We start from the raw sequence: 230,686 nt of genomic DNA, 5'->3' as shown, positions 1-230,686 counted from the left end.
TATGCGAAACATTTCGAGTCAACGGGGAGTCAGATTACTTTTGCAGGGTATCGCTTCTCAGATAAAGATTACGTATCGATGGGTGAGTATCTCTCCTCGAGAAATGGTGATGATTCCATTGATAACGAGAAAGAAAATTATGTTATTTCCCTGAACCAGTACTTTGAGACGTTGGAGATGAACTCTTATCTTAACGTTACACGTAATACCTACTGGGACAGCCCTAGCAATACCAACTACTCGATATCAGTAAGCAAAAACTTTGATATTGGCGATTTCAAAGGCATTTCCGCATCGCTGGCGGTGAGTCGTATTCGCTGGGATGATGACGAGGAAAATCAGTATTACTTCTCTTTCTCTCTGCCGTTACAGCAAAGTCGCAACATCTCCTACAGTATGCAGCGCACGGATGGCAATAACACCTCGCAAATGATTTCCTGGTATGACTCGTCGGATCGCAACAATGTCTGGAATATTTCTGCGTCAGCAACGGACGACAATATTCGCGATGGCGAACCAACGTTGCGCGGCAGCTACCAGCATTATTCACCATGGGGCCGTCTGAACATTAACGGCAGCGTGCAGCCGAATCAGTACAATTCTGTTACCGCAGGCTGGTACGGTTCACTTACCGCTACGCGTCATGGGGTCGCTCTTCACGATTATAGCTACGGCGATAACGCTCGCATGATGGTCGATACCGCCGGGATCTCCGGCGTTGAAATCAACTCTAACCGTACCGTTACCAACGGGCTGGGCATTGCCGTTGTACCTTCGTTATCGAACTACACCACCTCCATGTTACGGGTGAACAATAACGATCTACCAGAAGGTGTTGATGTCGAAAACTCGGTTATTCGCACCACGCTCACCCAGGGTGCCATCGGCTACGCAAAACTGAATGCCACCACCGGTTACCAAATCGTCGGCGTTATCCGTCAGGAAAATGGTCGCTTTCCACCACTGGGGGTGAATGTCACGGATAAAGCGACCGGTAAAGATGTGGGCCTGGTGGCGGAAGATGGCTTTGTTTATCTCAGCGGGATTCAGGAAAACAGCACCCTGCGTTTAACCTGGGGTGATAACTCCTGCGAAATTACCCCCCCTAACCAAAGTAACATCAGCGAAAGTGCCATTATTTTGCCTTGTAAAACAGTCAACTAATTCAGGATGAATAAAATGAAATCGCTATTAACCGCAACAGGAATGATTTGTTTACTGGGGATCTGCAACTTCGCCCAGGCGACAGTCTCCCCCGACAGGACGCGCATCATTTTTAATGCTTCGAATAAAAGTGCAACGGTTCGCCTGACCAACCAAAGTAAAATCGATCCTTATCTGGCTCAGTCGTGGATTGAGGATGCCAGCGGTAAAAAAACGCGCGATTACATTTCAACACTGCCGCCGATGGAGCGTATCGAGGCCAATGAGCAAGTGCAAATTCGCCTGATGGCGCTGTCCGCATTAAACAACTTGCCACAGGACAGAGAAACGCTGTTCTACTATAACGTGCGGGAAATTCCGCCGCGTGCCAAAGAACAGAATGTCATGCAAATCGCCATGCAAAGCCGTCTGAAACTATTCTGGCGACCGAAAGCGATTGAGTTAAAAGAGGGAGAGATGGTTCCTCTGCAAAAAGTGACGATTACCCGCACCGCCGCGGGGTTGGCTCTAAATAACCCGACACCTTATCACATTACCGTCGGTTATATCGGCACTAACGGCAAGACACTGATGCCCGGTGCGGACAGCATTATGGTGGCACCGTTTGCTTCTGCGGCTCAACACTTAAACAGCCTCCCCTCCACCTTCCAGCTTGGCTTTGTGGCGGACTACGGTGGACTGGAGATGTTTAAAGTGGAATGCAACTCCATCCAATCTCTCTGCCAAAGCGCACCTGCGAAGAAGGGGAAATTATGATTACGCTTTTTCGACTACTGGCGATTCTATGCCTGTTTTTTAACGTTTCAGCTTTTGCTGTTAATTGCTATCAGAATAGTAAAACCGATAATCCCATTAATACAATTAACGTAATATTGCCAACGTTTAAAATTCCAGAGAACGCGCAACCGGGGCAAAAAATTTGGGAAAGCGGAGATGTCAATATCACGGTTTATTGCGACAATGCGACAGGATGGACACGGAGTAATCCAACAGAAAATATTTATGCCTGGATCAAATTACCTGCAATTAACAGCGCCGAAATGCTTAACAATCCGTATCTAACCTTTGGTGTCACTTATAATGGTATAGACTATGAGGGGATAAACGAAGGAATTGATACTAATGCGTGCGTAGATAAATATGAGCAACTCTATAATGGAATTTATCATAGCCCGGTATGCAATGGCAGTACCCTTCAAAAAGGGGTGACATTTAATGCTCACTTTCGCGTCTATGTAAAATTTAAAAGCCGTCCTGCAGGGGATCAGACAGTTAACTTTGGGACAGTCAACGTGCTGCAATTTGACGGCGAAGGCGGGGCGAACATGGCTCGCAACGCGAAAAATTTACGTTATGCGATTACTGGCTTAAATAATATTTCATTTCTTGATTGTAGTGTCGATGTTCGTATTTTCCCGGAAAGCCAGATAGTAAACTTTGGGCAAATCGCAATGAATTCCATTTCAACATTCGCACCTAAAGCGGCATTCAGCGTTTCTACTATAAGAGATGTGGCAGCCAATTGTACTGAAAAATTTGACATTGCCACCAATTTCTTTACTTCGGATACATTATATGATAACACGCATCTGGAAATGGGTAACGGGTTGCTCATGCGAATTACCGATCAAAAAACGCAAGAAGATATTGAATTTAACCAATTCAAATTTTTTAGCGCTTATATTCCAGGACAAAGTGCAGCAATAGCAACTCGCAATTATCATGCCGAATTAAGCCAAAAACCAGGTGACTCTCTGGTCTATGGTCCGTTCCAGAAAGACCTGATCGTTAAAATCAACTACAACTAACCAGAAAAATGCCGGGAACACCCCGGCATTTTCATATTTAGTATTTCATGTCATTAGCTGGCTTTACGCTCATGCGCCTGGCGGTATGCCACCAAATCCTCAATGGTAACCAACGCCATATTGTGTTTATTGGCAAACTCAATGCACTCTGGCGCACGCGCCATCGTGCCATCGTCATTAGTCAGCTCACACAGAACACCAGCGGGTTTAAAGCCAGCCAGCGTCATCAGATCAATAGTCGCTTCAGTATGACCGCCACGCGTCAGCACACCACCTGCCTGCGCGCGAAGCGGGAAAACGTGGCCCGGGCGATTCAGATCTGACGGTTTTGCGCCATCGGCAATCGCAGCACGAACGGTCGTAATACGGTCAGCAGCAGAAACACCGGTAGTCACACCTTCAGCCGCTTCAATGGTCACGGTAAAACCTGTGCCATAGGCGCTGGTGTTATTTTCTACCATCATTGGCAGATCGAGTTGTTTACGGCGATCTTCAGTGATGCACAGGCAAACAATACCGCTACCGTGGCGAATGGTCAGTGCCATCTGCTCAATGGTCATGGTTTCTGCCGGGAAGATCATATCGCCTTCGTTTTCACGGTCTTCATCATCAAGCACCATTACACCGCGTCCTTCACGCAGCGCTGCCAGTGCATTTTCAACACGTTCGAAAGGCGTACCAAAAGAGGAAAGGAGCGTCTGATTCATGGTAAAAAAACCTCACTAAAATTATGGTTACCAGAATCAGGGCAGTCTTAGGAGTGGCAGCAAGCAGCCAAAAAATAACGTGAGCGGGTCCGTGCCCGACAGAATCGTTACTCTCTCCCATCCAGACTTTAACTGTCGGCCCCGGAATTACACCGGATCTGCTGACCTTTGAGTTTGCACCCAAAGCGCTCGCGGGCTTTCAACTATGTTGATTTACCGCCGGTGGGGAATTTCGCCCCGCCCTGAGAATAAGCAGGATCACTATAACGCTAATGATTAGCGGCGGCAACGCGCAGGTTCACATAATTCTGGTTTATGCCTTACTCTTATCGCACTACAATGTCATTCAACACCTATCAGTTCAGGGAAACTACAATGATTGACCCGAAAAAAATTGAGCAAATCGCTCGCCAGGTTCACGAATCGATGCCTAAAGGAATCAGGGAGTTCGGGGAAGATGTGGAGAAAAAAATCCGCCAAACCCTTCAAGCGCAGCTGACGCGTCTCGATCTGGTAAGTCGTGAAGAGTTCGACGTCCAGACACAGGTTCTTTTACGGACTCGCGAAAAACTGGCGCTACTGGAGCAGCGCATTAGCGAACTTGAAGCACGTTCCATCCCTGCGGAAGTACAACCAGCTCCGGCTATTCCGCCCATTGATCCACAGGAATAAGTTTCTATTGCCCGGTGACGAATGTTATCGGGCGATGAAAAAGATTAAGTGATGAAAACGATAAATGCCGGAGAGGAGTTTCCCCTCAATCCGGCAAAAATAGTTCGTTCGATAAATTTAGTGGTTACACTTCATTGCAATTACCATCACTCCTTTTAACCTTATCCATTTAGCTTTCCAGTGCCACTTCTTGTTCTTGCTCAACCTCATGGCAATAAAATGCAAAGCGTTCACAAAACCAGGTTCGTTGGTCTTCGTCCATATTTCCGGTAATGGCCGGCAGATCAACAGCTCTCCCTTCTTTGTGCATTCTGGCAAAACTTTGCGCCAAAAAATCAAAGTTATTTAGTGAATTTAGCTTATCTTCCATCAGCATATCCTCCGGTTAATGAATACCTGTTAGGTCATATGCTTTTTCTAACATCAGTATTCACCTTAAAGCATAGTCACTTTAAACATAACGTGCGCAAATATATTGCAGACATTCACAAATCACGTGAATACAAAAATCAAAAAATAGATTTTTCAGATTTAAAGAATAAATAGTCTCATGGTATTATTTACCAGTGTTAATGTAAGGGAATAAATTATTAACTTTAAAATATTTATAGCAAGGAAAAGGTGGCATGATTATATTTTCTGATTATAACGAGCCGTATCTGTTTGCCATTTCATTTGTATTACTTATCGGTATCCTGGAAATAGTTTCGCTTATCTTTGGCCATATGCTCTCCGGCGCTATCGATGCTCATTTTGATCACTTCGATTCCCTTGATTCTGGTACTCCTGGACAAGTATTACATTTTCTGAATATTGGAAGAATACCAGCGTTGGTGGTCATCTGTCTGTTAGCGGGGTTCTTTGGTTTGTTTGGTATTCTGTTCCAGCACGGTATGGTCACTCTCTGGCAAATCCCGCTCAGCAATCTGATACTCGGTCCAGTCAGTTTTATTGCCGCTATTTTCGCTGTTCATTTCAGTGGTAAGGTCATCGCCCCCTGGTTACCTCGCGATGAAACGACTGCCATTGCCGAAGATGAGTATATTGGCAAAATGGCCATTATTACTGGGCATCGGGCGATACAGGGAACACCCTGCGAAGGCAGACTTACAGATCAACATGGACAATTACATTATTTATTACTGGAACCCGAAGAAGGAAAGTCGTTTCAAAAAGGAGACAAGGTTTTGATTATCTGCCGAATTTCTGCCACTCGTTATTTGGCTGAAAGAAATCCATGGCCGGATGTTTTGTAATTTTTAACTCACCAAAAGGAATTATTAATAATGGATGACTTAGTTAATATATTGCCCTCATGGATGTTTACAGCAATTATTTCTGTATTCATTTTTTTGATTGTTGGAATTATTTTCGCGCGACTTTATCGCCGCGCTTCGGCAGAACAAGCATTTGTCCGTACTGGCTTAGGGGGGCAAAAAGTAGTGATGAGCGGTGGCGCAATCGTGATGCCAATCTTCCATGAAATAATCCCCATCAATATGAATACCCTGAAACTGGAAGTCAGCCGCTCGACGATAGACAGCCTCATCACCAAAGATCGTATGCGTGTTGATGTAGTCGTTGCTTTCTTTGTGCGGGTAAAACCGTCAGTAGAAGGGATTGCCACTGCGGCCCAGACGCTGGGGCAACGTACCCTGTCGCCTGAAGACTTACGTATGCTGGTTGAAGATAAATTTGTCGATGCCCTCCGTGCAACAGCTGCGCAAATGACCATGCATGAGTTACAGGATACCCGCGAGAACTTCGTGCAGGGAGTACAAAATACTGTCGCAGAAGACCTGTCGAAAAACGGTCTTGAGCTGGAGAGCGTTTCACTTACCAACTTTAACCAGACTTCGAAAGAGCATTTCAATCCGAACAATGCCTTTGACGCCGAAGGTTTAACCAAACTGACTCAGGAAACAGAGCGCCGTCGTCGCGAACGTAACGAAGTTGAACAGGATGTAGAAGTTGCTGTGCGTGAGAAAAATCGTGATGCGTTGTCTCGAAAGCTGGAGATTGAACAGCAAGAAGCGTTTATGACGCTTGAACAGGAGCAGCAGGTTAAAACCCGTACCGCTGAGCAGAATGCGAAAATTGCGGCTTTTGAAGCTGAACGTCGTCGTGAAGCAGAGCAGACGCGAATTCTGGCTGAACGACAGATTCAGGAAACGGAAATCGATCGCGAACAGGCCGTCCGCTCAAGAAAGGTTGAGGCCGAACGTGAAGTTCGCATTAAAGAGATCGAACAGCAACAGGTCACCGAAATCGCTAACCAGACGAAATCAATCGCCATTGCGGCAAAATCAGAACAACAATCACAGGCAGAAGCGCGTGCTAACCTTGCGCTCGCAGAAGCGGTAAGCGCCCAACAAAACGTAGAAACCACTCGCCAGACAGCCGAAGCCGATCGTGCCAAGCAGGTGGCGCTGATTGCCGCAGCACAGGATGCAGAAACCAAAGCAGTTGAACTAACCGTGCGAGCGAAAGCAGAGAAAGAAGCCGCAGAGATGCAGGCGGCGGCGATCGTTGAGTTAGCCGAAGCTACGCGTAAAAAAGGCCTGGCGGAAGCAGAAGCGCAACGTGCGCTGAACGATGCTATCAACGTACTTTCTAACGAGCAAACCAGCCTTAAATTCAAACTGGCATTGTTGCAGGCGCTCCCTGCGGTAATTGAGAAATCCGTGGAACCAATGAAGTCTATCAACGGTATTAAGATTATTCAGGTCGATGGATTAAACCGAGGTGGCGCTGCGGGGGATGCGGCATCAGGCAGCGTTAGTGGCGGAAATCTGGCTGAACAGGCATTATCAGCTGCGCTTTCTTACCGCACACAGGCACCGCTGATAGACTCCTTACTCAATGAAATCGGTGTTTCAGGCGGCTCGCTGGCGGCATTGACTTCACCCTTAACTTCAACAACTCCCGTCGCAGAAAACATAGAATAAATTTTCAACTATGAACATCCCTGGCCCAAAAAGCCGGGGATTTTTTATATCTGCGTTCCGCTAAAAAGTGCAAATGCTCAGGTTGTTGCAACGTTTTGCGTGACCGCTCCGGGAAGGCAAAACTGCATCAGAGAAAGCATTGCGCGGGGTCCGGCGCTCATCAACAATCGGGGAGTCAGCAAGGGGCTGAAACGGGAAAGCCCCTCCCGAGGAAGGGGCCTTGTATAAGGAAAGGGTTATGATGAAGCTCGTCATCATACTGATTGTGTTGTTACTCGTAAGTTTCGCAGCTTATTAACAGCCAATCAGAGGGGGGAGAAATCCTCCCTTACCCTTGTTCCTTTACTTTAGGTTGAAAAAAAATCAGCGTCAAGAAGGTTTCATTAACACATATCCCTGGCCCAAAAAGCCGGGGATTTTTTATATCTGCGTTCCGCTAAAAAGTGCAAATGCTCAGGTTGTTGCAACGTTTTGCGTGACCGCTCCGGGAAGGGAAAACTGCCACAGAGAAAGCGTTGCGCGGGGTCTGGCGCTCATCAACAATCGGGGAGTCAGCAAGGGGCTGAAACGGGAAAGCCCCTCCCGAGGAAGGGGCCTTGTATAAGGAAAGGGTTATGATGAAGCTCGTCATCATACTGATTGTGCTGTTACTGATAAGTTTCCACGCTTATTAACGGCCATTCAGAGGGGGGAGAAATCCTCCCTTACCCTTGTTCCTTTACTTTAGGTTGAAAAAAAATCAGCGTCAAGAAGGTTTCATTAACACATATCCCTGGCCCAAAAAGCCGGGGATTTTTTATATCTGCGTTCCGCTAAAAAGTGCAAATGCTCAGGACGTTGCAGCGTTTTGCGTGACCGCTCGGGGAAGGGAAAACTGCCTCTGGGAAAGCATTGCGCGGGGTCTGGCGCTCATCAACAATCGGGGAGTCAGCAAGGGGCTGAAACGGGAAAGCCCCTCCCGAGGAAGGGGCCTTATAGAAGGAAAGGGTTATGATGAAGTTCGTCATCATACTGATTGTGTTGTTACTATTAAGTTTCCCGACTTACTAACAACTCATCAGAGGGGGGAGAAATCCTCCCTTACCCTTGTTCCTTTACTCTAGGTTGAAAAAACAACAGCGTCAATAGGCCCGCCAGGTACGAAGCGAGAACTGTGAACCGCTTTCCGGTTAGCCTTTTTTATCCTGTTGGATCTTCTTGATAATGTTAGTGGTCGAACAACCATCTTCGAAGTTGAGCACCAGCACTTCGCCACCATTGGCCCAGACTTCTTTACTTCCGGCAATCTCTTCTGGTTTATAGTCGCCGCCTTTCACCAGCAGATCTGGCAAGATCCCCGCGATCAGGCGCTGCGGCGTGTCTTCTTCAAACGACACCACCCAGTCGACCGCTTCCAGTGCGCCCAGCACAATCATACGCTGTTCGAGCGGGTTAACGGGGCGGGAATCCCCTTTCAGCCGTTTGGTGGAGGCGTCGCTGTTGACGGCGACAATCAAACGGTCACCCAGTTTACGGGCGTTTGCCAGATAGGAGACATGCCCGGCGTGCAGAATGTCGAAGACGCCGTTGGTCATCACCACTTTTTCACCGCGTTTACGCGCCGCCGCTACCGCCAGCTTCAGCTCCTCTTCGGTCATCACACCAAAGCCGGTATCTGCACGTCCACGTACTGCGTTTTCCAGCTCGATCGGTGAAACCGTGGATGTTCCCAGTTTGCCAACCACCACGCCAGCCGCCGCGTTGGCAAAGAAGCAGGCTTCTTCCAGCGAATTACCCGCCGCCAGCGTTGCTGCCAGCACACCAATCACCGTATCGCCCGCACCGGTGACGTCATACACTTCTTGCGCCTGGGTTGGCATATGCAGCGGCTCTTTACCCGGTTGCAGCAGCGACATCCCCTGCTCGGAACGGGTTACCAGCAGCGCAGAGAGTTCGTAGTCGGCAATCAGTTTCATGCCGCGTTCAACAATCTCTTCTTCTGTTTTACATTTACCAACAACAGCTTCAAATTCCGAGAGATTCGGCGTTAACAGCGTAGCGCCGCGGTAGCGCTCAAAATCGGTCCCTTTTGGATCAATCAGCACCGGAACGCCCGCTTTACGCGCCAGTTGGATCATCTGCTGTACGCTTGCCAGCGCACCTTTCGCGTAGTCCGAAAGTACCAGCGCACCAATCGAACTCAGCGCCTGATTAATCCGCTCATGGAGCGGTTGCGGATCAATGCCTTCGAAACCTTCTTCGAAATCCAGGCGGATCAGCTGTTGGTTGCGGGAAAGCACCCGCAGTTTGGTGATGGTCGGATGCGTCGGTACAGAAACGAAGTCGCATTTGACGTTGACGTCGGCCAGAGACTTACTCAGCGCGCGCGCCGCATCGTCAATGCCCGTCAACCCGACCAGGCGTGCGTTTGCACCGAGAGAAGCGATGTTCATCGCCACGTTGGCCGCGCCGCCCGGACGTTCTTCGATGGTATTCACTTTAACCACGGGTACTGGCGCTTCCGGTGAGATACGGCTGGTGGGACCGTACCAGTAACGATCCAGCATCACATCACCAACCACCATCACTCCTGCACGTTCAAACTCTGGCAGCGTTACTTTCATTCCTGTCTCCTGAGAGATTCAAAATTTGCGCGCGATAATACCATACTTCATTCTTCCACCAGCCACTTCTGCCAGCTTGCCCTCACCAGTTCACGCTCTGCGGTGAAGCAATCCTCCGACACATGGCCCGGCAATTCCTGTAATGCCAGATGATGAAGTTCATCGCGCAGCGTAGTGTAAGCACGGGTCAGCACCATCGCTTCCTGCTCTTCCATAATGTCGTTTTGCGCCAGCAGCTCCAGAATACGCACATTGTCTGACCAGCGCGTTAACTTCGGTTTTTCATGGGCGTAGCGCAACACCAGATATTGGGTAATAAATTCGATATCGGTAATCCCGCCTTCATCTGCTTTGATATCGAAGCGATCACGATGTTTATTGCCGAGATGGGCGCGCATTTTCTCACGCATTTCCCGCACTTCTGTCTGTAAGGTTTTGCCTTCACGCGGCAGCGTCATAATCTCCCGGCGTACCGCGTCAAATTGCGCGGTCAATTGTGGATCACCATATACCACGCGAGCACGCACCAGCGCCTGATGCTCCCACGTCCAGGCCTCGTTTTTCTGATAATCGGCAAACGCTTCTGCAGAGGTAACCAGCATTCCCGCCGCCCCGGACGGACGCAGCCGTGCATCCACTTCGTACAAAATACCGGAAGAAGTTCGCGTGCTGAACAGGTGCATAATGCGTTGCGCCAGACGCAGATAAAACTGCCGCCCGTCGATTTCCCGCTCGCCGTCAGTCATTGCATCCATCGGGCAATCATGGAGGAAGATCAGGTCAAGATCGGAACTGTAGCCTAACTCCCAGCCGCCCAGCTTGCCGTAACCGACCACCGCAAAACCACGCCCTTCGCGTTCGTTCAGGTGATTTGGCTTACCGTAGCGGGCAACCATTTGAACCCACGCCTGCTGAACGACGGCATCTATCATAGCTTCCGCCAGCCAGGTTAAGTGATCGCTCACTTTCATTACCGGTAGCGTACCGGCGATATCCGCTGCCGCAATACGTAACAGTTGCGCCTGTTTGAACTGACGCAGCGCCTCAAGCTGTTGTTCTTCGTCATCTTCCGGCACGCGCAGCAAATACTGGCGCAGTTCATCACGGTAGGCATCGGTCGCCGTCGGCTGGTAGAGAGTGTTTGGATCGAGCAGTTCATCCAGCAATAACGGATAGCGCGCCAGCTGGCTGGCAATCATCGGCGATGCGGCACACAGAGAAATCAAATGCTTAAGCGCCGCAGGAAATTCACTGAGCAATTCTAAATAGGTGGTGCGGGTAACAATCCCCACCAGCAAGGCCGTAATGCGCGACAGCGTGACAGCAGCGTCTTCACGTGTACAGACATCTCTTAGCAGATGTGGCATCAGATGGTCGAGCACCTGACGTCCGCGTGGCCCGATTGTGCGCTTATCCAGCTCTTTGCGGAAATCGGCAATCAGCGTTAGCACCTGTTTGCGATCATCTTCGCTAAGATGCGCCAGCACTGGCGTGGTGTCATCTTCCTGCAACGCATCCTGCCACAACTCACGCCACTGTTCCGATAGCGACTCTTCCTGTGTTTCGCTTTCGTCATCGCCAATCAATTCGTTAAACACCCGGCGCACATTGGTCATATGTCCGGTCAGCGCCCCGGTTAGTTGCGGCCAGTCCGCGAAATCCATTGCCCATGCCAGCCGCGCACGGTTAAGCTCATCCGAAGGAAGCGTCTGGGTTTGTTCGTCGTTAATGCTTTGCAGCAGGTTTTCCAGACGCCGCAGGAAGAGATACGCCACTCGCAATTGTTCGGCATCGTTTTCAGAAAGCAGATGCAGCGCGGCAATGGTGCTGAGAGTGGGTAGTAAAGAGCGGGATTGCAGCGACGGCTCGCGCCCACCGCGAATGAGCTGGAACACCTGAACGATAAATTCAATTTCGCGAATGCCACCCGCGCCAAGTTTGATGTTATCGGTCAAACCACGACGACGTACTTCACGGGCAATCATTCCTTTCATGTTGCGCAGCGACTGGATCACGCTGAAATCGATGTAACGGCGGAAAACAAACGGGCGCAGCATCGCACGCAACTCGTTAGCATAGACGCCGTCGCTATCGCCCATAATCCGCGCCTTGACCATCGCGTATCGCTCCCAGTCGCGCCCCTGCTCCTGGTAATAGTCTTCCAGCGCCGCAAAGCTCAGCACCAGCGGACCACTTTCGCCAAACGGACGCAGTCGCATATCCACGCGATAGACGAAGCCATCTTGCGTTGGTTGATCCAGCACTTTAATCAGCCGCTGACCCATGCGGGTAAAAAACTGCGCATTATCCAGTTCCCTGCGTCCGCCCTGCGTGCAACCATGTTCCGGCCAGGCAAAAATCAGATCGATATCTGAGGAAAAATTCAGCTCCCCGCCGCCCAGCTTACCCATGCCTAAAATCAGCAGCGGTTGCGCTTCGCCCTGTGCATTGCACGGCGTACCCCACTCGCGGCAGCAGGCCTCATACAGCCAGTCACGCGCGGCGACAATCAATGTCTCCGCCAGATGGCTGAGCTGCTGCAATATGCTCTCTTCAGTAACCAGCGCCAGAGTTTGCGCCCAGGCGATACGCACCATAATGCGCCGCCGGAACAGACGCAGCTCGCGCATTAACCCAGCTTCGTCGCTTACATCACTGAGCGCCTTCTGCAACCATGCAGCGTAATGCTGCCATTCGTCGGCCTGCGGCGGCTGGCTTTCCAGTTCCGTCAGCCACTCTGGATGCGCAATTACGCTGTCCTGCACAAAATCACTGAAAGTAAGTACTGACTTCGCCTGTGCGCTAAGTGATTCCTCGGCTAAAGGCGCTGGCAGCCGCTCAACAACGGTCTGCCAGTACTGCTGTAACGGTGAAGAGAGCGGCTTCATAAGCGATTTTATCCTTGCCTGATTAACGTTTTCCGCTGTGCAACCAGAACGGTTCCTGATTGTTTGCCTCATTACGGAAATGTTCAATTTCAATGCGTTGCCCGGTCGCAATGGCATGACGCAGTCCCTGCCAGTTCTCCAGCCAGGCTTGCGCGACGACAGGATCGTAGTAACCCGCCAGCAACAATATTGAGTCAATGTCACGCGTCAGGCGCGGCAATTGGTCACGGTAGCGATCGCCTAATGGCTGGCAGAAAACGCTTTTCAGTTCAGCGGCATGGCGGGAAAGATGGATATCGGCAAAGCGTTTGAAAGAATCGCTGATTTTGCCCTGCGCTTTGGCATCTAAAAACGGCTGCCAGGATTTGCTTACCAGCCATTCGGTCAACGCCAGCTTCGCCATCGCCGTTTCGGTAGAGTAGACCGCCGTTACGGCAGACACCGCTGAAGCGATGGTCGCTTCGCATTGAGTCAGCAAATCACGTAAGTGAGTGCTCGCTTTACGCGGCACAATACCGCCGAACAGCATCAGCGTATGACGGACCAGACCGATGGCTGCCAGCACCTGCTCTTTCGCCGTATCGTTGCCACGTACCCACAGTTCTTCATGATACTGCCATTGCGCTAACGCCAGCTCGAGCGCCGCTTCCAGCCCCTGTTCCACATCAGCTTTTGCCGCAACATGCAAAATGGTGGTGGGTTTGATTTCACGCGCGGGATTGCCTTGCGCCAGATGATAGCCGCGCGCGGCTTTGCTCAGGCTGCCCTGACGTAATCCAGTTTGCGATACCAGTTGGTTCGCCAGTTTCAGTACCGCGCGCGTATCGCCGCTAAGCAGCTCCAGTTCCAGCTCACAGATAGGGTCAGCAAATTCACCCGCTTTCACCTCGCCCTGATCGAGAGCGATTTCAATGCTGCTGCCATCGACCTCCACCAACCATTTTTCGCGATAAAAATCGGTGCTGAACAGTGGCTGCACGCGGGACGCGAGATCGGCTGGTAACTCGCCGTTCGGCCAGACTTCCGTCGGTAACTGCGCCAGCTCGAGCGTCGGCTCGCTCAACGCCACATTATATTCCGGGCGCTGGTGTAAACCGCCAGTCACTCTTCCTGCGACTTTCATGGTCATCTCATAGCGGCCATTTTCGCCACGAATACGTAAGCCCATATCGTGTCCACGCAACCAGTTATCCGGCGTTTCGTAGTAAATATTCAGCAACTGCACGGGGTCATGGTGCTCGCCGCCCAGCGTATTGAGATGGTCACGCAGCGCCTCAACGGCACTGTGATTAACAATAAACTTTAATTCGATTTCCTGAGCCATCCTTCCTCCACTGGGTACTCCCCCCCAACGTAGGCGGGAGGGGAATTTGGGCTGTTAAGCCCGCAGTTTATCAGCCACGCTGATTCTGAATATACTTTTTCACAACTTCCAGCGGTGCTCCACCACATGAACCGATGAAATAAGAGCGTGACCAGAGTACGGGCTTTGAATACGCGGCGCGCAAATCAATAAAATCATTCCGCAGCCGCCTACTGGTAACGGACTTAAGGCTGTTTACCAGCTTTGTGAGTTGCACCAACGGTGGGTATTCAATCAGCATGTGAACATGATCTGCCTCGCCGTCACATTCCTTTAACTCGGCGCCAAAGTCCGCGCACACCTCCGCTACATACTGACGCATGTTTGCATGATGCAATTCACCAAAAACTGGACGGCGGTATTTTGTCATAAAAACAACGTGAACATGCAACAGGTAAGCTGAATAGCGTGAACGATTGATTTCGCACACGTATTGACCCTCCCAAAAAAATGTGGATATATTGTACATTCTAAACAACCACATACTGAATGCAAAATGTTAATCCAGAAAGCATATAAATACAGGCTCTACCCCACTGACCAGCAGGCGCAAAGGTTGCGTCAGTTGTGCGGTTGCGCTCGCTTTGTCTGGAACTATGCACTGAATGAAACACTGAGCATTCATGACGCGGGCGGAAAAATTCCGTCAGCTTTCAACCTGAATAAACGACTTACGGGCTGGAAAAAACTCCCTGAGCTGGCCTTTCTTGCTGAGGGTTACACTGACAACCTTCAGCAGAAACTGAAAGACCTGCGGAGCGCATGGGATCGCTGTTTTGATAAATCCCTGACGGCTGAAAAGCCCGTTTTCAAAAAGAAAACCAAAGGCTGCGACTCTATCCGGTTCGTCAATTTCAGCAAATATTGTGGGCTGGATTATGGCCGTGTGAAACTCCCGTCAGGACTGGGCTGGGTTAAATTTCGTCAGTCCCGGAAGATTGAAGGCGTCATTAAAAATTGCACCATCAGCCAGCATGCCGGACACTGGTATGTGTCTTTTCAGGTCGAATTAGCTGTTACCGATCCGATTCACGCATCGACCAGCGCAATAGGCCTGGATGCAGGTATAACAAAGCTGGCAACACTTTCAGACGGCACGGTCTTTGAACCGGTAAACAGCTTTAAAAAAAATCAGGATAAGCTGGCTCGCTTACAGCGCCGTCTGGCCCGGATGGTTAAATTCTCCGCCAACTGGAAAAAGCAGAAAGCGAAGATTTCCCGTTTCCACTCTCATATCGCAAACATCCGCCGCGATTACCTTCATAAAACCACGACGACGATCAGCAAAAACCACGCGATGATAGTCATTGAGGATTTAAAGGTTTCGAACATGTCAAAATCAGCAGCGGGTACGGTAGACCAGCCGGGGCGCAACGTCGCGGCAAAATCAGGTCTTAACCGGGCGATACTGGATCAGGGCTGGGCAGAAATGCGCCGCCAGCTCGAATATAAGCAGGCATGGCGCGGCGGTGATGTGCTGGCGATTAATCCGGCGTACACCAGTCAGAAATGCGCATGTTGTGGGCATACATCGAAAAATAACCGCAGGACGCAGGCGAGCTTTATCTGTACCGCGTGCGGCTATACGGCAAACGCCGATGTAAACGGCGCTCGCAATATATTAACAGCAGGTTTTGAAGTCATGGCGGCAGGACAAATATTGCCGTCAGTCCGTAAAGGACGCGCCCGTAAGGCGGCGTAAGCCGTCGAGCGAGGAACCGGGCAATGCGGCAACGTATTGCTACCCTGACAAGGGAATCCCCCTCCTGAGTCGCTTTGCGCGAAGGTGGGGGAGGATGTCAAGGCCTTTACTTATCGGTTATGTCACATAAGTGACGATGAACGGCGAACTTAATGCGATCTTTTTTGTCAGTAGATAGTATTTTGCGCCAAATTGCCATGCAACGGGCAATTTGACGGGCGTAAAAGTTTGAAGCAGTGGCAAGACCTGACACAGAGGATTCCGATTGATGTCGAATGCTTTGCGTAGCGACACTGATGCCACTACTATCGTTCCACTTTCCATGACAATAACGACAGCCTGATGCCAAAATTACGCCTGATCGGATTAACTTTACTCGCACTTAGCGCGACTGCCGTCTCACACGCTGAAGAAACGCGCTATGTTTCTGACGAACTGAATACCTGGGTCCGTAGCGGTCCGGGAGATCATTATCGCCTCGTAGGCACGGTTAACGCCGGCGAGGAAGTGACCTTATTACAAACTGACGCCAACACCAATTATGCCCAGGTGAAAGACAGCTCTGGCCGTACCGCCTGGATCCCGTTGAAACAACTTAGCACTGAGCCAAGCCTGCGCTCCCGTGTGCCAGATCTGGAAAATCAGGTCAAAACCCTGACAGATAAGCTCACCAATATCGATAACACCTGGAATCAGCGCACGGCAGAAATGCAGCAAAAAGTGGCGCAAAGTGACAGCGTGATCAACGGGTTAAAAGAAGAAAATCAGAAACTGAAAAACGAGCTGATTGTCGCGCAGAAAAAGGTCGATGCCGCCAGCGTACAGTTGGATGACAAACAGCGCACCATCATCATGCAATGGTTTATGTATGGCGGCGGCGTGCTGGGGCTTGGCTTGCTGCTCGGTCTGGTACTGCCGCACCTGATCCCAACGCGCAAACGTAAAGATCGTTGGATGAACTAAATCGCCTTCTTCGTTGCACTGTCTTATTATTAGGAATTGTGTATTTGACGAAGGGATGATGGCGTGAAGATTTATCTGGTCGGTGGTGCTGTTCGGGATGCATTGTTAGGGCTACCGGTCAAAGACAGAGATTGGGTGGTGGTCGGCAGTAGGCCACAGGAGATGCTCGACGCGGGTTACCAGCAGGTAGGCCGCGATTTTCCTGTTTTTCTGCATCCGCAAACGCATGAAGAGTATGCGCTGGCACGTACCGAACGGAAATCCGGTTCCGGTTACACCGGATTTACCTGCTATGCCGCACCAGATGTCACGCTGGAAGATGATCTTAAGCGTCGTGATCTGACCATTAATGCACTAGCCCAGGACGATGACGGTGAGATTATCGACCCGTACAATGGTCTGGGCGATCTGCAAAATCGTCTGTTGCGCCATGTTTCCCCCGCTTTTGGCGAAGATCCGTTACGTGTACTGCGCGTGGCGCGTTTTGCTGCGCGTTATGCCCACCTCAGTTTTCGTATTGCTGATGAAACTCTGGCGCTGATGCGCGAGATGACTCACGCGGGTGAACTGGAACACCTGACGCCTGAACGAGTGTGGAAAGAGACGGAAAGTGCCCTCACCACCCGCAATCCCCAGGTGTTCTTCCAGGTACTGCACGATTGCGGCGCACTGCGCGTTTTATTCCCGGAAATTGACGCCCTGTTTGGCGTTCCGGCCCCTGCCAGGTGGCATCCGGAAATCGACACGGGTATTCATACCTTAATGACGCTCTCAATGGCGGCGATGCTGAGTCCGCAGGTCGATGTCCGTTTCGCAACGTTATGCCACGATCTCGGTAAAGGACTGACGCCGCCAGAGCTTTGGCCGCGTCATCACGGCCATGGACCAGCGGGTGTGAAATTAGTGGAACAACTATGTCAGCGTCTGCGCGTACCAAATGAAATTCGCGATTTAGCCAAACTGGTGGCTGAGTTTCACGATCTCATCCACACCTTCCCAATGTTGAACCCGAAAACCATTGTTAAATTGTTTGATTCCATTGACGCCTGGCGTAAACCGCAGCGTGTCGAGCAACTGGCGCTGACCAGCGAGGCTGACGTGCGTGGCAGAACCGGTTTTGAGTCAGTAGATTACCCGCAAGGCCGCTGGTTGCGCGAAGCCTGGGAAGTGGCGCAGTCAGTGCCGACAAAAGACGTCGTTGAAGCGGGATTTAAAGGTGTGGAGATTCGCGAGGAGTTGACCCGCCGCCGGATTGCAGCGGTAGCCAACTGGAAGGAACAACGCTGCCCAAAGTCTAATTAAGCACTTGAATTTCAATTTATTGCAAACACCGGCCAGGTCGGATAAGACGCACAAGCGTCATATCCGACACTATTCCTCAATCAAAAGAACACGACATACACCGCAGCCGCCACAATAAAGCGATAAATGGCGAACGGAATAAACGAAATGCGCTTAATCAATTGCAGGAAGGTTTTAATCGCAACCAGCGCCACCACAAAAGCGGTGATAAACCCAACGGCAAACATCGGGATATCGCCGGTTGTCAGGAAGCCCCAGCTTTTGTAGAGATCGAGCGCCGTTGCGCCCATCATCATCGGCACCGCCAGCAGGAACGAGAACTCGGAAGCAGCGTAACGGCTCACGCCCATCAGCATCCCGCCAGATATGGTCGCCCCGGAGCGTGAGAAACCCGGCCACAGCGCCAGACACTGGAAGCAGCCAATCATAAACGCCTGACGATACGTCATATCGTCCAAACCCGGCGCACGCGGTTCTTTCGGCTTCAGGCATTCGGCGGCAATCAGCAACAGACCGCCAACGACCAGCGCATACATGACATTAATCGGATTAAACAATGACTTGATGGCATCATGGAATAACAACCCCAGCACCACTGCCGGGATCATGCCAAGCAGAATGTGGATCAGCGTTAAACGGCCTTTGCTTTCTCCTTCGTGCTGCAACGGGCGACCAAAGTGAATACCGATTAGCCCAAACAGACGTCGCCAGAACATGACAACCACAGCCAGAATCGATCCTAACTGGATCACCACTTCAAAGGTTTTCGCCGTATCTCCCTCAAATCCCAACAAATGACCGACAATAATCATGTGGCCTGTGCTGGATACCGGCAGAAATTCTGTCAATCCTTCGACCACACCCAATATTGCCGCTACCAGCAGCGAGTGCATATCGCTCATCAATAAACCCCTAAATAATAAAAATGTATTGCTCGTCAAAAATACTGCAATAAGACTCGGTTATAGCCGTTTGGTTTTATAACTGTAAAATTAATTATTTTCTTTAGGATTATTGCCACGCTCAATAATGACGCCGACATTCGTGGCACGTGCCACCGCGCCTGGCTTACTGAGTTTGATACGTACCCACGGCGAGTTAAAGCGTGCTAACAGCAGCTCCGCCACCTCTTCCGCTACGCGTTCCACCAACGCAAAACGCGCTCCCTCAACGTGGCTGACCACCGTTTCTGCAATGTCAGCGTAGCTGAGACAATCCGCAACATCATCGCTTTTCGCCGCTTTACGGTTATCCCACGCCATTTCGATATCGAACACTAACTTCTGTTCGATGGTCTGTTCCCAGTCGTAAACACCAATAGTGGTGATTACCGAAAGTTGCTCTATAAATACAATATCCATCACGTCCTGCCTGCTTTTTGGCTAACCGGATACCACTTCCGGCGAAATGTGCGTATTATCCACAGATTCATCGTTAAACACGACATTTTCAAAACGGAACAGCTTATGAGTGCAATCGCGCCTGGAATGATCCTCTTCGCGTACCTCTGCGGCTCCATTTCCAGTGCCATTCTGGTTTGCCGCCTGTGTGGCTTACCGGACCCGCGAACCAGCGGCTCCGGTAATCCTGGCGCAACCAACGTATTACGCATGGGTGGCAAAGGAGCAGCCTTAGCAGTGCTGATCTTTGACGTTCTGAAAGGAATGTTGCCTGTCTGGGGCGCATATGAATTAGGCGTCAGCCCCTTTTGGCTGGGATTAATTGCTATTGCCGCCTGTCTTGGACACATCTGGCCCATATTCTTCGGTTTTAAAGGAGGAAAAGGCGTTGCTACCGCTTTTGGTGCCATCGCACCAATTGGCTGGGATCTCACCGGAGTAATGGCGGGAACCTGGCTGCTGACCGTGTTATTAAGTGGCTATTCGTCGCTTGGGGCGATTGTCAGCGCACTGATTGCCCCGTTTTACGTCTGGTGGTTTAAACCCCAGTTCACCTTCCCGGTTTCGATGCTCTCTTGCCTGATCCTGCTGCGCCATCATGACAACATTCAGCGTCTGTGGCGTCGTCAGGAGACAAAAATCTGGACCAAGCTAAAAAGAAAACGCGAAAAAGATCCTGAATAAAATCTTTCAGCCTGCGTTTATTCTTTTCACAGGCTGAAACATGCTTTACGCGGCCGGTAACTCCGCCAGTGGCCAGCGCGGACGCACGCTAACGCCGAGATCCGCCGTCGCGCCTGCTTTAAACCGCACCATTCCGGCATAGGCGATCATCGCGCCGTTATCAGTACAAAATTCCGGACGCGCGTAGAACACTTCGCCACGACGCTTTTTCATCATTTCCGCCAGTTTCGCCCGCAGCGTGCGGTTAGCACTCACACCGCCCGCCATGACCAGCCGCTTAAAGCCCGTCTGATCCAGCGCTCGCTTACACTTAATCATCAACGTATCAACGACCGCATCTTCAAAAGCGCGAGCGATATCAGCACGCGTCTGGTCGTCGGTGCCGTTATCACGAATAGTGTTCGCTGCGAAGGTTTTCAGACCAGAGAAGCTGAAATCCAGCCCTGGGCGGTCAGTCATCGGGCGCGGGAAGACAAAGCGCCCGGCGGTGCCCTGCGCCGCCATTTTCGACAGTAACGGACCACCAGGATAATCCAGCCCTAACAGTTTCGCGGTTTTATCAAAGGCTTCACCGGCGGCATCATCGATAGACTCGCCGAGCAGCTCGTACTGACCAATGCCAGTCACGCTGATTAACTGCGTATGGCCGCCGGAAACCAGCAACGCGACAAACGGGAATTCTGGCGGATTATCTTCAAGCATCGGCGCTAACAGATGCCCTTCCATATGGTGTACCGGGATCGCCGGAACGTCCCAGGCAAACGCCAGAGAACGCCCCACGGTCGCGCCAACCAACAGCGCACCGACTAATCCAGGGCCTGCGGTATAGGCCACAGCGTCAATGTCTTTGGCTGCTAAACCGGACTCCTTTAGCGCCGCCTGGATCAGCGGTACGGTTTTACGCACGTGATCGCGGGAGGCCAGTTCAGGCACGACGCCGCCGTAGTCAGCGTGCAATTTCACCTGACTATACAATTGGTTGGCTAACAAACCTTTTTCATCGTCGTAAATGGCGATGCCGGTTTCATCGCAGGAAGTTTCAATACCCAGTACACGCATGACTTGTTTTACCTCGCTTTATTACCGCGCAGTGTAGGACCAATGCGGGTTGATGTAAAACTTTGTTCGCCCCTGGAGTAAGCCTCGTGTATACTCCTCACCCTTATAAAAGTCCCTTTCAAAAGCGGTCGTGGTGCTTTACAAAGCAGCAGCAATTGCAGTAAAATTCCGCACCATTTTGAAATAAGCTGGCGTTGATGCCAGCGGCAAACCGAATTAATCAAAGGTGAGAGGCACATGCCGGTAATTAAAGTACGTGAAAACGAGCCGTTCGACGTAGCTCTGCGTCGCTTCAAGCGTTCCTGCGAAAAAGCAGGTGTTCTGGCGGAAGTTCGTCGTCGTGAATTCTATGAAAAACCGACTACCGAACGTAAGCGCGCTAAAGCTTCTGCAGTGAAACGTCACGCGAAGAAACTGGCTCGCGAAAACGCACGCCGCACTCGTCTGTACTAATATTCTGAGAGCAACAGCTCTTAATACAGACTGAGTAGTAGTTGTAAGGCCGTGCTTCCGAAAGGAATGCGCGGCTTATTTTCGTTTATGAATTGCTAAAAATCGGGGCCTATGGCTGGACGAATCCCACGCGTATTCATTAATGATCTGCTGGCACGCACTGACATCGTCGATCTGATCGATGCTCGTGTGAAGCTGAAAAAGCAGGGCAAGAATTTCCACGCGTGTTGTCCATTCCACAACGAGAAAACCCCGTCATTCACCGTTAACGGTGAAAAACAGTTTTACCACTGCTTTGGATGTGGCGCGCACGGCAACGCGATCGACTTCCTGATGAACTACGACAAGCTCGAGTTCGTCGAAACGGTCGAAGAGCTGGCAGCAATGCACAATCTTGAAGTGCCATTTGAAGCAGGCAGCGGCCCCAGTCAGATCGAGCGCCATCAACGGCAAACGCTTTATCAGTTGATGGACGGTCTGAATACGTTTTACCAACAATCTTTACAGCAACCTGTTGCCACGTCTGCGCGCCAGTATCTGGAAAAACGCGGATTAAGCCACGAGGTTATCGCCCGCTTTGCGATTGGTTTTGCGCCCCCCGGCTGGGACAACGTTCTGAAACGGTTTGGCGGCAATCCAGAAAATCGTCAGTCATTGATTGATGCGGGCATGTTGGTCACCAACGATCAGGGTCGCAGTTACGATCGTTTCCGCGAGCGGGTGATGTTCCCCATTCGCGATAAACGCGGTCGGGTGATTGGTTTTGGCGGGCGCGTGCTGGGCAACGACACCCCCAAATACCTGAACTCGCCGGAAACGGACATTTTCCATAAAGGCCGCCAGCTTTACGGTCTTTATGAGGCGCAGCAGGATAACGCCGAACCTCAGCGTCTGTTGGTGGTCGAAGGTTATATGGACGTGGTGGCGCTGGCGCAATACGGCATTAATTACGCCGTTGCGTCGTTAGGCACGTCAACCACCGCCGATCACATTCAGTTGTTGTTCCGCGCGACCAACAATGTCATTTGCTGTTATGACGGCGACCGTGCAGGTCGCGATGCTGCCTGGCGAGCGTTGGAAACGGCGTTGCCTTACATGACAGACGGTCGTCAGCTACGCTTTATGTTTTTGCCTGATGGCGAAGACCCTGACACGCTGGTACGAAAAGAAGGTAAAGAAGCGTTTGAAGCGCGGATGGAGCAGGCGATGCCACTCTCCGCATTTCTGTTTAACAGTCTGATGCCGCAAGTTGATCTGAGTACCCCTGACGGGCGCGCACGTTTGAGTACGCTGGCACTGCCATTGATATCGCAGGTGCCGGGCGAAACGCTGCGAATATATCTTCGTCAGGAATTAGGCAACAAATTAGGCATACTTGATGACAGTCAGCTTGAACGATTAATGCCAAAAGCGGCGGAGAGCAGCGTTTCTCGCCCTGTTCCACAGCTAAAACGCACGACCATGCGTATACTTATAGGGTTGCTGGTACAAAATCCAGAATTAGCGACGTTGGTCCCGCCGCTTGAGAATCTGGATGAAAATAAGCTCCCTGGACTTGGCTTATTCAGAGAACTGGTCAACACTTGTCTCTCTCAGCCAGGTCTGACCACCGGGCAACTTTTAGAGCACTATCGTGGTACAAATAATGCTGCCACCCTTGAAAAACTGTCGATGTGGGACGATATAGCAGATAGGAATATTGCTGAGCAAACCTTCACCGACTCACTCAACCATATGTTTGATTCGCTGCTTAAACTGCGCCAGGAAGAGTTAATCGCTCGTGAGCGCACGCATGGTTTAAGCAACGAAGAACGCCTGGAGCTCTGGACATTAAACCAGGAGCTGGCGAAAAAGTAATTTAACGGCTTAAGTGCCGAAGAGCGATCGGGAAGCCCCCGACAGCCGCACTGAGAGGCAGCGGCAAATATATAAGTACGCCCTCGTAATTATCGTTGGCGGTAAACAACCGTTGGATTTCAGCGTTAACGGCTGAAGGACATCGGGTCAATCGCCCAACACCAACCTCATGAAATAAGTGTGGATACCGTCTTATGGAGCAAAACCCGCAGTCACAGCTGAAACTTCTTGTCACCCGTGGTAAGGAGCAAGGCTATCTGACCTATGCCGAGGTCAATGACCATCTGCCGGAAGATATCGTCGATTCAGATCAGATCGAAGACATCATCCAAATGATCAACGACATGGGCATTCAGGTGATGGAAGAAGCACCGGATGCCGATGATCTGATGCTGGCTGAAAACACCGCGGACGAAGATGCTGCCGAAGCCGCCGCGCAGGTGCTTTCCAGCGTGGAATCTGAAATCGGGCGTACGACTGACCCGGTACGCATGTACATGCGTGAAATGGGCACCGTTGAACTGTTGACCCGCGAAGGCGAAATTGACATCGCTAAGCGTATTGAAGACGGGATCAACCAGGTTCAATGCTCCGTTGCTGAATACCCGGAAGCGATCACCTATCTGCTGGAACAGTACGATCGTGTTGAAGCAGAAGAAGCGCGTCTGTCCGATCTGATCACCGGCTTTGTCGATCCAAACGCAGAAGAAGAACTGGCACCAACCGCCACTCACGTCGGTTCAGAACTCTCCCAGGAAGATCTGGACGATGACGAAGATGAAGACGAAGAAGATGGTGATGACGACAGCGCTGACGATGACAACAGCATCGATCCAGAGCTGGCTCGCGAAAAATTTGCTGAGCTGCGTGCCCAGTACGAAGTCACTCGCGACACCATCAAAGCGAAAGGCCGCAGCCATGCTGCCGCTCAGGAAGAGATCCTGAAACTGTCTGAAGTATTCAAACAGTTCCGCCTGGTACCGAAGCAGTTTGACTACCTGGTCAACAGCATGCGCGTCATGATGGACCGCGTTCGTACGCAAGAACGTCTGATCATGAAGCTCTGCGTTGAGCAGTGCAAAATGCCGAAGAAAAACTTCATTACCCTGTTTACCGGCAACGAAACCAGCGATACCTGGTTCAACGCAGCAATTGCGATGAACAAGCCGTGGTCGGAAAAACTGCACGATGTAGCTGATGAAGTGCATCGTAGTCTGCAAAAGTTACATCAGATTGAAGAAGAAACCGGCCTGACCATCGAGCAGGTTAAAGATATCAACCGTCGTATGTCTATCGGTGAAGCGAAAGCCCGCCGTGCGAAGAAAGAGATGGTTGAAGCGAACTTACGTCTGGTTATTTCTATCGCTAAGAAATACACCAACCGTGGCTTGCAGTTCCTTGATCTGATTCAGGAAGGCAACATCGGTCTGATGAAAGCGGTAGATAAGTTCGAATACCGTCGTGGTTACAAGTTCTCCACCTACGCAACCTGGTGGATCCGTCAGGCAATCACCCGCTCTATCGCGGATCAGGCACGCACCATCCGTATTCCAGTGCATATGATTGAGACCATCAACAAGCTCAACCGTATTTCTCGCCAGATGCTGCAAGAGATGGGCCGCGAGCCGACGCCGGAAGAACTGGCTGAACGTATGCTGATGCCGGAAGACAAGATCCGCAAAGTGCTGAAAATCGCCAAAGAGCCAATCTCCATGGAAACGCCGATCGGCGACGATGAAGATTCGCATCTGGGGGATTTCATCGAGGATACCACCCTCGAGCTGCCGCTGGATTCTGCGACCACTGAAAGCCTGCGTGCGGCAACGCACGACGTGCTGGCTGGCCTGACCGCGCGTGAAGCAAAAGTTCTGCGTATGCGTTTCGGTATCGACATGAACACCGACCACACGCTGGAAGAAGTAGGTAAACAGTTCGACGTTACCCGCGAACGTATCCGTCAGATCGAAGCGAAGGCGCTGCGTAAACTGCGTCATCCGAGCCGTTCTGAAGTGTTGCGTAGCTTCCTGGACGATTAATTGTAAAGATATGCATAAGCCCTCCCTCGTGAGGGCTTTTTTATTAAGGAAATCTGGCAGTGCAGCAAGGATACTATTCTCTCCCCGCCCTTCTTTCCGCCCTTGATGCCGGGAAAAAAGTGAAATACCTGTGGTTCTGGGGCCATCAACCTGCCTCGAATAACGAAATTACTGCCTCTTGCTTTAGTCAGTGGTGGCAGGGTTCGCCTTTTACCTATGGTGGTATAACCTACGCTACCGCAGAGCACTGGATGATGGCAGGAAAAGCGCGGCTGTTTAATGACAGTAAAACGCTTGCCAGAATTCTGGCGGCGGCGACCCCGGCAGAAGCCAAAAAGCTGGGGCGACAGGTGACAAACTTTGATGAACAACGCTGGCAGGCCAGTTGCTTTGAGCTTGTCTGTGAAGGGAACTATCACAAATTTAGCCAACATTCGGCATTGAAAACATTCTTGCTAAATACGCAGCCTCGCATTCTGGTTGAAGCCAGCCCGGTGGATAAAATCTGGGGAATTGGCCTTGCAAAAGATCATCCCCATGCCGGAGTGCCGTCTCACTGGAAGGGGAAAAATCTGCTGGGGTTTGCGCTTATGGTAGTCAGAGACCGTTTGGCGGAAGAATAAGCCCGTATCTGGGAGGAGCGGTGCTTTGCCCGCTCATAACTTCGTTACACTATACTTCACAAGCCCCGCATCACCAGCGACTGGTCCAGCTCGCGATACGCTTCCACCAGCTTCTCAAGTGAAACGCGACTCAAACCACTGGGATTTGGCAGCACCCAAATTTGCGTCGCGCCAATGGTGTGCGTTTGTTTCCCCCACTGCGTGCCGCGCTGGCTAAAGCCCTGCTCATAAGCCTGTTTGCCGAGGATCGCCAACGCCTGCGGTTGATAATCCTCAATTTTTTCAATGAGCTTTCGCCCACCAGCATGTAGTTCCAGCTTTGTCACTTCATTTGCCTGTACCGTCGGTCTGTCAACCAGTTTGGTCACGCCGCAACGATAATCCAGCAGCAGTTGAGCCTCTTGCGGTTTTAATTGTCGGTCAGTAAATCCGGCCTGGTGAATCACTTTCCAGAACCGGTTCGCCGGGTGAGCAAAAGGGAACCCCTTTTCCGCACTTGATAACCCTGGATTGATGCCGCAAAACACAACCCGTAACCCTGGAGCCAAAATATCCTCAACCATGTTTACTCCTGTCTAACATCTCCAGGAAAAGTATAACGGATTGAAAACACATTGTTTATAAAAACAGCATCTGTTCAGCGATGGCTGGATCGTGTGTCAGAGTTACTTTATAATCGGCTACCATGGCCCCTTAGCTCAGTGGTTAGAGCAGGCGACTCATAATCGCTTGGTCGCTGGTTCAAGTCCAGCAGGGGCCACCAAATTTAGTAAAAAAATCAAATAATTAAGTCACTCGATCGAGTGGCTTTTTTTGTACGAATGGCAACAAAGTGGCGATAAAATAGCGAGAGAATATAGCTTCCCCTCTTTTCCCCCCGTTACCCACTTTCCACCGCACAACTCAGCGCTTTCTTCACACGGCGCAAATCGCCTTCCCTTCGTACCCAGCCGTCTCTTTCCATGCGATTAAGCAGAGGAATTAGCTGCTTACGTGCAAGGCCAGTTCGCTCCCGGACATCGGCTATTGAAAGCAAATCCCCCGCCTGGCATGCACTAAAAAGCGTATCCAGGAGTGTCTGGTAGTGTTCCCTGGTGATAAACATTTTGTCATCCATCGGCACGATACATTTTCTCTCAACAAGTGCACGCAGTTGCTGTGTCAGTAAAGGTCGATCATGTTGAGTGGCAGAAAAGCAAAGTTGCCCGACTGATTGAATTTCAGCCAATAATTTTTGTAAATCCTGGCTAAGATGACCAAAACTGGCACCGAATACACTGATGCCTTCGGTTGTTTGTTGCCACTTCTGGTTCAGGCATTGTTGTTCTACCAGTTCACGTAAAATAACAATACTTATGCCACTACGGGCAGCCAACTCCTCCATATTCAGGGCCGATGTCGCCTGCATAAAAATATGGTTACACCGCGTCAAACACTGTTGATAGTAGTCTTCCGCCAGCCACCAGCTCTGCAACGCATGGCACTTTGACGGTGCAGGTTTACCATCAGATTCCACATATCCATTTACTGCCAACTGAACCTGTTTTCTCAGTTGCGGTAGTTCGGTGTTCTCTGAGCCAATAAGCGTTGCAATCAATTTTGGTCTCTGCTCGCGACTAAGCGCTCCTGCCCATACCACACGCCCGGCGCTGACCATCCGGCTACCTCCGGGCATCATCAGCAATATTGTCTGTCCCCAAAAAACCGGCAGCGCACGGGAAAGTTGTAAGCGCGCCAATCGCCCATCACCGAGCAAATAGCAACGCCCTTGAGCATAAGAAGTCCCTAGCGCCACTTCCAGTTCACACTGTTTTTTCATGCCGCTAATTCCAGCGGGAAGCTGTACGATCCATTCGCGGCTGATCATCACCCCGGCGTCCGGTCTTGCCAGGCAATCTCCTCGCGCGACTTTATCTTTTTTGAGTTGACGAAAGCTCATCGCCACTCTGCTACACGGTTGTGCGCGCTCCCTCGGAAGATGGTAACTTTGAATCGATTTCACTTTTACCAGTTCATTTCCCGGATACAAACGCAAAACGTCACCAATCTCTACGCCATCTCCACGCAATGTGCCCGTTACAGTGGTGCCAATCCCATTAACAGTAAATACACGGTCAATATATAAATGCGGTCCGGGGGCGAGTGATGATGACGGTGTTTGCTGACGGATTTGTTTAATTAGTGCCTGGCGGAGTTCTTCCACGCCCTCACCGCTCTTTGCGCTAACTCTCCAGATATCCGGCAGCATGTCGCAGTGCGTCAAAAAACGCTCCAGGATCTCTTCTTCAACCTCGGCCAGACGCGAATCATCGGCCAGGTCACACTTGTTGATTGCCACCATAATGTGGCGAATACCAAGAGCCGCAATCACACGTAAATGTTCTTCGCTGAGCGGCGACCAGCCTTCATCGGCTGCCACCACAAACAGCACCAGATCTAACCCCCAAAGACTACTCAGCATATTGCGCAAAAAGCGTTCGTGACCGGGTACGTCAATCATGCCAATTTCATCGCCTTCGGGGCTACGTAAACAGGCAAATCCCAGTTCAATCGTCATACCACGAGCAAACTCTTGTGGTAAATGTGAAGGATGTGTTCCGGTGAGTGCCTGAATAAGGGCGGATTTACCATGATCCACGTGTCCGGCTGTTCCTGTTACCGCATACACGATATGTTCTCCAGATTCAGGAAAAGTGTGGCGGAAGCGGCAGGAGTCGAACCTGCCCCAGCCGATAAGCTGACAACGGTTTTGAGGACCGCAGGGGCCACCGGGCCCCATCAACTTCCTGAAAGCGTGTTTACTATTGCCCCCAACGAAACATACCAGGGGCTTTGTTGACAGCTTCACGCAACAAATTCAAATCAATGAGCTGAAAATCTTGCAGCTCAGCTTCACGCCATTTCCCGGCACGTGATGCGGCAGAAAAACTTCGATAGCGCGTCAGTGCATTTTCAATCATCTCAAGAGAAACCACGTCCAGTTGACACTGACAACTGCCGAGTAGTAGCGATCGATAAGGCGTTTGCGCGGGCGTAATACTGCCACTTTCCGGGTGCATTAGCAGGCATCTGCCAAGATGGATGGCATCCCGCGCGGTCAAAAGCACCTGCTGATAATCCGCGCACAGGCGCATGGCACAACCGAGATAATGCGCTTCTACGGCCGGATTATTGGTAATGATTAATAACGTTTCCATTGCATCCTGCTGTCAGTATCGCCAGCCGTAAGGCTGGCGATCTGGTTAAAACACCGTCTGTTCAGTTACCGGTGTCTGTAATGCCGCAAGTGCCTTCTCCACAAGCTGACGACGAAGTTTTTGTTCGTCGCTGCCATCAAGCAGTGGGTTACCCAGTGGATGTGGGATAGCCACAGCAGGCACAATACGGTTAGCGCCAACCGTGAGTGATATCGGAACAACCGTTGCGATATGGACTACCGGCATGACTTTTTCAATCTCTTTGACCATCGTTGCGCCGCAACGAGTGCAAGTGCCTCATGTCGACGTCAGAATGGCTGCGCTTACTCCCGCTTTCTGCAGTTTCATGGCAATATCAGCGCCGTACTTACGGGCGTTTGCGACCGAAGTGCCATTACCCACTGTTGAGTAGTAATGACTAAACAGCTTGCCAATCTTCCCTTCCTTTTCGAGCTCACGCAGGGCATCGACCGGTAATACACGGTTTGGATCATCATTACAGGCAACGGGATCGTAGCCGCCATGTGCCGTCTGATGCGTGCCTGAACTCAGCGCAGCAAGATCATCAATCGCATATTCGCCAAACCGTGAGGCGCTCGAAGATTCGATATGATCCGGGTTACCTTTCGGAACGACGCCACCGGACGTTACCAGCGCAATGGTGGCAGTGGAGAGATCGATAACCGGAGGCTGAGGATCAACGCGATCAAAAGCTGGCATCGGATATTCTGTTTTGAAAGGCTCGCCCTTCATTTTTTGCATCAACATCCTGACGGCACGAACAGCGCCAACGTCTGACTCAAAATGGTTGATACGCACGCCTCGTGGTAGATAACCGGCTTCCTCCGGAAGACCAGGATTTCCCCCGGTGGCAATAAAACGTTTAATCAACGTTGCCATTGCAGGCAAGGCTGTACGCATGGATGCCGCACTATTACCGGTTTCCACGGCATACATCCACGGGCGATATAACTCGTAGCCTGGGTTCTCCGGGTAAATCCCACTAATCACCGGAATCCCCATCTCAGCAGCGACCTGCGCCACTGTACCGCAAGCCATACCATAGCGACCGGCGTTAAATGCAGGGCCGGTCACCACCATATCAGGTTGATGTACATTGAGAACGTTACGCACGTACTCTTTGCAAAGGTCAGCATTTTCATTGAAATAGCTGTCACCGCAGATAATGGTGGCAATAATATTGCCTTCACCTGCCAGCAATTTTTCCAACTGTAGCCCGACACCAATTGGCCCGATATGGATCTCAGGCGGACATCCCGCCGCCTCTTCCCCGCCCTTTTGACCAAAGAACTGGTTGAGGTAATGCAGTATTCGTAAACTCATTTGCGCTCACTCCTTAGCCGCTGTGCGCCGAAAGGGTGTGAATCCCCAGCTCGTTTGTTGCGCCAGTAATGGCTTGTATTTCCACAGTAATACTGCCGTCGTTATGCAAACTGCCTTCAAACCCACCCGCGATGGTATTGGCATAAACCGAATGGCCTATCACCCGTTTCATCGGAGGTAGAGTAATGACCTGATTGGCATTACCAGCGGTAACCACGGCATTGGCGGAAGGATGCGCGTCGGCAAGCGACTGGCTTTCCCCACCACGCCCGGCATATTCGTCGGTTAACAACACCGTCTGGATCCCCTGCGCTTCGAGTTTGTAGCAGTTCATCATCAGATCGGCATCCGGGTTACCAAACCCTTCTTCACTGATAATCGCCCCGCTAATCCCCATTTGATCTGCCAGTCGCGCCACCATATTTGATGAGCGTACTTTGTCACTCAACGTCACGTTTTCATTGGTTAAAATAACGCCAATGAAATTGAGATCTTTGCCATGACGGCGATAAAGCTCAGCAATCACCGGATTGTTCTGGTGGCTCCAGGTGGTGTTTTTATCGCAGGCAGAAACACAGTTACCGCTGACAATGGCGCCATCCATCGCTTCGGTGGGATACATCAGAGTGGGGACGATTTTTTTCACATCTACGCCGTAAAACCAGGTGTCGTGCAATAGTCCCTGGCTTTGTAGCATATAGACGTAGCCTACTGCGGGCAGGTCTGGATATGCTGCGTGCTGCTTCGCCAGTGGCAAGGTTTCGTAGGTTGTGACTTCATCCGCCGGAGTCGTTTTCACCTGATCCGCAAGCCAACGTGCCGTCATCAGCCCAACACGCCGCAGGATCTCTTCATGCTGGTACTGGTTGCACTGCTCATCGACTTCAATACGCAGCACAAGGTTACGCAACGTCGAATAAGGCGTGTAAGGCGCACCAGGACCAGACATATCAATAATCCCTTCCTGGAAACCTACAACTTTTCCGGTCGTCAGTACCGAAATGCCTTTAAGGGCCAGTGTCTTACCGCTCCCGACAATAGCTTCTTCCCCCCGGTTAATACCTGGAAAACAGCAGCCATCATCCAGCTTCGTGCGTGGTTCGATGACATCTTTTACCGGCATAATGCGTACTTCTTCACCGGGATGAACAATCACCGTTTCCACCTCCACAATCTGTGGGTGAATGGTGCGGATAAACTCTTCAAGTTCTCGCTGACAGAGCTGCAAATGTCCGCCTGCCAGTGATGTTTTTTCTGCAAAAGTGAACTGCTTGATCTGAATAGTGCCAAGTTCTAGTTTCATGGCTGGCTCCTTAACTCAAAAACGATTTCAGATGCTGATCAGCATCTGCACGTTGTTGACGATTAATCATCAACACCGGACCGGTACAGCCCATGCCGGTTTCAGCGTAGATCCCATGTCGCCACAAATGCTGGCAGGCCTCCTCCAGGAGGAGAATGTCGATGCCATGGATCTCATCGTCCAGTACGGTTTTTGGTGGCGCAGATACTGCGATAGTTGTTGACGGCCCGGCAGAAGGCGTACGTTGATGGACGATCTCTTCGATCCCGCAACTACTGGCAAGCTGCCAACATTTCTGCCAGTGATGCATCAGATCGTTTCTTGCCATCTGAGCGCAAAAACAGAGTGCCTGGGAAATGGTCGCCGGGCCGCTGGCACGCGAAATAATGCCAATGATCGCTTTTTGATCTGGCCCAAGACCAATGCCATAGCCGCTGCCCATTGTTTCCATTTCGCCGCCGCTAAGACCCGCACTGAAGAGCTTAATCAGCAAGTTTCCGGTGAGCGTGTCGCAAACCAGCACGTCAGATGTGGCACGAATAAGATCGTTACCGCGCATCAGCGCTCCGCCATCAGCTCGTGAAGACTGCGCAAAATGTAGCGGGAATCCGGCCTCCCTAAGTCGCGCCAGCAGACGTTGAACAGTAGAAGCATCGTCCACATTGAGGATACCTACCCGGGGTTCCTCAATGCCGAGAGCTTCTGCCATCGCCACGCCAGCAATGGCGTTTTTCACCATCGCCGCAGGGCGGTGAACATCGCTGGTGCCTGTGGTACTGGCCAGCACCATTGACCGACCGGTTGCTATCGAATGGATTTGTGCAACAGTGGCAACACCAAGTGGGAAGTTGTAGTGCAGGGTCACTGCGCCTGCGACTTCGCCATCTGCTAACAGTTGCTCCATGATTCGATGCGCCGACGCCAATTCATCCGCCTGATACCAGGGAAATCCGGGGATGGGCTTCGGGCCAATAATGACCGGTAGTAATCGGTCAGCTACCTGTTCAGCTGCGCTGAGCAGTACATCGGTGGAAAACTCACTTCCCAGAGCAGTAAAGGCAATTTTCAGCCGTGGTGGCGCGCCACTTAGCGCATCTGCCAGCCCGCGAAGTGTTTTAGCAACAGGATGCTCAGCCATGCCATCCTCCTGCTTCCAGCTCGTCGGCAACTTTACGCATCGCTTCCGCCAGCAACTCTGCGGCGGCACGGTTGTCGAGAACCACGTCTTCCACAATGCCCTGATTACGTTCAACCAGTACGCTAATGCCATCAAACTGGCTGGTCATCCGCCCAAGGAACAGGCTTCCCTTACCAACCACCATAAAGTTGTCGATGGTGTTATCCGCAATTTCGCAAAGGCCATGACCAATAAACGGAACGCCAGAAGGAATATGCCCTTGTGTTGGCGCAAAGCCAGGCATCCCGTGACGTGCCACAAACTCGTTGATTTGGCTACGCTCAAGCCACCCTTCCATTACACTGAGTGCCGCAATCATTTTGTAGTTAGATTCCGGTACGTTACCTGCGCCTGCAGGTTGAGTGATTTCCGGGTTTTGCAGTTCGGCGCTATATTTATCGACATCGGCCGTGGTCATTCCTACCGCTTTTAATGGTTGTGAGATTAACGCTCCCATTACTGCCTGTGGTGACGCCCCCGTTCCCACAGTGTGCCGTCCCACCACGCGAGTATTAATCACCGGGCTAACGCCATCATCTTCACTTATTAGCAGAGCAAAACCGCCGAGGACATCTTCCATCAGTGGTAAGCCCTGGCGAATGTGATCCCGTCCGTTCATCCCCAGCTTGGCAACCGAACCGCCCGCCAGCACCAGCACATGTTTATAAACACCGCTTTTGACCAGTGCCGCCGCATTGACCAACGCATGAACTGGCCCGGCACAGAAACCACGCATATCGATCCCAGTGGCCTGCAGGCAATTCAGGCTTTCTGCGACAGCTTTCGCAAGGTTACCGCCGCCACGCTGGTTAACATCACCTATTGCCTCTTCCGAGCACTCGATAACGTATTCCACCTTCTCCAGCATATCGCTGGAGATATGCCAACCAGCCAGTACTGCACTGGCTTTAGTGACCAAATTCTCCAGCATAACGTGAGCGCTAAGGTTGATATCGAGGTCATGTGCCGCTTTAACACACCCGACCAGGCGCTCGCCATACCACAGTGGAGCGGCATGCTGAGCCACCAGCAGTGCCAGTTCATCTTCACTGGCTGTAACAGCTTTATCCATCAGGCCACGAGAGGCCAGTGTAGGATGATCTGCCAGTTTTCCCCGGATATCCTGGACAAACGACTCCTGCCAGACAGTGAGATCAAAGGCGTCTACAAAACAGAGCATGCCGTACAGCACTGACTCACTGTATATCTCACCAAATGTGCCGACTGTTCCTCCCTCCTGGATGACGTTGAGCCAGGGTCTGGGGAGCGTCTCCAGTTCTGCAGGGCTGATATTGCCGATAAAGCACTGATGCGGGGGATAATTTACCGCCTGGTCAAAAGATCGTAGATGGCGGGGTATCTCCGAAAGCCAGGGTTCATCCGGGTTTTTATGTCGGGCTTGCAAAATGGCGGAGCCATGCCATTTCAGCAAATCCGGCGTATGCGCCAGGATATAGCCTGCCTGTCGTATCACTGCATTTCCCATAATTCCTCCCGAAGTGGTCTCCGGCACTGAAGCCGGAGAGCCTCCTGTTAACTCAGGTAGTGACAGTATTCTTCCCTGTACTGACGGACTTCACGGGAAATAGCGTCGACATCAAGCACCATCTCCATCATCCCCACCTGCTCCTGATACACGTCGGTATCAACGGCCTGCTTCACTTCATCTTCCACTATGTGGTAACACTGGAGTCCCAACTGGACTCCCGCCAGAGGGCCTGCAAAAGTCGGATCGCCGTTTGTTACGGTTTCACATGCCAGACCAGAAGCTTCTGCTTCTGAACCACCGAGGATCACAATCAGATCTTGCGGTGGATATTTTTCTGACAGTGCGAGAACACGGCGCTGATTTTCCAGGTCCATCGCTCCGGCGCTTGTTCAGACAAAGCACTCGGTCGTACTAAACACCACCTCAGCACCGGCAGAACGCACGCAAGTTTCAATTGCCGGGCCGGGGACACCATCCCTGTCACCAAGGATGATGATTTTTTTACTTCTGAGATCCATAGCTCTCTCCTTTGTTGAAAAAAGGGTTACGCCGCGCCTGCAAGAACGGCATCAAGCGCCTGACGAATATCATCGGCAGCGAGCGACTCGCCGCTAAGATGGGTCATCCGCTCGCCATTACGCCAGATAACAATCGAAGGCAGGCCCATCACCTTTTGCGCCATCGCCAGACGGCGGTTGCCCTGAATATTGAGGCTGCAAAAATCCACTTTGCCGCTGTAGTCCTCCGAAAGCTGATGGACATCCGGCATTAACTCTTTGCAGCGTTCACAGCTTTCGCTCCAGAAATCAACCAACACCACACCACTGGCGATTGCATCGTCAAAATTATCTTTATTCAGTTCCTTCATACGGTGAGTTCCTCCAGGACGAGATCAATTGAGTTAAATGCAGGTTTAGTCATTCGGCACATTTCGCCACCATGCTCAAGGCACAGCAACGTAGGCAATTCTGTTATGCCATAACGTTTAGCAAGCCGTTGATTTTTATAACTATCTACAGGCACGAAGCGCCAGTCTTCATAATGGGCAATTTGCTGTTCGAGTTGAGTTAATAGCTCCACACTCTCTGACTGGACCGGCGACCAGAACAGCACCATGTTTTTAAACTCACTATTGAGTACATGTTGCTGCCAGAAGGCTTCTTGTTCGAGATAGTGGCTGGCGGCAACAGCTGCAACCGCGCCATCTCCGGCGGCAGTGACGACCTGACGAAGAAATTTATGGCACACATCGCCCACGGCAAATACGCCGGGCAGTTGCGTTTCCTGCTGGGGGTTAGTTTCGATATAGCCGCTGTCAGACAAGGGAAGTTGTGCTTTTATTGGTGTCAGCCAGTCGGTCTGCGGTACGGTGCCAACGAACATAAACACCCCATTGGTATTTATGCGCGAACGCTCACCAGTTTTGACGTTCATGATCTCAACGCCATCAACCAGTTCATCACCCGTAATTGCGGCTACCGTGCTGTTCCAGATAAAACGGATTTTTTCGTTGGCAAATGCTTGTTCGCGGGCGATGCGGTCGGCATCGAGATGACCTTCATCATGAATAACAACCATGGTGACGGAGTTAACGTAACGTGTCAGAAAAATGGATTCCTCAACAGCAGTATTTCCTGATCCCACCACGACCACATCCAGTTCGGTATAAAAATCTGCATCGCAGGTGGCGCAATAAGAAACGCCGCGTCCGGCAAACTCTTTTTCACCAGGAATACCCAAAATACGGGGACGTGTACCGGTGGCAATAATCACACTTTTTGTCGCGAGTGTAGTGCCATCTTTAAGCTTCAACCTTTTATGTAATCCATCTGGACTCATAGCCAGTGATAACACCCGTCCTTGCAAAAACTCTGCGCCAAAATGACGGGCGTGTTCAGTAAACTTTTCCATCAAAGCCGGACCACTGTCTTTAATGATCCCCGGATAATTTTCCAGTTCCGAAGTGGTGGCACATTGCCCGCCAGGTTTCCGCTTTTCTTCCACGACCAGCGTTTTTAATCTGGCTCTGGCGGCATACAGTGCAGCGCTTAATCCGCCAGGACCACCGCCAACAATGATTACGTCATATTCATCATTATTTATCATATTTTCCCCTTCAGGGATGAAAGCTAATAACGGACGCAGCATATTCCTGCCCATACCGGCATACCGACGAGAATAAACAGAGGTGATATGGGATATTTATTAAAAATACCAGAATATAACTAAAGACTTTGCTGCACGCAGCAAAAGGCAGGAGTTTGAAAGTTAAAGAAAGTACAACTTACACCTAAAATTTCTCATAGGGATAATTCCAGGCAGGAAACGCATATCTACATCTACATAATTCGAGTTGCAAGCGATGAAACCACAGAAAATTACATAATTAAGTGACTCTGTTAAGCAAATACAGTCGTAGCTCATGCAACTTGAAGTATGACGAGTATAAAAGAATCGCCGTGGATACAGTACGGTATGATAATAACTAATTCTGTGATCACTGCAATACTCTTGCATTAGAAAATGTATCGCTTCAGCCCCCGTATATAGAGCATCAGTTCTTGATAAAAATATAAAAATCCGAAAGACTTTCCAGTCAGACTGTTTTATTTTATTCACAACTTTTGTTCTGGGAAGACCATACTCTAAATAATTCTCTCGCAGCAGAGACAACTTGAAGTATGGTGAGTATAAAACCTCAATCGGAATAATAAATTTAATACTAAGAATTATATAATTTTTTAGCCAGGAACATTAGCAATAATTTTTTTGATTATTATTCAGGGTATATACGCTGAATAACTCACAGCAGATGCAACTTGAAGTATGACGAGCATAATGCCGATTATATGATAGCCATCTCAGTGGGTTGATATAATACGTTTTAATGAAAAATGTAATATAGCCTGATGCGCTACGCTTATCAGGCCTACAAAATTACTGCAATATATTGAATTTAAATGTTTTCAAAGGCCGTACAAGACGTTTACGGCGCGTCAGGCAATTTAGCGTGCCAGTATGCAGCTGCACGCACTAATTGCTGGTTATAACGTTCCCCCGCAAAACGCTGGCTGAGTTTTTTGACAACCTTCCCTTCGCCTGTGATCCAGATAAAGTAGTCATCTTCCGGGATCTGTAACTGTGCCAGTCGTGCATCTACGGCCTGCTCATCATGCGCCAGCCATTCAATATTAAACCCCTCAAGATGAGCAAGATAATCCTTACAAGCTCTGTCCTGCACACTCACCAGCGCAGTGATATTAGGTTTGACCGCAAGCTTACTCAATATTTCCAGCCGACGGCGTAATGCGGGCATACCTGATTCATCACAAACATAGAGTTGATATGAGTAATCCTCTGGCACTACCAGCGATCCGCGTGGTCCACCAATAGTGAGTTTATCGCCCGGTTGTGCCTGCATCGCCCAGCGGCTTGCTACACCGCCATTATGGATAAAGAAATCCAGTGCCAGTTCATGACGTTGCTCATCGTAAAGCGGTGTGTAGTCACGCGAAACCGGGCGCGTACCTTCTGGCCAGATAATACCGTCGTCGGTAACGGTTGGCGGCACAAAATGAGTCCCCGGTGCAGGGAAAAAGACTTTGCTGTGATCATCAAAACCGTGCGATGTAAAACCGTCCAGCGCCTCGCCGCCGAGGACGATACGCTGAAAACAGACACTGATGCGTTCAATTCGTAATACGGTCAGTTCACGGAAGCGCAATTCGTTACGAACGCGCTGTGGGTAACGGGGAGAGTTATTCATTGTTGTGCCTTTGCGGTAGTAATCAGATATATCTAAAAAAAGCTCGCAAATGATAATGATTGTTAATCAAGTTAATTGCAAGAAATTTTTATGGCTCAAAGAAAGTGTTACTTATGGCATTCTGATTCAAATGCCAGATAAATCGTGAACACCTTCCCAAGCCTGTAGGTTTAAAAAAGTACTTTTCAGTGCTTGCAACAAATCCTGTTATAGATATAAATTAGATATATCTAAACAAACAACAGGAGGCTGATATGAGCCATCATCATGAAGGGTGTTGTAAACATGAAGGCCAGCCACGTCACGAAGGCTGCTGTAAAGGTGAAAAAGCAGAACATGAGCACTGCGGACACAATCATCAGCATGAGCACGGCCAATGCTGTAGTGGCGGGCGTCATGGTCGCGGCGGCGGGCGTCGTCAGCGCTTTTTCGGACATGGTGAATTACGCCTGGTGATTCTGGATATTCTCTCCCGCGACGATAGCCACGGTTACGAGCTGATTAAAGCCATTGAGAATTTGACCCAGGGTCATTACACGCCAAGTCCGGGGGTTATCTACCCAACACTGGATCTACTCCAGGAGCAGGCACTGATCGCCATCCGCGAAGAAGAAAATGGGAAGAAACAGATAGCCCTGACTGAACAAGGTGCGCAGTGGCTGGAAGAAAATCGTGAGCAAATGGATCTGATTACGGAGCGAATCAAATCGCGTAGCGTCGGTGCAGCTCTGCGCCAGAACCCGCAAATGAAGCGGGCGCTGGATAATTTCAAAGCAGTGCTGGACTTAAAAGTAAATCAGAGCGCTATCAGCGATGCGGAAATAAAAAAGATCATTGCAGTGATCGACCGCGCCGCTTTTGATATTACCCAGCTGGATTAATCGCCAATTGCCGGATACGGCAATTGCTCTATCCGGCTATACCAAAGGCCATATCTGGCTGCCAATATCACCAATTAATGTAGCACTGTTACCGCGTCGGCCAGGCGACTGGCGCGGTGTTTCACCATCGCCGAGACTTGCGCGCTCTCCTCCACCAGTTCGGCGTTCTTATGGGTGATCCGGTTTAGCTCATCCACGGCACGTGTCAGGCTGGTCAGCCCATCGGCCTGTTCCAGAGTTGAATGGCTAATCTGGGCAATTAATCGGGTGACGTTTTGTACCTGTGCCACAATATCGTCCATAGTGCGCCCGGCAGCATGAACCTGCTGTGAGCCAGAATGCACTTTATCGGCACTGGCATCTATCAACTTTCGAATATCATTGGCGGCACTGGCACTGCGGCTGGCCAGGTGGCGAACTTCTCCGGCAACCACCGCAAACCCTTTCCCTTGTTCACCTGCGCGTGCTGCTTCTACCGCTGCATTCAGCGCAAGAATATTGGTCTGAAAAGCAATATCGTTAATCAGTGAGGTGATAGTGCCAATACGCTGAGTGCTGTCTGCAATATCATCCATCGTTTTGATCACCGTCTCCATAGCTTCCCCGCCCTGTTGCGCGGCGTTACTGGCAGTAATAGAGAGCTTGTCAGCCGCAGAAGCAGTGGCTGAGTTCTGTTTTACCGATGCCGTCATCTGCTTCATCGTCGCCACCGTTCGCTGGACATTATCCACGGTTTGCTGGGTATGCTCATTCAGTTCATCGCTACCTTTTACCAGCGTTTCACTACCGTGGTGCACACTGGATACCTGACTGGAAACATCATTGATGAGCCAGCGACACATCAGGCCAAGCTGCCCTATTGCCCGTAGTGTCAGTCCCAACTCATCACTACGTTGCAAATGCTCAACACTATTTTGCTCACCGGTAGCTACCTTTAGCGCCTGCCTGGCGACATTTTCCATCGGGCGAACGAGTTGCCATTCAAAACATAGAGTTCCAAGAAACATTACCAGAGCACAAGCCAGATAAGCGCTAACTGGCACAACGGAAAAGTGCAGCATTGCACAAAGGGCAATAAACAGTAGCGCCATCATGCTTCGCGTCCGCCAGCGTAACGGCATCGAAGGCAGTTTTCCCAGCCAGCCCTTACGCACCACAAGACCTTTGTGGATTCGTTTATTGCTGCGCCCGGCATTCAATGCCTGATACAACGGCTCCACTGCGGCAATCTCTTCATCCGTTGCCCGGGTGCGAATCGACATGTAACCGCTGATTTTGCCATTACGCACCATCGGCACTGCGTTAGCGCGTACCCAGTAGTGATCGCCATTTTTGCGCCGATTTTTAACAATGCCGCTCCACGGTTCACCTTGTTGCAGGGTGTACCACATATCTGCAAACGCCGCTTTTGGCATATCCGGGTGTCGCACCATATTATGCGGTTGGGCCAGCAGCTCATTGAGCGAATAGCCGCTCACCTGAACAAATGTGTCGTTGGCGTGGGTGATATAGCTTTGCAGATCAGTGGTGGACATCAGGGTAGTATCGTCAGCCAGCGGGGTATTTTGCTGGGTAACATACAAAGGTGAAGACATAATCGCGTCCTGTGCAGGTTTTTATGGTTGTTAACTTTTCGTCATATGTTATTTCGGCGCTAATAAATTTATCTTTAGTTGTTAAATTTGATAGAGATCGCAGTTTCTTCCTTTATCTGTGCCCCAGAAAGAATCATCCCTTGAATTCTCATGGTGCAATGCCGCCTTTTCAGTCTTATTCCCCCGAACATCCTGGCGATTTAAAAACACCCAATTGTTAACATTTGGCATTAAATGTTGCAACAAAGTATCTTTTTAAGCTGTTTATCCCGATTTTCACGATCACAACCGGAGTGGCGCAATCCCTGCAATACTTAAATCGGTATCATGTGATACGCGAGCCACCGGAGCATATTTTGAACAGGTTACCTTCGAGCGCATCGGCTTTAGCGTGCAGCGCCCACGCCCTTAATCTCATAGAGAAACAAACACTTGATCATGAGGAGATGAAAGCACTAAACCGGGAGGTGATTGAATACTTTAAAGAACATGTCAATCCGGGGTTTTTAGAGTATCGCAAATCTGTTACCGCTGGCGGGGATTACGGAGCCGTAGAGTGGCAAGCGGGAGGTTTAAATACGCTTGTCGACACCCAGGGACAGGAGTTTATCGACTGCCTGGGAGGTTTTGGAATTTTCAACGTGGGGCACCGTAATCCAGTTGTGGTTTCCGCCGTACAGAATCAACTTGCGAAACAACCGCTGCACAGCCAGGAACTGCTTGATCCATTACGGGCGATGCTGGCAAAAACACTTGCTGCACTGACGCCCGGTAAACTGAAATACAGCTTCTTTTGTAATAGCGGCACCGAGTCCGTGGAAGCGGCACTGAAACTGGCGAAAGCGTACCAGTCACCGCGCGGTAAGTTTACCTTTATAGCCACCAGCGGCGCGTTCCATGGTAAATCGCTGGGCGCACTGTCGGCCACGGCAAAATCGACCTTCCGCAAGCCGTTTATGCCGTTGCTGCCGGGCTTCCGTCATGTACCGTTTGGTCATATCGAGGCCATGCGTACTGCTCTTAGCGAGTGCAAAAAAACCGGTGACGATGTTGCCGCAGTGATCCTCGAGCCGATTCAGGGCGAAGGTGGCGTCATTCTGCCGCCGCCAGGTTATCTCACCGCCGTGCGTAAGCTGTGTGATGAGTTTGGCGCCCTGATGATCCTCGATGAAGTGCAAACCGGTATGGGGCGCACGGGCAAAATGTTCGCCTGCGAGCATGAGAACGTGCAGCCGGATATCCTCTGCCTTGCCAAAGCGCTCGGCGGCGGCGTAATGCCAATTGGCGCAACCATCGCCACCGAAGAGGTGTTCTCGGTGCTGTTCGATAACCCGTTCCTGCACACCACAACCTTTGGCGGCAACCCGCTGGCCTGTGCGGCGGCGCTCGCGACCATCAATGTGTTGCTGGAGCAGAACTTACCGGCTCAGGCTGAACAGAAAGGCGACATGCTGCTGGACGGTTTCCGTCAACTGGCGCGGGAATATCCCGATCTGGTACAGGAAGCGCGTGGCAAAGGGATGTTGATGGCGATTGAATTTGTCGATAACGAAATCGGCTACAACTTTGCCAGCGAGATGTTCCGCCAGCGAGTACTGGTTGCCGGAACACTCAACAACGCTAAAACGATCCGTATTGAACCACCACTGACACTGACCATTGAACAGTGTGAACTGGTCATCAAAGCGGCACGAAAAGCGCTGGCCGCCATGCGGGTAAGTGTCGAAGAAGCATAATTCAACCCATTATCGGGCCAGAACTTATCACCCGGCCCGATAATTCTCCCCCAGCCCTAACGCTTCGTCTCCTCGCAAAACTGCATTTTAGTCACGACTGCCCTCGCTTATTGTTAATGATATGTTATTTTTAAGTTTCACTACATAACTGAATAAGGTGAAATATGAATCAGGTGCAGCCTGGTGCAGAGCTTTTTTCTTTGAAGAATGCGCTGTTTGGCATGTTGGTATTAACGCTGGGAATGGGAATTGGGCGCTTTTTATATACGCCACTGCTTCCCGTGATGCTGGCAGAAAATCTGTTCACATTCCCGCAGCTCTCATGGATTGCCAGTATCAACTACGCGGGTTATCTGGTGGGTAGCCTGTTATTCTCCTTCAGCCTGTTTCACCTCCCCTCACGTCTACGTTCTGGACTGGTGCTTTCAGCTTTCGCTAGCGGATTATTGATCCTTGCCATGGCCTGCTTCACACAATTTATCTTAGTGGCACTGGTGCGGTTTTTTGCGGGTGTGGCAAGCGCCGGTATGCTGATATTTGGCTCAACATTAATTATGCAACATACACGCCATCCGTTTGTTATTGCATCACTTTTTTCTGGTGTAGGTATAGGGATCGCTCTGGGTAACGAGTACGTTATCGCCGGTTTGCATCTGGCGATTTCTGCCAGCGATTTATGGACAGGAGCAAGCATCATGGCTGCGGTGATGGTGATAGCGCTGATGGTATTAATTCCCCGTCAGCATCAAGCGCTTGCCCCTATACCACTGGTAAAAAAAGAGCACCAACTGATGCATTGGCTGTTGCTGGCACTGCTTTACGGTCTGGCGGGATTTGGCTATATCATCGTTGCCACTTATCTCCCTTTAATGGCGAAAGATGCCGGTTCTCCATTGCTTACCGCACATTTGTGGACTCTGGTTGGCGTATCCGTGGTGCCGGGATGCTTTGGCTGGTTGTGGGCTGCCAGGCGCTGGGGCGTTCTGCCCTGCCTGAGCGCAAACCTGTTGGTACAAGGGATCTGTGTGTTGCTAACACTTGCCAGCGGTTCTCCCATCTTATTGATTTTAAGCAGTATTGGCTTTGGTGGCACGTTTATGGGCACCACATCGCTGGTCATGACTCTGGCTCATCAGTTGAGTGTGCCAGGCAAGATTAACCTGTTAGGTTTTGTGACATTAACTTACGGCGTCGGGCAGATTATTGGCCCTGCATTAACATCAATGTTTGGTAATGGCACACAAGCCATTGTCGATGCCACACTTTGTGGAGCAGCGGCACTGTTCCTTGCCGCTATTATTAGCGTGCGGCAACTTTTTCGCCAGCGGCGAGTTGTATTTACTCATTGAATTTTAGAGAGAATTAAGGGTTTATCAGGATCGCCCGCAATAAAGCAAACTATCACTTTTTGCCCCGCAGTCAGGGGAAGGTTGCAGTTGTTAGCCAGTGTCGCCATTGTATTTTCTGCGGGGCAACCATCCCATATAAACGCCAATGTTACGCCCTCTCCACCAACTGCCAGGACCGTGGCTATTTGTGGCGGGATTGCTGGTTGAAACGGCAAATCTGTCGATTCGTGAGAAGTAGCACTGGTGACGGCAGTAAAATGATTGTAGTAGTGCTGACCATCAAAGATATGGGTAACACGGGTCAGCAACCACTCACGGTTTAATGATCCGTTATCATGGTGAGTTAAGGTAAAACGAGATCCTGAGCGGAATAACGCACAGCGACTTTTACCGCTTAATTTTTTAATCGGGTTGCTGATAACAGAAAAACTTTTTTTAACGCTATAGATAATATTTAATTCATGCTGACAGGAAGTGGAATAGCTAAGCTTAAAGCTACCCACAACAGATGTTAACGCATTATAATCTTGTACCAGCAGTAAAATATGCCGTCCGGGTTGATAACGGAAAAACCAGCAAACTTTTTCTTCTGCCATCAGGCGGCAAATAAATTGATAATCGCTTTCCTGATACTGCAAGCAAAACGGTCGTTTTTTCGCCTTACAACAAAACAAAAAGGTATAATCTGAAATACCATTTTCTGCAAATATCTTATATATAATCTCCTGATAGGTAAGATTCTGAAATACACGATTATGGGACTGGTGTGTCAGCATCCACAACCAGGGTCGCACGACAAGATGGTATTGATTAAAAGCAGTTTGCTGAAGTTCAGTCACCAAACCACCATAAGATATTTGATTGCATGACAAAGTTAAATTTGTACCAGCAACGTCCTCTTCATGAAAACTGCTCGAGGTATTCACCGTAACGGTTGCATAAGGCAATGTATTTATAGCGGATTTGACGATTACATGTCTCACATCCGCAGAAAATACCGATGATATCAGGGTTACGGTATCGGTGCTGGCCATAGCCTTCTCTCGTTGAGTATCTTATTGTATTACGTCTAACTGTTGCCTGCTTTATTATTTAAAACACAACATACAACAAATAACAATCGAATCTGAAGACATAGAATATTATTTTGATACGCATCAATCTGCTAAATACTAAGTATTTAGTATGAAATTATTTCACAGTTAATGTATCAGAACGTTATTAAATAATAATTTAGAGCCTATAAAAAAACCTTCACTATATTCAGCAAAGGCTTCATATGGTCTGAAATTTATCAGGCGTCAACTTTATCCAGTGGCCAGGAATCAAACAGGTAGCCATCAAAGTAGATATCATCAACATTAGAAAACTCCAGCAGCCGCTGTTTAACGTTTTCCAGATGCTGCCACATCGCCAGTTTTGCTGCTCGGGCATCTTTCTTGATTAATGCTGCGAGGATCTGTTTGTGATCTTTCAGCCACTCCTTACGATACAGACTATCATCAAGATGACTATGCACCTGAATCCACATTGGATTATTTTCGCGCCACTGCCAGGACTGGCGGAACAATTCAACCAACATGCTATTGTGCGTCGCTTCTGCAATAGCGAGATGAAATTGCATATCGCCGCTTTCACTACTTCCCGGTCCACTGGAAGCCAGTTCACGCTCTTCCAGTTGCAACGCCTGGCGCATTTTAACAATATCTTCACGGGTGGCCTGTAAAGCGGCAAACTCGGCGATATTACTCTCCAGCAACTGGCGTGCCTGTAGTAATTCAAACGGACCGGCATCATTACAAACATTGACATCTGGCGTATCGATTACCTGTTCACTGTCGCTATCGAGGACGTAGATCCCGGCACCCCGACGGACTTCCACCAGGCCTTTAATTTCCAGCATGATCAGCGCTTCACGCACAACGGTACGGGTGACATCAAGCATTTCAGCGATCTCCCGCTCAGGTGGCAAGCGATCGCCGGGCTTATAAGGCGTTTTGATGATGAGATCGCGGATCATCGCCCCTACTTCCTGGTAAGGTCTTTGCGCAGAAGTGCCTGATTTCATGATGTTGTGTCCGTTAGGTGCGATTAATCGAATTATTGCCGAAAGCAGTATTTACGCCTGATCCAGCCAACAAAGAGTTCATACTCAATAAATTATGACTGGCCTTTAGGCCCATATTATGTTGACTACCAATGTCAAACTATATCATTTGCATCGGGAATTGGCACGGAACGTGCGCCCCAAAATGAGAAACTGGTCAACCAAATCTTCATTTGATCGACCAGTGAGGGTGAAGGGTTTAATCTCAGGCGTTTAACGCCGCTACGCATTCACGCGCACCGCGCTCACACAGCTGCTGATATGCCGCCGTCACCGCGCCAACAAAGTCGGCGTTCTGCGGCAGATCATCGGCAAAAATACCGCTCAGGCCCAGCAGCGCTTTCACGCGGTCTGCGCCCTGATACTGCGCATTGATCTTCTGGAACTCCGCCAGCATCGGGTCAACCACGTCAATAGCATTACCCTGCTCATCCACACCCTGGGTGTAGCGCATCCAGCCAGCCACACCCAGCGCCAGGTGGCACCAGCTACCGCCGTTTTGCAGGTGCAGACGCACCGGGTCCAGCAGACGCTGCGGTAACTTCTGGCTGCCGTCCATCGCAATCTGCCAGGTACGGTGACGCAGAGACGGGTTGCTGAAACGCTCGATCAGCAGCGTCGCATAGGCGTTCAGGTCCGTACCTTCCGGCATCGACAGCGTTGGCGCTTGTTCCTGCATCATCAGGGCAAAGGCCGCTTTGCGATAATCCGGGTTAGTCATGGTGTCGGCAATGGTTTCATAGCCGCCGAGGTAACCGAGGTACGCCAGGAAAGAGTGGCTGCCGTTCAGCATACGCAGCTTCATCATTTCGAACGGCACAACGTCTGCAACGAACTGTGCGCCCACTTTATCCCAGTCCGGGCGACCATTAACGAAGTTATCTTCAATCACCCACTGACGGAACGGTTCGCAGGCAATGGCACACGGGTCATAAACACCCAGCTGGTCAGCAATTTCCTGTAAGGTTTCTGGCGTCGCAGCCGGAACGATGCGGTCAACCATGGTGCACGGGAAGGTGACATTCTCTTCAATCCATGCAGCCAGCTGCGGATCACGCGCCTGAGCCAGCCCCAGAACGGCAACCTTCGCCACATGGCCGTTTTCACGCACGTTGTCGCAGGACATCACCGTAAACGCTTTCAGCCCTTTTTCACGACGCAGACGCAGAGCTTCAACGATGTAACCAATCGCGGACTTCGGCGCAGTCGGGTTTTCCAGATCGTGCTTGATCAGCGGGTTATTGAGATCCAGCTGACCGCTCGCCGCATCGGCGCAATAACCTTTCTCTGTGACCGTCAGGGAGACAATCGCCGTCTGCGGACGCGCCATCGCGTTGAGAATACCTTCACAACCGTCGATTTCCGGGTGCAGCGCTTCTTTCATCGAGCCAATAATTTTCAGCTCGGTGCTTTCTGCGCCTTTTTCCGCTACGGTGTACAGCAGTTGCTGTTTTTTCAGGTTTTCGATCAGCACACGGTCGTTGCCTGGCATCAGGTTAACTTCGCAGATCCCCCAGTCGCTATCCGTGCTTTCCAGCAGGTGATGGGTGTACAGCGCCTGGTGCGCGCGGTGAAACGCCCCGCAACCGAGATGCACAATGCGTGATTCCAGACGAGAATGATCCCATGACGGGCGGGCAACCGGCAGATTGCTGTCAACAATAGTAGTCATCGTAAACTCCAGAATCCGTCTTCAGAGAGTGACGGCAAGGAAGAAGGAACCGGCACGGCGCGCAGCCATGCCGGTGGATATTAACGGCTAAAGAAAGCGCGCTGGATCGCCATTTCGACACCGCGAACTTCGGCCAGGCCTTTCAGACGACCAATCGCGGAGTAACCTGGGTTGGTTTTCTTCTTCAGGTCGTCCAGCATCTGGTGACCGTGATCCGGACGCATTGGGATCAGGTCTTCTTTGCCTTCCGCTTTACGACGGTGTTCTTCTTCAACAATCGCTTTCACCACTTCGTACATATCAACGTCACCGTTCAGATGCGCCGCTTCGTGGAAGGTTTTCGGGTTATCTTCACGCATGGTGGAACGCAGATGGGTGAAGTAAATGCGCGGACCGAACTGCTTGATCATATCAACCAGATCGTTGTCAGCACGCACACCGTAAGAACCGGTGCACATGGTGAAACCGTTCGCCATGCTGTTTACGGTATCAACCATCCATTGCATATCTTCAATGGTGGAAACAATGCGCGGCAGGCCGAGGATCGGGCGCGGCGGATCGTCCGGGTGAACAGCCATACGCACGCCAACTTCTTCGGCAACCGGAATAATGGCTTTCAGGAAGACCGCAAAGTTTTCGCGCAGTTTGGCTTTGTCGATATCTTTGTACAGCTCCAGGTGCTTACGGAACTGGTCGAGGGTGTACCCTTCTTCCGCGCCCGGCAGACCGGCAATGATGTTACGGGTCAGACGCGCTTTGTCTTCGTCGCTCATAGTGGCGAAGCGTTCAGCGGCCTGAGCAATTTCTTCTTCGGTGTAATCCGCTTCCGCGCCTGGACGCTTCAGGATGTGCAGTTCGAATGCAGCAAATTCGATCTGGTCGAAGCGCAGAGCTTTGGAGCCGTCTGGCAGCACGTATTCGAGGTCAGTACGGGTCCAGTCGAGCACCGGCATGAAGTTGTAGCACACGGTGCGAATGCCGCACTGCGCCAGGTTGCGCAGAGTCTGCTGATAGTTAGCGATCCACTGCTCATAGTTGCCAGTATGAGTTTTGATATCTTCGTGAATTGGCACACTTTCCACAACAGACCACACCAGGCCTGCGTCTTCAACGATCGCCTTGCGTTTGAGGATCTCTTCTACTGACCACACTTCCCCGTTCGGGATATGGTGCAAAGCGGTAACCACGCCAGTCGCGCCCGCCTGACGTACATCAGCTAAAGTGACCGGATCATTTGGGCCGTACCAGCGCCAGGTCTGTTCCATGATTTTTCCTCTTCACGTGGTGGGGTGTCAGTAGATCCCCAGATTGATTAGATAGCCGGGTCTTTCGACGTACTTATAGCGTCGTGCCGGACGAGATGACGTATAAGTTCCACTTTTTGGTCAGACATGTCAACCTTGAAGTCAAAATTGGTTAACCAAATCACAATTACAGGCAATGCAGGCTATCTGACGGGCATTGATGTTGGTATTAATGATGTAAAATGAGGCTTAGATCACATTATTGGTTGACCAATTATGGCAGTTTCCCAGGATACAAACCCTGTGTCTTTTTATTCATGACAACACGTCAATATATCCTGTCTAATAATTAGCAGGGTATAAAACCAGACGTTAATATATTCCCTCTCCTCGATCATCAATCTGTATATAAAAATACAATTAGACCAAAAAATACCACTATCGGCTATTTCGCTCATTAAACTGAGAAATTAACCGAAAAAATCCTATTATTTGCATATCATTTGTTGACGTTGAAAAGGACAGTAACATGAACAAAACAAAAGGTGCGCTTATCATCAGCCTGTCATTATTGCTGGCTGCCTGTAGTTCTATTCCACAGAATATCAAAGGTAATAACCAACCCGATATCCAGAAAAGTTTCGTTGCTGTCCACAACCAGCCAAATTTATATGTAGGTCAACAGGCTCGCTTTGGCGGTAAAGTTATAAATGTGATCAACTCCAAAAATGACACATTACTGGAAATTGCCGTTTTACCTTTAGACCGTTATGCCAAACCTGAACTCGATGCCAACTATCAGGGGCGTATTCTGGCTAAACAGAATGGTTTCCTTGACCCGGTAAACTACCGCAATCATTACGTTACCGTGCTGGGCACTATTCAAGGTGAACAACAGGGCTTTATCAACAAAGTTCCTTACGATTTCGTTAATCTGAATATTCAAGGGATTCAGATTTGGCGCATGGTTGAAACCGTGAATACCACTTACAACTTATGGGATTACGGCTATGGTGCCTTCTGGCCTGAACCAGGTTGGGGTGCGCCTTATTACGGCGATAACGTGAGTTCTGTTACTCCGGAATTAATTAAATAACAGATTATACTCTAAATAATTCGAGTTGCAGGAAGGCGACAAGCGAGTGAATCCCCAGGAGCTTACATAAGTAAGTGACTGGGGTGAGCGAACGCAGACGCAGCACATGCAACTTGAAGTATGACGAGTATAGAAACTCGTTCGCTGTTTCATGTCAGATGCAGCATGAAGGTCTTATTTGGCCTGCCAGGATCTGCAAATTCAATATGATATTGCAGATACCCTTCGGGCCTGATAAGCGTGGCGCATCAGGCAATCACATGTTTGTCATTAGACTCAACGGATACCTCATCAGGTATCCGTTTTTAGATAAAAATGCCAAAGAGGATCTAAGCACAATTTAAAAAATTAACCGCAAATGAGAAAGAATGAACTGCAACAGGAGTCGGTCATGTTTTTGGTTATCACAAAGGACACTGTTTTATTTACTGCTATTACATTTTTGCTCAATAAGAGCCAGGTTGTTCACGTTCAGGATGAAGATGACATTGACTTAGTGTTGCATCAACATTGCCATATAATCATTGATACTTTAATGAACAACGTATTTCACTCGGCCATGGCGGAAAAAATCAAACAGCTAAGACCGGAACAGGTCATTGTTTTTTCCCCTTTTATTATCAAAAGATGCCTGGGCGATATTCCCGTGACGTTCGTTTTACGCAACATTTCGCTGATAGATTTTATGGTACTGGTCAATCGCGGTCTGTGCCCTGCCCCGGAAGCTGACATCATGCTTTCCCGTAAGCAACATCAGGTGTTGAGTTATATTGCACAGCAGATGCAAACAGAAGATATTCTGCAGAAAATGCAGATTTCACTCAAAACATTCTACTGTCATAAACATAGCGTGATGATGATCCTGAATTTAAGAAGAATTACGGAGCTGATAAAGTACCCGCACGTGAGCTATCTTATTTAAAAAAAAGGGGGGTGGCCTATGCCACGCCCAAATCATTAACTTCAACTGTCGTAATAAGCTGCAAGGGAACACTATCAACTGATCGAAACACTTTGCACGCCAGGAATATTTTTCAGTTCTTGCATAATATCATCAATGGAAGTTCGTGCTGTAAGAGTAATATCAACCGTCATGATGTCATTAGTTGCAGTTTCCTGGAGCGATACAATACGTGATTTTATATGATGATTTTTGAACCATGCTATTATGCTGGCTGTTTCAATATCTGCTAATGTTAATTGTAAGTGCCAGGTTTTATTCATAAAGCGGGACGTGATTTGATGCAAAACTTCCAGCACCAGTAGCGTCATTATCGAGCCATACACCCCCAACTCATACATTCCACTACCAATCACCATACCGATAGATGCTGTTACCCAGATATCGGCAGCGGTTGTTAAACCGGAGATATTTTGGTTACGGACAATAATATTACCAGCACCAATAAAACCTACACCGGTAACCACCTGAGCAGCTATACGACTGGGATCAAGCCCGACATGATCCAGAGCTAATACATCGGCAAAGCCATATTTAGAGACAATCATAAATAAGGCGCTGCCCATGCCAATTAATACATGAGTTCTTAACCCGGCCCCTTTTCCTCTTATTTGTCGTTCAACACCTATAATGCCACTGACCAGGCCCGCAAGACAAATGCGGAGAATAAATTCATCGGTCATTTTATGACTCAATCTGAGTATTTAACCAAGGGTTTGGGTAAGTTGTATAAAATATAAAGTTGTAGCCCAAAAAAGAAACTGCCCGCGCTGATGACAGGCAGTGACTTTTCTGGTGGCTTACCTTAGTTTGGTAAGACGTTGGCATTCTTCTCTTTAAAGGTATACAGATTTTTTTCCGGATTTTTTTTGCAGTACTCAATGACTTGTGGGATTTGGGTGAGATCAGTTTCATTTAATGTCACTGTATCGCCACCTTTATACACAGTTTCTTCGTGTAACATCCACCAGGCAACCGGAGTCATGGCTTTTGGATTCAGGTTGATAAATTCCTGGCAGCTCATATCTTTTGGCATTTCACTGGCCGCCAGCGCAGATTGCGCATTAGCCAGGGAAAGAGCAGCAACTGCACCAAGGAAAACCAGCGTTTTACGCAGAGACAGACTTTTCATATCGTTACCTATCCGTTCAAGAATGACGTCCAGGCAAGAGGGTATCCATAATATGCATGGATGCTCCTCCTGTCGAAATACCATTATTAATTCCGGCTAAATCAGAGATCTTTCTTAATTTTTGCCCATTCACCTTGTGCTTTTTCTTTAAAGCTGGCTTTTTTGTCCTGAGTACATGCCTGAACGATAGCAGGTGTTACAGTTTCGATACCCTGAACATCCATTACAGCATCTTCAGGCTTATCTTTTTTGTTCAGCGCTTCAGCAAAACCAACAGCAGTTGGTTGGAAAGTAGCATCCAGAGCCAGGAAGTCTTCACATGTCCAGCTATTAACCGGTTTTTGGTTATCAGCTGCTTTTTGGGTTTCTGCGGCATTGCTGATTACCGGCATCAGGAGTAGACCACCAAGAAGAATGCTAATTGCTTTTTTCATCGTAATATCCTCATTAAAAAGTAGAAGAGCCATCTGTAACCAATTCGACATTACGAGTTATAACCTGGAATCTGCAGACTGTCATGTTGATGGCAATACCAACAAAATATAAAAATCCTTATTTTTCAAAGCAATAATAATATACTAAGTAATTTGTTTAGGAATTTTTTATAAAACAAGGGGCATTCTCAACCTGCATTTTGGCATAGATTTATAACAGTTATTATTTAAAAAATATGGCGCGGAGGCTTTATGTTAAACGTTGATAAAAAAACGATAATAAATTTTGATTCAAATATGCTCAACAAGCACAAAACAACGATCAGGCTGATATCGATATTAATGTTCATTGCCGGTGTTTTATGTCTCAGTTTCCCCTTTGTCTCAGGTGATATAATAAGCATTATTGTTGGAATTCTGTTAATTTGTGCCGGTCTTGCCTTAATGGTTGGACTTTTCACTCATCGACAGCATAATTTCTGGCCGGTAGTTGGCGGTTTTCTGGTCGCGATTGCCTATCTGCTTATTGGTTACTTTTTCCTGCGAGCACCAGAAGTCGGTATCTTCGCAATTGCCGCCTTCCTGGCCGGATTGTTCTGCGTCGGGGGGATTATTCGTTTGATGGGCTGGTATCGCTTTCGTCATGTTAAAGGCAGCTGGCTACAACTCATCATTGGTATTCTGGATATTCTGATCGCCTGGTTATTCCTTGGGGCAACACCACTGATGTCTGTGACGATGGTTTCCACCCTGGTCGGCATTGAACTGGTGATTAGTGCGGTTAGTTTGTTCAGTTTCTCCCAGTTATTTGCCAAATCATAATCGCTTTATAAAAATAGAAAAATTCATATCATTTTTTCATTTTTAAGCTCATGGTCACGCTATGTGACTATGAGCTTACTGAAACATTATGCTTCGTCATATAATACCCGCGCCTACTGCCTAACATAATGATGTTATTATCTTTCTACGCCAACAATTACCAATATAGCCAAAGCAAACATTATCCTGGCTGATATTGTCCAACTTTAAGTCTAAGGTTTTACACTACGTAGTATGCATCTCGAGGCTATTTATTCAGTCGAGATTAAGAAGAGTTTGCAAGGAATGGCAGCGTTATAGTATGACCATTGCGAGATATCACCTCGCTTAAGCAACATTTAATTAAAATAATGAACAAATATTATGAAAAAAAGCTGGCAATCCTGTTTGCCAGCCAAAAATAAAAAAGGAGACTCGATAATTACTCGGATTACACTTTCAGTGTAGTGAAATGCAATGATAACGACAAATAATCAAATGATAACTTATTCCTGAGTAAGAGTCCGCAACTGAGTTTTTAATTTTCCTCTTTAATAACATCAGCCTTAATGTTTACAAACTGTTTACAACCAGGAATTTTACTTAGGATGATTATATGGAGTGTGGAATGGAGAATCCGTCGATCTTGATTAGTGTTAATGGTGTGGTTTTTTAATCCACCGCCATGATGTCATCAATGCTTGCTATAGAGAACAATGTTTAAAATCAGGATGTTATAAATCTTAATGGACCACATGTTCGCAGTCAAAATAGCTAAGGAGTAAGTTATGATTTTTCTCATGACGAAAGATTCTTTTCTGTTACACGGATTAATGAATTTAAAAGATGATCGTAAAGTGATAAAAATCAATAATCTTTATGATATCAATAATATATCTGACATGCCATTCAAAGTCGTTATTGATACCTATCATAACCACATCCTTGACGAAGAATCGATGGAGTTTCTCGCCAGTCTCAATGCGGAAAGAATCATCATCTTAGCGCCCTACCATATCAGCAAACTAAAAAGTAACGCCCCGATTTACTTTATCAACCGCAACGAAAGTCTTAAGAATCTTACTGAAATTATTTATGGCAAACCATTACACCATAAAAACGACCAACTTTGCTTTTCTCACAATCAGTTTAAGATTATGCAACTGATTCTCAAAAACAAAAACGAAAGCAATATTACTTCAGCGCTCAACATCTCTCAACAGACGCTAAAGATTCAGAAATTCAATATTATGTACAAGTTAAAGCTTAGAAGAATGAGCGATATTGTTACGCTGGGTATTTCATCCTATTTTTAGCCACATAATTATCAGAATTAGCCACTAAGGAAATAGTGACAAAACTGATTAACGGGCATAAATGGGAGGGAACCGAAAATATTTAAAGATGTTTCAGGCTGGAGCAGCCAGCATTATTTATGTCGCCGGGTGGATGTTTATCTCTGGTTAATCATCCACCTGTCCAAACAGTAACGGTCATGCCCCTGTTCTGCAAACTAAGTTCAAATAATCAGACTATTAAGCAAGCTATCCGTTATTCAAGGAACATGATGAACAAAAAGATAAAACTGCTGATACCGTTGTTGGTCTGCACCACGATGCTCACCGCTTGCGATAACAAGCCCGCTGAAAATACTTCTGCAGCCCTTCCAAAGGTGGGCGTTGTCACTATAACTCCTGGCACTGTCAGCGTTACGAGTGAACTTCCTGGCAGAACTGTCCCCTTTGAAATTGCCGAGATACGACCACAGGTCGGCGGCATTATCGTAAAACGTAATTTTATTGAAGGTGACAAAGTTAAGCAGGGGGATTCACTCTATCAGATAGACCCGGCGCCTTTAAAAGCTGCCCTCGACTCAGCCAAAGGTAACCTGGCCAAGGCGCAGTCGGCCGCCAGTAACGCGCGGTTAACCTTTAACCGTCAGTCCTCCCTTCTGCACTCAAATTATGTCAGCCGTCAGGATTACGACAATGCGCGTAGCCAGCTTAATGAAGCCGAAGCCAATGTTACCGTGGCAAAAGCGGATGTCGAGCAAGCGGCAATCAACCTCAAATACGCCAATGTGACGTCACCTATTACCGGGATAAGCGGGAAATCGTCAGTCACCGTCGGGGCACTGGTGACGGCAAATCAGAGCGAAGCCCTGGTGACAGTGCAGCGGCTTGATCCGATTTATGTCGATCTAACTCAATCTGTACAAGAATTTCTGCGCCTGAAAGAGGAAATCGCCAGCGGGCAAATACAGCAGGTAAAAGGACAAACACCAGTGGCGCTAAATCTGGAAAATGGCAAACGCTATGCCCAGACCGGCACCCTGAAGTTTTCTGATCCTACTGTCGATGAGACCACTGGCTCCGTAACGTTGCGGGCAATCTTCCCTAACCCGAATGGCGATCTGTTACCCGGTATGTACGTCACTGCCCTGCTCGATGAAGGCAGTCGCCAGAATGTACTAATGGTGCCGCAAGAAGGGGTAACGCATAACGCTCAGGGGAAAGCGACAGCATTAATTCTCGATAAAGACGATGTTGTCCAGCAGCGCGAGATTAACGCGGTAAAAGCTATCGGCAATCAGTGGTTGGTCACGGCAGGATTACAACCTGGGGATCGGGTGATCGTCTCTGGGCTACAACGGATCCGTCCAGGTATAAAAGCCCAGGCAATATCCTCCGACGAGAACACGGCCAGCAACCCGGCTAAACAGTAACGTTGCAGGCATTAAGGGGATTTTCATGGCTAACTATTTTATTGAGCGCCCGGTGTTTGCATGGGTACTTGCGATTATTTTGATGCTTGCAGGCGGGATCGCCATTATGAACTTGCCGGTGGCGCAATATCCGCAGATTGCGCCGCCGACGATCACTGTCAGCGCAACCTATCCGGGGGCCGATGCGCAAACTGTTGAAGACTCAGTGACACAGGTCATTGAGCAGAATATGACCGGCCTTGATGGCTTGATGTATATGTCTTCCACCAGTGATGCGGCGGGTAACGCCCAAATTACCCTGACCTTTGAGACCGGAACTTCGGCGGATATCGCCCAGGTGCAGGTACAGAACAAGCTGCAATTAGCAATGCCTTCTTTGCCACAGGAAGTGCAGCAGCAGGGTATCAGTGTGGATAAATCCAGCAGCAATATTTTGATGGTTGCGGCGTTTATCTCCGATGATGGCAGCCTGAATCAATACGATATTGCTGACTATGTCGCGTCTAATATTAAAGACCCCCTCAGTCGTACCGCCGGGGTGGGTAGTGTGCAACTGTTCGGTTCGCAATATGCCATGCGTATCTGGTTGGATCCGCAGAAACTCAATAAATACAACCTGGAACCGCAGGACGTTATTTCGCAAATCAAGATCCAAAATAACCAGATTTCCGGCGGTCAGTTAGGGGGAATGCCTCAGGCAGCTGACCAGCAACTGAATGCTTCCATCATTGTGCAAACGCGTCTGCAAAGCCCGGAGGAGTTCGGCAAAATTCTGCTTAAAGTCCAGCAGGATGGTTCACAGGTGCTGCTGCGCGACGTGGCAAGGGTAGAATTGGGGGCAGAAGATTACTCCACCGTCGCCCGCTACAACGGCAAACCAGCAGCCGGGATCGCGATTAAACTGGCAACCGGGGCCAACGCTCTGGACACGTCCAAAGCAGTGAAAAGTGAATTAGATCGCCTGTCCGCCTGGTTTCCAGCCAGTCTGAAAACAGTTTATCCCTACGACACCACACCGTTTATCCAGATCTCCATTCAGGAAGTATTCAAAACGTTGATCGAGGCAATTATCCTCGTCTTCCTCGTAATGTATCTGTTCCTGCAAAATTTCCGGGCAACGTTGATCCCTACCATCGCCGTGCCTGTCGTTATTCTCGGCACCTTCGCTATCTTGTCGGCGGTCGGATTTACCATCAACACACTCACCATGTTCGGGATGGTGCTGGCGATAGGGTTACTGGTGGACGACGCCATTGTGGTCGTAGAAAACGTCGAGCGTGTGATTTCAGAAGAGGGATTGGCCCCAAAAGAGGCAGCGCATAAATCGATGGGGCAAATTCAGCGGGCCCTGGTGGGGATCGCGGTGGTGCTCTCCGCAGTATTTATGCCGATGGCCTTCATGAGTGGCGCAACCGGGGAGATCTACCGCCAGTTTTCCATAACGCTTATCTCCTCCATGCTGCTGTCTGTCTTCGTCGCAATGAGCCTGACTCCTGCACTTTGTGCCACATTGCTTAAACCGACCAAAGAGGTGACCACGGGCAACAGCTTATTTGCCCGCTTCAACCGTCTGTTTGAGGCTTCCACGAATCATTATACCGACAGTACCCGACGCCTGTTGGGCACCACAGGACGCTATATGGTGGTATATCTGTTGATTGTTGCGGGTATGGCGGTGCTGTTCTTACGTACACCGACGTCATTCCTGCCGGAAGAGGACCAGGGGGTGCTGATGACCACCGCCCAACTACCTTCCGGTTCAACCATGGTCAACACCAGTAAAGTGCTGGATGAAATCACCGATTACTATCTCACCAAAGAAAAAAATAATGTTGAATCGGTGTTCACCGTAGGCGGCTTTGGTTTCAGTGGTCAGGGGCAAAACAACGGCCTGGCGTTTATCAGCCTCAAGCCGTGGTCTGAGCGTGTCGGCGAAGAAAACTCAGTTACCGGGATCATTCAGCGGGCGATGGTTGCCTTAAGTGCCATAAATAAAGCGGTGGTTTTCCCCTTCAACCTGCCCGCCGTGGCGGAGTTGGGTACAGCTTCCGGTTTCGATATGGAGCTACTCGACAACGGTAACCTGGGGCATGAAAAACTGACGCAGGCACGAAATGAACTGCTGGCAATGGCAGCACAAGCCCCGGATCAGGTCACAGGTGTACGACCCAATGGTCTGGAAGATACGCCGATGTTCCGTGTTAATGTCAATGCGGCAAAAGCGGAAGCGATGGGTGTGTCGCTCTCGGATATCAACCAGACGATTTCCACCGCCTTTGGTAGTAGCTATGTAAACGACTTTCTGAATCAGGGGCGCGTGAAAAAAGTGTATGTGCAGGCAGGCACACCGTTCCGTATGCTGCCGGACAACATTAACCAGTGGTATGTCAGGAACGCCTCCGGGACAATGGCACCGCTTTCAGCCTACTCCTCTACTGAGTGGACTTACGGTTCTCCCCGTCTTGAACGTTACAATGGTTTGCCATCAATGGAGATTCTGGGGGAAGCCGCTGCCGGGAAAAGTACCGGTGAAGCGATGGATTTTATGGCCTCGCTGGTCGCAAAACTACCCGCTGGCGTGGGTTATTCCTGGACCGGACTTTCCTATCAGGAAAAATTATCCACCAACCAGGCCCCGATGCTGTATGCCATCTCGCTAATCGTGGTGTTCCTGGCGCTGGCTGCCTTATATGAAAGTTGGTCAATTCCGTTCTCAGTGATGTTAGTCGTTCCGCTAGGGGTGATTGGTGCATTACTGGCAACCGACTTGCGCGGCTTAAGTAACGACGTTTACTTCCAGGTGGGGCTACTGACCACTATCGGGCTGGCTGCGAAAAACGCCATTCTGATAGTTGAATTTGCCGTAGAAATGATGCAGAAAGAAGGAAAATCTCCCGTTGAGGCAATTATCGAAGCGGCGCGGATGCGTTTGCGCCCGATTCTGATGACCTCGCTGGCGTTTATCCTCGGCGTTCTGCCGCTGGTTATCAGCCACGGTGCAGGTTCCGGCGCGCAAAACGCGGTCGGTACTGGGGTAATGGGCGGGATGTTCGCCGCAACCGTGCTGGCTATCTACTTCGTTCCGGTGTTCTTTATCGTCGTGGAACATCTATTCTCACGCTTTAAAAAACGGACGTAATTTATAACGAGTAGCGTTACTGCAAGGCCGGGAAACCGGCCTTAATTTTTGTTAACGACCAGGCAAGAAGCTAAAAGCCCCAGGCAAATCAGGCAACAATGGAAGAAAAAACCGCTCCAGCCATGAAGAATAAGATTGAGCAATACCATACAAACTGAGATCGCAGTGATGCCGAGGAGTACTAATTTGATTATTCCCACTATCACGGCACTGAAATACGCTGGCTTAACACAAGGATACGAACGACACCGCCGAACGATGGCTATACTGATGAGGAGTCACGCCATAATACTGGCGGAAAGTATTGATAAAATAGGATGTACTGCTATAGCCGCATTTCTCAGCAATTACCGTTAATGGCATTTGATTAAGCTCAAGGAGAGTTTTTGCTCTTGCCATTCGGGATGCCAGTAAGATTTTACTGAAAGAGGTGTTTTCGTCCTGCAACTTTTTTTTGATTAAGCTCTCACTGGTGTAGAGCTTTTCTGCCACATCACGCAGATACCAGCGTCTGGAAGTATCGACGCTAATTATTCGCTCCACTTTCCCCGATAAGGTGTTGATACTGTTAAATAGCAGAGGCACCAACTCATCATGCATCGAAAACAGTGATAAACAGGAGAAGTAGAGCATATTACTCAGCGTCGGTGTCAACGTTTCTGCAGCGTCAAAACTGTCAAAGATTGCCCTTACCAGCGGTAACGGTGGCTGGTGATTGATGAGTAGACGATGTCTGGTATGTTTGCCGCTATATTGCGCAGGGTGGCGAATATGTTGTAGATAATTGCTCACAATGCATTCATCTATTTCCAGTGAACGCACCCAGGAACAATTATGTGGGATTCTAAATGCCAGTTTCTCATCCATCAGAATGAGACTGTCTTTTATTATGTTAAGATGTTTTTTTTCATAGTATATGTCCAAGGAACGACAAACCAGAACGACAGAACAGACATGCGCCATTTTAAACCCTTTTAATTCATTCCCGTGACTAATGCATATTGAGTATACTTACAAAATGACAGTATACATGTAGAGTAATTTAAAAACTGCCATATTTAGTAGGAAGACATTCATGCAGGAGGACTATTATATATAGCAGGCCATCTAAAATAAGTAAATGCATCCATCCATTTTCTTAATCATTTCAGAAGCTAATCCCGATATAAAACAAGCTGATATTTTGTCTACTTAACGATATATTTCTAGACATGAAATCTTAATTGAGCTTTCCGTGTCTACAGGGAGTGTTGCAACGGTTTCATTAGTCTGTAGACGGCAGACTTTCCTCTTCCCGGTCCCCTATGCCGGGTTTTTTTTGCCTGAAAAATGCCAACGTAGTCACTATAGTTAGTCCTCGTGAATATATTCTTTAACAGTTATCAAGCTCATCATAACGGATCGTAATTAATAACTAATACTGTCACGCACGCATCACTTTTAGCTACAGATATAGCATCTTTAGCCATATCACAGGCTTTATCTGGACGTACTTGCAGTTCTGAACTTTAGTTGTACTTACGTATTCCATCTGGGGAGAGTGTCAACGTTAATATAAAAATAGCCTTTATGTTTTGTTGTATATTGCTCTGGTACATGTGTTAAGTTAAAGACAATAAGTTTATACGCACATGGAAATGTCACTATCTTTATACATTGCTGCTATTTTAAAGATTATGAAAAACAATACATACCCCGGCGTAATTATCTGTAGCATCAACGAAACAATACTTACCTTTAATGATGGTAACAAAATCACCATCGCTCCCGGAAATCTAATATTTGTTGATCCAAGGCAACTAACCATCACTCACTATGGCGAACTTGAAAATGTTGCACTAATTACCCAAAAAACAATTTCGTTATTGGTTTCCGCATTAAATTCAGATTCCTTAATACATAGCTATAAAGCTCATAATTCACCTTTTATTATTCGAAAATGTCCTGATATCGCTATATTTAAATATGCGGCAAATCTGTCACACAAAAGTGACCTCTCCTGCGCTGAAAAACTGCGTAAGCGTTCGTTAATGCTGGCCCTGATGTCGCTGTTTCTCGATGATCAGAACTTTATTCCGTTATTAATGCGCATATTGCATCCAGATATTACAACTCGCGTTTGTGCTGTCATCAACAGCAATATTGCCAATGACTGGTCACTAACATTAATAGCAAGTGAATTATTAATGAGCCCAAGCTTATTAAAGAAAAAATTGCAGGCCGAGCAGACGACTTACTCGCAGTTACTCACTGAATGCAGAATGCAGCAGGCGTTAAAGCTATTACGATGCGACGATTACGCTGTCAAAAAGACAGCAATATTATGCGGTTATAAAAGTGTATCTTACTTTATTGCCGTATTTCGTAAGCACTTTGGGATAACGCCAACCGAATATCAGGATAAACGGCAACACCACCATGACCTGAACGCAACAAAAAGAGTGATGACCTTGCCTGGGAACAGGGCAATAAATGATACCCTGCGCTCCAGATGGTGTTAGTGAAAAGCGTCAGGGATTAAGGAGATATTAAGATGTCTGCATCACTTATCCGCATTATCTGTGTGATGACGTTATTAGCAGCATTTCCCACTCGTGCAGAGCAAAACGATGGCCTGCAACTACAGAGTGTGGTTATCGTCAGCCGTCACGGAGTGAGGGCCCCCACTAAACTCACCCCACTAATGCAAAATGTTACCCCTGATACCTGGCCGCAATGGTCTGTTCCGCTGGGTTGGTTAACACCGCGTGGGGGCGAACTCATTTCGTTGCTGGGAGATTATCAACGCCAACGGTTAATTTCCGAAGGCCTGATAAACGCAGCACAGTGCCCGTCTGCAAAGCAGGTTGCCGTGATTGCCGACACTGACGAGCGTACACGTAAAACAGGCGAAGCCTTTATCTCTGCGCTGGCACCACATTGCGCGCTCCCCGTTCATGTTCAGCAAAATCTCCGGCAGACTGATCCTCTTTTTAACCCACTGAAAACCGGACATTGCCAACTGGATAAACCCACGGTGCGCGCAGCCATACTTAAGCAAGCGGGAGGTAGTATTGAAGCATTAAATAAACAGTATCAGCCTGTTTTTACAACGCTTGCTGATGTACTTAATTTCCGGGAATCTCCCCTTTGCCAACAAGAGAAACGCTGCACATTACCAGAAGCGCTGCCCTCTGAACTGGAAGTCAGCAAACGGAATGTCTCATTTAGCGGCGCGTGGGGATTGGCCTCAACCGTTAGCGAGATCTTTCTTTTACAGCAAGCTCAGGGAATGGCAGATCCAGGATGGGGGCGGATTAAGAATTCAGAGCAGTGGCAACAGTTGCTGAGTTTGCATAATGCCCAGTTTGATCTGTTGCAACGTACCCCGGAAGTCGCCAGCAGTCGTGCCACTCCGCTGTTGGATCTGATTATCGCCACACTGACACCGGGTCATGCGGGTAAGCAGATGGCAGGGATTTCACTTCCCACATCACTGCTGTTTATTGCCGGTCATGATACGAATCTTGCCAATCTCGGTGGAGCGCTTGGGATGAGCTGGACATTACCCGGCCAACCCGATAATACTCCGCCTGGTGGTGAACTGGTGTTTGAACGCTGGCACCGGGCAACCGATAACACCGACTGGATTCAGGTTTCGTTGGTGTATCAAACGTTACAACAGATGCGTAATGTGACGCGGTTATCCATGACCACGCCTCCCGGAAAAGTGCCATTAACGGTGAATGGCTGCCAGGAAACCAACAGCCAGGGGATGTGTTCCCTGAAAAGTTTTACGGCGGTGATTAACACCATCAGAAATCCGGCGTGTGCGCTGTGAAAATTATCTTTAAAAAGATGAAGTGAGGCTGATGGTAAACGATGCGCTACGCTTATCAGCCTCATACAACCACTACTACATATTGAATTTAAAATAGTTAGCAGACAAAAAAGCGCAGTTTGTCAGCATTCTGAGTTCGCCGTTCAGACAGAACGGCGAATTTTATCCAGATCCTTGAGTAACTCCAGCAGCAATTCCGCTTTTTTCTGTCCATAACGCGCGAAAATATCACCATGCACCACCTGCGCTTTTGCCACCGCTTTGCCAGTGATATCGCGACCGGTTTCGGTCAACAATACGGTATAAGCCCGCAAATCAGTCTCAGATTTCCGTTTTTCAATCCAGCCACGCTCGCTCAAAAACGAGACGATTCGCGCCATGCTCACTTTGTGTATGCAACATAACTTACATAACTCAGCAAACGGCAGCTCTTCATATTCGTACGCGATACGCATTACTCGCCACTGTTGCTCGGTGACATCTAACTCCTGCAACAAAGGGGCAAAGTTAGATACCACCGCCTCCCTGCCACGCAAACAGGCCAGTGCTAAAGAGTGTTCGGCAAACTTGAAATCAAGATTGTACTTCTCAGAGGTCATGCTTATCGTTCCGTCATGGTTATACGCACTCTTTATACTATCAGATTGCTGCATATCACCGCCGGGCTAAGAATCGTTTTTAACTCACTCGTCACATCTGCCAGCCGCTCTTTATTGGCTAACGCAGTACCAATAAACTTTCTGCCAGACATAAATGCTCTGGCGTCATTAAGCGCATCGACAGCCACTAACGTCTCGCCGCAGAAGTACCAAAAACTGGCTTTGGTTGCAGGGCAATCCACACGCGAAATTACGCTGTCATAGTCCAGGGCCAGGCCGGCAATTTGTATTTTCAGTCGGCCTTGATCAGACCAGAACCAGGGCGATGGATGATAAGCCCGCAAATTACCGAGAATATGTTGTGCCACGACTTCTGCCTGCTCCAGAGCATTTTGCACTGACTCCAGACGAATGTTTTTCCCACCCCAGTTGAAACAACAGCAATCACCAATGGCATACACTCGCGAATCGGAGGTCTGGCAATAATCGTTCACGGCTATCGCCCCGCCATTCAGTGTCAGATTAGCTTGTCGGGCCAAATCAGTTTCCGGGATAACGCCAATCCCCACTACCATCACATCAATATCCAGCGTTTTGCCACTTTTAAGATGCAGCTGGTGGACACGGTTGTGCTGAACAGTGAATGTATCGATTTCTTGCTGAGTGAGGATTTCAGTCTGCATAGCCTGATGAAAACGCGTCACAAATTGCGCAGTTTGCTGGCAAGCCACCCGCTGTAAAATTCGCGTTTCGCGTTCCAGCACCGTAACTTGCATTCCGTACTCCCGCGCCACTGCTGCCAGCTCAAGACCAATATAACCGCCACCGACAATACAGAGGTGACGTTGCGGATGCATATAGGGTCTCAGATTATGGCAATCTGCCAGCTGACGAAAAGTGAAGACATTTTCTTGCTGCATAATTTCTGCGTTCGGCAGTCCACGTGGAGTTGCACCTGTAGCAAAAACCAGGCGATCCCAGAAAAATGTTTGTCCGTTCCGGGTCTTCACATACTGCTCTGCAAGATCAATATGCTGTACGGGATTATTTAGCTGAATATGAATATTGTTCTCAGCGTAGGCTGCGGCATCACGTATAAAGAGATCTTCCTGGGCAACAGCGCCACTAAGATATTTTTTTGATAAGGGCGGGCGCTGGTACGGATAAACCGACTCATTACCGAATATTGTTATCTCGCCCGTAAAATCCAGTTCACGCAGCTTAAAGGCTAACGTTGCCGCTGCCTGCCCTGCACCGATGATCACGATGTTCATTGTTGCTCCTCGTAAGTAGCCAGCTATCATCAAACTCGCCGAAGGTCACTTTTACCCGCACTTCATCGATATAACCGATTTCCAAAAAACAAGAACCGGAAAGCGTTCCTTGCCCGGCCAACTCTTCAAGTGTTGCTGAATATTCAGCCGCTATGTGCTTTTCCAGTTTCCAGTGTAATGGCTGCGTGGAATAATCAGGCTTCGTTATACCCACTCCGTCACCGATCGCTACCTTCTCAATAATTAATGGCGAAGAACAATATTCGACAAAAGATTGTTCATTTATCGCAAGTGATATTTCGTCTTTAGCAAAAGTGGTTAATAACGCCGACAATAACGTCAGATCTTCGCGCTCACAGACAATCAGTAAAAGTGGATGAAAATCGCTGGGTAAATAGTGACAGCGCATCATAGTTATCTCGCTTTATCGTTGAGTACCTCAAGAATATCCTGGCTATGGATTAACTCATTTCCTTCACTACTGATAACCTCAATCCATTGACCATCATTCATGTTTTCGCTGCATTCCACCTGACGACCATTTTTTATGACTAACAGATCGCCGGGTTTAATTTCATATAGATTAATCATAATTTCTCAGAAAAAAGTGGTCAGATTTTTTACTAACAGAACATTCTGATCAAGAATGATCTCCCGTTTTAATACCTGATAACTATCACCTGTTGCTATCAAGGTATCGTAGCGTTTCCCCGCCAGAAGATTGACCTCATATTCCACACGATTCAGATACATAATGAAGTGACAACTGGTACTAATAAGCAATTGATTATCTTCATCCTTCCTGACGTCCAGCACCCGCACATTACTGATTAAATGGGTCGTGCGCGATAACGGTTCTTCCGCGTAGTGAACACCCGTTAATATTTGTTCTACACGCTTGGTTAATGTCCATTTCCCTTCATCAAACCAACTAATATCATTACCGAGGACTGTATTCTCTTTTGCCGCGTGCTGACCAAATTTAACATTGCGACGCATCGGCATAAAATAGACGATATCGTCATGTAATAAATCCAGCCATGCCTGAAAATTCCGTTCATCTAATAGACTCGCTTCGGCATAAAAAAAATCGGCAATTTCCGCTGTAATAGCTAAACGTTCCTGCAATGTCATAATTTGACTCCTGGTGGTGTGGATGATCCTTGATGAAAGAAACAGCCAATATCGATAATAGTTCCAGAAATAGCCTGCGCTTCGTCAGATAATAAAAAGCGGATCGTAGCCATCATGTCTTCACCATTTACAGCTCTTCCCGCTACGCTACCAATATACGGCTGCGCTACCCCCTGACCATATTCTTGATTGCGCCCCAGGCTCATGCCTCCTGCAATACCACCACCACCAGGAATCACCATATTGACTCGTATACGATCAGCAAAATAATCCAGTGCCATTGCAGCATTAAAAGCGATCAGTCCACCTTTGCTTGCGGCATAGGCCAACATATTGGCTTTTCCCCAACCCGCGCCGGAACCTACATTAATAATACTGCCGCCATTTTGCTGCTGCAGATAAGGAACTACCGCCCGAGCCAGTAAATAAGGGCCTTTTAGATTTACTGCCAATACCCGGTCCCATAAACTCGGTTCAGTATCGGTGGCTTTACCCAAAGGTCCAATCGCGGCATTGTTCACAACAGCATCGATACGGCCATAATGCGAAAGAGCACAGTTAACCACGGCGGCGATATCCTGCTCACGAGTGACATCCGCTTCGAGTACCTGTAGCGGCAAATGCTCTTGCTCCGCCTCGCTGCGCATCGCCTGAATGCTATTTTGCGCGAGACTGGCGGGTTGCTTGCTATCAAGACCAAACGCGACCACGTTATACCCTGAGCGAGCAAGCCCCAGTGCAATTTCTCGCCCCAAACCAAACGTTCCTCCGGAGATCAGTACCGTTTTCATGAATTTGTTCTCCGTAAAAACGCCGGATCATCCTGTCCGCTCAATACCTTCCAGTTTGCATTTTGCAAATAGTCGTTCCAGCGGCGATAAAACCCACGAGCCATATGTTCAGTAACCGAAGTACTGACATCTCCTTTGATTTGAATACCGTTAACCACCGGATCCAGCTGCGAGGTGTTCATCGATTGCTGGTAGTTAAACGGATAACGCTGAGAAATTGTGCCGGAACACGCGCGTGTGGCATAAAGCCAGTTTTCCATATCATCCTGCTCGGTCATACCTGCCGGGCCGGAATAGCGCATGTAATAGTGACGAAGGAAATCTTTCACTTTTTTGGGCGCATCTGCGTCAACCAGGAAAAAACGCCAGCCTTCCGTTTCAGTTGCACTATGAGGATGCCAGACGCAGAGGCTGCGCGGCTGGGTGCCATGAAAAGAGGTATTCGGGAAAATGGTGCCCACAAAAGGCCGCAGACGGTAATCATCCCCTTTTGCTGCTTTGCGCTTTTCAAAACAGGAGCGGAAATACTCTTCAATTTCCGGATCATTTTTAAACTGCTCGACATATTCCTGGCCTTCCGGCATTACTGCTGAGTGCACGCCGTGTCCATGAGGGAAACTGACCCACACATGCTTTGAAAACTCCAGTTCATTGTCGCGACGTCCTTTAACGCCTTGCTCTGCTGACGGGCCAATGCCAATTAAATCTACCGAGCGGTGGCTGGGATTGTGATAAGTGTCGCCAAGAAAGTTTTCTGCGGCATATTTCCAGTTTGCCGGGAAAATCCATTTATGTACCCCCACCACTTCCGAACCGCCAGGGCGTCCGTCCCGGCAATCCAGAGCCAGATCAAGATGAGTAACAGCATCGCCAAGATAATCGAGAAATTCCGGTGCTTCGGCATCCCAGGTCGCCCAAATTGTGCCTTTATAGACGGCCAGTTTTGCCACTTCAATTAATGACCACTCTTTTTTATCGAAACAGTCCCCATAAATATCTTTTTGCATCGGCACACCACGTAATTGCCCATCAGTTGAAAACGTCCAGCTGTGATAAGGGCATGTAAATAACGAGGTATTTCCTGATTCATAACGGCACACTTTCATACCACGATGACGGCAGGAATTCAGAAATACATGGATTTCACCTGCTTTATCGCGTACCAGAATGACTGACTCTTCTCCCATACGAGAAGTGAAAAAATCGCCGGGATTAGGGATCTGACTTTCATGACCGATAAAAAGCCAGGCGCGCGAAAACACCGTTTCAAGCTCTTTTTTATAGACCTGATGATCAGAAAATATTCTTCTGTCCACCACACCTACGTTGTTATTGATGTAGGTATCCTGCGAAGTAAAATTCGTCATAGCTTTTACCTGTAATTAATAAATAACGGCAGCGCAAAAATATCAGGCACCAGAACATATAACCTTACTTTATTTATTGTTATTACTTCTGATATCGATACATTTGCGAAAACCAGGGCTTCCAACACTGTTTTGAGTCTATGTTTCACGTCGAAATCTTGTCAACATGTTTACTAAATTATTTTTTCATATAGTGACCGATTAATATCCTTACAACATTAAGGTCATTTGTAGAATCACGACAAAGCAGGAAAATAAAGACATTCTTTTGTGATGAATGTCATTATTTTGCTTAATGACAACTTGAAGTCTCGAATCTTTCATTCTTAAATTGATAAACATGTTAACAAATAGAGTAAACAAAATGGCAAAGATAACGTTTATTGAACCTGACGGTACAAGCAAAACAGTGGAAGCAACGGATGGTCGTTCTTTAATGGATGCTGCGGTAAAAAATGGAATTAAAGGTATTCAGGCTGAATGCGGAGGGGCCTGCTCATGTGCGACCTGTCATGGTTATATTGAAGACAACTGGATTGAAAAAGTTGGCTATGCCGTCGATGATGAGTTAGATATGCTGGAATTTGCCAGTGATGTACAAAAAAACTCTCGTCTGTGCTGTCAGATAAAAATCACATCCTCACTGGAAGGTATTATTGTGCGATTACCGGCCACGCAGGGGATGTAATTAATCGCTCCATAAAACCACACAAAAATAGTCGTTATCTATAGTGATTTATTTTCATATTGTTGTTAGCAGTAAGTACATATGTTTGCCCGATGACGATAATTGGCTGGTGATTTAAATAATTGCCAGCCAGTCAGCGTTGAGCCCGTTACCTTACTTTATAATAAGTGTAAATTATGAATACTACTGAAGCGTGTAGCCAAAATTCGTACAAGGATTCTGACATTATCTGGAAGAAGATACTGTACCGCATAATGCCGATTTTATTTATGGCTTATGTTTTTGCCAACCTTGACCGTGTGAATATTGGTTTTGCCAAAGCTCAGATGAGCAATGATCTGTCCTTTAGTGAAACGGTGTATGGGTTTGGCGCCGGATTACTCTTTATCTCTTATTCATTGTTTGCTGTACCCAGTAACCTGGCACTACAACGAATTGGTGCCCGCCGATGGATTGCCATATTAATGATTGCATGGGGAATTCTATCCACATGTATGTTTATGGTGACCACCCCAATGGAATTTTATGTATTGCGCTTTTTGCTGGGCGCAGCGGAAGCGGGCTTCACCCCTGGAATAATGTATTACATTACCAAAAACTTTCCTGCCCATCTGCGCGCGAGGGTCACGGCAATATTTGCGCTTGGCGTTCCATTTTCAGGCATAATGGGCGGCCCCCTTTCAGGCTGGATCATTGTCAGTATGCATGACTTCTTAAATATGCATGGCTGGCAGTGGATGTTCCTGATTGAAGGTTTGCCAGTGGTCATTTTAGGGATGGTCGTAATGGCGGCACTTCCCGACCACATTTCCCAGGCCAAATGGTTAAATCAGGATGAACAGCGTCTGGTTGTCGCGTCATTAGATGATAAACAAGAGTCGCAAAAAAGCAGTGTAGCGCACGTTAATATTCTCTTTAATAAGTATATCTGGATGTTAGTCGCTATCTATTTCTGTGTTCGACTGGCGATCAACACGACATCTTTCTGGATGCCAACATTTATTCACAGTACCGGCATTAAAAATGATGCTGTAGTGGGATTACTGACTGCAATACCTTATATTTTTGGCGCTATATTTATGTATTACCTTGCACGGTCGTCTGATTTTAAAAATGAACGACGCTGGCATTTAATGAGTGCACTTATTCTTGCCTCACTTGGAATGTTGTTAGCCGGGCTGTTTGATGCCAGTACCTTCATGACGATGGTGGCGTTAACGGTTCTGGGAATGGGTTCATCTGCAGCATTGTCGATGTTTTGGTTGCTACCCCCCCAGTTTATGTCACGGGCGGCACTGGCAGCAGGCCTTGGCTTAATCAGTACCTTCGGCAGTATTGCATCTTTTGTTGCACCAATATTGATCGGCTGGGTACGCGATACCACTAACAGCTCATCTCTGGCCTTGTATATCCTGAGTGGTGCAATACTGTTTGGTGCGTTTCTGGTCTACTTAACGCCCAAACAATACCGCCCTGGCGGACCACAACCATTGATGCCAGAAGAAGCAAAAGCCAGCAGTTGATTTTGTATCTATGCCCCTGCGAAGCTGTGGTTAATCACAGGGGCTGCCCATTACTTATTAAACACCTGCAAAAAATCAGGTATTTCCCCGATAGATTTCCCTAAAAGATCACCGCATATTTTATTTATAATAAACAGCCAGTGATATTACGCTAAAGTCTTTTGCACCTGGTTGAATGATATTCATAAAAGGGAAATAAATAATGTCTACTTATGAGGATTTTTTTGGTATGAGTACCAATTTCACTGAGAAAAATACTGAATATGAATCAATTATGATTCTGGCGCTAGGTAAAGATATAACCTATTGTTTAACTTGTCCTAAACGCGTAAACAAAGTTGATAATCACTGCTTTAATAGTTGTAAGCGAGCAAAATCCCCGCAATAAATCTTGTACATATTAATAGCCAAAAAGGATATTGACGTTTTAGCAACGATCGGTCCTGAATAAGATAATTCTGCACATCTCCCTCTGTAATTCTTGACCTAGTTAACACTCCACTCTATACCATTACGCCAAAAGGCGTTTTACTGGTAAATTAATCGGTCTGGTCACTATCAAAGGAAATGACAATGGGTAAAAAATCGGCGAAAAAAAGCCAGTCAACAAAGAAAACCGCCATCAGGGAACAGACCCCGCGCAAGCCTGCGCAATTCGGTTATGACGAGATGTTAAGCGAGCTGGAAGCTATTGTCGCTTCGGCTGCTGCGCGACAGGAGCAAGAAGAAACAGCCTGATCGATAAGGCCGGAAATTCCCCCCCATTCCGGCCTCCCCCTGCCCTTATATTGGTCAAAAACCAGAGACAAATCACACATCTAATAATTAACGCGCTAATTATTTAGAGTGAATTCGTACAATCTCGTTGTGCGAATTTAAGGATAATTAGGGTATGAAAAACAATATATTAATATCTGGTATAAGCTGCAAAGCTTGTGGATATTTCGTGTTCGCCAGCAAAGAAGATTTATATTTATCCTCAGTCGCAGGATAAATAAATATTCCTGTTCTTTATCGCAAAGATATTTTCAACGCGCTTTATGCGCCATAATTTCAATTATCTGCCGGTCTGTATGTTGCATTGCATGACTGGCGAGTGCGCACAGGTTGGCAATAGATTGCTCGACATCATGCGCCACAATCCCTTCATTACCGGTTACTGCCGTATTATCCAGGGCCATCAATACAGCTTTCCATGCTGACGATGCGCTTGTTGACACCTTCATCGCGCAACTGTTTGAAGCGCCATCACAAATCATTCCACTGACATCACCAATCATACTGCTGATTGCCATCGCAATGGTGCTAAAGCCCCCATCAACCAGCCACGCCATCCCTGCGGCAGCCCCCATCGCTGCGGTCGTTGCTGCACATAACGCCGAAAGCCGTGGTAGCTGATTGTGGATATAGATGGCACTCAGATGAGACAACATCAGTGCCCTGGCAAGCCGCACTTCATCAGCGCCCACATGTTCAGCCACCACCATCACTGGCAGCGTGGCGGCAATGCCCTGGTTACCAGAACCGGAATTACTCATTGCCGGAAGCGTGGCTCCCCCCATTCGCGCATCCGAAGCCGCACTGGTACGAATGACAATCGAGCTGGCGAGATCTTTCGTCATCAAACCTTTTGCACACTGTCTTTCCAGCGTTGCACCAATATGTAAGCCCCAATTACCACTTAACCCTTCCTGAGAAAGTGCACCATTGAGTTTTGCGGCATCAAGAATAAAACGAATAGAATCAAACGGAACGGCGTTGATAAAGTCATAGATTTGCTCCAGAGAAGCGGTTGCCAGTACTTTCAGGGGCGATTCCTGTACTTCCCCCTGCTCTACAGGGGGCTGGCTAAATATCACGCCTTTATCTGTTTCGATACTCACAATATTGCTGTGCCCGCCGATTATGGTGACACATGCCCACGCCTCACCACGGCTAACTTTTGCGCGTGCAAAAAGGATTTCGTCACACGGTTGCTCTATTTTCACCGTCACTTTGCCCGCAGTGAGCATCTCTTTTGCTGCGCTAATATCTGCTGCCGTGGCACGTTTAAGCACTTCCAGCCCGGCGTCAGGATCGCCCCCCAGCGCGCCTAAAGCCGCCGCAACAGGTAAGCCCACCATTCCGGTGCCGGGCACCGTTACCCCCATCCCATTTTTCATCAGATTAGGCGAAACCCAGGCGTCAATACGATCCGGCTTACCAGGCAGATGGAAAGCCGCTGTCGCAGCTGCCAGCGCCAATGAAATCGGCTCTGTACAGCCTAAAGCTGGTTTAACTTCTTCCTGCACAGCAAGGATAAAACTCTGCCATAACGGGTTTAATGATGTCTCACACATAGCAACAACCTTTAAAGGAAAACGCCAGCAACGGAGAAATACGTAGCACCAAACCGCTGACGCGAATAAACACATATGCTTGATAAGTATGAGAAAAATGATACGCGTTTAGAGAGAGAAATACTTACTCAAAGAGTCGTATAATATCACCAGGCAAGTAATATTTTTCTCCAATTACTTTATACAGAGAAAAATATTTCTTCATTTGATGAAGATCACAATAAAAAAATGGGCGAAGTTAACCACGCCCAGAGGATGAAAAAGAGAACCTGTTTACGTAAGTACCGTTCAGAACACTTTGTAGACAATATTTGAAATCGTCAGCAGACCAATAGCGGTAACAAAAACGTTATCTATTCTCCCCCGATATTTCGCCAGCGACGGAACTTTATGAATGGCATACATCGGCAGAAGACAAAGTAGCGAAGCGATTATTGGTGCTCCCATCGCTTCAATCAAATCCAGAATATTGGGATTAACGTAGGCTACAAGCCAGGTCGACCCCATAATGAACACCATACTTAGGGTATTCAATTTACTCATCGAAATTTTACTTTTGTCGCCCTTATACGCGAACTTAATAATCAACCTATTTAGCCCTTCCAGCGTACCGAGATAATGACCAAAGAAGGATTTAAAAATAGCAACCAGAGCAATAATAGAGGCGGCATATTCCAGCGTCAGAGCAAAACTTGACTGCGAACCTGACATCGAAGAAAAGTGATTTGCCAGATAAGAAAGCACAGGAATATTTTGTACTTTGGCCTCTGCCATATTTTGTGGAGAAAGAGCAAACAAGCAACTAAAGGCGAAGAACATCACTACTGCGACCATCAATATACTGGCGCGGGAGATAATTTTGGAACATTTACGTTCGGTAAAGTCGCGTCCAAACTTCTTTTCATACTCTTCACGTTTAAATACGACAAAAGAAGAGACAATCGGCGAGAAGTTAAAGGAGAACACCATAATAGAAATTCCCAGCCATACGGTTACCAGAATACCGTCATGTCCAGTAAGCGACAGTGCACTGAGATCCACCTGATCGATAACGGCGGAGTTCCAGTAGGGAATCAATGAAAGAGAAATTAACACTAAAGAGGCAATAAACGGCCACACCAGAAAACTCATCACCTTCACCATCAGATCCCTACCAAACCAGATGATGACCGCCATTAGCAACAATAAGAACAGCGCGACAAAACCGCGGTTAAGCGCGGGCAGATGCAGTTGGTTTTCCCAGAAGGTCATAAACGTATTGGTAATCGTGACCCCATAAATCCACAACAGCGGGCAGATAGCAAAAAAGTAGAGGAAAGTGATCACCACGCCCCCCGTCTTTCCGAAGTGTTCTTCTACCGTTTCGGTAATGTTACCGGAAGGATTAGCACCTGAGAGGCACAAACGCGCCAGCGCCCGATGGCAATAAAAAGCAATGGGATACGCCAGTACCAACATCACTAAAATAGGGATCAAGCCGCCAAAACCTGCCCGAATAGGAAAGAACAACACACCAGCACCAATAGCTGTACCGAACAATCCCAGTGTCCAGGTAGTATCTGACTTACGCCAGTAAGAATGTTGTGCCTTGCCAGAGACTATGTTATCAGTCGAACTCATATCCTGATCCTTACAAAAAAATTAAACGTCAACAAAATCGATTATTTGAGAAATGCGGGAAAGATCGATATTGCCACCAGAAATGATGCTGACGGTTTTTCTGTTCTGGATATCACTATCGAGTTTACCGCTTAATAATGCCGCACAGGCTAATGCTCCAGCACCTTCGGTGACAACTTTATTACGCTGAATTAAGGCAATAATACTGTTACGGATCTCATCCTCACTCACCAGGACAATATTATCGACAAGTTGGCGAACAATTTCATAGGTTATTTGACCTGGGCGAGAAACATCACAACCGTCCGCCAGGGTGCTGCCCGTTCGGTGAGTGGTTATATTTCCGGCAAAAAATGACGCCGCCATGCCGTGAACATTTTGAGCTTGCACGCCAATGACTTTAATCGTCGGGTTAATTGATTTAATCGCAAGGGCGATGCCGGAAATTAACCCACCACCACCGATAGGTACAATAATATTATCTACATCATAGAGATCTTCTAAAATCTCCAGACCAATTGTTCCCTGACCTGCAATCACTTTCGGATCATCATAAGGAGGAATAAATATACGGCCCTCCATTTCAACAATTTCACTAACTTTGGCAATGGTTTCATTGAAGTTATCGCCATGCAGGATAACCTGTGCAGAATAATCCCTGGTAGCTGCCACCTTTGACTTTGGTGCTACTTTTGGCATCACGACTTTGCTATCAATACCTAACATTGCACATGAGAGAGAGACGCCCTGTGCATGATTCCCGGCAGAGCAGGCGACAACGCCTTTACTTTTTTCTGCATCCGTGAGCGAACAAAGTTTATTGAATGCGCCACGAATTTTAAACGACCCTGTGCGTTGCATATTTTCAAACTTAAGAAAAATATCTCCCTTGCAACATTCACTAAAATAGTTAGAGCGAGGCATCCCGGTTTTATAAACTCGCCCTGCCAGACGGTGCTTTGCCTCAATAATGTCTTTAATCGTCACCGGAAGATCATATGTTATATGCATTTAAAATAGACTCACACTACCGAATTCATGACATCAATAATGCTGAGAATTGTAAAAAATAAGAAAATTGTGTTATGTGCGCCAACTCACAAATTATATTTTATATTTATCCATAAGAATATCAGACGTTAATCAGTACAACCCTACTCCATCTCTGGAATAAAAATCATAAATTTTAAAGACTATTTGATATTGAATACCAGGTCATATCAAGCATGGTCAACTGATAATGCCAAAGCATTAAAATTATTTAAATATCATTCTTTTTAAAAAAGATGAATTATCTTAGACTTTAAAGAATTTAGGCTTATAAATATCTTTTTAATTTAATGTGCTTTTCACCTTCACACTTTGATTCCGTAACAGCCTATTCCTCCTGATAATAAGAAAATGGCATACACACTCCCACTGCTTCATTGAAATTCCATCAGAATTATTCATCACTACAGGCGTATAGCCACCTGAGTGCAAAAAACGTAATAGGCCGTGGTGACTAATGGATGCGGCACCACGCGATAAGAGATATTCAGTTCCCGCTGACGTTGAAACAGGTATTTTTCATTCACCTGGTTTGCTCCTGATTAGTTTTAGGAATTTCAGCATTATTAAGATTCAGGCGGTAACCGCCATTTACGTCAGATCAAATAAACCATATAAAACTCATGGTTATAATGTGAACTCATTTCATCATCTCCCGTGGTACGGGGAAGGAAAATCATGTCACTTATTACCGATCTACCCGCCATTTTTAATCAGTTCTCTGAAGCTCGCCAGAAAGGTTTTCTCACCGTTATGGAGCTTAAAGAACGGGGAATCCCCCTCGTAGGAACATACTGCACCTTTATGCCTCAGGAGATCCCGATGGCTGCCGGGGCGGTTGTGGTCTCATTGTGTTCCACCTCTGACGAAACTATCGAAGAAGCAGAAAAAGATTTACCACGTAATCTCTGCCCACTTATCAAAAGCAGTTACGGGTTTGGCAAAACCGATAAATGCCCCTATTTCTATTTTTCTGACCTGGTAGTAGGTGAAACAACCTGTGATGGAAAAAAGAAAATGTATGAATACATGGCGGAATTTAAGCCCGTCCATGTAATGCAACTGCCGAACAGTGTGCAGGATCAAGCCTCCCGCGCGCTGTGGAAAGCTGAAATGCGGCGTTTGCAGGAAGTCATAGAAACGCGTTTTGGTAAGACGATCAGCGAAGAAGCTCTGCGGGAAGCGATAGCACTTAAAAACCGCGAACGCCGGGCACTGGCAGACTTTTATCATCTTGGTCAATTAAATCCGCCTGCACTCAGCGGCAGCGACATCCTGAAAGTGGTGTACGGTGCCACTTTCCGTTTCGATAAAGAAGTGCTGATCAGTGAGCTTGAGGCGATGACAGCTCGTATTCGCCAACAATGGGAATCTGGCGAACGGCTGGATCCTCGTCCCCGTATTTTGATCACCGGCTGCCCGATTGGCGGTGCGGCAGAAAAAGTTGTACGGGCGATAGAAGAGAATGGCGGTTGGGTGGTCGGTTATGAAAACTGTACCGGGGCGAAAGCTACCGAACAGTGTGTCGCTGAAACAGGCGATGTTTATGATGCATTGACCGATAAATATCTGGCAATTGGTTGTTCCTGTATTTCACCTAATGAACAACGGCTTAAACTTCTTAGTCAAATGGTAGAAGAGTACCAGGTCGATGGCGTGGTGGATGTCATTTTGCAGGCATGTCATACCTATGCGGTGGAATCGCTGGCTATTAAGCGCCACGTTCGCCAACAGCACAACATTCCTTATATCGCCATTGAAACGGACTACTCCACTGCGGATATCGGGCAACTGAGCACACGTGTGGCAGCGTTTATTGAAATGTTGTAAGAGGTAGGTTGTGACGTATTCAATAGGGATTGATTCTGGCTCCACCGCCACCAAGGGGATCTTACTGGCAGACGGCGTGATTATGCGCCGTTTTCTCTGTCCGACACCGTTTCGCCCGGCCGCTGCGATTATTGAAGCATGGGATACACTGCGTGCCGGACTGGTGAGCACACCTTTTCTGACACTGACAGGTTATGGGCGGCAATTAGTTGATTTTGCAGATAAACAAGTGACAGAAATCTCTTGTCACGGACTGGGGGCGCGTTTTCTTGCACCAAAGACGCGTGCAGTGATCGACATTGGCGGGCAGGACAGCAAAGTTATCCAACTGGATGACGAAGGCAACCTGAGCGACTTCCTGATGAACGACAAATGTGCGGCAGGCACCGGGCGTTTTTTGGAAGTCATTTCCCGGACACTGGGCACCAGCGTCGAGCAACTCGACAGCATCACCAAAGACGTACAACCGCACGCGATCAGTAGTATGTGTACGGTATTTGCTGAATCTGAAGTGATCAGTTTACGTTCGGCTGGCGTGGCCCCCGAAAACATTCTCGCAGGCGTGATTAATGCAATGGCGCGCCGCAGTGCCAATTTTATTGGTCGTCTTTCGTGTGAAGCGCCCTTGTTGTTCACTGGTGGTGTCAGCCATTGCCACACCTTTGCCCACATGCTGGAAAGTCACTTGGCAATGCCTGTGCATACGCATCCCGACGCACAATTTGCGGGTGCAATCGGTGCGGCCCTGGTAGGTCAACGGCAGAGAACACGCCGATGAGAGAGTGTTTGTTTCTGTTTCATTCAACACCAGGGGTGATTAAAACCCGCAAAGCATTACAGGCTGCGGGAGTCCCTTTTCGTGTTGCCGATATTCCCCGTGATTTGCGTGGCGGTTGCGGGCTGTGTATCTGGTTGAGCTGTAATCCAGGGGAAGAACTGCAATGGGTAATACCCGGTTTTACCGAATCCATCTACTGCCAACAGGATGATAGCTGGCACTGTATTGCCTCGTGGCCTGCCACGACCTGAGTATTATTCTTCTGCGTGCTGTACATCCAGCACGCTTTTTTGAATCCCATCACAAACCCTACATTCCCCTTTTCCCTTTTCTATGCTGACGGCTAAATTAGAACTCATCCGACCACATAACAATTATTTTACATACTGGAAAATTTTATGAGCTACCCGTCGCTGTTCGCCCCGCTTGATTTGGGCTTTACCACTTTAAAAAACCGCGTGTTGATGGGCTCGATGCATACCGGGCTGGAGGAATACCCGGACGGTGCCGAACGGCTGGCGGCATTTTATGCTGAACGCGCCCGTCATGGCGTGGCGCTGATTGTGAGCGGTGGCATTGCCCCGGATGCGACAGGTGTGGGAATGGCAGGGGGCGCAATGCTGAATGATGCCAGCCAGATCCCGCACCATCGTACGATTACTGAGGCGGTGCATTTAGAGGGAGGCAAAATCGCTCTGCAAATCTTGCATACCGGGCGCTACAGTTATCAGCCACATCTGGTGGCGCCATCAGCTTTACAGGCCCCCATCAATCGCTTCGTTCCCCATGAATTAACTCACCAGGAGATCGTGCAGCTGATTGACAGTTTCGCCCGTTGTGCGCAACTGGCGAGAGAAGCAGGTTACGATGGCGTAGAAGTGATGGGATCCGAAGGGTATCTGATCAACGAATTTCTGACTCTGCGCACCAACCAGCGTAACGACCAGTGGGGCGGCGATTATCGTAATCGGATGCGATTTGCCGTTGAAGTGGTACGCGCGGTGCGCGAGCGCGTCGGTAACGACTTTATTATCATCTATCGTCTGTCGATGCTCGATCTGGTGGAAAATGGCAGCACCTTTGCTGAAACGATAGAACTGGCGCAAGCCATTGAAGCGGCAGGCGCGACCATAATCAACACCGGAATTGGCTGGCATGAAGCACGAATCCCTACCATCGCCACCGCTGTGCCGCGCGGGGCATTTAGCTGGGTAACGCGCAAACTCAAAGGTCACGTCTCGCTGCCACTGGTGACCACCAACCGTATTAACGATCCGCAAGTTGCCGACGATATTCTCTCGCGTGGCGATGCGGATATGGTGTCGATGGCGCGACCGTTTCTTGCCGATGCGGAGCTGCTGTCAAAAGCGCAGGCAGGCCGTGCCGATGAGATCAACACCTGTATTGGCTGCAACCAGGCCTGCCTCGATCAGATCTTCGTTGGCAAAGTCACCTCATGTCTGGTAAATCCTCGCGCCTGCCATGAAACGAAAATGCCGATAATTCCCGCCGTGCAAATCAAAACACTGGCAGTGGTCGGTGCCGGTCCGGCCGGGCTGGCATTTGCTATCAACGCAGCGGCACGTGGGCATCAGGTAACATTGTTTGACGCCCACAGCGAGATCGGCGGACAGTTTAATATCGCCAAACAGATCCCCGGCAAAGAGGAGTTTTACGAAACGCTACGCTACTACCGACGAATGATCGAAGTAACGGGCGTGACGCTAAAACTCAATCACACCGTGACGGCAGATCAGTTACAAGCATTCGATGAGACGATCCTCGCCAGCGGCATCGTACCGCGTATTCCGCCCATCGATGGGATCGACCATCCAAAAGTATTGAATTATCTCGATGTACTGCGCGACAAAGCCCCCACAGGCAAGAAAGTGGCAATTATCGGCTGCGGGGGGATTGGTTTTGATACTGCGATGTATCTCAGCCAGCCGGGTGAATCCACCAGCCAGAATGTCGCCGAATTTTGTAGCGAATGGGGCATCGACAGCAGCCTGCAACAAGCTGGCGGTTTAAGTCCACAAGGTGTGCAGATCCCCCGTAGCCCACGACAAATCGTGATGCTCCAGCGCAAAACCAGCAAGCCCGGACAAGGATTAGGAAAAACCACTGGCTGGATCCATCGCACCACTCTGCTCTCGCGCGGCGTGAAAATGATCCCTGGCGTGAGTTATCAGAAAATCGACGATGACGGGCTGCATGTGATGATCAACGGTGAAAGTCAGCTTTTAGCGGTAGATCATGTGGTGATCTGTGCCGGACAAGAGCCAAACCGCGCCCTGGCACAGCCACTGATCGACGCCGGAAAAACCGTGCATCTGATCGGTGGCTGTGATGTGGCGATGGAGCTGGACGCGCGTCGGGCGATAGCTCAGGGGACAAAACTGGCGCTGGAGATTTAATCTCTCCAGCTTTTAAGCAAAACCGGATGAAGCACTCATCCGGCGAGACTACTGACAAACTTAAGATTGCCTGATGCGCTACGCTTATCCGACCTGATTTTCATGCAACATATTGAATTTAAATAATTTTCAAGGCCAAAAGCGTACTTTGTTACCAATCTTAGCGAATGTATTCCTTACTTAAAACGTTTCCCAGTTATCGCTGTTATCTGCCACGGCAGCTTTGCGGGGAGCCGCTGGTGCGGTAACGGTTTTCACCACTGCACTTTCACGTGCGCGTTGTTGCTCATGGTGGATGCGAAATACCGCTACGGCTTCGTTCAGGCGGCTGGCTTGTTCTTCCAGCGCGGCGGCGGCGGCGGCAGATTCTTCCACCAGCGCGGCGTTCTGCTGAGTTACGCGATCCATCTCAGCAACAGCCAGCCCTACCTGATCAATACCACGACTCTGCTCATCAGAGGCCGAGGCAATTTCACCCATGATATCGGTCACACGGGTCACGGCATTGACGATCTCAGCCATTGTTTCCCCGGCACTTTCAACCAGAGTCGATCCCGTATCTACCCGGCTAACGGAATCTTCAATCAGGCTTTTAATTTCCCGCGCCGCCTGAGCACTACGGCTTGCAAGGGTGCGAACTTCTCCGGCAACGACGGCAAATCCACGACCTTGCTCACCGGCACGCGCCGCTTCAACTGCCGCATTCAGCGCCAGGATATTGGTCTGGAAAGCAATACCGTCAATTACGCTGATAATATCGGCGATTTTCTGCGAACTGGTGGAGATATCACGCATGGTTTGTACCACGTTATCCACCACTTTCCCGCCACGTTGTGCTGTTTCTGAAGCACTCAACGCCAGATGACTGGCCTGACGCGCGTTTTCAGCGTTCTGTTTAACCGTCGCGGTCAGTTGTTCCATGCTGGCTGCGGTTTCTTCCAGCGAAGCGGCCTGCTGCTCGGTACGAGAAGAGAGATCATTGTTGCCCATGGCAATCTCACTTGCCCCGCTGTAAATGGCATCTGCCCCGTTGCGCACATCACCGACGGTACGCACCAGTTCGCTCTGCATATGACGAAGGCTATCTGCCAGTTGCCCCACTTCATTATCGCCATCCACATCGATGGGTTTTACCAGATCCCCCCCGGCAATATGGCGAATGCTGTCCACCAGGCGGTTCATCGGCTCAACCAGTGAGTGTTTAATACCAAACCAGACGGCAACAATAACAGCCAGAACAGCAATCAAAATTCCCGCCAGCAGCAACATTGCATGGCTGTAAGAGCTGTCATTATCCTCTACGGCAATGTCATACAGGCGATCGTTTTGCTGCATCCATTCGATATACTGTTTTTCGAAACCGTTCTGATAGCTCTGAGTCGGCTGATCAAAAAATTCGTTAATCTTGCCCGCCCCCAGCAACTGAATCAGTTCCGCCAGCGCATTGTGGTAGATATCGTAATTTCGTTTAATTTCAATAGCGGCCGTTTCGCTCTGACGGGGATCGAGTGGCAGAGCTTCGTATTCGGCCCAGTTTTTTTCCGCCTGCTTTAAAGAAATGCTCGCCAACTGCATCAGTTCAGTCACCGTAGCACCGCTACCAATATTGTTCTGATCCATCATGTAGCGAATGCCCGCCCGGTTAAGGGTATTTCGCGTTTGCAGCAGTGCGACCCAGCTGCCATTCAACGTTGACTGTTGCTGGCGAATCGTCTGCAAAACGGTAAAGTTCTCTTTGTCGTTCTTAAGTGCACTAAAGAACAGACCACCCGATGTCAGTTGTAAAAGGCCAAAAATGGCAAGTACCAACAGTAAGCTGGTGACAATTTTGATACGTTTTAACATATTTTCTCGTTCCACTAGACAGATACTCTGGTTGTCGGCCTGAGACGAAAAAACTTTATGTTTTGGCACGTTCAAAAGGCGCATTTTATCGCTGTCAGCCTGCGTTTTTAGCGATATCACACTCTGTCGCGGCTGTTTATGGTACAAAGTACCAATTGTCTTCGAATCAGTGATACTCCCATGGCTTATAGCATCGATATCATCTCCTGTATTACCGAACGGTTTATGGCGTTAACCGCCACTGAAAAGCGTATCGCACAATTTATTCTTGATGATGTCCCCGCCGCGGTGGAACTGCCTATTGCTGAGCTGGCGCGGTTAACGCAAACCAGTCAGGCGTCGGTGACGCGTTTTGCCCGTGCTCTGGGGTGTAAAGATGTCCGCGAGCTGAAAGTCAAACTGGCGCAGTCACTGGCTATCGGGCAGCGATTTATTCTCGATGTACCGGATCTTGACGGTGTTCAGGGGATCTACGAATCAATTATCAGCGTGCTGGAAACGCATCGTCGTTCGCTGGATATGAACGCCATTAGCCAGGCGGTAAGCTGGTTAAGTCAGGCGCGGCAAATTCTTGCATTGGGAACTGGCGGCGGTTCCACCATCTGTTCACAGGAGATTCAGTACCGTTTATTCCGTCTGGGGCTACCTGTGGTTAGTCAGAATGATGCCCTGATGATGAGAATGATGTGCTCGGCAGTGATGCCGCAGGATGTGGTGATTGTGCTGTCGCTGGGCGGTTATACACCGGAAATCATCGAAAGTGCGGCAATCGCCCGTCAGTATGGCGCGCGTGTTATTGCCATTACGCCAGCACAAACACCGCTGGCGGAACAGGTGGATCTGGTATTGCCGTTACTGGTTCAGGAAAGTGATTACATCTTTAAGCCCACCCCTTCCCGCTACGCGATGTTAGCCATGGTCGATGTACTGGCAACAGAACTGGCAATGGCAAATAAAGCGCAGGCGAAAGATCGCCTGCGGCGGATAAAACTGGTGTTAGACAGCCACCGTGGGGGCGCTAACCGCCAGCCACTTGGCGATTAGCATTGTCGGTTATGCTTCTTCAGGTTTGGTGATCACGATACTCTGGTTTTCACGCTCATTGGTGATAATAGCCAAAGCTTCTTCCCGGCTGACCTGACTTGCTGGCGTTACCAACGTCACCACTACGCCAGCGACCAGGCTGCCCAGCACTGACGGAATACACGGGTTACCCCAGTAAGCCAGCCAGTCGGCATTCATCAGCACCACAATTGACATCACCATACCGCTCACTAACGCCGCCAGCGCACCCTGCCAGTTAAAGCGTAGCCAGAAGCGACCGAGAATCGAGCAGATAAACAGCCCGGACATCAGCATCGAAATCATTTTGGTAATGTAGCTGATGATGTCATTAGAGGTCAGAGCAAAGACCAGCGCCAGGCCAATAACAAAGGTCAACATCCAGCGTGAGTAAGTAATGGCCTTGTCCTCCGGCGGCATTCTGCCGGTAATCATGGTGTAGACGTCGCGCATCATAATCGCCACCGCCGCGATGGCATCGGAGCTGGCGGAAGACATGGTGGCTGAAAGCCCGGCAATCAGCACCACCAGCCCAAGAATGGCAGGTAAGAAACTGGTCGCGAACAAGAAGGCGTAGTTGCTGTTTTCCAGATTTGGGTTCATGGTGAACGCCGCCATGCCGATAATGGCAGGCAGAATCGAGAAGAACAGATACAACACGCCAGTAATAACAAACGAACGGCGTACAGAGGGAACATCTTTGCCCGAGTAGATACGCTGGCGATAGGACGGTGTGGCCAGCACACCTACGCCAATAACCAGCGCCAGCGAAAGCGCAGGCAGCACGCCCATTTTATCAATCGCAAACAGGCTCATCGCTTTTGGGTCCATCGCCTGTTCAATCGCACTCCAGCCACCAACGTGAACAACGGCAAGAATAGCCATTAATATAAAGCCAAAGAACAAAATTAGGGCCTGAATAGTGTCTGTCCACACTACCGCCGAATAACCGCCGATAATAACGTAAATCGCAAAGGCCAAAGCGATAATTAATTTTGCTACAGTAAGATCAATACCCGTCGCCCAGGCAAGATACATACTGCCACCTAATATATGCGCTCCCAGCCAGCCAATAGAGGCAATAAATATCATCAGGCCGACAATATTTTTAATTAAATGGCTGCCGCCAGTATAATAAGATATTTCTTCACTCATGGTCATAAAACGTAATTTACGTACCGGTGCAAACAGCCACGCCACCAGTAATATACCTACGGCTCCACCGACGCCATAAAGCATTCCGGCCCAGCCATTGCTGTAGCCAAAGCCCACTGCGCCCATACTGGAACCCGTGCCAACCATCGTGGCAACGGTTGACCCCAGCGTCAGAAACAGCGGCAGCGAACGCCCGCCCAGCAGAAAATCTTCTCCGCTTTTCTGATTACGAGAAACAAACCAACCAAGCCAAATCATGGCGATGGCATAAATAATAAAGCCGACTAAAAAGATATGACTGTTCATAATTCACATCCTGCCAGTAGAGAGAGAATAATGTAAGAGTTCCCGGAGTGCTGAATGTATTCAGCACTCAATTGCGGTCTGTTTTTTTAATTCTTAAATTTATTAGCGGGTCGCGTTATAACAGGTCACATCGACTTCGACTTTACAATCGACAACCAGATCAGCCACACAACAAATACGTGCAGGCGGATTCTCGCCAAAAAATTCTCTGAATACTTTATTAAATGACTGGAAATAGCGGGCGTCGGTCAGGATCACTTTCACGTGAACCACATCCGCCAGGCTATAACCGGCTTCAGTCATGATGTCGACACAGTTTTGGATCGCCAGTCGTGACTGTTCAACGATTCCGCCTTCTACCACTTCACCGTTTTTCATGGGTGTTTGCCCGGAGACGTACAGCCAGCCGCCCGCCTCAACCGCCCTGGCAAAAGGCAAATGCTGCCCGCCAGTGCCTGTTCCACCTTCCGTACCGTAACGTTTAATGCTCATATTCACTCCTTAATGTGAGGTCTGCCGGCGCAGGAAGCGTCCCGCACGGCCTGTAATATGTTTATCGCGACCATAGCTCATAACGCCGTTCACCATCACCGCCTCAATGCCATCTGCCGGGCGTTTGGGATCAGAAAAGCTGGCAACATCACGAATGGTTTGTGGATCGAACAACACCAGGTCCGCAAAATAACCGACTTTCACCAGTCCACGCTGGGGCAGGCGAAAACGGCTGGCAGAAAGCCCGGTCATTTTGTGGATAGCCGTGGTCAGTGGGAATAAGCCTTCATCACGGCAATAGTGGCCCAGCACGCGAGGGAAGGCGCCCCATAAACGTGGATGCGGCATGGGATCATTGGGCAGGCCGTCAGAGCCAATCATACTGACCGGATAACTCAACACTCGGCGGACGTCGCGCTCGTCCATGTTGTAATAGATAGCCCCGGCAGGCATTAGCAGCTTCGCGGCCTCCAGCATACTCATCTGCCAGTCGATGGCGATTTGCGCCAGTGTTTTCCCGGCCTGCTGCGGATGTGTTTGTGACCAGGTGATCACAATATCGAATTCGTCGGTGACTTGTTTGAGATCCAGCGTTGAAGAGCTGGCTGAGTAAGGGTAGACATCGCAGCCAATTTCCTGGTGTTGACGCATTTGGTCAAAAAAGGCCAACGTTTCTTTTGTCCGCCCCCAGTTTTTCGCCCCGGCGCATTTATGGTGGGAAACCACGACAGGCACTTTGCCATGACGCCCAATACGAAACGCCTCATCCAGGGCATCGAGAATCGGTTCAAATTCAGAACGCAGATGGGTGGTATAAACGCCCTTCTCACCGGCTAATTCTTCCGCCAGCGCCATGACTTCTTCGGTAGTCGCCTGAAATGCCGTTGCATAGGCCAGCCCGGAACTTAACCCCAGCGCCCCCTGACTCAACGCCAGACGTAAGTCGGCGCGCATGGCGGCAATTTCATCCGCCGTCGCCGGGCGAAACAGGTCGTCCATATGGTTATTACGCAGCGCCGTATGACCAATCAGCGTGCCAACGTTCAGTGACGGCCTGGCTGCTTCCACTGCCTGGGCATAGCTTTCAACGGTAGGATAAATAAAGTGCTCTGCTTCCCCCAGCAGATTCATCGGGTCAGGAACTTCACCTTTCATTTTCGCCGACGCCGCACTGATCCCGCAGTTACCGACAATCACCGTGGTGATCCCCTGGCTGATTTTTGGCAGATATTCCGGGATGCGAATAACGTTGATATCGTCATGGGTATGAACGTCGATAAACCCTGGTGCCAGTACCCGCCCTTCCCCGTCAATGACCTGCTGCGCCGTAACGTTAAGCGCAGGGGCAATATCGACAATCCGATCACCTGTTATTGCCACGTCACCGCGAAATTCAGGGCCGCCGCTACCGTCGATAACGGTCACATTTTTGAATAACCAGTCAACCTGCATGTTCGTCACTCCATTTCTGCAATGGTGACAAGTTAACCATTTACAAGGATGAAAAACAGTGGAAAACTACGCAAAACCCAGATGATTTTCTGATACTTTTATTCATAAATCATAAGATAAATAAATTAAATATTTATATTTCATTTAGTTACAAATGATACTCATATCCGATACGGTGAAAAACTTAAAAGGTGAATGTTATGAAATACCACTCTGAACCTCTGGTTCCCCATAAATCTGCCCTGATGCAAATGCCCGCAAATCTCCTTGCCGAAGATGTCTGTTTACCTGCCGCGATCATTAAAAAGCAGGCCCTGGAGAACAACATTGCGTGGATGCAGCGTTATGCTGACGCGCGCGGCGTTTCGCTGGCACCGCACGGTAAAACCACCATGACGCCGTGGATTTTTCAGGCGCAGCAGGCGGCAGGCGCCTGGGCAATAGGTGTCGGTAGCGCATGGCAGGCTGATGCGGCAATGGCGAGCGGTATTCAGCGAGTGCTGATGGTTAACCAACTGGTCGGCAAGGCGAATATGCAGTTGATTGCCCGGTTGCAACGACATTACCCGACGGTCGATTTTATCTGCTGTATCGACAGCATTGAGAACGCCCGCGCTTTGTCTGCCTTTTTTGCCAGTCAGCAACAGACACTGAACGTGATGATTGAGCTGGGTGTTCCCGGCGGGCGCTGTGGTTGCCGCTCAACGGATGCCGCACTGGCACTGGCTAAACAGGCGGTCCAATTACCGGGGTTACGCCTGCGGGGGCTTGAGTTATATGAAGGCGTTTTACACGGTGACGATCCACAACCGCAGGTAGAAGCACTGCTGCGGGATGCCGCACAACTGGCCTGTGATATGGCAAGTCTGGTTGATGGCGAGTTTATTCTCACCGGAGCAGGCACGGTCTGGTATGACGTGGTGTGCAATATCTGGCTGGCGGCAGAAAAGCCTGATAACTGCCGCATTGTTATTCGCCCTGGCTGCTACATCACTCACGACACCGGGATCTACGACGCGGCACAACAACAGTTGCTTGCCCGCGATCCTGTGGCCTGCGATCTGGCAGGCGATCTCACATCTGCGCTGGAACTGGTCGCCATGGTGCAATCGGTGCCGGAAGCTGCTCGTGCGGTGGTTAATTTTGGTAAGCGTGATTGCGCCTTCGACGCCGGACTGCCGCAACCAGTCGCCCACTATCGCAACGGCAAATTACTGGCATTTGATCCACAGGCGATTCGCAGTACAGGCATTATGGATCAGCACTGCATGTTGCAACTGTCAGCTAATAGCGACGTGCAAGTGGGGGATATTCTGGTGTTTGGCACATCGCATCCGTGCCTGACCTTCGACAAATGGAAAGCGTTGTTATTGACTGATGACGACTACAACGTACTGGCAGAGCTGGATACATTGTTTTGATTTCTGCTCGCCATACTTCAAGTTGCATGTACTGCGACTCGAATTATTTAGAGGATCAATCCCGGAGAGATATCTCCGGGATACCGCTCTTACGCTTCCCCACACGTTTCATCACCGCCTTTTCCCAGGGTAATAAACTCCTCCAGCAACACGGTTAACTGCTGCATTTTCTCAGCGGTGAACTGCGCTTCAATTTGTCTATAAGCCTCTTCAACCTGCGCCTGCGCGTGGGAATAGAGCGTCTGCCCTTCCTGAGTTAATGAAACATATAGCTTGCGCTGATCATTAATCGGTTTTAAGCGTAGCACCAGGCCGTCGCGCTCCATCCGCGTAAGGATACCGGTCAGGCTTGGGCGCAAAATACAGGCGCGATAAGCCAGATCGTGAAAATCCATCGACTTTCCTTCCGCCAGAATACGCACGATGCGCCACTGCTGTTCAGTCAAATTGTGGCGCTTAACAATAGGACGAAAATAACTCATCGCCACTTCACGCGCCTGGAGCAACGCAATGGTTAAAGAATCGTGCATGGTACAACCCCAAGTTTCAGAAAATCATTAATAACGAAACAATTAGCAGGCCATAGCCCACTCAGCAACCGGTTTCTCAGACCACTCAGTGTAGCAAACTTCCACAAATCTATTTAATTAATTGATTTTAAATAATATTCACATTAGGTGTGTAAATTAAATGTTATCAACATCACAATTCGTTCACTTTATTTTGCTTATTGCTTCACCAGATAATAAAACTGTTCATTAACATATTAATGAAATTAGGATCGGCCAGAGATCTGAGGAGTGGTAATGAAAGGCACTATCTTCGCCGTAGCGTTGAACCATCGCAGCCAGCTTGATGCATGGCAGGAAGCGTTCCAGCAATCCCCCTACAAAGCCCCGCCTAAAACTGCGGTCTGGTTTATTAAACCGCGCAATACGGTGATTAGTAGCGGTGAGCCGATTCCCTTTCCGCAGGGTGAAAAGGTACTGAGTGGTGCGACAGTTGCGCTGATTGTGGGAAAAAAGGCGACGAAAGTACGCGAAGAAGATGCGGCAGAGTACATCGCCGGATACGCGCTGGCTAACGACGTCAGCCTGCCGGAAGAGAGCTTTTACCGCCCGGCAATCAAAGCAAAATGTCGTGATGGATTCTGCCCCATTGGTGAAACCGTGGCTCTCAGCAATGTCGATAATCTGACCATCTATACCGAGATCAACGGGCGTCCTGCCGATCACTGGAATACCGCCGATTTACAACGTAACGCCGCACAGTTGCTGAGCGCCCTCAGCGAATTTGCCACACTAAATCCTGGCGATGCCATTCTGCTCGGCACGCCACAGGCGCGCGTGGAAATACAGCCAGGCGATCGCGTTCGTGTTCTCGCAGAAGGTTTCCCGTCGCTGGAAAATCCGGTAGTGGACGAACATGAAGTGACCACACACAAAACCTTCCCAACGCTGCCACACCCGCACGGCACGCTGTTTGCCCTCGGCCTGAACTACGCCGACCACGCCAGCGAACTGGAATTTAAACCACCGGAAGAGCCGCTGGTGTTCCTGAAAGCGCCGAATACCCTCACTGGCGATAACCAGACCTCCGTGCGCCCGAACAATATTGAATACATGCACTACGAAGCGGAGCTGGTGGTGGTGATTGGCAAGCAGGCGCGTTACGTCAGCGAAGCCGATGCTATGGATTATGTCGCGGGCTACACCGTGTGTAACGACTACGCCATTCGCGACTATCTGGAAAACTACTACCGCCCTAACCTGCGGGTAAAAAGCCGCGACGGACTGACGCCGATGCTTTCAACCATCGTGCCGAAAGAGGCGATCCCGGACCCGCATAATCTGACCCTTCGCACCTTCGTCAACGGCGAGTTACGCCAGCAAGGCACCACCGCCGATCTGATCTTCAGCGTGCCTTTCCTGATCGCCTATTTAAGCGAATTTATGACCCTGAATCCGGGCGACATGATCGCCACCGGCACACCAAAAGGCTTATCTGACGTGGTGCCTGGCGATGAAGTAGTGGTGGAAGTAGAAGGCGTGGGCCGCCTGGTGAACCGAATTGTGAGTGAGGATACAGCGAAATGAAAAAAGTAAATCATTGGATCAACGGCAAAAATGTTGCAGGTAACGACTACTTCCAGACTACTAATCCAGCAACGGGTGAAGTGCTGGCGGATGTGGCCTCTGGCGGTGAAGCGGAGATCAATCAGGCAGTAGCAGCAGCGAAAGAGGCGTTCCCGAAATGGGCCAATCTGCCGATGAAAGAGCGTGCGCGACTGATGCGCCGTCTGGGCTCACTGATCGACCAGAACGTGCCAGAGATCGCCGCGATGGAAACCGCTGACACGGGCCTGCCGATCCATCAGACCAAAAATGTGTTGATCCCACGCGCTTCTCACAACTTTGAATTTTTCGCGGAAGTCTGCCAGCAGATGAACGGCAAGACCTATCCGGTCGACGACAAGATGCTCAACTACACGCTGGTGCAGCCGGTGGGCGTTTGTGCGCTGGTGTCGCCGTGGAACGTGCCGTTTATGACCGCCACCTGGAAGGTTGCGCCGTGTCTGGCGCTGGGCAATACCGCGGTGCTGAAAATGTCGGAACTCTCCCCGCTAACCGCTGACCGCCTGGGTGAGCTGGCGCTGGAAGCCGGTATTCCGGCGGGCGTGCTGAACGTGGTACAGGGCTACGGCGCAACCGCAGGCGATGCGCTGGTCCGTCATCATGACGTACGTGCCGTGTCGTTCACCGGCGGTACGGCCACCGGGCGCAACATCATGAAAAACGCCGGGCTGAAAAAATACTCCATGGAACTGGGCGGTAAATCGCCGGTGCTGATTTTTGAAGATGCCGATATTGAGCGCGCGCTGGACGCCGCCCTGTTCACCATCTTCTCGATCAACGGCGAACGCTGCACCGCCGGTTCGCGCATCTTTATTCAGCAAAGCATCTACCCGGAATTCGTTAAACGCTTTGCCGAACGCGCCAACCGTCTGCGCGTGGGCGATCCGAACGATCCCAACACCCAGGTTGGGGCGCTTATCAGCCAGCAACACTGGGATAAAGTTTCCGGCTATATCCGTCTCGGCATTGAAGAAGGCGCAACCCTGCTGGCGGGCGGCCCGGATAAACCGTCTGACCTGCCTGCACACCTGAAAGGCGGAAACTTCCTGCGCCCAACGGTGCTGGCAGACGTTGATAACCGTATGCGCGTCGCCCAGGAAGAAATTTTCGGGCCGGTCGCCTGCCTGCTGCCGTTTAAAGACGAAGCCGAAGGTCTTCGCCTGGCAAACGACGTGGAGTACGGCCTCGCGTCGTACATCTGGACACAGGATGTCAGCAAAGTGTTACGCCTGGCGCGTGGCATCGAAGCGGGTATGGTGTTCGTCAACACCCAGAACGTGCGCGACCTGCGCCAGCCGTTTGGCGGCGTAAAAGCCTCCGGCACCGGGCGTGAAGGCGGTGAGTACAGCTTCGAAGTGTTCGCGGAAATGAAGAACGTCTGCATTTCCATGGGTGACCATCCAATTCCGAAATGGGGAGTCTGATATGGGTAAGTTAGCGTTAGCCGCCAAGATCACGCACGTACCGTCGATGTATCTCTCTGAACTGCCAGGGAAAAACCACGGCTGTCGCCAGGGCGCGATCGACGGGCATAAAGAGATCAGCAAGCGTTGCCGGGAAATGGGCGTCGATACCATTATCGTTTTCGATACCCACTGGCTGGTGAACAGTGCTTATCACATCAACTGTGCAGACCATTTTGAAGGCGTCTACACCAGTAACGAGCTGCCGCATTTTATCCGCGATATGACCTACAACTACGAGGGCAACCCGGAGTTAGGACAGCTGATTGCTGATGAAGCATTAAAACTCGGCGTGCGGGCAAAAGCGCACAACATTCCCAGTCTGAAACTGGAATACGGCACGCTGGTGCCAATGCGTTACATGAATGAAGACAAGCACTTCAAAGTGGTCTCCATCTCCGCATTCTGTACCGTCCATGATTTTGCCGACAGCCGCAAGCTGGGCGAAGCGATTCTGAAAGCGATCGAACAGTACGACGGCACCGTGGCGGTCCTTGCCAGCGGTTCGTTATCGCACCGCTTTATTGACGATCAGCGTGCGGAAGAAGGGATGAACAGCTACACCCGCGAGTTCGACCGCCAGATGGACGAGCGCGTGGTTAAGCTGTGGCGCGAAGGCCAGTTCAAAGAGTTCTGCAATATGCTGCCGGAGTATGCCGACTACTGCTACGGCGAAGGCAATATGCACGACACGGTGATGCTGCTGGGGATGCTTGGCTGGGATAAATACGATGGCAAGGTGGAGTTTATTACCGAGCTGTTCCCAAGCTCTGGCACCGGTCAGGTTAACGCTGTTTTCCCGCTGCCCGCATAAGGAACCACCATGCCGCACTTTATCGTGGAATGTACCGAAAATATCCGTGAAGAAGCCCGCTTACCTGAGCTGTTTGCCAGTGTTAACACCACACTGGCGGCGACGGGGATTTTTCCGCTTGGGGGAATACGTAGCCGGGCGCACTGGATCGATACCTGGCAAATGGCTGATGGCAAGCACGATTACGCCTTTGTGCATATGACGCTAAAAATCGGCAGCGGGCGCAGTCTGGAAAGCCGTCAGGAAGTGGGCGAAATGCTGTTTGATCTGATTAAAACGCACTTCGCCTCACTGATGGAGAGCCGTTACCTGGCGCTTTCATTTGAGATTGCAGAGCTGCACCCAACGTTGAATTTCAAACAGAACAACGTACACGCGTTGTTTAAATAAATTTGCACCAGCTTCCAGGCCGGATGATAAGGCGCAGCCGCATCCGGCAATGCCACAGGATATCGCTATGTTCGATAAACACACCCACACCCTGATCGCCCAGCGTCTGGATCAGGCAGAAAAACAGCGCGAACAGATCCGCGCGATCTCCCTCGATTACCCGGAGATCACCATCGAAGACGCCTACGCAGTACAGCGCGAATGGGTCCGCCTGAAAATTGCCGAAGGCCGCACGCTGAAAGGCCACAAAATCGGCCTGACCTCGAAAGCGATGCAGGCCAGCTCGCAGATCAGCGAACCCGACTACGGTGCCCTGCTGGATGACATGTTCTTCCACGATGGCAGCGATATCCCGACCGATCGCTTTATCGTGCCGCGCATCGAAGTGGAGCTGGCTTTCGTGCTGGCAAAACCGCTGCGTGGGCCAAACTGCACGCTGTTCGACGTTTACAACGCCACGGACTATGTGATCCCGGCGTTGGAGTTGATCGACGCTCGCTGCCACAACATCGATCCAGAAACCCAGCGCCCGCGCAAAGTGTTCGACACTATTTCCGATAACGCCGCTAATGCCGGGGTGATCCTCGGCGGTCGTCCTATCAAACCTGACGAACTGGATCTGCGTTGGATCTCCGCCCTGATGTATCGCAATGGCGTGATTGAAGAAACCGGCGTCGCTGCTGGTGTGCTAAATCATCCGGCAAACGGCGTGGCCTGGCTGGCGAACAAACTCGCACCGTATGACGTACAACTGGAAGCCGGACAAATCATTCTCGGCGGCTCGTTCACCCGACCGGTTCCGGCGCGTAAAGGCGACACCTTTCACGTCGATTACGGCAACATGGGTTCCATTAGCTGCCGCTTTGTTTAAGGAGAGAACGATGGAAAACAGCTTTAAAGCGGCGCTGAAAGCAGGCCGACCACAGATCGGATTATGGCTGGGGCTGAGTAGCAGCTACAGCGCAGAGTTACTGGCCGGAGCAGGATTCGACTGGTTGTTGATAGACGGTGAACACGCGCCGAATAACGTGCAAACAGTGCTCACCCAGCTACAGGCGATTGCGCCCTACCCCAGCCAGCCGGTAGTACGTCCGTCGTGGAACGATCCGGTGCAAATCAAACAACTGCTGGACGTCGGCACACAAACCTTACTGGTGCCGATGGTACAAAACGCCGACGAAGCCCGTGAAGCGGTACGCGCCACCCGTTATCCCCCCGCCGGTATTCGTGGTGTGGGCAGTGCGCTGGCACGCGCCTCACGCTGGAATCGCATTCCTGATTACCTGCAAAAAGCCAATGATCAAATGTGCGTGCTGGTGCAGATCGAAACGCGTGAGGCAATGAAGAACCTACCGCAGATTCTGGACGTGGAAGGTGTCGACGGCGTGTTTATCGGCCCGGCGGATCTGAGCGCCGATATGGGTTATGCCGGTAATCCGCAGCACCCGGAAGTGCAGGCCGCGATTGAACAGGCGATCGTGCAGATCCGTGAAGCGGGCAAAGCGCCGGGGATCCTGATCGCCAATGAGCAACTGGCAAAACGCTATCTGGAACTGGGCGCGCTGTTTGTCGCCGTCGGCGTTGACACCACCCTGCTCGCCCGCGCCGCCGAAGCACTGGCAGCACGGTTTGGCGCGCAGGCCACGACCGTGAAGCCCGGCGTGTATTAATGCCGGATGCGCTGCGCTTATCCAGCCTACACGCGCACCAAACCGTAGGCCGGATAAGGCGTTTGTGCTGCATCTGCCATAAACCTTGTCGTACCCTACAAAAATCCCATTAGAGGAAGAAAAATGAGCGACACCTCACCTGCCATACCGGAAAGTATCGATCCGGCGAATCAGCATAAAGCGCTGACTGCCGGACAACAGGCGGTTATTAAGAAGTTGTTTCGCCGCCTAATCATCTTTCTGTTCGTGCTGTTTATCTTCTCGTTCCTTGATCGCATCAACATCGGCTTTGCCGGACTGACGATGGGGCGCGACCTCGGTCTGAGCGCCACCATGTTTGGCCTCGCCACCACCCTGTTCTACGCCGCTTACGTCATCTTCGGCATTCCCAGCAACATTATGCTGAGTATTGTCGGTGCGCGACGCTGGATCGCCACCATAATGGTGCTTTGGGGCATCGCCTCTACTGCCACCATGTTTGCCACTGGCCCCACCAGCTTATACGTACTGCGTATACTGGTTGGCATTACCGAAGCCGGCTTCCTGCCTGGCATTCTGCTGTATTTAACCTTCTGGTTTCCGGCCTACTTCCGCGCCCGTGCCAACGCCTTGTTTATGGTGGCAATGCCGGTAACGACAGCGTTGGGATCTATCGTTTCCGGCTACATTTTGTCGCTGGATGGCGTATTGGCACTAAAAGGCTGGCAGTGGCTGTTTTTGCTGGAAGGCTTCCCGTCGGTATTACTCGGCGTCATGGTGTGGTTCTGGCTTGATGACTCACCGGATAAAGCTAAGTGGCTGACGAAAGAAGACAAAAAATGCCTGCAAGAGATGATGGATAACGATCGTCTGACGCTGGTGCAGCCAGAGGGAGCCATCAGCCACCACGCCATGCAACAACGCAGCATGTGGCGGGAGATCTTCACTCCGGTGGTGATGATGTATACCCTGGCGTATTTCTGCCTGACCAACACACTTAGTGCGATCAGCATCTGGACACCGCAGATCCTGCAAAGCTTTAATCAGGGCAGCAGTAATATCACCATCGGTCTGCTGGCGGCCGTACCGCAGATTTGTACCATTCTCGGGATGATCTACTGGAGCCGTCACTCAGATCGCTGCCAGGAACGAAGGCACCACACCGCCCTTCCTTATTTGTTCGCGGCCGCAGGTTGGTTACTGGCTTCGGCAACTGATCACAATATGATCCAGATGCTGGGGATCATTATGGCTTCGACCGGATCATTCAGCGCAATGGCAATTTTCTGGACAACACCGGATCAGTCCATCAGCCTGCGGGCACGCGCGATCGGTATTGCGGTGATCAACGCTACTGGCAATATCGGTTCGGCTCTGAGTCCGTTTATGATCGGCTGGCTGAAAGATCTGACCGGCAGCTTTAACAGTGGATTGTGGTTTGTTGCCGCGCTGCTGGTGATTGGTGCGGGGATTATCTGGGCGATTCCAATGCAGTCCTCCCGTCCGCGAGCGACCCCGTAAGGAACGACGATGTGCGATAGTCAGATTGCCAATATTGATATCAGCAAAGAGTATGATGAAAGCCTGGGCACGGACGATGTGCATTATCAGTCGTTCGCCCGCATGGCGGCCTTTTTTGGCCGCCATATGCTGCCACATCGTCACGAACAGTACTTTCAGATGCATTTCCTCAATAGCGGACAGATTGAGCTACAGCTTGACGATCATCGCTACTCGGTGGAAGCGCCCCTGTTTGTCCTGACGCCGCCGTCAGTACCTCATGCGTTTATTACGGAGTCTGACGCCGACGGTCATGTGTTGACGGTACGGGAAGATCTAATCTGGCCCCTGCTGGAAGTTCTTTATCCAGGCTCTCGGGAAACCTTCGGCCTGCCGGGGATTTGCCTGTCACTGGCAGATAAACCCGACGAACTGGCGGCGCTGGAACACTATTGGCAACTGATAGAGCGGGAATCGGTGGAACAACTGCCTGGACGGGAACACACCCTGACGCTACTGGCACAGGCAGTGTTCACCCTACTGCTGCGTAACGCAAAACTCGACGACCATGCCGCCAGCGGGATGCGCGGGGAATTAAAACTGTTCCAGCGTTTTCATATGCTGATTGAAAGCCATTTTCATCAGCACTGGACAGTTCCTGATTACGCTAACGAACTGCATATCACCGAATCACGACTCACGGACATCTGCCGTCGCTTTGCCAACCGTCCGCCAAAACGGTTGATTTTCGACAGACAGCTGCGAGAAGCCAAGCGGCTGCTGCTGTTTTCTGATAACGCCGTGAACAATATTGCCTGGCAACTCGGTTTTAAAGATCCGGCTTATTTTGCCCGCTTTTTTAATCGCTTAGTCGGTTGCTCGCCCAGTACTTATCGCGCCAAAAAAGTACCTGTCACGTGAAAAACCCTTAGCCTTAATGGGAAACCAGGCACCACCTGCTATTCCCCTTTCTCCGCCTGGAGCAAGGGGATTGAGTAACGTCAATAATCGCTAAAAGCGACCTCGATCACAAAACCGTACCCTACCTGAAAAGTACCAGCCATTGTCCCAAAAGTCTCTTCCCGTAATCGCCCCTGCAAGCTTCAATTGAATAACAAAAACAACACACAAAATTAACAATCGTATTCCGATTAATACTGTAGAGGTCGACATGAAACCAGAAGATTTCCGCGCCAGTACCCAACGTCCGTTCACCGGGGAAGAGTATCTAAAAAGCCTGCAGGATGGTCGCGAGATCTATATCTATGGCGAGCGAGTGAAAGACGTCACCACTCATCCGGCATTTCGTAATGCGGCAGCGTCTGTTGCCCAATTGTACGACGCGCTGCACAAACCGGAGATGCAGGACTCTCTGTGCTGGAACACCGACACCGGCAGCGGCGGCTATACCCATAAATTCTTCCGCGTGGCGAAAAGTGCCGACGACCTGCGCCAGCAACGCGACGCCATCGCTGAGTGGTCACGCCTGAGCTATGGCTGGATGGGCCGCACCCCAGACTACAAAGCCGCTTTCGGTTGCGCACTGGGCGCGAATCCGGGCTTTTACGGTCAGTTCGAGCAGAACGCCCGTAACTGGTACACACGTATCCAGGAAACTGGCCTCTACTTTAACCACGCGATTGTTAACCCACCGATCGATCGTCATTTGCCGACCGATAAAGTGAAAGACGTTTACATCAAGCTGGAAAAAGAGACTGACGCCGGGATTATCGTCAGCGGTGCGAAAGTGGTTGCCACCAACTCGGCGCTGACTCACTACAACATGATTGGCTTCGGCTCAGCACAAGTGATGGGTGAAAACCTGGACTTCGCACTGATGTTCGTTGCACCAATGGATGCCGATGGTGTGAAATTAATCTCCCGCGCCTCTTATGAGATGGTCGCGGGCGCTACCGGCTCGCCGTACGACTACCCGCTCTCCAGTCGCTTCGATGAGAACGATGCGATTCTGGTGATGGATAACGTGCTGATCCCATGGGAAAACGTGCTGATCTACCGCGATTTTGATCGCTGTCGTCGCTGGACGATGGAAGGCGGTTTCGCCCGTATGTATCCGCTGCAAGCCTGTGTGCGCCTGGCAGTGAAACTCGACTTCATCACGGCACTGCTGAAAAAATCACTCGAATGTACCGGCACCCTGGAGTTCCGGGGCGTGCAGGCCGATCTCGGTGAAGTGGTGGCGTGGCGCAACACCTTCTGGGCATTGAGTGACTCGATGTGTTCAGAAGCGACGCCGTGGGTCAACGGGGCTTATTTACCGGATCATGCCGCACTGCAAACCTATCGCGTACTGGCACCAATGGCCTACGCGAAGATCAAAAACATTATCGAACGCAACGTTACCAGTGGCCTGATCTATCTCCCTTCCAGTGCCCGTGACCTGAACAATCCGCAGATCGACCAGTATCTGGCGAAGTATGTGCGCGGTTCGAACGGTATGGATCACGTCCAGCGCATCAAGATCCTCAAACTGATGTGGGACGCCATTGGCAGCGAGTTTGGTGGCCGTCACGAACTGTATGAAATCAACTACTCCGGTAGCCAGGATGAGATTCGCCTGCAGTGTCTGCGCCAGGCACAAAGCTCCGGCAATATGGACAAGATGATGGCGATGGTTGATCGCTGCCTGTCGGAATACGACCAGAACGGCTGGACTGTGCCGCACCTGCACAACAACGACGATATCAACATGCTGGATAAGCTGCTGAAATAACGCAGCGGGAGGTTAAGATGCAATTAGATGAACAACGCCTGCGCTTTCGTGACGCGATGGCCAGCCTGTCGGCAGCGGTAAATATTATCACCACCGAGGGCGACGCCGGACAATGCGGGATTACGGCAACGGCCGTCTGCTCGGTCACGGATACACCACCGTCGCTGATGGTGTGCATTAACGCCAACAGTGCGATGAACCCGGTGTTTCAGGGCAACGGCAAGTTGTGCGTCAACGTCCTCAACCATGAGCAGGAACTGATGGCCCGTCACTTCGCGGGCATGACGGGCATGGCGATGGAAGAGCGTTTTAGCCTCTCATGCTGGCAAAAAGGTCCGCTGGCGCAGCCGGTGTTGAAAGGTTCGCTGGCCAGTCTTGAAGGTGAGATCCGCGATGTGCAGGCGATTGGCACACATCTGGTGTATCTGGTGGAGATTAAAAACATCATCCTCAGTGCAGAAGGTCACGGACTTATCTACTTTAAACGCCGTTTCCATCCGGTGATGCTGGAAATGGAAGCTGCGATTTAAGCTCCAGCCCCTTCACGTATTCGTCGAAGGGGCATTTTTATTGTGATCTCAATCACATATCCATCCGACGAATAATTCTTGCCCAACCGCTTACCGCCATTCCTGACCGCTTACGTCCCTAAAATAACCACTCAGTTATTTACCTTACTTTACGCGCGCGTAACTCTGGCAACATCACTGCAGGATAGCGGTCAATTTACCTCCTCAAACGCAACGCAAACCTAGAACGGCTTCGGCCAACTATTAATCAATACATGCCAGGTTTTACTATGGATACTAAAAAGATATTCAAGCACATACCCTGGGTGATTCTTGGAATCATCGGTGCATTCTGCCTCGCGGTAGTTGCATTACGTCGGGGGGAGCACGTCAGCGCCCTGTGGATCGTGGTCGCCTCTGTGTCAGTGTATCTGGTGGCTTATCGCTACTACAGTCTTTACATCGCCCAGAAGGTGATGAAACTCGACCCCACGCGCGCGACGCCTGCGGTTATTAACAATGACGGTCTGAACTATGTTCCGACCAACCGTTACGTGTTGTTTGGTCACCACTTCGCCGCTATCGCCGGTGCGGGTCCGCTGGTTGGTCCGGTTCTCGCCGCGCAGATGGGTTACCTGCCTGGCACACTGTGGCTGCTGGCGGGGGTCGTGCTGGCCGGTGCGGTTCAGGACTTTATGGTGCTGTTTATCTCTTCTCGCCGTAACGGCGCATCTCTCGGTGAGATGATCAAAGAAGAGATGGGGCCAGTACCGGGGACTATCGCGCTGTTTGGCTGTTTCTTAATCATGATCATCATCCTCGCCGTTCTGGCGCTGATTGTGGTTAAAGCCCTGGCCGAAAGTCCGTGGGGTGTCTTCACCGTTTGCTCAACCGTACCAATTGCGCTGTTTATGGGTATCTACATGCGCTTTATCCGTCCGGGGCGTGTGGGTGAAGTCTCTGTTATTGGTATCGTGCTGCTGGTTGCCTCTATCTACTTCGGTGGCGTGATTGCTCACGATCCGTACTGGGGTCCGGCACTGACCTTTAAAGACACCACCATTACCTTCGCACTGATTGGCTATGCGTTTGTTTCCGCACTGCTGCCGGTGTGGCTGATCCTCGCACCGCGCGACTATCTGGCAACCTTCCTGAAAATCGGCGTTATCGTCGGCCTGGCGCTGGGTATCGTGGTGCTGAACCCGGAACTGAAAATGCCTGCGATGACCCAGTACATTGACGGTACTGGCCCGCTGTGGAAAGGCGCTCTGTTCCCGTTCCTGTTCATCACCATCGCCTGTGGTGCGGTATCTGGCTTCCACGCGCTGATCTCTTCCGGTACGACGCCGAAACTGCTGGCTAACGAAACCGACGCGCGTTTCATTGGCTACGGCGCAATGCTGATGGAGTCCTTCGTGGCGATTATGGCGCTGGTTGCTGCGTCCATCATCGAACCGGGTCTTTACTTCGCGATGAATACCCCGCCTGCGGGCCTTGGCATCACCATGCCTAACCTGCATGAAATGGGTGGCGAGAACGCGCCGATCATCATGGCACAGCTGAAAGACGTTACCGCACACGCGGCGGCGACCGTCAGCTCCTGGGACTTCGTGATTTCGCCAGAGCAGATCCTGCAAACCGCGAAAGACATTGGTGAGCCTTCTGTCCTGAACCGTGCAGGTGGTGCGCCGACGCTGGCGGTAGGTATCGCTCACGTGTTCCATAAAGTGCTGCCGATGGCTGACATGGGCTTCTGGTATCACTTCGGCATTCTGTTCGAAGCCCTGTTCATCCTGACCGCGCTGGATGCGGGTACCCGTTCTGGCCGCTTTATGCTGCAAGACCTGCTGGGTAACTTCATCCCGTTCCTGAAAAAAACCGATTCTCTGGTTGCCGGTATCATCGGTACTGCGGGCTGTGTGGGTCTGTGGGGCTACCTGCTGTATCAGGGCGTGGTCGATCCGCTGGGCGGCGTTAAGAGCCTGTGGCCGCTGTTCGGTATCTCCAACCAGATGCTGGCAGCCGTGGCGCTGGTACTGGGCACCGTTGTGCTGATTAAGATGAAGCGCACCCAATACATCTGGGTAACTGTTGTTCCGGCTGTATGGCTGCTTATCTGCACCACCTGGGCGCTGGGCCTGAAACTGTTCAGCACCAACCCGCAGATGGAAGGCTTCTTCTACATGGCAAGCCAGTACAAAGAGAAGATTGCTAACGGTACTGACCTGACGGCACAGCAGATTGCCAACATGAACCACATCGTTGTGAACAACTACACCAACGCGGGCCTGAGTATTCTGTTCCTGATTGTGGTGTACAGCATCATCTTCTACGGTTTCAAAACCTGGCTGAAGGTGCGTAACAGCGACAAACGTACTGACAAAGAAACTCCGTACGTTCCAATCCCGGAAGGCGGCGTGAAGATCTCTTCGCACCACTAACCGTGTTTAGCCCCGCTTCGGCGGGGCTTTGTTCTTATCAGAGTGAACTATGTTTGGTAACTTAGGACAGGCAAAAAAATATCTCGGCCAGGCGGCGAAGATGTTGATTGGCATTCCAGACTACGACAATTACGTCGAGCATATGAAGACCAACCATCCCGACAAGCCGTACATGAGCTATGAAGAATTCTTCCGCGAACGCCAGAACGCACGCTACGGCGGCGATGGTAAAGGCGGTATGCGCTGTTGTTAATGGAGAGAGCATGAACCCGATTGCAGTTACCCTACTCACCGGTTTTTTAGGCGCAGGCAAAACCACCCTGCTGCGCCATATTCTTAATGAACAGCACGGCTACAAAATTGCCGTGATTGAAAACGAATTCGGCGAAGTCTCCGTTGATGATCAACTGATTGGCGACCGCGCCACGCAGATCAAAACGCTGACCAACGGCTGCATCTGTTGTTCACGCTCCAACGAGCTGGAGGACGCGCTACTCGACCTGCTGGACAATCTCGACAAGGGCAATATTCAGTTCGACCGTCTGGTCATTGAATGCACCGGCATGGCCGATCCCGGCCCGATTATTCAGACCTTTTTCTCCCATGAGATTTTATGCCAGCGTTACCTGCTGGACGGCGTGATTGCGCTGGTGGATGCGGTACATGCCGATGAGCAGATGAACCAGTTCACCATCGCCCAGTCACAGGTTGGCTACGCCGACCGCATTCTGCTGACCAAAACCGACGTCGCAGGCGAAGCAGAAAAACTGCGTGAACGCCTGGCGCGCATCAACGCCCGCGCACCGATCTACACCGTCACCCACGGCGACATCGATCTGGGCCTGCTGTTCAACACCAACGGTTTTATGCTGGAAGAAAACGTCGTCAGCACCAAACCGCGTTTTCACTTTATCGCGGATAAACAAAACGATATTTCGTCGATTGTGGTGGAACTGGATTACCCGGTAGATATCAGCGAAGTTTCCCGCGTGATGGAAAACCTGCTGCTGGAGTCGGCGGATAAACTGCTGCGTTACAAAGGGATGCTATGGATTGACGGCGAACCTAACCGCCTGCTGTTCCAGGGTGTCCAGCGCCTCTACAGCGCCGACTGGGACCGCCCGTGGGGCGATGAAAAACCGCATAGCACGATGGTGTTTATCGGGATTCAGCTGCCGGAGGAAGAGATTCGGGCGGCGTTTGCGGGGTTGAGGAAGTAATCGTGAAAGGTTGAGTGTAAAGCAGCTCAATGCCCCATTTAGCAGTGAGGGGGGAAACAGAACGACGTGCTCCCCTCCGCTAAGTTTTATTGCGCGTGAATACCTGGATCTGGCAAAAAATTGCCGCGTGTGGCGTCAGACCATGCTTCGCTACCAGAAGCAGGAATGTCGCTGTAATCAATGTCTTCGTCGGATTTATTAACCAAAGCCATGAGTTCAGCTTCTTGCTGCACATCAAGTGTGTAGAGTGTGCCCCGTTTATGTTTAATCATGCTCATTTATGACCAGAACCTTTACGATTTAATTATAAAGATGACTTATTTCAGCCATCCAGGCACGTTATATTCTGAGACATTCTCAATGGAATATGCATCTCTCCTGTCAGAACCTTTCTTACATTTCAACTCATTGAACCCCCATTTACCCTCTCTATTGGAATAAAATACAGTATATTTATCGGTATTAAACCCGAAATATCTTTCATCCGGACGTGAAATATTCAACTCTCCACATTTAACCTGACTGCGCCATTCAAAATCTATGGTGCTTTTTAAAACGTAGTACGAAATATTCTCTACATTTTTTGAAGCAAAAACTACTAAAATAGTAGATACTATAAATGCTCCGGAAAGTATAAATAACCTATACACGCTTAATTTAGTCACCAGAGTTAAAAAAGCAAAATAGATAATAAGTTGCATCAACATGAAGAAAAGCAACAAAAAAGCCATCCCTTTCCAGAAATACTCAACCCATGGTGATAGTGTGATATTTAGATTACTCAAACTTAAAAATAAACTGGAAGAAAAACTACTTGAGAATAAATATATAATTGGTATGACAGCTATAGTCATAGACCTAATAATCATTAATTTTTTATTATTTTTAAATTCCAACTCTAATATAATAAAAACACCTCCCAGAAAAACAAATACTGAAAAAGCACTAAAAACGTATACAGAGGCACTGACTGGAAAAATATTAATTGAAAGCACAAAAAACAAAAATATAAACCATGCAATAAGTGAACACCAGGCAGCACAACTATTCAACCTGTTTTTATTACTGAACTTAACAAAATACTCCATATATTCTGTAATGCGATTTTCTTCCACTAATGCATAAAGAAGAATACCAACAAAGCACAGAGATAAAATAATATCTTTCCACAGATATTTATAAGGGAGAAGTATAAAACCAAGGAGTAGATAAATTAGCAGAATGACATCTAATGCCTTAGTACAAAAATATTGTTTCACTCCTTGCAAGAACCGAACATTCTCCATATGAATCCTTATCCAGCTATTGATGAAACTCAAGAATACCTTTAAAACAGTGACTTAACGCTGATAATACTCTTTGAACAGATGAATTCATCTATTTTTCTGTGTAGAATTTGCGCATCGCATTTAGATGAGAACACCCCATGGCGGAACTGAACCTAAGTAACCTGACGGAAGCAGACATCATTACCAAATGCGTTATGCCAGCCATTCTCAATACAGGCTGGGACAACACAACGCAAATCAGACAGGAGGTCAAACTCCGGGACGGTAAAGTCATCGTACGTGGTAAAGTTGCGGCACGCAGAACGGTAAAATCTGCTGACATCGTGCTGTATCACAAACCAGGCATTCCCTTAGCCGTGATTGAAGCAAAAGCCAACAAACATGAAATTGGCAAAGGGATGCAACAGGGCATTGAATATGCGCGCCTGCTGGACGTTCCTTTTGTTTTTGCCACCAACGGTGATGGCTTTATCTTCCGCGATGCCACCGCAGCCGAAGGTGAATGCCTTGAAAAGCAAATAACGCTGGATGACTTCCCTTCCCCCGCTGAACTCTGGCAAAAATTCTGCCTCTGGAAAGGATACACACAAGCTCAGCTTCCGGTTATTACTCAGGACTATTACGACGATGGCAGCGGTAAATCGCCACGTTATTACCAGCTTCAGGCAATCAACAAAACCATTGAAGCCGTCTCCAACGGGCAAAACCGCGTTCTGCTGGTCATGGCGACCGGAACAGGGAAAACCTATACCGCATTCCAGATCATCTGGCGCCTGTGGAAATCAAAAAATAAAAAACGCATTTTGTTCCTTGCCGATCGCAACATTCTGGTCGACCAAACCAAAAATAATGATTTCCAGCCATTTGGTACGGCAATGACCAAAGTCAGCGGACGCACCATTGATCCCGCTTATGAAATTCACCTCGCGCTCTATCAGGCTATAACTGGTCCGGAGGAAGACCAAAAAGCGTTTAAACAAGTCGCACCAGATTTCTTCGATCTGATCGTGATCGACGAATGCCACCGCGGCAGCGCATCCGAAGACAGCGCCTGGCGAGAGCTCCTTGATTATTTCAGTTCCGCCACCCAAATTGGCTTAACCGCCACGCCAAAAGAGACGCATGAAGTCTCCAGCACGGATTACTTCGGCGATCCGGTTTACGTCTACTCGCTAAAAGAAGGGATCGAAGACGGCTTCCTCGCCCCTTATAAAGTTGTCCGTGTTGATATTGATGTTGATCTGCAAGGCTGGCGCCCAACCAAAGGGCAAACTGACTTAAACGGCGAAGTGATCGACGATCGTATCTATAACCAGAAAGATTTCGATCGCACGATGGTAATCGACGAACGCACAGAACTGGTTGCCAGAACCATTACCGACTACCTCAAGCGCACCAATCCGATGGATAAAACCATCGTCTTCTGTAACGACATCGATCATGCAGAACGTATGCGCCGCGCCCTGGTTAATCTCAACCCGGAGCAGGTGAAAAAGAACGACAAATACGTCATGAAAATCACCGGCGATGATGAAATTGGCAAAGCTCAGTTGGATAACTTCATCAACCCGAAAAAACCGTACCCGGTTATCGCGACCACTTCAGAGCTGATGACCACCGGTGTGGATGCTAAAACCTGCAAACTGGTAGTACTGGACCAGAACATCCAGTCGATGACCAAATTCAAGCAAATTATCGGTCGTGGTACACGCATCGACGAACGTTACGGCAAACTCTGGTTTACCATCCTCGACTTTAAAAAAGCCACCGAACTGTTTGCCGATGAGCGTTTCGATGGCATTCCCGAAAAAGTCATGGATACCACACCAGAGGATATCGCCGATCCAGAATCTGATTTTGAAGAGAAACTCGAAGAAATCAGCGAACATGACGACGAACAGGTAACAGGCGTTGATGAACCGCCTGCGCCACCATACCAGGTTACCGATACCGATGATGTCGGCCCACTTCCGGAAGAAGAAGAGAAGAAAATCCGCAAGTTTCACGTCAACGGTGTAGCGGTGGGCGTTATTGCGCAGCGTGTTCAGTATTACGATGCCGACGGTAAACTGGTTACCGAATCCTTTAAAGATTACACCCGCAAAACACTGCTCAAAGAATATGCCTCGCTGGATGACTTTACCCGCAAGTGGCAGGACGCCGATCGCAAAGAAGCGATCATTCACGAGCTGGAGCAACAGGGGATCATCTGGGAAGTACTGGCAGAAGAAGTCGGTAAAGATCTCGACCCGTTCGACATGCTTTGCCACGTAGTGTATTGTCAGCCGCCGTTAACCCGCAAAGAGCGTGCCGAGAACGTGCGCAAGCGGAACTACTTCACAAAATACTCTGAAGCAGCGCAAACCGTGCTCGATAATCTGCTGGATAAATACGCCGATGCGGGCGTACAGGAGATCGAAAGTATTCAGGTGCTGAAACTTAAACCATTCGACAGCATGGGCACCTTACCGGAGATTATTAAAACCGGATTTGGCGACCGTAACGGGTATAATCAGGCGCTCAGCGAGCTGGAAAACGAAATCTACCAATTACCGCCCCGCTCTGCTTAACAACTCTCTTTTGCGCCTTCTGCAACCATCATGTTGCAGAAGGCCTTGTTTTTCATGGAATACAACATGTCTATCAGTTCAGTAATCAAATCATTACAAGATATTATGCGCAAAGATGCCGGTGTGGATGGCGATGCGCAGCGTCTCGGTCAGCTCTCCTGGCTGCTGTTTTTGAAAATCTTCGATGCCCAGGAAGAGGCGCTGGAACTGGAGCAGGATAACTATCAATATCCGATCCCACAGCGTTATTTATGGCGCAGTTGGGCCGCAAACGCTCAGGGCATTACCGGTGATTCCCTGCTGGAATTCGTTAATGATGATCTGTTCCCGGCGTTGAAAAACCTCACTGCACCTATCGATAAAAACCCACGCGGCTACGTGGTGAAGCAGGCGTTCAGCGATGCCTATAACTATATGAAAAACGGTACGCTACTGCGCCAGGTGATCAACAAGCTGAACGAAATTGACTTTACCAGCGCCAGCGAACGCCATCTGTTTGGTGATATTTACGAACAGATCCTTAAAGATCTGCAATCTGCGGGCAATGCTGGCGAATTCTATACTCCACGCGCCGTCACTCGCTTTATGGTGGATCGCGTTGATCCGAAACTCGGCGAATCCATTATGGACCCGGCCTGCGGTACGGGCGGTTTTCTTGCCTGCGCATTTGATCATGTAAAGAACAAATACGTGAAGAGCGTCGCCGATCATCAGACACTGCAACAACAGATCCACGGTGTTGAGAAAAAACAGCTTCCGCACCTGCTGGCGACCACCAATATGCTGCTGCACGGCATTGAAGTACCGGTACAAATTCGTCACGACAACACCCTGAACAAACCGCTTTCCTCCTGGGATGAACAACTGGATGTCATTGTTACCAACCCGCCGTTTGGTGGCACGGAAGAAGACGGTATTGAGAAGAACTTTCCGGCAGAGATGCAAACCCGCGAAACGGCGGATCTGTTCCTGCAACTGATTGTGGAAGTACTGGCGAAAAACGGTCGTGCGGCGGTGGTATTGCCGGATGGCACACTATTTGGCGAAGGCGTTAAAACCAAAATCAAAAAGCTACTTACCGAAGAGTGCAACCTGCATACCATCGTGCGCTTACCGAATGGGGTGTTTAACCCCTATACCGGCATTAAAACCAACCTGTTGTTCTTTACCAAAGGTCAGCCAACCAAAGAGATTTGGTTCTATGAGCATCCGTATCCGGCGGGCGTGAAAAACTACAGCAAAACCAAGCCGATGAAGTTTGAAGAGTTTCAGGCGGAGATTGACTGGTGGGGTAACGAGGCCGATGGTTTTGCCAGCCGCGTCGAGAATGAGCAGGCATGGAAAGTCAGCATTGATGACGTGATTGCGCGTAACTTCAATCTGGATATTAAAAACCCACATCAGGCGGAAACCGTTAGCCATGATCCGGACGAACTGTTAGCGCAGTATGCAAAACAGCAGGCGGAGATCCAGACGCTGCGTAATCAACTGCGCGATATTCTTGGCGCTGCGCTGTCTGGCAAGGAGGTTAACTAATGAGTGTGGAAAAGCTGATCGTTGATCATATGGAAACCTGGACCTCGGCGTTGCAAACCCGTTCCACCGCCGGGCGCGGCAGTTCCGGAAAAATTGATTTATATGGCATTAAGAAATTACGTGAGCTGATTCTGGAACTGGCTGTGCGCGGTAAACTGGTGCCGCAAGACCCGAACGATGAACCGGCGTCGGAGCTGCTGAAGCGTATTGCGGCGGAAAAAGCGGAGCTGGTGAAACAGGGGAAAATTAAAAAGCAAAAACCACTGCCAGAAATTAGCGAGGAAGAGAAGCCATTTGAATTGCCAGAGGGATGGGAGTGGACAACGCTAACTAGAATTGCGGAAATAAATCCTAAAATTGATGTCAGTGATGATGAACAAGAAATATCATTTATTCCAATGCCACTCATATCTACTAGATTTGATGGCTCGCATGAATTTGAAATAAAAAAATGGAAAGATGTTAAAAAAGGTTATACACACTTTGCTAATGGTGATATCGCTATTGCAAAAATAACACCTTGCTTTGAAAATAGTAAAGCAGCTATTTTTTCTGGCTTAAAAAATGGCATTGGTGTTGGAACAACCGAATTACATGTTGCACGCCCTTTTAGCGATATAATTAATCGAAAATATCTTCTTTTAAACTTTAAATCACCTAATTTTCTTAAGTCTGGTGAATCACAAATGACTGGTTCTGCTGGTCAGAAACGTGTTCCAAGGCTTTTTTTTGAAAATAATCCTATTCCCTTCCCTCCATTGCAAGAACAAGAGCGCATTATTATTAGGTTTACTCAGTTAATGTCCCTCTGCGACCAACTGGAACAACAATCCCTGACCAGTCTGGACGCACATCAGCAACTGGTTGAAACCCTGTTGGAAACGCTTACAGACAGCCAAAACGCCGAGGAACTGGCTGAAAACTGGGCGCGTATTAGCGAGCATTTCGACACACTATTTACCACCGAAGCTAGCGTGGATGCGTTAAAACAGACCATTCTGCAACTTGCCGTAATGGGTAAACTTGTGCCGCAGGATCCGAGTGACGAACCTGCCTCTGAACTGCTCAACCGAATTGCGCAGGAAAAGGCTCAACTGGTGAAAGACGGGAAAATAAAAAAACAAAAACCGTTGCCGCCGATTAGCGATGAGGAAAAACCGTTTGAACTTCCGGAAGGGTGGGAGTGGAGTTACCTATCAGATATTGGCATACTTGCTAGAGGAAGATCTAAACATAGACCTCGTAACGATCCCACTCTTTATGCTGATGGCACAATCCCATTAGTACAAACAGGTGATGTTGCAAGATCTAATGGATGTATAAATACATATTCCGCGCTATATAATCAACTAGGATTAAGTCAGAGTAAATTATGGAATAAAGGTACTCTTTGTATTACGATTGCTGCAAATATTGCAGACTCTGGTATTTTAAACTTTGATGCTTGTTTTCCCGATAGTGTAGTTGGCTTTACTCCATATGAAAATGAAATACCTGTTCTTTATTTTCATTATTTCATGATGACAATAAAATCCACTCTGGAAAAATTCGCCCCATCAACTGCGCAAAAAAACATCAACATTGATATATTAAGTCAATTGTTTTTCCCATGTCCACCATTAGAAGAATTCCATCGTATTGTTGATAAAGTTCAAAACTTATTATCAGTTTGCGATGTTCTAAAAGCCTACATTCAATCCGCCCAGCAAACCCAACTGCACCTTGCAGACGCACTCACTGACGCGGCGATAAACTAATTTTCTCGCCTTCAAAAAACCAATAAAGCGGCTAAATAGCCGCTTTATTCACATCACCAAAATTTATATTTCACGCTAATTTTCATCTTATTTTTATTAATTTTTAGCTGGACTTTCCCCATATTTACTGATGATATATCCAGGTATTTAGCGCGGTGCGGATGTGCGCCAACACACCAGCACCGCTCATCACAATCACTATTTTCAAGGAATAGCAGTTATGACTGACACGCATTCTATTGCACAACCGTTCGAAGCAGAAGTCTCCCCGGCAAATAACCGTCAATTAACCGTGAGTTATGCGAGTCGCTACCCGGATTACAGCCGTATTCCCGCCATCACCCTGAAAGGTCAGTGGCTGGAAGCCGCCGGTTTTGCCACCGGCACGGCGGTAGATGTCAAAGTGATGGAAGGCTGTATTGTCCTCACCGCCCAACCACCCGCCGCCGCCGAGAGCGAACTGATGCAGTCGCTGCGCCAGGTGTGCAAACTGTCGGCGCGTAAACAAAAGCAGGTGCAGGAGTTTATTGGGGTAATTGCGGGTAAACAGAAAGTCACCTGATACATTGACCCGGTAGCGCCAGTACTACCGGGCATTTTTCGCCGCGTTATACCAAGGCGCTCTCCATCTGTTTTTCAAATGCCTGACGAATTAATCCCATAATGTAAGGAAGTTGTGCGAGGTCACTGAAACCAATTTCCACATCGCCATTGCCCCATCGCCCAACATTTGTCACATCTTTGGCAATACCTTTCGGATCGACCAGTTCATGAAACTGCATATTAAGCGACAATCGCAGTCGGCTTTTTTGCGGCACAACATCAACAAAATTCGTTTCCGCTTTAAACGCAATATAGAGCTTCAATACTTCCTGCGTGATCCCTGCGTCCAGGCGCATAACTTCATCGCTAAGATGATCGAATAACACCCGGCTATGCGAACCATCAGCAAGAAAAGGATAATCACTCAGGCTGTAACTGGTTTTGTTCTCCGGTTGCCCCCGATAAACAGCTAAAACCTCTTCAGGAAGAGAAGGCGCTTGCCAGACCTGAACCGCGAGATCGGCCAGACGATCGGCTCGGGCGTGAATAGCGGCTTCATCCCATTTTTCGCACTGTCCAAGACCGATATTCAAATAGAGCGGGCTATGTTTAAAGCCATCTTCAATATCGCGTTTTTCCGCGAAAGGTCTGTCACTGTAGCGGGAGTTATAGCGCGTTAATGTGAGATTCCCCAACGTATGCAACAGTTCTTTATGAATGCGTTGCCAGTCACTTCCCAGCTCTTCACGCCATTTAGCCGACAAATTTTCGTTCTGCGGCATAATGTGCTCAATCGTAAACTCTTCCACGCGCTCTCTGCGTTTATCGTTTTCCAGTCGTCGTAACCAGTAACTGCGGCTGCGGAAGTTATAGAGATCGCGAACTTTTAATTCCCGTTTAAATTCATCATCGTTGGGGAAACGACGATATGAAGGCAGGTTCGTAAAATGTACCTGAATACTTTCCAGATATTTTTCTTTATTAATGACCTTATAAAAAGTAGCAAACGTCTTGTTAAGAGAATTTGTCGGAATCGTACACACTGCACGGCGGAAAACATAAGATTCAATTAAACGAATTATGCTCAGGAAATCTTCGTGAGACAAATCGTCATTTTTATAGTCATGATAAAGCGCCAGTAAGAAAGGATACGCCACATCAACCTTTAACTCGCGCAAATCCTGAAAAGCCGTAGCAAGCGATTTGTCACTTTCTTTTCCCAATGCCATTGCACAGTAATACTCCGCGTAGATATGAATATCTTCAACCAGCCGATCTACGCCTTTTTCAGCAACACGCTGGCTGCGGGCATGGAGTTTAAATGCCTCATAGACTTCATCTGTCCGAGGGATCTCCCCCGTTTTTACCGTCAGATAATGACGCATAAAACTGTCAAAATATTCGCTGTAACCTTGCTGACCAAAGGCGACTTCCATGGGTCGCCAGTGATCTTCATACAACCGGGTTTGATGCTCTGGTTCGAGGCCCATCAGAATAAAATTGCGCACCAGATCGGCCTGACTTAACGCCTTACCGGTGGAGTTCATACTTTCAAAAATCAGTTGCGGATTATCCTGACCACGATTAAGCGCCACATCGACAATTAATAACTTTGCTAACCCACGACATAAGGGAATCAAGTCATCCCCGAGTTTGGCAATTTGTTCATCAAAGAAAGTAAAGTTTTCCATTATTCGATGGGAATAGTTTTCTGGCATTGGTCTTTGTTTTATTAACGCCAGCAAACTGTCTTTATCAGTCTCGGTCAGCAGTAATTTAAATCCTTTCTCGCCGGACTCATAAGGATTGAGTAAATAATAATTACGCAATTTCATTGCTGAAAAGCCATCAAACACTTCGTCTTCACCAAGATGGCGCGATAAAGCTTCAATCAGCAACATTGCGGTCGTCAGCCGCTGTTGACCATCAATGACCAGCAACGGAGAAATACCAGAAACCTGATACAACCCCTGCTCAATATAAACAACCGAACCGATAAAATGCGCTGATATATCGTCACGCTTTCCGGCACGAATGATGTCGTCCCAAAGTTGCCGACATTGTTGCCCGGTCCATGAATAAGTCCGTTGATAAATGGGAATAACAAACTGCTGCGAACGTTTTAAAAAATCGAGTAGGCGGGCTTCTGTAGCTTTCATTCTGACGTCTTTCCGTGAAGCGATGATTTCGCAATAATAACCACTTCCTTGTGGAGGTTATAGAGAAATCCTGTTTATCCGCGACGAACTGCCCCCTCACTCCACATCCTCCCTGCGTAACCCGATATCCCTCAACCGCTCATCACTCATCTGCTGTAACACGCGTCGGGTCTGCATTTGCCGCCGCCAACGCCTCACCGCCTGCCAGAGTTGCACCAGGCCGATAAACGGCGCTTTAGCTCTGTTTTCGTGAAATTCCATCTACTGCCTCCTCATCTTTCAGAGGCTTCATCATCCGTTTTCTGGCAGTTCACAATACAGATGCAAATATTACTTTTATTTAACATACAGACAGGTTAAAACAGCATCTGCATCCGGTTTTTTAGCCTCATCTGTACCGGTTTTTCTCTCTGTATGGTCCACATAAGGAATACAGCATGACGCGTTATCAACATCTGGCGACTCTGCTTGCCGGGCGGATTGAGCAAGGGCTGTATCGTCACGGGGAGAAATTGCCGTCGGTGCGCAGTTTGAGTCAGGAGCACGGCGTCAGCATCAGCACCGTGCAGCAGGCATATCAGACGCTGGAGACAATGAAGCTCATCACTCCGCAGCCGCGTTCGGGTTATTTTGTCGCACAACGCAAAGCCCAGCCGCCAGTGCCGCCGATGACGCGTCCGGTGCAGCGCCCGGTGGAAATTACCCAGTGGGATCAGGTGCTGGATATGCTGGAAGCGCATAGCGACAGTTCCATTGTTCCGTTAAGCAAAAGCACGCCGGATGTCGAAGCGCCCAGCCTGAAACCGCTCTGGCGGGAGCTAAGCCGGGTGGTGCAGCATAATCTGCAAACCGTTCTCGGTTATGACTTGTTAGCCGGCCAGCGGGTATTGCGCGAGCAGATTGCCCGCCTGATGCTCGACAGCGGCTCGGTAGTCACCGCCGATGACATCATTATCACCAGCGGCTGCCATAACTCGATGTCGCTGGCGTTAATGGCGGTGTGTAAACCGGGCGATATTGTCGCGGTCGAATCCCCCTGTTATTACGGTTCGATGCAGATGCTGCGCGGCATGGGCGTGAAAGTGATTGAAATCCCAACCGATCCAGAAACTGGCATCAGCGTTGAAGCGCTGGAACTGGCGCTGGAACAGTGGCCGATTAAAGGCATCATTCTGGTGCCAAACTGTAATAATCCGCTGGGATTTATTATGCCGGACGCGCGCAAACGGGCCGTTCTCTCTCTCGCTCAGCGTCATGATATTATGATTTTTGAAGATGATGTCTATGGCGAACTGGCAACGGAGTATCCGCGCCCGCGGACCATTCATTCCTGGGATATCGACGGGCGAGTGCTGTTGTGCAGCTCGTTCAGTAAAAGTATTGCACCAGGCCTGCGCGTGGGCTGGGTCGCACCGGGGCGTTATCACGATAAACTGATGCATATGAAATACGCCATCAGCAGCTTTAATGTGCCGTCCACGCAAATGGCGGCGGCAACGTTTGTGCTGGAAGGTCATTATCATCGCCATATCCGGCGGATGCGGCAGAATTATCAGCGCAATTTGGCGCTTTATACCTGCTGGATACGGGAATATTTTCCCTGCGAAATCTGTATTACGCGCCCGAAAGGCGGATTTTTACTGTGGATAGAATTGCCTGAAAAGGTCGATATGGTCTGCGTCGCGCGACAGCTGTACCGCATGAAAATCCAGGTAGCGGCAGGCTCGATTTTCTCGGCTTCCGGCAAATACCGTAATTGTCTGCGCATCAACTGCGCTTTACCGCTCAGCGAAACCTATCGCGAAGCACTGAAGCAAATTGGCGGGGCCGTGTATCGGGCAATGGAATGAATTCGAAATAGTGGCGAAGCGCCTGATTTCCTCTCATGAATAACCTGTGACTCGTTTTATCTTTGCAGGGTCATCGTCACGTTCCAGCCTGAATTAAGCAAAGTACGCTTTGTTCATGCCGGATGCCATGTGAACGCCTTACCAGGTCTACAAAAATCTTTAAAGTTCAATATATTTAATGGGTTATGTAGACCTGATAAGCATAGCGCATCAGGCTGCTTTGCGTTTGTCATCCGTCTCTGATTAGCTCTTGAGCCATGAATAGCGCTCACGCTCAGGCAAGGGCTGCCTTAATGCCTGCATTTGCTCTGCCGAAAGTCCGGTAATCTTTTGTATCCATTCAGGATCCGCCCCATTCTGCAACAACAATCGAAGAATGCGCTGCTCCCCTTTTATATATCCATCATTATGAATTCGCTCTGCAATCGTCATTATTCGCTCCCTGTGTTGTGGCATTCGACGGGTAAGTTCACTGATAAACTCATTAAAACGCGCTTCATCGCCAGTCAGTAAAATGTAATTTAACAGCGCAGTTATCTGGCTGTCATTAGCGCACCCTGTAACCAGTAATACTGCCAGTTGATCAATAAGCCCCATCAGATCGCGCTGGCGAATATGCTTTTGGATCAACTCCAACAGGGCGACTCTGCGATGCTGCACAATCTCATCGTCCGGCACGACAGTGACATCCACCAGCGGGAACGCGGCGGTATAAAGCTTCCGTGCGGTAGTCGGGTCGGCAAATTCGTCCAGCCAGCACAAAGACCAGGGATAAGGACTACGGCTACCGTGATAAAACAGCATCGGAATGACCAGCGGTAGCGGTCGGCGTTTATCATGCTCTATATGGCGCTGCATCACCGCCATGGAATAGCGCATCAGCCGAAAAGCCATGTGAATATCCTCACGGCTCTGATGTTCAATCACCACATAGATATAGCCATCTCCTTTACGGGTCTTTACCGACCACAGAATATCGGAATGTAGCGCCCGTAATTTTTCATCGACAAAGCTGGCGGATTCCAGTTTTAAGCTATCGAGATCGCATAGTTCACGTTAATCTTTAGGTAAGTGAATCTCCATAAAATCCCGCGCAGTGTCAGGGTGCGTGAGAAAGGTTTTAAATAATGCATCATGCGGCGTGCTGGTCGTGAAGTTTGTCATGGCGATCTGTCACCTGTAGATAAGATGGCCTGACTTTAGCGACTAACAAAACCACTCTCACCCGGCAATTTCCCATTCCCCGAGGCGCTTTCCAGCGCTATTTTTATTCTTCTGCAAACGATACATTTTTCCGGAAACAGGCTCGTGTTTTTACATGTCCTGTACCCGGCAGATATTCCCCTTTCCACCGCGCTCTTTTGATTAACCGCAAATTTTAATTACACTTAAGGTGTATATTTTCTATGCAACCCATCAATTCAAGAGGTGTAATGTGCTGATGACTATTTGTAATCGTTATACATTCTGACCCGAAGTCAGAAAGTATTTCTCTGTCTGTGTGTTCACAGGCAGTGTGGTTGATTACATGAAATTCAGTACATTTGCAGTCTCGTTGCCCTTCTCACCTGCCTTTCGTCATTACCGACGGTATTGAATTTCGTTTTCCCCGTTGGGGTTCTCCGGACAAGGAGTTGTTTGTTATGCCACGTTTTTTTGCCCGCCATGCCGCCACGCTGTTTTTCCCGATGGCGTTAATTTTGTATGACTTTGCCGCGTACCTGTCGACGGATCTAATCCAGCCAGGGATTATTAATGTGGTACGTGATTTTAATGCCGATGTCAGTCTGGCCCCTGCTGCCGTCAGTCTCTATCTCGCTGGCGGTATGGCGTTACAGTGGCTATTGGGGCCACTTTCCGACAGAATTGGCCGCAGGCCAGTGCTGATTACCGGGGCGCTTATTTTTACCCTTGCCTGCGCCGCGACAATGTTCACAACGTCTATGACACAGTTTCTTATCGCGCGTGCAATTCAGGGCACCAGTATCTGTTTTATTGCCACCGTTGGTTATGTCACGGTGCAGGAGGCGTTCGGGCAGACAAAAGGGATCAAGTTGATGGCGATTATCACCTCCATCGTACTGATTGCGCCAATTATCGGCCCGCTTTCCGGCGCAGCTCTTATGCACTTTATGCACTGGAAAGTCCTTTTTGCCATCATTGCGGTTATGGGTTTTATCTCATTTGTCGGCTTGCTGCTGGCGATGCCAGAGACGGTGAAGCGCGGCGCGGTTCCGTTCAGCGCAATTAGCGTACTGCGTGATTTTCGTAACGTTTTTTGCAACCGGCTGTTCCTCTTTGGCGCGGCAACCATCGCCCTCAGCTATATCCCAATGATGAGCTGGGTGGCTGTCTCGCCGGTGATCCTGATCGATTCGGGCGGCTTAACAACTACGCAGTTCGCCTGGACACAGGTACCGGTATTCGGCGCGGTGATTGTCGCAAATGCCATCGTGGCGCGTTTTGTTAAAGATCCGACCGAACCGCGGTTTATCTGGCGTGCAGTGCCCATTCAACTGGCCGGCCTCGCACTGTTGATTGTCGGCAATTTGCTGTCGCCACACGTCTGGCTGTGGTCGGTGCTCGGCACCAGCCTGTACGCTTTTGGTATTGGTTTGATTTTCCCGTCGCTATACCGCTTTACGCTCTTTTCGAACAACCTGCCGAAGGGCACCGTGTCGGCATCGCTGAATATCGTGGTTCTGACAGTGATGTCTGTCTCGGTCGAAATCGGCCGCTGGCTGTGGTTCAACGGCGGTCGCTTGCCGTTTCATCTGTTAGCCGTTGTGGCGGGCGTTATCGTCGTTTTCACCCTGGCGGGATTGCTCAATCGTGTGCGCCAACATCAGGCTGCCGAGCTGGTGGAGGAGCGGTGATTTTTGCGCGATCCTGCCGTCAGGCTCTATTCTTAACGTTATGAATAAACTCATCGAACTCAGACGCGCCAAAAGGTTGGCGCTCTCTTTACTGCTTATCGCCGCTGCTACCTTTGTCGTTACGCTGTTTTTGCCGCCCAATTTTTGGGTGAGCGGCGTGAAGGCGATTGCTGAAGCGGCGATGGTCGGCGCGCTGGCTGACTGGTTTGCGGTGGTGGCGCTATTTCGCCGCGTGCCGATTCCGATTATTTCTCGTCATACGGCGATTATCCCGCGTAATAAAGACAGGATTGGTGAAAATCTCGGCCAGTTCGTGCAGGAAAAATTTCTCGATACCCAGTCGCTGGTGGCATTGATTCGGCGTCATGAACCAGCGTTATTGATCGGTAACTGGTTTAGTCAGCCGGAAAACGCCCGCCGCGTTGGTCAGCATCTGTTGCAGATCATGAGCGGTTTTCTTGAACTGACCGATGATGCGCGCATTCAGCGCCTGCTTAAGCGCGCAGTCCATCGGGCGATTGATAAGGTCGATCTCTCCGGCACCAGTGCGTTGATGCTGGAGAGTATGACCAAAAACGATCGCCATCAGGTGCTGCTGGATACGCTGATCGCACAGTTGATCGCCCTGCTTCAGCGCGATAAATCGCGCAAGTTTATCGCCCAGCAAATTGTTCGCTGGCTGGAGAGCGAGCATCCGCTAAAAGCCAAAATTTTGCCCACTGAATGGCTGGGCGAACATAGCGCGGAGTTAGTTTCTGACGCGGTGAATTCTTTGCTTGATGATATTAGTCGCGATCGTGCGCATCAGATCCGCCATGCGTTTGATCGCGCCACCTTCGCCCTGATCGACAAGCTGAAAAACGATCCGGAAATGGCAGCGCGAGCCGATGCCGTAAAAAGCTATCTGAAAGAAGATGAAGCTTTTAACCGCTATCTAAGTGAATTGTGGGGGGATTTACGGGAATGGCTGAAAGCGGATATCAACAGCGAAGATTCTCGTGTGAAAGAACGTATCGCGCGGGCGGGGCAATGGTTTGGCGAAACGTTAATTGCCGATGATGCCTTGCGGGCGTCGTTAAATGGTCATCTGGAACAAGCCGCGCACCGTGTCGCGCCTGAGTTTTCCGCATTCCTGACGCGCCACATCAGCGATACGGTAAAAAGCTGGGATGCGCGGGATATGTCGCGGCAAATCGAGTTAAATATCGGCAAAGATCTACAGTTTATCCGTGTTAACGGTACGCTGGTTGGCGGTTGTATTGGGCTAATTTTATATTTGCTGTCGCAGCTCCCGGCCTTGTTTCCCCTCGGCAATTTTTAGAAGTCTATGAAAAACTAAAGTCTATTATCAAATAGCATTTCGGTCACACTGCTAAAGCAAAAATAATATTTCGTTATGTATGTTGGACGAAGAATAAACTCTATTATTGATTTGATGAGCCAACACGCTACTCTTCTTACCAGTGATATTAATCTGACCAGGGATGTTGCTTGCGATATGCTTGACCATTTTGGCACCAGACGCAAGAAATCAATAAGCGTCGTACAAGTTCCTCATCATGGTTCCAGAGACTATTGGTCACCAGAAAATGCCAGCTATATTTGTCCAGTGTGTCACCGGGTGCCGGTGGACAACAACCGGTGTGAGCAGATGATGCGCCCGGTAGCGCAGGGCCGGAGGTCATGGCTGTTCGCGGGTTCGGGGCGGAGAGCGGATGGTGGAACTACTGACCGCGCTTGGGGTCGTGAATCACCAGGCTCCTGCTGTAGTTACAGCAACGCCTGTCTATACAAAAACAGGCGTCGAAAACTTAGGCTGGCAAATAAGTTTTCTTAAGTGGAACCAACAGCTTAGTCTCTATATCCACTTGCTCATAGTTTTCCACTAACGCGCGTACCAAATCATCCAGCGTCCATAGCGTCAACGGGATTGTAGAACGATCGGCCTCATAACGCGCATCCTTGCTGAATCCGCCGGTACTAACATACAGCCCGCGATCGTCTTTATGGCGGCCACCGATAAAGCTACGGATTTGCTGGCTGCTCATCTGTTCCCGCCGGTGCTTCACCTCAACAATAATGCGCGGATTTTCAAACCCAAACCCGTCAGGGGAAGCAATGATATCTTTCCCACGGTCAGCACCCGCAGGCGATACCTGAGTTTTATATCCCATGCTACGTAATACGCCAGCGACCAGATTCTGCATCTCATCCCAGTCGAGACGGTTGATACGATCCTTGATGCCTTCAAAAGCAATCATTTCCATGTCGCGCAGAGGATTAGAAACGACCTCATCCTCTTCACCTGAAACAGGTACTTCCGGCACGACATCTGAGACAGGCTTTTTGCCCTGCACTAATTCATTCACGGCAAAATCAGGCACCTGAAAAACTGTCAGCGTTGAGCCAAGGGTGTTTCTGGTTGCATCACTCAGACTATCGCGCTTAATCTCTTCCGTATTCCACTTCACTTTACGGGCGATGCCCATGCCATCTTCAAGCCACTCGGCATGAAACTCAAAATCTGAGGCAATTTTCCCTATTAAATAGGTCCGATTAGAAGGTGAATAAGTGATAGCCCAATCGCCTTTCTGCATTTCATTCACAAAGCGCCAAACCTGAGAAGCACCAGAGCGAACTGTGCCTGGCTTAGTCTGTGGCTCAAGCTCCTGATACCGGATAAACAACTGCTCTCTTGAGAATCCAGGTTTCACATAGGGAGCGAGCTGCGACCAGCCAATTGCAACAACCTGTTTGTCTCTGAAGTCGTCGTACAATTTTCCGCCATCACCGCGGATCATCCACATCTTAGTCGCCACAATAATTCCTTCTGAAAATGCCTCATCGTTATACCGGGACGTGATCATTCCATTCAGCCATCTTATCCAGGGAAAAACACCGATAAAATGGCTAATCAAAATGCCTGTTCTAAACCTGACGCCTCTCAAGACTATTATAAATAGCCTCAATCTCACCTTTCAGGTTATCACCAGAGTAAACCATTGATGTATCGTATCGTTCATATCGCGCTTCCCGTGTCGCACTAAACCAGTTGTGTAGTGGTCAACAAAAACTGGCCACCGCGTTAGAGTTTTTCCCGTATCGATTTTCCGATTCGTTTGGGGGTAACCCACCGTTATATTCATGCGGTCTTAGTGCGCTGTAATATCCAACGATATAGTCCGTTATGGCGTGAGCTGCCTCGCTGAAGCTTACGTACCCCACCACCGGTACCCATTCGTTCTTCAGACTCCTGAAGAAGCGTTCCATTGGGCTGTTATCCCAGCAGTTTCCGCGCCGGCTCATACTCTGCCTGATCTGGTATCGCCACAGTAACTGCCGAAACTGCCGAAACTGCCTGCTCGTATAATGACTGCCCTGATCGCTGTGGAACATCACCCCGCCGGGCTTACCACGAGTTTCCCATGCCATTTCCAGCGCTTTCATGGTGAGCCTGCTGTCCGGCGAGAACGACATGGCCCAGCCCACTGGTTTTCTTGCGAACAGGTCGAGAACAACGGCGAGGTACGCCCAGCGCTTACCCGTCCAGATATAGGTCACATCACCGCACCACACCTGATTTGGCTCGGTCACGGCGAACTGCCGTTCAAGGTAGTTAGGGATAGCAACATGTTCATGACCACCACGTTTATACCGGTGAGTCGGCTGCTGACAGCTGACCAGCCCCAGCTCTTTCATGAGCCTGCCAGCAAGCCAGCGTCCCATCTGGTAGCCTCTCCGGGTTGCCATTGTGGCGATGCTTCTTGCTCCGGCCGAACCGTGGCTGATGCCATGTAGCTCAAGTACCTGACTGCGTAATACAGCCCGTCTGCCGTCGGGTTTTTCAGGCCGCTTTTTCCAGTATCTGTAGCTGCTGCGATGAACCCCGAACACATGGCAGAGTGTGACCACCGGATAATGCGCTCTGAGTTTCCCGATTATCGAGAACTGTTCAGGGAGTCTGACATCAAGAGCGCGGTAGCCTTTTTTAATATTTCATTCTCCATTTCAATGCGTTGTATCTTTTTCCTCAGCTCACGTATTTCGATTTGTTCTGGTGTCATCGGAGAGGCTTTTGGTGTGTTGCCCTGACGCTCATCACGCAGTTGTTTGACCCATCTTGTCATTGTGGAAAGGCCGACATTCATAGCTTTGGCGGCATCTGCCACTGTGTAGTTCTGGTCAACAACCAGTTGAGCGGATTCGCGTTTAAACTCTGCGCTGAAATTTCTTTTTTTCATTGGATCACCTGTGTTGTTCTGAGGTGAGCATATCACCTCTGTTCAGGTGGCCAAATTCAGTAAACCACTTCACTGACTGGCAACTGATTCATCGGCCACGAACAGAGATGGACAGGAAGCGGGTGAGCCACTGTTGCTACAGAGAGCGCTCTGTATCAGCAGGAATACGCAGATTGTAAGCGCCATATTCTTGGATAGCCGCTATTGGCACCAACCTATTGCCACTAGTGATAAAATAATATTGATTACTTAGTTGAAAATCCTAGTGGCAAATTAAACAACTAAGCACCTTTCAATATGACCTCAAAATCAACACTACTCAAATCAGGAGTTGCACATAGCATATCCTTGGCCAATGCACGTCGACGCTGCAGAAGGTCATCCAGTGTTTCTTCAAATGTGGTGATTTCAGAGTCCCTCACCGTCGGGTAATAAACATATACGTCTTTAGTTTGCCCAATTCGGTACGCCCGGTCCGTAGCCTGATCTTCTTTGGCTGGATTCCAGCAGCGAGTGAAATGAATAACATGATTGGCTTTCTGGACGTTAACGCCGAACCCGACAGCAACCGTAGAGAGAATAATCACTCCAAACCCAGGCTGAGCCTGAAAATCATCGATCAGGCGTTGGCGGCTGTTTTGGCTATGACTTTTGGTGCTGGTATCACCATTGATAATGACAGGACGGAAACCAAACTTTTGGTGGATCGCATGTTGAAGCTCGCGCTGTAAATCTCGAAGCTCCGTAAAAATAATGACCTTATCTTTCGTGGTATGTTTTATTTCTGCGAGTATTTTCAGCAGCCAGTTAAGCTTGGGTGAGTTATCACGAAAACGTGGCTCTGGATTAACTACCGCAGGGTGTGCGCAGATGAGTTTCAGTCGGTGTAACAAACCTAACATACCGGTTCCGGCCTGCTGCATCCCTTCACTCAGTGCTTGCTGTTGTTGCCAATTTGCAACAGACGAAAGGTAGAGCTGTTTTTGCACGCCAGACAACGTCAATTGCTTGCAGCTTTCCACTTCAATTTTCTGAGGTAAATCACGTGCAACCTCTTCTTTGGTTCGGCGTAAAGTCTGAGGCTCTATCAGCGCCCGCAGGCTTTCCAGCCGTTCCGTATCGCGGCTATCTTCGTTCTCGATGGGGCGAACATAGTGTTTACCAAATTCATTTAGTGCCCCTAACAATCCTGGCTGGGCAAAATCAAATAAGCTCCACAGGTCGACAAGTGTGTTTTCGACTGGCGTTCCTGTGCATGCCACTTTAAACCTGGCTTGTACCGCGTTGGCCGCATGTGTGATTAACGCAGCTGGGTTTTTTATTTTTTGTGCCTCGTCGCACACCATAATGGACCACGGCTGGCGTGCCAGAGAAAACTCCTGGTCGCGAAGCGTTTCGTAGGTCGTCAGGATGATTTTCGCCTCACCTTGCCAGCCAGGTTTAAGCAGGTTTTTGATCCCCTGAGATTGCAGATGGGCAGGGATAGCCTGTTTGGGATATTTCACCGCTTTAATGGTCTCGCCATACAATTTCAATACCGGTATTCCTGCGGTATAGAAGAAATTGTCCAGTTCACGTTCCCAGTTATCTAAAAGAGAGACAGGAGCAACAATGAGACTTGGCGGTTCTTGCGGGAATTTTTCAATGAACCATACCAGGAAGCTCAGAATTTGCAGTGTTTTTCCAAGCCCCATATCATCCGCCAGAAGGCAACCTGCGGTTTCCTCAGGTGAACGAAGGAATAGTTGCTGGAGCCAGGCCACGCCTTCACGTTGATGGTCTTTGAGTCGGATATGCTCTTTAAGGCTTAGAGGAATTTCAGGCTCGGCATGACGCGCATTGAGGAGTGAATTGCGGCGCTGTTTGATGTAGGCCGTTTCTTCAATGTTCTGCTCAATTTTGAGTACGGCTCGGGCCGTTTTATCTGCAACGTTGCCTTGAGATTCATTTGCAGTGCTTTGCTGTTTTTCCCAGTTCTTACTGAAGGTTTTAGCAGCATCCAACGGTAATTGGCTGTCATTCCATGGTGCGGTGATATGCGTTTCACCTACAGCTTCTGCCTGAGTAATTCTCTCCTGCAGTTCATCGAAATGGTGAAGATTTTCAGGTTGCCAGCCAGTCAGTGTTTCGACTGAAAATGCGGAGAAATCGATGTCATCAGGAAGCCAGTTTTCACTCTGCGCTTTGGTTAGCCAGGGAGAGGAGATTTTTTCAAATTCACCAATGCCAATCACCCGATCGCCATACTTCGCAATATCCAGCACATCGCTAAATTCTTTCCCTTCAATTTCTTGCTGCCAGCGGGTTAGCAGTGCCTGGCAATCGTGCCACTGCTGTTCAGTGAACTGACTTAATTCCAGCTCGTAACCTTGCCATGAACCGGCAGGCATCTGTGCAGCGACGCTGATACCGAGTTGCTGTATGAATTTTTCAAGCTCCCAGGGCGCTGAGAACACAAAAGTGATTTCTGGCTGGGGAACAGGTGAAACAGGTTCAAGTACCAGCGTAACTTCTGCGATCTTATTCTCAGCATTCAGTTGCGGTATCAACCTGAAATGATGAAAGAAAATCCTGGCATCAAACAACGCCTGTTCATGTTCTTCGGGGGCAATAACACTGGCGGCATCTTCGCCCAAAAATGTATAGGGATTGCGAACAAAGGAAAGTGCTTCACTTCCGGCCACTCGACGGCCAGGGATCGAGTGTATTGAATTCAGGACTTCTTTCACTTCAGGAGGAATGATGACGTGGCTGAGCTCGCCATTCTCTCCAGGGATGCGGTAGCTATCGTGAACCTGCGAATTCTTGTCAAAACTACCCAGCCAGTTAGCTGGCTGGTCCTCGAAATGGGGTTCTATTTCGATAACCGCAGTATCGGCAACCGTTGCTTTACGCAGACGTAGAGACAATGAAGTTGGTTTGACGACATGCGTTTTTTCTAAATAATCATCAAATTTTGCAGCGGCTTGTTTCGCACATTTGCGAATAGCGGCCCATCCCAGCTGGTTAGTGGTTTCGCCAGGGGACTGATTTTGCTGCGCACTGAGTTGTTCTGTTGCCTGTAAGAGTGCCCAGTTTTCCTGCGATAACAGGTGCTGCTTATTTTCATGGGTTAAAATGGCACCGGTACGACTGAAACGGATCGGCTTGCGGGCTGGAAGCGTAACCCATTCAGCAATCCAGACGCGAAAATCACGGTCACTTAATGCGCCACGTGAACTCAGGCTTGCGCGTAAAGGCAGTACCTCAGGTACACCGATAAGAGGCAGGCTGCTGGCATGCTCCTCATCCTCCAGCAGGCGATACAATGCGTCCCAACTCAACAACCACCGGTCTGTCAGTGATATCAGATAATCTTCTTCAGCCAGTTGCTCAAGCCAGGATGCAAGCGCCCAAAGCTGCGAATCATCGACCAGCGATAGCGGAAAGCTGAGTCCGTTTTCCTCAACCTGATACTGATTCATTAGGTGGTGTTCTATCTGCTGGCGGTTACCCGTCAGTCTACTTAACAGACGTTTCAGCATTATTTGATCCAGTAACGATGCGGTTCTTTAGCCACGGGCGCAAAGCCTAGTCGTAACAACTCTCTTTCTATGGTGTCGTCAGGAGTATTGAGTTGTACGGACAGTACGCCACCTTTTTGTCGATTATCGCTGACGATACATGAACTACCTTCAACCAGATGCTGTATAGCCGTATCACGCAACGGGTTGATGATTTTAATGTCGGACATAGAGGCGGGAGAGGACGCTTTTTTATCGACAAACTTGACGGGTTCTTCCGCCATCCACCGAATGCCCAACTTGCGTAGCTCATCGTCGTATTTCAACATCCACCCTGTGAGTCGAACCCTGTTATAACCTTCGGCTCGGGGGATATGTGGAAGTCGGAGAACATTACGGAATTTATCTTTTAAATGAATATTAATATCTAATGATCCTGACTCAGGATTGAACGGTGCCTGGCCAACCCGATAGGCATACATCGCATTTCCTGTCCCAGAAAACTCAACAAACAGATAATCGTTAATCTGCATAATCATGGCGTTATCTAAGCTGCGTCCACCTAGTAAGTAACTCAATCGTCCCTTATTCTCCTCGCGAAATTTCACAAAGTCGCTACCTCGGTCTTGCCACGCATCAGTCCCCATGACAATACGAGTAAATCCCATCTGGTTGGCGAAACGCAGCCAGTAGTACAATCGTGCCTGATCAACATCGCCATTACCGCGCAGCAATTCAAAGAAATGCATCAGATCTTGTTTTGCCAGCCAGCCCCGGACCATTGCAGCCACCGGCTCAGAGACATACTGATGCCATTTATTCTGCTGGCTTTTCAGTTGCGGATTATCCCAGTATTCCAGCGCGGCCTGCTTCAAAGCTGAATGAGCCTGATCGCGATATATAGAATGGTAATAGCGAGTCAGGATCGCAGTTATGATGTCATCACGGAAACGTACCCACTGCGCAGCCAGACCTAACAACCAGCTAATTTTGTCCAGAAACTGCGGATCGTCGAGTGTGTCCAGTTGCGCTAAAAGCACCGTGAAAATACGTTTCCACAACCAACTGCTATCAGGGATTTGTGCGATTTTTTCTAATGATGAGAGTGAATTGCTCTCACCCGCAAGTAACTGTCTGGAGATCACGCCTCCCGCCTGCGGGGTAAAAATATCGTGATAAAACTCAATGGTTTTCATCCACGATTTTTCTCGTCGTATAGCTGCTTTCACCACCAGGTAACCCTGCGCGATATGTCCACGCAGTACGCACCAGTGTGGGTTTGTCTCGGGTGATGGGTTCTGGTAAGCAAAATAGCTTGAACAGAGTGCCGCCCAGTCCTTGCGTTTCAACTCCTTAGATTCAAGCCGCTTTTTGATGGCATTGTCTACCTCAGGGAAAAATACATCATCCTCCAGCAATATTGGCCGATCAGGATATGACGGATCATTATCGGCGAGGCCATAAAACACCATCCGCCACTCTCGTTCCGTGAGTTCTTCTGCAAGGCGAAGGCGACGAAGAGCTGCCAGTCGCATTTTTTGTGGCGGTAAAGGGATTTTTTCTGCCTTATCAAACCGCTTTTCCATGTCGAGAGCAGCTGAGGCCAGCGCGTGGAAATCATTATGTAGATAATGGTCATCCCGTTGGCTGGAAGAGAGCCTCGCTGCAATGCGTTGAGAAAGAGAATTCAGGGCAGGCGTCATAGGGGCATTACCAACTGGCAAACTTCTTTATTGACGACGGGGGGGAAATCCACTTCATCGGCCTTATCACGTTTATCTTTAAGCCCGAAGAACTGCATGCGCAACTCGACCCGGCGGCTGGCTTCCTTGCTTTCCTTAGCATTATTGAAGGAGACGCCACCCGCGAGGAAAAGTTTACGGATTTGGAGCTGCTGTTCTGCGGAGATATTTTTTTGCAGAGGGCTGCGGCTATCGAGCAGACTACACATTACCCATTCAGAGCGTTGCAGGGAGAGATGTAGGTTGTATAAGTACGAACCGTCGGTGTCGGTAAACCCTTCAATGACAATTTGCTTAAACCACTTTTTACCTTCTTCACTGTTGGACGCTTCCAGCACAAGAGGAACCACATCCTGCAACGCTTTTTGCCCCTCAGCGTTCAGGAAAAATTGGTTGTGATCGAAACGCCCGGCTTCGCCAAAGCTGATACGGTTATCGTGGCAATCCACCACGATGGTTTTGTTCACGTTGCGGGCATGCAGTTCCAGGCGCTCACACAATCTGGATATATCCTGTCCCCTTGTTTTTTCACCTTGCTCCGCACGTTGAATACGCTGTGTAACGGAACTCAGCGACGCAACCATAACGACCAGAAATAACACCATCATGGCAGTCATCAAATCGGCATAGGAAATCCAGAAAGGTTTCTCTGCTTCATCGCCGCGGCGTTTTTTAACACCAAATGCGTTTCCAAACATCAGCCGTCACCCCTTAGGCTCGTACGCGTGACAGAACATCATCAAGCTCACTGACACTTTCTCCGATTTGTTCGACGGAACCCGCGAGCAGGCTAGAGGCTTTCGCCATTTCGACGTCAAGTTTGCCCAGGGTTTTATCCAGGCTGCGTGAAACACCTTCCGAGAAGTCTTCAAATCCTTTCCCGAGCACGTCACTGACATTTTCCATAAAGGCCTGTGCTTCCCGGTTATAGCTCTGCAGACGCTCACCGTGCTGCTTAAGATCGGCGATGAATTGGTTGCGTGTGGTTTGTTCAGACTGCGTATTTGCGGCGAGCAGCTCCAGCATGGCAATGGATTTGCTAACAGCTTCCCGATTGTTACGATAATCAGCCACAACGGAAGTGAGTTCGCTGGTGGCAAGGGAGAGTGATGAACCTGCCGATTGCGCTTTATTCAGCACGTCAGCGGTAAGGTGGTTTGCTTCCGACACCCGATCCCCTGCATGTTCAAAGCGTTCGGCTGCCAGACGCATTTTGTCCGCGCCGGTTTGCATATCTTGAATCTGCCGGTTGGTTTGTTCTGCGAGCAGACGAAGTGTTTCTGTCGTTCCCTGATGCTGGCTGGCAACAGTGTCGATCAGCTGTTTAATCTGATCGTCTACCTCGCTCATCACACGCTGTGTTTGTTCGTGAAGGGACTGCTGATTCGCCTGCTGAGTCGCTGAAATCTGTTGCTGGCCCTTATCAATCTGCCCAAACAGGCTACCCAGTTGTTCACTAAGCGACTCGACAGAGGCTGCCATTTTTTCCATTGTGGCGCTTTGTCCCTGCTGCACTGAATTCTGAATGGCTTCAATAAAGGCGGTCATATGTTCTGCTTGGGCTTTTTCTCGCGCCTCGCTATCAGCGAACATTTTTTCCAGTTGGCGAGCCATTCGCTCTCCGGCACCTTCACCTTCTGCGCCAATTTTAGCCACCGAGGCCTGAAGGCTAGTGAGCATGTCATTCATGCCAGCCTGCATAGCTTGCTGGCCAGATTTCATCTCTGATAACAGTTGCTCGATGAGCTGCGCGCTGCCCTGGCGGGTATCATCGCTCACCTGACGCATATCTTGTAATAACGTGGCGAAACCGGTTTGCATTGTTTGAATGGCGCCAACGGTTTGTCCCATCATTTCGTTGAGGTTTGTAAACTGCTGACCAAAGGTGGTGTCTAGTTTCGACATAAACGCGGTCAGCACATCCTGCAGCATGTTTTGTACCATGCCGCTTTGATCACCGCTGGCGGTCTGAACCGCACCGGCAATTTTATCCAATGGCGACTTCAGGCTGTTTTCAATCGCGCCGCTGACCTGGTCGGCAAACTGTGAACCTGACTCGCGGTAAGTTGCGCTTAACGTATTAGCAAGGCGTTCATTTTCGACTTTCTGGCTCTCGGCCAGATGCAGCAACATATCGCGTAAATCAGTGACCAGACTCTCTTTCAGATGGCGTGCCTGGGTTGCGCTTTCATTACTTGATTTCACCAGTGAGGCAAGGTACTCCTCGCCAACGCCGCTGTCATAAAGCGAGTCGAGAGATGCGGTGAATTTTTCCAGATATTTGTAGCACTTAGCGATGGATAATTTTTCAAGCCAGGTGACCAGAATGGAGGCGAAAATAGCAAATGCAGAACCCAGAAAGGCGTACAGCACATCGCGCAGCAGATTATTGACGCTGCTGGAGACCTGCTCCGGTGTGCTGGGGTCGAAGTGGTTGAGACCAATCATCAGACCGTAGAAGGTGCCGATAATCCCCATACCGGTCAGAATACCGGGCAGGTGTTTGAAAAATTCGGTGTTCAGCGGAATATCGACCAGTTGTTGCTCCGAGAAAAAGCTAGCGCTCGGTGCAGTAGCCCGAATACGGACGATTTTTTCTTCGCCATCCTCCAGTTCATATTGTGAGTGCAACGATTCTTCGAACTCATTCCACGCATGCCTGAGTTCAGGCCGCTGAAACAGGCTCTTAAGGTGCTCAAGCTGGACCTCTGGCGCACTTTTTTCAATGCTGGTAATTGATCGCGTGTATTTTTTTAGTCCATAAATAATTCTGATGGATCTCAGCAAATAAAAGAAAATAAAGCAGACAAAGGCAAAGGTAACGAGGCCGATAACGGTGAAAGGAACCCAATGGGGTTCCACAGACGTAAGCGCCACTAAGAGGGAATTAAGCCAGGACATTGTTTTACCCGTTTAATATATTAATCTGTACTCGGAATTACCATCGACCACATTCTGATTACCTTTAATCAAAATTTATACGCTGCAATGGTTGTCACCGCATCGCTTCTCCTGAATGGCTGAAGCCACTCGGGCGGTTAATGATAAAAGTAGAATAAACAAGCGAGACGGTGAACTAGTTTCTTCTTTTTTATCCTTCAAAAGCAACCGTCTTCGCTCTGTGTCGTTAGTAATCGCCCCGTCCGGGTATCATTTTGCCGCTATAATCGCAGTCGAAAACGGTATACGTTAGCGCTCTACTGAAGAACAGAGCATGTCTGCACGGTTGCTCTAGGTTATAGAGCAAAATTGCGGGTATATTGAAAGGTGGTACGCAATTTATTACGTGAAAAAGCTGTAATTTCTAGCCAGTGTTACGTAAAATATAACGTAACTAAATTCACCTTATGCTTTTACGGATTACAGCATGGCTAGTGTTGATGCAGATTATTGCTACTCTTTTCCAGCTATACGTGGCATTCAGGCTGGTCGTCCTTTCTACATTGCCACGTGCCCGATGCGCATCATTCCCAAGATATTCAGCTTTGATGAAAATGACGTACCACCTGAGCTACGCGCGCAGCGGACGCTGAATAAATCACGTATCCCCGAAATGGTGCGTTATCTGCTGGAAAATCCAAAAGATTATGTGTTTTCAGCTCTGACAGCGTCTATTGCCGTTGACGTTCAGTTTGATGAGTTTCCCAACTCCAACAACCTGGGGACGTTATGCGTGCCAATGGATGCACAAATTCTGATCAATGACGGTCAGCATCGCCGTAAAGCGATTGAAGACGCTTTGGATGCTCGCCCGGAGCTAGGCCAGGATAATATTCCGGTGTTGTTCTTTGTTGATGAAGGCTTAAAACGTAGCCAGCAGATGTTCGCCGATCTGAATAAATACGCCATTCGCCCCAGCCCGTCGCTGGCGTCTCTATACGATCATCGCGATGCCAGTTCAAATCTGGCACGTTACCTGGCGATGTCCATAGAGCCGTTTGTTGGGATGACAGAACTGGAAAAATCTGGCATCAGTCAGCGGTCGAATAAGTTATTTACGTTGAGCAGCATCAAGCAGGCTACCCGCGCATTGTTGGGTAAAGATCCCAAAGAGAACAACTTTGAGGAATGCACCCAAATAGCAACCCAATACTGGCAAGCTATTTTTAGCGTGATGCCAGATTGGCAGCTAGCGGCTAAAAAAGAGGTTTCACCGGTTCAGTTACGACAAGATTATGTTCACGCTCATGGCATTGGATTGCAGGCACTTGGGCAACTGGGATATACCCTGCTAACGGATTATCCTGAGCAATGGCCGGAGAAAATAGCTGCACTTAAAACTTTTAACTGGCGCAGAAACAACCCGGAGCTCGTCAAACGTGCGATGCAGCACGGCAAACTGAGTAAAACCAGTACGGCGATCCAGCTCACCTGTAATGCGCTAAAAACCGCGCTCTCAATCCCCCTCACTCCTGAAGAACAGGAGCTTGAAGCTCAAATGGTTGTCTCATGAGTAAATTAGTTCAGGCCTACGATTTGGCCGAATACGAAGATTTTATTAATCAGGAGCAGTTCGCTGGACGCCCTCTGGCCGAATATGTTGCTGAGGTTCAAAGAATTTATTGTGCGGATAAGCGTCCGTGGGTAATTGGCTATAGCGGCGGAAAAGATTCTTCCGCCGTGATCACGCTGGTGTATCTGGCCCTGCTCGGCCTGCCCCCGGAAATGCGCAGCAAAGATGTTTTTGTAGTGTCATCCGATACGCTGGTGGAAACACCAGTAGTAGTAGATTTAATTAAGAAAACGATGTTGCAGATCGAGGCAGGCGCAAAGCGTAATGGCCTGCCGATCACTCAACATGCGGTAACGCCTAAAACTAATGAAACCTTCTGGGTCAATTTACTGGGGAAAGGTTATCCGGCCCCAACCCGTAGTTTTCGCTGGTGTACCGAGCGTATGAAAATCAACCCGGTAAGTGACTTTATTAAAGATAAGGTCAGCCAGTTTGATGAAGTAATTGTTGTCCTCGGCTCACGTAGTAGTGAGAGTGCCTCCCGTGCGCAGGTCATCGCCAAGCACAAAATTGATGGCTCACGCCTGGCCCGGCATACCACTCTGGCAAATGCGTTTATCTATACCCCTATTGATACCTGGGATGTAGAAGACGTCTGGAAACTGCTGCGCGGCGCGTTCCGCTATGCTCCTGAAGATATCGACGAATGGGAAAGCCCGTGGGGTGGAAACAACCGTCCTCTGTGGACGCTGTATATGGACTCTTCCGCACAGGGTGAGTGTCCCCTGGTGATCGACGAAAGTACCCCTTCCTGCGGCAACTCGCGTTTTGGCTGTTGGACCTGTACCGTTGTCACTAAAGATAAGGCGATGGAAAGCCTGATTAAAAACGGTGAAGAATGGATGTCTCCATTGCTGAAATATCGTGATCTGCTGGCGTTTACCACCGATCCGGTGAATAAAGACACGTTTCGAAACTATAAGCGCCGTACTGGTAAGGTGAGCTATCAGTACGCTAAAGAAAGTGATGAGCCGGGGGCTGAGCGTAAGCATGTTCCAGGTCCTTACTGGCTAAAATACCGTCAGCAGTGGCTGAAAGAGTTGCTGGAGATTGAGCGCGATTTAAATGCTCAGGGCCATACCATTACGTTAATTACCAAACCAGAGCTACATGCGATTCGTCAAGAGTGGTTGAAAGATCCTAATGAACCAGACTGGTATGACACGCTGCCGGGTATTTATCGCGAAGTGTATCAGCAGGATTTAGACTGGGTGGTGGACGATCAGTCGCGCTTTGATGCCAGCGATGCAGATCTGTTGGTGCAGATAGCGCAGGGGTTTGACGTTGTGCCTGAAATGGTGATGAAACTCATTGAGCTGGAAGTTTCAATGGAAGGGTTAAGCCGTCGTCAGGGCATTTTTGACAAACTTGGCACGATTTTAAAGCAGGACTGGGGCACTCTCGAAGAAATTGAACAACAACAGGTCACTCTGCAAAAACGAGTTGAACGGGATATCCATCAGGAAGAGCTTACAAAGCTGGAAGCTGAACTTCAGGTTTTACAGCGCAGAATTGTTGATGCCAGTGGATCCCTGACTGGGGAGGAGAAATAACGTGCTCATTAAACAGCTGGTATTACGTAATTTTCGAGTATTTAACGGTACACATACCATTGATCTGGCACCCAGAAAGCGTCCGCACGATTTGAATCCACGACCTATTGTGCTGTTTGGTGGTTTAAACGGCGCAGGGAAAACGTCTATCCTGTCGGCGATCCGCATCGCGTTGTATGGACGACTGGCGTTTGGGCTAGCGACTCAACAGCAAGAGTATATCGAACAACTCAGCGCATTGATTCATAACGGCGCATACTATATTGAGCAGCCGGAAGAAGCGTCTGTAGAATTGACGTTTACCTATAATAAAGGCGGTCATGAGGCCGAATTTACCGTTACGCGAACCTGGAAAAAGGGGAAGAGAGACCGCCTTTCTCTGCAACAGGATGGGCAGCCACTCAGTGAGCTGGATTACGATCAGTGCCAGGGATTTCTAAATGAGTTAATTCCGCATGGCATTGCTGATTTGTTCTTTTTCGATGGCGAGAAAATTGCAGAACTTGCTGAGGACGAATCCGGTAATATTTTACGCACTGCCGTTCGACGCTTATTGGGGCTGGATCTCATCTCTAAACTGCGTAACGATTTAATGATTTTTGTTAAGCGTCAGCAATCCAGTCAGCTAGCAAGTTCTCAGCAACAACATATTGCAGAGCTTGAAAAACAGAGTAAAGAATTAGCCTGCCAGACAGAAGCACTGCTGGAAAGCGCCGATTTTGCCAAATCGCGGATTGAGTTTCTGTCTAAAGATATAACCCGTTATGAAGGCTTGCTAAATGCTCAGGGGGGCGCTTTTGCCCAGACTAAAGCGCAGGAAAAACAGAAAGTCGAAACACTGCTAAAAGATAAAGAACATCTGGAAAAAGCACTGAGACAAGAATGCGATGGCTCGCTACCTTATGCGCTTGCACCCACTATTTTGTCTCGTTTGCTGCAACAAATTGCTGATGAAACGCAGATTAAACAGGCAAAAAGCTTTGAAAAAGAGCTGAGCCAGTTTTTAACGCAACTCAGAAATGATATTGCATTTCGTTCTGCAGGGACTGGCAAAATAGCAGCTGAAGCGATTACCGATAATCTAAAAGATTATATGGCAACGAAACCAAAAGGTGATTTGCTCTTTGATATCTCTGAGCGTGAAGCAGGTATGCTTCAACAGTCTATTGAGATAGATAGTAAAAGAGCATGGCAGCGTTTTGAGCTTTATCGCACACAGTTATCTGAGATTGAACAACAGTTAGAACAAGCGGCTGCTAATATTGCCCGCGCTCCTGAAGATGATCAGCTGATGGATCTCTTTGAAAAATTACGTGGCCTAGATAGGCAGCGCGAAACCCAATTGCAGAAATATCGGTCATTGCTGGAAGATGCTAAACGTACAAAACAGCAGCAACTGGATTGTGTTCGCCAGATTCAAAAAGCGCATGACGCCGCTCGTTATCAGCACAATTATAGCAGTGCGTTTAAGAATGCTCAGGAAACGATAAATTTACTCGATCGCTACAGTGATGTATTAACCCAGGCTCGGGTAAAAACGCTGTCGACAAACTTCGAGCTTGCTTACCGTAAGTTGGCTCGCAAAGAGGATTTACAACTTAGTGCACATATCAACCCTCAAACGTTTGATGTTGAATTAATTGATGAGAATGGCTCAGTAATTAACCGTAAGTTACTTTCTGCTGGTGAAAAACAGATTTATGCAATTGCTATTCTTGAGGCGCTGGCGAAAACCTCTGGCCGTGATTTACCAGTGATCATTGATACACCATTGGGTCGTCTGGACTCTCAACATCGAGATAAATTGATTAATCACTACTTCCCTGAAGCCAGTCATCAGGTTGTATTGCTTTCTACCGATACTGAAGTAGATGAACGCTATTTTGTCGATCAGTTGCGTGATGATATCTCTCATGCTTATGAGATTGTGTTTAATGCACATACTAAATCATCGACCCTGAAACCTGGTTATTTCTGGGAATTAACTAAGGAGGCTATCTGATGCTCCCAAATCGAATGGCGCTTAGCCGTCAGACTGAAGATCAGCTTAAAAAGCTTAAAGGGTATACTGGGATTACACCCAATGTTGCCGCCCGACTGGCGTTTTTCCGCTCGGTAGAGAGTGAGTTTCGCTATTCGCCGGAGAGAGATAATAAGAAGCTGGATGGTACGCTGGTGTTGGACAAAATTACGTGGCTAGGGGAAACGTTGCAAGCTACGGAATTGATTTTAAAGATGCTTTATCCGCAACTGGAGCAGAGGGAGATAATTAAGGCATGGGCATCGCATGTTGAAGATGGAATTGCAGGATTAAGAAATTATCGTACATTATTATCGATAGTTAAAGCCTTATAACTTATTATTTACCTTATACGCAATGCCAAAAATAAAATTTCGGCATTGCGTAATCTTTTAGATATCCGCTAATAGTCTTTCGTACTCTGAATAATCCGCATCATTTTTTATATTCAAATCACTCAGCATTTTTATTCCTGAAGCAACAATAAGAGTGTTTTTAATTCTAACCCTTAATTTTGACTGAACACCAAAAAATGGATCGTCAAAATTAACAAGCGATGCTTTTTCAAACAATTCGTTAATATCAAAGTGTAAATAGCCATCATCTTCGCAGATTATTTTAAGAAAATCAAAGCATGCCTGTATACCCAGTGTTTTTTTGAATACATTATATTTCCATAGATTATTTACAATGGCTTCAAGAAAATTTAAAATGATATCAAATAATGTTTTATCTTTATTGTCAATATATAGTTTTCTCAAAGGGGCTTTATATGGCATACTCATCAGCATATTTCTATCACGACCTTCAGAAACTTTTTTAGTTTGCAATATATCTCTGTCGGTTTTTGGATTACTTGTAATTAATGATAAAATTCCATCAATTATTGATGCCATTGATATAGTTGAATTTGAACCTCCATTCACGACGCCTAGTTTTATCTTTCCTCTAAGTGGTGATTTTTCATCTTCTGATAAAACGCGAGTGAAATAAACTGCAAGAGTTTCTGGTGACCAAGATGATGGCTCACCTTGTTCCATATCAAATTGGAATAGATTATAAGCTAGATTTTTATCCACTCGTCTTTGATTAATGTTTATATTGGTGAAGATTCTACCATGATAAGCTAATGGGAGATCTAAATATACTGAACATAACAACTCCATATCTTTGCAGTTTGAATTAGTAAATCCAAAGACTCGATGTTGACCATCAATAATAGAAGCTAATTTCTCTCCTGTTGGAATCGTAAGATAATAAAAACCATTATCTTTTTGCTCTATATCCCAGCGTACAGCTTCATCTGTAACCAAAGTTCCATTACTAGAGTAATTAACACCCAATATAATTGAGTTTGGGAAACTAGCATCTACTGTTTCAGTATATCTCTTTATTTCCTCAAGCCGAGACCTAGTTGTAACCCTTTGGTTACCAACTAATTTATTGATAAATGTACCAACGTGAGAGATAGATTGGTCTTCATAACCATCTAATATCTCAGCTCGAATTGTATAGCACACTTCTAGCAAAACTTCAGCAGGAATCGATACAACATAAAAATCCCCTAACGGTTGTTCTACTTTAATTGCTGGCAACTTCATTGGGAATTTATTCATTTCTTTCACCATCTTTAATATTAGATAGGGCAGCCTCTTGATATCCAGTAGGATCAGGTTCGGCTTGAGAGGTATCATTATCAAACTTATCGTCATTTACATTAGCACATATAAATATAAGCAATGTAATAAGGGTACCAATATTCAATAAATATGAACTTCCTGTCTTTGTTGTTAAGTACCCAACAACACAACAAATAAGAGCAAGAACACCAAATATCATCCCTAAGCCTAAAAAATCCTTTGTAGATTTTTGGTTATTTAAGATCACATCCACACATAAGGTTCCAAGTATAGCAAACGAATAAGTAAAAACATTTACACTCTCAAAAAATGATGCATTTTTATCCCCAGATATTATTGCTGACAAGTAAGGAAGCCATAATCCAACACCACCGACAAAAAGTATTCCTGCAAGAAAAAAAGCAATGAAAGAGATACTATTAAATGTGTTAACAATCCGTCCCCATAACTCTTTGAGGACACTCCCCCATGGACTATGCCTCACCTTCCCCATGACTGGACTCCCTTACCGAAAGAAATAGAGGATTTAGCACTATATGCCGGGCGAAACATCTTATTTTTCATAATTTAACTCCCAGAATGCCTTATCACGCATCTTCTTAACCTGCTTATCTCCATCAACATACAGGCTAAAATGCTTCTCAAGCTGCCGAATCTGCCCCATCAAAGATTCCTGCTCTCCTTTATCATCAACGTTAAATACCGCCTTGATATCCGCGTTCCTAATTTCAGAAACACGATGGATCACCCAGGTCAAAATATAAGAGGCATAATTATTTTCCCCGGTCTTAAAGTGAGTAATCTCCTGAGTTGACAGGATCGCACCAACGCCATACTCACGGCCTTCTTTAAGGATCTTACGGAGGCTGGAAAAATCCTGACGCATAAAGTTATCGGCTTCGTCCACCAGAATCATTTTTGTGAGCTGACGATAATCCCCCCGCACCACCGGTTTACCGCGCTTTTGCATCTGAGCGTAAAACAGATCCAACGTAAGTGCGACTACCAGGTTTTGCACTTCTGGCGGGTAACCAGCCAGTTCGATCACGGTGACGCCGTCAATCAATTCGTACAGGCTGGTCATCTTCTCCGGGATAGTCTCGAATATCTTGTAACGCGCCAGTTTAGAAAGTGCTGCGTAAAGCGAATCTTCTTCAACCTTCTCCTGATCGAGGAAGCGCTGCCATACATCCTCAATTGTCGGCGCAGTCCTTGACCATGTTGTCGGATCTTCCGCCGAAATACCTGCCGCTTCGTAGCATTCTAAAATCAGATTTTCTAATTTGAGCTGCTGTTTATGGCCCAGCCCATAGGCTTTCGCCATCGTTTCCGATAGTCCACCAGCGGTGTGGATTGGTAACATTGGCGTGTCGCCAAAAAGAGATAAGGGGTTGTAAGGCAGCTTAAATAACTTGTACTTTTTGGCCCCCGTAGCATCAATAAAAGCCTCGTCCACATAGTCTGATTTGTAGTCGAAGATCAGCAAACCAATAGGTTTACCTTCAACGTTACAGGACTGATTACGCATCAACTGTGTGACCAGTGATTTAGTAAACTGGGTTTTACCGGTGCCCATCGTTCCAATAATGCCCGTATTGGTATTCATGAACTTGGCGGTGTTGGTTGGCTCCCAATGTAACGGGCTCTGACGCACAGCATCATGACCAAACAGGACCTGTAATGGAGTATCGCTAATATCAGGTGTCGCCACCGGTACAGCAGGCTGTAACGACTCCGGTTCCGAAATGGACCGTGCAGTAGCCGGCGTTGTGACTTCTACCACAACTTCGGGTTGTGAAGGAGTGGCATCACACTCTGGCTTAAGTCGGTATTTTTCCGGCACCCGATAACGTTCCGCCAGCGGTGGTTCATTCCCCTGCGCAGCAATTAGCGAAGGCAGCAGTGAATAAGGGATTTCAATCTGTAAGATATTCTCCGGTGTCTCTTTATAAGAGAGATCGAAGCAGGTTGCGCTGTCCACATGCGCCACGACGAAGCCGTTCGCATAGTCGGTCAACTCACCTAACTGATAGTCACCCGTTAACCACCATTCGCGTCGATCCAGCAAGGGAGCCAGTTTGTCGCTGTCCAGCACTCCATACAGGCGCAGTTTCTCCACCTGCATCAGCACCTGACGTATAAAGAGCGCCCGGTACAGCTGTGATGCCAGCGTCTGTGGTTCCAGAATGTCCTGCTGTAAGTAGCGTTTCAACTCACGAGCCTGTTGGCCTGCATAGCTGTAGTCCGGTCGCGCCCCAGTTTTAACTTCCAGCGGCAACAGATAGAGGCGGTCTTCTTTGAATCCCACAAAGAGTACATCATCAGAGATGGCACCTTTACGATAACCCTGTAAATTTCTCGATAAATCAGTCTCTTTCATTTTCAGCCCGACATTGCCGGACACGCGGATCATTTCGGCCACCGATAGCGGAATCCAGCAAATATCGGACTGGTGCAACATGGATTGCACAAATTTGTACGCGCCTATAATGCCGTGTTTCTCTTTACGCTCCCTTTCACTGGAGCGCAGCATTTTCAGCAGCCATTCACCGTTAAAGGCATTAAATTCAGCCAGCAAATGCTGACTATCAACAGCAGGTTGCCCTGTCTGGCTTCCTGTCTGGAGCAACCGCAGGAACAAATCAACCTGCTTCGTGACGGTGACGGCATCGTAGCCTGCGCAACTGGTGTACTGGTCAGAATAGTGGATAAGCACCACATCTTTCTGACTGGTGAAAAAGTCGAGGGTGACTTTAGGATCAATGATGGTGGTCCAGAGCGCGCTATTGTAAGAGTAATTGAGCAGCTGTTTAAAATTGCCACTCACGGCCAGGCCGATCCCTTGTCCATGATACTGGCTGTTGCTTTGACGTGCGGGTTGCCACAGGCAGCCGATTAGTCTGGCAAGACGCAGGGCGCAATAAGACTCAGTATCCACATCTCGCAGTCCAAAGGCGGTAAAGTAAGCATCCCCCTGCGTTTCGGCACCTTCCCCAGCGATCAACCCATGACACAATACCCCGCTTGATGCATCTTCAATGCGGATCTGGCGGCAATCTACAGGTGCTGTATTGGTGAAAAATGCCAGATGCGCATAGGCCAGCTTGTCGCTTTCTGACGGCAGGACAAACTTGCTGAACGTTAACCGGCTACGCAGCAGGTCAATCAGCATATCGGCTTCTGCCCGCCATACGCCGCTGTTCAGATCGAGATCGTTTTTAAGCTGCTCATAGCTACCACTTTCGGCAAAGTGATCGAACATATTAGGCAGCAAACGTTCATCGTAGCAGTTCACATGCACCGAAATAGCGTGCTCTTTTTCTTGCTTAAAATATTCTACTAATCCCAGAAACAGTTCTTTGGCATTCCCTTGATTAATGGCATTGATAATCAACGCACTGTTTTCAGCGCTCTGGAACAACCGGGCGTAAGCGTCCGTGAACTCATTGAGTTTGTCTTTTACCAGACGTTTAACGTAGTCATGGCTGACCTGCCGCTGGGGAACCGCGTCAATCCAGAAGCGGTTTTCTTCCACCGGCTGTAGTTGCGCGTATTCATGCTCACTGTGGTAAACAAACGGCATTAATCCGGAAACCATCAGGCGATCAAGAGTGATCGGCGGTAGTGTGGCAAATGAAGCCGAATCGTTCTGTTCCGACTCCGCAACGATAGCTTCTGCCAGTTGTAGATGGTAGGCCAGCACTAATGGGTGCAGTGGTGAGAGACGCTCATGGCTATCATTGCGGCAGATCCCCAGATGGAGAAGACGTTTCTCCTGCGCTGTCAGCGCTCTGCTCAGGCCGATTTGCTGGAGTGACTGTTCAAACGTAGTAACAATGTAGCTGACCAGTGTGCGATACTCTGCTGACCACGACACCAGACTCGGTAGGGTGTTACGACGATGATAGTAGGCAAATAACTGCTCATAGGCGTTATGGAGATCGGGGTAGCTGGCAAGAAGTTCATCCAGCGCAAACTCACTATCGTCACTTCCCGTACCTAGCAGACGTTGTTCAATTAATGAGGCTTCCAGTATCAACAACTGCTGGCGTACACCTACGACCTTGTGTTCAGTATTATCGAGTATGATGCGCCCTTTTAGTCGGTTCCAGGTTGCATTGCCCTCTTCTTTGAACAACTTATTGAAACGACTTTGGTCAAAAAGCAACGGTAACGTTAGCCCTTCTTCTGCTCCTGGCCCCTCGATGTTAAACGACAGACGGGAATCACCGGAAACGAGCACAAACTGAACCAAGTCACTTTGATTTGCCAGCGTCTCAAAATTCACCTGAGCATAATGCTGGCAGTCGATGTCTTCGCTCTCGTCATCCAACGTAAATATGAAGTTGCCAGACTCTGCAATACGCAGCGTGTTATCTTCCAGTTGAAGGGTTATTTGATCTTTACCTGGCTCGATACGGTAACAGTGCTGAATATCGTTTAGCCAGAATTGTCCCTGCTCGACCAACAACAGGCGAAATTTATACTCTTCGGCTGAATTATTGCGGTTGGTCAGTTCGAGACTAAAGAAGCAGGGATGCCCATCAAAAGGCACCGACGCCAGAATGCGGGAAGTCTTGCCGCCCGCCCGGCTGGTGCGCCAGAAAGGTGCATTCTTTAACTGACGATTATGGGCAATCTTTATCTGGTTATCCTGAAGATCGTTGCCCTGAAAACTGAACTCCAGCTCAGCTTTTGATTGTCCTGGCTGCACCTGCACCAGCAGGCTGATGTCACGTTTGCCTGCCTTACTGGCGCTTTTCGCCCGTTGCCAAACCTCGCCATTTTCGACGGAGACGTTTTCCAGCACCAGTTTTTGTTCACTATTCTGTTCTTTCTCTTTCCTGTAGTCGGAGAAATCGAGTTCACGCCAGTCATCTTTATCGTAAAAATGCTCCTGAATGAATTTTGAACTAAACTCAGGCAGCACATTCTCCAGCTGTCCACTGTAGCGTTCAACACTATCTTCTATCTGGCGATATAATTTCCGGTTTTCATTCAGTCGGGTGCGTAGCTGCTTCTGGCTATAGTTCAGTAGTTCATCATCTTTAAACAGATGAAGCTCGGAGAAATCCAGATTGCCATCATCCAGCAGGCGATACAGCGACGAAAAACCAAATACGGTCGCGCCTTCATCCAGTACCGTCGCCAGTTGATCCTCCAGCAAACAACGGGACAATTCCGAACGGTTACTGTCGGTGGTAATGAGCTTTTCCAGTTGATGACTGAAAGTTTGTGGGTACCAGATAGCATCCGGTGCCGCCACGTCTTTCGTGCTGTTAATCAGGGTATCGAGCATACTGTTGTGAATAATCAACAGCGCTGTTTGGGCAAAAATGCCGCTGCGCCCTGCAACTTCATCGCGCAAATGAGAAATGTAGTTTTCTGTGAATGCTGGAGCCTCAGCACCATGCAGTACAGGAATAAGCTGAATACCATTGCAGGGGAGGCAATCAATATATTGCCCTGACGCAATTTCCAGCCGATTGCCGTTCGCCAGAGAGACGAATGCTTCCCAGAGTTTTAGGGCATTATCGGGATCGGGAGATTTGAACTGGTAGCGCTCGCCAGGCTGAATGATGCCACCTACCCATTCAATAAAGGTTTCTGCCAGATAGGTTTCATACTGTTTTACGGACATACACGGCGTCTCCACTATCACTCATTCGCTCTACATTTCCCATGCGTTCATAAAACGCCACCAGCGTTTGCGCCGACTGGTTGTCAAGATAAAAACCGCGCTGTTCAAAACCACGCAGCAGTTCATGCAGGCGGAGTTTGTCATTTTTGCCCACAGTGAGATTGGTCAGTAACAGAAGACGATCCTGATTCAGCACCAGCACTTTTCCTGCCCGACCACGGACCTGAATGAAGTCAGTGCAAATCTGGTTTTCCAACTCGTTAACGTATTTACGATTGACCGTGGCGCGGTCAGTTTTTTTACCCTGAAACTGCTCTACGGCAACGGCTAAGAGCTGTTTGAAGGCATTTTCCAGGTTTGTTGCGCGTTCACGAAGCGGGAGGCCTCGATCCACAATAAAATCCTGCAAATAAACGTTAAGGTCATTAAGTACTCGGGCAGATGAGTCTGAATCATTCAGAGTATCTTGATAAATCTGCCATAACGGACGCTTTTTCTGTCCTTTTCCCCACTGCAAAACCTCAAGTGCAGAGAGAACCGGGAACAGTTTTTCGCTCTGGCTAGCGAACAGCTTATAACCATAACGTTTCACCTTTTCCCGTTCGGAGCTGGCTTTTTCGCTATCAAGAATAAAAAACAGTGATTTGCTTTGTGGTTCGCCATCCTGCCAGTTGTCCAGATTGAGCGCCAGTTGAGCGCACCAGCTAAAAGCGTACAAACGTAGGGTGTTGGTCAATTCCTGTAAAAGGTACTGCGGATGTTCTGCCAGAAATGCCAGATCAGACTGAAAACACGTTACCATATACGGGAGATACGGTTGCTCTTCGGCAAACGGTCCTTTCCCCAACAGCTTTATTTTTTCATTGAGCTTATTCAGCATTTGCTGCTCGATGAAGTTCAGTCTGTCCTGTATGGGATAACGGAGGCTGAAATCTCCCATCAAATTGGCAAATAGCGTGCCAAGTCGTTTATCTGCCGTTGAACCGGCACTTATTTTTTCACCATTAAACTGGGCGTGGAACAGTAAAAAAAGTGGGGAGACACGGAAAATATCCTGACTGGAAAAATACATCCGTTCCAGCACGGACCAGAATGCAGGCTCATCAAGCAGCTCCTGCAGATGTGTTTTACAATCTTCACGGAATTGTTCGGGATCGTAAGCTTCGATTTTGCGTTTCAGGGCGTAGCTAAGGACCAGACCGGTGACGAATTGCCAGCTAATATCGTTATTTTTATTGCGCACAGGCAGGTAACTATCCAGTTGATTGTTACCCACTTTTAACTCGTTTGCGATAGGGTACATTCTGCTAACTCTCCATACCGCTAATAGTGATCATATCGTCATCCGCCTTTGCACGATAAACCCGTTGTCTGCCATCATAAAATTTGATTTCGCTGCTGGATTTAGCCTGCTCCGCGATCAACTCAACAATTTCATCCAGTAACACGATGGCATTTTTATCGTATTTATTCGGACGATAGCCATTATTCAACTTGTCCAGTAATTCGAACAAATTAAGCCCGATATGGATATGCGGCAGTGGATTTCGCCCCACCTTTAAATAGACATCGAAGCCAGTTGGATGAGCCGTATGTTTATTACGGATAGCATCCCAATCAGGCTTCACCTCTACCGGTGCGGTTATTTTTACCCCACCAAACTCACCCAAAAAGAACTCTTCTTTTTGCATACTTAATTCAGGTGCTTTGCGGTTAGCATAGCGCTGGATACCCGCGATAAGCTCAAAAGCATAGAAGCGATTCAGTGATCTTTTTTGCTCCGGATCTGCTGTGTAATTTCTATGCAAATGCCAGATTTCTGAGTAACGTTCAAACAACGATTCGTTAAAGAACGCGGAAAATCTCCGATGATAATCATTACCCAACGACTCGTGCTGCAACAGCCAGAAAAGCCGGATCAAGGAGGTTGCGTCACCGGGCTTAACGCTCTGGCGATCAAACTTAATGTGCAACGGCTCAAGTGCGGCTAAAAAATCATCGAGATCAGCGTCAACCAGTCCCAGTTCATAGCGCAAAACAAACTGATCAAGTTCATAGGTGTGCAATCTGGCGGGATCAAAATCGGAAACTTTTTTAATCAGATCATTTTCTGCACCGATAAAGAGATTATCAAATAAGTAGCCAGGCCCCATCAACAGATGATGCAGAAAGTCCAGCAGCGTTCGGGTCGTGACAAACTGGTCTTTAATCAACCGCGCTTTAAAGAGCTGCGTAATTAATACATTCTGCACGCCAGGCATGCAAAGCAATTTAAAGTTTGCGACCTCTTTTAGATCTGGATTAATTAACTCATCGCGCCGAAAGATAAACTGAAATAAATTGTTATCATCGTCTCGAGTTAAGTTATCTAATAAGGCTTTAATAAATGATGAATAGTTTTTATTTTCGTTAAACTGGAATTTAGGATAGTGTTCAAAATCAAAAAAAGAACAATTCTCGTTACGATAAGGACGGCTTGCATCCTGCTGCCCTGATAAAAATGAGTCAATTGCAGACCGGATCACCTTATGGCATTCAGCACCTTCTCGGGCAAAGTTGGCAAGCATTCCGGTGTTGATGCCAATGAGCAATGGAGATGACTGCTGATGATGATTAGCAAATAACTCATTCAAAGCATCAATAGCTGATTGTCGAGGGGCAAAACTATGAGTGGCATCCAGATGGAAAATAAATCGCCGCTGATAACGCGGATCTGACTGACAGCGGGTTAAAATTTCGGACTTTCCGTCCCCGCTACTACCACACAAAAAAATGATTTCACCGGGTCTAGCAACATCCAGATAGCGTTGCAATTCAGTTTCAATCTCTTGTTTAACAAAGAGTTGTTCCTTTAACTGATCGAACTCATCCTTCTGACGGTGTGTTACGGTGGTGACGGAAAACGAAGATGACTTCGCAAGTACACCCAACGCTTTACGTAATGTGATTGCGCTCATAACTTCATGTTCTCTAAAGTAAGAATTCGCCTATTCTATAAAAGCTAACCCACGATATCTATAGGCCCTTCGACACAATCATTACGAGCGATTTCAACATAGTATCTTTCCCTATTCGTACAGCGTTACCAATGATACAAAACACTTCCAAAGACGGCGGGTCAAATCCAAATCTATCAACCAGCCTCCAAAGTGAGGCTAGTTGAGCTGGTTGATTAGTTGTACCTTAATTAAACATACACACTAAATATTACCCCGATTAATCTTCGCATAGTCAAACGGGCTAATCCCCTTCTCCCGATTCACATCTAGATAATCCGCCCACCATTGCAACATCAATCGTCTCTCATCCAAATGTTCCGCCTTATGAATATAAGCCGCCCGCACAGAGTTACGCTCCATATGGCTCATCTGCCGTTCAACTGCATCTCTCGACCACAATCCAGATTCAATCAACGAGCTACATGCCATGGTCCTGAAGCCATGACCGCAAACCTCAATCTTAGTGTCATATCCCATCACGCGCAGCGCCTTGTTCACTGTATTCTCACTCATCGGTTTACAAGGATTGTGATCTCCAACGAAAACAAAATCGCGCTCGCCACTAAGCTTGTGAACCTGTTTAAGGATTGCCAGTGCCTGACGAGAAAGTGGCACTAAATGAGGAGTACGCATTTTCGAGCCACGTTCCGAATGCTTCACTCCTTCAATAGCTTCTCGTTCAGCCGGTATTGTCCACATTGCCGTTTCAAAATCTATTTCAGACCAACGCGCAAAACGCAGTTCACTTGAACGAATAAAGATTAACAAGGTGAGTTCAACAGCCAGACGAGTTAAAGGGCGTCCCGTGTAACTATCAATTCTGCGGAGTAGTTCAGGTAAGCGTTTCAGCTCAAGTGCAGGACGATGAACACGGTTACTGGAAGCAACTGCCCCAGCCATCTCCTGAGCAGGATTGTAATCGATCAAACCGCTTTGCACTGCATAACGCATAATCGCATTGGTACGCTGCTGAAGACGCGAAGCCACTTCAAAACGCCCTGTAGCCTCAACTCCTTTGATAGGAACAAGGAGATCGCGCGTGCTAAAACTATCAATACTCCGCTTCCCAATTGCTGGGAACAAATTATCTTCCAGGCTCTTTAACACCCTTCGGCTATGTTCTTCTGACCATTTTTTATTAGCGGCATGCCACTCTCTGGCAACTGACTCAAAGGTAATATCTTCTTTCGCCAGTTCTTCTTTCACGGCCCGTTTGTGTTCGCGAGGATCGATTCCAGCAGCAACAAGCCTTCTGGCCTCTTCCCTCTTTTGACGAGCATCAGCGAGGGATATTTCAGGGTAAACCCCAAACGCCATCAGGTGTTGCTTGCCACCAAAGCGAAAGCGAAACCGCCAGTATTTTGAGCCGTTAGGGTGAATAAGCAAAAACATGCCATCCCCATCGACAAGGGTGTACTCCTTTTCCTGCGGTTTTGCAGAACGCACTTTGATATCTGTCAGAGCCATAAAAGTTCTCCTTCCATGTGCTGCCGTGAGTATATAAGCATTATCGAACCAGCATATATACTCGGTTCTATACTCACAAGCATGTTGATGTGGGGTAACTCAGATTGACGTCGGTTGACTGAAAAGCGGGGCAAGGCCTTGCGGATACTGGATTTTAGGCACAAAAAAAGACGTCCGTTGACGTCTATTGATGTTCCGATGGTGCCGAAGGCCGGACTCGAACCGGCACGTATTTCTACGGTTGATTTTGAATCAACTGCGTCTACCGATTTCGCCACTTCGGCACTGAAGAGGTATGCGGAAAACGTTGTGGATTATACCTGTCACGCGCCACCATGCAAGCGCCAGCTTGCTCCCACCTCGCTAAGTGCTGAAAATTTCAGCATTACATACCGCGATGTGTAACCTTTGTCACACTCCAGGCACCCCGCCCTGCCATGCTCTACACTTCCCAGACAACACCAGAGAAGGACAAAAATATGTCGATGATAAAAAGCTATGCCGCAAAAGAGGCTGGCGGCGAACTGGAAGTTTATGAGTACGATCCCGGTGAACTGAAGCCACAAGATGTCGAAGTGCAGGTGGATTACTGCGGGATCTGCCATTCCGATCTGTCGATGATCGACAACGAATGGGGATTTTCACAATATCCGCTGGTTGCCGGGCATGAGGTGATTGGTCGCGTGGTGGCGCTCGGGATCGCCGCGCAGGATAAAGGTTTGCAGGTCGGTCAGCGTGTCGGGATTGGCTGGACGGCGCGTAGCTGTGGTCACTGCGACGCCTGTATTAGCGGTAATCAGATCAACTGTGAGCAAGGCGCGGTGCCGACGATTATGAATCGCGGCGGCTTTGCTGAGAAGTTGCGTGCGGACTGGCAATGGGTAATCCCACTGCCGGAAAATATTGATATCGAATCTGCCGGGCCGCTGTTGTGCGGCGGTATCACGGTCTTTAAACCACTGTTGATGCACCATATCACTGCCACCAGCCGCGTTGGGGTAATTGGTAGTGGCGGGCTGGGGCATATCGCTATAAAACTTCTGCACGCAATGGGATGCGAGGTGACAGCCTTTAGTTCTAATCCGGCGAAAGAGCAGGAAGTGCTGGCGATGGGTGCCGATAAAGTGGTGAATAGCCGCGATCCGCAGGCTCTGAAAGCACTGGCGGGACAGTTCGATCTCATTATCAATACCGTGAACGTCAGCCTCGACTGGCAGCCCTATTTTGAGGCGCTGACGTATGGCGGTAATTTCCACACCGTCGGTGCGGTTCTCACGCCGTTGCCGGTTCCGGCCTTTACGCTGATTGCGGGCGATCGTAGTGTCTCTGGCTCTGCTACCGGCACGCCTTATGAGTTGCGTAAGCTGATGCGCTTTGCCGCCCGCAGCAAGGTTGCGCCGACCACCGAACTGTTCCCAATGTCGAAAATTAACGACGCCATTCAGCATGTACGCGATGGTAAAGCGCGCTACCGAGTGGTCCTGAAAGCCGACTTCTGATCCCTTTGCCGGGTGCCTGTCGCCCGGCTTTTAAATCTCTTTGGAAGGCGTCTCGCAATCTGCTGAATTTAGCGGTGAAGAGTGCGCAGCCGTTGCCTATACTCCAGGCAGGAAACTGGAGGATATCTCATGAGCGAACCCCTGTTAATTGCCCGTACGCCGGACACAGAACTGTTTTTACTGCCGGGAATGGCTAACCGTCACGGGCTGATTACTGGCGCAACGGGGACGGGTAAAACCGTTACGCTGCAAAAACTGGCAGAGTCATTGTCGGAAATCGGTGTTCCGGTGTTTATGGCCGATGTGAAAGGTGATTTAACGGGAGTAGCGGAGGAAGGTACATCTTCGGAAAAACTGCTCGCAAGGCTTAAAAATATCGGCGTCAATGACTGGCAACCACATGCTAATCCGGTGGTGGTGTGGGATATCTTTGGTGAGAAAGGCCATCCGGTGCGGGCGACGCTTTCAGACCTGGGGCCGCTGTTGCTGGCGCGACTGTTGAATCTCAACGATGTGCAATCTGGCGTGCTGGATATCATCTTCCGCATTGCTGATGATCAGGGGCTGTTACTGCTCGACTTTAAAGATTTGCGGGCGATTACCCAGTACATCGGCGATAACGCCAAATCCTTCCAGAATCAGTACGGTAATATCAGTAGCGCATCGGTTGGTGCCATCCAGCGCGGGCTGTTGTCGCTGGAACAACAAGGCGCAGCACACTTTTTTGGCGAGCCGATGTTGGATATCAAAGACTGGATGCGCACCGATGCCAACGGTAAAGGCGTTATTAATATCCTCAGCGCCGAAAAGCTTTATCAGATGCCGAAACTGTATGCAGCCAGCCTGCTGTGGATGCTTTCAGAGTTGTATGAACAATTGCCGGAAGCGGGCGATCTGGAGAAACCAAAACTGGTGTTTTTCTTCGACGAAGCACATCTGCTGTTTAACGATGCGCCACAGGTACTGCTGGATAAGATTGAGCAGGTGATAAGGCTTATTCGCTCAAAAGGCGTGGGCGTCTGGTTCGTTTCGCAAAACCCGTCGGATATCCCGGATAATGTGCTCGGCCAGCTAGGTAATCGCGTTCAACATGCTTTGCGGGCTTTTACGCCCAAAGATCAGAAAGCGGTAAAAGCTGCGGCGCAAACCATGCGGGCCAATCCGGCGTTTGATACCGAAAAGGCGATTCAGGAACTGGGGACCGGCGAGGCGTTAATCTCGTTTCTCGATGCGAAAGGAAGTCCTTCAGTGGTCGAACGGGCGATGGTGATTGCCCCCTGTTCACGAATGGGGCCAGTGACGGAAGATGAGCGTAATGGCCTGATTAATCACTCCCCGGTGTATGGCAAATATGAAGATGAGGTGGACCGCGAGTCCGCCTATGAGATGCTGCAAAAAGGTGTGCAGGCCAGTACCGAGCAGCAAAATAATCCCCCCACGAAAGGGAAAGAGGTCGCGGTGGATGACGGCATTCTTGGTGGATTGAAGGATATTTTGTTTGGCAGCACCGGGCCGCGCGGCGGTAAACGCGACGGCGTGGTACAAACAATGGCGAAAAGCGCCGCCCGCCAGGTGACGAATCAGATTGTGCGTGGGATGTTGGGGAGTTTGCTGGGGGGGAGAAGGCGGTAAGTTTTGTGCAGTTTGCCTTTGCCTGATGCGACGTTTGTCGCATCAGGTCTACAACGACACAACCGTGGGCCGGATAAGGCGCCCGCTCGCGCCGCATCCGCTATATTTAGAACAACAGCGCCAGACTACCGACAATCACACCAGACACCGCCACCATCGCACCCGTCAGCCATAAGGCTTTCGCCGGGAACGCTTTACGCAACATTATCAGCGACGGCAAACTTACAGCAGGAAGCGTCATTAACAATGCCAGCGCCGGAGCGGTTCCCATACCTGTCAGCATCATCGTTTGTACAATCGGAATTTCTGCTGCCGTGGGAATGACAAACAAGCATCCCGCTACCGCCATCGCCACCACCCACATCAGGCTGTTATCGACAGCACCATCGGCATGGGGGAATAACCAGACGCGAGCGGCACCCAACGCCAGTACGGCAAGGATATATACCGGGATCGTACTCCAGAAAAGCGTCCATAGCGCCCTACCCCAGCGGCTAAAGAATCCGCCCTGCACTTCCGGCATGTCAATTTCGACTGGCGCCTGCGTTTGCGGTGTCTCACGTACCCATTTTTGCACCAGTGTCGCAATCAACAACACCATCACCAGCCCCGCCACCAGACGAATCGCGGCAAAGCCCCAGCCAAGGACAAATCCCATGAATACCAGCGTCGCCGGGTTTAACAACGGATTCCCCATCCAGAATGCCAGCGCGCCCCCCATCGATACCTGTTGGCGACGCATCCCCGCCGCGACCGGTGCCGCACAGCAGGTACACATCATACCCGGCAGCGAAAACAGCGTCCCCAGCAGCGTCCCGCGAAAGCGCGATTGCCCCAGCGTGCGTAGCAGCCAGTCACGAGGGATCAGCACCTGAATCAACGACCCGAGGATCACCCCCAGCACCGCCGCTTTCCATACCGCGAGGAAATAGACCATCGCGTAGTCCCACGCAGCTTGCCACGGATTAGCATCCGCCTGCGCAAGGATAGATTTACCGATACTGTGAGTTTCGGCGGCAGTAAAGGCTTTACCGTAGTAAGGTTGCCATTTCACATACCAAAGTCCGGCAATGACAACGAGAAAGAAAAGCGCGGGTTTCCACCACTGAATGGGCGTTGCCGCCTGAGATGAAGACTGACCAGTCATAGCATTCCCCAGGAATAAGTTATGATAATTAAGCGCGTGAATATTACGCTCACTATCAATTCTTGGGAATAATTATTCAGCTCTTTTGCGTAATTCTGAAGAGCTTAAAATAGTCACGCCTTCATGCTCAGGCCGCATCGCTTCTGTCAGCATGACCCGCGCCACGTCTCGCGCATCAATGGATTTCCAGTTTCCAGGCAGTAAACGGAATAGCGGCGCAAAAAGCGTTTCGTTCATCCGCTGCTTGCTGCGATCGCCCAGCAACATCGACGGACGGGCAATGGTCAATTTCGGCCAGTTCTGGGCGATTAATGCTTCTTCCATCTCCCCTTTGACGCGGTTATAGAAAAACGGCGAGTGGGGGTTGGCACCCATAGCACTGACTACCAGCATATGCTGAGCACCCAGTCGCCTCCCGGTTAATGCGGTGTCCACCACCAGCGTGTAATCGGCATGAATAAACGCCTCTTTGCTCCCCGCTTCCCGCCGCGTGGTGCCGAGACAACAAAACACAATGTCGATGGGATCGGTGACCTGCGCCAGTGCGTCGGTCAGTTGCGGGTCATGGGGATTAAACACCCCAGGCATATCGCCCAACGGGCGTCGCGTCGGCGCGGCTATGGCGTTAACTTTCGGTTCATTAATCAACATCCGCAGCAGGTGACCACCCACCAGCCCCGTTGCGCCTGTAATCAGTACCTGACTCATCTTCGCTCCTTTACAGAATTGTCTGCCTTGCGCTCCCCGGCTCATGCACCAGGCTTAATAGTCTACGAGGTAATTATCCCCGATCGTGAGAAATTCGCCTCATCCAATGCAACAACGCGGAGGAAACATGAGTAAGAAGATTGCCGTTTTAATCACTGATGAATTTGAGGATTCAGAATTTACTTCACCCGCAGACGAGTTCCGTAAAGCCGGACACGAAGTGATTACCATTGAAAAACAAGCGGGTAAAACGGTGAAAGGCAAAAAAGGAGAAGCCAGCGTGACTATCGATAAATCCATCGATGAAGTGACGCCAGCAGAATTTGATGCCCTGCTGCTACCAGGCGGTCATTCACCAGATTATCTGCGTGGCGACAACCGTTTTGTCACCTTTACCCGTGATTTTGTGAATAGCGGCAAACCGGTGTTTGCCATTTGCCACGGCCCGCAGCTGCTGATCAGCGCCGATGTGATTCGGGGACGCAAACTGACCGCGGTTAAACCGATTGTGATTGATGTTAAAAACGCGGGTGCGGAATTTTACGATCAGGAAGTCGTGGTCGATAAAGATCAGCTGGTTACCAGTCGGACACCGGACGATTTGCCCGCGTTTAACCGCGAGGCGTTACGCCTGCTCGGTGCCTGAGCTACGTAGCCAAATCATTTTTTTACCAAAGCCCAGCGTGTTGTCAGTGAATTTGATTTCATCGAGCCGGATTTCCCACACCGGGGCCGACAGCATTCTGGCAACCGGAAAGCGGCGATTATACGCCTTGCGTGCGAGGTCGCTTTCCTCACCTTCCAGTCTGCGGATCTCACCTTTAAACTGCACGCCGCGAATTAATGCTACCGTTTTCGGCTGACCGTTTACCGTTCCGGCAACTGCCGCCTGCGGCCCACTCATCTGCGCGTGACGCGTTTTTTCCTCCGTCAAAATGTAGAAGGCAACTTTCTGCGCATCAAAAAGATAAAAGGCATTGGCGCACCACAGTTCCCCTTCCTGCTGCACACACAAGGTGACAACATGTTGTTTTGCCAGCCAACGGCTGATGGCGGTGAGTGTTTCCATTGCTGTTCTCTTTTATACTGTGGGCCTGACCTTAACATGCGACGCAGACGATGACACCCTGGTTTCTTTACTTGATCCGTACCGCCGACAATAAGCTTTATACCGGGATCACCACGGATGTCGAACGCCGCTATCAGCAACATCAAAGCGGCAAAGGCGCAAAAGCACTGCGTGGGAAAGGTGAACTGACGCTGGCATTTTCCGCGCCAGTGGGCGACCGTTCGCTGGCACTACGGGCGGAATATCGCGTTAAACAACTGACCAAACGGCAAAAAGAACGTCTGGTAGCGGAAGGCTCAGGGTTTGCAGAGCTGATAAGCAGCCTGCAAACCCCGGAGATTAAAAGCGATTGAAGTGTTCGTGATACTCAACCAAACCGGTTACGCCATTCAGCGCATCATCCGCTAAACGATGTACCTGGAAGGCGCTTTCAGTGCCCGGCCAGCGGCAACGCAGATCGTGATGTGCCGCCAGTTCAAAGCCGAAACGACTGTACAGCGCCGGATCGCCCAGCGTCACCACTGCGGCATAGCCGAACTCATTAAGCGAATCGAGTCCTTCATAAACCAGTTGGCGTGCCAGCCCCTGTCCACGGTATTTTTCATCTACCGCCAGCGGAGCCATGCCGACCCATTGCAGGTCTTCGCCTTGCACATCTACCGGACTGAATGCCACGTAGCCAATGACCTGACCTTCGTCATCTGTCGCCACCAGCCCCAGCGTCAGAAAGCCATCTTCACGCAGATCGTGAACCAGCTTCGCTTCCGCATCACTTTCGAATGAACGACGCAGCAGGGCATCAATACCCGGCGCATCAATGGGAATTTCTACTCGAATTAGCATGGTTCACCTACCGATGTCTGTTTGGTTTCAGGCGCGGTTTTCATTCCCGCCTCAACAAAATCCGCCAGTTGCAGCAGCATCATACGTAAGGCTTTCGGCATTTGCTCCAGTTCAATGGCGTCCATCAGGTTTTTCACATACAGCCCCAGCTCCGTATCGCCTTCAATCACCAGCCGACGCTGGAAGAAGAGCGTATCCGGATCCTGTTTACGCGCCGCAATCATCAGCAGATCGCTGGCGTCGGCACTAAAACTCACATCAGCTTGCGCGTTCTGGCTAACGACCAGTTTGCCATTCACCACCGAGGTAAACCATTGCAGGTCAATATCACGCACATGAATACTTAACCAGCGGCCTTCAAGAAACTCCAGCTCGCCATCATCCAGCGCCTGACGGAATTGCCAGCTTAAGACCTGCTCAAGAACCTGGCGTTTTAGCGCAAATGGCGTCAGTTTTACCGGTACACTCAACAGAGATGGCCCCAAATGCACAATACGGGAACGCAGTTTATCCAACACGAGTTTTACTCCCTGTTTCAACAATCATCCTATTTTGCCATATCAGAAAAATAACATAGCGGTATAAATCAACAATTCCATATGAAATTGCTGCTACCACCAATACAACTTTAACTGCCTTAAATCAAAAATTGTCGCAGCAAGGTTAACTAAAATCCCAGTTCGTTAACATTTTTGCGCTTTGATAGCGCACCCTTCAGGAAAAATTATGGAGCTGCTCTGCCCTGCCGGAAATCTCCCGGCGCTTAAGGCGGCCATCGAAAACGGCGCAGATGCTGTTTATATCGGGCTAAAAGATGATACCAATGCCCGTCACTTCGCCGGCCTTAACTTTACCGAGAAAAAATTGCAGGAAGCGGTGAGTTTTGTCCATCAACATCGCCGCAAACTTCACATCGCGATTAACACTTTTGCGCATCCGGACGGTTACGCCCGCTGGCAGCGCGCCGTGGATATGGCGGCGCAGCTGGGTGCCGACGCGCTGATCCTCGCCGACCTCGCCATGCTGGAATACGCCGCCGAGCGATACCCGCATATTGAACGCCACGTATCAGTGCAGGCTTCGGCGACCAATGAAGAGGCGATTAACTTTTATCATCGCCATTTTGACGTTGCCCGCGTGGTGCTGCCGCGCGTGTTGTCGATTCATCAGGTGAAACAGCTGGCACGGGTCACACCTGTACCACTGGAAGTCTTTGCTTTCGGCAGCCTATGCATTATGTCGGAAGGTCGTTGCTATCTGTCGTCGTATCTGACGGGTGAGTCGCCCAACACCGTGGGGGCATGTTCTCCGGCCCGTTTCGTGCGCTGGCAACAAACGCCGCAGGGGCTGGAATCCCGCCTGAACGAAGTGCTGATCGACCGTTATCAGGACGGCGAAAACGCAGGTTATCCGACGCTGTGTAAAGGGCGTTATCTGGTGGACGGCGAGCGCTATCATGCGCTGGAAGAACCAACCAGTCTCAATACCCTTGAGCTACTGCCGGAGTTAATGGCAGCGAATATCGCTTCGGTGAAAATTGAAGGCCGCCAGCGTAGCCCTGCGTATGTCAGCCAGGTAGCGAAAGTCTGGCGTCAGGCTATCGACCGTTGTAAGGCCGATCCGCAAAACTTCGTGCCGCAAAGCGCGTGGATGGAGACGCTCGGGTCGATGTCCGAAGGCACGCAAACCACTCTTGGCGCGTATCACCGTAAATGGCAGTGAGAAAAGTAATGAAATATTCCTTAGGGCCGGTGCTGTGGTACTGGCCAAAAGAGACGCTGGAAGATTTTTATCAGCAGGCCGCCGCCAGCAGCGCCGACGTGATTTATCTCGGTGAAGCGGTCTGTAGCAAACGCCGGGCAACCAAAGTTGGCGACTGGCTGGAGATGGCAAAATCGCTCGCCGGAAGTGGCAAGCAGATTGTGCTCTCCACGCTGGCGCTGGTGCAGGCATCCTCCGAACTGGGCGAACTGAAACGCTATGTTGAGAACGGTGAGTTTCTGATTGAAGCCAGCGATCTCGGCGTGGTGAATATGTGCGCTGAACGCAAACTGCCGTTCGTCGCCGGGCACGCGCTGAACTGCTACAACGCGGTGACGCTGAAAATATTGCTTAAACAGGGCATGATGCGCTGGTGTATGCCGGTGGAGCTTTCCCGCGACTGGCTGGTGAATCTGCTTAATCAGTGCGATGAGCTGGGCATTCGCAACCAGTTTGAAGTGGAAGTCTTGAGCTACGGTCATCTGCCGCTGGCCTACTCCGCCCGCTGCTTTACCGCGCGTTCGGAAGACCGCCCGAAAGATGAGTGTGAAACCTGCTGCATTAAGTATCCGAACGGGCGCAACGTGCTGTCGCAGGAAAACCAACAAGTGTTTGTGCTCAATGGCATTCAGACCATGAGCGGCTACGTGTACAACCTCGGTAACGAGCTGGCATCCATGCAGGGGCTGGTTGATGTGGTCCGCCTGTCACCGCAGGGTACTGACACTTTCGCGATGCTCGACGCCTTCCGCGCTAATGAAAATGGCGTTGCACCACTCCCGTTGACGGCAAACAGCGACTGTAACGGCTACTGGAGACGGCTGGCTGGGCTGGAACTGCAAGCCTAAGCAAATAGCTCACTTTGTTAACAACTTTAACTACCCTTTAATGCAGTATTAAAGATTAATCGGTAACAAAGTGAGCTGTTATGACTGATAAAACCACTGCGTTTTCGCTACTCGATCTGGCCCCCATCCCCGAAGGTTCTTCAGCGCGAGAAGCGTTCTCCCACTCTCTCGACCTCGCCCGTCTGGCTGAAAAGCGCGGCTATCATCGCTACTGGCTGGCGGAACACCACAATATGACCGGCATTGCCAGTGCTGCAACATCAGTATTGATTGGCTATCTGGCGGCAAATACCACCACGCTGCATCTGGGGTCCGGCGGCGTGATGTTACCAAACCACTCACCGTTAGTGATTGCCGAACAGTTCGGTACGCTCAATACGCTCTATCCGGGGCGAATTGATTTAGGGCTGGGTCGTGCGCCAGGTAGTGACCAACGGACAATGATGGCACTGCGCCGCCATATGAGCGGCGATATTGATAATTTCCCCCGCGATGTCGCTGAACTGGTGGACTGGTTTGACGCCCGTGATCCCAATCCGCATGTGCGCCCTGTACCGGGCTATGGCGAGAAAATCCCCGTGTGGTTATTAGGCTCCAGCCTTTACAGTGCACAACTGGCGGCGCAGCTTGGTCTGCCGTTCGCGTTTGCCTCACACTTCGCGCCGGCTATGCTGTTCCAGGCGCTGCATCTTTATCGCAGTAACTTCAAACCGTCGGCGCGGCTGGAGAAACCGTACGCGATGGTGTGCATCAATATTATCGCCGCCGACAGCAACCGCGACGCCGAATTCCTGTTTACCTCGATGCAGCAAGCCTTTGTGAAGCTGCGCCGCGGTGAAACCGGGCAACTGCCGCCACCGATTCAAAATATGGATCAGTTCTGGTCACCGTCTGAGCAGTATGGCGTGCAGCAGGCGCTAAGTATGTCGCTGGTGGGTGATAAAGCGAAAGTGCGCCATGGCTTGCAGTCGATCCTGCGCGAAACCGACGCGGATGAGATTATGGTTAACGGGCAGATTTTCGATCACCAGGCGCGCCTGCATTCGTTTGAGCTGGCGATGGATGTTAAGGAAGAGTTACTGGGGTAATTTTATAACGCCGGTTTTCAACAGAAATGATTGGCAATCGGCGATTTTTTTCGAAGTAATCATAGCCGGGCTTCAACATAAGCCAGAAATTATATTCCGGCCATGCCTGCGCCTGGCGCATATTTTCGTCGTTCATCGCAAACGGGAAGATATGCACCGGCACGCTCTTCTGCCCGCTCTTTAGCGCCTGAGCCACCCGTTGATAAATCTCTTCAATACCAGCATCGGTCATGGCATAGCAGCCCGCCGAAACACAATTCCCGTGAACCATTATGAAATCACCGGTATAGCCGTTTGCCCGATCGTAAGCATTCGGATAGCCAATATTAAATGCCAGATGATAGCGGCTGTTTGGGTTAAGTAACCCTTTGTTGGTGGCATAAAAACCTTCCGGGCTTTTACCATCCCCCTGTTTGTGCTTTGGCCCTAAGCCACCAGACCACGCGCATATAGTTCAGGTTTTGTAGAGTTCGTAAGGCTTGTTATTGGCGCTTGCCCACAGTTCCAGCTTATCTTCCGCTTTAAAAATGCGGATAAATAGCTGGTCGCCGGGGTGAATCACCTTTGACGGTTGCACAACCGGAGAATGTGAGACGGGTTTTTCGAGCGGCAGAAAAACGCTTTTTTCGTTCGGGACAGGCCAGAAAAAGTGAACACCCAATGCGATAACAACTGCAAACAACAGTATATACAACAATCCATTACGAAACATTTTCACGCATCCTGCGCCAGAGGTGGGCTATTTTTCGCCATTATAGAGAGACGTTTTACGTCTGTCGCTGATAGTTTGCAGGCTAATGATGTACCTGCTGTTTTACGTCAGGCAAAAGATCAGTGGTTTTCCCATGCCGCATTTTCGTTTTTTTCTAATAACGAAATGTGATCTATCTCGCCTGAATTCGTGACTTTAGCCTTGTTGATTACGCTTAGGGTAATTACGTTACCCGGAGCGTAATTGTTCTGTGATTTCTTCAATGCTACTTTTTGCTCGTGTTATTAATTTTTTAGTATACACAAGCAAAGGAAATAGCCATGTATTCCACTGACAGTAATGCACAATGGATCGGTGAGTGCCTGTTAAAAGCCATATTAATGGAGGTTTGCGCCTGGCCTAAACCAGGACTGGTCACTCCCCTTTCTCAGGGTGCGCATACTGATATGGATATTTGGTTATTTATTACCAGTTCATCTACCATTGCCCCCTGTTTTACCCTTTGTGCTATAGCAGGCGAAAACCATATCGGTGAATTAACAGAATTATTTCCCGTTATCAGGAAAATTGGTATTCAGTATGAAAATAAATTGCTTAACGCTACGCAGCAAATTAATACCCAGCGTGGCATTTTATTTTCTTCTGCTCTTCTTGCCGCTGTCGCTGGTTGGCTTTCTGCCCAAAAGCAGCCTCTGACTTATTGCGCCTTAAGTCAGAACATCAGCACGCTTTGCCAAAATCTCTGTCGCAATGATTTTGCTCAACTCAATCAACGGGCAGCTAAAACGCAAGGCGAAAAACTCTATTCTGAGTTTGGCATTACCGGAATTCGTGGTGAGGCAGAACACGGTTTTCCTCTGGTATGCAACATTGCTCTTCCGGCTTTACATCAGGCATTAGCGCATCAACTGAGTTGGCGCGAGTCGCTTATTCATACTCTGCTGGCGTTGATGGCTTGTTGTGAAGATACCACTGTTTTGTCACGTGGTGGACAAAAGGCACTGAGAGAAATGCAGTCCAGGGCGCAACGACTTGTTGATCAGGGCGGCATGTTACAACCGGATATCGGCAAGAAACTGACTGACTTTAACCAATGGTGTGTGGATAACTGGATAAGCCCCGGCGGTTGTGCCGATTTACTGGCGCTAACTTTGGCTATGTATTTTCTATGCCAGGGTGATAAACACTTAATACAGGAAAATATATGAGTATTTATCTCTATACATTATTTACCTACGGCTTAACCATTCTAATCTCTTTTGCGGTGGTGGGCATTATTGTTGGGGTAAATAAGCTAATGAATAAGTTAAATATTACCGACGACTAATAAACAAATCGCCTTTCTAGCAACACCAGGGATTCATTCTATGGATATTTTCGTTAAGCTTTTTTCGGGGATCGGCACATTTTTTGTTGAAGATCCTAAAATAGCAATTGCTCGTTTATTATTAATAATTCTTGGATTCATTCTGGCATGGATGGGATTTCGCCGGAAACTTGAACCTTTAATTATGGTGCCAATGGGATTAGGCATGATCGCTGTTAATGCTGGTGTTCTGTTTCTTGCTGGCGGGCAAACTGGCACTTTAATCCTTGATCCGATGGTGAGTGATCCCACGGAGCTGGTTAATCTGATGCAGATAAACTTTCTGCAACCGGTTTATAACTTTACATTCAGTAACGGCCTCATTGCCTGTATCGTTTTCTTTGGCATTGGTGCCATGAGTGATATCAGCTTCATTCTGCTACGCCCCTGGGCAAGCATCATTGTTGCTCTGTTCGCCGAAGCAGGAACATTTGCCGCACTGTTACTCGGGATCGAGGTCTTTGGCTTACCCGCCAATGAAGCGGCGTCAATTGCCACCATTGGCGGTGCAGATGGCCCCATGGTGCTGTTTGCCTCGCTGATCCTCGCGCCAAATCTTTTTGTACCAATTGCCATTATTGCCTACCTCTACCTGAGTTTGACCTACGCTGGCTATCCGTATCTGGTGCGTCTGATGGTGCCGAAAAAGTATCGTGGCATGGAAGTGGATATCGACTATCCGACGGTTTCAAAAAAGGCAAAGTTCATCTTTACCATCTGTGCCTGCTTGTTGTTATGCCTGCTATTACCTGTTGCCGCGCCGCTGATCCTCTCTTTCTTCCTCGGTATTGCGATTAAAGAAGCTGAGATCGAGCCGTTCCAGAAACTGCTGGAATCGACAATGACCTATACCGCGACACTGTTTCTTGGGCTGCTGCTCGGTACGCTATGTGAAGCACAGACCATTCTCGATCCTAAAGTAGGCATCATCCTGATCCTCGGTATTGGCGCCCTTGCTATATCTGCAGTCGGCGCGCTACTTGGCGGCTGGTTTATCTGGTTTATCTCCAAAGGTCGCTATAACCCTGCCATTGGTATTGCTGGCGTCTCTTGCCTGCCAACCACAGCCAAAATCGCGCAGAAAGAAGTAAGCCACGAAAACCCCTATGCCGTCATTCTTCCCCTCGCGATGGGAGCGGGTGTCAGCGGGTTGATCGTCTCGGCTATCGCCACGGGGATCTTTATCTCCACGTTATTCCTGCTGAAATAAGGGAGTTATGACATGCTAAAAGAGCACAACTGGCATCAACTCAAAGACGATACGGAGCAGCGGTTGCAGCTAATAAAGCCGTATCTTCGTGAGGGTAAAATTATCGCCGCCAGCGATACCGTTGCCGTAATGGAAGCGATCCTGCGTAGCGGTGACCGGGTAAATATTGAAGGGAATAACCAGAAACAGGCGGATTTTTTAGCGGAATGCTTGTGCAAAGTTGATCCCAAAAAAATCTCCGGTCTGCATATGGTGCAGTCCTCTGTACCCCTTTCGACACACCTTGATCTGTTTGAAAAAGGTATCGCAGAAAAGCTCGATTTTGCCTATGCCGGACCACAAGATGGTCGTCTGGCTAAGCTCATTCAACAGGGCAAAATTAAGCTCGGCGCGATTCATACCTATCTGGAACTGTTCAGCCGCTATTTTGTTGATCTCACTCCTCGCGTGTCGTTCATCACTGCGTTTGAGGCAGATAAAGACGGTAATTTGTATACCGGTTTTAACACGGAAGATACGCCAGTCATCGCCGAGGCAACTCACTTCCGTCAGGGGATCGTCATTGCTCAGGTCAACAAAATTGTCGACAAAGTACCGCGCGTCGATATCCCTGGTGACTGGGTTAATGCCGTGATTGAAGCACCACGCCCTTTCTATGTTGAACCGTTATTCACCCGCGATCCCGCGTTGATCACCGATACCCATGTGTTAATGGCAATGATGGCCCTGAAAGGGATTTATGCCGAGTACGGCGTTGAACGTATCAACCACGGGATCGGTTTTTTCACTGCCGCCATCGAGCTGCTGCTGCCAACTTACGGCGAAGAACTGGGTCTGAAGGGCAAAGTCTGTACCCATATGGTACTCAACCCGCATCCAACCTTAATTCCGGCAATTGAAAGCGGCTGGATTCAGTCTGTGCATTGTTTCGGTGGCGAGTTGGGAATGGAGAAATATGTCGCTGAACGCCCGGATGTGTTCTACATCGGACAGGATGGCACTTTGCGTTCTAACCGCGCCTTCGCCCAGGCTGCCGGACACTATGCGCTGGATATGTTTATCGGCGGCACTCTGCAACTGGATAAATATGGCAACAGCAGTACAGCTACAGCCAGCCGGGTCTCCGGTTTTGGTGGTGCACCAAATATGGGCTGTGATGCTAAAGGTCGCCGTCACACAACCCGTTCATGGCTGAAATGTGGCGAGGAGTTTAATGCCACTCAACAGCAACTCATTGGTGATATGCCACGTGGCAAGCGTCTGGTTGTGCAGATGCAAGAAACCTTCCGCGAGAAACGCCAGCCTGCCTTTGTTGACAAACTCGATGCCTGGCAGCTTGCCGAAAAAGCCGGTCTCGATCTGCCGCCAGTGATGGTTTACGCCGATGACGTCACCCATGTGTTGACCGAAGAAGGTATCGCTTATCTCCATCGTTGTGACGGACTGGAACAGCGGATGGCCGCTATTCGTGCCGTCGCAGGTTATACCGATATTGGTCTGGCAGCCGATCCTGCACAAACCCAGGCATTGCGTGAAAGCGGTATCGTTAAAACACCAGAAGATTTGGGTATTGATCGCCGCCGTGCCACTCGCCAGCTGCTGGCAGCCAAAAGTATCCGCGATTTAGTCGAATGGTCTGGCGGACTCTATAACCCGCCTGCTCGTTTCCGTAACTGGTAAGGGGAAAAGACATGGCTTTACATCAAATATCACACCACTTTAGCGGTAACGGTAAACGTGCTGCGCTACCACAAACCGTACATTGCGGCATCGTTGGTTCAGGAGATCTGGAAGTTTTACTGGAACCTAAAGCACTGGCAGGCGGTATCGATATCAGTATTTGCACGCCCGTGACCGGATTCGATCACATCTGGGAAATTGTACTTACACGCTTCCTGGACAATGGCCCACTTGGAGATATGCAAGTCAGCATCAATGACAACAACGCCACGCCTGCCGTTGTCGCACTCCGTCTGCAGCAAGCGTTACAACAGGCTCTGCCAGGAGAAAACCAACATGAGTGATATGCGTTTTCTGGAAGCCAGTGCGCGTGAACGCGCAGAGGCATTAGTTGATAAAGGCACTTTCCGCGAGCTGATTGGTCCGTCGGCTAAACAGACCAGCCCCCATTTACCCATCCTCGGTGAAGCCGTGGAGTTCGATGACGGTGTCGTGACGGGAATTGGTTTACTCGGGCAACATCCGGCAATTGTTATCTCTCAGGAGGGGCGTTTTATTGGCGGTTCTGTTGGTGAAGTAGGCGGCGCAAAAATGGTCGGCGCGTTAATGCTGGCCGATGAACTGGCAACGCAATCTACTGATCCCGCTTATCGTCCTGTCGTCTTAATTTCCTTTGAAACGGGCGGTGTACGACTGCATGAGGCTAACGCCGGTTTGCTGGCGCACGCCGAGTGCATGGATTTACTGCAAACGCTGCGGAGCAGAGTACCTGTTGTGGCACTGATTGGCAGCAAAATTGGCTGCTTTGGTGGGATGGGATTTGTCGCCGCTGCAACTGACATCATTGTGATGAGTGAGTCAGGACGCCTTGGCCTCACCGGCCCTGAAGTTATCGAACAAGAGATGGGGCGTAGTGAATTCGACGCTTCCGACCGCGCCCTGGTCTTCCGTACCACCGGCGGTAAACATAAGTATATCGTCGGTGATTGTAACTATTTGATTGCCGATACATTAGCGGCCTTCCACCAGCAGGTAACGCAGATCGCTTCCCTTGCCTGGGCAGATATTGAAGCTATGCGGCGTATTGGCAGTGAAGAGAAAGTGCGTAAACAGATGGCACTGACGCAACACATCTGTGATCTGGCGCCAACCGATGCCCGTGATGTCTGGCTGGCAGCAGGGAATGCCACGCCACAATCGCTGGTTGATATGGATTTGGAAACGTTCCTGAGCAATGTCAAACGTTTGAGTGTGGAGGAAGCGTAATGGAAAACTTATTAGGCCAGGGCCGGTTGGCAATAGATCTTATTGTCGATGAAGGCAGTTTTGTGGAAAACGCGCTGACAGACCTGAATCTTCCTTGTGAAGATTACGGCCCCGGAGCTGTGGTCGGTAGTGCGCAGTTGAATGGCGAAATATGCACGGTGATCGCCAATGATGCTATGGCATTTAATCCACGTTTTCCGGTGGTTTATGCCGGAGTCATTGGGCTTGAAGAAGGCTACAAAATGGCTCTGGCCGTTTACCGAACCATGGAGATGGATCGCCTGAAAGATGCTACTGAAAAGCGCCCACTGGTACTGATAGTAGACACTCCGGGGAATGGTCCTGGCAAACTGGAAGAGATCATCGGTATGAACAAAGCCACGGGCGCTTATCAGCTGGCCCTGGCGCAAGCACGTCATGCCGGGCATCCGATCATCGCGATGGTGATTGGTCGTGCCATCAGTGGTGCGTTCCTTTGCCATGGATTACAGGCCGACCACATTCTCAGTTTGACCTCCGAATTTGGCACCATGATCCACGTAATGCCCCTCAGCAGTATTGCCCGTATCACACGTCAGGATGTGGAGCGACTTAGTGAACTTTCACGAAGCAATCCTGTTTTTGCTGCGGGGCCGGAGTTTTTCTGGCAACTGGGTGGCGTTGAAGAACTGCTGAACAGTATTGAGCAAATGAAAGAAGCGGTTGCTCGCCATGTTCACGAAGTGCGCTCTGCCAAACAGACCTTAGGTACGATTGCAACCGGGCCACAAGGGCGAGGGCTCTCTGGTAATCAGCGTGGCGGACGCCAAACGCGCAGTGCGATCCTGGCGCAAATGCGGCACGAGTATCAGGCCATTGCCGAACATTATCAGCCAGCCTGACAGGGGAAACGCACCATGAACGATCCCATCTCAACACTGGAATGGCTGGTGCAGGCTCAGCAGGGCATCCCTTCTTTTTCAGAGATGCCCCGTCGGACACTGGCAGACAAAGGTATTGCAGGGCCGACAGCGGCACATGTGATCGAGGAGATCCATACGCCACTTAATCTGGCAATGGTGACATTCACCACTGGCAGTAGTGCCTTTCAGAACATTGTGGGGGTGACATGGTGCGAATTACCGCTGCGTACAGAAGCAGGTAAACGCGTCCTGCAAGGGTGTGGAGTTACAACCGGGCAGCAGTTGCTGGTGACCTACGCTCCGCTGGTCAATGTTTTTACCTGCCAGGCGCTGGAAGCGTTTGATCTTCGCTGGTCGTTTTTATCGCACTCATGCCGTGATGCATTGCTGATCGCGCTATGTCGCCAAATGCCGGATGTGGTGATAGGAGAATCATCATTCTTACGCGCCACACTGGAACAAGCGCAGAAAATGAATCTTATCGACCGACTGCCCAAAAATCTGACGTTGATAACGGCGGGTACACCGTTAGATGAAGCTCTGGTGCCACTGGCCCAAAGTCTGGGATATACGCTGCATGATGTATACGGGTGCCAGGAATTTGGCTGGCTTGTTCTCGACGGCATACCACTGCGTGAGGATATTTCGCTGGTAGCGACCCGACAAGGTGATGACTGGCGGGAAGTTATCGTGGGCGGATTACCAACAGGCGACAGTTTTCCCGTCGGAACAGGCGGTCATCTCTGCAACCCGGCAGGGATAATCCAAACCTGGAAGCGGCGGCGTACCACGCCCGAGTATGAAATGGTTGTAGTAGCGACAACAGCGCACCACCAGGAGATTGTCGAACGCACAGCACGAACAATTATGCGTATTAAGGGCAGGATTTGTCGGGTTTCGCCAAAACTACAAACGCTGGCGGAAGCCACTCATATCCAACTCATCCCCGGTATATTGCCGGACGATGCGTCTGGTTCAGTCCCTATCGATATTATCGGCCCCGATGCCACAGCACAATTTGACGCTCTGCTGGCATCACAGCGAGAGTTACAACAACAAGGGAAAAATGACCCCGCCTGGAGTAAGGCGCGATGAGCACGCTCAAACGCCATACTCTTTGCTGGGTAGCACAAACGGCACTGAGTGATATCGCAAAACAGTTTGAGCTGATGTTTTGCTCGCTTCCCGCTGACATTCGTCACCAGGCGCTGGCGACTCTTCTCAGCGGGGCATTACCCGGTATCGTACGACGTGGCGCACACACCACGGAGGAAGTTCCTCTTGGCTTTAGTTTCCCGTTGCGTTGGCAAGGGCAACGTCTGCGTCTGCGTCTGGCGGTAAACGTTCCAGTCAGGTCCATTGTTCGCTACTCAACTCCCGAGCAAACAGCTCGTTTGCCTTTGAGCAACCGTACAGCAGCGACACGTGCATTTAACAGGTTGCGAGAGAGTGGGGGTTGGCAAGAATTACGAATGGGTGTCTGGGGGTCAGTGGCTTTAGAGATGGTAACGCCATGGCAATGGACGGATAACCATTCGGATCTGGATATCCAGATTATGCCCGAATCATTGAGTTCTATTGCGCAATGCTTAGAGACGCTACGAAATATAGAGCATCATTATCAGTTACGTATTGATGGCGAAATTCTTCTCTCAAATGGATACGCCATAAATATTAAAGAATGGTTCAGCGGAAGTCTTACTCTGTTGGCTAAAGGCGAAAATGACGTTCAATTAATTACCCGTCAAGACGTCATTAAATTATCAAAAACATCTTTCAATTAAATATATTAAAGGAAACTAATATGTCTGAAGTTAAATCAAAAGTACCTGGCGTTGTTGATGAAGTTAAATCAGCTGCAGGAGATAAAATCGAAAAAGGTCAGGTGGTGTTGGTACTGGAAGCTATGAAAATGAAAATGCCGGTGGCATCTCCAGAAAGTGGAGTGTTAAAGGCTATTCATGTAAATCCCGGCGACCGAGTAAACCCTGGAGTGGTATTATTCGAAATCGCAGCAGAATAAGATGTTTTAATACTAAACGACATTCTTATGTGATGTTATTGCTATGCTTACATATCAGCGAACTAATAATTCGGTCCGCTGATATGCCAGGAGTCTATCCCTGTAGGTGTAATTGTGGACGGAATTTGGACACGGTGAAACCAGAGCGTACACCTGTATTGAAATATGTATGTACTGTTGAATGTCAAAAATATAAAAACATACTGTGCTGAAAGCTATTGTTTATTTATTGTTACTAAAAGACGGCAATCATGACACCGTTTTAACGTTTTGCTTTTAGTATGGATAAGCAAAGAGAAACATCATGATCATTTACGGTTTGATGTTAATGGGATTGTGTATGTTCGCCGGTCTGATGGTTGGCGATCTATTAGGCGCTTTACTGGGGATCTCAGCCAATATTGGTGGCATAGGTTTTGCCATGCTTTTCCTGGTCGTGTCATCACAAAAACTAATAGAAAAAGGACTGCTGTCAAAACCAGCAGAACAAGGAGTGGGTTTCTGGAGTGCGATGTATATCCCCATCGTTGTCGCCATGTCTGCGAATCAGAATGTTATTGCCGCACTTAAGGGTGGACCGGTGGCAGTTATTGCCAGACTCGGCGCGGTATTTATTGGTTTCCTGCTAATAAAACCGCTGAGCAAAATAGGCAGTAAGCCTTCTGACCAGCAAGTTGTAGACTAACGAGTAAGGCGAAAATATGGAACAGATATTCAAAACGCTATCCGGAAATTTTACCAGTAATGGCTTAATCACCGCGTTTGTCGTCGTCGGCGTTGTTTGCTGGGCAGCAAGTTGGATTTCCACACATTTACTACGTGGCAAAATTCATAGTTCTGCTATTGCTATTGTTGCCGGATTAATACTGGCATGGATTGGTGGCGAATTAACTGGAGGCAAAAAGGGCCTGGCTGATATCAGCCTTTTTAGCGGCATCGCCTTAATGGGTGGAGGTATGTTTCGTGACTTTGCCATTATTTCTACTGCTTTCGGTGTGAAGCTCGAAGAACTGAAAAAAGCCGGACTAGCCGGTCTGTTGGCGCTGATCATTTCCACTGTTCTCTCTTTTTATCTCGGTGCAGTTGTAGCCTGGGTATTCGGCTATACCGATGCAGTGAGTATGTCGACTATCGGTGCGGGTGCGGTCACATTTATTGTTGGCCCGGTAACCGGAGCTGCATTGGGTGCCACCTCCGATGTCATCGCTCTAAGTATTGCCGCAGGGGTAATTAAATCGATTGCCGTGATGATCCTGACACCACTGGTGGCAAAAGCAGCCGGGCTAACCACGCCAGCGGCAGCGATTGTTTATGGTGGCTTAATGGGATCGACCAGCGGAGTCGCAGCTGGATTGGCCGCAACAGATCCAAAACTTGTACCTTATGGCGCGATGACAGCAACGTTTTATACCGGACTCGGCTGCCTGTTGGCACCTTCGGTACTGTATCTCTCTTTAACGCCGTTCTTTTAATCACTGCCGCCTGTTGGTAATACAGCAGGCGTAAGGGGATGCTATGTATTCATTTCAGGGAATGAAACCAGGGCAAATTGCATTACTGGCGTCACTGTGTGCACAACAGGATGAAGATAATTTTCGCCAGAAGCTCTTAATAGACAGACCAGATCATCATGTCGGTTTTGCTTTTTTGACCGGAACAGCAGGAGAGATAAAAAATAAGCTTCAACGTAGCGTTATTGGATGTGCATTAAAACAACAAATAATACCTCGCCAGGAAATTGCTATCTTCTCACTTTGCCAACTCAGTAATCAGGCGCTAAATCAGGCTCTGGAAAATACCCTTTCTGAATCACATATCAGAATTAAAATATCACTAATTAGCAACTCGCGTTGGATTGCCGCCGCGATATATGGCGAAGCGTTGATTTATCAACGCATGAGCCAGGAAATTATGGGACTGAGTTTACATCGGTTTTCTCCATCGTAAGTTGGCGAGCATACATTCGACACTCTGCTAATAAGGATAGAATACTTGGATGTGTTTCCTGGCTACGAGGAAATACCAATGATATTTCTTGCTCCATACGATAAGGTATCTGTAATGGTAAGAGCCGAATGCCACTGGTAAAAAGGTCTCTCATTCTACCTGGAATTAATGAGTACCCAACACCTGCATTTACCATACTCATAAGTGAAAATATGTCATGCACACGGACGGTAATTTCTGGCTCGAAACCGGCAATTTTAAATGCTTCCTGAAATCCTCGCCAGGTGGCAAACCCTTCACTAAGGGCGATAAATTTTTTGTTCTGTAACTGGCATAAATCAACCGGTGACTCCAAAAGATCAACATCAGTCACAGGAACAGCAAGGAAGATTGAATCAGAGAAAATGGTCCATGTTTCGAATAATTGAGTATTGTACTCGTCGGGCGTGGAGACTAAAACAGCATCAACCTTCCCTTCATTTAAAGCCTCAAGTAGTTTTTTATTCGAATTCATAATGAACTCTATAGTTAATTCAGGACGTCGGTTTTTTAATCCTTGCACAATTTGTGGTGCTGTTTTCATTACTAATGAGTAAAGTAATCCCAGACGAAGTGTTGGTGAATGATATCCGGCGGCTTCTCTGGTCAGATAAATACACCGTTCAAAACTATTTATTACTTCCCGCGCCTGCTCTTTCATTACCCATGCACCTGGCAGAGGATGCAAGTTCCGTCCATTATGCGTAAATAAAGAGCAGCGTAAATTATCTTCCAGAGAATGCAAAGCACGATGAACACTTACGGCAGAGATATTCATCGCCTCTGCTGTTTTTGATATATTCATCGACTCCATATATGAGAGAAAAATTTCTATTTTTCTCAGTGTGATTTCATTATTCAGCATATAAATACTTCCCTGTGAAAGGAGAATATTTATATTAGGGGATAATTCGATATTATTTTTTGAGCCAGATCGTTAAATCTGGCCCTGATATGAATTTGTTTATTGGTAAACGGGTAATAACTTAAAGCTCGATAAAATATGCACCAGCGCGTTACCGACACCAAATAGCAGAATCAGCACAATCATCGGCTTGCCGCCCCAGACGCGGAATTTCGGGCTGCCAAAGCGTTTACGCGATGCGCGGGCCAACAGCGCCGGAACGATTGCCGCCCAGATGGTAGCCGCTAAGCCAGCATAACCAATGGCGTACAGGAATCCGTCCGGGAACAACAAACCACCCACAACAGGCGGTGCGAAGGTCAACAGTGCCGTTTTCAAGCGGCCCATAGCCGAGTCATCGAAACCAAACAGATCTGCCAGATAGTCAAACAAACCCAGCGTAACACCGAGGAACGAACTCGCTACCGCAAAGTTTGAGAACACGACCAGCAGCAGATCCAGACTACGGCTGTTCAGCACGCCGCTTAACGCCTGTACCAGCACATCAATGTTACCACCCTTCTCGGCGATGCCGATAAACTCCGGACGAGGGATGTTGCCCATCGTCGCCAGCAACCAGATGGTATACAGCGCCAGCGCCATCAGCGTACCGTAGACCAGGCATTTCGCGATAGTTTTCGGATCTTTGCCGTAATACTTCATCAGGCTCGGCACGTTACCGTGATAACCAAATGAGGCCAGACAGAACGGCAGGGTCATCAACAGATACGGTGCATAAGACGCATTGCTTTCCGCGACGTTAAACAATGTCGCAGGCTGCACATGCCCCAGCAAACTGCCGAAAGTGAGGAAGAAGGTAATAACTTTCGCCCCAAGCACAATCGCCGTCATCCGGCTGACGGCTTTGGTGCTCAACCACACCACAAACGCCACCAGTAGCGCAAAACCAAAACCTGCAGCTCGTGCCGGAACATTCAGCGACATCTCCGCGAAGGTGTGATGCAGAATCGAACCGCTGGCAGAAATATAGGCATAGGTCAGGATATAGAGCACAAAGGCAATGGAAATGCCGTTGACCACGTTCCAGCCTTTGCCTAGCAAATCTTTGGTTATGGTGTCAAAACTCGAACCGATTCGATAATTCAGGTTAGCTTCCAGAATCATCAAGCCGGAATGCAGCATACAGAACCAGGTAAAGATCAGCGCCGCCATTGACCAGAAGAACCACGCCCCGGACATGACCACTGGCAGAGAAAACATCCCTGCGCCAATAATGGTGCCGCCGATAATCACCACGCCGCCAAGCAGCGACGGTGACGTTTGGGTGGTGGTTAGTGTTGCCATGAGGGCTTCTCTCCAGTGAAAAATAGTGCGACTGCGTTGTTATGCATTGCACTGTACCAGTACACGAGTACAAAAGACAGAAAAAAAGCCCCGATTGTTAAAATCGGGGCTGTATATTTTACTTTACGGCAGAGTTCTGCGGGTCAGCGAATTACGCATCACCACCGAAACGACGACGACCAGTAGAGTCATCACGACGCGGCGCGCGGCCTTCACGACGTTCGCCGCTGAAACGACGAACATCACCACGACCACCTTCACGGCGCTCACCGCTGAAGTTACGACCGCCTTCACGACGTTCGCCACCGAAACCACGACCACCACCACGACGCTCACCACCAGTATGCGGCTGTGCATCGCCCAGCAACTGCATGTTCATCGGCTTGTTGAGAATGCGAGTACGCGTAAAGTGTTGCAGCACTTCACCCGGCATACCTTTCGGCAGTTCGATGGTGGAGTGAGAAGCAAACAGCTTGATGTTACCGATGTAACGGCTGCTGATGTCACCTTCGTTAGCAATCGCGCCAACGATATGACGAACTTCAACACCATCATCGCGGCCCACTTCAATACGGTACAGCTGCATATCGCCAACATCACGACGTTCACGACGCGGACGATCTTCACGGTCGCCACGCGGGCCACGGTCGTTACGATCGCGCGGACCACGGTCATCACGGTCACGGAATTCACGTTTCGGACGCATCGGCGCATCTGGCGGCACGATCAGAGTACGTTCACCCTGTGCCATTTTCAGCAGTGCGGCTGCCAGAGTTTCGAGATCCAGCTCTTCACCTTCTGCCGTCGGCTGAATTTTGCTCAGCAGTGCACGGTATTGATCCAGATCGCTGCTTTCCAGCTGCTGCTGTACTTTAGCGGCGAATTTTTCCAGACGGCGTTTGCCCAGCAGCTCTGCGTTTGGCAGTTCTACTTCCGGAATGGTCAGCTTCATAGTGCGTTCAATGTTGCGCAGCAGACGACGCTCGCGGTTCTCAACGAACAGCAGCGCACGACCAGCACGCCCCGCACGACCTGTACGACCAATACGGTGAACGTAAGACTCGGAATCCATCGGGATATCGTAGTTAACTACCAGGCTGATACGCTCAACGTCCAGGCCACGGGCCGCAACGTCGGTCGCAATCAGGATATCCAGACGACCATCTTTCAGGCGTTCCAGAGTCTGCTCACGCAGCGCCTGGTTCATGTCACCGTTCAGTGCAGCGCTGTTGTAGCCGTTACGCTCAAGAGCTTCTGCCACTTCCAAAGTCGCGTTTTTAGTACGAACGAAGATAATCGCCGCATCAAAATCTTCCGCTTCCAGGAAACGTACCAGTGCTTCGTTTTTACGCATCCCCCACACAGTCCAGTAGCTCTGGCTGATGTCAGGACGGGTAGTCACGCTGGACTGAATGCGCACTTCCTGCGGCTCTTTCATAAAGCGGCGGGTAATGCGACGAATCGCTTCCGGCATAGTTGCAGAGAACAGAGCGGTCTGATGACCTTCCGGGATCTGCGCCATAATGGTTTCAACGTCTTCGATGAAGCCCATGCGCAGCATTTCGTCAGCTTCATCCAGAACCAGACCGCTCAGTTTAGAGAGGTCCAGAGTGCCACGTTTCAGGTGGTCCAGCAGACGGCCAGGAGTACCGACAACGATCTGCGGCCCCTGACGTAGGGCGCGTAATTGCACGTCATAACGCTGGCCGCCGTACAGGGCAACCACGTTTACGCCGCGCATGTGTTTAGAGAAATCTGTCATTGCCTCAGCAACCTGTACCGCCAGTTCGCGGGTCGGTGCCAGCACCAGAATCTGTGGTGCTTTCAGCTCAGGATCAAGATTTTGCAGCAGAGGTAAAGAGAATGCTGCAGTTTTTCCGCTCCCCGTCTGGGCCATACCCAGAACGTCGCGGCCATTCAGCAGATGTGGAATACACTCTGCCTGAATTGGAGATGGTTTTTCGTAACCCAGATCGTTAAGGGCTTCAAGGATAGGAGCCTTCAGGCCCAGATCTGCAAAAGTGGTTTCGAATTCAGCCATGTAGTACGTGTGCCTCAAAATTAATGGCGGCCAGTCTACATAACTCATCATGAAATTGATCAGCAATTTTCATTGAAAAGTGTGAACCGGCTCAAAGTAGGTGTATTAACGAACAACAACGCCCTCACCTGTTAAGGTGATGGCAATCAAAAAAGATTACGGGCTGATGTGTACGTCAGCTATTGCTGGTCCGATTCTGCCAGGTCATCTTGGTCCTGGCCCAGGAGCGATAATTCCAACAATGCGTATCGGTGCTCAACAAAGTTATGAACGTTGTTGGCAACCGCCAGTTTGAACAGTGCCGTGGCGCTGTCCAAATCCCCCAGACTTAGGTAGTACTTACCTAAATAGAAGTTGGTTTCACTGAGATGCTCAGCGAGCGAGGTGTTATCCGTTGCGTCCGCCTTGAGCCTATCCATTAACGTTTGTTCGTTAATGTTGCCCAGGTAGAACTCGACAATGTTCCATCCCCACTGCTCCTTGTCCGATTTTTCGAAGTGCTGTTTCAACACTTCTTTAGCCTGCTTCTCATCGAGCTTCTGCTCGGCGAGATAAAGCCACAGACTACGGAAAGGATCATTGGGATCGTCTTGATAAAACGCCAGCAGATCATCTTGCGCTAACTTGTCACGACCGCCGTAATATAATGCTATCCCGCGATTCAAGTGCGCGTAGTTGTAAGTTGGATCAAGCTCAAGTACAGAATCAAACGCTTCATAGGCAGCATCAAAATTGCCTGCCTGCGTTAAATATATGCCTAAGTAATTGAATACTTCCGGCATATCCGGTCGGATTGCCAGCGCTTGCGAAAAATCGTTACGCGCTAATGCCCTCAGACCGAGACTATCATACAACACTCCGCGCTCATATAAAAGCTGTGCGCGTTCGTCATCGGTTAAAGCCCGACTGGCAAGGATTTGTTCCATACGTGCCAGAATCACTTCCTGCTGTAAAGTCGGTTGCAATGGTACCGCGAGGACCTCACTTTTACGCCAGGAAGTATTACTGCATCCTGCAAGCGTAAGTGCTGTCGCAACGAAACACCAGCGCAAAAAAGGCTTCATTTCCCACTCCCGAAGACCACGGTTGAATGAACGTCCTGTTCCCGGTTGCTAACAAGGCGTCCTGCCCGGTTAAAAGCCCCCCGCCGCAGCGGAGGGCAAATGGCAACCTTACTCGCCCTGTTCTGCAGCCGGAGCTTCCGGTGCTGCAGCAGGTTGAGACTGCTCAGTCGCTTCTTTAATGCTCAGACGGATACGGCCCTGGCGATCAACTTCCAGAACTTTCACCGGAACTTCCTGACCCATCTGCAGGTAATCGGTCACTTTCTCAACACGCTTGTCGGCGATTTGAGAGATGTGGACCAGACCTTCTTTACCGCCGCCGATGGCAACAAACGCGCCAAAGTCAACGATACGGGTCACTTTACCATTGTAGACGCGGCCCACTTCGATTTCTGCGGTGATTTCTTCGATACGACGAATAGCGTGTTTCGCTTTCTCGCCGTCGGTCGCTGCGATCTTCACAGTACCGTCATCTTCGATTTCGATGGTGGTGCCAGTTTCTTCGGTCAGGGCACGGATAACAGAACCGCCTTTACCGATAACGTCTTTGATCTTGTCCGGGTTGATCTTGATGGTATGGATACGCGGTGCGAACTCAGAGATATCACCACGCGGCGCGTTGATCGCCTGCTCCATGACGCCCAGGATATGCAGACGCGCACCTTTAGCTTGATTCAGCGCAACCTGCATGATCTCTTTGGTGATACCTTCAATTTTGATATCCATCTGCAGTGCAGAGATACCGTCGCGGGAACCCGCAACTTTGAAGTCCATATCGCCCAGGTGATCTTCGTCGCCCAAAATGTCAGACAGTACAACGTAGTTGTCGCCTTCTTTCACCAGACCCATTGCGATACCCGCAACAGCAGCTTTGATTGGCACACCTGCGTCCATCAGCGCCAGAGACGCACCGCACACGGAAGCCATAGAAGAAGAACCGTTGGATTCGGTAATTTCAGACACTACACGTACGGTGTACGGGAATTTGTCCATATCCGGCATTACTGCCAGCACGCCGCGCTTCGCCAGACGACCGTGACCAATTTCACGACGCTTCGGAGAACCGACCATGCCAGTTTCACCTACGGAATACGGAGGGAAGTTGTAGTGGAACAGGAAGGTGTCAGTACGTTCGCCCATCAGTTCATCAAGAACCTGTGCGTCACGTGCAGTACCCAGCGTTGCGGTAACCAGTGCCTGCGTTTCACCACGGGTGAACAACGCAGAACCGTGAGTACGCGGCAGCACGCCAGTACGCACATCCAGACCACGGATCATATCTTTTTCACGACCGTCGATACGCGGTTCGCCTGCCAGTACGCGGCTACGAACAACATTTTTCTCGATAGCGTGCAGAATTTCACCCAGTTCATTTTCGTCCAGGGTTTCGTCTTCAGCAAGCAGCGTCGCGATGGTTTCAGATTTGATGACATCAACCTGCGCATAACGCTCTTGTTTGTCGGTGATGCGATAAGCATCGCTCAGACGAGCTTCAGCCAGTGCAGCAACGCGCGCGTTCAGCGCTTCGTTTACCGGCTCAGGCTGCCAATCCCAACGCGGTTTACCAGCTTCTTTCACCAGTTCATTGATGTTCTGAATAACAACTTGCTGTTGTTCATGACCGAACACCACTGCGCCCAGCATTTGGTCTTCGCTCAGCAGTTCAGCTTCAGATTCAACCATCAGCACAGCAGCTTCCGTACCGGCAACAACCAGATCCAGTTTACTCTCTTTCAGCTCGTCCTGAGTCGGGTTCAGTACGTACTGGTCATTGATGTAACCTACGCGGGCAGCACCAATCGGACCATTGAACGGAATACCAGACAGAGACAGCGCCGCAGAAGCACCAATCATCGCGACGATATCCGGGTTAACCTGCGGGTTAACAGAAACCACGGTGGCGATAACCTGAACTTCGTTGACGAAACCTTCCGGGAACAGCGGGCGAATCGGGCGGTCAATCAGACGCGCGATCAGCGTTTCGCCTTCGCTTGGGCGGCCTTCACGACGGAAGAAGCTACCCGGGATACGACCAGCAGCGTAGGTACGCTCCTGATAGTTAACGGTCAGCGGGAAGAAGTCCTGACCTGGTTTGGCTTTTTTCTGGCCGACAACGGTAACGAATACCGCTGTGTCATCCATGCTAACCATAACAGCGGCAGTGGCTTGACGCGCCATCATGCCGGTTTCCAGAGTCACGGTGTGTTGGCCGTACTGGAATTTACGAACGATCGGATTAAGCAATGTAATATCCTTTCTCTTTCTTAGACAGCACCTTACGGCACTGGTGTTAATACCCGATCTTCTGCGCATCCTCGCGACTAATGACAACCCTAACCCAGCCCAATGTGGGTAAAGCCTCTCATTAGCCGCGCGAACCTCTGCAACGGAAGATCATTCATAGCAACAATACATTAGTTTCCAGTGAATTGCTGCCGTCAGTTTGAAAAAAGGGGCCACTCAGGCCCCTTTTCTGAAACTCGCAAGAATTAGCGACGCAGACCCAGGCGCTCAATGAGCTGGGTGTAACGTGCTACGTCTTTACGTTTCAGGTAGTCGAGCAGTTTACGACGCTGAGAAACCATGCGCAGCAGACCACGACGGCTGTGGTGATCTTTTTTGTGCTCTGCAAAGTGGCCCTGCAGGTGGTTGATCTGTGCAGTCAGCAGTGCTACCTGAACTTCGGTAGAACCGGTGTCGTTTGCGTCACGACCAAACTCAGAAACGATTTTAGCTGTTGCTTCAGTACTTAGAGACATTTTAAAACTCCAAAGTATATAGAATGAAAGGACGCCGATCTCTAATTCAGCGATCCCAGTGTACGTTACGCAAAGTGTTAAACAATTTACGCGACGTTAAGCGGCAGTATTCTACTCGTAGCGACTTGTTATCGCAAGACGGTTAACATTACGCCGGGTATTCAACCACCAGGCGACGAGGCGCAACGCGGCCTTCATCGTCAATTTCGCCCATACCGATAAACTTGCCATTCTCACCTTCTGTAACGCGAACCAGTCCTTCCAGCGGCGCACCGGATGTACGAACCGGGTTACCATTTTTGAAGTAAACAGAAGACGTTAACGGAAGATTCACCACCGGATAGTCCGAAGCTGGACTGTCCATTGGCATCAGTAATGGATCAAGTAACTCCGCTGCCGGAATATCCTGCTGCTCGGCTTGCTCAACCAGTTCACGCAGATGTTCCAGAGTCACCATCCGTTCAACCGGATATTTACTTACAGACAGGCGACGCAGGTAAATAACATGCGCGCCACAGCCGAGTTTTTCGCCGAGATCGTCAATGATAGTGCGGATATAGGTGCCTTTTGAGCAGTGAATTTCCAGCTCCAGTTCATTGCCTTCGTGGCGAATAAACAACAATTCATAAACGGTAATCGGGCGTGCTTCACGCGGGACTTCAATTCCCTGACGCGCATATTCGTACAGTTTTTTGCCCTGGTATTTCAGTGCTGAATACATCGAAGGGATCTGTTCGATATCACCACGGAAAGTATCCAGTGCCGCCGCCAGTTGCTCTGCACTAAAGGTTACCGGACGTTCTTCAACGATTTGTCCGTCAGCGTCAGAAGTATCAGTACGCTGTCCAAGACGCGCAATCACCCGATAGCGTTTGTCGGAGTCCAGCAGATACTGGGAAAACTTCGTCGCTTCTCCGAGGCAAATCGGCAACATGCCGGTCGCCAGCGGGTCCAGCGCACCGGTATGCCCGGCACGATTAGCGTTATAAATCCGTTTCACTTTTTGCAGTGCATCGTTGCTGGACATACCCTGTGGTTTATCCAGCAACAAAACGCCGTTAATGTCGCGACCGCGACGACGAGGACGACTCATTAGTCCTCCTTGCTGTCGTCCGGATTAACACGACGTTCTTCGTCATGTTTGACCACGCTGGTCACCAGGTTTGACATACGCATCCCTTCAACCAGCGAGTTGTCGTAGAAGAAGGTCAGTTCCGGCACGATACGCAGGCGCATCGCTTTCCCCAGCAGGCTGCGGATGAAACCAGAGGCTTCTTGTAACGCTTTGATGCCCGCTTTAACCGCGTCTTCATCTTTGTCGTTAAGGAACGTCACATAGACTTTTGCATACGCCAGGTCACGAGACATTTCGACACCGGAAACGGTGGTCATCATGCCCAGACGAGGATCTTTAATTTCGCGTTGCAGGATGAGAGCGATCTCTTTTTGCATTTCCTGCGCTACGCGCTGCGGGCGACCAAATTCTTTCGCCATAATAAATTCTCCTGACAAAAAAGGGGCTGTTAGCCCCTTTTTAAAATTAATTTCAGGTGGAAGGGCTGTTCACGTAGCCTGATAAGACGCGCCAGCGTCGCATCAGGCAATCCATGCCGGATGCGGCGTAAACGCCTTATCCCGCATAGAACCCTAAAAACCTTAAGCGATGGTACGTTGGATCTCGATGATTTCGAATACTTCGATCACATCGCCAGTGCGGACGTCGTTGTAGTTCTTAACGCCGATACCACATTCCATACCGTTACGGACTTCGTTAACGTCATCTTTGAAGCGGCGCAGGGACTCCAGCTCGCCTTCGTAGATAACCACGTTGTCGCGCAGAACGCGGATCGGGTTGTGACGTTTAACCACACCTTCAGTAACCATACAACCTGCGATGGCACCAAATTTCGGTGATTTGAACACATCACGAACTTCCGCCAGACCGATAATCTGCTGTTTCAGTTCCGGAGACAGCATACCGCTCATCGCCGCTTTCACTTCGTCGATCAGGTTATAGATGACGGAGTAGTAACGCAGATCCAGGCTTTCCGCTTCAATCACTTTACGTGCAGAGGCATCAGCACGTACGTTGAAGCCAACCAGGATGGCGTTGGACGCCGCAGCCAGGGTAGCGTCGGTTTCGGTGATACCACCTACGCCAGAACCGATGATCTTCACTTTAACTTCGTCAGTAGACAGTTTCAGCAAGGAGTCGGAGATCGCTTCCACGGAACCCTGAACGTCTGCCTTCAGAACGATGTTCACTTCGTGAACTTCGCCTTCGGTCATGTTAGCGAACATGTTCTCGAGTTTCGATTTCTGCTGACGTGCCAGTTTAACTTCACGGAATTTGCCCTGACGATACAGTGCAACTTCACGTGCTTTCTTCTCGTCACGCACTACGGTAACTTCGTCACCCGCAGCCGGAACACCGGACAAGCCAAGGATTTCTACTGGAATGGACGGACCTGCTTCCAGCACTTCCTGACCCATTTCGTTACGCATTGCGCGAACACGACCGTATTCGAAACCACACAGAACGATGTCGCCCTTGTGCAGAGTACCTTCACGTACCAGAACGGTAGCAACCGGACCACGACCTTTATCAAGGAAGGATTCGATAACCGCACCGCTCGCCATACCTTTACGTACCGCTTTCAGTTCCAGTACTTCTGCCTGCAACAGGATAGCGTCCAGCAGTTCATCGATACCGGTACCTGCTTTCGCAGACACGTGTACGAACTGGCTTTCACCGCCCCACTCTTCCGGCAGGATGCCGTACTGAGAGAGTTCGTTCTTAACGCGATCTGGATCGGCTTCTGGTTTGTCGATCTTGTTCACTGCAACCACAACCGGCACGCCTGCCGCTTTCGCGTGCTGAATTGCTTCGATGGTCTGCGGCATTACGCCGTCGTCGGCAGCAACAACCAGGACTACGATATCAGTTGCCTGCGCACCACGTGCACGCATTGAAGTAAACGCGGCGTGCCCCGGGGTGTCCAGGAAGGTGATCATGCCGTTTTCAGTTTCAACGTGGTATGCACCAATGTGCTGGGTAATGCCGCCTGCTTCGCCAGAGGCCACTTTCGTTGAACGAATGTAGTCCAGCAAAGAGGTTTTACCGTGGTCAACGTGACCCATGATGGTCACAACCGGCGCGCGCGGTTCAGCCGCAGCACCCGTGTCACGGTCGCTCATTACCGCCTCTTCCAGCTCGTTTTCACGACGCAGGATAACTTTGTGGCCCATCTCTTCGGCTACCAGCTGTGCAGTTTCCTGATCGATAACCTGGTTGATGGTTGCCATTGCGCCCAGTTTCATCATCGCTTTGATGACCTGAGAACCTTTAACCGCCATCTTGTTCGCCAGTTCACCAACGGTGATGGTTTCGCCAATCACAACGTCACGGTTAACGGCCTGAGCTGGCTTCTGGAAGCCTTGCTGCAGCGAAGAACCTTTACGTTTTCCGCCTTTACCGCCACGTACTGCTGCGCGTGCTTCTTCACGATCAGCTTTTGATTCAGAGTGTTTGTTGCCTTTCTTCGGACGCGCTGCTTTCGCGTTACGACCACGGCCACGGCCGCCTTCGACTTCACGATCACTTTCGTCTTCTGCCTGGCGAGCATGTTGAGAAGTAGTAACGTGATAATCGCTGGAATCTTCAGTCGGTTCCGCGTTATCAGTCCATTTGTTTTCTTCCGCCATACGACGTGCTTCTTCAGCAACGCGACGTGCTTCTTCTTCGAGTTTACGACGCGCTTCTTCTTCAGCTTTACGCTTGAGCTCTGCAGCTTCCTGCTCACGGCGGGCTTTTTCAGCCTGGGCGTTTTTAGTCATATCGTCTTGTTGATTGCTCACTTTGTCTTTTTCCGCAGCTTCACGTTTCGCTTGTTCAGCGGCTTCACGCTTAGCTTGTTCTGCGGCCTCACGTTCAGCTTTTTGTTGCGCCTCGCGTTTGGCCGATTCTTCTGCCTCACGACGGGCTTGCTCTTCCGCTTCACGCTGCGCCTGCTCTTCCGCAGCAAGGCGTTCAGCCTCTTGCGGATCGCGTTTCACAAAGGTGCGTTTCTTGCGGACTTCGATTTGTACCGATTTGCTTTTTCCACCGGTACCAGGAATGTTAAGGGTGCTGCGTGTTTTACGTTGCAGCGTTAATTTGTCCGGGCCTGAATTTTTCTGATTCAGGTGGTCAATTAAAGTCTGTTTCTCTTGTGCGGACACAGAGTCGTCAGCAGACTTCCGGATACCTGCATCAGCAAATTGCTGTACCAGGCGTTCCACGGAGGTCTGTCGCTCTGCGGCCAGCGTTTTAATCGTTACATCTGTCATGCTGTTCCTTCCTGCTACAGTTTATTACGCTTCGTCACCGAACCAGCAAATATTACGGGCAGCCATAATCAGTGCTCCGGCTTTTTCGTCGGTCAACCCTTCGATATCAGCCAGATCATCAATGCCCTGTTCGGCGAGATCTTCCAGCGTACAAACGCCACGGGCGGCCAGTTTGAATGCCAAATCACGATCTATCCCTTCAAGGTTCAGCAGATCGTCAGCCGGTTTGTTATCACCGAGGCTTTCTTCCTGGGCCTGTGCAATGGTGGCCAGTGCATTTTTAGCACGCTCGCGCAGTGCTTCAACGGTCGGCTCATCAAGGCCTTCGATTTCCAACAGCTCTTTCATCGGCACATAGGCCAGTTCTTCCAGTGTCGAGAAGCCTTCTTCTACCAGGACAGTCGCAAAGTCTTCGTCGATGTCGAGATATTTGGTGAAGGTGTCGATCGCTGCGTGCGCTTCTGCCTGATGCTTAGCCTGCAGGTCGTCAACGGTCATCACGTTGAGTTCCCAACCGCTCAGTTGCGAAGCCAGACGCACGTTCTGACCGTTACGGCCAATCGCCTGCGCCAGATTACTGGCTTCAACGGCGATATCCATGGTGTGTTTATCTTCATCCACCACGATAGAAGCAACATCTGCCGGTGCCATTGCGTTAATCACGAACTGCGCCGGGTTATCATCCCACAGGACGATATCGATACGTTCGCCGCCCAGTTCAGTAGAAACTGCCTGAACACGCGCGCCACGCATACCTACGCAAGCACCTACCGGATCGATACGTTTATCGTTGGTTTTCACCGCGATTTTCGCACGAGAACCCGGGTCGCGAGCCGCTGCTTTAATTTCAATCACTTCTTCGCCGATTTCCGGCACTTCAATGCGGAACAGTTCGATCAGCATTTCCGGCTTGGAACGGGTGACGAACAGTTGTGCGCCACGCGCTTCCGGGCGAACGGAATAGAGCACGCCACGAACGCGGTCGCCAGGGCGGAAGTTTTCACGCGGCAGCATATCTTCACGCAGGATCACGGCTTCAGCGTTGTTGCCCAGATCCAGAGAGATGTTGTCGCGGTTCACTTTTTTCACCACACCGGTGATGATTTCACCTTCGTGTTCACGGAACTGATCAACCACCATCGCACGTTCGGCTTCACGCACTTTCTGCACAATAACCTGTTTTGCCGTCTGGGTGGTGATACGGTCAAAGGTAACAGACTCAATCTGATCTTCAACGTAATCGCCCAGATTCAGGCTTTCATCTTCAAAGCGCGCAGCTTCAAGAGTGATTTCTTTCGTTGGCTGGGTGACTTCATCAACTACCAGCCAGCGACGGAAGGTGTCAAAATCACCGCTTTTGCGATCGATTTGTACGCGAACGTCGATCTCTTGTTCGTATTTTTTCTTGGTTGCTGTAGCCAGCGCGCTTTCCAACGCTTCGAAAATTTTCTCGCGAGGCAGCGCCTTTTCATTGGAGACGGCTTCAACTACAGCCAAAATTTCTTTGTTCATCGCGGGCTTTTCACCTCATCCAGACTATTAAAAGTGGGGAACCAGGTTCGCCTTCTGGATATTACTCAGCGCGAACACTTCATCTTTACCTTCGACGGTAACTGTGATCATTTCACCGTCTACCGCTTTGATAACGCCCTGCCATTTACGACGGTTTTGTACCGCCATACGGAGAACCAGAGTCACCTCTTCTCCGACGAAACGGGCGTAGTGTTCAGCCGTGAACAGTGGGCGATCGAGACCCGGTGAGGAGACTTCCAGGTTATAAGCAACGGTGATGGGATCTTCGACATCCAGCACAGCACTTACCTGGTGGCTCACATCAGCACAATCATCAACATTGATGCCATCTTCACTATCAATATAGATGCGCAGTGTGGATGTGCGACCGCGAATAAACTCGATGCCAACCAATTCAAAACCCAGGGCCTCAACTGGCGCAGTAATCATCTCTGTTAATTTTTGCTCTAATGTGGACAAGCCCACCCCCAAGACATAAAAAAAGGGCCTAAAGCCCAGTTATTCTGTAGTCAGATAACAAAAAACCCCGATAAATCGGGGCTTTATATAACTGAACCCTATAACCGCAACTGCGGTCTGGAGCACTTTCCAGAAGGATTTTTTCAAATCCCACTACGAAGGCCGAAGTCTTCACAGTATATTTGAAAAAGGACTCTAAGGGAAAGTGGTTGCGGGGGCCGGATTTGAACCGACGACCTTCGGGTTATGAGCCCGACGAGCTACCAGGCTGCTCCACCCCGCGCCTGAAACGTGGCAAATTCTACTCGTTTTGGGTAAAAAATGCAAATACTGCTGGGATTTGGTGTACCGAGACGGGACGTAAAATCTGCAGGCATTATAGTGATCCACGCCACATTTTGTCAACATTTATTGCTAATCACATGAATGAATATCCAGTTCACTTTCATTTGTTGAATACTTTTGCCTTCTCCTGCTCTCCCTTAAGCGCATTATTTTACAAAAAACACACTAAACTCTTCCTGTCTCCGGTAAAAGATGATTAAATGAAAACTCATTTATTTTGCATAAAAATTCAGTGAGAGCGGAAATCCAGGCTCATCATCAGTTAATTAAGCAGGATGTTATTTTATGACGACGATTCTCAAGCATCTCCCGGTAGGTCAACGTATTGGTATCGCTTTTTCCGGCGGTCTGGACACCAGTGCCGCACTGCTGTGGATGCGACAAAAGGGCGCGGTTCCTTATGCATATACTGCAAACCTGGGCCAGCCAGACGAAGAGGATTATGATGCGATCCCTCGTCGTGCCATGGAATACGGCGCGGAGAACGCACGTCTGATCGACTGCCGCAAACAACTGGTTGCCGAAGGTATTGCCGCTATTCAGTGTGGCGCATTTCATAACACCACCGGCGGCCTGACCTATTTCAACACGACGCCGCTGGGCCGCGCCGTGACTGGCACAATGCTGGTTGCGGCCATGAAAGAAGATGGCGTGAATATCTGGGGAGACGGCAGTACCTATAAAGGAAACGATATCGAACGTTTCTATCGTTACGGTCTGCTGACCAATGCTGAACTTCAGATTTACAAACCGTGGCTTGATACTGATTTTATTGATGAACTGGGCGGCCGTCATGAAATGTCTGAGTTTATGATTGCCTGCGGTTTCGACTACAAAATGTCTGTCGAAAAAGCCTACTCCACGGACTCCAACATGCTTGGTGCAACACACGAAGCGAAGGATCTGGAATACCTCAACTCCAGCGTCAAAATCGTCAACCCGATTATGGGCGTGAAGTTCTGGGATGAGAGTGTGAAGATCCCGGCAGAAGAAGTCACAGTACGCTTTGAGCAAGGTCATCCGGTGGCGCTGAACGGTAAAACCTTTAGCGATGACGTAGAAATGATGCTGGAAGCTAACCGCATCGGCGGTCGTCATGGCCTGGGCATGAGCGACCAGATCGAAAACCGTATCATCGAAGCGAAAAGCCGTGGTATTTACGAAGCTCCGGGGATGGCGCTGCTACATATCGCTTATGAACGTCTGCTGACCGGTATTCACAACGAAGACACCATTGAGCAGTATCACGCGCATGGTCGTCAGTTGGGCCGTTTGCTGTACCAGGGACGTTGGTTTGATTCCCAGGCGCTGATGCTGCGTGACTCCCTGCAACGCTGGGTTGCCAGCCAGATCACTGGTGAAGTTACCCTGGAACTGCGCCGCGGGAACGATTACTCCATCCTTAATACCATCTCTAACAATCTGACCTACAAGCCAGAGCGTCTGACGATGGAAAAAGGCGACTCGGTGTTTTCGCCAGACGATCGTATCGGTCAACTGACCATGCGCAACCTGGATATCACCGATACCCGCGAGAAACTTTTCGGCTATGCCAAAACTGGCCTGCTTTCCTCCTCTGCCGCCTCAGGCGTGCCGCAGGTGGAGAATCTGGAAAATAAAGCGAAATAAAACATCAATTTTTCCCTGCCCTTTTATGGGCAGGGTAATTCAGTTACTGCTTGTCCGCATTAAAATTTCGTCTTAGTTCCCGGTAATCAAACATTTCATGGCTTCCGTCAATAACCCGCGAATCCCCCTGATAGTGAGAGATCACGTCTTTAAGTGTTTTAGGTTGTTCTGGTCGGGTAACGCCCATCCACGCATTGATAAGATAGTCGTTATAAGCAGTGGAAAAAATATCAGTTACTGTCGAACGATCAACGTTCTCACCGAGCATTGGGCTGTACCAGATAAACATCGGTACATGATAAGCTTCCTGACTAGGTTTCTTCCCACCGTGGAAATAGCTATGTTTTGCCGTTGGATCGCGTTCAAGCCCATGGTCAGCAAAATACATAACCGAGGCTCGCTTATTTTTAAGCAGCGCAAAGACCTGCCCTAAAATGCTATCGGTGTAATGAATTGAGTTGTCATAACAGGCATCCTGATTATCCAATGGATAATACACAGCTTTGGCTTTTGGATATGTGGCGCAAACAGGTTCATGACTGCCAACCAGATGGAGAACAATCAGTTTCTTATTTGGCGATTTTGTATTTAATGCCTCAGCCAGATGCGGAAGCAACAATTCGTCATATCCTCTGACATAGACTCTTTCTTTCGCTCGCATCGCAATACTGGCAACAGCAGTCCCGTTCTGTCTGAATGCAGATTGAGCACTAAGCCAGTATGTGTCAAACCCAGCCTGATTAGCCATATTAATGATGTTGTCAGGGTAATGCTGGATATCGTGATCAAATACAGTATCCACAGTTAAAGTAAGGGGAACGGCTAACGCAGTATAAGGCGCTCCGCTTATCGCCTGAGTAAAAAGCTTAATACGATCCTTCTGTTTTTCGAGCTGTGGCGTTGTCGATCTGTTATGCCCATAGATGGACATATTCGAGGCCCTTACTGACTCCCCCACAATTAATACATAGTCATCGATGCCATTATCGCTTAATTCTAATTGATAGCCTGGCACTTTGTCAGCAATGGCCATCAGCCTATGGTATTCCTTTGCGGCTAAAGCGAAATAATTTAAGTTGAAAAAGGGTGTATATGTTGCGAATCGGGATGCCACAATATAAGGATCTGCCGTTTTCTTTGTTTTTTTATCTTTAAGGGCAAACTTGACTGAAGAAAATAAGCTTATCGCAATCAGAATCAGCAACAACGTCACTGTGATTTTTTTACCCGGTAGCGAAACATCATATTTTATTACCGAGGATAAAAAGAGTGCGAACAGGGCAAGGAAAATAATGCAATAAACAATATAAAGCCCCAGCATCTTTGTAATCTCATCTGGATCACTTTGTAAAACGCTTATCGCAAAGCCATCATTGAAACTGGTGCCGAAGGTACACCATGCATAGAGGCTGATGCAGAGATCCGCAGCAGCCAACAGCATAACTGGGATACCAAATAATAAACGTAAAGGGAAAGACGCTGTGCGTTTTATAACAAGGATAAAAAGCACAAAGAAAAGTGTTCGATGAACCAGATGTGATCCTGAAGAAGCAATGATATTAATCAGAGAAAAAATAATTACACAAAAAATTATAAGCCAGTTATTTTTAATTTTTCGAAATACGTTATGTGCAGCCATCCCCAAACCCGTAGATAAGAACAGAGTAAATATCGACGGCGTGCGATTTTATACATTAGAAAAACTGAAGTCCTGATCTATATCATTTTGAAAAAATGTTTACACTTAGCTTATATGCTCTACCAAACAAAAGTGATTCAGATCTTATTTTGAAGGATTTATGCGGAGTCAGGAGGCAAAGAGAGAGGAGTTGAGGGGGCTCGTTATCCAGCCAATAAAATGCGGGGATATAAAACAAAAAAAGACGCTTTTCAGCGTCTCTTTTCTGGAATTTGGTACCGAGGACGGGACTTGAACCCGTAAGCCCTATTGGGCACTACCACCTCAAGGTAGCGTGTCTACCAATTCCACCACCTCGGCACGGATACTACTTTTTAGTTCGGGATATCGCTGGTCGGCTTAGCCGGAGCAGCTGGCTGAGTTTGTTCGGTTTTGGCCGGTGCACTCAGGTTTTCCCATTCACTACCTTTATTGGTTTTGTTGCTATTGATGTTACCCAGCACCAGACTGATGATGAAGAATAACGTTGCCAGCAGCGCCGTCATGCGGGTCATGAAGTTACCAGAACCACTTGAACCAAACAGCGTAGCGGAAGCGCCTGCTCCGAAGGAGGCTCCCATATCAGCGCCTTTACCTTGCTGCAGCATGATTAGACCAACAAGGCCAATTGCCACAATAAGGAAAACTACTAAAAGAGCTTCGTACATAATCAACCTGTTCCTTGCGGAGTTGCCGCTTACCAATGCTTCAACCAATAAAGCGGGAGTTTTTAATCTTTCCCACTGAAGCGGGTGTGAATACTAACCAAAGCGAATGACCTTCGCAAGGGCAATTTTATCGCATTGTATCAACTGCGGAAAAAAACAGCAAAACCGATGTGTTCGCTGAGAAAAAAGGCGACAATCGCCGCCTTTTTAGCCAGCCTTCTACTGTTTTAAACGGCTTTTACTGCATCAGCGATGCGGTGTGCAAATTCAGTAACCTGCGCTTCGTCTTCGCCTTCTACCATCACGCGAATTAACGGTTCGGTGCCGGATTTACGCAACAGCACACGTCCACGGCTACCCAGCGCCGCTTCAACTTCTGCGGTTACAGCTTTGACTGATTCATGCTCCAGCGGATCGCCGCTACCTGCGGTGTAACGCACGTTAACCAGAATCTGCGGGAACATTTTCATGCCGCTGCAAAGGTCGTGCAGGCTCATATGGTTACGCGCCATCGCCGCCAGCACCTGCAAACCAGCAACGATGCCGTCACCGGTTGTGGTTTTATCCAGCAGGATCACATGACCAGAGTTCTCTGCACCGATACGCCAGCCTTTCTCCTGCATTTTTTCCAGTACGTAGCGATCGCCCACTTTCGCACGAGCAAACGGAATTCCTAGCTGTTTCAGGGCGAGTTCCAGCCCCATGTTGCTCATCAATGTACCCACCGCGCCACCACGCAGTTGGCCCTGACGCAGACCTTCGCGCGCGATGATATACATAATCTGGTCGCCATCGACTTTATTGCCTTCATGGTCAACCATAATCACGCGGTCGCCGTCACCGTCAAAGGCGATACCAAGATCTGCTTTTTCAGCCAGTACGCGCGCCTGTAACGCACGAACATCAGTTGCCCCCACTTCGGCATTGATGTTTACGCCGTTCGGCTCACAACCGATAGCGATAACGTTCGCCCCCAGTTCACGCAGTACGTTCGGCGCGATGTGATAAGTCGCGCCATTTGCGCAATCCACCACAATTTTCAGTTCACTGAGGCTAAGTTCGTTCGGGAACGTGGCTTTGCAAAACTCGATATAGCGACCCGCAGCATCAACGATACGGCTGGCTTTACCCAGTTCTGCCGAATCAACACAGCTGATCTCTTTTTCCATTTCCGCTTCGATGGCTTCTTCAACTGCATCCGGCAGCTTAGTACCGTCAATAGAAAAGAATTTAATGCCGTTATCGTAGAATGGGTTATGCGATGCAGAAATTACAATCCCGGCCTCTGCGCGGAAGGTACGCGTCAGATAAGCCACGGCAGGTGTAGGCATCGGGCCTGTAAAGAGTGCGGAAAGGCCCGCAGCCGCCAGACCCGCTTCCAGTGCTGACTCCAGCATATAGCCAGAAATACGCGTGTCTTTACCAATAATGATCTTACGGGAGCCGTGGCGCGCCAGCACTTTACCGGCGGCCCAACCCAACTTAAGTACAAAATCAGGGGTGATCGGCGCATCCCCTACACGACCACGAATCCCATCGGTACCGAAATATTTACGATTACTCATAGCGTTTGTTTTCCTTTGCAGACAGAGTGGCTTCCACCACCCGCATCGCTTCTACGGTTTCTTTGACGTCATGAACACGAATGATGTGCGCGCCTTGCATTGCGGCAATGACCGCACAGGCCAAACTACCGCTCAGGCGCTCGGACGGCCCCACGTTCAGCAATTGCCCAATCATCGATTTTCGTGACATACCCACCAACAGCGGCAGGTTGAAATGGTGAAATTCAGCCAGGCGCGCCAGTAATGAATAGTTATGGGAGAGATTTTTACCGAAACCGAATCCGGGGTCGAGCAACAATTTCTCTTTTGCGATACCCGCCTGCTCACAACGAGCTATCTGCTCAATAAAGTAGCGATTCACTTCCGCAAAGACATCGTCATACTTCGGGGCTTCCTGCATGGTTTTTGGATTTCCCTGCATATGCATCAGGCAAACTGGCAAACCGGTTTCTGCAGCAGCTTCCAGAGCGCCAGGTTCGGAAAGAGAGCGAATATCGTTAATAATGTGAGCACCAACTTTCGCTGACTCACGGATGACTTCTGGTTTGGAAGTATCTACCGAGATCCAGACTTCGAAGCGTTGAGCAATTGCCTCAACCACAGGAATAACACGTTGCAACTCTTCTTCAACGCTAACTTCCGCCGCCCCTGGGCGCGTGGACTCGCCACCAACGTCAATGATCGTCGCGCCAGCGTTAATCATCAGATTCGCATGTTTCACCGCATCTATCAGCGAGTTATGCGTGCCGCCATCCGAAAAGGAATCAGGCGTAACGTTGAGGATCCCCATTACGTGAGGATGGCTAAGGTCCAGTGAAGTGCCCTGGGCAAAGAGTTTCATGATGTTATCCCTGGTATGAATTGATAAGAAAAAACCCCGGAGCACGCCCCGGGGTTTTCAGTACAAATACAGTCATCTAATGCGGGAACTTACTTGTCGCCTAACTGCTCTGACATGGTGTTACCCGGGTTCGGCGTACGCGGTTCATCAACCGGACGCGGAGCCTTTGGACTACCATTGTCGCCAGAATTGTTAGAAGCGCCTGGTTCTTCCCAGCCCGCTGGCGGACGTACATCGCGACGAGCCATCAGGTCATCAATCTGCGGTGCGTCGATAGTCTCATATTTCATGAGAGCATCTTTCATCGCATGCAGAATATCCATATTGTCGGTCAGAAGCTGACGCGCACGATTATAGTTACGCTCGATCAGTGCTTTCACTTCCTGGTCGATGATGCGTGCCGTTTCATCGGACATATGTTTCGCTTTCGCTACGCTACGACCGAGGAACACTTCACCTTCTTCTTCCGCATACAGCAGCGGACCGAGTTTCTCAGAGAAGCCCCACTGGGTAACCATGTTACGCGCCAGGTTGGTCGCAACTTTAATATCGTTGGACGCCCCGGTAGAAACATGTTCCGGCCCGTAGATGATCTCTTCTGCCAGACGACCGCCGTACAGCGTAGAAATCTGGCTTTCCAGTTTCTGACGGCTGGCGCTGATTGCGTCGCCCTCAGGCAAGAAGAAGGTCACACCCAGCGCACGACCGCGCGGGATAATCGTTACTTTGTGCACCGGATCGTGTTCCGGCACCAGGCGACCGATAATCGCGTGACCTGCTTCGTGGTAAGCAGTCGATTCTTTCTGCGCTTCCGTCATCACCATGGAGCGACGTTCCGCACCCATCATGATTTTGTCTTTCGCTTTCTCGAACTCAACCATCGACACAACACGTTTGTTGCCACGAGCAGCGAACAGTGCCGCTTCGTTCACCAGGTTCGCCAGGTCAGCACCGGAGAAACCAGGAGTACCACGGGCAATGATTGCCGCGTCGATATCGGGTGCCAATGGTACGCGACGCATGTGAACTTTCAGAATCTGCTCACGACCGCGAACATCTGGCAAGCCAACCACAACCTGACGGTCGAAACGGCCAGGACGCAGCAGCGCCGGGTCGAGAACGTCCGGACGGTTAGTCGCAGCGATAACGATGATACCTTCGTTACCTTCGAAGCCATCCATCTCAACCAGCATCTGGTTCAGAGTCTGTTCACGTTCATCGTGACCACCGCCCAGACCTGCGCCACGCTGGCGGCCTACGGCGTCGATTTCATCGATAAAGATGATGCACGGAGCCGCTTTCTTCGCCTGTTCGAACATGTCACGAACACGGGATGCACCCACACCGACGAACATTTCTACGAAGTCAGAACCGGAGATAGTAAAGAACGGAACTTTCGCTTCGCCTGCAATCGCTTTCGCCAGCAGCGTTTTACCGGTACCCGGAGGACCGACCATCAGGACGCCTTTCGGGATCTTACCGCCGAGTTTCTGGAAGCGGCTCGGCTCGCGCAGATACTCAACCAGTTCAGCAACTTCTTCTTTTGCTTCGTCGCAGCCCGCAACGTCAGCAAAGGTCGTTTTGATCTGATCTTCCGTCAGCATGCGCGCTTTGCTCTTACCGAACGACATGGCACCTTTGCCACCGCCGCCCTGCATTTGACGCATGAAGAAGATCCAGACACCAATCAGCAACAGCATCGGGAACCAGGAGATGAAGATAGAAGCCAGCAGGCTTGGTTCTTCAGGCGGTTCACCGACAACCTTGACGTTCTTGGTCAACAGGTTATCCAGTAATTTCGGATCCTGAACCGGAATGTAAGTGGTATAACGGTTACTATCTTTCTTGGTAACGTTGATTTCACGTCCGTTGATACGCGCTTCACGAACCTGGTCGTTATTGACCTCTTGTAGGAAGGTAGAGTAATCCACCTTACGGCCATTAGACTCGCTGGGCCCAAAGCTCTGGAATACTGACATCAGCACAACGGCAATGACCAGCCAGAGTATTAGGTTTTTCGCCATGTCACTCAAGGGATTAACCTCTTATTACAACTGTGTTAAAAACAGCGTCAGGATACTCTATATCCAGCATCTTTCAAACTTTCGTCTGAAATCTCCCGGTTAGGGTTTACGCCCGGTCGCTACAATATACACTTCCCGCGAACGTGCACGAGAAGAGTCCGGCTTACGAACTTTGACCTTCGTAAACAGGGAGCGAATTTCCCTTAGATACTCATCGAAACCTTCGCCCTGGAACACCTTCACTACAAAACTGCCACCTGGCGCTAATACATCACGACACATTTCTAACGCCAGTTCCACCAGATACATGGCACGGGGGATATCCACCGCCGGTGTTCCGCTCATGTTTGGTGCCATATCGGACATGACAACCTGGACTTTGCTGTCGCCAACGCGCTCCAGCAGTGCTTTCATCACCAGTTCATCACGAAAGTCGCCCTGAAGAAAGTCCACACCAACGATAGGATCCATAGGTAAAAGATCGCAAGCGATGATGCGGCCTTTGCCACCAATTTGGGTGACCACATATTGTGACCAACCACCCGGAGCAGCACCAAGGTCGACAACCGTCATTCCCGGTTTAAAGAGTTTGTCACTTTGCTGTATTTCATCAAGTTTAAACCAGGCACGGGAACGTAACCCCTTTTTCTGTGCCTGTTGAACATATTTATCGCTAAAGTGTTCCTGAAGCCAGCGGCTGGAGCTGGCAGAACGCTTCTTACCTGTCATTTAACTTTCCCATGGGGATAACTCATCGTAACCAATTGCGTAAATTTTTACGCGCCTATTTGGTGATATATGGGAGATGGCGGTAGAATGACCCGTTTTCAATCCCAACGTAAGCAAAAAATACGATGAATCTGAGTACTAAACAAAAACAGCACCTGAAAGGTCTGGCACATCCGCTCAAGCCAGTTGTTCTGCTTGGCAGTAATGGTTTGACCGAAGGGGTGCTGGCCGAGATTGAACAAGCGTTAGAGCACCATGAACTCATCAAGGTGAAAATCGCCACCGAAGATCGCGAGACTAAAACCTTGATCGTGGAAGCTATCGTGCGCGAAACCGGCGCCTGTAATGTACAGGTCATCGGTAAAACGCTGGTGCTTTATCGCCCAACTAAAGAACGTAAAATCTCGTTGCCACGCTAAGATTATCCTAAAGTTACACACATTTGCTGTGTAAAACGAGGGGTTTTCCGCAGGCAGGAGAGCAAAATGCCACGCTCTGTTCGTTGATAAAAGGCCGCATAGCGGCCTTTTTCCTTTCTTTACAATACATCAACATCTTGAGTATTGGGTAATTCTTACAGGTATTCCACCTTAATTACTTCAAATTCTACTTCGCCGCCCGGCGTTTTGATGACCACAACATCATCTTCTTCTTTGCCGATCAGGCCACGGGCAATAGGCGAGTTTACAGAAATCAGGTTCTGTTTAAAGTCAGCTTCGTCATCGCCAACGATGCGATAAGTCTGCTCTTCGTCAGAATCCAGATTCAACACCGTTACGGTAGCACCAAAAATAACGCGCCCATTGTTAGGCATTTTGGTGACATCAATCACCTGGGCGTTCGACAGTTTGGCTTCAATATCTTTGATACGACCTTCGCAGAAACCCTGCTGTTCACGAGCTGCGTGGTATTCGGCGTTTTCTTTCAGGTCGCCATGCTCACGCGCTTCCGCGATAGCAGCAATGATTTCAGGACGGCGCACAGATTTCAGAAAATCCAGCTCTTCGCGTAATTTTTCAGCGCCGCGTAAGGTCATCGGAATAGCTTGCATTTGTTATACCTCTTGAATATTCCTGATGGGGCAAGTCTTCACCCACCCCGGCTGTTCGGCCTGCCCGGCAAAACTCCTCACCGGGACCAGAAGCAAAAAAATACCGACCCGGGTACAAGTCCCAGGTCAGCTACAATTCACATTTTGATAGTCATTTTACCCTGAAGTTCCCGAAGGGTCATCGTTTACTTTATAGGGCGTTGCGCCGTAGTATGACGGCTCGATTCCAGGTTGTTAGCGCGAGATTATGCGATTTTCCAGATTTATCATCGGATTGACCAGCTGTATAGCGTTCAGTGCTCAGGCCGCGAATGTTGATGAGTACATTACTCAACTCCCCGCTGGTGCCAACCTTGCCCTGATGGTGCAAAAAGTCGGCGCATCGGCACCCGCTATTGATTACCACAGTCAGCAGATGGCGCTGCCCGCCAGTACGCAGAAAGTGATTACTGCGCTGGCGGCGTTGATTCAACTCGGCCCCGATTTTCGTTTTACTACTACGCTTGAAACCAAAGGCAATGCGGAAAACGGCGTACTCAAGGGTGACTTAGTGGCGCGATTTGGTGCCGATCCGACGTTAAAACGTCAGGATATTCGCAATATGGTCACGACTTTGAAAAAATCTGGCGTCAACCAAATTGATGGTAATGTGTTGATAGACACCTCCATTTTTGCCAGCCACGATAAAGCCCCCGGCTGGCCGTGGAATGACATGACACAATGCTTTAGCGCTCCGCCTGCCGCCGCCATAGTTGACCGCAACTGTTTCTCCGTCTCGCTCTACAGTGCCCAAAAACCCGGTGATATGGCCTTTATACGCGTGGCATCTTATTACCCCGTTACGATGTTCAGCCAGGTACGCACCCTCCCCCGTGGTTCTGCCGAAGCGCAATATTGCGAGCTGGATGTGGTGCCAGGCGACCTGAACCGCTTTACGCTGACCGGATGCCTGCCACAACGTTCTGAGCCGCTCCCGTTGGCTTTTGCCATACAGGATGGAGCCAGCTATGCCGGTGCAATTCTGAAAGATGAGTTAAAACAGGCAGGTATCACCTGGAGCGGAACACTGCTGCGCCAGACTCAGGTTAATGAACCCGGAACGGTAGTTGCCAGTAAACAGTCGGCCCCGTTGCACGATCTGCTTAAGATTATGCTGAAAAAGTCAGACAACATGATTGCCGATACGGTTTTCCGCATGATAGGCCATGCGCGCTTCAATGTGCCCGGAACATGGCGGGCCGGATCGGACGCCGTACGTCAGATCCTGCGTCAGCAAGCTGGTATCGATATTGGTAACACGATTATTGCCGATGGTTCAGGGCTTTCGCGGCATAACCTGATTGCCCCCGCCACCATGATGCAGGTGCTGCAATACATTGCCCAACATGACAATGAACTTAACTTTATCTCTATGCTGCCGCTGGCAGGCTATGACGGTTCTTTACAGTACCGTGCGGGCCTGCATCAGGCTGGCGTGGACGGAAAAGTCTCAGCAAAAACCGGTTCTTTGCAGGGGGTATATAATCTGGCGGGATTCATCACCACAGCGAGCGGGCAACAAATGGCGTTTGTACAATATCTTTCTGGCTATGCGGTAGAACCCGCGGATCAGCGTAATCGCCGCATTCCATTAGTGCGTTTTGAAAGCCGTTTGTATAAAGATATTTATCAGAATAATTAGTCTAAAGAGAAACCCCGGCGCATGGCCGGGGTTTAGCAGATTAACGCTTGTAAATGAACTCAACGCCTTCTTCGTCGTCTTCGTCCCAGTCATCATCCCAGTCTTCATCATCCTCTTCAGCAATCTCTTCAAGCTGCTGACGGTGATAATCATCCCACATGAATTCGACTTTCTCTGGCTGTTTCGCTTCTTCGGCCTGCACAACTGGATTTTCAATGATAAAAGTCATCACATCCCAGCAGAGATCTTTCACGCCCAGTCCGCTCGCCGCAGAGATCAGATAATATTTATCTTCCCAGCCCAGCGCCTCCGCGATTGCTTTGGCTTTCTCTTCAGCCTCTGCCTTATCCAGCAGGTCGATCTTGTTGAAGACTAACCAACGTGGTTTTGCCGCCAGATCCTGGCTGTATTTTTCCAGCTCGCTGATAATAATACGCGCGTTTTCAACCGGATCGGTACCGTCAATCGGATCGATATCGATGAGATGCAACAGGACGCGGCAACGTTCCAGGTGCTTCAGGAAGCGAATCCCCAGTCCTGCACCTTCCGCAGCGCCTTCAATCAGTCCTGGAATATCGGCAACAACGAAGCTCTTTTCGTTATCCATACGAACCACACCCAGGCTCGGTACCAGAGTGGTAAACGGATAATCCGCCACTTTCGGTTTAGCCGCCGAGACCGCGCGGATAAAGGTCGATTTACCCGCATTCGGCATTCCCAGCATACCGACGTCAGCCAGCAGCATCAGCTCCAGCAGCAGCTCGCGCTTATCGCCCGGCGTACCGTTGGTTTTCTGCCGTGGCGTACGGTTAACGGACGATTTGAAGCGGGTATTGCCCAGACCGTGCCAGCCGCCCTTGGCAACCAGCAGACGCTGACCGTGTTTGGTCATATCGCCCATGGTTTCACCGGTACCCTGATCGATAACACGCGTACCTACCGGCACTTTAATCGTGACGTCTTTACCGCGCTTACCGGTACAATCGCGGCTTGCGCCGTTCTGACCGCGCTCTGCACGGAAAGATTTTTCAAAACGATAATCGATAAGTGTGTTCAGGTTCTCGTCGGCTTCCATCCATACGTCACCACCGTCACCGCCGTCGCCGCCATCCGGGCCGCCTTTCGGAATATATTTTTCGCGGCGGAAACTCACGCAACCATTACCGCCATCACCTGCAACGACCAGAATCGATGCTTCATCAACAAACTTCATTTTATTCTCCGTAAATCATTCGCCTGCGCGGGGTTGCGATACCACCGTTGTATGCTTACGTAATCCGCCCCAAATACGATGACCAATGGCGGAATACATCGCGCCCGCAACCACGACAAACGCACCGAGATAACCTAAAAGGTTTAACATCGGTCTGGCGAAGAAATCGGGCCAGGCCAGTGATAAAAGATCTGAAAAAAACAGCGTAAACAGTGGGGTGAGCGTGATGATCGCGCTCACCTGCGCTGCCTGCCAGCGAGCCATCGCTTCCGCCAGGGCGCCATATCCTACCAATGTATTCAGTCCGCAAAAAATTAAACATGCGAGCTGCCAGTGGCTAAGCTGCGCTATCACTCCAGGATTTGCCAGAGGGAAGAGCGCAATTGTACATAAAGTGTACAGCAAAAACAGGATCTGCGGTGAGGCCAGCCGACGCAATAAAACCTTCTGCGCTACGCCATAACTCACCCAAACCGTCGCCGCACCGACCCCAAAGATAACTCCCCAGGTGTAATCGGTGAGCTTTGTAAATATCTCAACCAGACTGGTGTTAAAAAACATCACCAGGCCGCTCAGGAGCATCAATGCCCCCACTACCTGGGTGCTGCGCATTTTCTCTTTCAGGATAAATACGCTGGCAACCATCATGCCAACTGGCGAGAGTTGCCCAATCACCTGCGAAGCGGTCGGACTCAGGTATTGCAAGGATGAGCTGAACAGGATGAAGTTCCCAAACAGCCCGGCGGTCGCCACTGCCAACAAAATCAACCAGCGTGGCTTACGAAACACGCGTAATGGCGGCAACCTCTTCTTCACCGCAAGAATGGCACCAAGGCCAATACTCGCCATCAAGAAACGGTAAAATACGATTGTCGGAGGTTCCATCACCTCCAGCACCTGCTTCATTGCAATTGGCAACGCCCCCCAGCAAATTGCTGTGGTGAGCGCCAAAAGAATGCCAATGCCTGCCTGCTGCTTCATACCGTATTCCCTACAAAACGCATTTGCGAGTTAACGCCGCACGATGCGCATTTTTACCGGTTATCGAATGTAAAAAGCCCCGCAACGTGTTGCGGGGCTTTCATCCGTTACCGGGACGCGAAAAACTTATTCAGCTTCGATGCTGATAAATTTACGGTTTTTCGGGCCTTTAACTTCGAATTTCACTTTACCGTCTGCTTTAGCAAACAGAGTGTGGTCACGACCGCAACCTACGTTAGCGCCAGCGTGGAATTTGGTACCACGTTGACGAACGATGATGCTACCCGCCAGAACGGATTCGCCACCGAAACGCTTAACGCCCAGGCGTTTAGCTTCTGAATCGCGACCGTTACGTGTGGAGCCGCCAGCCTTTTTATGTGCCATTTGAAATCTCTCCTCAGGTCTTAGGCGCTGATGCCAGTAATTTTCACATCAGTGAACCACTGACGATGGCCCTGCTGCTTACGATAGTGTTTACGACGACGAAACTTAACGATTTTAACTTTCTCGCCACGACCGTGAGCAACAACTTCAGCTTTGATTACGCCGCCATCAACGAAAGGAACGCCGATTTTGACTTCTTCACCGTTTGCGATCATCAGCACTTCAGCGAATTCAACAGTTTCGCCAGTTGCGATGTCCAGCTTTTCCAGGCGAACGGTCTGACCTTCGCTTACTCGGTGTTGTTTACCACCACTTTGGAAAACCGCGTACATATAAAACTCCGCTTCCGCGCACACCTTTTCAATGATTCAGAGTGCGCTATAAATATTCACAATAGGGCGCGAATATTACGCAAAACGCACGCCTTTGACAAGTGCTAGCATCAATACATGAAGAAAAAAAACACAACTTGTACGGTAACGTTTATCTGCGTCGTTTTTTCAGTACAATCAGTCTATATTTCTAACCCTAAACCCTAAGTTACCTTCACTCAATCTTGAGGTAATCGGGACAAAAAGCCCGGCTTTTGCGATGAATTTAGAAAAAATCAATGAGTTAACCGCGCAAGATATGGCGGGTGTCAATGCGGCAATCCTTGAGCAGCTTAATTCCGACGTCCAACTGATCAATCAGTTAGGTTATTACATCGTTAGTGGTGGCGGAAAACGTATTCGTCCGATGATCGCCGTACTCGCTGCGCGGGCCGTTGGTTATCAGGGCAATGCACATGTGACAATTGCGGCCTTAATCGAGTTTATCCACACTGCCACTCTGCTACACGATGATGTTGTGGATGAATCAGATATGCGCCGTGGGAAAGCCACAGCAAACGCTGCATTTGGTAATGCTGCCAGCGTACTGGTTGGTGATTTTATTTATACCCGCGCTTTCCAGATGATGACCAGCCTTGGTTCACTCAAAGTGCTGGAAGTGATGTCTGAGGCTGTTAACGTCATTGCTGAAGGTGAAGTTCTGCAATTAATGAACGTTAATGATCCGAACATTACTGAAGAAAACTACATGCGCGTTATCTATAGCAAAACCGCGCGTCTGTTTGAGGCTGCCGCGCAGTGTTCCGGGATTCTGGCTGGCTGTACGCCGGAGGAGGAGCAAGGCTTGCAGGATTATGGGCGTTATCTCGGCACCGCTTTCCAGTTAATCGACGACCTGTTGGATTATAGTGCTGACGGTGAACAATTAGGCAAAAACGTGGGCGATGATCTTAATGAGGGTAAACCCACCTTGCCATTACTCCACGCGATGCGTCACGGTACACCGGAGCAAGCGCAGATGATTCGTAATGCGATTGAGCACGGTAATGGCCGACATCTTCTGGAACCTGTTCTGGAAGCAATGAACGCTTGTGGTTCACTGGAATGGACTCGTCAGCGTGCCGAAGAAGAAGCGGATAAAGCCATTAAAGCTCTGCAGGTTCTTCCTGACACACCATGGCGTGAAGCCTTGATTGGTCTGGCACATATCGCGGTACAACGCGATCATTAATCCCTGCAGTTATATTTCAATTAATTCTATCCCGCCTTGTGCGGGATAATTCCAGTAAGTTCTTTAAACATTACAATCTTACGTTTGTTCTTTCCCAATAGTGCTGGTTTCCCCCTGGCATATTCTGAATATTCATACTTCTTACAGGAACTTTTTAGAACATAGTTCCATTAAGGGTATAGTGGTTTGCCACAGACTGATTGTTCTGGACGCAAATGACTAACTTAAGGAGTGAGGTGAAGATGGAGAACAAACTCATTGACTGGCATCCTGCAGATATTATTGCCGGACTGCGTAAGAAAGGGACATCTATGGCTGCAGAATCTCGCAGAAATGGATTAAGCTCATCAACGCTGGCGAATGCGTTAACGCGACCATGGCCAAAGGGTGAATGGATAATTGCCAAAGCGTTGGGAACAGAGCCTTGGGTAATCTGGCCTTCCCGTTATCATGATCCGCAAACACATGAGTTTATAGACAGAACTCGACTGATGCGTAGCCCACGGGAAAAAAGTGACAGCTAAATTGAAAAAAGCGGTAACTCCAGCGCCACTGGCTTGAGTTACCGCCTGACGATTACTCGCCTTTTACGCGCTCAATGTTAGCCCCAAGAGCACGCAACTTATCTTCAATACGCTCATAACCACGATCGATATGGTAAATACGATCAACGATCGTTGTTCCTTCCGCAATACACCCGGCCAGTACCAGACTTGCAGAAGCCCGCAGATCGGTTGCCATAACTTGTGCTCCAGAGAGTTTTTCCACGCCGTGGCAAATCACCGTATTGCTTTCAATCTCAGCATGGGCGCCCATACGGCTAAGTTCTGGAACGTGCATGAAGCGGTTTTCAAATACGGTTTCAGTGATAAAGCCTGTGCCTTCCGCAACCAGATTCAGCAGAGTAAATTGTGCCTGCATATCAGTCGGGAATGCCGGATGTGGCGCGGTACGCACATTGACAGCTTTCGGACGTTTGCCATGCATGTCCAGGCTAATCCAGTCATCACCAGTTTCAATATCAGCTCCGGCGTCACGCAATTTCGCCAGAACAGCGTCCAGAGTATCAGGTTGAGCATTGCGACAAATGATTTTGCCACGAGAGATAGCTGCAGCCACCAGGAAAGTGCCGGTTTCAATACGATCAGGCAGTACACGGTAGACACCGCCGCCCAGTCGTTCCACACCTTCGATGGTGATACGGTCCGTACCCTGACCACTTATCTTCGCACCCAATGTTACCAGGAAGTTTGCCGTATCGACGATTTCTGGTTCACGTGCCGCGTTTTCAATGATGGTCGTACCTTCAGCAAGTGTTGCCGCACACATGATAGTAACCGTTGCGCCAACACTGACTTTATCCATCACGATATGCGCACCTTTCAGGCGACCTTCAACGGAAGCTTTAACATACCCTTCTTCCAGTTTGATGGTGGCGCCTAGCTGCTCAAGCCCGGAAATATGCAAATCCACCGGACGCGCACCAATGGAACAACCACCAGGTAGAGAAACCTGCCCCTGCCCAAAACGTGCCACTAGCGGCCCCAGTGCCCAGATAGAGGCACGCATGGTTTTTACCAGCTCATAAGGCGCGCAGAATACGTTAACGTCGCGTGCATCGATATGCACAGAGCCGTTACGCTCTACTTTTGCCCCCAACTGGCTCAACAGTTTCATCGACGTATCAACGTCTTTCAGTTTAGGTACGTTTTGAATCTCTACCGGCTCTTCTGCCAGTAAGGCGGCAAACAGGATCGGCAGAGCGGCATTTTTAGCGCCGGAAATTGTGACTTCGCCCTGGAGCTTTGTCGGCCCCTGAACACGAAATTTATCCATTATGTTGTTCTCATTTAAGAATTCATATTCGCTACCGGCGTGACGCCCATAGCTCAAAAGCCGTTCAGTTTACGATCACGTGCCCACTCAGCTGGTGTATAGGCTTTGATCGACACAGCATGGATACGGTTATCCGCAATGTACTCCATCAACGGGCCATACACAGTTTGTTGCTTCTTGACCCGACTCATGCCGTCAAACAACTCACCCACGGCAATAACCTGAAAATGGCTACCATCGCCGGAAACGTGGACTTCCTGGAGGGAGAGTGCGTTCATCAGCACGCTCTGAATTTCATTATTTTCCATGGGATCTTCATTCGTCAGTTAGTAAAACAGCCCAACATCTTAGAGCAAAGTTGCGCCGTCATAAATAAGCAAAAAGCCCCGTTTGATAAACAATCGGGGCTAGTGGAAGTAACGTACTGAAATAGTTAATACGGAAGGACATCCGCAGGCAAATTGTAGAGTTTTGCCAGAGTGTAAACTTTTTCGTTTACGCCCCGTAGCGTCACGCTATTTCCTTGCCGTTTCGCAATATCAATAAGATGGATTAGCAAAGCCAGCCCGCCGGTATCGACGCGCGCGATTTTGCTTAAGTCGATGCAGGTAACCCCCTGCATCACTTCATTTCGCTCTTCCCACAATGGGTTAAGCACGTCCTGATCCAATTCGCCAGCTAATACCAGGGTGTCACCCATCCGCATCCAGCTCAGTGACTCACTCATTATTTTTTCTCTTCCAGCGTGATCTTCTGCTGAGAAAGTGATTTCAGTTGTGCTGTCAGGCCATCAACGCCTTTGGTACGCAGCAGGGAGCTCCACTCATTTTGCTTAGTGGTGATCATGCTGACACCTTCGGCGATCATGTCATAAGCCTGCCAGTTACCCGTTTGAGAATTTTTACGCCACTGGAAATCAAGGCGCACTGGCGGACGACCGTTAGGATCAATAATGGTCACACGGATCGGCACTATTGTTTTATCGCCCAATGGCTGTTCCGGGGCAATTTGATAGGTCTGACCGTGGTACATAGCCAACGCCTGACCATAAGCCTGCTTCAGATATTCACGAAATGCCGCAAAGAATGCATCGCGTTGCGCAGGGGTCGCACTTTTATAGTACTGCCCCAGCACCAGAGCACCTGCGTATTTGATCTGCACATAAGGTAGAAGTTCCTGATCTACCACTTCACGCAGATAATCGGGGTTTGCACGAATTTTAGGCTGCTCATTCTTAAGACGGTCAAAGGTTTTTTGCGCCGCCTCATCCATTAATTTATATGGATTTGTTTGATCCGCTGCGGTTGCCGCAGACAGCGGAGCAATCACCAGCAGAGCAATCATCATTAAGCGTTTGAACATGTGTCGATTCTCCTGAGATTATTTCGTTGCGCCCGCAGGCTCATTGACTTGATTATTGCCTTCATCTGGCGCTGGCGCATCGCCAGAATTCTTATTCTCTTCGCCCTTGCCGCTATACAGGAACTGACCAATAAGGTCTTCCAGTACCATCGCAGACTTGGTGTCCTGAATGGTGCCACCATCTTTCAGGATAGACGTACCCAACTCTGGATCTTCAAAACCGACGTTTAAAGCCAGATATTGCTCACCAAGTAAGCCGGACGTACGGATACTAAGAGAACTGGTATCTGGTATATGGTTATAGCGCTGTTCAATGTCCAGGGTCACACGCGGCAAATAGGTTTGCGGATCGAGAGTGATATCAGACACGCGCCCCACTACAACACCACCAATACGTACTGGCGAGCGTACTTTCAGGCCACCGATGTTATCGAAAGTCGCATAAAGGGTATAAGTCGGCTCAGTACGTATAGAGGTGACATTGGCTGCTTTCAGGCAGACAAATAGCGCTGCCAGTAACGCCACCAGCAGAAAAAAACCGACCCAAATTTCATTTTTTTTCGTTTGCATGAACTCAATTCCCAAACATCAGTGCAGTCAGCACAAAATCCAGCCCCAGGACTGCCAGAGATGCGTGAACAACAGTACGTGTAGTCGCCCGACTGATCCCGGCAGAAGTCGGAATCGCATCATAGCCATTGAATAACGCGATCCACGTTACAGTGATGGCAAAAACAACGCTTTTAATCAGGCAGTTAACTAAATCCAGACGCCAGTCAACGGCGTTTTGCATCGCCGACCAGAAGAAACCTGCATCGATCCCCTTCCAGCTGACGCCAACCAGTGAACCGCCCCAGATCCCCACGGCGACAAAAATAATGGTCAGCAATGGCAAGGAGATGACTCCAGCCCAAAAACGCGGTGAAATCACCCGCCGGAGCGGATCGACTGCCATCATTTCCATACTGGAAAGCTGTTCAGTGGCACGCATCAAGCCAATTTCAGCGGTAAGTGCCGAACCGGCACGACCAGCAAAAAGCAGTGCTGCAACAACAGGCCCCAGCTCGCGAAGCAGAGACAGCGCCACCAACATGCCGAGGCTGGTTTCGGCACTGTAAGTGGTGAGGACAAGGTAGCCCTGCAGCCCCAGCACCATACCGATGAAGACGCCTGAAACAATAATGATCAGCATCGAAAGCACGCCGACATTATAAATTTGCCGTATCAGTAGCGGAGTATGTTTACGAAACTCCGGCTTACCGACAATTGCATTGAATAACATTAACCCGGCGCGTCCAAACGTTCTGAGGGTTGTTATCCCCTTACGCCCGAACGCAGCCAGTGCATTTAACAGCATGAGCGGTTCAACTCCCTGTCACTGGTAGTAAATCAGAATGATAATCGCCCGCAGGATAACGGAACGGAACAGGACCGTCAGCAATACCATCCAGGAACTGACGCACGCGTGGATCTGGATTTTCCTGTAATGCTTTTGCGCTACCGTGAGCAACGATCTTTTTATCTGCCATGATCCAGGCATGATCAGCAATGCTCAGTACTTCTGGCACATCATGCGAAACCACGATACAGGTGACACCCAGGGCGCTATTGAGTTCAGAAATTAACTTCACCAACACACCCATGGTGATCGGATCCTGACCAACAAAGGGTTCATCAAACATGATAAGATCCGGCTCCAACGCAATGGCTCGCGCCAATGCCGCTCGGCGGGCCATTCCCCCTGAAAGCTCAGAAGGCATCAGTTTAGCAGCACCACGCAATCCAACTGCTTCCAGTTTCATCATTACGGTGCTTTTTAATAACGGCGCAGGTAGCGTTGTATGTTCACGCAACGGGTAAGCCACGTTATCAAAGACGTTCATGTCCGTGAAAAGCGCTCCCGACTGAAATAACATACTCATGCGCTTACGCACGGTATACAGCCGTGAACGGGACATTGCCGGAACATTTTCGCCATCAAATAAGATCTCGCCCTGGTCAGGCGCTATTTGCCCACCAATAAGACGTAACAGCGTTGTTTTACCAATTCCCGACGGTCCCATAATCGCCGTGATTTTTCCGCGCGGCACCGTCAGGGAAATGTTATCGAAGATGCATCTATCGCCACGAGTGAAGCTGACGTCGCGCAAATCGACTAAATTCGCCACAGACTGACCCATTGATTCATCCTTTAGTATTGCCTCGTTAATTACAGCATGGTGCTGGTTTTAACCATGACCTGATATATTTACAGATTATTACCCGCCCTGGTTAGCGAAAGCTGGCATTTGTTTTACTTTTTAGCCGCATAAAGTCAAAATTAAGAATTCGTCACGGCTTCCAACACTCCTTCCAGTGGAGCGGCGAGTATACCTGAAGAAAGGATTTTTGATGCTTTTAGCTACGGCGCTGTTAATTATTGGTTTACTTCTGGTGGTTTACGGTGCCGACCGTTTAGTGTTTGCTGCCTCAATAATCTGCAGAACATTGGGTGTTCCCCCGCTGATTATTGGTATGACTGTTGTCAGCATCGGTACTTCATTGCCGGAAATTATCGTCTCTCTCGCGGCATCGCTGCATGGTCAACTGGATTTGGCTGTTGGTACTGCTTTGGGTTCAAATATTACCAACATCTTACTCATTTTAGGTCTTGCTGCGCTCATTCGCCCCTTTACCGTCCATTCTGATGTTCTGCGGCGCGAGCTACCATTAATGTTACTCATAGCGGTCGTAGCCGGTTCCGTACTCTATGACGGACAACTAAAACGCAGCGATGGTATCTTTCTTTTACTTCTGGCCGTGCTATGGCTGCTGTTCATTGTTAAAATCGCGCGTCTGGCTGAACGTCAGGGCAACGACAGTCTCACCAGAGAGCAACTGGCTGAATTACCGCGTGAAGGTGGCTTACCGGTCGCATTTTTATGGCTGGGGATTGCGCTGATTATTATGCCTGTCGCCACCAGAATGGTGGTTGATAATGCCACTGTGCTGGCAAACTATTTTGCTATTAGTGAAATGACCATCGGATTAACGGTGATCGCGATTGGTACCAGCCTGCCTGAGCTGGCAACAGCGATCGCAGGTGTGCGCAAAGGTGAAAATGATATTGCCGTAGGAAATATCATCGGCGCAAACATATTTAATATCGTCATCGTACTGGCTCTGCCAGCAGTGATAACCCCCGGCGAAATTCATCCACTGGCCTGGGTTCGTGACTATAGCGTAATGCTGGTAGTCAGCATTATATTCGCGTTACTTTGCTGGCGGCGTCCGCAGCAAATTGGTCGCAGTGTCGGTGTGCTGTTGACCGGTGGTTTTGTTTTGTGGCTGGCGATGCTGCACTGGCTTTCGCCCCTTCTCGTTGAATGACTGGAAACGCATTATGTCGCATTTAGAGTTACAACCGGGTTTTGACTTTCAGAAAGCAGGCAAAGAAGTCCTGGCGATTGAACGTGAAGGCCTGGCCGATCTTGATCAGTACATTGACCAGAATTTTACCCTTGCCTGTGAAAAACTGTTCTGGTGTACAGGTAAGGTGATCGTAATGGGGATGGGTAAATCCGGGCATATTGGACGGAAAATGGCGGCCACCTTTGCCAGTACTGGAACACCATCATTTTTTGTTCATCCTGGTGAAGCAGCGCATGGTGATTTGGGGATGGTCACTTCCCAGGACGTGGTGATTGCCATCTCCAATTCTGGCGAATCCAGTGAAATTGCCGCATTGATTCCGGTACTTAAGCGCCTGCACGTTCCCCTGATATGCATAACCGGGCGACCCGATAGCAGCATGGCGCGTGCAGCAGATGTCCATCTCTGTGTTAAAGTACCGAAAGAAGCCTGCCCGCTGGGGCTGGCCCCAACCAGTAGCACAACAGCAACGTTAGTGATGGGTGACGCCCTCGCAGTGGCACTCCTGAAAGCACGCGGCTTTACTGCTGAAGATTTTGCGCTTTCCCATCCGGGCGGTGCGTTAGGACGTAAACTCCTGTTACGTGTGAGCGACATTATGCATACGGGGGATGAGATCCCGCATGTCACTAAAAATGCCAGCCTGCGCGATGCTCTCCTGGAGATTACCCGAAAAAATCTCGGTATGACGGTGATTTGCGATGACAACATGAAGATTGACGGTATTTTCACCGATGGTGATTTGCGCCGCGTCTTCGATATGGGTGTCGATGTGCGCCAGTTAGGCATTGCCGATGTTATGACGCCAGGGGGCATTCGTGTGCGCCCGGGCATTCTTGCCGTTGAAGCACTGAATCTAATGCAGTCTCGCCATATCACTTCCGTACTGGTTGCTGATGGCGACCATTTACTCGGTGTGTTACATATGCATGATCTGCTGCGAGCAGGCGTAGTTTAGAAATCAAGGATAACCAAATGAGTACAGCAGGTACGTCGCTTGCGACCTGTTACGGCCCCGTAAGTACTGAGGTCATGGCAAAAGCAGAGAAAATCCAGTTGCTGATTCTGGATGTTGATGGCGTATTGTCGGATGGCCTGATTTATATGGGCAATAACGGCGAAGAGCTGAAGGCCTTCAACGTGCGGGATGGCTATGGCATTCGTTGTGCGCTCACTTCAGGAATCGAAGTCGCCATTATTACCGGACGAAAGGCTAAACTTGTAGAGGATCGGTGTGCCACATTGAAGATCAACCACCTGTATCAGGGGCAGTCCGATAAGTTAATTGCGTTTGCTGATCTTCTGGCAAAACTGGCGATTGCACCAGAGAACGTCGCTTACATTGGTGACGATCTGATCGACTGGCCGGTTATGGAAAAAGTGGGCTTCAGCGTCGCTGTCGCCGATGCACACCCGTTATTGTTACCACGCGCAGACTACGTGACCAGAATTGCAGGCGGACGCGGTGCCGTTCGTGAAGTCTGCGATCTGTTATTACTCGCACAGGGCAAGCTTGATGAGGCCAAAGGGCAATCGATATGAGTAAAGCCAGACGTTGGGTTATCATTCTGCTGTCGTTGGCCGTACTGGTGATGATTGGTATCAACCTGGCCGATAATGAAGATACTGCTCAGGTGGTGGTGAATAACAATGATCCCACATACAAAAGTGAGCATACGGACACATTAGTCTATAGCCCGGAAGGCGCTCTAAGCTATCGGTTGATCGCACAACATGTTGAATACTATTCCGATCAAGCTGTTTCGTGGTTTACTCAGCCAGTTTTAACTACCTTTGATAAGGAAAAGGTTCCCACCTGGTCCATCAAAGCAGATAAAGCTAAGCTGACCAATGACCGGATGCTGTATTTATACGGTCATGTTGAAGTCAACGCGCTGGTGCCTGACGCTCAACTACGCAGAATTACTACGGATAACGCCCAGATCAACTTGATCACGCAGGATGTAACTTCTGAAGATCTCGTCACGTTATACGGTACGACATTTAACTCCAGCGGCCTGAAAATGCGCGGCAACTTACGCAGCAAGAACGCCGAGCTGATTGAAAAGGTTAGAACCTCATATGAAATTCAAAATAAACAAACACAGCCTTAATCTTGCGCTTGCCAGCGCACTTCTGGCCGCCAGTATTCCGGCCCTCGCCGTAACTGGTGACACTGAACAGCCGATTCATATTGAATCTGATCAGCAGTCTCTGGATATGCAGGGAAACGTCGTGACCTTCACCGGTAATGTCGTCGTGACCCAGGGCACCATTAAGATCAATGCCGATAAAGTGGTCGTCACCCGTCCGGGTGGTGAACAAGGTAAGGAAGTGATCGACGGTTACGGTAACCCGGCCACCTTCTATCAAATGCAGGATAACGGTAAACCGGTCGAAGGTCATGCCTCCAAGATGCACTACGAACTGGCGAAAGATTTCGTCGTGCTCACTGGTAATGCTTATCTACAACAAGTCGATAGCAACATTAAAGGCGACAAGATCACTTACCTGGTGAAAGAACAGAAAATGCAGGCCTTCAGCGATAAAGGCAAACGCGTAACCACCGTTCTGGTGCCATCGCAATTGCAGGATAAAAACAATAAAGGCCAGGCCCCGGCGCAGAAAAAGGGTAATTAATTCGTTATGGCAACATTAACTGCAAAAAACCTGGCAAAAGCGTACAAAGGTCGCCGCGTCGTAGAAGACGTCAGCCTGACCGTAAACTCTGGTGAAATTGTCGGTTTGCTCGGCCCAAACGGTGCCGGTAAGACCACGACTTTCTATATGGTTGTCGGTATTGTGCCGCGCGATGCGGGTAATATTATTATTGACGACGAAGATATTAGTCTGCTGCCGCTCCATGCGCGCGCGCGTCGTGGCATTGGCTATTTACCGCAGGAAGCCTCTATTTTCCGTCGTCTTAGCGTTTACGATAACCTAATGGCTGTACTGCAAATTCGTGATGATCTGACCAATGAGCAACGTGAAGATCGCGCCAACGAATTGATGGAAGAGTTCCATATAGAACATCTGCGCGACAGCATGGGGCAGTCACTCTCCGGGGGCGAGCGCCGCCGCGTGGAGATTGCCCGTGCACTGGCTGCCAATCCCAAATTCATTCTGCTTGACGAACCTTTTGCCGGTGTTGACCCGATCTCTGTTATCGATATCAAACGCATTATTGAACACTTGCGAGATAGTGGTCTGGGTGTGCTTATTACCGACCACAACGTGCGTGAAACGCTGGCTGTATGTGAACGCGCATATATCGTCAGTCAGGGGCATTTGATCGCCCACGGCACACCAACAGAAATCTTACACGACGAGCACGTTAAGCGTGTATACCTTGGGGAAGACTTCAGACTCTGATAGGGTAGAGAATTGCGACGTTTTAGCAGGAGAGTACGATTCTGAACATGAAGCAAGGTTTGCAACTCAGGCTTAGCCAACAACTGGCGATGACGCCTCAGTTACAACAGGCGATTCGTCTGTTGCAATTGTCGACGCTGGAACTCCAGCAAGAACTTCAGCAGGCGCTGGAAAGTAACCCCCTGCTCGAGCAAACCGACCTTCACGAAGAAGTTGATACTCAGCAGCCCCAGGATAGCGAAGCACTGGACACCGCTGACGCACTCGAACAAAAAGAGATGCCAGAGGAGCTGCCACTCGACGCCAGTTGGGATGAAATCTATACCGCAGGTACGCCATCGGGCACCAGTGGTGATTACATCGATGACGAACTCCCGGTCTATCAGGGTGAGACAACCCAGACATTGCAAGATTACCTGATGTGGCAGGTTGAGCTGACGCCCTTTTCCGATACCGATCGAGCTATTGCGACTTCAATCGTTGATGCTGTTGATGAAACCGGCTATCTCACTGTCTCGCTGGAAGATATTCTCGAAAGCATGGGTGATGAAGAGATCGACATCGAAGAGATCGAAGCCGTTCTCAAACGAATCCAACGTTTTGATCCTGTCGGTGTCGCCGCAAAAGATCTGCGTGACTGTTTGCTGATCCAACTCTCCCAGTTTGACAAATCAACCCCCCGGCTGGATGAAGCCCGATTAATCATCAGCGATCACCTGGATCTACTGGCAAATCATGACTTTCGCAGCTTGATGCGTGTTACGCGGCTGAAAGAAGATGTGCTGAAAGAAGCGGTTAATTTGATCCAGTCTCTGGATCCCCGTCCCGGTCAGTCGATCCAGACGGGAGAGCCAGAATATGTGATCCCGGATGTGCTGGTGCGTAAACATAACGGTCACTGGACAGTGGAGCTCAACAGCGACAGTATTCCTCGTCTGCAAATTAACCAACAATATGCAGCAATGTGTAATGGTGCACGTAATGACGCCGACAGCCAATTTATTCGCAGCAACTTACAGGATGCGAAATGGCTTATAAAGAGTCTGGAAAGCCGTAACGACACATTACTGCGCGTCAGCCGCTGCATCGTAGAACAACAGCAAGCCTTCTTTGAGCAAGGCGAAGAATTTATGAAACCGATGGTGCTGGCAGATATCGCCGAGGCCGTCGAAATGCACGAATCGACGATTTCCCGTGTGACCACGCAGAAATATCTGCACAGTCCACGAGGCATTTTTGAACTGAAGTATTTCTTTTCCAGCCATGTTAATACCGAAGGCGGAGGCGAAGCCTCATCAACGGCGATTCGGGCGCTGGTGAAGAAACTGATAGCGGCAGAAAACCCCGCGAAACCTCTGAGTGACAGCAAGTTAGCAACTATGCTTTCTGAACAGGGTATCATGGTGGCGCGCCGCACCGTTGCGAAGTACCGAGAGTCTTTATCCATTCCGCCGTCAAATCAGCGTAAACAACTGGTTTGACTCAACCGATAAGGAAGACACTATGCAGCTAAACATCACTGGAAATAACGTCGAAATTACCGATGCTCTGCGCGACTTTGTCACCACCAAATTCGCAAAACTGGAACAATATTTTGACCGGATCAATCAGGTTTATATTGTGCTGAAGGTGGAGAAAGTTACCCATACCTCGGATGCGACACTGCATGTAAACGGTGGAGAAATTCATGCCAGTGCGGAAGGTCAGGATATGTACGCCGCCATTGATGGCTTAATTGATAAACTGGCAAGACAACTGACTAAGCATAAAGATAAACTGAAACAACACTAATCGTCCGGGCAGTTAACGGGTGCAGGAGGGCCTGTTGTGTAACGCAACGGGCCGTTTGTACAGTTAGCGCTCCGAACCTGATCCCAGATAACTTAACGGGCAGGTTCTTAGGTGAAATTATGATAAATAACGATACGACCCTACAACTCAGTAGTGTACTTAACCAGGAATGTACGCGCAGTGGTGTTCACTGCCAAAGTAAAAAACGTGCGCTGGAGATCATCAGTGAACTGGCGGCAAAACAATTAAGCCTGCCACCACAAGTGGTCTTTGAAGCCATACTGACACGAGAAAAAATGGGGAGTACCGGGATCGGCAATGGTATCGCCATCCCTCATGGCAAGCTGGAAGAAGATACGCTTCGTGCCGTTGGAGTGTTTGTGCAACTGGAAACACCTATTGCTTTCGACGCTATCGATAACCAGCCTGTTGATCTGCTTTTTGCCTTGCTGGTACCCGCAGATCAAACCAAAACGCATTTACACACCCTGTCGCTGGTGGCAAAACGCCTGGCCGATAAAACTATTTGTCGCCGTCTGCGCGCCGCCCAAAGTGACGAGGAGTTGTACAAAATCATTACTGATACCGAAGGGGATCAGAATGAGGCTTAGCACCACCGGGGGCTCCCCTTTTGATGTAGTGAGGAGAAACAGTACATGGTACTGATGATCGTCAGCGGTCGCTCAGGGTCTGGTAAATCCGTTGCCCTGCGGGCGTTGGAAGATATGGGTTTTTATTGCGTGGATAACCTCCCCGTAGTCCTGCTGCCCGATCTTGCTCGCACCCTGGCTGAGCGAGAGATATCTGCCGCCGTCAGCATTGATGTGCGCAATATGCCGGAATCGCCGGAGATTTTTGAACAGGCGATGACAAACCTGCCGGAAGCTTTTTCTCCGCAACTGCTGTTTCTTGATGCCGACCGCAACACGCTTATTCGCCGTTATAGCGACACGCGCCGTTTGCACCCGCTCTCCAGTAAAAATCTGTCACTGGAAAGCGCGATCGACAAAGAAAGTGATCTACTGGAGCCGCTGCGCTCTCGGGCAGATCTTATTGTCGATACCTCCGAAATGTCTGTTCATGAACTGGCAGAAATGCTGCGTACCCGCCTGCTGGGTAAACGTGAGCGTGAACTGACGATGGTCTTTGAGTCCTTCGGCTTCAAGCACGGTATTCCTATCGATGCAGATTATGTGTTTGATGTGCGCTTCCTGCCTAACCCGCACTGGGATCCGAAACTGCGACCGATGACGGGCCTCGACAAGCCTGTCGCCGCGTTTCTCGACAGGCACACAGAAGTACACAATTTTATCTACCAGACACGTAGCTACCTTGAGTTATGGTTACCCATGCTGGAAACCAACAACCGTAGCTATCTGACGGTCGCCATTGGCTGTACCGGCGGGAAACACCGTTCGGTGTATATTGCAGAGCAACTGGCAGACTACTTCCGCTCGCGCGGTAAAAACGTACAGTCACGCCACCGCACGCTGGAAAAACGCAAAACATGACCGTCAAACAAACTGTTGAAGTGACTAATAAGCTGGGTATGCACGCCCGGCCCGCCATGAAACTGTTTGAGCTAATGCAGGGCTTTGATGCAGAAGTTCTGCTGCGTAATGATGAGGGCACGGAAGCCGAAGCTAACAGCGTGATTGCCTTATTGATGCTGGACTCTGCGAAAGGTCGTCAAATCGAAATTGAAGCAACCGGGCCGCAGGAAGTTGAAGCACTGGCAGCAGTTATCGCTCTCTTCGAGTCAGGTTTCGACGAAGACTAGTTATTTTACTCACCATTTCTCCCCCATCTCAAAAGCGCCACCCGGCGTTTTTTTATCTCCCCTTATTACTTGTACATTTAGTGCGCTTTTACCTCTCATACAAACATTAAGAAAACATTAAGTATTCTTGTTTAACTAATATTTAGTTTGAGTCGCCATACTGAATGTTTGTCAGAAAATATTTCCAGGAGATCAGATGATATATCTGTCAAAACAGAATCCCTTGGGCACCGGAAGACATAGAAAGTGTTATGCGCATCCGGAAGATGCCCAGCGCTGTATCAAAATCGTTTATCACACCGGTAGCGGTGGGGATAAAGAGATTCGTCGCGAATTAAAGTACTACGCGCATCTTTCCCGTTATCTGCAAGACTGGAGCGGTATCCCACGCTTTCACGGCACAGTAGAGACGGACTGCGGAACTGGCTATATATATGATGTTATTGCGGATTTTGACGGAAAACCTTCTGTCACTTTGACGGAGTTCGCCGCACAATGCCATTACGAAGAAGACGTCGTCGTGCTACGTCAGTTACTGAAAAAACTGAAGAAATATCTGCACGATAACTATATCGTCACCATGACCCTGAAACCACAGAACATTCTCTGCCATCGTATCAGCGAGTCTGAAGTCGTGCCGGTCGTATGCGACAATATTGGTGAAGGCACACTGATCCCGTTGGCAACCTGGTCAAAATGGTTCTGCCGTCGTAAGCAGGAAAGGTTATGGCAACGCTTTATTAAACAGCCAGTACTGGCCGTAGCTTTAAAAAGCGACAAGCCATCTAAAGAGAGAAACAAATTGTCTCTCTCTTCTCGAGAGGCTTAATAAAGGTGGTGCTGAGTCATAAATGATTCACCACCCAGTTGCCGCATCTGACGTAAAATCCACGCCTGACGGCTACGTACATAGCCCGACGGCGCAGATACCTTGAAGCGCAATGGATTAGGCAATACTGCCGCAAGCAGTGCCGCTTCTGATGCAGTGAGCTTGCTGGCCGGTTTGTGAAAATAACGCTGCGCCGCAGCTTCCACGCCAAACACCCCATCCCCAAACTCAGCAATATTCAGATAAACGGTCAGAATGCGCTTTTTACTCCAGACCGTTTCTATTCCCAGCGTCAGCCCAGCTTCGAGACCTTTACGCAACCAACTGCGTCCATCCCACAAGAAGAGATTTTTTGCCGTTTGTTGCGTTAACGTCGAAGCACCGCGAATTCGTGCCGGGTGACGTTCATTTTGCGCCAGAGCTTTTTCGATAGAAGCGATATCAAATCCCCAGTGATCTGGGAAAGTTTGATCTTCAGCAGCAATAACTGCCAGCCCCATCCACGGCGAAATCTCATCCATGCTCACCCAGTCGGAATGAGCCACATACGAAAAATCACCGTGAAACCAGGCGCTAACTTGCCGCTCCGCCATCACTGCCGAAAAAGGCACGGGAACAATACTGAACAATGCAATACCACCGCCCCAAAACAACGCCAGTATCATCAGCGCACGCCACAGAAAACGGCGCAAAAAAGAGGGCAAGAAACGCCTTACACTCATTCAGCCAGAACCAGCACGCGCGATACCAGTTTATCAATGCCCAGTGCAGCCTGGGCGATATCCTTCGCCAACATGTAAGCCGGAGTGGTAATGATCTTGTTATCTTCATCAACCACAATATCGTCAACCGGGCATGGCACATGTTCAGCACCCATTGTTTCGAGCACTTCAGCGGTGTCGATATCTGTACCAATAGTGAGGCGTACCGGGAAAGCAAAAATTTTCGCCAACATTGCCGGCGCAATACACATAAAGCCCAACGGTTTACCCGCCTTATGCATCGCCTGGCACAGTGCAACCAGATCACGGTCAACGCTACACTGGCTGCCTAATGTGGCAAAATTGCTCAGATTTTTTGCTGCCCCAAAGCCGCCGGGAACGATTAGCGCATCAAGCTCCTCAGCAGAAGCTTGCGAAAGTGGGCGAATATCACCACGTGCAATACGTGCAGCTTCAATCAGCACATTGCGCGTTTCTGCCATTGGTTCACCCGTCAAATGATTAATCACATCGGCCTGAGTTTTATCTGGCGCAAAGCAAACTGCCTGAGCACCGCTACGGGCAATTGCTAAAAGAGACAAAACAGCTTCATGAATCTCTGCGCCATCATAAACGCCGCAGCCGCTGAGAATTACGCCAATTTTTTTCATTGCACTTTCCTTTTGTCACTGGCTAAAACATATTAATTAATCTAATTAAAATGCTACGCATCACACATTTAACTGATTCATGTAACAAATGATTTAAGATTTGCTATCTTAACTGCGTGCGGCCTGAAAAACAGTGCTGCGCCTTGGTTACAAACGACAATAATTTACGGCGCAGCCATAATTTCCCTGGTGTTGGCGCAGTATTCGCGCACCCCGGTTAATCCGGGGTCATTTTTTTCCGTTCTTTGCCACCCACGCTTTCAGCACTTCAACATCGTGACGCCACTCTTGTTTCATCTCTTCAATCCATTCACCAACGTTATCTTCCCATGCCGGGAGATCCGGTGACTGAATTTGCTGCCCCAGTTGCTGTAAGTGACGAAGCCCAACGGAACCCGCTGCACCTTTGATTTTATGCCCTTCCTCAACAATGCCTTTTTGATCGCGCGCAGTCAGATTAGACTGCAACACGCTCATATATCCGGGCATCATCTTCTCGAAGACAGCAAGACCATCGGTAATTAGCTTCGGTCCAACAAGTTCGAGATATTGTTCCAACATTGGAATATCAAGTAACTCTTGCGATTTGCTATTGTCATCAGGTGCCACCGTGCTCTCCTCTTCGTCCTGAGTATCCCAGAACTTTTTGATCATCGCGGTTAATGCCGGAACGGACAGCGGCTTACTCAGCACATCATCCATCCCGGCATCCAGGTACTCTTTTTTATCTTTCAGTACGTTGGCAGTAAGTGCCACCAGCGGTGGTAAATCATCACGAGAGTAGCGGCGAGTTAACTCGCGGGAAATATCAAGGCCAGTCATATCTGGCAGTTGGATATCCAACAACACCAGGTCATACTCGCCTGGCTTAAACATCTCCAGCGCCGCTTTACCTGTCATTGCCACATCAACACTATTGCCTAATTTCTCCAGCACTGAACGGGCAACAATAACGTTTAATTCGATATCCTCCACCAGTAACACATTCAACGCTGGCAGCGGCAGATCATCTTCTTCGAACACATCGTCAACTTCTTCAGCTACCGCTGGTGCACGCACGGTTAGGGTAAACACCGAACCCTGCCCCGGTACGCTGGAAACACTAATATCGCCGCCCATATCCCGCGCCAGACGGCGAGATACAGCAAGCCCGATCCCTGTGCCGGTAGCAGGTTTTCCACCCTGGCTATCCTTCACCTGATAGTACATAGCAAAGATTTTATCCTGCTCTTCTTGCGGGATACCGATCCCCGAATCGGCGACTTCAAAGTGCAGCATCTCACCTTTATCGTAGCGAACCCGCACTTCAACTTTGCCCTGCTGGGTGAACTTAACGGCGTTACTGATAAGATTCCACAAGACCTGACGCAAACGCGTGCCATCGGTAATCACCTGATGCGGCAGCGGTAAGGTTGGCTCCATCACAAAACGCAGACCTTTTTGTTGCGCCTGCAGGCCAGAAAGATTTTCTAAATCGGCAAGGAATCCGGTGAAGTCGATGGGTTGATTATCAAGCTGGACTTTGCGACGCTCAATTTTATCCATGTCAATAATATCATTGAAGATATTACCCAGTGTCACTGCAGAAACATGGATCGTTTTAAGATATTTTTCCTGCTCGGCGTTCAGATCGGTATCCAGCAAAATTCGGCTCAGGCCTACTATACCGTTAAGCGGTGTGCGTAATTCGTGGCTGATAGTGGAAATAAAAGTAGTTTTATCGCGACTGGCTTGTTCCAGCGCATCCTGGTAATGCTTGCGCTCTGTAATATCGCGACCAAATCCCATTAACCCATGACGTTTACCAACCCGGTCGTAATAAGGCACTTTCCGGATCTCAAAACAGGCTTTACGCCCATCCGGGTACTGTAACCACTGTTCATAAGAGAGTGACACGTTGTGGCGAAAAACTTTTTCGTCGGTTTCAATCACCTTTTCAGCAACATCCGGGGCATACACATCCTGTGGTTTCAGATGTACCAGTTGCTTTTCGCTTTTTCCGGTCAGGAGTTCCATTGCACGGTTACAGCCTGAAAACTCCTTATCTTCGTTGCGATAAAACACCAGATCTGGCGAAGCATCGAGGAAAGAACGTAAAAAAGAAGATTGCTGTTCCAGTTGGATCTGCGTTTCTTCGCGCTCTTTAATTTCAATTTTCAGTTGTTCAAAGGTTTCCTGCAACTCGGCTTCGGCTTTTTCACGAACGGCGATTTCCTGATTTAGCTGGGCAATATTATCTTTTAACTGAACGTTGAGGCTCAAATCGCGCTCGCGCATCTCCTCCAGTTTTTGCACCAGCCGTGACAGACGTTGTCGTGACTCCTCCAGTTGCTCGACGACCACCGAAAGAAAGTAGACCGCCCACGGCGTAATCAGCAGACCAAAGAAAATAGAACGAATAACATCAATGCTTTCAACCTGACCATGTAGCACCATGGTCACTGCCATTTGTACCACAATGGCGAGTACAACGAGGGCCAGCGCCAGCAGCATTGAGAAGCGCACCAGACCTAATTTCATCATCAGATCAACATAGTACTGCGCCAGCAGACGAATTTGCTTCATTGGGGAATTCCTTAACGACAACCTGCCACAATAATACCCAATTCTGACAGTTACGTTGAAAATTGTGTGAGAAATGCGGAATTCCCCGCATCAACTAAAGAGAAGGTGGCACCCACGGACGTCCCAGCGCCGATCCCTGTACGCCATGTTCATTCAGATAGCGATCCAGCTCGACCATTCCCGTCCAGCGATTTTCACACCACAGCGGAGCAAGCAACGTCGGGCGACGGGCGCTGGCGGAAATGCGGTGGTAGATGACTTCCGGTGGCGTATGGCGAATCATTTCTCCGGCGGTGACCGTATAATCCTCCAGTTCAATACCATTCAAACGCCCCGCTTCCCAAGCTTTCGCCATAATGCTGCCTTTCACAATATGCAGCGGATGCAGCTTTATACCATCTACGCCGGTTTCAACCACTCGCGCCAGCGTTTGCAAACATTCCGTCTGCCCTTCGCCAGGCAGGCCGACAATTAAGTGAGAACACACCTTCAGCCCGCGCTGACGTGCCAGCTGGGTTGTACGCTGATAGCAGGCAAAATCATGGCCGCGATTGATGCGATGCAGCGTTTTGTCGTGTGCGGTTTGCAACCCCAGCTCCAGCCACACTTCGTAGCCCTGGTCTTTATATTCGCAAAGCAGATCCAGCACCGCATCCGGCACGCAGTCCGGGCGGGTACCAACACACAAACCGACAATATTGGCCTGGCTCACCGCCTGCTGATACATAGAACGCAGCCCCTGAACTTCGGCAAAGGTGCTGGTATACGCCTGAAAGTAGGCCAGATAACGTTTCGCACGGTTAACTAAATTGGCCTGATGTGCCAGTTGTTCGGCAATGGAGCGGTGTTGCTGCGCTTCGTCGGCGAACGAGGCAACATTACAGAATGTGCAGCCACCTCGCCCGATGGTTCCGTCACGGTTAGGGCAGCTAAAACCGCCGTGCAGCGTCAGCTTATGCACCTTTTGCCCATAACGACGGGTGAGATCACCACCAAACATATTGACTAATTTCTGTAACTGCATAATCTGATAGACCGCGCCTTGAAAAGAGGCCAAAGCCTGCCAGTTTTAGCTCAATTCGGCGATGACCTGGATCAATCGCCCCGCCCCGCTTTTATTAATTGCATAATTAATCAAAATTAACGAAATTTCATGCATAATCACTTTTGCTTATCTTGTGCCATATTTTTTTATCTCCTTATGGATTTTAGTCAAAAACAGTAGTATGAAACGTCATTACTCATTAATGCAGTATAAAATACTGCTTTTCTCGTCAGTTCAAGGCAGGATAAGGGTTAACACGCCTTTATGACAGTCAGGAATTGGCTGTTTCTCTAACGACGCCCCTTTTAGCCTTAAATAGAAAATCCATTTTAATTTCAGCCAATTAATAAAGAATTTTGCGCTAAAGCACATTTCTGTACCAATAAGCTTGCCATTTGACCTGTATCAGCTTTCCCGATAAGTTGGAAATCCGCTGGAAGCTTTCTGGATGAGCAGCCTGCTCATCATATTTATGCAGTAATTGAGATCCCCTCTTCACCGTATTAACCGATGCGAAAAGGACAACAAGGGGGCGAATGCGAGGCGCGCGTATGAAACGCAAACCCCGTCGCCACGCTCTTTCTGTGCCCGTGCGCAGCGGTTCGGAAGTGGGGTTCCCGCAGAGCCTGGGGGAGGTTCACGATATGTTGTACGATAAATCCCTTGAGAGGGACAACTGTGGTTTCGGCCTGATCGCCCACATAGAAGGCGAACCTAGCCACAAGGTAGTGCGTACTGCAATACACGCACTGGCCCGCATGCAGCACCGTGGCGCGATTCTCGCCGATGGTAAAACCGGTGACGGTTGCGGCTTGCTGTTACAAAAACCGGATCGCTTTTTTCGCATTGTTGCGCAGGAGCGAGGCTGGCGTTTAGCGAAAAACTACGCCGTCGGGATGCTCTTCCTGAATAAAGATCCTGAACTCGCCGCGACTGCACGCCGCATCGTTGAAGAAGAGCTGCAACGCGAAACGTTGTCGATTGTCGGCTGGCGTGATGTCCCCACCAACGAAGGTGTGCTGGGTGAAATCGCCCTCTCCTCTCTGCCACGCATTGAGCAAATTTTCGTTAACGCCCCGGCAGGCTGGCGTCCGCGCGATATGGAGCGCCGTCTGTTTATTGCCCGCCGCCGCATCGAAAAGCGTCTCGAAGCAGATAAAGACTTCTACGTCTGTAGCCTGTCGAATCTGGTCAATATCTATAAAGGTCTGTGTATGCCGGCGGATCTGCCGCGCTTCTACCTGGATCTTGCGGACCTGCGCCTGGAATCGGCCATCTGCCTGTTCCACCAGCGCTTCTCCACTAACACCGTACCGCGCTGGCCGCTGGCGCAGCCGTTCCGCTATCTGGCGCATAACGGCGAAATCAACACCATTACCGGTAACCGCCAATGGGCACGCGCCCGTACTTATAAATTCCAGACGCCGCTGATCCCTGACCTGCACGACGCCGCACCGTTCGTCAACGAAACCGGTTCTGACTCCAGTTCGATGGATAACATGCTGGAACTGCTGCTGGCGGGCGGGATGGATATCATCCGTGCCATGCGTCTATTAGTGCCACCCGCCTGGCAGAACAACCCGGATATGGACCCGGAGCTGCGCGCGTTCTTCGACTTTAACTCCATGCATATGGAGCCGTGGGATGGTCCGGCGGGGATCGTGATGTCCGATGGTCGTTTTGCCGCCTGTAACCTCGACCGTAACGGTCTGCGTCCGGCGCGCTACGTCATCACCAAAGACAAGCTCATCACCTGCGCCTCTGAAGTTGGCATCTGGGATTATCAGCCTGACGAAGTGGTCGAAAAAGGCCGCGTAGGGCCGGGTGAACTGATGGTGATCGACACCCGCAGTGGGCGCATTCTGCACTCGGCAGAAACCGATGACGATCTGAAAAGCCGCCATCCATATAAAGAGTGGATGGAGAAAAACGTCCGCCGTTTGGTGCCGTTTGAAGATTTGCCCGATGAAGAAGTGGGTAGCCGCGAACTGGACGACGACACGCTTGCCAGCTACCAGAAACAGTTTAACTACAGCGCGGAAGAACTGGACTCTGTGATCCGCGTCCTGGGGGAAAACGGCCAGGAAGCCGTCGGTTCGATGGGCGACGACACCCCATTCGCCGTGCTCTCCAGCCAGCCGCGTATTATTTACGACTACTTCCGCCAGCAGTTTGCGCAGGTCACTAACCCGCCAATCGACCCGCTACGTGAAGCGCATGTTATGTCGCTCGCCACCAGCATCGGGCGTGAAATGAACGTCTTCTGTGAAGCAGAAGGCCAGGCGCACCGTTTAAGCTTTAAATCGCCGATTCTGCTCTACTCCGATTTCAAACAGCTCACGACGATGAAAGAGGAGCACTACCGCGCAGATACGCTGGATATTACCTTTGACGTCACTAAAACCACGCTCGAAGCGACGGTCAAAGAGCTGTGCGACAAAGCCGAAAAAATGGTACGTAGCGGCACCGTGCTGCTGGTGCTCTCCGACCGGAATATCGCTAAAGATCGCCTGCCAGTTCCGGCCCCAATGGCGGTTGGCGCGATCCAGACCCGTCTGGTCGATCAAAGCCTGCGTTGCGATGCCAACATCATCGTCGAAACCGCCAGCGCCCGCGATCCGCACCACTTCGCCGTGTTACTGGGCTTTGGCGCAACGGCTATTTATCCGTACCTGGCCTATGAAACGCTGGGCCGCCTGGTAGACACCCACGCGATTGCCAAAGATTATCGTACCGTGATGCTCAACTACCGTAACGGCATCAACAAAGGCTTGTACAAAATCATGTCCAAAATGGGCATCTCCACCATCGCGTCTTACCGCTGCTCGAAACTGTTTGAAGCGGTCGGTCTGCACGATGATGTAGTGGGCCTGTGCTTCCAGGGCGCGGTTAGCCGCATTGGTGGGGCAAGCTTTGAAGACTTCCAGCAGGATCTGCTGAATCTGTCGAAACGTGCCTGGCTGGCGCGTAAGCCCATCAGCCAGGGCGGCTTGCTGAAATACGTGCACGGTGGCGAATACCACGCCTACAACCCGGACGTCGTGCGCACACTGCAACAGGCGGTACAAAGCGGCGAGTACAGCGACTATCAGGAATACGCGAAGCTGGTTAATGAGCGTCCGGCAACCACGCTGCGCGATCTGCTGGCAATTACGCCGGGTGAAAACGCAGTCAACATTGCCGATGTTGAACCGGCAAGCGAACTGTTTAAACGCTTCGATACCGCTGCGATGTCTATCGGCGCGTTAAGCCCAGAAGCCCACGAGGCGCTGGCGGAAGCGATGAATAGCATCGGCGGTAACTCGAACTCTGGTGAAGGGGGTGAAGATCCGGCGCGCTACGGCACTAACAAAGTGTCGCGCATCAAGCAGGTGGCTTCTGGTCGCTTCGGCGTTACTCCGGCGTACCTGGTCAATGCTGACGTCATTCAGATTAAAGTCGCCCAGGGCGCGAAGCCGGGCGAAGGCGGTCAGTTGCCGGGCGACAAAGTCACTCCTTACATCGCCAAACTGCGCTATTCGGTGCCCGGAGTGACGCTGATCTCTCCGCCGCCGCACCATGATATCTACTCTATCGAGGACTTAGCGCAGCTCATTTTCGACCTCAAGCAGGTTAACCCGAAAGCGATGATCTCCGTGAAGCTGGTGTCCGAACCGGGCGTTGGTACCATCGCCACAGGTGTAGCGAAAGCTTATGCCGATTTAATCACCATCGCAGGCTATGACGGCGGCACTGGCGCAAGTCCGCTTTCATCGGTGAAATACGCAGGCTGCCCGTGGGAACTGGGGCTTGTTGAAACACAACAGGCGCTGGTTGCCAACGGCTTGCGTCATAAGATCCGTTTGCAGGTCGATGGCGGCCTGAAAACAGGTGTCGATATCATCAAAGCGGCGATTCTCGGCGCAGAAAGCTTCGGCTTCGGCACTGGCCCGATGGTGGCGCTCGGCTGTAAATACCTGCGAATCTGCCACCTGAACAACTGCGCCACCGGTGTAGCAACTCAGGATGACAAACTGCGTAAGAACCACTATCACGGCTTGCCGTTCAAAGTGACCAACTACTTTGAGTTTATCGCCCGTGAAACCCGCGAGCTGATGGCACAGCTGGGCGTAACGCGTCTGGTGGATCTGATTGGTCGCACCGACCTGCTGAAAGAGCTGGACGGTTTCACCGCCAAACAGCAGAAACTGGCGCTGTCGAAGCTGCTGGAGACTGCCGAGCCGCATCCAGGTAAGGCGCTCTACTGCACCGAAAACAACCCGCCGTTTGATAACGGCCTGCTGAATGCGCAGTTGCTGCAACAGGCGAAACCGTTTGTTGATGAACGCCAGAGCAAAACCTTCTGGTTCGATATTCGCAACACCGACCGTTCTGTTGGCGCGTCGCTTTCAGGCTATATCGCCCAAACGCACGGCGATCAGGGGCTGGCAGCCGATCCGATCAAAGCGTACTTCAACGGTACCGCAGGCCAGAGCTTCGGCGTGTGGAACGCGGGCGGCGTGGAGCTGTATCTGACGGGCGATGCTAACGACTATGTTGGTAAAGGCATGGCGGGCGGCTTAATCGCCATTCGTCCTCCGGTTGGCTCAGCCTTCCGCAGCCATGAAGCAAGCATTATCGGCAACACCTGCCTGTATGGCGCGACCGGTGGTCGTCTGTATGCCGCAGGCCGCGCGGGTGAACGATTCGGCGTGCGTAACTCCGGTGCTATCACCGTGGTAGAAGGCATTGGCGATAACGGCTGTGAATATATGACGGGCGGTATTGTCTGTATTCTGGGTAAAACCGGCGTTAACTTCGGCGCGGGCATGACCGGCGGCTTCGCTTACGTTCTCGATGAAAGCGGCGATTTCCGCAAACGCGTTAACCCGGAACTGGTGGAAGTATTAAGCGTTGATGATTTGGCGATCCATGAAGAGCATCTGCGTGGTCTTATCACCGAGCATGTTCAGCATACCGGTTCTCTGCGCGGTGAAGAGATTCTGGCTAACTGGTCAACCTTCGCCACGAAATTTGCGCTGGTTAAACCGAAGTCCAGTGATGTAAAAGCACTGCTGGGTCACCGTAGTCGTAGCGCAGCAGAGTTGCGCGTGCAGGCGCAGTAAGGGGTAGCAACAATGAGTCAGAATGTTTATCAATTTATCGACCTGCAGCGCGTTGATCCGCCAAAGAAACCGCTGAAGATCCGCAAAATTGAGTTTGTTGAAATTTACGAGCCGTTTTCCGAAGGTCAGGCCAAAGCGCAGGCTGACCGCTGTCTGTCGTGCGGCAACCCATACTGCGAGTGGAAATGCCCGGTACACAACTACATCCCGAACTGGCTGAAGCTCGCCAACGAGGGGCGTATTTTTGAAGCGGCGGAACTGTCGCACCAGACCAACACTCTGCCAGAAGTATGCGGACGTGTCTGCCCGCAGGACCGTCTGTGCGAAGGTTCCTGCACGCTGAACGATGAGTTTGGCGCGGTGACCATCGGCAACATTGAGCGTTATATCAATGATAAAGCGTTCGAAATGGGCTGGCGTCCGGATATGTCCGGCGTGAAGCAAACCGGTAAAAAAGTGGCGATTATCGGCGCAGGCCCGGCAGGTCTGGCGTGTGCGGATGTCCTGACACGCAACGGTGTGAAAGCGGTCGTCTTCGACCGTCACCCGGAAATCGGCGGCCTGCTGACCTTCGGTATTCCGGCCTTCAAGCTGGAAAAAGAGGTAATGACGCGCCGCCGTGAAATCTTCACTGGCATGGGTATTGAATTCAAACTCAATACCGAAGTGGGCCGCGACGTACAGCTGGACGATCTCCTGAGTGATTACGATGCCGTGTTCCTTGGCGTCGGGACTTATCAGTCAATGCGCGGCGGACTGGAAAACGAAGACGCCGATGGCGTGTACGCAGCGCTGCCGTTCCTTATCGCCAACACCAAACAGTTAATGGGCTTTGGTGAAACCAACGACGAACCGTTTGTCAGCATGGAAGGTAAACGCGTGGTGGTACTTGGCGGTGGCGATACCGCGATGGACTGCGTGCGCACGTCTGTACGCCAGGGGGCAAAGCACGTTACCTGTGCCTATCGTCGTGATGAAGAGAACATGCCGGGTTCCCGCCGCGAAGTGAAAAACGCGCGGGAAGAAGGTGTTGAGTTCAAATTCAACGTCCAGCCACTGGGTATTGAAGTGAACGGTAACGGCAAAGTCAGCGGCGTAAAAATGGTGCGTACCGAAATGGGCGAACCGGATGCCAAAGGTCGTCGCCGCGCGGAGATCGTTGCAGGTTCCGAACATATCGTTCCGGCAGATGCGGTGATCATGGCGTTTGGTTTCCGCCCACACAGCATGGAATGGCTGGCAAAACACAGCGTCGAGCTGGATTCGCAAGGCCGCATTATCGCCCCGGAAGGTAACGAAAATGCCTTCCAGACCAGCAATCCGAAAATCTTTGCTGGCGGCGATATCGTCCGTGGTTCTGATCTGGTGGTAACCGCCATCGCTGAAGGTCGTAAGGCGGCAGACGGCATTATGAACTGGCTGGAAGTTTAAGCTCTGTCCCAGCGCCGCCTCCTCAGAAAAGAGTCGGCGCTGAAATTCTCCTTTCGTTCTGGAAAGCGCCTCGCATAATCTGAAGAAAACCAATGTAATACGCACATCTGGATTGTTACCGGCAGATGCCCGGCGTATAGCTGATTCCATTATTCAACACTGCGCCATATAAAGGGAAAGATAATGGAATCGCTCTCAGAAGGAACCACAGCAGGCTACCAGCAAATCCACGACGGCATTATTCATCTGGTCGATAGCGCCAGGACAGAAACGGTACGTAGCGTTAACGCGCTGATGACCGCGACATACTGGGAAATTGGCCGACGAATTGTCGAATTTGAACAAGGTGGCGAGGCCAGAGCTGCGTATGGTGCGCAGCTAATCAAGCGACTATCAAAGTATTTAAGTCTAAGGTATAAGCGTGGGTTCTCTGCAAAAAACTTACGCCAAATGAGGCTTTTTTACCTCTTTTTTCAACATGTTGAAATTCGCCAGACAGTGTCTGGCGAATTAACACCATTGGGAATTCCGCAGACACCGTCTGCAGAATTCCCATCGGCAAAGATTTGGCAGACGCTGTCTGCCAAATCGTTCCCCCTGCCCTGGTCCACCTACGTCCGTCTACTTTCCGTTAAAAATGCTGACGCCCGCAGCTTTTATGAAAAAGAGACGCTCCGCTGTGGCTGGTCTATTCGCCAGCTAGAACGGCAAATTGCGACCCAATTTAATGAGCGAACACTACTGTCACATGACAAATCAGCCATGCTGCAACAACACGCTCCTGCCGAGACGCATATTCTTCCGCAACAGGCGATACGCGATCCCTTTGTGCTCGAATTTCTGGAATTGAAAGATGAATACTCAGAATCCGATTTTGAGGAGGCGCTGATCAATCACCTGATGGATTTCATGCTGGAACTTGGGGATGATTTTGCCTTTGTTGGTCGACAGCGAAGGTTACGCATTGATGACAACTGGTTTCGTGTCGATCTGCTGTTTTTCCACCGCCGTTTACGCTGCCTGCTAATCGTCGATCTAAAAGTGGGCAAATTCAGCTATAGCGATGCCGGACAGATGAATATGTATCTCAACTACGCCAAAGAGCACTGGACGCTACCGGATGAAAATCCGCCCATCGGTCTGGTTCTCTGTGCAGAGAAAGGAGTCGGAGAAGCGCATTATGCTCTGGCAGGTTTGCCTAACACCGTTCTGGCAAGCGAATATAAGATGCAACTACCTGATGAGAAACGACTCGCAGATGAACTCGTTCGAACACAGGCGGTGCTAGAGGAAGGCTATAGACGCCGTTAATTTCAGCGGTTTCGAATTCTGCAGACAGTGTCTGCAGAATCTTTAAAACGAACTAAGTTTTAAGCCATTAAATCAGCCTTAACCTTCACCACAACCTTTTTAATCTCTCCAGGTTCGCCGACAACGCATCCTGGTTTATGCGGTTCTCCCGGCATAAACACGGCGAACATTCCCGGTTTTAAGATGATGGTTTGCTCGTTTTCAATGGCGCTGCAAAGCTGGTAATCATCTTCATGGTGGAACTCTTCACACTGGCGCGCAGTGCCTGCCATGCCAAACAGAATCCGTTCCTCACCGTTTAACAACAGCTGGATATCAATGTATTGCTCGTGCAATTCCGCTTTTTTCTCGACGGGCGATTGAGTGTTAAACGTCATGACATTCATAAAGATATTGTCACCCTGTAATTCGTAACGACCCGGTGCCTTTTCTTGCGGCCTGGCGGCTAATGCCAGCGTTAACGCGTCCTGTAACGCAGGATGTAATCCGGCAGACGGTAATGACTGTACTTCACCCATCATCATAATTTTTCTCCCTGGGCCAACAGCGCAGCCCCAAGTAAACCTGCATCATGGCGGTAGTGCGCCGCCAGTAAATCAACATGAAATGCTGCTGGCTCCTGCGCCAGATATGTTTCCACCAGCGCCAGATACCCTTCTGCCAGACCAACGCTGCCACCGACCACTACGCACTGGCAATCAGTTGTGGCTTTAATATCAGCGATCAGCCTTGCCAGCACGCGTGCGGAGCGGTGAATCAGCTGCTGCGCTTGTTCATCACCCTGTCCGACTCGCTTGAAAATAGCTTTCGCATCCGCACCCGCCAGTTCACCCTGTGCCGCCGCCGCAATGCCGCGACCAGAAGCAATCGCCTCCACGCAACCTGTGCGTCCACAGCCGCAGACTGGACCATGAGGATCAGCCAGCGTATGCCCGATGTGCCCCGCCAGACCGCCAGGGCCGGTGAGCAGTTTGCCGCCGCTCACTACACCGCCGCCAACACCAGTGGAAACGGTGATAAACACCATATCGGTTATATCGCCTTCCAGCCCCTGATACTCCGCCCACGCTGCGGCCTGCGCGTCGTTAATGGCAATGGTCGGCAAATCGGTAAGTTGTTCCAAAGTTTTGACTAACGGAAAGTGTAGCAATCCACCGAGATTATGCGGATTCAGCGCCAGCAGGCTGCCGTCACGAATAATTCCGGTAGAAGCGATGGCAACCTGCTGCGCATGCGCTTGTAACGGAGAGACTAATGCGGCTAAGGCTTCACGCAAGGCTTCTGGTGTCTGGCTGGCAGGCGTAGGAAGTTCACGGCGATCGCGGATCTGCCCATCAGCGCCAATCAGCGCGGCGGCAAGTTTAGTACCGCCGATATCAATCGCCAGTGTAGTCATAGCACCGCCTTTTTCATCGCTGTGTTGTACCACTGACAAATGTGTTCAAGACGCGTGATAGCAGAACCGACCGTCACCGCCCATGCACCGTGGCGCATCGCATCCGCCGCCTGAGCAGGCGAGTTGTAACGTCCTTCGGCAATCACCCGACATCCGGCGTCGCTTAATGTTTTTACCAGTGCCAGGTCTGGCTCTTCTGGCGTTTCAGGCGTGGTATAGCCAGAAAGCGTAGTACCAATAATTTCGGCTCCCAGCTTTTGGCAAGCCAGGCCGTCTTCCGGCGTTGAACAGTCGGTCATCGCCAGTAAACCGTGATGGTGAATACGCGCCAGTAGTGTTTCAACTGGAACCGGGCGCGGTCGGTCAGTGCCGTCAATCGCGATAATATCCGCACCCGCCTGCGCCAGTGCATCAACATCTTCAATATAGGCCGTGATGCGTACCGGAGAATCCTCCAGATCGCGCTTCACAATCCCGATAATCGGCACGCTCACCACCGCACGCGTGGCTTGTAGATTTGCCACACCTTCAATGCGAATGGCAACCGCGCCCGCCTGCTCTGCCGCTAATGCCATAGCAGCGACGATTTCCGGTTTATCGAGCGGGCTGTCCGGAACCGGCTGGCAGGAGACAATCAGGCCACCGTTAGCAGCGATTTTTTGATCCAGTTGTGCAAGTAACGACATACATCTTCCCTTAGCAAAAGGCCCGGTCCAGGACCGGGCAACAGGATTAACTTTTGGTTTTGACTAAATCGTTTTTAGCGCTGCCAAACGGTACGGCACCGCTAAATGGTTTGCCGTCGATAGCGTCATGAGTACGCAACGCTTCCGGGCGCAGCCAACGCTGAACGCGGGAAGGCATATCCAGACCAATCAGCAGGATCACCACAAATGTAAGACTGAACGAAAGCGATCCCAGAGCAGTGCCCAGATCCAGACGTTGAGCGATCAACGCGCCGAGGATTGGGGCCAGTGCACCACCCAATGCGCCAACGTTGTAGGTAAAGCCCAGCCCCGCCGCACGCTGGTCGGTATCGAAATAACCGCCGATCAGTTTCGGTAAAATCCCGGAGATGCCCTGACCAAGCATTTGCTGGAAGAACAGTAACAGACCGAGCACCCAGACGTTTGCACCACCAATTGCAAATACCGGAATAATCAACAGTTGCGAGGCCAACAGGCTACAAACATACGCTTTGCGGGTTCCCAGCCAGTCACCGAGGAAGCCACCGACGCAGCAACCCACCGCCGCGCCAAAGCCACTAAAGAACAGCACATTGGCAACCGTATGCGGGTTATAAGCAAGTTCAGTTTTAAGATACGTTGGCAGCAGAGCCTGAATCGGCCACGAGTAGAGGAAAGCAAATAACACGACCACCATCAGCATTACGCCCGTTGGCCAGCGTTTGCCCGTACTCTGCACCATAAAGCTGATAAAGATTGCGGCGCATAACAGCCCGAGAACTGCGACGATTGCGGCATTTTGCAGGTTACCGGCGAAGCAGAACCACAGCGCAGTGGCCGCCGCCAGTGTCATCACGATATTGGCGATACGATGTTCACCACGGTAGAGAATATCCACCATTGTGCGTACTGGTGCTTTACCTGCGTGTTTCTCTTTCCAGTCTTCCGCTTCCGGGATGTTTTTACGCAGCCAGAGAGCAAAGATGATTGGTAAGATGCCGATAAAAAACAATGCACGCCAGCCCCAGACCGGAACCACCAGGCTGTAGACCTGAGCGGCAACGACGGCACCTACCGAGAAGCCGGAAATCAGAAAACCACTGGCTTTGTTACGCAGATGTTTTGGCCAGCTTTCAATGACATAGGTGGCGCTGGAACCGTATTCACCCGCCATCCCCATGCCGATGACCAGACGAGCAATAAACATGGTGATGTAGCCTGGCGCGAAGCCACAAGCCAGCGTCCCGACCGAGAAGAGAACGATACTGGTGACCATTGCCAGACGACGCCCGTAGCGGTCACCCATAGCGCCGAGCATCAGGCCGCCGAACCAGCGAGAGATAAAGGCTGCGGAGATCAGACTTGCTGCCTGTACCGTCGTCAGCCCGAATTCACCCTGTACTTCGGTGAGTACCAGGGCGATTAAAACGAAATCAAAACCGTCAAGCAGATATCCCAACCAGGCAGCGGAAAATGCCCGCCATTGTGCGCGGTTGAGATGGCGATACCACGGGATATTCTGGGTTGTAGTACTCATTGTGAGTCTCCCGCGGTGGGCGATGCCCACACGCTTTGGTATGAAAATTGTAGGGTACAGATGCGCTTATTTCCCCTCACCCGGTAGGGGCGAGCGAGGGGAAACAACTCACCCGCGCTCTTGCATCAACTGCTGGGCCAGCGCCCTCAGTTCTGGCAGATATTTTTCATCTACCGGACCAAACGGTTTGCGGCACAGCGGCACAGAAACGACATCCATATAATGCAGGACCGTTTTCAGGCCGCGGAATACGCCCGTTTTGATCAGTAAATCA

The 230,686-nt window shown here is 49.6% G+C and carries 205 protein-coding genes, 5 tRNA genes, 5 pseudogenes and 1 riboswitch (2 of these 216 only partly in view); of the genes and pseudogenes, 102 read left to right on the top strand and 113 right to left on the bottom strand.

Annotation, left to right across the window (positions count from 1 at the left end; translation table 11 throughout):
* The 3 genes in view from K0335_RS05710 to K0335_RS05700 are tightly spaced (at most 15 nt apart) and all read left to right on the top strand, a layout consistent with a single transcriptional unit that may run on beyond the window.
* On the top strand, nucleotides 1-1,164 hold the final stretch of the coding sequence (locus tag K0335_RS05710) for a fimbria/pilus outer membrane usher protein (protein WP_104920272.1). 1,359 nt of this gene lie to the left of the window's left edge; 1,164 of the gene's 2,523 nt are visible here — the last part of the coding sequence; its start codon lies off the left edge, out of view; it ends in the stop codon at nucleotides 1,162-1,164.
* 15 nt (nucleotides 1,165-1,179) lie between these two features.
* Nucleotides 1,180-1,920, top strand: coding sequence for a molecular chaperone (locus K0335_RS05705; RefSeq protein ID WP_104920271.1), 741 nt, complete (start codon nucleotides 1,180-1,182; stop codon nucleotides 1,918-1,920).
* Nucleotides 1,917-2,972 (top strand): pilus assembly protein, encoded by a 1,056-nt coding sequence (locus K0335_RS05700; RefSeq protein ID WP_160193716.1) that lies wholly within the window; start codon nucleotides 1,917-1,919, stop codon nucleotides 2,970-2,972. The genes K0335_RS05705 and K0335_RS05700 overlap by 4 nt, the downstream gene beginning before the upstream one ends.
* Before the next feature lie 53 nt (nucleotides 2,973-3,025).
* On the opposite strand, the gene ribB is transcribed toward K0335_RS05700, so the two are convergent.
* A complete protein-coding gene (ribB, locus tag K0335_RS05695) occupies nucleotides 3,026-3,679 on the bottom strand; it encodes a 3,4-dihydroxy-2-butanone-4-phosphate synthase (protein ID WP_001076985.1) in 654 nt (217 codons plus the stop codon).
* A 105-nt stretch (nucleotides 3,680-3,784) separates the two neighbouring features.
* Nucleotides 3,785-3,933: riboswitch (FMN riboswitch) on the bottom strand.
* A gap of 121 nt (nucleotides 3,934-4,054) precedes the next feature.
* On the opposite strand from ribB, the gene ubiK reads away from it, so the two are divergent.
* A complete protein-coding gene (gene ubiK, locus K0335_RS05690) occupies nucleotides 4,055-4,351 on the top strand; it encodes a ubiquinone biosynthesis accessory factor UbiK (RefSeq protein ID WP_002432556.1) in 297 nt (98 codons plus the stop codon).
* Nucleotides 4,352-4,520: 169 nt separating this feature from the next.
* On the opposite strand, the gene glgS is transcribed toward ubiK, so the two are convergent.
* Nucleotides 4,521-4,721, bottom strand: coding sequence for a cell surface composition regulator GlgS (glgS, locus tag K0335_RS05685; RefSeq protein WP_002431355.1), 201 nt, complete (start codon nucleotides 4,719-4,721; stop codon nucleotides 4,521-4,523).
* Between the two features lie 256 nt (nucleotides 4,722-4,977).
* On the opposite strand from glgS, the gene K0335_RS05680 reads away from it, so the two are divergent.
* The 5 genes from K0335_RS05680 (at nucleotide 4,978) to K0335_RS05660 (ending at nucleotide 8,349) form a co-directional block, all read left to right on the top strand.
* Complete coding sequence (locus K0335_RS05680; RefSeq protein WP_000583249.1) at nucleotides 4,978-5,607, top strand: OB-fold-containig protein; 630 nt, start codon at nucleotides 4,978-4,980, stop codon at nucleotides 5,605-5,607.
* Nucleotides 5,608-5,637: 30 nt separating this feature from the next.
* Nucleotides 5,638-7,299, top strand: coding sequence for a flotillin family protein (locus K0335_RS05675; RefSeq protein ID WP_219393763.1), 1,662 nt, complete (start codon nucleotides 5,638-5,640; stop codon nucleotides 7,297-7,299).
* Between the two features lie 238 nt (nucleotides 7,300-7,537).
* The gene (locus tag K0335_RS05670; protein WP_001387081.1) at nucleotides 7,538-7,597 is read left to right on the top strand and encodes a type I toxin-antitoxin system Ibs family toxin; all 60 of its coding nucleotides are present in this window, start codon (nucleotides 7,538-7,540) and stop codon (nucleotides 7,595-7,597) included.
* A gap of 316 nt (nucleotides 7,598-7,913) precedes the next feature.
* Complete coding sequence (locus tag K0335_RS05665) at nucleotides 7,914-7,973, top strand: type I toxin-antitoxin system Ibs family toxin (RefSeq protein ID WP_104917541.1); 60 nt, start codon at nucleotides 7,914-7,916, stop codon at nucleotides 7,971-7,973.
* A gap of 316 nt (nucleotides 7,974-8,289) precedes the next feature.
* Nucleotides 8,290-8,349, top strand: a complete 60-nt coding sequence (locus tag K0335_RS05660) for a type I toxin-antitoxin system Ibs family toxin (protein ID WP_071821827.1) — start codon at nucleotides 8,290-8,292, stop codon at nucleotides 8,347-8,349.
* A 119-nt stretch (nucleotides 8,350-8,468) separates the two neighbouring features.
* Here K0335_RS05660 and hldE read toward each other — a convergent pair whose 3' ends face one another.
* The 4 genes from hldE to tnpA all read right to left on the bottom strand — a co-directional run bounded on the left by hldE (nucleotide 8,469) and on the right by tnpA (nucleotide 14,637).
* On the bottom strand, nucleotides 8,469-9,902 hold the full coding sequence (gene hldE, locus K0335_RS05655; protein ID WP_219393762.1) for a bifunctional D-glycero-beta-D-manno-heptose-7-phosphate kinase/D-glycero-beta-D-manno-heptose 1-phosphate adenylyltransferase HldE: 1,434 nt from the start codon (nucleotides 9,900-9,902) through the stop codon (nucleotides 8,469-8,471).
* Between the two features lie 47 nt (nucleotides 9,903-9,949).
* Nucleotides 9,950-12,790: a bifunctional [glutamate--ammonia ligase]-adenylyl-L-tyrosine phosphorylase/[glutamate--ammonia-ligase] adenylyltransferase gene (glnE, locus tag K0335_RS05650; RefSeq protein ID WP_104920264.1), complete on the bottom strand. Its 2,841-nt coding sequence runs from the start codon at nucleotides 12,788-12,790 to the stop codon at nucleotides 9,950-9,952.
* A 22-nt stretch (nucleotides 12,791-12,812) separates the two neighbouring features.
* Complete coding sequence (gene ygiF, locus K0335_RS05645; RefSeq protein WP_000046312.1) at nucleotides 12,813-14,114, bottom strand: inorganic triphosphatase; 1,302 nt, start codon at nucleotides 14,112-14,114, stop codon at nucleotides 12,813-12,815.
* 70 nt (nucleotides 14,115-14,184) lie between these two features.
* Entirely contained in the window at nucleotides 14,185-14,637 is a 453-nt protein-coding gene (gene tnpA, locus K0335_RS05640; RefSeq protein ID WP_000266197.1) for an IS200/IS605-like element ISEc41 family transposase, read from the bottom strand.
* Between the two features lie 12 nt (nucleotides 14,638-14,649).
* Here tnpA and K0335_RS05635 point away from each other — a divergent pair, with 12 nt between their 5' ends.
* The 3 genes from K0335_RS05635 (at nucleotide 14,650) to cca (ending at nucleotide 18,120) form a co-directional block, all read left to right on the top strand.
* Nucleotides 14,650-15,855, top strand: coding sequence for an RNA-guided endonuclease TnpB family protein (locus tag K0335_RS05635; protein WP_104920263.1), 1,206 nt, complete (start codon nucleotides 14,650-14,652; stop codon nucleotides 15,853-15,855).
* A 342-nt stretch (nucleotides 15,856-16,197) separates the two neighbouring features.
* On the top strand, nucleotides 16,198-16,818 hold the full coding sequence (locus tag K0335_RS05630; RefSeq protein ID WP_001125332.1) for a TIGR04211 family SH3 domain-containing protein: 621 nt from the start codon (nucleotides 16,198-16,200) through the stop codon (nucleotides 16,816-16,818).
* A gap of 63 nt (nucleotides 16,819-16,881) precedes the next feature.
* Complete coding sequence (gene cca, locus K0335_RS05625) at nucleotides 16,882-18,120, top strand: fused tRNA nucleotidyltransferase/2',3'-cyclic phosphodiesterase/2' nucleotidase/phosphatase Cca (RefSeq protein ID WP_104920262.1); 1,239 nt, start codon at nucleotides 16,882-16,884, stop codon at nucleotides 18,118-18,120.
* Between the two features lie 80 nt (nucleotides 18,121-18,200).
* On the opposite strand, the gene bacA is transcribed toward cca, so the two are convergent.
* Together bacA and folB are read right to left on the bottom strand one after the other, a co-directional pair.
* Nucleotides 18,201-19,022 (bottom strand): undecaprenyl-diphosphate phosphatase, encoded by an 822-nt coding sequence (gene bacA / locus K0335_RS05620; protein WP_015953716.1) that lies wholly within the window; start codon nucleotides 19,020-19,022, stop codon nucleotides 18,201-18,203.
* Between the two features lie 90 nt (nucleotides 19,023-19,112).
* A complete protein-coding gene (folB, locus tag K0335_RS05615; protein ID WP_104920261.1) occupies nucleotides 19,113-19,481 on the bottom strand; it encodes a bifunctional dihydroneopterin aldolase/7,8-dihydroneopterin epimerase in 369 nt (122 codons plus the stop codon).
* Nucleotides 19,482-19,586: 105 nt separating this feature from the next.
* Here folB and plsY point away from each other — a divergent pair, with 105 nt between their 5' ends.
* Entirely contained in the window at nucleotides 19,587-20,204 is a 618-nt protein-coding gene (gene plsY / locus K0335_RS05610) for a glycerol-3-phosphate 1-O-acyltransferase PlsY (RefSeq protein ID WP_001272789.1), read from the top strand.
* 45 nt (nucleotides 20,205-20,249) lie between these two features.
* Here plsY and tsaD read toward each other — a convergent pair whose 3' ends face one another.
* A complete protein-coding gene (gene tsaD, locus K0335_RS05605; protein ID WP_001264347.1) occupies nucleotides 20,250-21,263 on the bottom strand; it encodes a tRNA (adenosine(37)-N6)-threonylcarbamoyltransferase complex transferase subunit TsaD in 1,014 nt (337 codons plus the stop codon).
* 237 nt (nucleotides 21,264-21,500) lie between these two features.
* Here tsaD and rpsU point away from each other — a divergent pair, with 237 nt between their 5' ends.
* The 4 genes from rpsU to K0335_RS05585 all read left to right on the top strand — a co-directional run bounded on the left by rpsU (nucleotide 21,501) and on the right by K0335_RS05585 (nucleotide 26,232).
* The gene (rpsU, locus tag K0335_RS05600) at nucleotides 21,501-21,716 is read left to right on the top strand and encodes a 30S ribosomal protein S21 (protein ID WP_001144069.1); all 216 of its coding nucleotides are present in this window, start codon (nucleotides 21,501-21,503) and stop codon (nucleotides 21,714-21,716) included.
* 111 nt (nucleotides 21,717-21,827) lie between these two features.
* A complete protein-coding gene (gene dnaG / locus K0335_RS05595) occupies nucleotides 21,828-23,573 on the top strand; it encodes a DNA primase (protein ID WP_000918846.1) in 1,746 nt (581 codons plus the stop codon).
* Nucleotides 23,574-23,767: 194 nt separating this feature from the next.
* Nucleotides 23,768-25,609, top strand: a complete 1,842-nt coding sequence (gene rpoD / locus K0335_RS05590) for an RNA polymerase sigma factor RpoD (protein WP_000437386.1) — start codon at nucleotides 23,768-23,770, stop codon at nucleotides 25,607-25,609.
* Between the two features lie 59 nt (nucleotides 25,610-25,668).
* Nucleotides 25,669-26,232: an NADAR family protein gene (locus K0335_RS05585; protein WP_001183952.1), complete on the top strand. Its 564-nt coding sequence runs from the start codon at nucleotides 25,669-25,671 to the stop codon at nucleotides 26,230-26,232.
* Nucleotides 26,233-26,288: 56 nt separating this feature from the next.
* Here the strand turns inward: K0335_RS05585 and mug are convergent, their stop codons facing one another.
* Nucleotides 26,289-26,795 (bottom strand): G/U mismatch-specific DNA glycosylase, encoded by a 507-nt coding sequence (mug, locus tag K0335_RS05580; RefSeq protein WP_000228925.1) that lies wholly within the window; start codon nucleotides 26,793-26,795, stop codon nucleotides 26,289-26,291.
* A gap of 124 nt (nucleotides 26,796-26,919) precedes the next feature.
* Between mug and K0335_RS05575 the strand changes: the two genes are divergently transcribed.
* Nucleotides 26,920-26,995: transfer RNA gene (locus K0335_RS05575), tRNA-Ile, on the top strand.
* Nucleotides 26,996-27,112: 117 nt separating this feature from the next.
* Here the strand turns inward: K0335_RS05575 and selB are convergent.
* The 11 genes from selB to K0335_RS05510 all read right to left on the bottom strand — a co-directional run bounded on the left by selB (nucleotide 27,113) and on the right by K0335_RS05510 (nucleotide 38,508).
* On the bottom strand, nucleotides 27,113-28,900 hold the full coding sequence (selB, locus tag K0335_RS22655; protein ID WP_046076379.1) for a selenocysteine-specific translation elongation factor: 1,788 nt from the start codon (nucleotides 28,898-28,900) through the stop codon (nucleotides 27,113-27,115).
* A 28-nt stretch (nucleotides 28,901-28,928) separates the two neighbouring features.
* Nucleotides 28,929-29,019: transfer RNA gene (locus K0335_RS05565), tRNA-Sec, on the bottom strand.
* Nucleotides 29,020-29,033: 14 nt separating this feature from the next.
* Nucleotides 29,034-29,429 (bottom strand): GrdX family protein, encoded by a 396-nt coding sequence (locus K0335_RS05560; protein ID WP_000449100.1) that lies wholly within the window; start codon nucleotides 29,427-29,429, stop codon nucleotides 29,034-29,036.
* A 45-nt stretch (nucleotides 29,430-29,474) separates the two neighbouring features.
* Nucleotides 29,475-30,773 (bottom strand): glycine/betaine/sarcosine/D-proline family reductase selenoprotein B, encoded by a 1,299-nt coding sequence (locus K0335_RS05550; RefSeq protein ID WP_104920259.1) that lies wholly within the window; start codon nucleotides 30,771-30,773, stop codon nucleotides 29,475-29,477.
* A 13-nt stretch (nucleotides 30,774-30,786) separates the two neighbouring features.
* Nucleotides 30,787-32,076 (bottom strand): glycine/sarcosine/betaine reductase component B subunit, encoded by a 1,290-nt coding sequence (locus K0335_RS05545; RefSeq protein WP_046082435.1) that lies wholly within the window; start codon nucleotides 32,074-32,076, stop codon nucleotides 30,787-30,789.
* 10 nt (nucleotides 32,077-32,086) lie between these two features.
* The gene (grdD, locus tag K0335_RS05540) at nucleotides 32,087-33,214 is read right to left on the bottom strand and encodes a glycine/sarcosine/betaine reductase complex component C subunit alpha (RefSeq protein ID WP_219393761.1); all 1,128 of its coding nucleotides are present in this window, start codon (nucleotides 33,212-33,214) and stop codon (nucleotides 32,087-32,089) included.
* Nucleotides 33,207-34,739: a glycine/sarcosine/betaine reductase complex component C subunit beta gene (gene grdC / locus K0335_RS05535; RefSeq protein WP_000525982.1), complete on the bottom strand. Its 1,533-nt coding sequence runs from the start codon at nucleotides 34,737-34,739 to the stop codon at nucleotides 33,207-33,209. Before grdC ends, grdD begins: the two co-directional genes overlap by 8 nt.
* Before the next feature lie 47 nt (nucleotides 34,740-34,786).
* Nucleotides 34,787-35,260 (bottom strand): glycine/sarcosine/betaine reductase complex selenoprotein A, encoded by a 474-nt coding sequence (gene grdA / locus K0335_RS05530; RefSeq protein WP_077626276.1) that lies wholly within the window; start codon nucleotides 35,258-35,260, stop codon nucleotides 34,787-34,789.
* Nucleotides 35,261-35,286: 26 nt separating this feature from the next.
* On the bottom strand, nucleotides 35,287-35,610 hold the full coding sequence (locus K0335_RS05520; RefSeq protein WP_000661404.1) for a co-chaperone YbbN: 324 nt from the start codon (nucleotides 35,608-35,610) through the stop codon (nucleotides 35,287-35,289).
* Nucleotides 35,607-36,848: an FAD-dependent oxidoreductase gene (locus K0335_RS05515; RefSeq protein ID WP_229321684.1), complete on the bottom strand. Its 1,242-nt coding sequence runs from the start codon at nucleotides 36,846-36,848 to the stop codon at nucleotides 35,607-35,609. Before K0335_RS05515 ends, K0335_RS05520 begins: the two co-directional genes overlap by 4 nt.
* Nucleotides 36,849-37,728: 880 nt before the next feature.
* Nucleotides 37,729-38,508, bottom strand: a complete 780-nt coding sequence (locus K0335_RS05510) for a siderophore-interacting protein (RefSeq protein ID WP_104920256.1) — start codon at nucleotides 38,506-38,508, stop codon at nucleotides 37,729-37,731.
* 254 nt (nucleotides 38,509-38,762) lie between these two features.
* Between K0335_RS05510 and K0335_RS05505 the strand changes: the two genes are divergently transcribed.
* Complete coding sequence (locus K0335_RS05505; protein ID WP_000017989.1) at nucleotides 38,763-39,389, top strand: PadR family transcriptional regulator; 627 nt, start codon at nucleotides 38,763-38,765, stop codon at nucleotides 39,387-39,389.
* Nucleotides 39,390-39,463: 74 nt separating this feature from the next.
* Here K0335_RS05505 and K0335_RS05500 read toward each other — a convergent pair whose 3' ends face one another.
* Entirely contained in the window at nucleotides 39,464-40,984 is a 1,521-nt protein-coding gene (locus K0335_RS05500) for a PAS domain-containing methyl-accepting chemotaxis protein (RefSeq protein ID WP_104920255.1), read from the bottom strand.
* Nucleotides 40,985-41,340: 356 nt separating this feature from the next.
* On the opposite strand from K0335_RS05500, the gene ygjG reads away from it, so the two are divergent.
* Together ygjG and K0335_RS05490 are read left to right on the top strand one after the other, a co-directional pair.
* Nucleotides 41,341-42,720: a putrescine aminotransferase gene (ygjG, locus tag K0335_RS05495; RefSeq protein WP_032242745.1), complete on the top strand. Its 1,380-nt coding sequence runs from the start codon at nucleotides 41,341-41,343 to the stop codon at nucleotides 42,718-42,720.
* A 164-nt stretch (nucleotides 42,721-42,884) separates the two neighbouring features.
* On the top strand, nucleotides 42,885-44,069 hold the full coding sequence (locus K0335_RS05490) for an MFS transporter (RefSeq protein WP_219393760.1): 1,185 nt from the start codon (nucleotides 42,885-42,887) through the stop codon (nucleotides 44,067-44,069).
* On the opposite strand, the gene K0335_RS05485 is transcribed toward K0335_RS05490, so the two are convergent.
* The 4 genes from K0335_RS05485 to uxuA form a co-directional block, all read right to left on the bottom strand.
* A complete protein-coding gene (locus tag K0335_RS05485) occupies nucleotides 44,063-45,103 on the bottom strand; it encodes a contractile injection system protein, VgrG/Pvc8 family (protein ID WP_024256625.1) in 1,041 nt (346 codons plus the stop codon). The genes K0335_RS05490 and K0335_RS05485 overlap by 7 nt on opposite strands.
* A 260-nt stretch (nucleotides 45,104-45,363) precedes the next feature.
* A complete protein-coding gene (gene uxuR, locus K0335_RS05480; RefSeq protein ID WP_000835133.1) occupies nucleotides 45,364-46,137 on the bottom strand; it encodes a Uxu operon transcriptional regulator in 774 nt (257 codons plus the stop codon).
* Between the two features lie 244 nt (nucleotides 46,138-46,381).
* Complete coding sequence (locus K0335_RS05475; protein ID WP_000208188.1) at nucleotides 46,382-47,848, bottom strand: fructuronate reductase; 1,467 nt, start codon at nucleotides 47,846-47,848, stop codon at nucleotides 46,382-46,384.
* Nucleotides 47,849-47,928: 80 nt separating this feature from the next.
* Nucleotides 47,929-49,113 (bottom strand): mannonate dehydratase, encoded by a 1,185-nt coding sequence (uxuA, locus tag K0335_RS05470; RefSeq protein WP_000438604.1) that lies wholly within the window; start codon nucleotides 49,111-49,113, stop codon nucleotides 47,929-47,931.
* 508 nt (nucleotides 49,114-49,621) lie between these two features.
* Between uxuA and K0335_RS05465 the strand changes: the two genes are divergently transcribed.
* Together K0335_RS05465 and K0335_RS05460 are read left to right on the top strand one after the other, a co-directional pair.
* The gene (locus K0335_RS05465) at nucleotides 49,622-50,188 is read left to right on the top strand and encodes a Slp family lipoprotein (RefSeq protein ID WP_001044203.1); all 567 of its coding nucleotides are present in this window, start codon (nucleotides 49,622-49,624) and stop codon (nucleotides 50,186-50,188) included.
* A 391-nt stretch (nucleotides 50,189-50,579) separates the two neighbouring features.
* Nucleotides 50,580-51,110, top strand: a complete 531-nt coding sequence (locus K0335_RS05460) for a helix-turn-helix domain-containing protein (protein WP_000480293.1) — start codon at nucleotides 50,580-50,582, stop codon at nucleotides 51,108-51,110.
* A gap of 74 nt (nucleotides 51,111-51,184) precedes the next feature.
* Here K0335_RS05460 and K0335_RS05455 read toward each other — a convergent pair whose 3' ends face one another.
* From K0335_RS05455 to hdeA, 3 genes are all read right to left on the bottom strand, one after another.
* Complete coding sequence (locus tag K0335_RS05455; RefSeq protein WP_000128963.1) at nucleotides 51,185-51,832, bottom strand: MgtC/SapB family protein; 648 nt, start codon at nucleotides 51,830-51,832, stop codon at nucleotides 51,185-51,187.
* Between the two features lie 122 nt (nucleotides 51,833-51,954).
* A complete protein-coding gene (gene hdeB, locus K0335_RS05450; protein WP_002431347.1) occupies nucleotides 51,955-52,281 on the bottom strand; it encodes an acid-activated periplasmic chaperone HdeB in 327 nt (108 codons plus the stop codon).
* Between the two features lie 101 nt (nucleotides 52,282-52,382).
* The gene (gene hdeA, locus K0335_RS05445; RefSeq protein WP_000709330.1) at nucleotides 52,383-52,715 is read right to left on the bottom strand and encodes an acid-activated periplasmic chaperone HdeA; all 333 of its coding nucleotides are present in this window, start codon (nucleotides 52,713-52,715) and stop codon (nucleotides 52,383-52,385) included.
* Nucleotides 52,716-52,967: 252 nt separating this feature from the next.
* Here hdeA and K0335_RS05440 point away from each other — a divergent pair, with 252 nt between their 5' ends.
* The 4 genes from K0335_RS05440 to K0335_RS05425 all read left to right on the top strand — a co-directional run bounded on the left by K0335_RS05440 (nucleotide 52,968) and on the right by K0335_RS05425 (nucleotide 59,380).
* The gene (locus K0335_RS05440) at nucleotides 52,968-53,537 is read left to right on the top strand and encodes an HdeD family acid-resistance protein (protein WP_000935660.1); all 570 of its coding nucleotides are present in this window, start codon (nucleotides 52,968-52,970) and stop codon (nucleotides 53,535-53,537) included.
* Between the two features lie 767 nt (nucleotides 53,538-54,304).
* A complete protein-coding gene (gene gadE / locus K0335_RS05435) occupies nucleotides 54,305-54,832 on the top strand; it encodes an acid resistance transcriptional activator GadE (RefSeq protein ID WP_000576681.1) in 528 nt (175 codons plus the stop codon).
* A 251-nt stretch (nucleotides 54,833-55,083) separates the two neighbouring features.
* The gene (gene mdtE, locus K0335_RS05430) at nucleotides 55,084-56,241 is read left to right on the top strand and encodes a multidrug transporter subunit MdtE (RefSeq protein ID WP_001034993.1); all 1,158 of its coding nucleotides are present in this window, start codon (nucleotides 55,084-55,086) and stop codon (nucleotides 56,239-56,241) included.
* Between the two features lie 25 nt (nucleotides 56,242-56,266).
* A complete protein-coding gene (locus K0335_RS05425) occupies nucleotides 56,267-59,380 on the top strand; it encodes an efflux RND transporter permease subunit (RefSeq protein ID WP_000024917.1) in 3,114 nt (1,037 codons plus the stop codon).
* Between the two features lie 225 nt (nucleotides 59,381-59,605).
* Here the strand turns inward: K0335_RS05425 and K0335_RS05420 are convergent, their stop codons facing one another.
* A complete protein-coding gene (locus K0335_RS05420; protein WP_000951554.1) occupies nucleotides 59,606-60,343 on the bottom strand; it encodes a helix-turn-helix domain-containing protein in 738 nt (245 codons plus the stop codon).
* A gap of 668 nt (nucleotides 60,344-61,011) precedes the next feature.
* On the opposite strand from K0335_RS05420, the gene K0335_RS05415 reads away from it, so the two are divergent.
* Together K0335_RS05415 and K0335_RS05410 are read left to right on the top strand one after the other, a co-directional pair.
* On the top strand, nucleotides 61,012-61,881 hold the full coding sequence (locus tag K0335_RS05415) for a helix-turn-helix domain-containing protein (protein WP_002431345.1): 870 nt from the start codon (nucleotides 61,012-61,014) through the stop codon (nucleotides 61,879-61,881).
* A gap of 32 nt (nucleotides 61,882-61,913) precedes the next feature.
* Nucleotides 61,914-63,200, top strand: coding sequence for an AppA family phytase/histidine-type acid phosphatase (locus K0335_RS05410; protein WP_104920252.1), 1,287 nt, complete (start codon nucleotides 61,914-61,916; stop codon nucleotides 63,198-63,200).
* A 143-nt stretch (nucleotides 63,201-63,343) separates the two neighbouring features.
* Here K0335_RS05410 and K0335_RS05405 read toward each other — a convergent pair whose 3' ends face one another.
* From K0335_RS05405 to K0335_RS05375, 7 genes are read right to left on the bottom strand one after another with little or no spacing between them, the layout of a single operon-like run.
* The gene (locus K0335_RS05405) at nucleotides 63,344-63,799 is read right to left on the bottom strand and encodes a MarR family transcriptional regulator (RefSeq protein ID WP_000200049.1); all 456 of its coding nucleotides are present in this window, start codon (nucleotides 63,797-63,799) and stop codon (nucleotides 63,344-63,346) included.
* A 32-nt stretch (nucleotides 63,800-63,831) separates the two neighbouring features.
* Nucleotides 63,832-65,073: an NAD(P)/FAD-dependent oxidoreductase gene (locus K0335_RS05400; RefSeq protein WP_001028252.1), complete on the bottom strand. Its 1,242-nt coding sequence runs from the start codon at nucleotides 65,071-65,073 to the stop codon at nucleotides 63,832-63,834.
* Nucleotides 65,021-65,485 carry a hypothetical protein gene (locus K0335_RS05395; protein ID WP_000984199.1) on the bottom strand — a complete coding sequence of 155 codons (465 nt, stop codon included), beginning with the start codon at nucleotides 65,483-65,485 and terminating at the stop codon, nucleotides 65,021-65,023. The genes K0335_RS05400 and K0335_RS05395 overlap by 53 nt, the downstream gene beginning before the upstream one ends.
* 2 nt (nucleotides 65,486-65,487) lie before the next feature.
* Nucleotides 65,488-65,664 (bottom strand): hypothetical protein, encoded by a 177-nt coding sequence (locus K0335_RS05390; protein ID WP_002431344.1) that lies wholly within the window; start codon nucleotides 65,662-65,664, stop codon nucleotides 65,488-65,490.
* A 6-nt stretch (nucleotides 65,665-65,670) separates the two neighbouring features.
* The gene (locus K0335_RS05385) at nucleotides 65,671-66,207 is read right to left on the bottom strand and encodes a 3-phenylpropionate/cinnamic acid dioxygenase subunit beta (RefSeq protein ID WP_000174909.1); all 537 of its coding nucleotides are present in this window, start codon (nucleotides 66,205-66,207) and stop codon (nucleotides 65,671-65,673) included.
* Entirely contained in the window at nucleotides 66,204-66,998 is a 795-nt protein-coding gene (locus tag K0335_RS05380) for an SDR family NAD(P)-dependent oxidoreductase (protein ID WP_000859691.1), read from the bottom strand. Before K0335_RS05380 ends, K0335_RS05385 begins: the two co-directional genes overlap by 4 nt.
* Complete coding sequence (locus K0335_RS05375) at nucleotides 66,995-68,365, bottom strand: aromatic ring-hydroxylating dioxygenase subunit alpha (RefSeq protein WP_000181135.1); 1,371 nt, start codon at nucleotides 68,363-68,365, stop codon at nucleotides 66,995-66,997. The genes K0335_RS05380 and K0335_RS05375 overlap by 4 nt, the downstream gene beginning before the upstream one ends.
* A 364-nt stretch (nucleotides 68,366-68,729) precedes the next feature.
* Between K0335_RS05375 and K0335_RS05370 the strand changes: the two genes are divergently transcribed.
* The 3 genes from K0335_RS05370 to K0335_RS05360 all read left to right on the top strand — a co-directional run bounded on the left by K0335_RS05370 (nucleotide 68,730) and on the right by K0335_RS05360 (nucleotide 71,314).
* Nucleotides 68,730-69,053 carry a 2Fe-2S iron-sulfur cluster-binding protein gene (locus tag K0335_RS05370; RefSeq protein ID WP_001074142.1) on the top strand — a complete coding sequence of 108 codons (324 nt, stop codon included), beginning with the start codon at nucleotides 68,730-68,732 and terminating at the stop codon, nucleotides 69,051-69,053.
* Nucleotides 69,054-69,307: 254 nt separating this feature from the next.
* Nucleotides 69,308-70,576: an MFS transporter gene (locus K0335_RS05365; RefSeq protein WP_052728122.1), complete on the top strand. Its 1,269-nt coding sequence runs from the start codon at nucleotides 69,308-69,310 to the stop codon at nucleotides 70,574-70,576.
* 573 nt (nucleotides 70,577-71,149) lie between these two features.
* Nucleotides 71,150-71,314 carry a hypothetical protein gene (locus K0335_RS05360; protein WP_000516870.1) on the top strand — a complete coding sequence of 55 codons (165 nt, stop codon included), beginning with the start codon at nucleotides 71,150-71,152 and terminating at the stop codon, nucleotides 71,312-71,314.
* Nucleotides 71,315-71,604: 290 nt separating this feature from the next.
* On the opposite strand, the gene K0335_RS05355 is transcribed toward K0335_RS05360, so the two are convergent.
* The 4 genes from K0335_RS05355 to K0335_RS22435 form a co-directional block, all read right to left on the bottom strand.
* Nucleotides 71,605-72,915: a serine dehydratase subunit alpha family protein gene (locus K0335_RS05355; protein WP_219393759.1), complete on the bottom strand. Its 1,311-nt coding sequence runs from the start codon at nucleotides 72,913-72,915 to the stop codon at nucleotides 71,605-71,607.
* Between the two features lie 288 nt (nucleotides 72,916-73,203).
* Nucleotides 73,204-74,535 carry a threonine/serine transporter TdcC gene (tdcC, locus tag K0335_RS05350; RefSeq protein WP_219393758.1) on the bottom strand — a complete coding sequence of 444 codons (1,332 nt, stop codon included), beginning with the start codon at nucleotides 74,533-74,535 and terminating at the stop codon, nucleotides 73,204-73,206.
* A 21-nt stretch (nucleotides 74,536-74,556) separates the two neighbouring features.
* Nucleotides 74,557-75,546, bottom strand: a complete 990-nt coding sequence (gene tdcB, locus K0335_RS05345; RefSeq protein ID WP_104920251.1) for a bifunctional threonine ammonia-lyase/L-serine ammonia-lyase TdcB — start codon at nucleotides 75,544-75,546, stop codon at nucleotides 74,557-74,559.
* A 443-nt stretch (nucleotides 75,547-75,989) separates the two neighbouring features.
* Complete coding sequence (locus K0335_RS22435; protein WP_257710940.1) at nucleotides 75,990-76,112, bottom strand: hypothetical protein; 123 nt, start codon at nucleotides 76,110-76,112, stop codon at nucleotides 75,990-75,992.
* A gap of 151 nt (nucleotides 76,113-76,263) precedes the next feature.
* Here K0335_RS22435 and K0335_RS05340 point away from each other — a divergent pair, with 151 nt between their 5' ends.
* From K0335_RS05340 to fadH, 4 genes are all read left to right on the top strand, one after another.
* A complete protein-coding gene (locus K0335_RS05340) occupies nucleotides 76,264-77,415 on the top strand; it encodes a double-cubane-cluster-containing anaerobic reductase (protein WP_104920097.1) in 1,152 nt (383 codons plus the stop codon).
* A gap of 10 nt (nucleotides 77,416-77,425) precedes the next feature.
* On the top strand, nucleotides 77,426-78,193 hold the full coding sequence (yjiL, locus tag K0335_RS05335) for a putative 2-hydroxyacyl-CoA dehydratase activator YjiL (protein WP_104920096.1): 768 nt from the start codon (nucleotides 77,426-77,428) through the stop codon (nucleotides 78,191-78,193).
* On the top strand, nucleotides 78,190-78,444 hold the full coding sequence (locus tag K0335_RS05330) for a DUF3343 domain-containing protein (RefSeq protein WP_001206363.1): 255 nt from the start codon (nucleotides 78,190-78,192) through the stop codon (nucleotides 78,442-78,444). The genes yjiL and K0335_RS05330 overlap by 4 nt, the downstream gene beginning before the upstream one ends.
* 147 nt (nucleotides 78,445-78,591) lie before the next feature.
* Entirely contained in the window at nucleotides 78,592-80,610 is a 2,019-nt protein-coding gene (fadH, locus tag K0335_RS05325) for an NADPH-dependent 2,4-dienoyl-CoA reductase (protein ID WP_000121400.1), read from the top strand.
* Between the two features lie 180 nt (nucleotides 80,611-80,790).
* Here fadH and tsr read toward each other — a convergent pair whose 3' ends face one another.
* Complete coding sequence (tsr, locus tag K0335_RS05320; RefSeq protein WP_000919500.1) at nucleotides 80,791-82,455, bottom strand: methyl-accepting chemotaxis protein; 1,665 nt, start codon at nucleotides 82,453-82,455, stop codon at nucleotides 80,791-80,793.
* 180 nt (nucleotides 82,456-82,635) lie between these two features.
* Between tsr and K0335_RS05315 the strand changes: the two genes are divergently transcribed.
* A complete protein-coding gene (locus tag K0335_RS05315) occupies nucleotides 82,636-83,499 on the top strand; it encodes a MurR/RpiR family transcriptional regulator (protein WP_000331730.1) in 864 nt (287 codons plus the stop codon).
* 9 nt (nucleotides 83,500-83,508) lie between these two features.
* On the opposite strand, the gene K0335_RS05310 is transcribed toward K0335_RS05315, so the two are convergent.
* The 3 genes from K0335_RS05310 to K0335_RS05300 form a co-directional block, all read right to left on the bottom strand.
* Nucleotides 83,509-84,978: a sodium:solute symporter family protein gene (locus K0335_RS05310; RefSeq protein ID WP_104920095.1), complete on the bottom strand. Its 1,470-nt coding sequence runs from the start codon at nucleotides 84,976-84,978 to the stop codon at nucleotides 83,509-83,511.
* A gap of 102 nt (nucleotides 84,979-85,080) precedes the next feature.
* Nucleotides 85,081-85,470 carry a RidA family protein gene (locus K0335_RS05305; RefSeq protein ID WP_000023754.1) on the bottom strand — a complete coding sequence of 130 codons (390 nt, stop codon included), beginning with the start codon at nucleotides 85,468-85,470 and terminating at the stop codon, nucleotides 85,081-85,083.
* Nucleotides 85,471-85,479: 9 nt separating this feature from the next.
* Nucleotides 85,480-86,922: an amidohydrolase family protein gene (locus K0335_RS05300; RefSeq protein ID WP_104920094.1), complete on the bottom strand. Its 1,443-nt coding sequence runs from the start codon at nucleotides 86,920-86,922 to the stop codon at nucleotides 85,480-85,482.
* A gap of 200 nt (nucleotides 86,923-87,122) precedes the next feature.
* On the opposite strand from K0335_RS05300, the gene K0335_RS05295 reads away from it, so the two are divergent.
* Nucleotides 87,123-88,343, top strand: a complete 1,221-nt coding sequence (locus tag K0335_RS05295) for an amino acid deaminase (RefSeq protein WP_104920093.1) — start codon at nucleotides 87,123-87,125, stop codon at nucleotides 88,341-88,343.
* Between the two features lie 89 nt (nucleotides 88,344-88,432).
* Here the strand turns inward: K0335_RS05295 and hpaR are convergent, their stop codons facing one another.
* The gene (hpaR, locus tag K0335_RS05290) at nucleotides 88,433-88,873 is read right to left on the bottom strand and encodes a homoprotocatechuate degradation operon regulator HpaR (protein WP_000543926.1); all 441 of its coding nucleotides are present in this window, start codon (nucleotides 88,871-88,873) and stop codon (nucleotides 88,433-88,435) included.
* Nucleotides 88,874-89,149: 276 nt separating this feature from the next.
* On the opposite strand from hpaR, the gene hpaG reads away from it, so the two are divergent.
* The 13 genes from hpaG to yjiA all read left to right on the top strand — a co-directional run bounded on the left by hpaG (nucleotide 89,150) and on the right by yjiA (nucleotide 103,198).
* Nucleotides 89,150-90,439: a 4-hydroxyphenylacetate degradation bifunctional isomerase/decarboxylase gene (hpaG, locus tag K0335_RS05285; RefSeq protein WP_141095961.1), complete on the top strand. Its 1,290-nt coding sequence runs from the start codon at nucleotides 89,150-89,152 to the stop codon at nucleotides 90,437-90,439.
* A complete protein-coding gene (hpaE, locus tag K0335_RS05280; RefSeq protein ID WP_104920091.1) occupies nucleotides 90,436-91,902 on the top strand; it encodes a 5-carboxymethyl-2-hydroxymuconate semialdehyde dehydrogenase in 1,467 nt (488 codons plus the stop codon). Before hpaG ends, hpaE begins: the two co-directional genes overlap by 4 nt.
* A 1-nt stretch (nucleotide 91,903) precedes the next feature.
* Entirely contained in the window at nucleotides 91,904-92,755 is an 852-nt protein-coding gene (hpaD, locus tag K0335_RS05275) for a 3,4-dihydroxyphenylacetate 2,3-dioxygenase (protein WP_000516990.1), read from the top strand.
* 9 nt (nucleotides 92,756-92,764) lie between these two features.
* On the top strand, nucleotides 92,765-93,145 hold the full coding sequence (locus K0335_RS05270) for a 5-carboxymethyl-2-hydroxymuconate Delta-isomerase (protein WP_104920089.1): 381 nt from the start codon (nucleotides 92,765-92,767) through the stop codon (nucleotides 93,143-93,145).
* Between the two features lie 67 nt (nucleotides 93,146-93,212).
* Nucleotides 93,213-94,016 (top strand): 2-oxo-hept-4-ene-1,7-dioate hydratase, encoded by an 804-nt coding sequence (gene hpaH / locus K0335_RS05265; RefSeq protein WP_000459750.1) that lies wholly within the window; start codon nucleotides 93,213-93,215, stop codon nucleotides 94,014-94,016.
* 10 nt (nucleotides 94,017-94,026) lie between these two features.
* A complete protein-coding gene (gene hpaI / locus K0335_RS05260) occupies nucleotides 94,027-94,815 on the top strand; it encodes a 4-hydroxy-2-oxoheptanedioate aldolase (protein ID WP_000431705.1) in 789 nt (262 codons plus the stop codon).
* Between the two features lie 123 nt (nucleotides 94,816-94,938).
* A complete protein-coding gene (hpaX, locus tag K0335_RS05255; RefSeq protein WP_001285750.1) occupies nucleotides 94,939-96,315 on the top strand; it encodes a 4-hydroxyphenylacetate permease in 1,377 nt (458 codons plus the stop codon).
* Nucleotides 96,316-96,324: 9 nt separating this feature from the next.
* Entirely contained in the window at nucleotides 96,325-97,215 is an 891-nt protein-coding gene (gene hpaA / locus K0335_RS05250; protein WP_000332909.1) for a 4-hydroxyphenylacetate catabolism regulatory protein HpaA, read from the top strand.
* Nucleotides 97,216-97,465: 250 nt separating this feature from the next.
* A complete protein-coding gene (hpaB, locus tag K0335_RS05245; protein WP_104920088.1) occupies nucleotides 97,466-99,028 on the top strand; it encodes a 4-hydroxyphenylacetate 3-monooxygenase, oxygenase component in 1,563 nt (520 codons plus the stop codon).
* A gap of 17 nt (nucleotides 99,029-99,045) precedes the next feature.
* Entirely contained in the window at nucleotides 99,046-99,558 is a 513-nt protein-coding gene (locus tag K0335_RS05240) for a 4-hydroxyphenylacetate 3-monooxygenase reductase subunit (protein ID WP_001175455.1), read from the top strand.
* A 269-nt stretch (nucleotides 99,559-99,827) separates the two neighbouring features.
* The gene (gene btsT / locus K0335_RS05235; RefSeq protein WP_219393757.1) at nucleotides 99,828-101,978 is read left to right on the top strand and encodes a carbon starvation CstA family protein; all 2,151 of its coding nucleotides are present in this window, start codon (nucleotides 99,828-99,830) and stop codon (nucleotides 101,976-101,978) included.
* Between the two features lie 49 nt (nucleotides 101,979-102,027).
* On the top strand, nucleotides 102,028-102,231 hold the full coding sequence (locus tag K0335_RS05230; RefSeq protein WP_000467859.1) for a YbdD/YjiX family protein: 204 nt from the start codon (nucleotides 102,028-102,030) through the stop codon (nucleotides 102,229-102,231).
* Between the two features lie 10 nt (nucleotides 102,232-102,241).
* Nucleotides 102,242-103,198 carry a GTPase gene (gene yjiA / locus K0335_RS05225; RefSeq protein WP_053292465.1) on the top strand — a complete coding sequence of 319 codons (957 nt, stop codon included), beginning with the start codon at nucleotides 102,242-102,244 and terminating at the stop codon, nucleotides 103,196-103,198.
* A gap of 86 nt (nucleotides 103,199-103,284) precedes the next feature.
* Here the strand turns inward: yjiA and K0335_RS05220 are convergent, their stop codons facing one another.
* Together K0335_RS05220 and K0335_RS05215 are read right to left on the bottom strand one after the other, a co-directional pair.
* Nucleotides 103,285-103,476 (bottom strand): hypothetical protein, encoded by a 192-nt coding sequence (locus tag K0335_RS05220; protein WP_000061760.1) that lies wholly within the window; start codon nucleotides 103,474-103,476, stop codon nucleotides 103,285-103,287.
* Nucleotides 103,477-103,515: 39 nt separating this feature from the next.
* Entirely contained in the window at nucleotides 103,516-104,484 is a 969-nt protein-coding gene (locus K0335_RS05215; RefSeq protein ID WP_219393756.1) for a hypothetical protein, read from the bottom strand.
* Nucleotides 104,485-104,624: 140 nt separating this feature from the next.
* Here K0335_RS05215 and hsdR point away from each other — a divergent pair, with 140 nt between their 5' ends.
* From hsdR to symE, 4 genes are all read left to right on the top strand, one after another.
* Nucleotides 104,625-107,057 carry an EcoAI/FtnUII family type I restriction enzme subunit R gene (hsdR, locus tag K0335_RS05210; RefSeq protein WP_219393755.1) on the top strand — a complete coding sequence of 811 codons (2,433 nt, stop codon included), beginning with the start codon at nucleotides 104,625-104,627 and terminating at the stop codon, nucleotides 107,055-107,057.
* Between the two features lie 66 nt (nucleotides 107,058-107,123).
* Nucleotides 107,124-108,593: a type I restriction-modification system subunit M gene (locus K0335_RS05205; protein WP_001387312.1), complete on the top strand. Its 1,470-nt coding sequence runs from the start codon at nucleotides 107,124-107,126 to the stop codon at nucleotides 108,591-108,593.
* Nucleotides 108,593-110,350, top strand: a complete 1,758-nt coding sequence (locus K0335_RS05200) for a restriction endonuclease subunit S (RefSeq protein WP_104920085.1) — start codon at nucleotides 108,593-108,595, stop codon at nucleotides 110,348-110,350. The genes K0335_RS05205 and K0335_RS05200 overlap by 1 nt, the downstream gene beginning before the upstream one ends.
* 220 nt (nucleotides 110,351-110,570) lie before the next feature.
* Nucleotides 110,571-110,912: an endoribonuclease SymE gene (gene symE / locus K0335_RS05195; RefSeq protein ID WP_104920084.1), complete on the top strand. Its 342-nt coding sequence runs from the start codon at nucleotides 110,571-110,573 to the stop codon at nucleotides 110,910-110,912.
* A gap of 46 nt (nucleotides 110,913-110,958) precedes the next feature.
* On the opposite strand, the gene K0335_RS22430 is transcribed toward symE, so the two are convergent.
* The 3 genes and pseudogenes from K0335_RS22430 to K0335_RS05185 all read right to left on the bottom strand — a co-directional run bounded on the left by K0335_RS22430 (nucleotide 110,959) and on the right by K0335_RS05185 (nucleotide 113,313).
* Nucleotides 110,959-112,122 carry a DUF1524 domain-containing protein gene (locus tag K0335_RS22430; RefSeq protein WP_231825785.1) on the bottom strand — a complete coding sequence of 388 codons (1,164 nt, stop codon included), beginning with the start codon at nucleotides 112,120-112,122 and terminating at the stop codon, nucleotides 110,959-110,961.
* Nucleotides 112,123-112,169: 47 nt separating this feature from the next.
* Nucleotides 112,170-113,052: pseudogene (locus tag K0335_RS22425) on the bottom strand (DUF262 domain-containing protein).
* Nucleotides 113,053-113,148: 96 nt separating this feature from the next.
* Nucleotides 113,149-113,313 carry a DUF1127 domain-containing protein gene (locus K0335_RS05185; protein WP_000394281.1) on the bottom strand — a complete coding sequence of 55 codons (165 nt, stop codon included), beginning with the start codon at nucleotides 113,311-113,313 and terminating at the stop codon, nucleotides 113,149-113,151.
* A gap of 176 nt (nucleotides 113,314-113,489) precedes the next feature.
* On the opposite strand from K0335_RS05185, the gene K0335_RS05180 reads away from it, so the two are divergent.
* Nucleotides 113,490-114,902: a PLP-dependent aminotransferase family protein gene (locus K0335_RS05180; protein ID WP_219393753.1), complete on the top strand. Its 1,413-nt coding sequence runs from the start codon at nucleotides 113,490-113,492 to the stop codon at nucleotides 114,900-114,902.
* Nucleotides 114,903-115,145: 243 nt separating this feature from the next.
* Here the strand turns inward: K0335_RS05180 and K0335_RS05175 are convergent.
* Nucleotides 115,146-116,066: pseudogene (locus tag K0335_RS05175) on the bottom strand (Rpn family recombination-promoting nuclease/putative transposase).
* Nucleotides 116,067-116,545: 479 nt separating this feature from the next.
* Between K0335_RS05175 and mdtM the strand changes: the two are divergent.
* From mdtM to K0335_RS05160, 3 genes and pseudogenes are all read left to right on the top strand, one after another.
* Nucleotides 116,546-117,778, top strand: coding sequence for a multidrug efflux MFS transporter MdtM (mdtM, locus tag K0335_RS05170; protein ID WP_104920081.1), 1,233 nt, complete (start codon nucleotides 116,546-116,548; stop codon nucleotides 117,776-117,778).
* 40 nt (nucleotides 117,779-117,818) lie between these two features.
* Nucleotides 117,819-119,099 carry a DUF445 domain-containing protein gene (locus K0335_RS05165; protein WP_001037416.1) on the top strand — a complete coding sequence of 427 codons (1,281 nt, stop codon included), beginning with the start codon at nucleotides 117,819-117,821 and terminating at the stop codon, nucleotides 119,097-119,099.
* A 297-nt stretch (nucleotides 119,100-119,396) separates the two neighbouring features.
* A pseudogene (locus K0335_RS05160) lies at nucleotides 119,397-119,517 on the top strand (transposase); the annotation flags it as partial.
* Nucleotides 119,518-119,589: 72 nt separating this feature from the next.
* On the opposite strand, the gene K0335_RS05155 reads toward K0335_RS05160, so the two are convergent.
* The 7 genes and pseudogenes from K0335_RS05155 to zorA1 all read right to left on the bottom strand — a co-directional run bounded on the left by K0335_RS05155 (nucleotide 119,590) and on the right by zorA1 (nucleotide 130,165).
* Entirely contained in the window at nucleotides 119,590-120,579 is a 990-nt protein-coding gene (locus tag K0335_RS05155; RefSeq protein WP_104920099.1) for a restriction endonuclease, read from the bottom strand.
* A gap of 127 nt (nucleotides 120,580-120,706) precedes the next feature.
* Nucleotides 120,707-120,832 (bottom strand): annotated as a pseudogene (locus tag K0335_RS22685) (hypothetical protein); the annotation flags it as partial.
* A gap of 9 nt (nucleotides 120,833-120,841) precedes the next feature.
* A protein-coding gene (locus K0335_RS05150; protein ID WP_104920079.1) for an IS3 family transposase occupies nucleotides 120,842-122,019 on the bottom strand; the annotation gives its coding sequence in 2 pieces (ribosomal slippage) (nucleotides 120,842-121,770 and nucleotides 121,770-122,019; 1,179 coding nt in all).
* A gap of 281 nt (nucleotides 122,020-122,300) precedes the next feature.
* A complete protein-coding gene (gene zorD, locus K0335_RS05145) occupies nucleotides 122,301-125,543 on the bottom strand; it encodes a type I Zorya anti-phage system protein ZorD (RefSeq protein ID WP_000919799.1) in 3,243 nt (1,080 codons plus the stop codon).
* Nucleotides 125,543-127,225 carry a type I Zorya anti-phage system protein ZorC gene (zorC, locus tag K0335_RS05140; RefSeq protein WP_000186584.1) on the bottom strand — a complete coding sequence of 561 codons (1,683 nt, stop codon included), beginning with the start codon at nucleotides 127,223-127,225 and terminating at the stop codon, nucleotides 125,543-125,545. The genes zorD and zorC overlap by 1 nt, the downstream gene beginning before the upstream one ends.
* Nucleotides 127,222-127,962, bottom strand: a complete 741-nt coding sequence (gene zorB1 / locus K0335_RS05135; protein ID WP_000467665.1) for a type I Zorya anti-phage system protein ZorB1 — start codon at nucleotides 127,960-127,962, stop codon at nucleotides 127,222-127,224. The genes zorC and zorB1 overlap by 4 nt, the downstream gene beginning before the upstream one ends.
* A 13-nt stretch (nucleotides 127,963-127,975) precedes the next feature.
* Nucleotides 127,976-130,165 (bottom strand): type I Zorya anti-phage system protein ZorA1, encoded by a 2,190-nt coding sequence (zorA1, locus tag K0335_RS05130; protein ID WP_104920077.1) that lies wholly within the window; start codon nucleotides 130,163-130,165, stop codon nucleotides 127,976-127,978.
* Nucleotides 130,166-130,631: 466 nt separating this feature from the next.
* Between zorA1 and dndB the strand changes: the two genes are divergently transcribed.
* From dndB to dndE, 4 genes are read left to right on the top strand one after another with little or no spacing between them, the layout of a single operon-like run.
* Nucleotides 130,632-131,717: a DNA sulfur modification protein DndB gene (gene dndB, locus K0335_RS05125; protein WP_000179016.1), complete on the top strand. Its 1,086-nt coding sequence runs from the start codon at nucleotides 130,632-130,634 to the stop codon at nucleotides 131,715-131,717.
* Nucleotides 131,714-133,330 carry a DNA phosphorothioation system sulfurtransferase DndC gene (dndC, locus tag K0335_RS05120; protein ID WP_000041166.1) on the top strand — a complete coding sequence of 539 codons (1,617 nt, stop codon included), beginning with the start codon at nucleotides 131,714-131,716 and terminating at the stop codon, nucleotides 133,328-133,330. The genes dndB and dndC overlap by 4 nt, the downstream gene beginning before the upstream one ends.
* Before the next feature lies 1 nt (nucleotide 133,331).
* Nucleotides 133,332-135,332: a DNA sulfur modification protein DndD gene (dndD, locus tag K0335_RS05115; protein ID WP_000905899.1), complete on the top strand. Its 2,001-nt coding sequence runs from the start codon at nucleotides 133,332-133,334 to the stop codon at nucleotides 135,330-135,332.
* On the top strand, nucleotides 135,332-135,685 hold the full coding sequence (gene dndE, locus K0335_RS05110; RefSeq protein ID WP_000937300.1) for a DNA sulfur modification protein DndE: 354 nt from the start codon (nucleotides 135,332-135,334) through the stop codon (nucleotides 135,683-135,685). Before dndD ends, dndE begins: the two co-directional genes overlap by 1 nt.
* Nucleotides 135,686-135,742: 57 nt before the next feature.
* On the opposite strand, the gene K0335_RS05105 is transcribed toward dndE, so the two are convergent.
* The 7 genes from K0335_RS05105 to K0335_RS05075 form a co-directional block, all read right to left on the bottom strand.
* Nucleotides 135,743-136,966, bottom strand: coding sequence for a DGQHR domain-containing protein (locus K0335_RS05105; RefSeq protein ID WP_001032040.1), 1,224 nt, complete (start codon nucleotides 136,964-136,966; stop codon nucleotides 135,743-135,745).
* Nucleotides 136,959-137,483 carry a hypothetical protein gene (locus K0335_RS05100; RefSeq protein ID WP_000521194.1) on the bottom strand — a complete coding sequence of 175 codons (525 nt, stop codon included), beginning with the start codon at nucleotides 137,481-137,483 and terminating at the stop codon, nucleotides 136,959-136,961. The genes K0335_RS05105 and K0335_RS05100 overlap by 8 nt, the downstream gene beginning before the upstream one ends.
* Before the next feature lie 60 nt (nucleotides 137,484-137,543).
* Nucleotides 137,544-142,631 (bottom strand): DNA phosphorothioation-dependent restriction protein DptH, encoded by a 5,088-nt coding sequence (gene dptH, locus K0335_RS05095; protein ID WP_219393752.1) that lies wholly within the window; start codon nucleotides 142,629-142,631, stop codon nucleotides 137,544-137,546.
* Nucleotides 142,612-143,934, bottom strand: a complete 1,323-nt coding sequence (dptG, locus tag K0335_RS05090) for a DNA phosphorothioation-dependent restriction protein DptG (RefSeq protein ID WP_000283228.1) — start codon at nucleotides 143,932-143,934, stop codon at nucleotides 142,612-142,614. The genes dptH and dptG overlap by 20 nt, the downstream gene beginning before the upstream one ends.
* Before the next feature lie 4 nt (nucleotides 143,935-143,938).
* Entirely contained in the window at nucleotides 143,939-145,588 is a 1,650-nt protein-coding gene (gene dptF / locus K0335_RS05085; RefSeq protein ID WP_001274545.1) for a DNA phosphorothioation-dependent restriction protein DptF, read from the bottom strand.
* 243 nt (nucleotides 145,589-145,831) lie between these two features.
* On the bottom strand, nucleotides 145,832-147,097 hold the full coding sequence (locus K0335_RS05080; RefSeq protein WP_104920075.1) for an integrase arm-type DNA-binding domain-containing protein: 1,266 nt from the start codon (nucleotides 147,095-147,097) through the stop codon (nucleotides 145,832-145,834).
* A gap of 199 nt (nucleotides 147,098-147,296) precedes the next feature.
* Nucleotides 147,297-147,381 (bottom strand) — tRNA-Leu (locus tag K0335_RS05075).
* Between the two features lie 195 nt (nucleotides 147,382-147,576).
* On the opposite strand from K0335_RS05075, the gene ahr reads away from it, so the two are divergent.
* Entirely contained in the window at nucleotides 147,577-148,596 is a 1,020-nt protein-coding gene (ahr, locus tag K0335_RS05070) for an NADPH-dependent aldehyde reductase Ahr (RefSeq protein ID WP_104920074.1), read from the top strand.
* A gap of 129 nt (nucleotides 148,597-148,725) precedes the next feature.
* Complete coding sequence (locus tag K0335_RS05065) at nucleotides 148,726-150,228, top strand: helicase HerA-like C-terminal domain-containing protein (protein WP_015953757.1); 1,503 nt, start codon at nucleotides 148,726-148,728, stop codon at nucleotides 150,226-150,228.
* Nucleotides 150,229-150,334: 106 nt separating this feature from the next.
* Here the strand turns inward: K0335_RS05065 and K0335_RS05060 are convergent, their stop codons facing one another.
* Nucleotides 150,335-151,375 (bottom strand): permease, encoded by a 1,041-nt coding sequence (locus tag K0335_RS05060; RefSeq protein WP_000147641.1) that lies wholly within the window; start codon nucleotides 151,373-151,375, stop codon nucleotides 150,335-150,337.
* 72 nt (nucleotides 151,376-151,447) lie between these two features.
* The gene (locus K0335_RS05055) at nucleotides 151,448-152,083 is read right to left on the bottom strand and encodes an NAD(P)H-binding protein (RefSeq protein ID WP_002431333.1); all 636 of its coding nucleotides are present in this window, start codon (nucleotides 152,081-152,083) and stop codon (nucleotides 151,448-151,450) included.
* Nucleotides 152,084-152,210: 127 nt separating this feature from the next.
* On the opposite strand from K0335_RS05055, the gene yhbO reads away from it, so the two are divergent.
* A complete protein-coding gene (gene yhbO, locus K0335_RS05050) occupies nucleotides 152,211-152,729 on the top strand; it encodes a protein/nucleic acid deglycase (RefSeq protein ID WP_000037614.1) in 519 nt (172 codons plus the stop codon).
* On the opposite strand, the gene K0335_RS05045 is transcribed toward yhbO, so the two are convergent.
* Entirely contained in the window at nucleotides 152,709-153,152 is a 444-nt protein-coding gene (locus tag K0335_RS05045; RefSeq protein ID WP_000449444.1) for a YhbP family protein, read from the bottom strand. The genes yhbO and K0335_RS05045 overlap by 21 nt on opposite strands.
* A gap of 50 nt (nucleotides 153,153-153,202) precedes the next feature.
* On the opposite strand from K0335_RS05045, the gene yhbQ reads away from it, so the two are divergent.
* Nucleotides 153,203-153,505: a DNA damage response exodeoxyribonuclease YhbQ gene (gene yhbQ, locus K0335_RS05040; protein WP_000189323.1), complete on the top strand. Its 303-nt coding sequence runs from the start codon at nucleotides 153,203-153,205 to the stop codon at nucleotides 153,503-153,505.
* Here yhbQ and K0335_RS05035 read toward each other — a convergent pair.
* A complete protein-coding gene (locus K0335_RS05035; protein WP_000908554.1) occupies nucleotides 153,492-153,995 on the bottom strand; it encodes a GNAT family N-acetyltransferase in 504 nt (167 codons plus the stop codon). The two genes, yhbQ and K0335_RS05035, sit on opposite strands and share 14 nt — an antisense overlap.
* Nucleotides 153,989-154,513, bottom strand: a complete 525-nt coding sequence (locus K0335_RS05030; RefSeq protein WP_001295552.1) for an SCP2 domain-containing protein — start codon at nucleotides 154,511-154,513, stop codon at nucleotides 153,989-153,991. The genes K0335_RS05035 and K0335_RS05030 overlap by 7 nt, the downstream gene beginning before the upstream one ends.
* 208 nt (nucleotides 154,514-154,721) lie before the next feature.
* On the opposite strand from K0335_RS05030, the gene K0335_RS05025 reads away from it, so the two are divergent.
* The 3 genes from K0335_RS05025 to K0335_RS05015 all read left to right on the top strand — a co-directional run bounded on the left by K0335_RS05025 (nucleotide 154,722) and on the right by K0335_RS05015 (nucleotide 157,692).
* Nucleotides 154,722-155,717 (top strand): peptidase U32 family protein, encoded by a 996-nt coding sequence (locus K0335_RS05025; protein WP_000421305.1) that lies wholly within the window; start codon nucleotides 154,722-154,724, stop codon nucleotides 155,715-155,717.
* Nucleotides 155,718-155,725: 8 nt separating this feature from the next.
* Nucleotides 155,726-156,604 carry a U32 family peptidase gene (locus tag K0335_RS05020; protein WP_002432687.1) on the top strand — a complete coding sequence of 293 codons (879 nt, stop codon included), beginning with the start codon at nucleotides 155,726-155,728 and terminating at the stop codon, nucleotides 156,602-156,604.
* Between the two features lie 80 nt (nucleotides 156,605-156,684).
* On the top strand, nucleotides 156,685-157,692 hold the full coding sequence (locus tag K0335_RS05015; RefSeq protein WP_000130480.1) for an LLM class flavin-dependent oxidoreductase: 1,008 nt from the start codon (nucleotides 156,685-156,687) through the stop codon (nucleotides 157,690-157,692).
* Here the strand turns inward: K0335_RS05015 and K0335_RS05010 are convergent.
* Nucleotides 157,670-158,404: pseudogene (locus K0335_RS05010) on the bottom strand (murein L,D-transpeptidase family protein). The gene K0335_RS05015 and the pseudogene K0335_RS05010 overlap by 23 nt on opposite strands.
* A gap of 320 nt (nucleotides 158,405-158,724) precedes the next feature.
* Here K0335_RS05010 and citG point away from each other — a divergent pair.
* The 12 genes from citG (at nucleotide 158,725) to K0335_RS04950 (ending at nucleotide 168,798) form a co-directional block, all read left to right on the top strand.
* Complete coding sequence (gene citG, locus K0335_RS05005) at nucleotides 158,725-159,612, top strand: triphosphoribosyl-dephospho-CoA synthase CitG (RefSeq protein ID WP_000287496.1); 888 nt, start codon at nucleotides 158,725-158,727, stop codon at nucleotides 159,610-159,612.
* 159 nt (nucleotides 159,613-159,771) lie between these two features.
* Nucleotides 159,772-160,980, top strand: a complete 1,209-nt coding sequence (madB, locus tag K0335_RS05000; RefSeq protein ID WP_000350963.1) for a Na+-transporting malonate decarboxylase, carboxybiotin decarboxylase subunit — start codon at nucleotides 159,772-159,774, stop codon at nucleotides 160,978-160,980.
* Nucleotides 160,981-160,992: 12 nt separating this feature from the next.
* On the top strand, nucleotides 160,993-162,660 hold the full coding sequence (mdcA, locus tag K0335_RS04995; RefSeq protein ID WP_000910504.1) for a malonate decarboxylase subunit alpha: 1,668 nt from the start codon (nucleotides 160,993-160,995) through the stop codon (nucleotides 162,658-162,660).
* Between the two features lie 11 nt (nucleotides 162,661-162,671).
* The gene (gene mdcC, locus K0335_RS04990; RefSeq protein ID WP_001173717.1) at nucleotides 162,672-163,004 is read left to right on the top strand and encodes a malonate decarboxylase acyl carrier protein; all 333 of its coding nucleotides are present in this window, start codon (nucleotides 162,672-162,674) and stop codon (nucleotides 163,002-163,004) included.
* Entirely contained in the window at nucleotides 162,997-163,926 is a 930-nt protein-coding gene (locus K0335_RS04985) for a biotin-independent malonate decarboxylase subunit beta (RefSeq protein WP_001282175.1), read from the top strand. Before mdcC ends, K0335_RS04985 begins: the two co-directional genes overlap by 8 nt.
* Nucleotides 163,926-164,807, top strand: coding sequence for a biotin-independent malonate decarboxylase subunit gamma (gene mdcE, locus K0335_RS04980; RefSeq protein ID WP_000429349.1), 882 nt, complete (start codon nucleotides 163,926-163,928; stop codon nucleotides 164,805-164,807). Before K0335_RS04985 ends, mdcE begins: the two co-directional genes overlap by 1 nt.
* A 15-nt stretch (nucleotides 164,808-164,822) precedes the next feature.
* Entirely contained in the window at nucleotides 164,823-165,923 is a 1,101-nt protein-coding gene (locus K0335_RS04975; RefSeq protein WP_000999547.1) for a hypothetical protein, read from the top strand.
* Nucleotides 165,920-166,612, top strand: a complete 693-nt coding sequence (gene mdcG, locus K0335_RS04970) for a malonate decarboxylase holo-[acyl-carrier-protein] synthase (RefSeq protein WP_219393751.1) — start codon at nucleotides 165,920-165,922, stop codon at nucleotides 166,610-166,612. The genes K0335_RS04975 and mdcG overlap by 4 nt, the downstream gene beginning before the upstream one ends.
* Before the next feature lie 20 nt (nucleotides 166,613-166,632).
* Nucleotides 166,633-166,851 carry a biotin/lipoyl-containing protein gene (locus tag K0335_RS04965; RefSeq protein ID WP_000005647.1) on the top strand — a complete coding sequence of 73 codons (219 nt, stop codon included), beginning with the start codon at nucleotides 166,633-166,635 and terminating at the stop codon, nucleotides 166,849-166,851.
* Between the two features lie 304 nt (nucleotides 166,852-167,155).
* The gene (madL, locus tag K0335_RS04960) at nucleotides 167,156-167,536 is read left to right on the top strand and encodes a malonate transporter subunit MadL (RefSeq protein WP_219393750.1); all 381 of its coding nucleotides are present in this window, start codon (nucleotides 167,156-167,158) and stop codon (nucleotides 167,534-167,536) included.
* A 16-nt stretch (nucleotides 167,537-167,552) separates the two neighbouring features.
* Nucleotides 167,553-168,323, top strand: coding sequence for a malonate transporter subunit MadM (gene madM, locus K0335_RS04955; RefSeq protein WP_000434942.1), 771 nt, complete (start codon nucleotides 167,553-167,555; stop codon nucleotides 168,321-168,323).
* 43 nt (nucleotides 168,324-168,366) lie between these two features.
* Nucleotides 168,367-168,798, top strand: coding sequence for a HutP family protein (locus K0335_RS04950; protein WP_000286809.1), 432 nt, complete (start codon nucleotides 168,367-168,369; stop codon nucleotides 168,796-168,798).
* Here K0335_RS04950 and K0335_RS04945 read toward each other — a convergent pair.
* The 13 genes from K0335_RS04945 to K0335_RS04885 form a co-directional block, all read right to left on the bottom strand.
* The gene (locus K0335_RS04945) at nucleotides 168,761-169,702 is read right to left on the bottom strand and encodes a LysR substrate-binding domain-containing protein (protein WP_104920069.1); all 942 of its coding nucleotides are present in this window, start codon (nucleotides 169,700-169,702) and stop codon (nucleotides 168,761-168,763) included. The two genes, K0335_RS04950 and K0335_RS04945, sit on opposite strands and share 38 nt — an antisense overlap.
* 99 nt (nucleotides 169,703-169,801) lie before the next feature.
* Nucleotides 169,802-171,046, bottom strand: a complete 1,245-nt coding sequence (gene mtr, locus K0335_RS04940; RefSeq protein ID WP_104920068.1) for a tryptophan permease — start codon at nucleotides 171,044-171,046, stop codon at nucleotides 169,802-169,804.
* A 151-nt stretch (nucleotides 171,047-171,197) separates the two neighbouring features.
* On the bottom strand, nucleotides 171,198-173,087 hold the full coding sequence (gene deaD, locus K0335_RS04935) for an ATP-dependent RNA helicase DeaD (protein WP_219393749.1): 1,890 nt from the start codon (nucleotides 173,085-173,087) through the stop codon (nucleotides 171,198-171,200).
* Complete coding sequence (gene yrbN, locus K0335_RS04930; protein ID WP_010723222.1) at nucleotides 173,080-173,160, bottom strand: protein YrbN; 81 nt, start codon at nucleotides 173,158-173,160, stop codon at nucleotides 173,080-173,082. The genes deaD and yrbN overlap by 8 nt, the downstream gene beginning before the upstream one ends.
* A gap of 106 nt (nucleotides 173,161-173,266) precedes the next feature.
* The gene (gene nlpI, locus K0335_RS04925) at nucleotides 173,267-174,151 is read right to left on the bottom strand and encodes a lipoprotein NlpI (RefSeq protein WP_000802077.1); all 885 of its coding nucleotides are present in this window, start codon (nucleotides 174,149-174,151) and stop codon (nucleotides 173,267-173,269) included.
* A 108-nt stretch (nucleotides 174,152-174,259) separates the two neighbouring features.
* The gene (gene pnp, locus K0335_RS04920) at nucleotides 174,260-176,395 is read right to left on the bottom strand and encodes a polyribonucleotide nucleotidyltransferase (protein ID WP_001298330.1); all 2,136 of its coding nucleotides are present in this window, start codon (nucleotides 176,393-176,395) and stop codon (nucleotides 174,260-174,262) included.
* Nucleotides 176,396-176,640: 245 nt separating this feature from the next.
* Nucleotides 176,641-176,910 carry a 30S ribosomal protein S15 gene (rpsO, locus tag K0335_RS04915; RefSeq protein WP_000059466.1) on the bottom strand — a complete coding sequence of 90 codons (270 nt, stop codon included), beginning with the start codon at nucleotides 176,908-176,910 and terminating at the stop codon, nucleotides 176,641-176,643.
* Nucleotides 176,911-177,058: 148 nt separating this feature from the next.
* The gene (truB, locus tag K0335_RS04910) at nucleotides 177,059-178,003 is read right to left on the bottom strand and encodes a tRNA pseudouridine(55) synthase TruB (RefSeq protein ID WP_000089706.1); all 945 of its coding nucleotides are present in this window, start codon (nucleotides 178,001-178,003) and stop codon (nucleotides 177,059-177,061) included.
* Nucleotides 178,003-178,404 (bottom strand): 30S ribosome-binding factor RbfA, encoded by a 402-nt coding sequence (gene rbfA / locus K0335_RS04905; protein WP_001040205.1) that lies wholly within the window; start codon nucleotides 178,402-178,404, stop codon nucleotides 178,003-178,005. Before rbfA ends, truB begins: the two co-directional genes overlap by 1 nt.
* A gap of 162 nt (nucleotides 178,405-178,566) precedes the next feature.
* On the bottom strand, nucleotides 178,567-181,239 hold the full coding sequence (gene infB / locus K0335_RS04900; RefSeq protein ID WP_000133052.1) for a translation initiation factor IF-2: 2,673 nt from the start codon (nucleotides 181,237-181,239) through the stop codon (nucleotides 178,567-178,569).
* A gap of 24 nt (nucleotides 181,240-181,263) precedes the next feature.
* Complete coding sequence (gene nusA, locus K0335_RS04895) at nucleotides 181,264-182,751, bottom strand: transcription termination factor NusA (protein ID WP_104920066.1); 1,488 nt, start codon at nucleotides 182,749-182,751, stop codon at nucleotides 181,264-181,266.
* A 27-nt stretch (nucleotides 182,752-182,778) separates the two neighbouring features.
* Nucleotides 182,779-183,231: a ribosome maturation factor RimP gene (gene rimP, locus K0335_RS04890; RefSeq protein ID WP_001300397.1), complete on the bottom strand. Its 453-nt coding sequence runs from the start codon at nucleotides 183,229-183,231 to the stop codon at nucleotides 182,779-182,781.
* A 206-nt stretch (nucleotides 183,232-183,437) separates the two neighbouring features.
* A tRNA-Met gene (locus K0335_RS04885) sits at nucleotides 183,438-183,514 on the bottom strand.
* Between the two features lie 347 nt (nucleotides 183,515-183,861).
* Between K0335_RS04885 and argG the strand changes: the two genes are divergently transcribed.
* Nucleotides 183,862-185,205, top strand: a complete 1,344-nt coding sequence (argG, locus tag K0335_RS04880; protein WP_104917431.1) for an argininosuccinate synthase — start codon at nucleotides 183,862-183,864, stop codon at nucleotides 185,203-185,205.
* A 43-nt stretch (nucleotides 185,206-185,248) separates the two neighbouring features.
* On the opposite strand, the gene K0335_RS04875 is transcribed toward argG, so the two are convergent.
* The 7 genes from K0335_RS04875 to rlmE form a co-directional block, all read right to left on the bottom strand.
* Nucleotides 185,249-186,844 (bottom strand): phosphoethanolamine transferase, encoded by a 1,596-nt coding sequence (locus K0335_RS04875; protein WP_000718859.1) that lies wholly within the window; start codon nucleotides 186,842-186,844, stop codon nucleotides 185,249-185,251.
* A gap of 273 nt (nucleotides 186,845-187,117) precedes the next feature.
* Nucleotides 187,118-187,204: transfer RNA gene (locus tag K0335_RS04870), tRNA-Leu, on the bottom strand.
* 14 nt (nucleotides 187,205-187,218) lie between these two features.
* Entirely contained in the window at nucleotides 187,219-187,551 is a 333-nt protein-coding gene (gene secG, locus K0335_RS04865; RefSeq protein ID WP_001295556.1) for a preprotein translocase subunit SecG, read from the bottom strand.
* 227 nt (nucleotides 187,552-187,778) lie between these two features.
* On the bottom strand, nucleotides 187,779-189,116 hold the full coding sequence (gene glmM / locus K0335_RS04860) for a phosphoglucosamine mutase (RefSeq protein WP_000071137.1): 1,338 nt from the start codon (nucleotides 189,114-189,116) through the stop codon (nucleotides 187,779-187,781).
* Nucleotides 189,109-189,957, bottom strand: coding sequence for a dihydropteroate synthase (gene folP / locus K0335_RS04855; RefSeq protein WP_000764731.1), 849 nt, complete (start codon nucleotides 189,955-189,957; stop codon nucleotides 189,109-189,111). The genes glmM and folP overlap by 8 nt, the downstream gene beginning before the upstream one ends.
* 89 nt (nucleotides 189,958-190,046) lie before the next feature.
* Entirely contained in the window at nucleotides 190,047-191,981 is a 1,935-nt protein-coding gene (gene ftsH / locus K0335_RS04850) for an ATP-dependent zinc metalloprotease FtsH (RefSeq protein WP_001107467.1), read from the bottom strand.
* A 99-nt stretch (nucleotides 191,982-192,080) separates the two neighbouring features.
* Nucleotides 192,081-192,710 carry a 23S rRNA (uridine(2552)-2'-O)-methyltransferase RlmE gene (rlmE, locus tag K0335_RS04845; protein WP_000145975.1) on the bottom strand — a complete coding sequence of 210 codons (630 nt, stop codon included), beginning with the start codon at nucleotides 192,708-192,710 and terminating at the stop codon, nucleotides 192,081-192,083.
* Nucleotides 192,711-192,835: 125 nt separating this feature from the next.
* Here rlmE and yhbY point away from each other — a divergent pair, with 125 nt between their 5' ends.
* A complete protein-coding gene (yhbY, locus tag K0335_RS04840; protein ID WP_001054420.1) occupies nucleotides 192,836-193,129 on the top strand; it encodes a ribosome assembly RNA-binding protein YhbY in 294 nt (97 codons plus the stop codon).
* Between the two features lie 155 nt (nucleotides 193,130-193,284).
* On the opposite strand, the gene greA is transcribed toward yhbY, so the two are convergent.
* Complete coding sequence (greA, locus tag K0335_RS04835) at nucleotides 193,285-193,761, bottom strand: transcription elongation factor GreA (protein ID WP_001148001.1); 477 nt, start codon at nucleotides 193,759-193,761, stop codon at nucleotides 193,285-193,287.
* Nucleotides 193,762-194,008: 247 nt separating this feature from the next.
* On the opposite strand from greA, the gene dacB reads away from it, so the two are divergent.
* Nucleotides 194,009-195,442, top strand: coding sequence for a serine-type D-Ala-D-Ala carboxypeptidase (dacB, locus tag K0335_RS04830; RefSeq protein WP_001212605.1), 1,434 nt, complete (start codon nucleotides 194,009-194,011; stop codon nucleotides 195,440-195,442).
* A 40-nt stretch (nucleotides 195,443-195,482) separates the two neighbouring features.
* On the opposite strand, the gene cgtA is transcribed toward dacB, so the two are convergent.
* The 4 genes from cgtA to rplU all read right to left on the bottom strand — a co-directional run bounded on the left by cgtA (nucleotide 195,483) and on the right by rplU (nucleotide 198,352).
* Nucleotides 195,483-196,655: an Obg family GTPase CgtA gene (gene cgtA / locus K0335_RS04825; RefSeq protein ID WP_000673561.1), complete on the bottom strand. Its 1,173-nt coding sequence runs from the start codon at nucleotides 196,653-196,655 to the stop codon at nucleotides 195,483-195,485.
* Between the two features lie 15 nt (nucleotides 196,656-196,670).
* Entirely contained in the window at nucleotides 196,671-197,636 is a 966-nt protein-coding gene (locus K0335_RS04820; protein ID WP_000813040.1) for a DMT family transporter, read from the bottom strand.
* 126 nt (nucleotides 197,637-197,762) lie between these two features.
* Entirely contained in the window at nucleotides 197,763-198,020 is a 258-nt protein-coding gene (gene rpmA / locus K0335_RS04815; RefSeq protein WP_000940595.1) for a 50S ribosomal protein L27, read from the bottom strand.
* A 20-nt stretch (nucleotides 198,021-198,040) separates the two neighbouring features.
* The gene (gene rplU / locus K0335_RS04810) at nucleotides 198,041-198,352 is read right to left on the bottom strand and encodes a 50S ribosomal protein L21 (RefSeq protein ID WP_000271401.1); all 312 of its coding nucleotides are present in this window, start codon (nucleotides 198,350-198,352) and stop codon (nucleotides 198,041-198,043) included.
* A gap of 259 nt (nucleotides 198,353-198,611) precedes the next feature.
* Here rplU and ispB point away from each other — a divergent pair, with 259 nt between their 5' ends.
* Together ispB and sfsB are read left to right on the top strand one after the other, a co-directional pair.
* Nucleotides 198,612-199,583 (top strand): octaprenyl diphosphate synthase, encoded by a 972-nt coding sequence (gene ispB, locus K0335_RS04805; RefSeq protein ID WP_002431330.1) that lies wholly within the window; start codon nucleotides 198,612-198,614, stop codon nucleotides 199,581-199,583.
* A 242-nt stretch (nucleotides 199,584-199,825) separates the two neighbouring features.
* Nucleotides 199,826-200,107 carry a DNA-binding transcriptional regulator SfsB gene (sfsB, locus tag K0335_RS04800; RefSeq protein WP_000428406.1) on the top strand — a complete coding sequence of 94 codons (282 nt, stop codon included), beginning with the start codon at nucleotides 199,826-199,828 and terminating at the stop codon, nucleotides 200,105-200,107.
* A gap of 52 nt (nucleotides 200,108-200,159) precedes the next feature.
* Here sfsB and murA read toward each other — a convergent pair whose 3' ends face one another.
* The 7 genes from murA to mlaF all read right to left on the bottom strand — a co-directional run bounded on the left by murA (nucleotide 200,160) and on the right by mlaF (nucleotide 204,961).
* Nucleotides 200,160-201,419 carry a UDP-N-acetylglucosamine 1-carboxyvinyltransferase gene (murA, locus tag K0335_RS04795; protein ID WP_000357273.1) on the bottom strand — a complete coding sequence of 420 codons (1,260 nt, stop codon included), beginning with the start codon at nucleotides 201,417-201,419 and terminating at the stop codon, nucleotides 200,160-200,162.
* A 53-nt stretch (nucleotides 201,420-201,472) separates the two neighbouring features.
* A complete protein-coding gene (gene ibaG / locus K0335_RS04790) occupies nucleotides 201,473-201,727 on the bottom strand; it encodes a BolA family iron metabolism protein IbaG (protein WP_000429656.1) in 255 nt (84 codons plus the stop codon).
* A gap of 125 nt (nucleotides 201,728-201,852) precedes the next feature.
* The gene (gene mlaB, locus K0335_RS04785) at nucleotides 201,853-202,146 is read right to left on the bottom strand and encodes a lipid asymmetry maintenance protein MlaB (protein WP_219393748.1); all 294 of its coding nucleotides are present in this window, start codon (nucleotides 202,144-202,146) and stop codon (nucleotides 201,853-201,855) included.
* On the bottom strand, nucleotides 202,146-202,781 hold the full coding sequence (gene mlaC / locus K0335_RS04780; protein WP_000476466.1) for a phospholipid-binding protein MlaC: 636 nt from the start codon (nucleotides 202,779-202,781) through the stop codon (nucleotides 202,146-202,148). The genes mlaB and mlaC overlap by 1 nt, the downstream gene beginning before the upstream one ends.
* An 18-nt stretch (nucleotides 202,782-202,799) precedes the next feature.
* The gene (gene mlaD, locus K0335_RS04775; RefSeq protein WP_002431329.1) at nucleotides 202,800-203,351 is read right to left on the bottom strand and encodes an outer membrane lipid asymmetry maintenance protein MlaD; all 552 of its coding nucleotides are present in this window, start codon (nucleotides 203,349-203,351) and stop codon (nucleotides 202,800-202,802) included.
* Between the two features lie 4 nt (nucleotides 203,352-203,355).
* Nucleotides 203,356-204,138: a lipid asymmetry maintenance ABC transporter permease subunit MlaE gene (gene mlaE / locus K0335_RS04770; RefSeq protein WP_000925782.1), complete on the bottom strand. Its 783-nt coding sequence runs from the start codon at nucleotides 204,136-204,138 to the stop codon at nucleotides 203,356-203,358.
* Nucleotides 204,139-204,145: 7 nt separating this feature from the next.
* The gene (gene mlaF / locus K0335_RS04765; RefSeq protein ID WP_000531680.1) at nucleotides 204,146-204,961 is read right to left on the bottom strand and encodes a phospholipid ABC transporter ATP-binding protein MlaF; all 816 of its coding nucleotides are present in this window, start codon (nucleotides 204,959-204,961) and stop codon (nucleotides 204,146-204,148) included.
* Nucleotides 204,962-205,172: 211 nt separating this feature from the next.
* Between mlaF and K0335_RS04760 the strand changes: the two genes are divergently transcribed.
* The 12 genes from K0335_RS04760 (at nucleotide 205,173) to yrbL (ending at nucleotide 213,964) form a co-directional block, all read left to right on the top strand.
* A complete protein-coding gene (locus K0335_RS04760) occupies nucleotides 205,173-206,150 on the top strand; it encodes a calcium/sodium antiporter (RefSeq protein WP_000922852.1) in 978 nt (325 codons plus the stop codon).
* 13 nt (nucleotides 206,151-206,163) lie between these two features.
* On the top strand, nucleotides 206,164-207,150 hold the full coding sequence (gene kdsD, locus K0335_RS04755) for an arabinose-5-phosphate isomerase KdsD (RefSeq protein WP_002431328.1): 987 nt from the start codon (nucleotides 206,164-206,166) through the stop codon (nucleotides 207,148-207,150).
* Nucleotides 207,151-207,167: 17 nt separating this feature from the next.
* On the top strand, nucleotides 207,168-207,734 hold the full coding sequence (gene kdsC, locus K0335_RS04750) for a 3-deoxy-manno-octulosonate-8-phosphatase KdsC (protein WP_000100750.1): 567 nt from the start codon (nucleotides 207,168-207,170) through the stop codon (nucleotides 207,732-207,734).
* Entirely contained in the window at nucleotides 207,731-208,306 is a 576-nt protein-coding gene (gene lptC, locus K0335_RS04745) for an LPS export ABC transporter periplasmic protein LptC (RefSeq protein ID WP_000030526.1), read from the top strand. The genes kdsC and lptC overlap by 4 nt, the downstream gene beginning before the upstream one ends.
* Entirely contained in the window at nucleotides 208,275-208,832 is a 558-nt protein-coding gene (lptA, locus tag K0335_RS04740; protein WP_000669370.1) for a lipopolysaccharide ABC transporter substrate-binding protein LptA, read from the top strand. The genes lptC and lptA overlap by 32 nt, the downstream gene beginning before the upstream one ends.
* A 6-nt stretch (nucleotides 208,833-208,838) precedes the next feature.
* A complete protein-coding gene (gene lptB / locus K0335_RS04735) occupies nucleotides 208,839-209,564 on the top strand; it encodes an LPS export ABC transporter ATP-binding protein (RefSeq protein WP_000224106.1) in 726 nt (241 codons plus the stop codon).
* A 47-nt stretch (nucleotides 209,565-209,611) separates the two neighbouring features.
* Complete coding sequence (gene rpoN / locus K0335_RS04730) at nucleotides 209,612-211,045, top strand: RNA polymerase factor sigma-54 (protein WP_000809062.1); 1,434 nt, start codon at nucleotides 209,612-209,614, stop codon at nucleotides 211,043-211,045.
* Between the two features lie 22 nt (nucleotides 211,046-211,067).
* Complete coding sequence (gene hpf, locus K0335_RS04725; RefSeq protein WP_001176594.1) at nucleotides 211,068-211,355, top strand: ribosome hibernation promoting factor; 288 nt, start codon at nucleotides 211,068-211,070, stop codon at nucleotides 211,353-211,355.
* A gap of 119 nt (nucleotides 211,356-211,474) precedes the next feature.
* A complete protein-coding gene (gene ptsN / locus K0335_RS04720) occupies nucleotides 211,475-211,966 on the top strand; it encodes a PTS IIA-like nitrogen regulatory protein PtsN (RefSeq protein WP_000609334.1) in 492 nt (163 codons plus the stop codon).
* Between the two features lie 45 nt (nucleotides 211,967-212,011).
* Entirely contained in the window at nucleotides 212,012-212,866 is an 855-nt protein-coding gene (rapZ, locus tag K0335_RS04715) for an RNase adapter RapZ (RefSeq protein WP_000243750.1), read from the top strand.
* Nucleotides 212,863-213,135: a PTS phosphocarrier protein NPr gene (gene npr, locus K0335_RS04710; protein WP_000216796.1), complete on the top strand. Its 273-nt coding sequence runs from the start codon at nucleotides 212,863-212,865 to the stop codon at nucleotides 213,133-213,135. The genes rapZ and npr overlap by 4 nt, the downstream gene beginning before the upstream one ends.
* Before the next feature lie 196 nt (nucleotides 213,136-213,331).
* Nucleotides 213,332-213,964 (top strand): PhoP regulatory network protein YrbL, encoded by a 633-nt coding sequence (yrbL, locus tag K0335_RS04705; RefSeq protein ID WP_000639845.1) that lies wholly within the window; start codon nucleotides 213,332-213,334, stop codon nucleotides 213,962-213,964.
* Here yrbL and mtgA read toward each other — a convergent pair.
* From mtgA to K0335_RS04685, 4 genes are all read right to left on the bottom strand, one after another.
* Nucleotides 213,961-214,686: a monofunctional biosynthetic peptidoglycan transglycosylase gene (mtgA, locus tag K0335_RS04700; protein ID WP_160193729.1), complete on the bottom strand. Its 726-nt coding sequence runs from the start codon at nucleotides 214,684-214,686 to the stop codon at nucleotides 213,961-213,963. The genes yrbL and mtgA overlap by 4 nt on opposite strands.
* Complete coding sequence (gene elbB, locus K0335_RS04695) at nucleotides 214,683-215,336, bottom strand: isoprenoid biosynthesis glyoxalase ElbB (protein WP_000719786.1); 654 nt, start codon at nucleotides 215,334-215,336, stop codon at nucleotides 214,683-214,685. Before elbB ends, mtgA begins: the two co-directional genes overlap by 4 nt.
* 228 nt (nucleotides 215,337-215,564) lie before the next feature.
* Nucleotides 215,565-217,901, bottom strand: a complete 2,337-nt coding sequence (arcB, locus tag K0335_RS04690; protein WP_000809750.1) for an aerobic respiration two-component sensor histidine kinase ArcB — start codon at nucleotides 217,899-217,901, stop codon at nucleotides 215,565-215,567.
* A 94-nt stretch (nucleotides 217,902-217,995) separates the two neighbouring features.
* Nucleotides 217,996-218,925 (bottom strand): TIGR01212 family radical SAM protein, encoded by a 930-nt coding sequence (locus tag K0335_RS04685; RefSeq protein WP_104920098.1) that lies wholly within the window; start codon nucleotides 218,923-218,925, stop codon nucleotides 217,996-217,998.
* A 665-nt stretch (nucleotides 218,926-219,590) separates the two neighbouring features.
* Between K0335_RS04685 and gltB the strand changes: the two genes are divergently transcribed.
* The 3 genes from gltB (at nucleotide 219,591) to K0335_RS04670 (ending at nucleotide 226,793) form a co-directional block, all read left to right on the top strand.
* The gene (gltB, locus tag K0335_RS04680) at nucleotides 219,591-224,051 is read left to right on the top strand and encodes a glutamate synthase large subunit (protein WP_104920063.1); all 4,461 of its coding nucleotides are present in this window, start codon (nucleotides 219,591-219,593) and stop codon (nucleotides 224,049-224,051) included.
* 12 nt (nucleotides 224,052-224,063) lie between these two features.
* On the top strand, nucleotides 224,064-225,482 hold the full coding sequence (gene gltD, locus K0335_RS04675; RefSeq protein ID WP_104920062.1) for a glutamate synthase subunit GltD: 1,419 nt from the start codon (nucleotides 224,064-224,066) through the stop codon (nucleotides 225,480-225,482).
* Nucleotides 225,483-225,665: 183 nt separating this feature from the next.
* Nucleotides 225,666-226,793 carry a YhcG family protein gene (locus K0335_RS04670; RefSeq protein WP_219393747.1) on the top strand — a complete coding sequence of 376 codons (1,128 nt, stop codon included), beginning with the start codon at nucleotides 225,666-225,668 and terminating at the stop codon, nucleotides 226,791-226,793.
* A 59-nt stretch (nucleotides 226,794-226,852) separates the two neighbouring features.
* On the opposite strand, the gene nanQ is transcribed toward K0335_RS04670, so the two are convergent.
* From nanQ to nanA, 5 genes are all read right to left on the bottom strand, one after another.
* Complete coding sequence (gene nanQ, locus K0335_RS04665) at nucleotides 226,853-227,317, bottom strand: N-acetylneuraminate anomerase (protein WP_000979880.1); 465 nt, start codon at nucleotides 227,315-227,317, stop codon at nucleotides 226,853-226,855.
* Complete coding sequence (gene nanK, locus K0335_RS04660) at nucleotides 227,314-228,189, bottom strand: N-acetylmannosamine kinase (protein WP_000209044.1); 876 nt, start codon at nucleotides 228,187-228,189, stop codon at nucleotides 227,314-227,316. Before nanK ends, nanQ begins: the two co-directional genes overlap by 4 nt.
* Nucleotides 228,186-228,875 carry an N-acetylmannosamine-6-phosphate 2-epimerase gene (locus K0335_RS04655; RefSeq protein WP_000054238.1) on the bottom strand — a complete coding sequence of 230 codons (690 nt, stop codon included), beginning with the start codon at nucleotides 228,873-228,875 and terminating at the stop codon, nucleotides 228,186-228,188. The genes nanK and K0335_RS04655 overlap by 4 nt, the downstream gene beginning before the upstream one ends.
* A 46-nt stretch (nucleotides 228,876-228,921) precedes the next feature.
* Complete coding sequence (nanT, locus tag K0335_RS04650) at nucleotides 228,922-230,412, bottom strand: sialic acid transporter NanT (protein ID WP_000108486.1); 1,491 nt, start codon at nucleotides 230,410-230,412, stop codon at nucleotides 228,922-228,924.
* Between the two features lie 108 nt (nucleotides 230,413-230,520).
* On the bottom strand, nucleotides 230,521-230,686 hold the 3' end of the coding sequence (gene nanA, locus K0335_RS04645) for an N-acetylneuraminate lyase (RefSeq protein ID WP_104920060.1). Its footprint extends 728 nt past the window's final position; the window shows 166 of its 894 coding nt (coding positions 729-894); its start codon lies beyond the right edge, outside the window; the stop codon is at nucleotides 230,521-230,523.

The sequence above is a fragment of the Escherichia sp. GZ89 genome, from assembly GCF_019366485.1.
Classification (GTDB): domain Bacteria; phylum Pseudomonadota; class Gammaproteobacteria; order Enterobacterales; family Enterobacteriaceae; genus Escherichia; species Escherichia fergusonii.
This window is presented reverse-complemented; position numbering and strand designations above follow the sequence as displayed.

Bases quoted from the DNA above. Each gene is read 5' to 3' on its own strand.
- kdsD (WP_002431328.1), top strand. From the start codon at position 206,164: ATGTCGCATTTAGAGTTACAACCGGGTTTTGACTTTCAGAAAGCAGGC.
- ispB (WP_002431330.1), top strand. From the start codon at position 198,612: ATGAATTTAGAAAAAATCAATGAGTTAACCGCGCAAGATATGGCGGGT.
- bacA (WP_015953716.1), bottom strand. From the start codon at position 19,022: ATGAGCGATATGCACTCGCTGCTGGTAGCGGCAATATTGGGTGTGGTC.
- K0335_RS05165 (WP_001037416.1), top strand. From the start codon at position 117,819: ATGAATAAACTCATCGAACTCAGACGCGCCAAAAGGTTGGCGCTCTCT.
- K0335_RS05045 (WP_000449444.1), bottom strand. From the start codon at position 153,152: ATGGAAACACTCACCGCCATCAGCCGTTGGCTGGCAAAACAACATGTT.
- mdtM (WP_104920081.1), top strand. From the start codon at position 116,546: ATGCCACGTTTTTTTGCCCGCCATGCCGCCACGCTGTTTTTCCCGATG.
- hpaD (WP_000516990.1), top strand. From the start codon at position 91,904: ATGGGTAAGTTAGCGTTAGCCGCCAAGATCACGCACGTACCGTCGATG.
- hpaE (WP_104920091.1), top strand. From the start codon at position 90,436: ATGAAAAAAGTAAATCATTGGATCAACGGCAAAAATGTTGCAGGTAAC.
- K0335_RS05330 (WP_001206363.1), top strand. From the start codon at position 78,190: ATGAGAGAGTGTTTGTTTCTGTTTCATTCAACACCAGGGGTGATTAAA.
- elbB (WP_000719786.1), bottom strand. From the start codon at position 215,336: ATGAAAAAAATTGGCGTAATTCTCAGCGGCTGCGGCGTTTATGATGGC.
- K0335_RS05500 (WP_104920255.1), bottom strand. From the start codon at position 40,984: ATGTCTTCACCTTTGTATGTTACCCAGCAAAATACCCCGCTGGCTGAC.
- K0335_RS05355 (WP_219393759.1), bottom strand. From the start codon at position 72,915: ATGTGTGAGACATCATTAAACCCGTTATGGCAGAGTTTTATCCTTGCT.
- K0335_RS05105 (WP_001032040.1), bottom strand. From the start codon at position 136,966: ATGAATAAATTCCCAATGAAGTTGCCAGCAATTAAAGTAGAACAACCG.
- uxuA (WP_000438604.1), bottom strand. From the start codon at position 49,113: ATGGAACAGACCTGGCGCTGGTACGGCCCAAATGATCCGGTCACTTTA.
- ubiK (WP_002432556.1), top strand. From the start codon at position 4,055: ATGATTGACCCGAAAAAAATTGAGCAAATCGCTCGCCAGGTTCACGAA.
- rplU (WP_000271401.1), bottom strand. From the start codon at position 198,352: ATGTACGCGGTTTTCCAAAGTGGTGGTAAACAACACCGAGTAAGCGAA.
- hdeA (WP_000709330.1), bottom strand. From the start codon at position 52,715: ATGAAAAAAGCAATTAGCATTCTTCTTGGTGGTCTACTCCTGATGCCG.
- K0335_RS05200 (WP_104920085.1), top strand. From the start codon at position 108,593: ATGAGTGTGGAAAAGCTGATCGTTGATCATATGGAAACCTGGACCTCG.
- nusA (WP_104920066.1), bottom strand. From the start codon at position 182,751: ATGAACAAAGAAATTTTGGCTGTAGTTGAAGCCGTCTCCAATGAAAAG.
- K0335_RS05380 (WP_000859691.1), bottom strand. From the start codon at position 66,998: ATGAAAACGGTACTGATCTCCGGAGGAACGTTTGGTTTGGGGCGAGAA.
- K0335_RS05395 (WP_000984199.1), bottom strand. From the start codon at position 65,485: ATGATGCGCTGTCACTATTTACCCAGCGATTTTCATCCACTTTTACTG.
- nanK (WP_000209044.1), bottom strand. From the start codon at position 228,189: ATGACTACACTGGCGATTGATATCGGCGGTACTAAACTTGCCGCCGCG.
- yhbQ (WP_000189323.1), top strand. From the start codon at position 153,203: ATGACACCCTGGTTTCTTTACTTGATCCGTACCGCCGACAATAAGCTT.
- madB (WP_000350963.1), top strand. From the start codon at position 159,772: ATGGATATTTTCGTTAAGCTTTTTTCGGGGATCGGCACATTTTTTGTT.
- K0335_RS05315 (WP_000331730.1), top strand. From the start codon at position 82,636: ATGGCTTATAGCATCGATATCATCTCCTGTATTACCGAACGGTTTATG.
- madL (WP_219393750.1), top strand. From the start codon at position 167,156: ATGATCATTTACGGTTTGATGTTAATGGGATTGTGTATGTTCGCCGGT.
- K0335_RS05455 (WP_000128963.1), bottom strand. From the start codon at position 51,832: ATGACCGATGAATTTATTCTCCGCATTTGTCTTGCGGGCCTGGTCAGT.
- K0335_RS04985 (WP_001282175.1), top strand. From the start codon at position 162,997: ATGAGTGATATGCGTTTTCTGGAAGCCAGTGCGCGTGAACGCGCAGAG.
- glnE (WP_104920264.1), bottom strand. From the start codon at position 12,790: ATGAAGCCGCTCTCTTCACCGTTACAGCAGTACTGGCAGACCGTTGTT.
- fadH (WP_000121400.1), top strand. From the start codon at position 78,592: ATGAGCTACCCGTCGCTGTTCGCCCCGCTTGATTTGGGCTTTACCACT.
- symE (WP_104920084.1), top strand. From the start codon at position 110,571: ATGACTGACACGCATTCTATTGCACAACCGTTCGAAGCAGAAGTCTCC.
- K0335_RS05185 (WP_000394281.1), bottom strand. From the start codon at position 113,313: ATGGAATTTCACGAAAACAGAGCTAAAGCGCCGTTTATCGGCCTGGTG.
- K0335_RS04875 (WP_000718859.1), bottom strand. From the start codon at position 186,844: ATGGCTGCACATAACGTATTTCGAAAAATTAAAAATAACTGGCTTATA.
- K0335_RS05635 (WP_104920263.1), top strand. From the start codon at position 14,650: ATGTTAATCCAGAAAGCATATAAATACAGGCTCTACCCCACTGACCAG.
- rpoD (WP_000437386.1), top strand. From the start codon at position 23,768: ATGGAGCAAAACCCGCAGTCACAGCTGAAACTTCTTGTCACCCGTGGT.
- K0335_RS05365 (WP_052728122.1), top strand. From the start codon at position 69,308: ATGCCGATTTTATTTATGGCTTATGTTTTTGCCAACCTTGACCGTGTG.
- mug (WP_000228925.1), bottom strand. From the start codon at position 26,795: ATGGTTGAGGATATTTTGGCTCCAGGGTTACGGGTTGTGTTTTGCGGC.
- K0335_RS22430 (WP_231825785.1), bottom strand. From the start codon at position 112,122: ATGGCATTGGGAAAAGAAAGTGACAAATCGCTTGCTACGGCTTTTCAG.
- lptC (WP_000030526.1), top strand. From the start codon at position 207,731: ATGAGTAAAGCCAGACGTTGGGTTATCATTCTGCTGTCGTTGGCCGTA.
- hpaH (WP_000459750.1), top strand. From the start codon at position 93,213: ATGTTCGATAAACACACCCACACCCTGATCGCCCAGCGTCTGGATCAG.
- K0335_RS04965 (WP_000005647.1), top strand. From the start codon at position 166,633: ATGTCTGAAGTTAAATCAAAAGTACCTGGCGTTGTTGATGAAGTTAAA.
- zorD (WP_000919799.1), bottom strand. From the start codon at position 125,543: ATGCTGAAACGTCTGTTAAGTAGACTGACGGGTAACCGCCAGCAGATA.
- rpsO (WP_000059466.1), bottom strand. From the start codon at position 176,910: ATGTCTCTAAGTACTGAAGCAACAGCTAAAATCGTTTCTGAGTTTGGT.
- mdcC (WP_001173717.1), top strand. From the start codon at position 162,672: ATGGCTTTACATCAAATATCACACCACTTTAGCGGTAACGGTAAACGT.
- folB (WP_104920261.1), bottom strand. From the start codon at position 19,481: ATGGATATTGTATTTATAGAGCAACTTTCGGTAATCACCACTATTGGT.
- tsaD (WP_001264347.1), bottom strand. From the start codon at position 21,263: ATGCGTGTACTGGGTATTGAAACTTCCTGCGATGAAACCGGCATCGCC.
- grdD (WP_219393761.1), bottom strand. From the start codon at position 33,214: ATGGCTGAGCATCCTGTTGCTAAAACACTTCGCGGGCTGGCAGATGCG.
- K0335_RS04685 (WP_104920098.1), bottom strand. From the start codon at position 218,925: ATGCAGTTACAGAAATTAGTCAATATGTTTGGTGGTGATCTCACCCGT.
- glgS (WP_002431355.1), bottom strand. From the start codon at position 4,721: ATGGAAGATAAGCTAAATTCACTAAATAACTTTGATTTTTTGGCGCAA.
- zorB1 (WP_000467665.1), bottom strand. From the start codon at position 127,962: ATGTTTGGAAACGCATTTGGTGTTAAAAAACGCCGCGGCGATGAAGCA.
- K0335_RS05020 (WP_002432687.1), top strand. From the start codon at position 155,726: ATGAAATATTCCTTAGGGCCGGTGCTGTGGTACTGGCCAAAAGAGACG.
- K0335_RS05460 (WP_000480293.1), top strand. From the start codon at position 50,580: ATGTTTTTGGTTATCACAAAGGACACTGTTTTATTTACTGCTATTACA.
- hpaB (WP_104920088.1), top strand. From the start codon at position 97,466: ATGAAACCAGAAGATTTCCGCGCCAGTACCCAACGTCCGTTCACCGGG.
- hdeB (WP_002431347.1), bottom strand. From the start codon at position 52,281: ATGAAAAGTCTGTCTCTGCGTAAAACGCTGGTTTTCCTTGGTGCAGTT.
- ahr (WP_104920074.1), top strand. From the start codon at position 147,577: ATGTCGATGATAAAAAGCTATGCCGCAAAAGAGGCTGGCGGCGAACTG.
- hpaA (WP_000332909.1), top strand. From the start codon at position 96,325: ATGTGCGATAGTCAGATTGCCAATATTGATATCAGCAAAGAGTATGAT.
- K0335_RS05420 (WP_000951554.1), bottom strand. From the start codon at position 60,343: ATGGCGCATGTCTGTTCTGTCGTTCTGGTTTGTCGTTCCTTGGACATA.
- hsdR (WP_219393755.1), top strand. From the start codon at position 104,625: ATGGCGGAACTGAACCTAAGTAACCTGACGGAAGCAGACATCATTACC.
- mdcA (WP_000910504.1), top strand. From the start codon at position 160,993: ATGCTAAAAGAGCACAACTGGCATCAACTCAAAGACGATACGGAGCAG.
- mlaE (WP_000925782.1), bottom strand. From the start codon at position 204,138: ATGCTGTTAAATGCACTGGCTGCGTTCGGGCGTAAGGGGATAACAACC.
- cgtA (WP_000673561.1), bottom strand. From the start codon at position 196,655: ATGAAGTTTGTTGATGAAGCATCGATTCTGGTCGTTGCAGGTGATGGC.
- btsT (WP_219393757.1), top strand. From the start codon at position 99,828: ATGGATACTAAAAAGATATTCAAGCACATACCCTGGGTGATTCTTGGA.
- gltD (WP_104920062.1), top strand. From the start codon at position 224,064: ATGAGTCAGAATGTTTATCAATTTATCGACCTGCAGCGCGTTGATCCG.
- yrbN (WP_010723222.1), bottom strand. From the start codon at position 173,160: ATGAAAATTGCTGATCAATTTCATGATGAGTTATGTAGACTGGCCGCC.
- ibaG (WP_000429656.1), bottom strand. From the start codon at position 201,727: ATGGAAAATAATGAAATTCAGAGCGTGCTGATGAACGCACTCTCCCTC.
- K0335_RS05230 (WP_000467859.1), top strand. From the start codon at position 102,028: ATGTTTGGTAACTTAGGACAGGCAAAAAAATATCTCGGCCAGGCGGCG.
- K0335_RS05630 (WP_001125332.1), top strand. From the start codon at position 16,198: ATGCCAAAATTACGCCTGATCGGATTAACTTTACTCGCACTTAGCGCG.
- K0335_RS05385 (WP_000174909.1), bottom strand. From the start codon at position 66,207: ATGACATTGCAGGAACGTTTAGCTATTACAGCGGAAATTGCCGATTTT.
- gltB (WP_104920063.1), top strand. From the start codon at position 219,591: ATGTTGTACGATAAATCCCTTGAGAGGGACAACTGTGGTTTCGGCCTG.
- K0335_RS04945 (WP_104920069.1), bottom strand. From the start codon at position 169,702: ATGCTGAATAATGAAATCACACTGAGAAAAATAGAAATTTTTCTCTCA.
- tsr (WP_000919500.1), bottom strand. From the start codon at position 82,455: ATGTTAAAACGTATCAAAATTGTCACCAGCTTACTGTTGGTACTTGCC.
- dnaG (WP_000918846.1), top strand. From the start codon at position 21,828: ATGGCTGGACGAATCCCACGCGTATTCATTAATGATCTGCTGGCACGC.
- K0335_RS05400 (WP_001028252.1), bottom strand. From the start codon at position 65,073: ATGAACATCGTGATCATCGGTGCAGGGCAGGCAGCGGCAACGTTAGCC.
- truB (WP_000089706.1), bottom strand. From the start codon at position 178,003: ATGAGTCGTCCTCGTCGTCGCGGTCGCGACATTAACGGCGTTTTGTTG.
- rlmE (WP_000145975.1), bottom strand. From the start codon at position 192,710: ATGACAGGTAAGAAGCGTTCTGCCAGCTCCAGCCGCTGGCTTCAGGAA.
- K0335_RS05215 (WP_219393756.1), bottom strand. From the start codon at position 104,484: ATGGAGAATGTTCGGTTCTTGCAAGGAGTGAAACAATATTTTTGTACT.
- K0335_RS05415 (WP_002431345.1), top strand. From the start codon at position 61,012: ATGGAAATGTCACTATCTTTATACATTGCTGCTATTTTAAAGATTATG.
- K0335_RS05475 (WP_000208188.1), bottom strand. From the start codon at position 47,848: ATGACTACTATTGTTGACAGCAATCTGCCGGTTGCCCGCCCGTCATGG.
- npr (WP_000216796.1), top strand. From the start codon at position 212,863: ATGACCGTCAAACAAACTGTTGAAGTGACTAATAAGCTGGGTATGCAC.
- plsY (WP_001272789.1), top strand. From the start codon at position 19,587: ATGAGTGCAATCGCGCCTGGAATGATCCTCTTCGCGTACCTCTGCGGC.
- K0335_RS05080 (WP_104920075.1), bottom strand. From the start codon at position 147,097: ATGGCTCTGACAGATATCAAAGTGCGTTCTGCAAAACCGCAGGAAAAG.
- K0335_RS05510 (WP_104920256.1), bottom strand. From the start codon at position 38,508: ATGAATAACTCTCCCCGTTACCCACAGCGCGTTCGTAACGAATTGCGC.
- K0335_RS05205 (WP_001387312.1), top strand. From the start codon at position 107,124: ATGTCTATCAGTTCAGTAATCAAATCATTACAAGATATTATGCGCAAA.
- K0335_RS05425 (WP_000024917.1), top strand. From the start codon at position 56,267: ATGGCTAACTATTTTATTGAGCGCCCGGTGTTTGCATGGGTACTTGCG.
- zorA1 (WP_104920077.1), bottom strand. From the start codon at position 130,165: ATGTCCTGGCTTAATTCCCTCTTAGTGGCGCTTACGTCTGTGGAACCC.
- ptsN (WP_000609334.1), top strand. From the start codon at position 211,475: ATGATAAATAACGATACGACCCTACAACTCAGTAGTGTACTTAACCAG.
- K0335_RS05390 (WP_002431344.1), bottom strand. From the start codon at position 65,664: ATGATTAATCTATATGAAATTAAACCCGGCGATCTGTTAGTCATAAAA.
- K0335_RS05705 (WP_104920271.1), top strand. From the start codon at position 1,180: ATGAAATCGCTATTAACCGCAACAGGAATGATTTGTTTACTGGGGATC.
- K0335_RS05270 (WP_104920089.1), top strand. From the start codon at position 92,765: ATGCCGCACTTTATCGTGGAATGTACCGAAAATATCCGTGAAGAAGCC.
- grdC (WP_000525982.1), bottom strand. From the start codon at position 34,739: ATGGGAAATGCAGTGATACGACAGGCAGGCTATATCCTGGCGCATACG.
- rbfA (WP_001040205.1), bottom strand. From the start codon at position 178,404: ATGGCGAAAGAATTTGGTCGCCCGCAGCGCGTAGCGCAGGAAATGCAA.
- hpf (WP_001176594.1), top strand. From the start codon at position 211,068: ATGCAGCTAAACATCACTGGAAATAACGTCGAAATTACCGATGCTCTG.
- yjiA (WP_053292465.1), top strand. From the start codon at position 102,242: ATGAACCCGATTGCAGTTACCCTACTCACCGGTTTTTTAGGCGCAGGC.
- greA (WP_001148001.1), bottom strand. From the start codon at position 193,761: ATGCAAGCTATTCCGATGACCTTACGCGGCGCTGAAAAATTACGCGAA.
- mdcE (WP_000429349.1), top strand. From the start codon at position 163,926: ATGGAAAACTTATTAGGCCAGGGCCGGTTGGCAATAGATCTTATTGTC.
- K0335_RS04670 (WP_219393747.1), top strand. From the start codon at position 225,666: ATGGAATCGCTCTCAGAAGGAACCACAGCAGGCTACCAGCAAATCCAC.
- nanQ (WP_000979880.1), bottom strand. From the start codon at position 227,317: ATGATGATGGGTGAAGTACAGTCATTACCGTCTGCCGGATTACATCCT.
- mtgA (WP_160193729.1), bottom strand. From the start codon at position 214,686: ATGAGTGTAAGGCGTTTCTTGCCCTCTTTTTTGCGCCGTTTTCTGTGG.
- dacB (WP_001212605.1), top strand. From the start codon at position 194,009: ATGCGATTTTCCAGATTTATCATCGGATTGACCAGCTGTATAGCGTTC.
- tnpA (WP_000266197.1), bottom strand. From the start codon at position 14,637: ATGTGGTTGTTTAGAATGTACAATATATCCACATTTTTTTGGGAGGGT.
- K0335_RS05025 (WP_000421305.1), top strand. From the start codon at position 154,722: ATGGAGCTGCTCTGCCCTGCCGGAAATCTCCCGGCGCTTAAGGCGGCC.
- arcB (WP_000809750.1), bottom strand. From the start codon at position 217,901: ATGAAGCAAATTCGTCTGCTGGCGCAGTACTATGTTGATCTGATGATG.
- deaD (WP_219393749.1), bottom strand. From the start codon at position 173,087: ATGGCTGAATTCGAAACCACTTTTGCAGATCTGGGCCTGAAGGCTCCT.
- K0335_RS05220 (WP_000061760.1), bottom strand. From the start codon at position 103,476: ATGAGCATGATTAAACATAAACGGGGCACACTCTACACACTTGATGTG.
- K0335_RS05305 (WP_000023754.1), bottom strand. From the start codon at position 85,470: ATGAGCATTAAACGTTACGGTACGGAAGGTGGAACAGGCACTGGCGGG.
- K0335_RS05360 (WP_000516870.1), top strand. From the start codon at position 71,150: ATGGGTAAAAAATCGGCGAAAAAAAGCCAGTCAACAAAGAAAACCGCC.
- mdcG (WP_219393751.1), top strand. From the start codon at position 165,920: ATGAGCACGCTCAAACGCCATACTCTTTGCTGGGTAGCACAAACGGCA.
- dptH (WP_219393752.1), bottom strand. From the start codon at position 142,631: ATGTCCGTAAAACAGTATGAAACCTATCTGGCAGAAACCTTTATTGAA.
- K0335_RS05295 (WP_104920093.1), top strand. From the start codon at position 87,123: ATGAAATACCACTCTGAACCTCTGGTTCCCCATAAATCTGCCCTGATG.
- mlaF (WP_000531680.1), bottom strand. From the start codon at position 204,961: ATGGGTCAGTCTGTGGCGAATTTAGTCGATTTGCGCGACGTCAGCTTC.
- nlpI (WP_000802077.1), bottom strand. From the start codon at position 174,151: ATGAAGCCTTTTTTGCGCTGGTGTTTCGTTGCGACAGCACTTACGCTT.
- rpmA (WP_000940595.1), bottom strand. From the start codon at position 198,020: ATGGCACATAAAAAGGCTGGCGGCTCCACACGTAACGGTCGCGATTCA.
- K0335_RS05310 (WP_104920095.1), bottom strand. From the start codon at position 84,978: ATGAACAGTCATATCTTTTTAGTCGGCTTTATTATTTATGCCATCGCC.
- K0335_RS05440 (WP_000935660.1), top strand. From the start codon at position 52,968: ATGTTAAACGTTGATAAAAAAACGATAATAAATTTTGATTCAAATATG.
- K0335_RS05375 (WP_000181135.1), bottom strand. From the start codon at position 68,365: ATGACGAATTTTACTTCGCAGGATACCTACATCAATAACAACGTAGGT.
- K0335_RS05675 (WP_219393763.1), top strand. From the start codon at position 5,638: ATGGATGACTTAGTTAATATATTGCCCTCATGGATGTTTACAGCAATT.
- lptA (WP_000669370.1), top strand. From the start codon at position 208,275: ATGAAATTCAAAATAAACAAACACAGCCTTAATCTTGCGCTTGCCAGC.
- sfsB (WP_000428406.1), top strand. From the start codon at position 199,826: ATGGAGAACAAACTCATTGACTGGCATCCTGCAGATATTATTGCCGGA.
- argG (WP_104917431.1), top strand. From the start codon at position 183,862: ATGACGACGATTCTCAAGCATCTCCCGGTAGGTCAACGTATTGGTATC.
- K0335_RS05505 (WP_000017989.1), top strand. From the start codon at position 38,763: ATGAGCCATCATCATGAAGGGTGTTGTAAACATGAAGGCCAGCCACGT.
- tdcC (WP_219393758.1), bottom strand. From the start codon at position 74,535: ATGAGTTCGACTGATAACATAGTCTCTGGCAAGGCACAACATTCTTAC.
- K0335_RS05410 (WP_104920252.1), top strand. From the start codon at position 61,914: ATGTCTGCATCACTTATCCGCATTATCTGTGTGATGACGTTATTAGCA.
- hpaG (WP_141095961.1), top strand. From the start codon at position 89,150: ATGAAAGGCACTATCTTCGCCGTAGCGTTGAACCATCGCAGCCAGCTT.
- mtr (WP_104920068.1), bottom strand. From the start codon at position 171,046: ATGGCAACACTAACCACCACCCAAACGTCACCGTCGCTGCTTGGCGGC.
- citG (WP_000287496.1), top strand. From the start codon at position 158,725: ATGTATTCCACTGACAGTAATGCACAATGGATCGGTGAGTGCCTGTTA.
- K0335_RS05485 (WP_024256625.1), bottom strand. From the start codon at position 45,103: ATGGCCAGCACCGATACCGTAACCCTGATATCATCGGTATTTTCTGCG.
- K0335_RS04975 (WP_000999547.1), top strand. From the start codon at position 164,823: ATGAACGATCCCATCTCAACACTGGAATGGCTGGTGCAGGCTCAGCAG.
- K0335_RS05180 (WP_219393753.1), top strand. From the start codon at position 113,490: ATGACGCGTTATCAACATCTGGCGACTCTGCTTGCCGGGCGGATTGAG.
- mlaD (WP_002431329.1), bottom strand. From the start codon at position 203,351: ATGCAAACGAAAAAAAATGAAATTTGGGTCGGTTTTTTTCTGCTGGTG.
- K0335_RS05065 (WP_015953757.1), top strand. From the start codon at position 148,726: ATGAGCGAACCCCTGTTAATTGCCCGTACGCCGGACACAGAACTGTTT.
- dndB (WP_000179016.1), top strand. From the start codon at position 130,632: ATGGCTAGTGTTGATGCAGATTATTGCTACTCTTTTCCAGCTATACGT.
- K0335_RS05520 (WP_000661404.1), bottom strand. From the start codon at position 35,610: ATGAAGGAACTGAATAAAGATAATTTTGACGATGCAATCGCCAGTGGT.
- mdtE (WP_001034993.1), top strand. From the start codon at position 55,084: ATGAACAAAAAGATAAAACTGCTGATACCGTTGTTGGTCTGCACCACG.
- K0335_RS05405 (WP_000200049.1), bottom strand. From the start codon at position 63,799: ATGACCTCTGAGAAGTACAATCTTGATTTCAAGTTTGCCGAACACTCT.
- hpaR (WP_000543926.1), bottom strand. From the start codon at position 88,873: ATGCACGATTCTTTAACCATTGCGTTGCTCCAGGCGCGTGAAGTGGCG.
- K0335_RS04655 (WP_000054238.1), bottom strand. From the start codon at position 228,875: ATGTCGTTACTTGCACAACTGGATCAAAAAATCGCTGCTAACGGTGGC.
- hldE (WP_219393762.1), bottom strand. From the start codon at position 9,902: ATGAAAGTAACGCTGCCAGAGTTTGAACGTGCAGGAGTGATGGTGGTT.
- K0335_RS05155 (WP_104920099.1), bottom strand. From the start codon at position 120,579: ATGATCCGCGGTGATGGCGGAAAATTGTACGACGACTTCAGAGACAAA.
- gadE (WP_000576681.1), top strand. From the start codon at position 54,305: ATGATTTTTCTCATGACGAAAGATTCTTTTCTGTTACACGGATTAATG.
- uxuR (WP_000835133.1), bottom strand. From the start codon at position 46,137: ATGAAATCAGGCACTTCTGCGCAAAGACCTTACCAGGAAGTAGGGGCG.
- madM (WP_000434942.1), top strand. From the start codon at position 167,553: ATGGAACAGATATTCAAAACGCTATCCGGAAATTTTACCAGTAATGGC.
- K0335_RS05240 (WP_001175455.1), top strand. From the start codon at position 99,046: ATGCAATTAGATGAACAACGCCTGCGCTTTCGTGACGCGATGGCCAGC.
- kdsC (WP_000100750.1), top strand. From the start codon at position 207,168: ATGAGTACAGCAGGTACGTCGCTTGCGACCTGTTACGGCCCCGTAAGT.
- secG (WP_001295556.1), bottom strand. From the start codon at position 187,551: ATGTACGAAGCTCTTTTAGTAGTTTTCCTTATTGTGGCAATTGGCCTT.
- K0335_RS05680 (WP_000583249.1), top strand. From the start codon at position 4,978: ATGATTATATTTTCTGATTATAACGAGCCGTATCTGTTTGCCATTTCA.
- K0335_RS05700 (WP_160193716.1), top strand. From the start codon at position 1,917: ATGATTACGCTTTTTCGACTACTGGCGATTCTATGCCTGTTTTTTAAC.
- K0335_RS05300 (WP_104920094.1), bottom strand. From the start codon at position 86,922: ATGCAGGTTGACTGGTTATTCAAAAATGTGACCGTTATCGACGGTAGC.
- folP (WP_000764731.1), bottom strand. From the start codon at position 189,957: ATGAAACTCTTTGCCCAGGGCACTTCACTGGACCTTAGCCATCCTCAC.
- K0335_RS05465 (WP_001044203.1), top strand. From the start codon at position 49,622: ATGAACAAAACAAAAGGTGCGCTTATCATCAGCCTGTCATTATTGCTG.
- K0335_RS05545 (WP_046082435.1), bottom strand. From the start codon at position 32,076: ATGAAACTAGAACTTGGCACTATTCAGATCAAGCAGTTCACTTTTGCA.
- mlaC (WP_000476466.1), bottom strand. From the start codon at position 202,781: ATGTTCAAACGCTTAATGATGATTGCTCTGCTGGTGATTGCTCCGCTG.
- rpoN (WP_000809062.1), top strand. From the start codon at position 209,612: ATGAAGCAAGGTTTGCAACTCAGGCTTAGCCAACAACTGGCGATGACG.
- hpaX (WP_001285750.1), top strand. From the start codon at position 94,939: ATGAGCGACACCTCACCTGCCATACCGGAAAGTATCGATCCGGCGAAT.
- K0335_RS05490 (WP_219393760.1), top strand. From the start codon at position 42,885: ATGAATCAGGTGCAGCCTGGTGCAGAGCTTTTTTCTTTGAAGAATGCG.
- infB (WP_000133052.1), bottom strand. From the start codon at position 181,239: ATGACAGATGTAACGATTAAAACGCTGGCCGCAGAGCGACAGACCTCC.
- ygiF (WP_000046312.1), bottom strand. From the start codon at position 14,114: ATGGCTCAGGAAATCGAATTAAAGTTTATTGTTAATCACAGTGCCGTT.
- dndC (WP_000041166.1), top strand. From the start codon at position 131,714: ATGAGTAAATTAGTTCAGGCCTACGATTTGGCCGAATACGAAGATTTT.
- K0335_RS05055 (WP_002431333.1), bottom strand. From the start codon at position 152,083: ATGAGTCAGGTACTGATTACAGGCGCAACGGGGCTGGTGGGTGGTCAC.
- rapZ (WP_000243750.1), top strand. From the start codon at position 212,012: ATGGTACTGATGATCGTCAGCGGTCGCTCAGGGTCTGGTAAATCCGTT.
- K0335_RS05035 (WP_000908554.1), bottom strand. From the start codon at position 153,995: ATGCTAATTCGAGTAGAAATTCCCATTGATGCGCCGGGTATTGATGCC.
- tdcB (WP_104920251.1), bottom strand. From the start codon at position 75,546: ATGCATATAACATATGATCTTCCGGTGACGATTAAAGACATTATTGAG.
- K0335_RS05015 (WP_000130480.1), top strand. From the start codon at position 156,685: ATGACTGATAAAACCACTGCGTTTTCGCTACTCGATCTGGCCCCCATC.
- K0335_RS05340 (WP_104920097.1), top strand. From the start codon at position 76,264: ATGTCACTTATTACCGATCTACCCGCCATTTTTAATCAGTTCTCTGAA.
- yhbY (WP_001054420.1), top strand. From the start codon at position 192,836: ATGAATCTGAGTACTAAACAAAAACAGCACCTGAAAGGTCTGGCACAT.
- murA (WP_000357273.1), bottom strand. From the start codon at position 201,419: ATGGATAAATTTCGTGTTCAGGGGCCGACAAAGCTCCAGGGCGAAGTC.
- lptB (WP_000224106.1), top strand. From the start codon at position 208,839: ATGGCAACATTAACTGCAAAAAACCTGGCAAAAGCGTACAAAGGTCGC.
- ftsH (WP_001107467.1), bottom strand. From the start codon at position 191,981: ATGGCGAAAAACCTAATACTCTGGCTGGTCATTGCCGTTGTGCTGATG.
- K0335_RS05515 (WP_229321684.1), bottom strand. From the start codon at position 36,848: ATGATAAATAATGATGAATATGACGTAATCATTGTTGGCGGTGGTCCT.
- K0335_RS04760 (WP_000922852.1), top strand. From the start codon at position 205,173: ATGCTTTTAGCTACGGCGCTGTTAATTATTGGTTTACTTCTGGTGGTT.
- K0335_RS05100 (WP_000521194.1), bottom strand. From the start codon at position 137,483: ATGGGGAAGGTGAGGCATAGTCCATGGGGGAGTGTCCTCAAAGAGTTA.
- K0335_RS04820 (WP_000813040.1), bottom strand. From the start codon at position 197,636: ATGAAGCAGCAGGCAGGCATTGGCATTCTTTTGGCGCTCACCACAGCA.
- K0335_RS05370 (WP_001074142.1), top strand. From the start codon at position 68,730: ATGGCAAAGATAACGTTTATTGAACCTGACGGTACAAGCAAAACAGTG.
- yhbO (WP_000037614.1), top strand. From the start codon at position 152,211: ATGAGTAAGAAGATTGCCGTTTTAATCACTGATGAATTTGAGGATTCA.
- dptF (WP_001274545.1), bottom strand. From the start codon at position 145,588: ATGAGCGCAATCACATTACGTAAAGCGTTGGGTGTACTTGCGAAGTCA.
- dptG (WP_000283228.1), bottom strand. From the start codon at position 143,934: ATGTACCCTATCGCAAACGAGTTAAAAGTGGGTAACAATCAACTGGAT.
- K0335_RS05560 (WP_000449100.1), bottom strand. From the start codon at position 29,429: ATGGAAACGTTATTAATCATTACCAATAATCCGGCCGTAGAAGCGCAT.
- hpaI (WP_000431705.1), top strand. From the start codon at position 94,027: ATGGAAAACAGCTTTAAAGCGGCGCTGAAAGCAGGCCGACCACAGATC.
- K0335_RS05060 (WP_000147641.1), bottom strand. From the start codon at position 151,375: ATGACTGGTCAGTCTTCATCTCAGGCGGCAACGCCCATTCAGTGGTGG.
- nanT (WP_000108486.1), bottom strand. From the start codon at position 230,412: ATGAGTACTACAACCCAGAATATCCCGTGGTATCGCCATCTCAACCGC.
- dndE (WP_000937300.1), top strand. From the start codon at position 135,332: ATGCTCCCAAATCGAATGGCGCTTAGCCGTCAGACTGAAGATCAGCTT.
- rpsU (WP_001144069.1), top strand. From the start codon at position 21,501: ATGCCGGTAATTAAAGTACGTGAAAACGAGCCGTTCGACGTAGCTCTG.
- zorC (WP_000186584.1), bottom strand. From the start codon at position 127,225: ATGACGCCTGCCCTGAATTCTCTTTCTCAACGCATTGCAGCGAGGCTC.
- yrbL (WP_000639845.1), top strand. From the start codon at position 213,332: ATGATATATCTGTCAAAACAGAATCCCTTGGGCACCGGAAGACATAGA.
- K0335_RS04950 (WP_000286809.1), top strand. From the start codon at position 168,367: ATGTATTCATTTCAGGGAATGAAACCAGGGCAAATTGCATTACTGGCG.
- mlaB (WP_219393748.1), bottom strand. From the start codon at position 202,146: ATGAGTGAGTCACTGAGCTGGATGCGGATGGGTGACACCCTGGTATTA.
- glmM (WP_000071137.1), bottom strand. From the start codon at position 189,116: ATGAGTAATCGTAAATATTTCGGTACCGATGGGATTCGTGGTCGTGTA.
- ribB (WP_001076985.1), bottom strand. From the start codon at position 3,679: ATGAATCAGACGCTCCTTTCCTCTTTTGGTACGCCTTTCGAACGTGTT.